This is a genomic window from Paeniglutamicibacter sp. NPDC012692, from assembly GCF_042901625.1.
Classification (GTDB): Bacteria; Actinomycetota; Actinomycetes; order Actinomycetales; family Micrococcaceae; genus Paeniglutamicibacter.
Window position 1 is genome coordinate 988,330 of sequence record NZ_JBIBDE010000001.1, and the last position, 230,686, is coordinate 1,219,015.

Below are 230,686 nucleotides of genomic sequence, written 5' to 3' on the forward strand. Positions count from 1 at the left end.
CCTCGTCCATGATGTTCAGCCGCACCCCGCCCAGGTCCAGGCGGTGGCGGAGGTGCTCGTCGCGGGCCTTGAGCGCCACCGGCCAGCCGAGCCGTTTCGCGGCGGCGACGGCCTCGTCCTCGGTGCCGAACTTCGCCGACTCGAGCACCGAGATGCCGTAGTGGCCCAGGAACTCCGCTGCCGCGGAGCGCGGCAGGTGCAGGAGGTCCAGCCCGGAGACGGAGGTCAGCGATTGCTCGATGAAGTCGGCTGCGGCGCCGACGTTGATGTCTGCCGGTGGAACGACCTCGCCCTGGTCGCGGGCGACCCAGTCCGCGTAGCGCACGATCGCGGCCAGCGCATTCACCGCTGCGCCGGGACTCGAGTAGCACGGCAGGCCGTGGACGGTGCCGTCCTCGCCGGTCCCCGTGGCCAGCAGCCCCTCGGCGGGAATCGAGGCGTCGATGATGCCGGTGAAGACCGCCACCACCGGCTTGCCCGCGGCGGCCGCGGCCTCGCGGATGCACTTGGCCAGGGCGTCGGTCATCACGCCCACGGAGGGCAGCAGGGTGACAATGCCGCAGTGGACCTCCGGGTTCGCGAGCACCGAGCCGATCATCGCGGCCAGCCGCGGCAGCGCGCGGGACTGGCCGTCCTCCAGGTTGACCTCGGCCTCCTGGACGATGACCTGCAGCCCGTTTTGCCCGGCAGCGTCCGCCACGACGGAGGCCAGCGCCACGGAGTTGGAGACCACGGCCAGTCCGTTGCCGCCCGGCATGGGCTGGGAGGTCACGATCTGGGCGATCTCCATGAGTTCCTCGTTCGTGCGGACCCGGATGACGCCGGACTGGCGAAGCATCGCGTCGACGGCCGCGGTCGGTGCCTGGGTGGTGCGCACCGCGTGCCCGGGCGGCAGGCGCAGGCCCATCACGTCGGACTTCGCCACGATCACCGGCTTGGAGTGCGAGAGCCTGCGGGCGATGCGGGAGAACTTGCGCGGGTTGCCGAAGGATTCCAGGTAGAGGCCCACGGCCTTGGTCCCGGGGTCGTCCTCCCAGAACTGCATGGCGTCGTTGCCGGAGACGTCCGCGCGGTGGCCCGCCGAGACGAAGGAGGAGATGCCCATCGAGCGGCGCGAGGCGGCCGCGTACAGCAGCACGCCGATGGCGGCCGACTGGCTGAAGAGGCCCAGGGAGCCGCGCTTGGGCATGCCGGGTGCCACCGAGGCGTTGAGCTGGATGGCGGGATCGGTGTTGACCAGCCCCAGGGAGGCCGGGCCGATCACGCGCATGCCGTTGGCCCGGGCCAGGTGCACCAGTTCGCGCTGGCGGGCCAGGCCCGCCTCTCCGTCCTGCTCGAAGCCTCCGGTGACCACCAGCAGGCCCTTGACCCCGGCGGTCGCGCATTCCTCGATGACGCCGCGGACCTGTTCCTCCGGCACCGCGATGACGGCGAGGTCGACGGGCCCGGGGATTTCGCGCACCGTGCCGTAGCTGACCATGCCGCCGAGCTCGAAGGCCTCCGGGTTGACCCCGTAGACGGGGCCGTTGAATTCGCCCTCGATGAGGTTGTTCAGCAACGTGTAGCCGATGGAGCCCCATTCGCGGCTGGCGCCGATCACGGCCACCGAACGCGGGGCCAGCAGACCGCCCAAGGACTTTGCCTCGGCGCGGTGCTCGCGCGCCTCCATCACGGCGCGGGACTTCTCCGTGGGGTCGATGCTGAATTCCAGCATGACGACCCCCTCGTCGAAGTGGCGCTTGACCGCGTAGCCGGCCTCGGCGAACACCGTGAGCATCTTCCGGTTCTCCGGCAGCACCTCCGCGGAGAAGCGCTCGATGTCGTTTTCGCGGGCCGCTGCGGCGAGGTGCTCGAGCAGGATCGACCCGACCCCCATGCCCTGGTACGCGTCGGCGATGTTGAACGCGACCTCGGCCTCGGCGGGGTCGTCGAGCCTGTCGTAGCGGCCCACCCCGATGATGTCCTCGCCCCGGGTGACCACGAATGCAACACGGTCCACGTGGTCGACTTCGGTGAAACGCTTGAGCTCTTTGGCGGTTAGCGCCGACTTGTACGTAAAATAGCGCATGTAGACCGAGGATTCCGACTGGCCCTGGTGCATTTTTTGCAAACCGTCGGAATCGTTGGGTTGAATCGGGCGTAGGTGTGCCGTTGAGCCATTGCGCAAGACAACATCCGCTTCCCAATGGGACGGGTATTCACCGGGTTTACGACCATCCACCATAGGCTTAGCCTATCGGGCGCGGCGGCGGTTGCTGCATGATCGACGCGCCAAAACCGAAGCACCACCCTAAACGGTCCCCGACAAGGGCCGGCATCAGTACCGAACCGAGGATTCACACTTAATATGGCGCGCAAAAAGCCTGAACCACTTCCCGCGGACTTCGTGGAGCACATCGTCGACATCGATGTGACCAACGAAATGGAAGGCTCCTTCCTGGAGTACGCCTACTCGGTGATCTACTCCCGCGCCTTGCCCGACGCCCGCGACGGCCTCAAGCCGGTGCAGCGCCGCATCCTGTACATGATGAGTGAGATGGGCCTGCGGCCGGACAAGGGCCACGTCAAGAGCGCCCGCGTAGTGGGCGAGGTCATGGGCAAGCTGCACCCGCACGGCGACACCGCCATCTACGACGCGATGGTGCGCATGAGCCAGGACTTCGCGTTGCGCCTGCCGCTGATCGACGGCCACGGCAACTTCGGCTCGCTGGACGACGGCCCCGCCGCCCCGCGTTACACCGAGGCCCGCCTGGATTCCTCCGCCGTGGCGATGACCGCGAACCTCGACGAGGACGTGGTGGACTTCGTCCCCAACTACGACAACCAGTTCATGCAGCCCGAGGTCCTCCCCGCGGCCTTCCCGAACCTGTTGGTCAACGGCACCACCGGCATCGCCGTGGGCATGGCCACGAACATGGCCCCGCACAACCTCGGCGAGGTCATCGCCGCGGCGCGGCACCTGATCGCCAACCCGGAGGCCGACCTGGCCGCCATCATGAAGTTCGTGCCGGGTCCCGACCTGCCCACCGGCGGCAAGATCGTGGGCCTGGACGGCATCCGCGACGCCTACCGCACCGGCCGCGGCACCTTCAAGACCCGCGCCAAGGTGGAGCTGGAGCAGATCACCGCGCGCCGCGCCGGCCTGGTCATCACCGAGCTGCCCTACATGGTCGGCCCGGAAAAGGTCATCGAGAAGATCAAGGACGCGGTCAACGCCAAGAAGCTCACGGGCATCGCCGACGTCATGGACCTGACCGACCGCAACCACGGGTTGCGCCTGGTCATCGAGCTGAAGAACGGCTTCAACCCCAACGCGGTGCTGGCCCAGCTGTTCAAGTTCACCCCGATGGAGGATTCCTTCGGCATCAACAACGTGGCACTGGTCGAGGGCCAGCCGCGCACCCTGGGCCTGCTGGAACTGCTCACGGTCTACGTGGAGCACCGCATCCTCGTGGTCAGGCGCCGCACGGAATACCGCCTGCAGAAGAAGCTTGACCGCCTGCACCTGGTCGAGGGCCTGCTCATCGCGATCGTCGACATCGACGAGGTCATCGCGATCATCCGCTCCTCCGACGAGACCGCGCAGGCGCGCGAACGCCTGATCAAGATCTACGACCTGACCGAGCTGCAGGCCAACCACATCCTGGAGCTGCGCCTGCGCCAGCTCACCCGCTTCTCCCGCATCGAGCTGGAGAAGGAAGCCGAGGAGCTGCGCGCCGCGATCGACGAGCTGCGCGCCATCCTGGACTCCGAGGAGGTCCTGCGCGAGCTGGTCTCCTCCGAGTTGGCGGAGATGGGCGAGAAGTTTGCGACCCCGCGCCGCACCGTGCTGCTGGAATCCGAGTCCGGCACGCCGCTGAAGGGCACCACCATGCCGTCCGTGGTCGGCACCGGCAAGGCGGCGCCGCTCAGCCTGGAGATCGCGGACGACCCGTGCTGGGTGCTGCTCTCGGCCACCGGCCAGGTGGCCCGCACCGTGCACCGGGACCCGATCGACGACTCGGGGGCCCGCACCAAGCACGACGTGCTCGGTTCCCTGGTGGCCACCACGGCCCGCGGGGAGATCGGCGGCATCACCTCCACCGGCCGCATGCTGCGCCTGCAGGTCGTCGACCTGCCGCTCTTGCCCCCGGCCAACGGTTTCCCGCAGCTGACCGGCGGCGTGAAGATCGCCGAGTTCGCGCAGCTGGCCAAGGGCGAGAAGATGGTGGCCCTGGTGCCGCTGAACCAGGTCGTCGCGCTGGGCACCGCCAACGGCGTGGTCAAGCGGCTGACCCCGGACTACCCGCTGAACCGCGACGAGTGGGAGGCCATCACGCTCAAGGACAAGGACACCGTCATCGGGGCCGCCCCGGCCACCGACGAGGCCGACCTGGTCTTCGTGACCCGCGGCGCCCAGCTGCTGCGCTTTGCCGCCAACGCCGTGCGCCCGCAGGGCCGCACCGCCGGCGGCATGGCCGGCATCAAGCTCGGCGCCGAGGACACCATCATCTTCTTCGGCGTGGTCCCCGAGACCGCGCAGCACCCGGTGTTCGTGTCGATCGCCACCGGCTCCGACGCACTGCCCGGCACCGCATCGCACTCGGTGAAAGTCACCGACTTCGCCGAGTACCCGTCCAAGGGGCGTGCCACCGCCGGCGTGCGGGCGCACCGCTTCCTGAAGGGCGAGGACCAGCTGGAGCTGGCCTACGCCGGTGCGGGCCCGGCGCGTGCCGCCTCGGCCGCCGGCGTCGTGCGTGCGCTGCCGACCGAGTACGCAAAGCGCGACGGTTCCGGCGTGCCGCTGGCCCAGGGCATCGACGTGCTCGGCGGGTCGATCGGTGCAACCCCGGCGGAGCCCGCAGCGGACGGCGGCCTGCCGCAGGCCCCGGCGACCCGAGCACCGCTGGTGGCGCCCGAGGTGGACAGCCTGCCGTTCGCCGATTCGGGCGTGGTCCAGGTCGAGGCCGCCAAGCGCGTCGCCGTCCAGGACTCGCTGCTCGAGGACTAGCGCCGGCTGGCAACATCAACGGCAAGCGCCGTCCCGCTCCCCCGCACGGGGCCCGGGACGGCGCTTGCCGCGTTTGGGCCGGCTTCCGGGCCTCGAACCCCGCCCTACGGCCGGCCCGGCTCGATGCCGGTGACGGTCGCGATGATTCCGTAGTGGTCGGTGCCGGGAATCAGGACGCGTTGCCAGCCCGTGGGGGCCAGGCCGCGGACGAGGATGTGGTCGATGGCCGTGAACGCCGGAAAGCCGCCGGTTGCCGGCCACGTCGGGATCGGCAAGATGCCCGCGGCGGCGGACGTGTCCGCGAAGTTCCGGGCCAGCTCCCTGAATGCGGGGTGCGCATGGCCGGCGTTGAAGTCCCCCGCCAGCACCATCGGGATGTCCGTGTGCCGGGCCTGCCAGGCGCCGATCGATTTGAGGATGCTTCTCCACTTGTGCGCGCCGTCGACGACGGGTGCGTACGGATGCACGGCCGCCACTCGGATCGGCCCGAAGCGCGGATGCTCGATCACGGCCGCCGGCTGGTCGAAGGCGACGATCCCTTCCGCCAGCGGGATCCGGGGTTCCGGCTTCAGCGGGAATCTGGACAGGATGGCCGTCCCCGCGGTGTCGCCGGGAGTCACGGCCGGCGAACGGTACGGCAGGATCCCCTTGACGCCGCGGGCCAGCAGGTCGCCCAACAGTTCCTCGTCGACCTCGACGAGTACAACGACGTCGGCCCGGCGTGCCTCGATGGCGTCGGCCAGGGCGCCGACATCCGCCTGCGAATGCTCGACGTTCACGCTGAACACCGTCAGCGGTGCCGCCGGGGAGGCCGCGGGCATGCCGGCGACGGGCACCAGCGTCGGCAGCAATCCCAGCACGGCTCCCGCCACCAGAAGCAGGGCCGGGGCGCGTCTCCGGCCCAGCGCCAGCAGCAGGGCAACGACCGCCGCGGCCAGGCAAAGCGCCGGGACCAGCGCCTGCAAGACCGGGATCCACCCGCGTCCGAGCAGATCAAGGTGGGGAAGTACCGCCAGGAAAAACGCCGCGAGTGCCGTGCAGCCCGACAGCCGGGGATTCCGGAAGGCCCGGCCGCGCAGCCGGGACCGGTTTTCGTGCTCGATGGCCGTCGAGTTTTCCGGGCTGTCCATGTCAGCTAATCGCCTAGTTCGTCATCCCCGCGGCCCGGGGTCCGTCGCGCGGTTGGCGCCCGGCAAGTCGCCTTCGGGGTCGCGGGCGGGGTACTCCACGCGCAGCCGGGAAACCCTTTCGATTTCGAGCGAGAAGGTTCCCGGTTTCGGGTCGGCGACCTTGTGAGCGGCGGCGGTGCGGCGGAACGGCATGAATCCGCACACGGCAATGAGCACCAGGACGGCGAACCCCGCCACGGGCGACCACCACCCGGTGACCGCCATGGCCGTTCCCACGGCGATGGTCGCGCAGATGCTGAACACGGCGGTCAGCGCCAGCGTGTCTCCCCGGTCCTTCAAGTGCATCCGCCGCGCCCACCCGCACCCGGGCGCCAGGAGGCAGAACGCCGCGGCGCAGAGCGTGCGCACCCAGCCCACCTCGACGACGAGCAGCAGGAGCAACGCCGCGGCCACCGCGGCGGCCCCGGTCAGCATGATCCGCTGCCGGCTCATGGTGCGGCTCCGTCGCCCGAGAGCGTGAAAACGATCGCGTCCCGCGTTTGGAAGACGATCTTGAAGTCCTTGGATCGGCGCAACGACTCCTCGATCCGCTCCAGGCTGCCCGGCGGCATGGCCTCGCCGTTGTCGACGGCGAGCTTCTGTCCCCGGGTGATCAGCACGTAGGCGTCGGCGTACCTCGGGTCGGAGAACCAGCGCGCCAGCTTGGCTGCGGGATCGGCCAGCATTTCGGCCGTCGAGTCCTCCGGCTCGCGGTCCAGCGGCACGTAGGTGAACTTGTCGTAGTCGATGAAGCGGCCCGGGTAGTTCGTGCTGCCCTCGACGAGCAGCGAATCCGGGGCGGCCTGCGTGTAGACCCAACGCGACGCCTCCACCTCCTGGGGGGTGAAGTAGTTCTCGCGTTCCTTCCCGTAGTACCCGAGCAGGAACCCCGGGGCGACCATGGCCATGATGGCGGCGGCGGTCACCATGCTGCGCAGCGGGAAACCGCCGCCCTCGCGCGGCATGCAGGCCTGGGCGGCGAGGATGGCGATGAACGGGGCCGCGAACAGGAAGGCCCGGAAGAGCACCTCCCCGCCGAATCCGGTGGTCAGCACCAGCACGCCCGGCAGGACCATGAGCGTGGCGGCGGTGAGCAGCAGGCCTCCGGTGGTCCGGTGGCGCCACACCCCGATCAACGAGGCCACCACCGACACGGCCACCGTGAACCTGCCTCCCCAGACCACCTGCAGGTCCGCCTGGCTGGTCTGCCCGCTGGACTTTTCCAGGGTCTGGTCCGCGTTGCCCACGACGTTGCCGAACTCGGACACCAGGTCCATGAGGTTCGGCAGGGTGTAGTCCAGCGCCCCGGTCAGCGCCCAGCCCGCGGTGATCGCGCCCGCCACCAGGGGCAGGTACCACCCCTTGGTGCGGCGCAGGGCGATCAGCGCGAAGACGGCCAGCAGCATCATCATGGGGGTGATCTGGTGGCTGACGGCGATCGCCGCGACGATGGCGACGAACGGCCAGATCATGGCCCGCCGCGGCATCCGCCGGAGCATCACCCCGATCAGGCCCAGGTACAACACGTAGGCCACGGCCTGCGGGGAATAGTAGTCCTGCCCCACCCAGTTGATCAGCAGGAAGAACATGAGCCCCAGCCAGATGACCGTGGGGTTCCGGGTCAGGCCGCGGAAGACGAAGCGCAGCACCACGAGGTTCAGCAGGTTGAAGGCCACCGGCGCCCAGGAGGCGATGCCGAGGGTGTCCGGCTGGCCGGACAGCTCCGTCAGCAGGGCGCCGCCAGTGAAGAAGCCGGGCCAGTTGTGGTAGATCTGCCCGGCCTCGATGCCCGGGTCCACCGACCCGTTGCGCATGACGTAGTCGACGATGCCGACGTGCTTGTAGGCCCAGGCATAGCGGAGGGTGCCGTACAGCACCGGGGGTGTGCCGTGCATCAGGGCGATGTAGGTCACCAGGTAGGTGGCAAGCACCCATTCCGGGCGTTGCCGGTACAGGCTGGCCAGGAATCCGCCCAGCAGCAACACCAGCGCCGCCACCGTGAGCGGGGTGAACAGAGTCAGCAAGCCCAGCGCCCCCATGTTGCGCGGGTCGGCCCCCTGGAATCCCAGGATCCAGAGTGCCACGGCCACGACCGGCACGGCCACGAACACCAGCTCCCGGCGGATCCGCGCGGGACGCCCGTCGGCGGGCCGCGGCAGGGAATGGGCGGGCCTCGGGCCGAGGAGCGCCGGCGGGTCCGGTAAGACCGGTGGTTCCTGCGAAACCGGCAGCGCCCCGTGGCTCCGTACACTCACCGCAGGCCCCCCGCCCTTGTTTTTCCGTTGTCGACGTCGAACAACCTGATGACGGGTCCGACGTTGCGGGCCAGCCAGACTAGCCCGACCCTGTTGGTCGACGCACGGGCCAGACCCGCTTCGACGTGCCACAGCCAAGTCTGCAACACCAGGTGCTCGATTTCCAGATCTTCGTTGGGCAGTTCCACGCCCAGCTTCGCCAGGCCGGACCTCAGGTCATCGGGCCTTTCCAGCGCCTCGAGCACCGCGCCGCCCAGCTCGCCGGGCCGCGTCGTGAGCCACCAGTGGAGCAGGTCGGTGTCCGGCAGCCCGACGGCGCGGGCGTTTTCCCAGTCGACGATGCCGGACACGCGCGGCGTTTCCGGCTCCCCGCCCACCAGCACGTTGCCAGGCCAGAGGTCCCCGTGGACGTACCCCGTGAGCACCTGCCGGCCGAGCCAGGCCCCGCGCAATTCGGCGGACAGCCTGTCCAGCTTGGCCGCGGTGCCCGGAAGTCCGTACGCCTGCCGTATCGCGGCGATCGGGCCGTCGACCCATTCGGCAAGCAGTCCCTCGTCGATGTCCCGCACGGCCCCCGTCGCCGAGTGGATCCTGCGCATGGTGGCGAGCACGGTGCGGGCAACGGCGTCGATGGCGGCCGGGTCGGAGTCGGTGGCGGGCCGGCCGGGCAGCCGCGTCTCGGCAAGGATCCGCCGGCCACCGAGCGTGGCATGGTGCACCGTCCGCGGCAGCAACGCCGCCAGGTCGCCGCCGAGCTTCGCGCCGAGGCCGGCCACGGCCGCGGCGTGCAGGTCGATGCCCCGCGAGGCCGCCGGCGAGATGGCGATCTTGACCACCAGCTCCCCCTCCGCACCGGCGGCGGCCAGCACCAGGGTGTCGGAGTCCGAGGTCAGCAGCCGGGACTTCGTGGCGGCCGGCAGCCCGCAGGCAGCCAGGGCCGGCGCCACCAGGCGCGCGCTGCGCCGGGCGTTGCGCCACTGCCGCCAGGCCCGGGGAAGCCGCCCGGCCTCGGCGGCGAACGAACGCCACCCCCGGCGGTCGGCCCACAACCCCGAGCGCCCGGAGCACAGCAGGAACAGCGCGACCAGGCACTGGTTGACCAGGATCACCACGCCGATGCCGGTGAGTCCCCACCAGCCAAGGGCCACCCAGGACCCGCCCCAGGTGAAGGCTGCGGTGAATGCGTACACCCCGAGCACGGTGCGCATGTCCCCGCGGACCCGGGCGGTGCTGATGCCGATCCCCACGACCAGCTGCGGGATCGCCGAGGCCAGGATGAGCCGCAGGGCGCCCGTGGAGTTTTCGGCGTAGTGCGGGCCCATCAGGTGCAGCACCAGGGGTGCCAGCAGGATCCCGGCGAGCGCGGCCGGGACGACCAGCTGGGCGCTGTGCAGCAGGGCCCGGCGGGCGTGGGCCGTGGCGTGGTCCGGGTCGTGCGCCGACTCGGCGATCAGCGCGCTGCCGACGTTGCTGGTGACCAGGTACAGCGCATACCCCACGGTGTTGGCCATGAACCAGTAGGCGCTGGCCTCCGCGCCCGCCACGTGGAGCACGATCAGGGTCAGCACGTCGGTGGTCGCGAACCAGAGCAGCGACGCCAGGTGGTCGGGGGCGGCGAACCTGACCAGCCGGGCCAGCGGGACCCGGGCCTCGGCGGCGGGGCGGGGGTCCAGGGCGGCGGCCTGCCGCGCGAAGCGCAGCACCAGGGCCGCGACGAACAGCACCGCGAGCACTGCCGGGAGCACCGTGGCGGCAAAGACCGCCCAGGCCACCGTCGAGGCGAGCAGCGGCAGCGCGGCGATCTTCAGCACCGAGGAGACCCCGTTCTGGATCGGCACCCAGCCGGTGCGCCGCAGGCCGATGAGCACCTGGTCCTGCAGCACAAAGATCACCCAGACGGCGGTGCCCAGCACGAACGCCAGCACCGCCAGCGGGCTTTCGCGCAGGAACCCGAGCTTCTGGGCCCACACGGGCTGCCCGGCCAGGAAGATCCCCGCCGCGAGCATGGCCGCGCCGGCGCAGAACGCGTAGCAGGTCAGGATGAGCCGCAGGGTGCCGGAGCCGGCCCCGGGCAGGAAGCGGAGCAGCCCGTTGCGCATGCCCAGGGTCGCGAAGTTGGCCAGCAGGGTCACCGTCGACATCAGCGCCGCGCCCACGCCCACGGCCTCCGTCGGGAGCCAGCGCGCGGCCAGCGCCCAGAACGCAAGGCCCAGCAGCGAGGTCAGCCCGGTGCCGATGATCAGCGCATCGGCGCTGCGCCGCAGCGGGTCGCCCATCCGCGTCTTCACCGAGTCCACGAGTCCGTTTTTCACGTTAGTCATTGCTCCGGATCCGGACGTGGTCGATGCCGAAGACGGCCGGGAACCTGGTGTCCGCGTCGGGCGGCCCGGGGAAGGAGCCGCCCACCGCCAGGTTCATCACCAGGTACATCGGCTCGTCGGGCACCTGCTGGTCCACCAGCTGCCACACCTGCCGCCCGTCCAGGTAGTACACCAGCTTGCCGGGCGACCAGTCCACGGCGATCGTGTGCCAGCCCCCGGCGAGGGTGTAGCCGTCCGGGAGGACGTACTTTTTCCCGATCGAGCGTGCTTCCCTGTCCTTGGGGTGCAGGCGCATCCGCAGCCGGCCCGCGTCGTGGCCCAGCACCTCCAGGATGTCGATCTCCGGCGTGGATTCCTCGTTGGCCGGCAGCAGCCAGATGGCCGGCCAGAGCCCCTGTCCCGTGGGGATCCGGAAGCGGGCCTCGACCTTGCCGTAGGTGAACGCCAGCTTGGGCGCCTTCTCGTGGGCCGGTGGCCCGGTGGTGACCATGCCCGAGGCAAAGCCGTAGTCCTTGCCGTCGGAGGCGGAGATGGTGTGGTGTTCGGCGGTCAGCTGCAGGGCCCCGCCCGAGACCTTCACTTGTCGCGGCAGGTACCATTCGAGCTCCTCGTTGGAGCCGATGGTGCAGCCGCCCTCCTGCCACCAGTGGCAGGTGTTCCAGATGGAGGTGTCCAGCGTGTTTCCGTCGAAGCCCTCATCCAGCAGGATCTTGTCCTTGGGTTTGACAGCGGCGGGATCCTTGCCCTGGGGCGCCGCCACGGGAGGCATCGCGAAGCCGCCCGCATCCGCCTCCGCGGCCAGCGACCCGCTGTCCTGGTCGATCACCTGCGGGCGCACGCTGGACCCGAGTAGCGGAACCAGCGCGAGCGCCAGGGTGGCGCCCAACACCGCGGTCCAGGGCCGGCTAGACATCGCGGAATCCGATCACGCGCTTGGCCGCACGGCGCAGCGTGGCATCGGTGCGGGTCCAGGGCAGCCGGTCCAGCCGCAGCTCGGCGTAGTCGTGGGGCACCGCGCCGAACTTCTCCTTGAAGCGCGCCAGCGCGGCCGACTGGCCGGACTCGCCCAGGTGGTACTCGGCGCATCCCCTGTCGCAGGCCATTTGCAGGGTCGTCCACTGGACCAGTTCCCCCGCCCCCGTGCTCCCGACCAGTTCCTTGTCCATGGCCGCACGCGTGTCGTGGGCGGTTGCGGCGAACAGCGTGATGGACCCGGCCGCCGGCCTGCCATCGACATAGGCGAGCGTGACGGTGAAGTTCTCACCCAGGTGGCGGCCGATGGACTGCAGCTTGCCCAGCGGGTCGCGGCGCCTGGCCCGTGCGTGGGCGAGCATGCGCGGTTCGTGTTGGTGCGCGGCCCAGCGGTCGACCGACGTGAGGAACAGCGAGTAGTACTCCCCCAGCAGCGCGCCGGAGTGGCCCGTTTCGATGCGCACCCCTTCGCGTTCCGCGGCCCGGATGCCGCGGCGGGCCGACTTGGACAGGCCGTTCCAGGCTCCCTCGGCCCCGCCTGCCAGGTCGATGACGTGCGCGCGGCGCGGGATCGCCAGGACGCCCGCATCGAGGGCCTCGGCCCAGGGGTGCCAGCGTTGCGGATCCGGCCGGATGGACACGCGCTGCCGGCCCAGCCCGCGCAGGTCGTGCAGCACCGCGCGGGCCATGTCGACGTCGACGTCGTCCCCGACGAGCCCTCCCATGCCCCATCCCGACGGGTAGGACTGGAGCCATCCGCCGGCGCCGGCCAGGCCGCGGCGCCTGACCATCGGCAGTATCACTTCCCGGCCGTCGGCAAAGGAGTACAGGCGGCTGGCATCGCGGTAGCGCCCGTCCGCCACCATGGCATCAACCCATTCAGGCGCGTGCTCCGGCAGGGCCCCCGGGTCGTTGGCCAAGACGCTGTGCCACTTGTCCCGCGGAACGGGCGAGGCCACCAGGTGTTTGATCATGGGACGCACCATCTCTCATCGCTCGTTGCCCGGGCGGAAGCGGCCAACCTGTCGCCGCATGCCGGATGGCAGGTGTTTCCCGGGGTGGGCACGCTCCGCGCGGCGGTCACACATCGCGGAATCCCAGGATGCGCTTGACCGCGCGGCGCAGCGCGGCGTCGGCACGGGTCCACGGCAGCCGGTCCAGCCGCAGCTCTGCGTAGTCGAAGGGGCGTGCCCCGAACTTCTCCTTGAACTGGGCCAGCGCGGCGGACTGGCCGGACTCGCCCATGTTGTAGACGGTGCACCCCCGTTCGCACGCCAACTTGATGGCCGTCCACTGGACCAGCTCCCCGGCGCCCGTCCTGCCGACCAGCTCCCGGTCCATGGCCGAACGGGTGTAGTGGGCCGTCCGGCCGTACAGCGTGATCGACCCGGCCGCGGGCTTGCCGTCGACGTAGGCGAGCGTGACCAGGAAGCCCTCGCCCAGGTGCCGTCCGATCGACTGCAGCTTGGCCAGGGGGTCGCGCAGCTTGGCCCGCGCGTGGGCAAGCGCCCGCGGCTCGTGCTGCTGCTCGGCCCAGCGGTCCACCGAAGCGAGGAACAACGAGTAGTAGTCCCTGAGCAGGGCGCCGGAATGGCCCGTTTCGATGCGCACTCCGTGCCGTTCGGCATTCCGGACGTGTCGGCGCGTCGAATTGGACATTCCGTGCCACGCGCTGTCAACGCCCCCGCCCAGGTCGATGATGTGCACGCGCCGCGGAATCGTGAGCACGTTTGCATCGAGGGCTTCCGCCCAGGCCTGCCACCGCCGGGGATCCGGGCGGATGGCCACGCGCTGCCAATGCTGTTCACGCAGGTCCTCCAGCACGGCGCGCGCAACCTCCCCGTCGATGCCGGCCCCGACCAGTCCGCCCATGCCCCAACCCGAGGGGTAGGACAGCAGCCATCCGCCGATGCCTGCCAAGCCGCGGCGCCTCACCAGCGGCAGTATCGCCTCGCGGCCGTCGGAAAATGAGTACAGGCGGCTTGCATCGCGGTAGCGGCCGCCGTCGGTCAGCGCGTCGACCCAGTCCGGGGAATGCTCGGGCAGGGCCAGCGGGTCGCCGGCCAGCACGCTGCGCCATTTGCCCCGCGGAACGGGCGAAACCACCTGGTGAGTGTTCGGGGCTGTTTGAACCGTCATGATCCATTCCTTGCACGGAAGCGTCGTATTTCCCGCCACACACCGGTCCGCAGGCGCTCCCGGCGGGGGGCTCGCCTGGCATGGCGCCCGTCCAGGACGCCCGCGAGGTGCTCGGCGGTGCAGTCCGCCATCACGGTGTACCTGGCCAGGGCGAACCTGTCGTCCCCGGCGTGGCTCAGCGCGTTGCGCACCGCGGCGGCGGAGGTGAAGCCTGCATCGGCGACCATCTTCTTGGTCTCCCGGTCGTGGTAGCCGTGCGGGTAGGCGAAGGTCTCGACCCGCCGGCCCACGATCGCCTCGAGCGCGTTCTTGCTGTCGCGGATCTCGCGCCAGGCCCGCCCGCGCCCCACGATGTCCAGCTGGGGGTGGGTCATGCTGTGCGCGCCGATCTCCACGCCGTCGTCGGAAAGCGCACCGATCTCAACGGCCCCCAGGATGGGCAGCCCGCCGGCGCCCACGGGTTCAAGCCATTCGCTGCTGCCGCCCACCAGGCCCGCGGTGACGTACAGGGTGGCTGGCACCCCCCGAGCCTTCATCGGCGGCCAGGCGTTGGAGGCGAAGTCGGAGAAACCGTCGTCGAAGGTCACCACCACGGCCCGTTCCGGGACCGGGCGTCCGGCCAGGGTCAGTTCCGTGAGTTGGCCGATGGTCAGGCCCTCGTAGCCGAGCTCGACGAGCGTGTCGAGGTGTTCCCCGAACATTCCGGAACCCACGGCCCACGGACTGAAGTCTGCCGGGGGCTCGTCGCTGACGGAGTGGTACAGCAGGATCGGGATGTCCTGACTCATCGCTTTCCCCCCTGTCTGGCTGCCCGGTTGAGCCGGTGCCGGCTCAGCACGTACCGCCCCGGGCCAGAGACCAGGCCCCGCCGGTGCTCGCGCAACAGGTCCTTCGGCCACGGCGGCAGTCCCTCGACGGCCGGCGGGCGCAGGATGCGGGCGGCCCGGGCTTGCAGGGACGCCGCGTTCAGGGCGAGTGCCAGGACCATGCGCGGATCGCGCAGCAGGCAGCGCGTCAGGTGGGCCCCGAGCCCGGCCCCGTACCCGTAGACCTGGCGGCGCAGTGCCGCATAGTCGCGGTGGTGCGGATGCAGCACGATGGCCGCCGGCTCGTAAACGATCCGGTGCCCGGAATCCAGCACGTCGTAGAAGGCGGCCAGGTCATCCCCGCCCATCGCCACGGTGCCGGTGCCCAGGGCCGTCTCGAACCCCCCGGTGCCCCGCAGATAGGAGGTCCGGAAGGCCATGTTCGCCCCGGAACCGCAGGCGCCGGAGGCGTAGGGCAGCAGGGGGTGTTCGCCGTTGCGCCGTGAGGCGTCGAACACCCGGCGGCCCAGGCCCTTGTCGTAGGTCTCGTTGCCCTCGACCCACTGCTGCGGAAGCGTTTCAAGCTCGCGGGGCGCGATCATGCCGGTGACGCACACGGCCTGCGCATCCTCGGCGAAGACCCGCACGATGCTCTCGAGCCAGCGCGGGTCGGCCAGCACGTCGTCGTCCGTGAAGGCCACGATGTCCGTCTCGATGTGCGCAAGGGCTGCGTTGTGGGCGTGGGCCAGCCCCGGCCTGTCCTCGCGCACGTAGACCAGGCGCGGGTCCTGCGCGGTGCGACGTGCCATCAGGTCGGCGGTTTGGTTGTCCGACGGGGCGTTGTCCACCACGATGATGCGTTGCGCGGATGCGGTGCCGGCAAGGATCGAGTCAAGGCATTCGACGAGTTGCGCGGGCCGGTTCCGGGTGGCAACGACCACCGTGGCCGGAGCCCCGGCAGCGGGTGCCGCCGCGTTTGCCCGTTCGGGCCGGCTTTGGGAGGAGCCGGTCCGGGGTTCCGCTTCGGCCACGCGCCGGCGGACCAGCTCGGCGGTGAGCGGTTCCTCTCCGGAAAGTTCGATGCGCACCTTGGCGACGGGGTCGCCGCCGTTGGTGACCAGGCACAATGCACTTCGGTGCGTGGCGCCGGGATCGACGGCGTTCAGCGCCGCGGCCGGATCCTGCAGGTCGATGACCAGGGGCAGGACCGGCAGCACCGCCGGCAGCTCCCCCACCGGTTCGCCCGGGCCGGCAAGCCGTGCCTTCAGGAAGCCGGCGGTGGTGAACGACAGGCCTGCCACGATCGCCCCGGCCCTGGCCGGGCCGAACCGGTCCATGCGGAGCCCCTCGGCGAGGTTGCGCAGCACCCCGGCGGGAAGGGTCCGGCCCACGTACGAGCGTTCCGCGGAGAGTCCCCGCGAGGGGCCCGCGGTGCGGGCGACCCGCGCCTTGGAGACGCCCTCGGCGTGGCACCGGGTGCGGAAGTACGACCAGGTCGCCCTTGCCTCCGGGACCTTGTGGTGGACGACGGCATCCGGTTCGTAGAGGAACACGCCGTCGGGGAAAACCCTGGAAGCGCGGATGCACCACTCGGTCTCCTCGCAACCCGCCGCGCCGGCCGCGGTGCGGCCCAGCCCGCTGTCGAAGCCTCCGACGGCCTCGAGAACGGAACTGCGCATCGCCATGTTGCACCCCATGAGGTTGCGCACCGCCGAGCGCTCCCCCGGCAGGCCCGTGTAGCTGCAGCCTACGACCCAGCCGAACTCCGCCGGCCACCAGGCCGGTTCGGCGCTCTGCCAGACGGGCATCGCGGAACCGCCGACGCCCAGCACCCGCGGATCGGCGAACGGCGCGACAAGCCGTTCCAGCCACCGCGGATCGGCGGTTGCATCGTCATCGAGAAAAACGACCACGTCGCCGCGGGCCACGCCGATCCCGGTGTTTCGCGCCCCTGACAACCCGCGCGGGCCCGTGCTTGCGACCACTTCGACGCCCTCCAGGTCCAGTCGGGCCCGGACCAGCAATTCCGGATTGTGGTCGACAACGACAACCAGCTGATCGCATGGCATGCCTTGGCCGCTGACGGAGGCCACGGACGCCACTAGGTCTTCCCAGCGCCGCTCAGTGTATGTGCAGATCACGACCGAGGTCGTAACGGTGCTCATACATTTTCCGCCTGACTTGCCAGATAGGCGGCTCCCACCAGGGCCTGAACGGCCGGCCTCGGCACACCCAGGCCGGAGCGGGCGCGCGTCAGTCCGCGCCGTTCGCGGTAAATGGTTCGCAGCACGCGTGCCCCGTCCCGGAAGGTGTGCAGATTGCTTTCACCGTGGATCCGCGAGCTCTCGAACGATGCGACTTCCACGACGCGCAGGCCCGCGGCCAGTGCCCGGATGTTCAGGAATGTCTCCACCTCGAAGCCTCCGACTTCGCCTTCGAAGGCCGGAAGCACGTGGCGCCAGAAGGCCATGTAGCCATAGCACAAATCGGAGTAGCGTCCGCCAAAGACGATCCGGACCGCCTGTGTGAGCGCGAGGTTGCCGGCTGTGCGCAGCATGGTCAGGTCGCTGCTGCCGCCACCCTGCACAAAGCGGGATCCCTTGACAACGTCGGCCCCCGATTGAAGCGATGCAACGAAGACCCCGATGTCCGACACGTCCATCGATCCGTCGGCATCCATCATCACGATGATGTCGCCGCGGGCGGCCTCGAAGCCGGCCCGCAGTGCATGGCCCTTGCCATGGCGCTGCTCGAGCACAATCACCGCATCCGGCCGGAGTTCGCGCACGACGTCCAGGGTGCCGTCGGTCGATTCCCCGTCGACGATGATCAGCTCATCCACGATGTCGGGGATGGTCGGCAGCACGAGGACGAGGTTCTTTGCCTCGTTGAGAGTCGGGATGATGAGGCTCACCTTGGGGCGGCTCTCCGGAAGGTAGATCATCGACGATGCTGGTGCAGGGCTCCCCATGAACTCCTGCAAATCCTCATGTTTGTTGATCAAAGTCATTGTAGATTCCCCCCAAGGTAATCAATTTTTTTGAATTTTTGAATCGTTCTCCGGTTTGATTGCGAAGGCAATTGTTGTCGTTCGATGCGGCCATGCGCCGCGTCGGTCACTACTTCGCATTTTCGCGAAAGTCGGCGCCGGCAACGTCCCCATCAATGAACCGCCCAACAGGTTCCCCAGGGTTCCTGCGGTTGTTGATCGTGCGGAAGAGTTCCCCCCACTCTTGGCCGGAAGGAGCCTGCGTTTGCCGGGAGCATCCCCAGACGCTGAACGCCAATCGCCGACCCCAGTCCGATGAATTCAAGTAACCCGGATACATGGAGCCAACTGCCCCAGAGCGTCTCGGCTTGCAAGCCGTGGACCACATAGACCGGATACAGATCATCATCCAAACGAGTACGTCTGGATTACCTCAAACGTTAGGCAATCCCATGCCGTGTGCTCACGCGTAGCGGATACCCAATTGCTTGCCGCCGACTACTTGGATTTACGTTTGCCATACTCGAAAAGCACTCATCGAGTCGGAAACACCTATACTTATGGCCTTGTCGGCTGGCCTTCGTGGAGTGCCCTCCGAAACGAGTGAGAGACCCAAGGAACACGGGCCTATGGCCGGACGGCCCGGGAATGGATGCAGCGTGTGCCCTGCATCTGTCGCAGGGCACACGCCGGCGAATCCACTCGTTCGCGAATCAGGGCCCGATTCGTTCGTTCAGCAAGGACCCGCGGAATTCATCCGCCTCTTGGACATGGGCAGCCCCGGGCCCGCAGTACATGGTCGCCGAGGCGACCGCAAATCATCGTCGAGCTTTGCCTTTTGCGTGTTCGCAGTCCGGTTTCGGCATACTCCGTCCTGCTTCAACGCCGCCACCGCCCGCCAGAAATTTGGCCTCGCGAGATTAGCGGCGGGCAACCGCGCGGTCATTCAGGTCCAACAGGTCGAAAACCTCGTCGGCGAGCCTGGCGACGGCGGCATCGTGGGTGACGACCAACACCGCGCAGTCCCGTAGCGCCCCGCGCAGGTCGGCGATCAGTTCGACAGCCTCGTCGGCGCCCAGGTGGGCGGTGGGCTCGTCGAGCAGCAGCACCCGGGAGCGGGCAACCAGGGCGCGGGCCACGGCCAGTCGCTGGCGCTGCCCGCCGGAGAGGTGGTGCCCTCCGGAGCCGATGCGCTCGTCCAGCCCGCCGGGCAGGGAGTCGAGCCAGCCCCCGAGTCCGACCTGTTCCAGCACGGCAACCAGTTCGCCGTCGGCGGGCTGGTCCGCGAGGTCCCGGCCCAGTCCGAGGTTGGAGCGGACCGAGGAGTCAAAGAGGTGCGCCTCCTGCGGGCACCACGAGACCGATGCCAGGTCCGCGGTCGTTGCGTCCGCCCATTCTCCGTCACCGCGTCTGGCCTGCAGACTTCCGGCCAGCGGCGGCAGCGCGCCCAGGAACGCGGCGAGCATCGTGGACTTGCCCGATCCGGAGGGCCCGGTCAGGCCGACCCAGCGCCCCGTTTCGACGTCGACGGTTGCGTGCTCGAAGACGGGCCGCCCCGCGTCCCATCCCGCGCTGGCGTCGCGCAGGCGGAGGCCGGTCAGCGTCGACGGGTTGTTTGCCGTGCCGGCGGTGCCTGTCTCCTGGCGCGGCTGGGCGGCGGTGCCGGTCGATTCGGTGTGCGCACCCTCGAGGTTGACCCAGACCCGCTTGAGCACGTCGTCGAGCTGCGGCAGCTGCTGCACCGACGTGGCGGTGTTGGCGATCGGTTCGCCCAACGCCAGGAGCAGCAGTCCGGCAATCGCGGCCGCCTCCCCTCCGCCGGTTGTCACGGCGACAGCCAAGACTGCGGCGACCGCCGAGAGCAGCGCAGCCCCGCCCTGGGCCAGTCCCGCGCCACGGGCCGAGGCGCGCAGGACGGCCGTTGCCTTGGCGTCCTCCCGGGCGAACTCCGCAAGCGCCGTGCCGGTGGCGTTGTTGGCGCGCAGGTCCGCGGCCGCGCGCAGCAGCGTGGGAACCCTGAAGCCGAGCCAGATGCGGTGCTCGCTCACGGCAATGGTCGTGCGCTTCTCCACGGCAAGCACCGCGAGCGGCAGCACCACGAAGGCGAGCAGGCCCAGCAGCAGTGCCAGCCACAATGCCTGCGGAGCCCAGAAACCGATGCCTACGGTGATCACGGCCCAGGTGGCGACGCCGGCAACCGGCGGGACCAACACGCGGGGAACCGCGTCGCGGACCTCGTCGACCTCGGCCACCAGGTGTCCCAGCGCCGCTCCGGAGCGGGTGAGCCTGCCCCACATCCTGGGCTGGGCCACCAGCGCGTCCCAGAGGCGCTCGCGCAGGTTTCCGGAGAAGCGCAGCACCGCGTCGTGGATCTTGAGCTGTTCGGCGTAGTGCAGCACGGAACGGCCGATGCCGAAGGTTCGCACGCCGACGATCGCGACCATCAGGTGCAACATGGGCGGACGGTGGCTGGCGGTGACGATCAGCCAGCCGGAAATCCCGGTCAGGCCCACGCCAAAGAGCGCGGCAAACGTTGCCAGCAGCAGGCCCAGACCCATTCCGCCGCGGAACCACGGCAGTGAGCGCAGCAGCTTCCAGTGCGCCAGCGTCCGTTTGCCGGCCGGGGCTGCGGTTGCCGGGGGTTCCGTTGCCTGGGTCGCGGCAACATCTGGCACGGGTGCGTTCGACGTCGGCTCGGCGTCCGGGTCGGCGCCCGTGTGTGGCGCTGCCTGTCCGCGCAGCGCGACGGCGAGCACCCGGTCGTGGCTTGCAACCAGCAGCGCGCAACGTGCCGTCAGGCGCAGCAGCGCCGCGCGGATGCGAGCCGCAGACGCCTCGTCAAGGTGGGCGGTCGGCTCGTCGGCAAGCACCAGGTCGACATCCGGATCCGCGGCCACCCGGCCCAGCACGCGCGCCACGGCAACGCGGCGCAGCTCCCCCGGGCTGCAGTCAACCAGCCGACGGTCGGCTAGGTGCGCGATGTTCGCGTCCCGGCACACGGCTTCAAGGCCCGCGGCGTCCAGCGCGTTGCCGGCGTGCAGGGTGATTTCCCCGCGCACGGTTTCCTCGGTGAACTGCGGGTGCTGGGAAATCCAGGCGGTGCGTTCGGGCCGGACGGCGATGCTGCCCTCCACGGCTGCTCCCTCGAGCTGCCCAAGCACAGCGTGCAGCAGCGTGCTCTTGCCGGTGCCGCTGGCCCCGTCCAGGACGCGGGACTGCCCCGCCGGCAGGTCGAGGTCCACGTTGTGCAGGACCGGTTCGCTGCGGCCCGCGTGGTTCACCGTCAGGTTGCGGATCTCCAGCACGTTGCCGCGGGACGGCAGCTGCACCGGGGCGCTGCCGGGTTCCCGGGTGCCGCCGTCGACGAACTTCTCGCTGCGCTCCAGGGCCTCGACCCCGTCCTCGGACGCATGGTAGGCGGCGCCGAGCTCGCGCAGCGGCAGGTATGCCTCGGGGGCCAGGATCAGGGCCAGCAGTCCTGCCTCGAGGCCCATGTGCCCGTAGACAAGCCGCACGCCGATGAAAACGGCGACGACGGCCACGGAAATGGTGGCGATCAGCTCCAGCGCCAGGCCGGAGAGGAACGCGGTGCGCAGCGTTTTCATACTGCTCTCCCGGTACCCCTCCGAGACCTGGGCCAGGGCGCGGCCCTTGCCCCTGGCCCGGCGCAGCCCGATCAGTGCCGGAAGTCCCTGGGCCAGTTCCAGAAGCTGGTTGGACAGCCGGTCAAGGCCCGCGGCCGCGGCCTTGACCCTGTCCTGGGTGTGCAGTCCGATGAGGATCATGAAGACCGGCACCAGCGGCAGGGTCAGCACGATGATCAGTGCGGAAACCCAGTCGGCGACCAGCACCCGGACCACGACCATGAGCGGGATGACCGTTGCCGCGACGACCGCCGGCAGGTACTTCGTGTAGTAGTTGTCCAGCCCGTCCAGCCCGCGGCTGGCCAGCGCGGCAAGGGCCCCATGCTCCGGGCGGGATGCGGATCCCGCGCCCCGCCCGGACAGCCCGGCGGCCAAGAGCTGCCCTCGCAGCTTCTCCTTGGCGCCCAACCCGGCACGCCGTGCGGCGAACTGGGTTCCCCACACCGAACCGGCGCGCAGCAGCGCACCGGCCAGCCCCATGGCCAGCAGCCTTTGGACATCCGCGCCGCCGGCGCCCGCCAGTTGGCCGATGGCCGTGGCCAGGGCATCGGCGATCACAATCAATCCGACGGTCTTGAGGGCCGCCAGCCCGGCGAGCAGCGCCAGCACCAAACGTGATCCGGTTCCTGCGGGCAATACTGGTTTCATGGGACTGGTGTCTTGCTTTCTACGCGGCCGGCCGGGGTCCGGCTAGACGATGGAGGTGACGACGTGCGCTTCGGGGATGTGCGACTCGGTGATGCGTTTGCGGAACACCCAGTACGTCCAGCCCTGGTAGGCCAGCACCAGCGGCACGCCGAACGCCGCAACGATGCTCATGAGCTTGAGCGTGTACGGGGTCGAGGATGCGTTGGACACCGTCAGGTTGTAGGCGGCATCGATCGTCGAGGGCAGCACGTTCGGGTACGCGGCCATGAAGATCGTGGCAACTCCCATGACCAGGAAGAGCCCCAGGCCGATGAACGCCCGTCCCTCGCGGTGCTTGAGGGCGCTGAACCATGCGAAGACCAGCGCAACCACCGCAAGCGCCAGGGGCACCAGCGCGATCCCGCTGCGGTTGAGCACCACCACGGCAATCGCCCAACCGGCAAGCGGCAGCAGGGCCACCGGCAGCCACCGGCCCAGCAGCCTGCGGGCGCGAACACGGATCTCCCCGTCGGTTTTCAGGGTCAGGAAGGCCAGCGCGTGGATCAGGCAGAAGGCGACCACGCCGAGCCCGCCGAGCACCGCATACATGTTGAACCAGGCGAAGGCGCCGCCGACGCGGTCGCCGTTGGCATTCAGCGGCAGGCCCGTGGTGCTCAGCGCCAGCATGGCGCCGATGCCGAAGGCCGCGACGAACGATCCCAGGCAGATGGCCCAGTCCCAGAAGTTCCGCGCCGCAAGGGTGTGCGCCTTGCCGCGGTACTCGAATGAAACGGCGCGGAAGATCAGCGCGATGAGCACCAGCACCAGCGGGATATAGAGGGCGGAGAACAGCGAGGCGTACCAGTAGGGGAAGGCCGCAAAGGTCGCGCCACCGGCCGTCAGCAGCCACACCTCGTTGCCGTCCCAGACGGGTCCGACGGTGTTCAGCAGCACGCGGCGCTGCTTGTCGTTCCTGGCGAAGGTCTTCATGAGCATGCCGACGCCCAGGTCGAAACCCTCAAGGAAAAGGTAGCCGATCCAGAGCACGGCGATCAGGATGAACCACAGGGTGGGTAGGAAGTCCACTTAAATGTCCTCTCTTGAATCAGTGCGGTTAGTAGGCGAAGGAGAGCACATCGGTGTCCTTGTGCCCGTCGTCGGGATGGTCGTTCAGCTCCGGCATGGCCGCGCCGACTCCGCCGCGAATGAACCTGGTCAACAGGACCACTTCAACGACGAGCAGCACCGCATAGACCAGGGTGAGCGCGACCAGCGAGAAGAGCATTTCTCCGGCGCTGACCCCCGGGGAAACCGCCGCGGCGGTGAACATGAACACCTGGTCGATCCCCTCGAAGCTCGGGTTGGGTGCGACCACGAAGGGCTGTCGGCCCATCTCCGTGAAGATCCAGCCGGCGGAGTTGGCGCCAAAGGGCGCCAGCATTCCGAAGAGCGCCAGGCGGGAGATCCACTTGCTGGCCGGGACGGTTCCCTTGCGGGTGAGCCAGAGCGCCACGCCTGCGGCGACCGCGGAGAGGCCGCCGAGGGTGATCATCAGGCGGAAGCCCCAGTAGGTCACGGCCATGACCGGAAGGTAATTGATTTCGCTCCCCGCACGGTCCCCGTACATCGGGTCGTTGGGCAGGTGCGTTCCGTACTTTGCCTGGTACTCGGGCAGGAGCGAGTTGACGCCCTTGATCTCGGTGGTGAAGTTGTCATTGGCCAGGAAGGAGAGCAGACCCGGGATCTCCCAGACCGCGACCATCTCTTCGCACGTTGTGGCACCCGGCTGGCTGAGGTCGCCGATGGACAGAATCGAGAATCCGGTTCCGTCGTGGCAGGCCGCCTCGGCGGCGGCCATCTTCATGGGCTGTTGCTCAAACATGAGCTGAGCCTGGACGTGGCCCGAGAATGCCACGCCAAGGAAGGACACAACGGCGACGATGGCGCCAACTCGCAGGGACTTGATCCAAACCTGGTAGTCGACCTTGTCGCGGTTCTTGCCGAGCTTCGCGTCCTCGCCGACGACGACCTTCCCCTCCGCATCCACGGTGTCGATGCCGGCGGACCGCCGCTTGTAGAGGTGGTACCAGGAGATGCCGAGCAGGAATCCGCCGGCCACGGCGAAGGCGCCGAAGATGGTGTGCGGGAACGTCACCAGCGCCGTGTTGTTGGTGAAGACGGCCCAGGCGTCGGTCATGGTTGCGCGGCCATCGACGATCTCGGTGCCAACCGGGTGCTGCATCCAGGAGTTGGCGACGAGAATGAAGTACGCGGAGAGTATTGTGGCCAGCGAGGCGCACCAAATGGTTGCGAGGTGGATTCGCTTGGGCAGGCGGCCCCAGCCGAAGATCCACAGTCCAAGGAACGTCGATTCGACGAAGAACGCCAGCAGGGCTTCCATGGCCAGCGGGGCCCCAAAGACGTCGCCAACGAAGCGGCTGTACTCGCTCCAGGCCATGCCGAACTGGAATTCCTGGACGATGCCCGTGGCGACGCCCATGATGAAGTTGATGAGGAAGAGCTTTCCCCAGAACTTGGTCATGCGCAGGTATTCTTCCTTGCCCGTGCGGTGCCAGGCCGTCTGCATGACCGCCACCACCAGGCCGAGGCCGATGGTCAGGGGGACCATCAGGAAGTGATAAACGGTGGTGATTCCAAATTGCCATCTGGCGATTTCAAGGGGATCCACGGCCAACCTCTCAACACTCATCTACTCGGACGCTCCGAGTCTACACACTGTTTTCTACGTCTCGTAGAAGTTCGTTCTACCCACTGTAGAACATTTGGCCGCCACACTGTAAACTGAGGTTGGTGAGAGGCCCTTTCGTGCCACTCACGGGATCTTGCGTTGTCCGCAAGAACCCTGTTTCGAATGCGTAAGGAACTTAGATTGGCCACTCTTGGCGACCTTGAACGAGCAGTAATGGATCTCCTCTGGGACTCGACGTCCCCGCTCACGGCCAACGAACTTCGTGATCAGCTTGCCGCACCCGGCGACGTCGAAGGCAAGGAACTTGCCGTCACGACCGTCCTGACGGTTCTGGCACGACTGGAAAAGAAGGGGCTCGTGGCGCGCGAACGCGATATCCGCCCGCACCGCTACACTTCCGTCACCAGCCGCGAGGACCACACCGTGGCCTTGATGAACGAAGCACTGGGCACGGTCATGGACCGCGAGGCCGTACTGGCACGCTTCATTGGCGGCATCTCCGCCGAGGAAGCACAGTCGTTGCGCCAGCTGCTCGACACCCCGCACAACGCCTAATCCCAGTCCCGACAGCCGGGCATCGTGCTGCTGACCTCGTACCTCTTGGCGGGTCTGGCCATCCTTTTGGCCTGGCCGATACCCGTCGCGCTTTCGCGCGCCCGCTGGACGGCACGATCCCCGTTCGCAGCCATGGTGGTATGGCAGGCGATAGCACTCGCCGGCGGCCTCTCCATGATCGGCGCCATGCTCTTTTGGGGCCTCAACCCCCTCGGCGACAGCCTGATTTCAGCCTCCGTCGGCGGCATCAAGCTCCTCATGGGCGATCCCGACGTCAACTCGCCCGGCCCGGTGCACATCTTCGCGCTAAGCACCGCCGCACTGCTGGGTTTCCATCTTGTACTGACGCTGATCCGCGCGGCCTGGCGAATCAGCCGCCAGCGCGCCCGACACAGGCACATCCTGTCGTTGCTCTCTGAAAAGTCCCCCACGGATCCGGCCACACTTGTCTTGGATCACGAAACCCCGGTTGCCTATTGCCTGCCGAGCTTTTCGGGTTCGGTCACGGTCCTCTCGCGCGGGCTGGTGCAGAAGCTCAGCCCCGACGAGCTGCGCGCCGTCATGGCCCACGAACGGGCCCACTTGGACCAGCGCCACGACTTGCTCTTGCTCGCGTTCACCTCATGGAACGACGCACTGCCATGGCTGCCCACGTCCAGACTCGCGCTTGCCGCGGTCCACGAGCTCGTGGAAATGCTTGCCGACGACGCGGCACTTCGCGAAGTCCAGTCCCCCACCCTGCTTCGCGCACTTCTCACCGTGGCAACCGGTGCACTGGGCGACCAAGGCGGCAAACACGCGGCGGCCCCACCGACCGGCACGCCGGGAGGGCCCACCGAGGAACTCTCCTCGCGCCGTCTGCGGCGCCTGCTCACACCCCAGCCGCCGCTGAACAGCGCCCTGCGAAACTTGATCATTGCAACGGCAATCATCTTGTTCGCGGTGCCGACGACCCTGTTGATCGTCCCCGGCTTCTTCGAATAGGCCGTTGCGCCATACGATTCGGCGCCGACCCCTATACGAGTGTGGCGGGCCCCGAAGGGACCCGCCACACTCGTCGGAGCCGAATGCTATGCGTCGATGCGATCACGTTCCAGGCGCTCGGCGCCACCAATGATGAATTCCTTGCGCGGTGCAACGTCCGAGCCCATCAGCAGGTCGAAGACCCGCTCGGCGCTCTCAGCCTGGGCCAGGCCTACACGGCGCAGCGTGCGGTGGCGCGGGTCCATGGTGGTTTCGGCCAGCTGGTCGGCGTCCATTTCGCCCAGACCCTTGTAGCGCTGCAGGGGTTCCTTGTAGCGCTTTCCTTCGGCGGCAAGTGCGTCCAGCACCTGGTGCATCTCGGCCTCGGAATAGGTGTAGATCATTTCATTGGCCTTGGACCCGGCATTGATGACCTCGATGCGGTGCAGCGGCGGAACCGCGGCATACACGCGCCCGTGCTCGATCATCGGTCGCATGTAGCGGAAGAAGAGCGTGAGCAGCAGTGTGCGAATGTGCGCACCGTCGACATCGGCATCCGTCATCAACACGACCTTGCCGTAGCGGGCTGCGGAAATGTCGAAGCTGCGGCCAGAACCCGCACCGATGACCTGGATCATGGCTGCGCATTCGGCGTTGGAGAGCATGTCCGCCACCGAGGCCTTCTGCACGTTGAGGATCTTGCCGCGGATCGGCAGCAGGGCCTGGAAGTCCGAAGAACGGGCAAGCTTGGCCGTGCCCAACGCGCTGTCGCCCTCGACGATGAACAGTTCGGAGCGCTTCACGTCGGTGCTGCGGCAGTCCGCAAGCTTGGTCGGCAGCGAGGAGGTTTCCAGGGCGTTCTTGCGGCGCTGGGTTTCCTTGTGGACGCGTGCCGAAACACGCGACTTCATTTCGCTGACGACCTTTTCCAGCAGCATCGAGGCCTGGGTCTTGTCGCCGCGTGCCGTGGAATTCAGCTGCGCGCCGAGGGACTTTTCGATCACCTTGGAAACGATTTGGCGCACCGCTGAGGTGCCCAGGATTTCCTTGGTCTGCCCCTCGAATTGGGGCTCGGCCAGGCGCACCGTCAGCACGGCGGTCATGCCGGCGCTCACGTCGTCTTTCTCGATCTTGTCGTTGCCGACCTTCAGCTTGCGGGCGTTTGCCTCGATGACCTTGCGGAAGGTCTTCAGCAGCGCCTGCTCGAAACCTGTCTGGTGCGTTCCGCCCTTGGGGGTGGAAATGATGTTCACGAAGGAGCGAACGGTGGTTTCGTAGCCGATTCCCCAGCGGAGGGCCACGTCCACGTCGCAGACGCGTTCCACCTCGGTGATGCGGCTGTGGCCCGATTCGTCGATGACCGGAACCGATTCCTTGAAGGTGCCCGAACCGTGGAAGCGCCAGATGTCGGTGACCGCTGCATCGTTGGCGAGGTAGTCAACGAATTCGGAGATGCCGCCGTCGTGGTGGAAGACCTCCTCGAAAGCCCCTTCTTCCCCCGGGGTGCCTGCCAAGCGGCGTTCGTCGCGGAGGGTGATCTTGAGCCCCGGCACCAGGAAAGAGGTCTGCCGGGCGCGCGCCTGGAGTTCGGTGTAGGAGAACTTTGCGTCGGGGGTGAAGATCTGGCGGTCCGCCCAATAGCGCACACGGGTACCCGTGACACCGCGCTTGGCCTTCCCCACGATGTCGAGCACCGAGGCATCAGAGAACGGTTCGAAGACCGAATCCGGCTTGGCCTTGCCCGAATCCTTGAACCGCCCGGGCTCGCCACGGCGGAACTGCATTCCGTAGGTCTTGCCGCCACGATCCACCTGTACGTCCAGTCGTGCCGAAAGCGCATTCACCACGGAGGCGCCAACGCCGTGCAGGCCACCTGAGGCCGTGTAGGAACCGCCACCGAACTTGCCGCCGGCGTGGAGCTTGGTGAAGACAACCTCGACGCCCGAGAGCCCGGTCTTCGGTTCGATGTCCACGGGGATGCCGCGGCCGTCGTCGTGGATTTCCACGGATCCATCCGGGTGCAGGATGACGTTGATTGACTGGCCGTGGCCGGCCAGCGCCTCATCGACGGAATTGTCAATGATCTCCCAGAGGCAATGCATCAGGCCGCGCGAATCGGTGGAACCGATATACATGCCCGGGCGTTTGCGTACCGCCTCGAGACCCTCCAGGACAGATAGGTGTCGGGCGTTGTAGTCACTGCTGATGGCCACGGTTTTAGTACTCCTCAAAAACGTCGGAACGACGCTATCCACAATAGTGCCCAGCCCCGCCATTTCGCTGATCGCGCCACTTCTTTGAGCCGCAGCTCACCCTTGTTTCCGCTACGCGGTGAGCGAAAGCCCGAGGTATCGAGAAGAAAACCGGAGTTTTACTGGTTCTATTAGATACACAACGAATGAAGGAGGTCATCATGACAACGACAACGGTAACCCGAGAGCTGAATGCGCTCGATCGTTGCGACCGCTGCGGGGCACAGGCCTTTGTACGTGCGGTGCTGGAGACCTCCGGCGGCGAGCTCTACTTCTGCGGACACCACGCTCGCGCAGTTGAAGCGAAGCTTCGCCCCTTGACCATTGAATGGCAAGACGAAACGGCTCGACTCTACGAGAAGCCCGTTTACGACGACGAGGACTAGTCCGCTTCCGTCCCGTCGGCATTTGCTGCCGGCAGGAAATGACAGCGAATGACTTTTGGATGGGCCCGGCGATTTCGCCGGGCCCATCCTTTGTCTTAAGCCAGCTCGGTCAGCCATCAGTCCGGACGCCGGACCACTGTTTCGCCTGGACCGCATTCGGCTCTAAACGACGGTGCGCCGGCGGTTGCCGGGCAAATACCCAACAACCGCCGGCGCACCGAACGGGGATTCTTAATCCAAGTAGTCGCGCAGAACCTGCGAACGCGACGGGTGACGCAACTTGGACATCGTCTTCGACTCGATCTGGCGAATACGCTCGCGGGTCACGCCGTAAACCTTGCCGATTTCATCCAAGGTCTTCGGTTGTCCGTCGGTCAGGCCGAAGCGCATGGCCACGACGCCGGCCTCGCGCTCGGAGAGCGTGTCGAGAACCGAGTGAAGCTGTTCCTGCAACAGGGTGAAGGAAACGGCATCGGCCGGCACAACGGCTTCGGAGTCTTCGATCAAGTCGCCGAACTCCGAGTCGCCGTCTTCGCCCAGAGGGGTGTGAAGCGAGATCGGTTCGCGTCCGTACTTCTGAACCTCGACGACCTTTTCCGGGGTCATGTCCAATTCCTTGGCCAATTCCTCGGGGGTTGGTTCGCGACCGAGGTCCTGAAGCATCTGGCGCTGCACGCGTGCAAGCTTGTTGATGACCTCGACCATGTGGACGGGGATGCGGATCGTGCGGGCTTGGTCGGCCATGGCACGGGTGATCGCCTGGCGGATCCACCAGGTGGCGTACGTGGAGAACTTGAAGCCCTTGGTGTAGTCGAACTTCTCGACAGCACGGATCAGGCCCAGGTTGCCTTCCTGGATGAGGTCCAGGAAGAGCATGCCGCGGCCGGTGTAGCGCTTGGCCAGCGAGACCACGAGGCGCAGGTTGGCCTCGAGCAGGTGGTTCTTGGCGATCTTGCCGTCGTGGATGATCTGCTCGTAGTCCCAGCGCAGGCGCTTGTCCATCGAGCCGTCGTCGGCGAGCAGCTTCTCCTGTGCGAACAAGCCGGCTTCGATGCGCAGGGCAAGATCGACTTCCTGCTCGGCATTCAGCAGGGCGACCTTGCCGATCTGCTTCAGGTAGTCCTTGACCGGGTCGGCGGTTGCGCCGGCGACCATGACCTGCTGCTGCGGGGCATCGTCCTCGTCGGCAGAGAGCACGAAGCCCTTGGAGTTTTCGTCTGCCTTGGGTGCGGCAGGGGCGTCGTCGGCATCGTCGACGTCAACGTCGGTGTCTTCGACGTCGGTGTCTTCGTCGGCCTTTGCTGCCTTGGCACGGGACTTCGCCGGAGCCCGCTTAACGGCTGCCTTCTTAGCGGGTGCAGCAGCCTTGGCGGCTGCAGCTGTCGGCTCTTCGGCTTCGGCAGCCTGGCCATTGGTGGTCGTCTCAGAAGATGACACGAAATACCTTTCTCACGGTTCGTCCGCGATGCCACCTACCGGTAACACCACTATGACCCTGTCAAGTCCGCGTCCCGCCGAATATAGGCGAGCCGGGAGTGAGGGTCTACGGAATAGAACGCCTTACTCCCGCCATTTGTTCCCTCCGGAAAACCGGTGACAACTGCTTAAGAGCCATGGATCACGAACCCAACCGGGTCTGCTGGTTAACAGTGTCTCATGTTTCGGCTGGCCGGGGATTCACCGTGCCCCATTTTTGTCGGGAGATTTTCCCTACAAAGGTCCTTTGCGACTAGGCACTGAGCCGCCCGTCAAGTTTCCTGTGCCAGGCCCTGTCCGGGTCCGCGACCCAGGAAGGCATTTCGCCGGCTTCAAGCAACCGCAGCAACAGCTGCGCCAGCCTGTATCCGGGATCCGTCCGCAATGCCGCCTTGAGCAGGTTCAGCGCCGAGCTCCCCCGGCCCTTGGCCCATTCGAGCCAACCGAGAAGGCACAACAGGGCGGCATGGTCCTGCCCGGCCGCCACACCCAAAAGGTCGCGGCAGATGAACCAGAGCCGATCCATCCTTTCCCAATCGGGTTGCGCGCCACCGGTTCCCAAAAGAAAATCGGAAAAGTCCTGCGATGCCTCACCGAAGTCGACCGCTCCTGCGACCTCGTGGAAGGCCTGCATGGCACGCCCGGCTCCCCTGCCTGCGAGATAGGGCAACAGGTCCCGGAGCGTCTTGTCGTGCAACGAGGCCAGCAGCTCCCCGCACAAGGAATCGGTTCCGCGCATTCTCTGCTCGGCAACGGCAGGGTCGGCATCCAGGAGGCGCGCCCAGCCATCAATGAATTGTTCCCGCGAAGTCGAGCCGGAAAAACCCTCAAGCATTTCCAACACCTGAGCACGAACCGCTTCCTTGTTCGGCCAATCGGCAACTCCACCACCGTCCCACAGCTGCTCCTCGGGTGCGGAACCCGCAACCACCATGCGCAGGTGGGTTTCGGTCAGCGCGAGGTCAGGAAGCGCAAATCCCTCCGCAGGGCAGCATTCCGCGCTGCTGCAGAAGTAGCTGTGCCAGCGCTCGGACCCGACATGCCAGCCGTCGCGCACCTGGATGCCGGCGCGCATCAAGGCCGTGACAAGCGCCTGGAGCAGCTTGTGTCGCGGAGGCCAATCCATGGAGCTGTCCGGCGACTGATCGGTGTAGAAGGCGACGAACACCGCGTCCGCCCGCGGAACCTTGTGCACCAGGTTGACCAGCTGGCGCACCCAGATGCGCTCGTCTGCTGGTTCATGGTGGCCCACCGGCAGGTCCACGCGCAGCGTGGCCGCCAGTCCCGCCTTTTGCATAATCAGCAAGACCACCGAGTTTCGCGGGTAGAAACCAAGTGCGTGGGGAATGTAGGCGAGCACCTCGTCGGGGCTGGCCAGGGAAAAATTCGATGCCGAAGGTGAAGTAGTCATGCACCACAGGGTGCGCGTGGTCGCGCTCCGCCGTCCGGCTTCCGGGGCCGGCTGTGGAGCGCCAACCGACGCCACGGCCGGGCACCCGGCCTGTGAGGGACAGTGCGGTGGCTAGTTGCCCGGAACGCTCGTGGCGGCTCCGCCTGGCAGGGTTGTTCCGCGCAACGCCAGGTCGCGGCGCGCCTTGCCCCTGGTGACGAACATGCCGACGACACCGATGACGATCACGAGGAACTGGAATGACATGGCCCAGCGGAAGGCGTCAAGGGTGTACAGCTCGGCGCCCGGTCCGGCGGCCTTTTGCTGGAAATCCAGCAGCCAGCCAATCACGTAGACGGATACCAGTGCGGCAAGGAACCCCCCGACGTTGACGATCCCGGTGGCGGTGCCGATGACGTGCTGCGGATTGAAGGTGCGGGCAAAATCGAACCCGATCATGGAGGCAGGGCCGCCGATGGCCACGAAGACGATCAAGACGATCAGCATCCAAAGGGGTGCCTTGCCGGGCCACAGGACGACGGCGAGCCAGCTCAACGCGATGCCGAGGATGACGCCGAATGCGATGTTTGAGCGGCGGTTCGGGTAACGGGCCACGGCTGCACCCAGGATCGGGCCGAAGACCATCGCAACGACCACGAAGATGGACAACAGCCCGGAGGCAAGCTCCGGGGACAGGCCCTGCCCCGATACGAGGAACGGGTAGCCCCACGTCAGCAAGAAGACGTTGGCCGAGAACTGCGTGGTGAAGTGCGTCCAGAAGCCCAATCGGGTGCCGGGTTCCTTCCACGCGTGCGACAGCAGGGCGCGGACCCTGGGCTGGACGGGCCGCGGGCCCGCGGCGCGCGGCCCGTCGCTGACAAGGAACACCGCAAGCAGCAGCGCCAGGACGGACAAGGCCGCCAGCGAGAGGAACGCCGGGGTCCAGCTCCACAGGTGCAGCAGCGCCACGAAGGGGATCAGTGAAAGCAGCTGGCCCAGTTGGCCGACCATGCCGGTGACCTGGGTGAGCATCGGGATCCGGTAGCCGGAGAACCAGACGGGAAGCAGCCGGATCACCGACACGAACGTCATCGCGTCGCCGGCACCGACAAAGAACCGTCCGACGAGTCCCGCGCCCACCGAGTCGGCCATCGCCAGAAGCAACTGGCCGATCACCATCAGCGCCGCGCCGCCGGTGATCATCGCGCGCGGGCCCCAACGGTCGACCAGCACGCCGACCGGGATCTGCAATCCCGCGTAGACCACAAGCTGCACCACGGAGAACGTTGCAAGAATGGAGGCCGAGGCGTCAAAGCGCTCCGTTGCCTCAAGCCCGGCGACGCCGAAGCTGGTTCGCTGGGTGACGGCGATCAGGTAGGCCCCGACGCTCGCACCCCAGACCAGCCAGGCTCGCGCGGAATCGTGGTGCGCCGGCTTGCCCACTAGGAATCCGTGGCGGCCGGGCCACCCTGGTCGTCCATGCCGGAGAGGAAGGCCTCGACCGCCATCGCCAATTCGTCCCCGTCGGGAACTTCGGCATCGAGGCTCACCAGCAGCGAGCGCCGTTCGGTCTCGGGGACGTGCTGGTCGAACCGCTCCTCGAAGCCCGCCACCATTTTCTGCACCTCGGGGCTGCCCGCAACCTGCTCGGCAATCTGCCCCTCAAGCCGGCGGCCCGCCTCGCGCAGCCTGTCGGTGGGCAGGCCCAGGCCCATGGCGGCGCCGACGTATTCCAGCGCCCCGACGGCAACCTGCGGGTACTCGGCTTCGGAAAGGTAGTGCGGAACATGCATCGAGTAGCCGACCGCGTCGCGCGAGGCCTCGGTCAGCCGCACCTCAACGAGGTTGACCATGCTGGCCGGGAGCTCGGCGGTGGGCGACCAGGTGGAAATGCCCTCGATGATGTCCTTGCGGTTTCCGTGCGCGGTGACACCCATCTGGCGCGTGTGCGGGACGGGCATCGGCACTGCGCCGAAGGAAACCGTCAGGCGGACGTTCAGCGCCTCGACCAGTGCGACCACCGCCCGCGACACCCGCTCCCAGGCAAGGTCCGGTTCGGGCCCGGTAAGGAAAAGGAAGTCCTGCTCCAGCCCATCGGTGAGCAGGTAAAGCTCCAGGCGCGGCGGCTGGTAGGCGGCAAAGTGGTCGCCGAGGAAGGAAATCTGGGGCCGGCGCTCGCGGTAGTTGATCAGCTGGTCGGTGTCGAAGGAGGCGATCAGCCGGGGGTTGAGCGAGTCAAGCAATTCGGTGCGCACCTGTGAGGCAACATGGCCCGCATCGGTGTGGCCGCGCATTCCGATCAGCAGGTCGAGGCCTTGAAGTTCCAGGGCATCCAGGTCGACGTCTTCGAACCGGACCAGGGATTGGTATTCAAGCATTGCCACTGCTCCTTTCAGGTTGCTGTCTTGGCGTTCTCCGATGTCACGGGGCATGCGCCTGGACAGTGCGCAAGCAAACACCCGAACCCAACAGGAGTGGACGTGGGGACTCGACCAGATCGGATCGGTTCCCGTTACAGAGGGGTCAACCAAGGGAGTGCGTGATTTCTTCCCGTGACCACCCTCAATTCTAGGCCGACTCGGGATCAAATGCGGTGTGTGCTCCGTCTCAGGGATACGATCGGTAAAGCCCAATCGGCAATGGGGCCACCAAAGACCTTGGGGCCCGGCACCGATGGCGCACCCCCGAGGTACACGTACTTTCACTGCACCCACAGAATCTACCGAAGAGGAATCGTTTCGTGATCAACTCAAGCGATCTCAAGCTGACCGCCGTTTCCACCGACATCAAGCGCATCGGCGCCGGCGCCCTGGTCCTTGGTGTCGTCAAGGGCACCGACGGTCCGACGCTGGTGGCATCGCCGTTCAGCCCGAAGGTGACCGAGTCACTGGAGGCTTCCCTGAGCCTGCTCAATGCCAGCGGAGCCGCAGACGAGCTGACCCTCCTGCCGGCAACCGCCGAAACCAAGGCCGAGCTCTTCGCCTTCATCGGCCTGGGCGACTTCGAGGAATCCACCCTGACCGAAGAGGCGCTGCGTCGCGCCGCCGGCTCGGCGACCCGCCAGCTTGCCGGCACCTCCACCGTGCTGTTCGCCTTGCCGGCCGCGACGGTCGCCCAGGCCGAAGCCGTCGCCGAGGGCATCGCCATGGGTGCCTACGACTTCTCCAACCACCGCTCGACCCCGGCCAAGAAGCAGCCGCTGAGCGAGGCCGTCATCGCCACCGCCGCCTCTGCAGACAAGACGCTGCCCGCCGCACTGAAGCGCGCGGCCGTCATCGGCCGCGCCGTGCGCGCAACCCGAGACCTGGTCAACACCGCCCCGAACGTCCTGTACCCGGAGTCCTTCGCCCAGGCAGTCAAGGACACCGCCAAGGGCCTCGCCCTGAAGGTCACCATCATCGACGACAAGAAGCTGGAAAAGGACGGCTATGGCGGCCTGATGGGCGTGGGACGCGGCTCGGACCGGGGCCCGCGCCTGGTCAAGGTCGAGTACTCCCCCGCCAAGGCATCCAAGCACCTGGCCCTCGTCGGCAAGGGCATCACCTTCGACACAGGCGGAATCTCCATCAAGCCCGCGCTGGGCATGCACGCCATGAAGAACGACATGGCAGGCGCCGCGACGATCCACCAGGCCATCGTCGCCATCGCCGAGCTGGGCCTTCCGGTGAAGGTCACCGCATGGCTGTGCCTTGCGGAGAACATGCCAGGCGGCGGCTCGACCCGTCCGGGCGACGTCATCACCATGTTCGGCGGCAAGACCGTCGAGGTGCTGAACACCGACGCCGAGGGCCGCTTGGTCATGGCCGACGGCCTGGTTGCGGCCAGTGCCGAGAAGCCGGACGCCATCATCGACGTCGCCACGCTGACCGGTGCCCAGGTCGTGGCCCTGGGTGTGCGCACCGCGGGCGTCATGGGCGACGAGGCGCTGCGCGATTCGGTGGTTGCCGCCGCGGACCGTGCCGGGGAGGCCGCTTGGGCCATGCCGATTCCCGAGGAACTGCGCCCGAGCATCGACTCGCAGGTCGCGGACCTGGCCAACATTGGTGAACGCATGGGTGGCATGATGACCGCCGCCGCGTTCCTGAACGAATTCGTCGGCGAGGTCGACGGCGTGAAGATCCCGTGGGCCCACATGGACATCGCCGGACCGGCCTTCAACGAGGCCGCTGCGTTCGGTTACACCCACAAGAACGCCACGGGCTCCTCGGTGCGCACCCTGGTGACGTTCGCCGAGGAAATGGCCGCAGGAAAGTAGTCCCGCCCGCCCCCATGGACGAGGCGTGCACGACGCCGGGGTTTTTCCGGAACTTTTCCGCTTCACCCCGGCGTTGTGTAACCCGTCACAGTTGACGGCAATGTGTATCACGGCATGTGGCCGAGTCCGTTTCATGGGGCTAAGGTAATTCTGATAGATCACTTGCATTACAGTTTCGTCGCGCCCGCATCACGGGCGCGGGGAAACACCCCCCCCCCACACACCATGGCCGACCACCACGTTGGCCACAACTCATAACGAGGGAGCGTTCACGTGGCCGAATCGGCAGCAACGCAAGAATTCGACATCCTCATTCTCGGTGGCGGTTCCGCCGGCTACTCGGCAGCATTGCGCGCCGTCCAGCTGGGTTTCACCGTCGGCTTGATTGAGAAGGCCAAGCTCGGTGGCACCTGCCTGCACACCGGTTGCATCCCGACCAAGGCGTACCTGCACTCGGCCGAACTGGCCGAAAACGCTCGCGAAGGTGCCAAGTACGGCATCAACACCACGCTTGAGTCCATCGACCTCGGCGCCGTGCGCAGCTACAAGGACGGCATTGTCGCCGGCAAGCACAAGGGCCTGTCGGGTCTGCTGAAGATGAAGAAGGTCACCGTTATCGAAGGTAACGGCCGCCTGGTGTCCCAGGACACCATCGACGTTGACGGTGTTGCCTACAAGGGCAAGAACATCATCCTTGCCACGGGTTCCGAGTCGAAGACCTTCGGCCTGGAAATCGGCGGGCGCGTCCTCACCAGCACCGAAGCGCTGAACATGGACACCCTTCCGAAGAGCGCCATCGTGCTCGGCGGCGGCGTCATCGGCGTTGAATTCGCTTCCGTGTGGAAGTCCTTCGGCGTCGACGTGACCATCGTTGAAGGCCTGCCTTCCCTGGTTCCGAACGAAGATCCCTCGATCATCAAGAACCTGGAGCGCGCCTTCAAGAAGCGCGGCATCAAGTTCAACACCGGCGTCTTCTTCGAAAAGGTCGAGCAGGACGCCAACGGCGTCAAGGTCTTCCTCGCAGACGGCAAGGTCCTCGAAGCGGACATCGTCCTGGTTGCAGTTGGCCGTGGCCCGGTCACCGCCGGCCTGGGCTACGAAGAGCAGGGCATCCCGATGGACCGCGGCTTCGTGCTCATCAACGAGCGCTGCCACACCGGAGTGGGCAACATCTTCGCCATCGGCGACATCGTCCCGGGCGTCCAGCTTGCACACCGCGGCTACCAGCACGGCATCTTCGTCGCCGAAGAGATCGCCGGCCTGAACCCGGTTGTCGTCGAGGACATCAACATCCCGAAGGTCACCTTCTGCGAACCGGAAATCGCTTCAGTTGGCTACTCGGAGCCTGCTGCCAAGGAAAAGTTCGGCGCCGACCAGATCGAGGTCACCGAGTACAACCTGGCCGGCAATGGCAAGTCCTCCATCCTGGGCACTTCCGGCCTGATCAAGATGGTCCGCGTCAAGAACGGCCCGATCGTCGGCGTTCACGGCATCGGCGGCCGCATCGGCGAGCAGATCGGTGAAGCACAGCTCATCGTGAACTGGGAAGCCTACCCGGAGGACGTCGCACAGCTCATCCACGCACACCCGACGCAGAACGAATCGCTCGGCGAGGCCGCAATGGCCTTGGCCGGCAAGCCGCTGCACGGTTAGTCACATTTGCTGCTCCGTGCACGCGACCGAAAGGCTCGCGTGCGCGGTGCACTAAACTCGGAGGCAACGCCTCCCACGAGATGTGCGGGAAACCCGCGGATCTCTCGCACACAAAATTTAGTTTTTAGGAGAACGGGAACAAGATGTCTGAAACCGTGAACTTGCCCGCTTTGGGTGAAAGTGTCACCGAAGGCACCGTTACGCGCTGGCTCAAGCAGGTCGGCGACCGCGTTGAGGTCGACGAGCCGTTGCTGGAAGTTTCGACCGACAAGGTCGACACCGAGATCCCTTCGCCGGTTGCCGGCGTCATCGAAGAGATCCTCGTCGCAGAAGACGAAACCGCTGATGTTGGAGCCGCTCTGGTTCGCATCGGCGACGGCTCGGGTTCCGCCGCTGCCCCGGTTGCCGAGGCACCCGCAGCTGTTGAGGCTCCGGCCCCGGTAGCCGCACCGGCTCCGGTTGCAGAGGCTGCCCCGGCAGCACCGGCCGCCCCCGCCGCACCGGCATCGGGCACCGAGATCACCCTTCCGGCATTGGGCGAATCCGTCACCGAAGGCACCGTCACCCGCTGGCTGAAGGCCGTCGGCGACGATGTTGCAGTTGACGAGCCGTTGCTCGAGGTTTCCACCGACAAGGTCGACACCGAGGTTCCTTCGCCGGTTGCAGGCACCCTGCTGGAAATCCGCGTTGCCGAAGACGAGACCGCCGAAGTCGGCTCGATCCTGGCAATCATCGGCGCAGCAGGCGCAGCCGCACCGGCCGCTCCGGTTGCAGCTCCGGCCCCGGCAGCAGCTCCGGTTGCTGCTCCGGCTCCTGTCGCCGCTCCGGCCCCCGTAGCCGCACCGGCACCTGTTGCTGCCCCTGCAGCACCGGTTGCCGCACCGGCCGCTCCTGTTGCCGCTGCACCCGCAGCAGCCGCAGGCAACGACGGCTACGTCACCCCGCTGGTTCGCCGCCTGGCAAACCAGAACGGTGTCGACCTGGCCACCGTGACCGGCACCGGCGTTGGCGGACGCATCCGCAAGCAGGATGTCATCGACGCCGCTGCCGCAGCCAAGACCGCTTCCGCTCCGGCAGCGGCAGCACCTGTTGCAGCCCCGGCCGCAGCAGCAGCACCCGTCGTGGCTTCCTCGCTGCGCGGCACAGTTGCCAAGGCTCCGCGCATCCGCCAGGTCATCGCCCGCCGCATGCGCGAGTCCCTGGATATCTCCACCCAGCTGACCCAGGTGCACGAGGTCGACATGACCCGCATCTTCAAGCTGCGCAACTCGGCCAAGGATGCCTTCGCGGCAACCAACGGCACCAAGCTCACCTTCCTGCCGTTCATCGCCAAGGCCGTTGCCGAAGCGCTGAAGCAGCACCCGAAGCTGAACGCCGAGTACAACGAAGACACCCAGGAAATCACCTACCACAACGCCGAACACCTGGCGATTGCAGTAGACACCGACAAGGGCCTGCTGGTTCCGGTTATTTCCAACGCAGGCGACCTGAACCTGGCCGGCCTGGCCGGCAAGATCGCAGACGTTGCAAACCGCACCCGCACCAACAAGATCGGTCCGGACGAGCTCTCGGGCGGAACCTTCTCGATCACCAACATCGGTTCGGTTGGCGCACTGTTCGACACCCCGATCATCAACCAGCCGCAGGTAGCCATCCTGGGCACCGGTGCGATCGTCAAGCGCGCAGTCGTGGTCACCAACGCCGATGGCGATGACACCATTGCCATCCGCCACATGATGTACCTGTCGCTGACCTACGATCACCGTCTGGTCGACGGCGCCGATGCAGGTCGCTTCCTGCAGACGCTGAAGGCACGCCTTGAGGAAGGCGCCTTCGCAGCCGACCTCGGTCTCTAAGACCTAGGGCTTCGCCACTCGGGGCGGCACTCCATCACGGAGTGCCGCCCCGAGTCGTACCACCATGTCATCGGACACTTTCATGCGTTCGAAGTTCTACGCGACGTCGAATTTCGATTAGGCTATGGACATGACCTTTTTGCATGCATTCCTCGTATTCCTGCACATTTTGGGTGCAGCGGCGATCTTCGGCGGCTGGCTGGCCAACTTCAAGACGCCTACCGTCAACGTATGGCAGTGGTACGGTTCCATCGCCCAGCTGGTGACCGGCCTGCTGCTCGTCGGCTTGGCCGAGATGCAGAATGCCGAGCTGAACCACATCAAGATTGCCGTCAAGCTCCTGCTGGCTATCGGCGTCTTCGTCGCGGCCCTGTTGGGTCGCAAGAAGATCAAGAACGGCCTGCCGGTTCCGACCGGGCTTGCCCACGGCACCGGCGGCACCGCGTTGATCGCGATCGCCGTAGCCGTTCTCTGGGTCTAATCCCCCGATACGACGCATGATCCGTTGCGGTGTGTGCCTTTTGGCGCACACCGCAACGGCGTTTAACCGTGGATACGCGCTCCTTGACATCGGCATTGCAACGAGCGGCAAACGGCGACCGTCAGCTTTGGACATCCCGCACACACCCGGCAATCTCCCTTTCGGTTGCAGGTGCTCGGCCATAGGATGGCACATGGAGCGCAAGCTTCGATTCCTCTGTAAATCCAAGGAGTTGTCACCATGGCAGTAACACGAAGCGCAAACACCGTCTGGACCGGGGATTTGGTCTCGGGCGCCGGGGAAACCACGTTTGAAACCTCGGGTATCGGAACCTTCCCCGTGACCTGGCGGGCACGCGCCGAGGTCGCTGAGGGCAAGACCAGCCCTGAGGAACTCATCGCCGCCGCCCATGCCTCCTGCTACTGCATGGCGCTCAGCGGCATGCTGAAGGACTCGGGCCACGTTGCCGAAAAGCTTGTGACCACGGCGGAAGTCGATTTCGACACCAGCAACGGGGCGAGGATCAGTGAAATTCGTTTGACGCTGGTGGCCACGGTTCCGGGCCTCGACGACGGGGAATTCCAAAAATTGGCCCACGCAGCCAAAGAGGGCTGTCCCGTGTCTGCGGCCCTGGCCGCGGTTCCTTCCATCACCCTGGATGCACGTCTGGCATAGCCACTAGCGGGTGTTGCTGGTTCGCAGCGAGCAAGTGTCCGAACCACCGGCACCCGCTTTGCCGTGCCCCGTCAGGGCCGACCCTCATGGCATCGAACGGACGTCCCAGATTTTCCATTTCCCCTTGTTCCGGCGCAGTTCAAGACGCACGGGCTGTCGTTCCGGATCTCTTGCGGTGATGACGGCCTTTCCTGAACCGTCCACGTACCTGTATCCGCCTTGAGTGCTGGTTGCCTCCACGAACGCACTTTCATTCGTGCCGATGGCCACAACGGAGGCATCTTCCATCGATGTTTGCAAGGATTCGAGCTTCAGTTCGTTTCGCTTCATGAGAGCCAGAATTTCGCTGTCACGGGTCATCGAAGGCGAGCCTGGCATGTGAATCGCTTTGAGCGCCTTTGCGTCGCCCTCCATCAACATCCGATCCCGCCGCAGCGTCAGGTCCGCGGCGGCCAAGAGTATGTCGTCGCGTTCGTTGCCGAATCCCTGATGCTTCCCGTCCGGGGCGTTCGCTTCCGGCACCGGCAAGGCAGCGACCGGGGGCTCGATACCGTGGGCATCGGCTTGGGACGCAGGGATGTCTAACGACTGCGCAAGAACAGCTCCGGATATGACCACCAACACCCCGAGCAGGCCGACAGCCACCAACTTTCGCCTTCCACCCGCCAGCGACTGGATCCGATGCGCATGCGCTTCGCGCACTCCCCTGCTGTCTTTGGGGCGGAGGCTAGTCGGAGGGCGCGTCCCCGACGGGGTCGGCGAATCCGGTGGCTTGTTCGCTGGCTTTCGCGCAACCCGTTCTCGGCGTCGCCGCTTTGTGACGCTTTTGGCTTGCGTCTCCCCTGTTTTGGCCCGCTTGAAGCGTGCGAACAATGCTCTTTTTTGAGGCGACTGCCACGTGGTAATCATGTGCCTGAGCGCCTCCGGTTCGACTGCCGCGCCAAGTTCCACGGCGCTCGGGGCACCACCGGAAAAGATTCGGCGCGCGAACTGCCCTGCGCTGGGGCGCCGCAACGGGTCGACAGCCAGCCCGTCCTCAAGCAGGATCGCGAGATCGTCGTTCACCTCCGGGACCATCGCCCCAATGGGGATCCGGTTTGTTTCCGGGGCCGGCGCCCGTCCGGTCAGGAGGTACCACGTACATGCGGCCAAAGCATAGACGTCACGGGCCGGTTCAAGTTCACCGGGTTCGGCGAGCCGAGCAACTTCAGGGGCACAGAATCCGTTTGTCCCATAATCTTCAGGAGTTTCGCCACGGATCGAATGGGTTCCAAAGTCACTTAGTTTGGGTTTCCCTTCGGCAGTGAACAGGATGTTTCGCGGGCTAACGTCGCCATGGGTCAACCCCTGTTCGTGAAGAAACTGCAGGGTCTCGGCAATCGGTGCAATCACCGTCAAAACCTCCCCAACGCTTAGCGGTCCCCGGGCCGAAACCACCGCGGCTGCGCTGCCGGCAGGGCAATACTCCATCAAGATTCCCGGGCCTTCGGAGGTATCAACGATGCCGTGCTCGTGCACCAGGAATTCATGACGCAGATCCAAGCCGCCGGCACCAATCCGTCGCAACGATTCGTCATATCCGATGATCTTTACGGCAAATTCCTCGCCCGAATCGGTGTCTTGAATAACCCATACTGTTCCGTTTCCACCCTGTCCCAGATACCTATTGGTGTCATATCCGGCAATTTGCGGTCGTTGCTGCGGTTCGTCACGCGTTTCCATGCATTAGTTCTACGCTTCATAGAAAAATTTGGTTTTGGTTATCCACAAGACGCATGTAATTGCGAATTCGAAGGCGGTCAGCGATAGGCGTACCGTATTGGCCATGAGCATCAAATTCGAACGAATTGGCCTGGCTCCAGAGCTGGTCGATTATCGCGAGGCCTGGGAACTGCAACGGCGCGTTCACGAGGAAGTCACGCACGGAAACTCCGGACCTGTGGTATTCCTTCTGGAGCACGAAGCGGTGTACACCGCAGGCCGCCTGACGGAACCCGAAGACCTGCCAGTGGACGGAACACCCGTCATTGACGTTGATCGCGGCGGAAAGCTGACCTGGCACGGGCCCGGACAACTCGTCGGATACGCAATCGTCCGCTTGCTGGACTTGAAGGGCATCCGCGAATACGTCTCGGTCCTCGAGGAAGCAATGATCAGAGTGTCCGTCGGGTATGGCATTCCCGCCACCCGCATCAAGGGCCGTAGCGGCGTGTGGGTACTGGGCGCCGACGGCACTCAAGACCGGAAGCTCGGTGCCATCGGCATCCGCGTAGACCGTGGTGTCACCATGCATGGATTCGCCTTCAACTGCTCCAACGATCTCTCCCCCTACGCACAAATCATTCCTTGTGGAATCACCGACGCCGGGGTCACAAGCCTCAGCGTGGAAACTGGAACCACCATCACTCCAGCAGATGTCATTGACCGTGTCGAGAAAGAACTCGAAGTCTTGCTGAGCCCCATCGTGTCGTTGACATCAACCAAACCTGAAGGAGCCAACCGATGAACGCCGCACCCGAGGGCCGCCGCCTGCTACGCATTGAGCAGCGCAACTCCGCAACGCCCGTTGAACGGAAGCCAGCCTGGATCAAGGCCAAGGTCAACATCGGCCCCGAATACGTGGGCCTGAAGAAACTCGTCAAGTCCGAGGGACTGAACACCGTCTGCGAGGAAGCGGGCTGCCCGAACATCTTCGAATGTTGGGAAGACAAGGAAGCAACCTTCCTCATCGGCGGCTCCGAATGCACCCGCCGCTGCGATTTCTGCCAGATCGACACCGGCAAGCCACAGGCCATCGACCGCGCCGAACCCTTCAAGGTCGCCATGAGCGTCAAGAAGATGGGCCTGCGCTACGCAACCGTCACCGGCGTCGCCCGTGATGACCTGGAGGACGAGGGAACCTGGCTCTACGCCGAGACCGTCCGCCGCATCCATCAGCTGAACCCCGGCACCGGCGTTGAACTGCTGATTCCCGACTTCTCCGGCAAGCCGGAATTCCTCGACGAAATCTGTGCGTCGGCTCCCGAGGTCTACGCCCACAACCTCGAGACAGTGCCTCGACTCTTCAAGTCCATCCGCCCTGCTTTCCGTTACGAACGCTCGCTCGACGTCATCTCCCAGGGCCGCGCCAACGGGATGATCACCAAGTCCAACCTGATTCTGGGCATGGGCGAGACCCGCGAGGAAATCACCGAGGCCATCAAGGATCTCGTGGATGCCGGCTGCGACCTCTTGACCATCACCCAGTACCTGCGTCCAACCGAACGCCACCACCCGGTCGAACGCTGGGTCAAGCCGCAGGAATTCGTGGAATTGCAGCAGGAAGCCGAGGAAATGGGCATTCTTGGCGTCATGAGCGGCCCGCTGGTTCGCTCTTCCTACCGCGCAGGACGGCTGTGGGCGGCTGCAATGCGCAAGAAGGGGCTGCCAATTCCCGAAGCCCTGGCCCACATCGAAAGTTCCGGAGACACGCGTCAGGAGGCGTCGTCTCTGGTCGGCACATAGTCAGCTTCGCATCACGTAGAATTGAACCACTATGGCCAAAAACACCGATAATGCCTCGAGCGAGGCTGCAAGCCCAAAGCGTGGACTCTTTTCGCGCAAGCCAAAGGCCGAGAAGGCCACTAAGGAACCAGGCCGGCTGAAACAGCTGGGTCAGGTCTTCCAGATGACTCGCAAGAACGACCCGATGGTCGTTTGGCTGATGATCCTGGCGGCCCTTGGCGTGATGGTGGTGGGCCTCGTTGTTGGCCTGCTGATCAAGAACTGGATCACCGCGCTTCTCATCTCGATCCCGCTGGCATTGTTGGCTGCAACGATGATTCTTTCCCGCCGCGCCGAAAAGGCCGCGTTCAAGCAGCTCGAGGGACGTCCCGGCGCTGCCGGTGCGGCCATGAGCGTGCTTCGCCGTGGCTGGATCCTGAAGGACGAGCCCGTCGCGGTAAACCCGCGCACGAAGGACCTGGTCTTCCTGGGCATCGGTCGCGCAGGCGTTGTACTTGTGACCGAGGGGCCGACCACGCGCGTTCGCACGCTGGTTGACGCCGAGCGCAAGCGCATGAACCGCGTTCTTCCCAACGTCCCGATCCACGTCATCAACGCCGGTAGCGACGAAGGACAGGTTCCTTTGGCCGAGGTCGGCAAGGCGATGAAGAAGCTTCCCAAGTCGATCACCAAGCTGGAGATCAGCGCCGTTGACAAGCGACTGAGCACCCTGGGCAGCGCTCGCTTGCCGATCCCCAAGGGGATCGACCCGAACCGGGCCCGCCCGGATCGCCGCGGACGCTAAAGAACAGCACTTGCGAAATGAGTGAGGGGCTGGAACCAAGTTGGTTCCAGCCCCTCACTCATTTAACTATTTCCAGCCCGGCACGATGCCGAACTAGATACGTACGAGAATCGTCTTGCCCAGCCGGTCATGGTAGCCGCGCTGGTCGGAATCACTCAGCAGCGGCGGGATCACCAGGCAGATCAGCAAGGTCCGGATGATTCCGGTCAGCGGTTTCACCGCGCTCCCGTCCATGCCCTGGACCTGCATCCCGAAGATCCGGTGGCCGATGGAATGCCCGGTGACCCCTACGAAGAGCATCTGCATCGCGGCAAAGATCACCAGGTTCGCCGTCGTGTCTGCCTTGAAGAAGACCAGCGAAATCAGCATCGCGATTCCCCAGTCAACCAGCAGGGCGCCTACGCGCCGTCCGATCCGTGCCACGGAGCCCGGTCCGCTCTCGGGACGACCGAGTCGCTTGCCTGGCCATTCCTGGTTACTCAGTTGCGGCGGGCCCTCGAGCCACGAGCCAAAATCTTTTCTTTCCACATCTACCAGACTACCGGGGTGCGCCAACTCGCGCGCCGGAGCCCCGGTTTCCAAGGCCTTCCGGGCCAGACACGCCACACCGCCGAGCGGCGGTGTGATCCATCTCATGCACCCGATGGTGAAATCCATGTCCGTGTAACGTACTTGAAACAATCGAGACACAGTAGAGTAACGGCAACGGTCTATGGTTGATAACGAAGGAAGGCAAGACCCGGCGTTTTCCCTTCCACGGCAGCCCCAGCCGCACCCAGATGAAACCACACAGGAGCCCCTGACTATGTTCAAGAGTCCAGAAGAAGTCATGGCATACATTGCCGAAGAAGACGTCAAGTTCGTCGATATCCGTTTCACGGACCTCCCCGGCGTTCAGCAGCACTTCAACGTCCCGGCCCGCACGGTCGACGCTGACTTCTTCCTCAACGGCCAGCTCTTCGACGGTTCCTCGATCCGCGGCTTCGCCGGCATCGCCGACTCCGACATGCAGCTGATCCCGGACGTGACTTCGGGCTTCGTTGATCCGTTCCGCCTGGAAAAGACCCTGGCGTTCAACTTCTCGATCGTGAACCCGCGCACCGGCGAGCCGTACCACCGCGACCCGCGCGGCGTTGCCGAGCGTGCAGAGGCCTACCTGACCTCGACCGGCATTGCCGACACCGCATTCTTCGCACCCGAAGCCGAATTCTTCATCTTCGACAACGTGCAGTACGAATCCAAGCCGCAGGGCTCCTTCTACAAGGTCGATTCCGTCGAGGCACCTTGGAACACCGGCAAGAAGGAAGAGGGCGGCAACCAGGGCTACAAGACCCCCTTCAAGGGCGGTTACTTCCCGGTCTCCCCGACCGACAAGCAGGCCGACCTCCGCGACGCCATCTGCCTTGAGCTCGAGGCCGCCGGCCTTGAGGTCGAGCGCAGCCACCACGAGGTTGGCGCAGCCGGCCAGGCCGAGATCAACTACAAGTTCAACACGCTGACCCACTCGGCCGATGACATCCTGAAGTTCAAGTACATCGTCAAGAACGTGGCCGACGCCTGGGGCAAGTCCGCAACCTTCATGCCGAAGCCGATCTTCGGTGACAACGGCTCGGGCATGCACTGCCACCAGTCGCTCTGGGCCAACGGCGTTCCGCTGTTCTACGACGAGAAGGGCTACGCCGGCCTCTCGGACATGGCTCGCTGGTACATCGGCGGCCTGCTGAAGCACGCCTCGGCCGTCCTCGCCTTCACCAACCCGACGGTGAACTCCTACCGCCGCCTGGTCAAGGGCTTCGAAGCCCCGGTCAACATGGTTTACTCGCAGGGCAACCGCTCGGCCGGTATCCGCATCCCGATCACCGGTTCGAACCCGAAGGCCAAGCGCATCGAATTCCGCGCACCGGACGCAGCCTCGAACCCATACCTGGCCTTCGCCGCCCAGCTGATGGCAGGCCTCGACGGCATCAAGAACCGCATCGAGCCGGCAGACCCGATCGACAAGGACCTCTACGAGCTCCCGGCCGAGGAAGCCAAGGACATCCAGGTTGCCCCGAGCTCGCTCGAGGAAGCCCTGCTGGCCCTGGAAAACGACTTCGACTTCCTGCTTGAGGGCGATGTCTTCACCGAGGACCTGATCCGCACCTGGATCGAATACAAGCGCGAACACGAGATCAAGCCGCTGTCGCTGCGCCCGAACCCGTACGAGTTCGAGCTGTACTACGGCTGCTAGTCAGTCCATAGCTGCAACCGGGACCTGGCCCGCATGAAAGGGAGCCAACGACAATCGTCGTTGGCTCCCTTTCGTCGCATCGGGCGTTTCCAAACCCAGTCGTTTCCGTCCACGGCGGGGCTCAGCCGAACAGGACGATCCCGTCGGATCCCGCCAGTCTGTCGACGTCGCCCAGGAAACGCTTCCCTTCGACCCAGGCATATCCCGCGGGCGAGAACTCGCGCAGGATCGTCAGCTCGCCGCCGACCGGCTTCACGAGCACGGCCAGGGTCCCGTTTCCGAGGATCTTGTAGGCGACCTGCGCGCCGTCCTCGTCGTTGTTCGAGTACATCCCTCCTGCCGCCAGCGCAACGAGCACGGACACGGCTAGACCTCCCCGGTCCTCGGCAGGTCCGCAATGGTGGTGAGCAGGAACGAGCTGTCGGACTCCGCCACGACATCGTGAAGCGCGTCGGGGAGGACGAACAGCCCGCCGTGGGCGATGGCCGTGGATTGCCCCTCCCAGCTGACGACGATGCTGCCGCGCAACACCAGCAGCGTCGCGGACTCCGGCTTGGGGTGCTCGTTCAGGCTGGATCCGGCCGTCAGGGTGATCAACGTGTGGCGCAGCCGCCCGTCCTTGAGCACCGCCACGGCGCTGCGCCCGTTTGCCGTGGCCGCGGCCTTTGCCGCCTCGCGTTCGACCAGGTCGTCCATTTCGGCTCGGGTGATATGCATGGCAGGGGTGCCTACCTTTCGAAGTGGCAGTGGTGTTTGCTGCTACTTACTATGCCCCGGGTTTCGGCGTTTTAGTCCTCGAAGGCGTAAAAATGTCGCTCAAAAACTTGTCGCGCACGCCGGGTGGCCTTGAGGTAGTCGTCCTCCATCACCGCGGCCTCCCCCGGCGAGTACCCGCACCAGCGGGCGACGGCTTCCATGTCCCGCCAGGAATGCGGCAGCACGTCCGTCACCCGGCCCGTGCAGATCACCCCCGCGCTGCGGATCCTGGTGGCCAGGGCCCAGGCGTGGTCGAGGATCTGGACGTCCTCCGCCGGAATGATGCCGGCCTCGGCGATCGCATGCAGCGCGGGCCGCGTCGAGGTGGTGCGCAGCGCGGGAATGGTTGCCGCATGCTGCAGCTGGATCAGCTGGACCAGCCATTCGACGTCGCTGAGCGAGCCGCGGCCCAGCTTGAGGTGGCGGGCCGGATCGGCGCCGCGCGGCAGCCGCTCGGCCTCCACCCGTGCCTTGATCCGGCGGATCTCCCGGACTTGGTCCTCCCCGATCGGCTCCTCGTAGCGCACCTCGTCGGCCAAGGCCATGAAGTCCTCGGCCAGCTCGTCGGATCCGGCCATGGGCGCGGCACGCAGCAGGGCCTGGCGTTCCCAGACGTGGACCCACCGCTTGTAGTACTCCTGGTAGGCGTCGAACGAACGCACCAGCGGTCCGCTCTGCCCCTCGGGGCGCAGCTTCGCGTCGACCTCGAGCCGCGGCTCGGCCTGGATCGCCGGGGACATGGGCTTGGCCAGGAAGGAACCGAGCGAGGTGACGATGCGCAGCGCCTGTTCCTGGGCGGCCTGCGGGTCGGCCCCCTCGAGCGGCCGCTGCACGAACATGACATCTGCATCCGAGCAGTAGCCGATCTCGCGGCCGCCCTGGCGCCCCATGGCGACAACCAGCACCTCGCACAGCTGCTCGGTCGTCTCGAACTCGAGGTTCTGCGCCACCCGCAGGGTGCCGAGCACCGCGGCCCGGTCGTTGTCCGCCAGCGCGCGGCCCACCCCGTCCTGGTCGATGACCTCCGCGCCGTCGGCCAGCGCGATGCGCAGCATCTCGCGCCGGCGGATCACCCGGATGAGCCGGATGGCAGGGTCGGTGCCGAGGTTGCGCTTGAGCTTGGAGGAAATCTCCGCCCACAGGGCCTCGAAGGACAGCGGCTGCAGGTCCTTGTCGGAGCCCAGCCAGGCCGTCGATTCCGGGGAGACCTCCAGCAGGTCGGTGATGAACCGGGAGTTGGAGAGGATCTTGCACAGGCGTTCGGCCGCCGCGTTCGAGTCGCGCAGCATGCCCAGGTACCAGTGGGACTCCCCCAGCGATTCGCTCAGCCGCCTGAAGCCCAGCAGGCCGGCGTCCGGGTCCACGCCCTCGGCGATCCAGCCCAGCAGCACCGGCAGCAGTTGGCGCTGCAGGGCGGCCCGGCGACGCACCCCGCCGGTGAGCGCGTCGATGTGGCGCATTGCGGCCTTGGGGTCGACGTAGCCCAGGGCTCGCAGGCGGGCCTGGGCCGCCTCCGGGCTCAGGCGGACCTCGTCGCGGGAGAGGTTGGCGGAGGTGCTCAGCAGCGGGCGGTAGAAGATCCGCTCGTGCAGCTTGCGGACCTCGCGCTTGGTTTCGCCCCAGCGCTCCAGCAGCTTCGCCGCGGTCGCAAGTTCCACGCCCAGCATCGAGCGCACCCCGCGGGCAAGCACCCGCTGGCCCGACTCCCTTTGCGGCATCAGGTGCGTGCGGCGCAGGTTGACGAGCTGGATGCGGTGCTCGAGCACGCGCAGGAAACGGTAGGAGCCGTCGAAGCTCTCGGCGTCGTCGCGGCCGATGTAACCGGCCCGGCTCAGCGCGCCGATGGCCGTGGTGGTGGTGCGCACGCGCAGGGATTCGTCGACCCGGCCGTGCACCAGCTGCAGCAGCTGGACGGTGAATTCCACGTCCCGCAGGCCGCCGGGGCCCAGCTTGAGCTGCCGCGAGAGTTCCTCCGGCTTGATGTTGGCGGTGACGCGGCGGCGCATGCCCTGCACCGATTCGACGAAGCCCGCCCGCTCGGAGGAGGACCAGATCAGCGGCGCGGCCATGGCCTCGTAGTCGGCCCCCAGCTCGGCGTCACCGGCGATGGCGCGCGCCTTGAGCAGAGCCTGGAATTCCCAGGAGGCGGCCCAGCGCTTGTAGTAGGCGGCGTGGGATTCGAGGGTGCGCGAGAGCGCGCCGTCCTTGCCCTCCGGGCGCAGGTTTGCATCGACCTCCCACAGTCCCGGCTCCGGTCCCGTGGAGTCGATGGCGCGGGAGATGCCCGCCGCCAGCACCGCCGCGATGCTTGAGGCGAGCTGTTCGTCGAGTCCTTCGCTCGCGTGCACGTAGATGACGTCGACGTCCGAGACGTAGTTCAGTTCGCGGGCACCGCACTTGCCCATGCCGATCACGGCCAGCCGCACGGCGGCAACGTCCTCGGCGGCAAAGCGCTCGGCGGCCTCGACCCGGCTGACGGCCAGCGCCGCCTCGATGGCCGCGGCGGCCAGGTCAGCGAGCTCGCGGCCCACCACCGGCATCGCGTCCAGCGCGTTGGCCGCGCCGAGGTCGCGGTGCGCCAGCGACAGCAGGGCCCGGCGGTAGGCGACACGCAGCGCACGGTAGCCCTCGGGGCCGGACAGCGTGGCCACCGGCGCGGCGGCCGATTCCGGGTCCGCGCCGACGGCCCGCAGGAGCTGTTCCCGCAGGTCTCCGGCGGCGCACCCCTTGATGTGCGCGTCGGGCACCTGCTCGAACACGGACAGCGCCCCGGGCTCGCGGATCATGAAGCCGGCCAGGGCGTCGGAGGCGCCGAGCACGCGCAGCAGGCCCGGGGCCGTGCGCGGGTTCTCCACCAGCTTCACCGCGGCCGGGGCGTGCGGGATCAGCCTGACCAGGGACAGCAGCGCCAGGTCGGGGTCCGCGGCGTTGGCCAGGTTCCCGACGAGTTCCTTGAGGTCGACCCCGGAGAGTTCCTCGGCCGCCAGGAACCGCTTGGCACGTTCGAGGTCGTCAAAGCCGGCGGAGATGAGCCGCCGTGTGGGATTCACGTATTGCTCCTAGAGGATCCCGAGGTAACGGCGAAGCTCGAACGGGCTCACGTTCTGGCGGTACGCTTCCCACTCGTCGCGCTTGTTGCGCAGGAAGGAGTTGAAGACCTGTTCGCCGAGGATGTCGGCCACCAGCTCGGATTCCTCCATGGCGCGGATGGCGTCGTGCAGCGAACCGGGCAGCGGGTCGTGGCCGGATGCGCGGCGCTCCGCGCTGCTCAAGCCCCAGACGTCGTCCTCGGCCTGCGGCTCGAGCTCGTAGCCCTCCTGGATGCCCTTCAGGCCGGCACCGAGCAGGCAGGCGTATGCCAGGTACGGGTTCGTGGCCGAGTCGATGCCGCGGTATTCCACGCGGGCGCTCTGGCCCTTGCCCGGCTTGTACAGCGGGACGCGGACCAGCGCCGAACGGTTGTTGTGGCCCCAGGACCTGTGGCTCGGGGCCTCGCCGCCGCCCCACAGGCGCTTGTAGGAGTTCACGAACTGGTTGGTCACGGCGGTGAATTCCGGCGCGTGGCGCAGGATGCCGGCAATGAACTGGCGTGCGGTGTCCGAAAGCTGGAATTCGCGCCCGGCCTCGAAGAAGGCGTTGGTGTCGCCCTCGAAGAGGGAGAAGTGGGTGTGCATTCCGGAGCCTGGTTCGTCGGAGAACGGCTTGGGCATGAACGTCGCGTAGATGCCCTGCTGGATCGCCACCTCCTTGATGACGGTGCGGAAGGTCATCACGTTGTCGGCCGTCTGCAACGCATCGGCGTAGCGCAGGTCGATTTCGTTCTGTCCGGGGCCGTTCTCGTGGTGGCTGAATTCCACGGAGATGCCGACGGCCTCGAGCATCGTCACCGCGGTGCGGCGGAAGTCCTGTGCGACGCCGCCGGTGACGTGGTCGAAGTAGCCGCCGCGGTCGACCGGCACCGGGTAGCCGTCGGCCCCGATCTCCGATGACTTGAGCAGGTAGAACTCGATCTCCGGGTGGGTGTAGCAGGTGAAACCCATCTCCGAGGCAACGGCCAGCTGGCGCTTGAGCACGTGGCGGGAGTCGGCGGCCGCCGGCAGTCCGTCCGGGGTGAGGATGTCGCAGAACATGCGGGAGGTGGGTTCGGTTTCCCCGCGCCACGGCAGGATCTGGAAGGTGGCCGGATCCGGCTGCAGGAGCATATCGGATTCGTATATGCGTGATAGTCCTTCGATGGAGGATCCATCGAAGCCCAGGCCCTCCTCGAAGGCGCCCTCGACCTCGGCCGGGGCCAGGGCCACCGACTTCAGCGAACCCACCACATCGGTGAACCACAGGCGAACAAAGCGCACGTCACGCTCTTCGATGGTTCGGAGGACGAATTCCTGCTGGCGATCCACGGCGGGTTCCTTCCACAACGTCTTTATTTGGGGGCGGAAAGTGCCGCCTCCATCACTTTATACGGTTTTCCCTACATGACACGGTGCTACGTGTTTGGGGAATGTGCATTAGTCTCTTGCCCATGAGTGCTCATCCCCCAGTCCCCGCAAACTCCACCCCCGCCGCGCAGGCCCCGGCCGGGCGCGTCCGCGTCCACCACCTGCAAACGGCCAAGGCCGAGGGGCGGAAGTTTGCGATGCTCACCGCATACGACACGATGATGGCCGGCATCTTCGACGAGTCCGGGATCGAGGTCCTGCTGGTCGGGGATTCGGCCGCCAACACCGTCGTGGGGTATTCCTCCACCCTGCCGATCACCCTCGACGAGATGATCGTTTTTGCCAAGGCCGTGACCTCCGGCGTCAAGCGCGCCCTGGTGGTCTGTGACCTTCCCTTCGGCTCCTACGAGGTCTCCCCCGAGCAGGCCGTGACCTCGGCCGTTCGCCTGATGAAGGAAGGCGGGGTGCATGCCGTGAAGATCGAGGGCGGCACCTACTTCGCGCCGCACGTGCGGGCCCTGGTTGCCGCGGGCATCCCGGTGATGGCGCACATCGGCTTTACCCCGCAGTCGGAGCACGCACTGGGCGGCTACCGGGTCCAGGGTCGCGGTGACGCCGCGGGCGCGCTGATCGCAGACGCCCAGGCGTTGGAGGCCGCCGGCGCCTTCGCCGTCCTGATGGAAATGGTTCCCACCGAGACCGCCCGCCGCGTCGACGAAGCATTGCACGTGCCAACGGTCGGCATCGGAGCGGGCCCCGTCACCACCGGCCAGGTCCTGGTGTGGCAGGACATGCTCGGGCTGGGCGGCGGCAAGAGCGCACGCTTCGTGAAGAAGTATGCCGACCTGCGCTCCATCGTTTCGCAGGCCGCCACCGCCTACCACCAGGACGTCGTTTCCGGATCGTTCCCGGCGCCCGAGCACGAGTTCGAGAACTAGAGGCTAGTCCTCGTCCTCGGCCGCGTCTTCCGCGTCCCATTGTTCGTTGCGCTCGCGCACCTTGGTCATGGCCTGCTCGGCCTCGGCGCGCGAGTTGTAGGGGCCCAGCAGCTGTGACCAGTCCGCCTGCGGGCCGGATTCGACCTGCCCCGTGACGATGTTGAACCAGTATTCGCCCTCACCCGGGAGTTCCTTGCTCATCTGGCTGTCCGCCTTCCATTGGCTCTGTCTTGCGTGGGTAATGCCCACCCTACAGCCCCGGGCCGCACGCCTGAACGGTCCACACCGGACCCATGCGCCCGGGGCTTGGGTGCACGGCTAGAATAGGCGTTATGCCTCTTGCGTCAACAGCACCAGTCGGGTCCCTGAAGCCCGGCGTCCAGACCCCACAGCGCCCCGTCCCCGCATCGATCCAGCGGCCCGAGTACGTCGGCCGCCCGGCACCGCGGAAGTCCGACGCATCGGAAATCCGCAGCCCGGAGGTCATCGCCAAGATGCGCATCGCCTCGAAGATCGCGGCGCAGGCGCTGGCCGAGGTCGGCAAGGCGGTGGTTCCCGGCGTGACAACCGACGAACTGGACCGCATCGGGCACGAGTTCCTGCTCGACCACAACGCCTACCCCTCCACGCTGGGCTACCGAGGCTTCCCCAAGTCGCTGTGCGCTTCGATCAACGAGGTCATCTGCCACGGGATCCCGGACAGCACCGTGGTCGAGGATGGCGACATCATCAACATCGACATCACCGCCTTCATCGGCGGGGTCCACGGCGACACCAATGCCATGTTCATGGCCGGGGACGTCGACGAGGAATCGCGCCTGCTGGTTGAACGCACCGAGGAATCGCTGCGCCGCGCCATCAAGTCGGTCATGCCTGGCCGCGAAATAAACGTAATCGGCCGTACTATTTCGGCATACGCGAAAAGATTCGGCTATGGTGTGGTTCGGGACTTCACGGGCCACGGCGTCGGGGAATCCTTCCACACCGGTCTGATCATCCCGCACTACGATGCCGCACCTGCCTACAACAGGCTCATCGAACCGGGCATGACGTTCACCATCGAGCCCATGCTGACGCTGGGAACCATCGAATGGGACATGTGGGAGGACGGCTGGACCGCCACCACCAAGGACCGCAAACGCACCGCACAGTTTGAACACACTCTGCTCGTCAATGAGGACGGGGCCGAAATCCTCACCCTGCCCTAACGGCAGGACCTTTCCCGCACGAGAGAGAACCTGAATAACAGCATGTCTAAAAACGCGCAGGATCCAGCAACCGTTGCCATCGGAATCGACATCGGCGGCACGGGCATCAAGGGCGGCATCGTCGACCTGACCCGTGGCAAGTTGATTGGTGACCGTTTCCGGATCGACACCCCCCAGCCCGCCACGCCGGCCGCTGTCGCGGAGGTCGTGGCCCAGATCGTCGAGGAGCTTTCCTCCCGCGAGGGCGCTCCGGCCGCAACCACCCCGGTGGGCGTCACTTTCCCGGCGATCATCCACCACGGCGTGGCCCGCTCGGCCGCCAACGTGGACAAGTCCTGGATCGGCACGGACGTCGATTCACTGCTCACCGAACGGCTGGGCCGGCCCGTCCACGTCATGAACGACGCGGACGCCGCAGGCTTGGCCGAGGTCCGCTACGGCGCCGGACGCGGAGTCGACGGAACGGTCCTGCTCATCACGCTGGGCACCGGCATCGGCTCGGCCCTGATCCACAACGGCGTACTGGTTCCCAACGTCGAACTGGGACACCTGGAAATCGACTCGGCCGTTGCCGAAACCAAGGCCTCGGCCTCGGCGCGCGAACGCGACGACCTGTCCTGGGACGAGTACGCGGAGCGCCTGCAGCGGTTCTTCACCCACACGGAGTTCCTGCTCTCCCCCAGCCTCTTTGTGATTGGCGGCGGCATCTCGAAGCGGGCCGACGACTACCTTCCGAAGATTTCGGTCAATGCCCCGATCGTTGTCGCTTCCTCGAAGAACAACGCCGGGATCGTCGGTTCGGCCCTGCAGTCGGTGATTTCCGAGCAGCTCGCCAGCTAGTCGTACATACGCGAAACGGGTGGTGTTCCCGGGCTTGTTGCCCCGGAACACCACCCGTTTTCGGTGGTCCCGATGATGCTATTTGGCGCTCAGCGGACGCTGCTTGCCCGTCGGGCGTTCTTCGCGTTCGCGCCGCAGCTTGTCGATGGCCTGCTCGAAGTCCTCAAGCGACTCGAAGCCCTGGTAGACGCTGGCGAACCGCAGGTACGCCACCTCGTCCAGGCGCTGGAGCGGCGCCAGGATGGCCAGCCCCACCTGGTGTGCGTCGATTTCCGCGGCCCCGCTGGAGCGTACGGTCTCCTCGACCTCCTGGGCAAGCACCGCCAGGTCATCGTCGGTGACGGGACGGCCCTGGCAGGCCTTGCGCACGCCGTTGATGACCTTGGCCCGGCTGAACGGTTCGGCGACGCCCGAACGCTTGAGCACGTTCAGGCTCGTGGTTTCGGCGGTGGTGAATCTGCGTCCGCAGGCTGCGCATTGGCGGCGGCGGCGAATTGCGGTGCCATCGTCGGTGAGCCGGCTATCTACGACACGCGAATCGGTATGCCGGCAATATGGGCAGTACACGGCACTCCATTCTTTGGGAACTTTGCGAAACACATGAGTGCTTCGCTTCAGTTTAGAACCACATATAGCCTAATCACAACATTGTCATTACCATATGTAGTGGCTTGCGTCACTTTGGCGCGCTGACGGCCGATGATTTTCAGGCGTTGTCGAAACGAATCGCGACGGCGTCGCCGTGCGCGGGCAGGTCTTCGGCGTTCGCGAGGGCAATCACGTGCCCGGCCACCTCGCTCAGCGCGGCGCGATCGTAGTCGATGACCTGGATTGCCTTCAGGAACGTATTCACATTCAGGCCCGAGGCGAAGGCCGCGGTTCCGCTGGTCGGCAGCACGTGGTTGGACCCGGCGCAGTAGTCGCCGAGGCTCACTGGCGAGTGCGAACCGACGAAGACGGCACCGGCAGCGGTGATGCGCCCGGCAACGGCGGGGGCATCCTGCGTGTGGATTTCCAGGTGCTCGGCTGCGTACACGTTGCACACGGCGATGCCGGATTCCAGGTCGTCGACCAGGATCACAGCGGACTGGTTTCCGCCCAGGGCGACGCGCACCCGCTCCGAGTGCTTGGTGGTGTTGCACTGGATTTCCAACGCCTCGCGCACGGACTGCGCCAATTCCGGGGAATCGGTGACCAGCACGGCCGCGGCGTTCGGGTCGTGCTCGGCCTGGGAAATCATGTCGGCTGCGATGTAGCCGGGGTTTGCCGTCGCATCGGCCAGGATCGCGATTTCGGTGGGTCCCGCCTCGGCATCGATCCCGACAACGCCCTTGACCAGGCGCTTCGCGGTTGCGACAAAGAGGTTGCCGGGTCCGGTGACAACGTCGACCGGCTCGATGGCCAGTTCGGGGTCCTCGCCCTCGGCAACCGGCACGCCGTAGGCAAGTGCCGCGATGGCCTGGGCCCCGCCCATGGCGTGGACCTCCTCCACGCCCAGCAGCTGCGCGGCGGCCAGGATGGTGGGGTGCGGCAGTCCGCCGAATTCCTTCTGCGGCGGCGAGGCGATGGCCAACGAGCCGACCCCCGCGGCCAGGGCGGGAACCGCATTCATGATCACGGAGCTGGGGTACACGGCCAGGCCGCCGGGAACGTACAGGCCCACGCGACGGACGGGAACCCAGCGCTGGGTCACCGTCGCACCGGTGGCGTAGCGGACCTCGCTGCTCCCCGGGACCTGTTCCGCGGCAAAGGTGCGGGCACGGGCGATGGATTCCTCGAGCCCGGCACGGACCTTGGGGTCCAGTTCCTCCAGGGCGCGGACCATGGCCTCGGCCGGGACCCGGGTGTGGGTCTGGGTGACGCCGTCGAAGCGTTCGGCCAGGTCGCTCAGGGCGGCGAATCCCTCGGTGCGCACACGGGTGATGATGCCCTCGACGGCCTCGGCGGCCGTGGCGAAGTTGAGCTCGGGCCTCGGCAGCACCGCCTTGAGGCTCGCATGGTCCAGTGCGGCACCCCGCAGATCTAGGTCTTGGAGCGCGGAAAAGGTCTGGGGGCTGGCGTTGCTAGTCACCGCACCAGTTTATAGGGTCGGCGGGCCGGCACCGCGAAAAGCCCGCACCTCCCCCTTAACAATCAAAGCGACACTCCCCGGGTTCCGGCATGCTTCCCCCGGCGCATCCCGGTGCCATAGTCTGCAACCAGCACGAACACACACATCAGAAGGGGAACCACATGCCACAGCCACATGGCGGATTCGAGCCATCGCCGACCGGACTGCGCATCGCGATCGAACGCAAGGTCGCGTTCGATCTTGAGAAAATCTGGGACGCATTCACCACCCCGAAGGGCCTCGAGCCCTGGGTGGGGGTCCTTCGCGGAAGTCGCGAAGCGGGCGACCTGCAGTTTTCCATGGTCGAGGGCGGACAGGAAGCATCGCCCGCGAACCTGGTGATCCACCGTTGCAGGGCGCCGCACGAGCTCTCCTTCACCACGGACAGCGAGTACGGCGCGTGGAACCTCGGGCTCGAACTGTCCCGGCAGGACGGGGTGAGCACGATCCGCTTCATCCATGACCTCGGCATGACCGACGATCCGAGCACCATCGGGCCGGGCTGGGAGTACTACGTCCAGCGGGCGATCGTTTCGCTCGAGGGCGGCGATGTCGAGTCGGTCAAGTGGGACGACTACTACCCCGCCCTGGCCCCGGCATACACGAGGGCGTCGGAGTAGGACCCTGCCTTCGGCGGAGGGAAATCCCATGACAGAGGCCCACGGCGGCGTCGAGATTTGGTTTCGCACCGGCGCCCGGAGCATCGTCATCGAACTCGATTCGGAGTACGACATCCCTGACATCTGGGAAGCCTCCACCACCGCCGAGGGCCTCCGCGCCTGGGTGGGGATCCTGCGCGGGAACACGGACCGCGGCGACCTGCGGTTCGCCTTCCTCGAAGAGGGCTTGGAAGCGGCGGCCGGGAGCGTGCAGGTCCTCCGGTGCAGGCCGCCCTACTATTTCTTTGTGACCGTCGAGACCGAACAAGGGGCATGGGTTCTTGGCATGGAGCTTTCGGGTCGACCGGGAACGAAGAAGGTCACGTTCATCCATGAGCTCGGGCCGACTGACGACCCAAGCACCATCGGGCCGGGTTGGGAGTACTACCTGCAGCGGCTGCTGGTGCACCTGGAGGGCGGCGACGTCGAATCCGTGAGGTGGGACGATTTCTACCCCGCCCTGGCCCCGGCATACGCGAAGGCGCCCGAGTAGTCCCCCCGTAAACCGGGTGGACCGCTCGGGCGCCTTTCGCATGCCTCGGGCTGGGCCTGGCCTTAGCCGTCCAGGCAGGTCGGGCCGAGCAGCACCTTCAGGTCCCCGAAGAGAGCCGAGTTGGGGTTGACCCGGTACTCCATGCCCAGGCGCATCAGCGAGGTGCCGCGGCTGCCGTGCAGCTTCACACGCACCTCGGTGGTTCCCTGGTGCACACGCAGCACGTCGCCGAGCGCCATGACCACGTCCTCGGTGGCCTTGTGCGCGGCCATGGAGATCACCACGGGACCGCTTTCACCGTCCTCGCGGATCTCGGGCACCGTGAGTTCCTGGGCGTTGAGCGTGATCGACCCGTCGTCGCGCTTCTGCACCCGGCCCTTGACCACGACGATCAAGTCCTCGGCCAGCACGTTGGCGATCGGCGCGTAGGCGTTGCCGAAGAACATCGTCTCCATGGAGCCTGACAGGTCCTCGATCTCGCAGCGGGCGTACGGGTTGCCCGACTTCTTGGCGATCCGGCGCTGCAGCGAGGTGATCATGCCGCAGATCGTGACCGTGTGACCGTCCTGCGGGCCGTCGTCGGAGAGCACCTGGGTGACGGACATGTCGGCGTTCTGCTCCAGAAGGCCGCCCAGGCCCTTGAGCGGGTGGTCCGAGACGTACAGGCCGAGCATGTCGCGCTCGAACGCGAGCTTGTCCTTCTTCTCCCAGTCCGGCATGTCCGGAACCGAGACCGTCATGCCCGAGGCGACCGACGGGTCGTCGAACGCGCTGAAGAGGTCGAACTGGTTGGCCGCCTCGTTGCGCTTGACCGCGATGACCGAGTCGACGGCTTCTTCGTGGATCGCCACCAGGGCACGGCGCGCGTGGCCCATGGAGTCGAAGGCGCCGGCCTTGATCAGCGATTCGATGGTTCGCTTGTTGCAGACCACTGCCGGGACCTTCTGCAGGAAGTCCGAGAAGTTCTCGAAGTTGCCCTTTTCCTTGCGTGCCTCGACCATGGCGTTGATGACGTTGGCGCCGACATTGCGGATCGCGCCCATGCCGAAGCGGATGTCCTTGCCCACAGGGGTGAAGTTCAGCGCCGACTCGTTGACGTCCGGGGCCAGAACTGTGATGCCCATGTGGCGGCATTCGTTCAGGTACATGGCCGTCTTGTCCTTGTCGTCCGCCACGGAGGTCAGCAGCGCCGCCATGTACTCGGACGGGTAGTGGGCCTTGAGGTACGCGGTCCAGTAGGAAATGACGCCGTAGGCCGCAGAGTGCGCCTTGTTGAAGGCGTAGTCGGAGAAGGGCAGCAGGATGTCCCAGAGGGCCTTGACGGCTTCCATGGTGAACCCGTTGTCGACCATGCCCTGGGAGAATCCGGCGAACTGCTTGTCCAGCTCGGATTTCTTCTTCTTGCCCATGGCGCGGCGCAGGATGTCTGCCTGGCCCAGCGAGAAGCCGGCCAGCTTCTGCGCAATGGACATGACCTGCTCCTGGTACACGATCAGGCCGTAGGTCCCGCCCAGGATCTCCCGCAGCGGTTCCTCCAGGGTCGGGTGGATCGGCGTTTCTTCCTGGAGCTTGTTCTTGCGCAACGCGTAGTTGTTGTGCGAGTTCGCGCCCATCGGGCCCGGGCGGTACAGCGCGAGCACAGCTGAGATGTCTTCGAAGTTGTCCGGGCGCATGAGCTTGAGCAGCGAGCGCATGGGCCCGCCATCGAGCTGGAACACGCCCAGGGTGTCGCCCCGGGCCATCAATTCGTAGGCGCCGGCATCGTCGAGTTCCAGGCGCTCCAGGTCCAGGTCGATGCCCTGGTTCGCCTTCATGTTTTCCAGGGCGTCGGAAATGATGGTGAGGTTTCGCAATCCCAGGAAGTCCATCTTGATCAGCCCCAGGCCTTCACAGGTCGGGTAGTCGAACTGCGTGATGACCTGGCCGTCCTGGATGCGGCGCATGATCGGGATGACGTCGATGATCGGGTCGGAGCTCATGATGACGCCGGCGGCGTGCACGCCCCACTGGCGCTTCAGCCCCTCGATGCCCTTCGCGGTTTCGAAAACGCGCGCGGCCTCGGGGTCGGTGGCGACCAGCTGGCGGAAGTCCCCGGCCTCGGAGTACCGCTTGGATTTGGGGTCCTCGATGTCGTTGAGCGGGATGTCCTTGGCCATGACGGCTGGAGGCAGCGCCTTGGTCAGGGATTCACCCATGGAGAAGGGGTAGCCAAGCACACGCGAGGAGTCCTTCAGCGCCTGTTTGGTCTTGATAGACCCGTAGGTCACGATCATCGACACGCGTTCGTCGCCATACTTTTCGGTCACGTACCTGATGACCTCCGAGCGGCGACGATCATCGAAGTCGACGTCGAAGTCGGGCATGGAGACACGTTCCGGGTTCAGGAAGCGTTCGAAGATCAGCCCGTGGACCAGCGGGTCCAGGTCGGTAATGCGCATCGCGTAGGCAACCATGGAACCGGCGCCCGAACCACGTCCGGGCCCGACGCGGATTCCATTGTCCTTGGACCAGTTGATGAAGTCGGCCACGACGAGGAAGTAGCCGGGGAAGCCCATCTTGATGATGACGTCGAGTTCGAAGTCGGCCTGCTTGCGCGAGGCCTCCGGAACACCGTTGGGGTAGCGGTAGTGCATCCCCTTGTCGACTTCCTTGATCAGCCAGCTGGTCTCGTCCTCGCCCGGCGGGCAGGGGAAGCGCGGCATGTAGTTGGCGCTGGTGTCGAAGGAGACCTCGGCGCGTTCGGCGATCAGCAGCGTGTTGTCGCAGGCATCCGGAAGTTCCTTGAAGAGGTGGCGCATCTCTGCCGGGGACTTCAGGTAGTAGCCGGACCCCTGGAACGCGAACCGCGAACCGCCCTGGTCGTAGGTGGGCTCGTCGAGGGTGGAACCGGAGTTGATGGCCAGCAGCGCCTCGTGCGCCTTGGCGTCATGCTCGTGGGTGTAGTGCAGATCGTTGGTGGCGACCAAGGGAATGTCCAGTTCCTTGGCAAGGCGCAACAGGTCCTGGGTCACGCGGCGCTCGATGTCCAGGCCGTGGTCCATGATTTCGCAGAAGTAGTTTTCCTTGCCGAAAAGGTCCTGGAACTCTGCGGCGGCGGCCTTGGCCTCTGCGTACTGGCCCAGACGCAGCTTGGTCTGGACCTCGCCGGAGGGGCAGCCGGTCGTGGCGATGATGCCCTCGTGGTAGGTGTTGAGCAGGTCGCGGTCAAGGCGCGGGTACTTGCCGAACACGGAATCGAGGGAGGCGATGGAGGAGGCCTTGAACAGGTTCTTCATGCCGGTGTTGTTGTAGCTCAGCAACGTCATGTGCGTGTAGAGGCCACCGCCGGAGACGTCGTCACGCTTCTGGCTTTCGTCGGTGCGCCACTTCACGCGGGTCTTGTCGTCGCGAGCGGTACCAGGGGTCACATAGGCCTCGATGCCGATGATCGGCTTGATGCCGGCCTGGGTTGCCTTGTTCCAGAAGTCGAAGGCGCCGAAGAGGTAACCGTGGTCGGTGGTGGCCAGAGCGGTCATCCCAAGCCGGTTGGTCTCTTCAAAGAGTTCGGTCAGACGTGCAGCACCGTCAAGCATTGAGTATTCGGTGTGCGTATGAAGGTGTACGAATCCATCGCGATTAGAGCTAGCCACCGATCCAGTCTAGGCGCTCTTGTTGGCTGCCGCTGGCGTCTTGCCGGGGATGTGAAAAGTGGCACCTGTTGTCTTCAACAGGTGCCACTCAAAACAACCTAGAATTCGCCGTCGCGCAGCATCTCGAGCGCGTTGTTCAGGTCCACCGGGTAGTCGCTGGTGTACTCGACCCATTCACCCGAAACCGGGTGAAAGAAGCCGAGCGTTTGCGCGTGCAGCCACTGGCGGGTCAGTCCGAGGCCCGCGGCCAGCTTGGGGTCGGCACCATAGGTCTGGTCTCCGACACAAGGATGGCGGAACGCGCTGAAGTGCACGCGGATTTGGTGGGTCCGGCCCGTTTCGAGTGTCACCTCAACGAGCGAGGCCCGGCCGAAGGCTTCAAGGACCTTGTAGTGCGTGACGGAATCGCGGCCGTCTTCAAGTACGGCGAACTTCCAGTCGTGGCCCGGGTGGCGGCCCAGCGGGGCATCGATCGTGCCCTGCAGCGGTTCGGGCAACCCCTGGACCACCGCGTGGTAGATCTTCTTGGGGGTGCGTTCCTTGAAAGCACGCTTCAGCGCCGTGTAGGCCCGCTCGGTTTTCGCCACGACCATCAGGCCGCTCGTCCCGACATCCAGTCGGTGCACGATGCCCTGGCGCTCGGCGGATCCGGACGTGGAAATCCGGTAGCCGGCAGCAATCAAGGCGCCCACGACGGTGGGGCCGACCCATCCCGGGGAAGGGTGTGCGGCAACGCCGACGGGCTTGTCGATGACAACGTAGTCTTCGTCATCGGCAATGATCTTGAGGTCTTCCACGAGTTCTACCCTGATTTCTAGTGGGTCCGGCCGAACCGGGAGGTAAACGTCGATCTGTTCGCCGGCGATGGTCTTGCGCGATTTGCCAACGACCTTGCCACCGGCCTTCACGTTGCCCTCGGCGCAGAGCAGCGCGGCTTGCGAACGCGAAACTCCCAGCCGTTCCGCGAGGAACGCGTCCAAGCGGATTTTTGCATCGTCGGGTTCGACCAGGAAGGCTTCTTCCCGCCCCTCGCTCATTCGTTACCCTGCGCTTCGGGTTCGGCCGTGTTGGGACGCTTCGTCTTCTTGGCGTGCTCGACCTGCTTGCCGTCGACTTCCTTGCCCATGAAAAGGAGCAGGCAAATGCCGATCATGGAACAGACGATGAACATGTCGGCGACATTGAAGATCGCAAAGTTTGGCAGGGCGATGAAATCCACGACATGGCCGTGGCCGAAGGACGGTGGCCGGAAGAGCCGGTCCGTCAGGTTTCCGGCAACGCCACCCATCAGGCCACCCAGGGCCAACGCCCACCGCAGGGAACCGATCTTGCGCACGAGGAACACCGCCACATACACGAGTACCGCAGCCTGGATGATGGTGAAAATCCAGGTCACGCTCTCCCCCATGGAGAAGGCGGCACCCGAGTTGCGAATGAAGTACCAACGCAGCAGCGGCGGGAAGACGTCAATCACTTGGCCCACGTACATGTTGTTTTCAACAATGCGTTTGGTGACCTGATCCAATACCAGGGCAATCACTGCCAGTGAGGTGGTCAGCAGTATCAACTGCCTCTTGGGCCCACCAAGGATTCCGGATGCCGTTGAATCCTGTGGCGCTGGTGGTACGGAACTGTTTTCCATTATGTCCTTTAACGCATTGTTGGCGGTCGGGATATCCCGACCGCCAACAATCTTAAGCCATCAATATGTGAGGCAGGGATTGGCAGATTAGCCGTTGTCCTTGGATTCCGGGGAATCCATGGAGCCCTTGGCCTCGAGGTCGCGCAGCTGACCCTCGATGTAGGTCTTCAGGCGTGCACGGTAGTCACGCTCGAAGCCACGCAGCTGTTCAACCTTGCGCTCGAGAACAGTCTTCTGCTGCTCCAGGGCGGAAAGCGTCTTGCGGCTCTTCTCCTCGGCGTCGGATACAAGGCTGTTGGCCTCGACCTGTGCCTCGGCAATGATCTTGTCACGCTGCTCAACACCGGCGGACACGTATTCGTCGTGCAGGCGCTGCGCCATGGCGAGAACGCCAGCGGCGGATTCGGCGGTTGTTGCCGAAGCGGCAGGAGCTGCTGCCACAACCTTTGCCGGTTCGGCGGCCTTCGGGGCCTCCGCAGCGCGGGTTTCTTCCTTCTTGGCTTCGGCTTCCTTCGCCTTGGCCTTGTCGGCTTCAGCTACCTTGGCGGCGGGCGCCGCTGCAACGGGAGCCGGCACAGCCAGGTCTCCGTCGGCAACGCCGGCTTCGCTCAGGCGGCGACGCAGTTCATCGTTCTCCTGCGTCAGACGACGTAGTTCGACAACGATCTCGTCTAGGAAATCGTCAACTTCATCCTGATCGTAGCCTTCTCGGAACTTAGTTGGCTGAAATCGTTTGTTGACTACATCTTCTGGCGTGAGAGCCATCTGGTCACCTCGATACTTGGTTCTCTCCCCGAACCGCTGATGTGCGGCCCGAGTACACTTACCCGTTTATTGACACGCTAACCGGTGCAGTCGTTGTGCCTAATGCGTCAACACTATAACGACTGAACCACTAATGACTAAATTTAACGAACATTCCGGCAGGAATATTCATCAGTTACCACTGGTCGCGGCCTACTTCGGCTTCTATTGAAGCATTAACCCACGGCTGCCATTCGGCCCAAAGAACCGACAGCCAGTTTCAGGAAAATAACAACAAGGAACAAAATTATGAACGCCAGATCCAGGCGGATTCCCCCGATATCGAGCGGCTTGACGCGGGAGCGCAGCCAACGCATGGGTGGATCCGTGGTCCGGGCGATCATGGATACCGCGACCAGGGCAAGCCCGCGAGGGCGCCATGACCGGGCAAAGGATTCGGTGATGTCAAGCACGATGCGCAACAAGAGCATGACTTGCAACACGGTGAGCACCATATAGAGCAGTGCGAAGATAAGCTCCACGTTTTATACGAACCTTGCCGCTAGCTCTGGTTGAAGAACGTAGCTTGGTCTTCGGACTGTTTCTTGTCCTCGCCCAGGACCTCAACGGTGGAAGGCGAGAGCAGGAACACCTTGTTGGTGACACGCTCGATGCTTCCGTGCAGCGCGAAAACCAGCCCGGCGGAGAAATCCACCAGTCTCTTGGCATCGGCTTCACCCATGTCCGTGACATTCATGATGACAGGGATGCCGTCACGGAAGTTCTCGCCAATGATTTTTGCATCGTTGTATGAACGTGGGTGAACCGTGGTGATCTGACGCAATGAATCGTCCTCGTCCCGAGCTGAAGGCGCGCGCTTGATGGGTGTTACCGGAGCCCGGTATTCGTTTTCAATGACAGGTCGCGGTGCGACAGGTGCCGTCGGAGCAGGCTGGACGGCAACCGGCTCCTCGTGAAGAGGCTCAACTACGCGCACTTCTTCACGCGCCTCGATATCGCGCTGCTCCGTCTCGAAGTTCTCGTCGCCTTCGGCGAGTCCGAGGTAGATCATTGTCTTGCGCAGTGCGCCAGCCATGGTCTTCTCCTTTTAGTCGTGCGCGGTCGGTTTTGCCGGCCGCAAGTCTCTCCGCTAATTCGACGCTACCGCACCATTCGGCGGGGCCCGAGTACATCGGAGACTTCGCGTCGGTGTGTCGCAATGTGGCTTTCGCCGCTTCGGCAATCCCGGGTTGGCTTCGGGCAATCGTCGAGGAGCCGGATCGTGCGGGACTGCCTACTTGCCGGACCAGACCAGGCCGGCCAATCGGCCGGTGTCCGGGTCCCGCCGATAGGAGAAGTAGTCCTCGTTCTCGAGAGTGCAAACGCCGCTTGCCGTCACGCTGACGCCGAGCAATTCGAGCTCACGTCGGGCCTCGCCCGGCAGGTCGAGGCCGGTGCTGCCCCAGCGGGTGGCACAGGTGATGCCGGGACGCAGGTTTTCGGATTCTTCGGCCATGTGGGCCGGGACTTCGTAGCAGGAACCGCAGATTGACGGTCCGATCCACGCTTCGAGCCTTGTGGCGCCATGGGATTCCATCCGCGCCACCGTGTTGGACAGGATTCCGTCCAAGAGTCCGCGGCGTCCGGCATGGGCCACGGCGCTGATCGCACCCGAGCCGGTGATGCCGGCGAAAACGACGGGAACACAGTCGGCGACCATGACCGCCAGGGGCTCCAGCGCACTTGGCGACACCAGCGCATCGCAGGTGGCGATGTCGGAGGCTGCCGGCGGCCCGTCGACCGAGACGACGTCCGCCGAATGCACCTGGTCCATGTAGGTGAAACGTGTTTCGCCCAGGCCCAGGCCTCGTTCCAGACCGTGACGCCGCAGCAGCACGGCGTCACGGTCATCCGGAACGTGGAGGGCGAGGTTGCCCTGTTCTATGGAAGTGAAAGCAATTTGCAGGCTTGGAGCCAATGCGGATTGGTAACGCAACATAGAGCCGGGCAACTCCCCCATCAGGTGACTTGCTTGTTTACTTCAGGAAATCCGGGACATCCAGGTCATCGTTGGTCGCCGAAAGATCCGGCTCGACGATGGCAGGGAGTTCCTCGAATGCGGGCTCCACCGTTGCCACTGCCGCGCGAGCTTCCTCGCGCGCCGGTGCAACGAACGGAGCCTGCGGAGCCGCGGCAGGTGCGGCCGGGACGGTGCGGGCCGGGAGTGCCACCTGCGGTGCGCTGGTCGCGTCGACCTGGTCGAAGCCTGCGGCAATGACGGTGACGCGGGCTTCGTCACCCAGGGCGTCGTCGATGACGGCGCCGAAGATGATGTTGGCCTCCGGGTGTGCAACTTCCTGCACCAGGCGGGCTGCTTCGTTGATTTCGAAGAGGCCCAGGTCCGATCCGCCCTGGATGGAGAGCAGAACGCCGTGGGCGCCGTCGATGGAGGCCTCGAGCAGCGGCGAGGCGATGGCGAGTTCCGCGGCCTTGACGGCGCGGTCCTCTCCGCGCGCCGAACCGATGCCCATGAGGGCCGAACCCGCACCCTGCATGACCGACTTCACGTCGGCGAAGTCAAGGTTGATCAGGCCGGGGGTGGTGATCAGGTCGGTGATGCCCTGAACGCCGGAAAGCAGCACCTGGTCGGCCTGGCGGAATGCGTCAAGAACCGAAACGTTGCGATCGGAGATCGATAGCAAACGGTCGTTCGGGATCACGATCAGGGTGTCGACTTCGTCGCGCAGTGCTTCGATGCCGGCCTCCGCGGAGTTCGCACGGCGGCGACCCTCGAAGGTGAACGGACGGGTGACAACACCGATGGTCAGTGCGCCGAGGCCGCGGGCGATGCGGGCGATGACCGGTGCGCCACCGGTGCCGGTGCCACCGCCTTCGCCTGCGGTCACGAAGACCATATCCGCTCCGCGGAGTACTTCTTCAATCTCCTCGCCGTGGTCTTCGGCCGCCTGGCGTCCCACATCGGGGTTGGCGCCTGCGCCAAGTCCACGCGTGAGTTCGCGTCCAACGTCGAGCTTGACGTCTGCATCACTCATAAGCAGAGCCTGCGCATCGGTGTTGATTGCAATAAATTCGACGCCTCGCAGGCCAACTTCGATCATGCGGTTGACGGCGTTGACGCCACCACCGCCGATGCCGACGACCTTGATGACGGCGAGGTAGTTCTGTGGAGCTGCCACGTCCTGATTCCCTTGTTCGATGTGCTGCTGACCGAGGAAGCTCAACCGGACCAACGTTAACCCTCAACTCGAAGGTTATAGTTATGTCAAGCAACCGCTGTTAAAACGCTATGGTTCGTGGTTCGCACATGCAACGACCAAGGCCGCGTGTCGCCCCAAAGTCGTTGATTTTTCTGTGTTTTACACGTTTGGAGGACCGTTACCGGGCCACCGGGTGTTGCGGGCTGGAAATGTCGTACACCTTAATCGGTGACTCCTTGTCCTTCGGCGCCCCTAAAAGCGCCTCAAGGACCTTGATTTTCAGCGTTGATTCCTGGTCGTTACCCCAGATGACCAAGGTGCCGTCCTTGAGCTTCAGCTCAATGAAGTCCTTGCTCGTGGCCGTTGCGTGATCCACGGTCGCCAATAGTGTATCCGGTAGTTCCGAAAGAACTTGAGTCAGCATCGAAAACACCTTGGGGTTCTTAATCACGGCGCTCGACTTCACGGTGGGAAGCTTGGGCTTGTCCTTCTCCCCCAGCACCGCCAAGACCTGCCCCTCGGACCCCACCAACGACCGCTTCGAGCCCTCGGTCAGGACCGCCACCGGATGGTGTTCGATGATCTGGATTCGCAAGGTGTCGGGCACCTCCGCCTGCACGATTGCGTCCTTGACCGCCGGTTGCCCGCCGAGCAGCTCCATGACCTTGCCGGTGCCCACGCGCGCCAGCGGCACCCCGTGCAGGGGCTCCAGGGCACGCTGGAGCTCCTTTTCCTTCACCAGCGAGTTTCCCTCGACCTGGATGTTCTTGATGGCCAGGATCGGAGAGAAACTCAGGACCAGCACCAGCGTAACAATCAGGGCCGCGACAACCGAGGTGCCGATGATCCAGCGCTTGCGCGTACGCAGCCGCGGATCGGGCGGCAGGTCCACGACATTGGATGCGCCGGCACGCTTGGGCTTGGCGGCCATCAGCTTCCCAGACGCGCGCGCAATTCAGCCAGGATTGCGCTCCCTTGCTCGGTGACGTCACCGGCGCCGATCGTCATGACGACGTCGCCCGGCTTGGCGCACGCGGCAACCACGGATGCGGCCTGGCCCATGGAAACCAGGCCACCGGCGGTGTCCAGCTCCTTGGTGACAAGTTCGCTGGTCACGCCCGGGATCGGGGTTTCCCGGGCGGGGTAGATCTCCAGCACGTATGCGGTGTCGGCCAGCGAAAGCGCCTGGCCGAACTCGCGGTGGAACTCCCTCGTGCGGCTGAACAGGTGCGGTTGGAAGAGCACGTGGACTGCGCCGGTTCCCGCCACGGCGCGGGCTGCACGCAGGGCCGCCAGGACCTCGGTCGGGTGGTGGGCGTAGTCGTCGTAGACCCGCACCCCGCCGGCCTCGCCGCGAAAGTCGAAGCGCCGAGCGGCGCCCGTGAAGGCACCCAGGCCCTCGACCGCGGCTTCCGGGTCCAGCCCGCAGTCCAGCCCCACCGCGAAGGCTGCGGCGGCGTTGAGCAGGTTGTGGTTGCCCGGAAGTGCGAGTTCCAGGTCGACTTCCTGGCCGCTCCCCCATTCCAGGGTGCAGGCAAAACGGTTCTCGCGCGGGTGCGCGCCAAGCAGGCGACGGTCGGCGTCCTCGGAGAAGCCGTACGTCTGCACGCGCAGGTCCGGGCGCTCGCGCCGCATGCGGGCGGCCAGCGCGCGGGAGCCCTCGTCGTCGGCGCAGCAAATGAGCAAGCCGTCGGCGGGCAGCAGCGAGGCGAAGGCGTGGAACGACTCGTGGACGGCCTCGACCGAGCCGTAGTGGTCAAGGTGGTCGGCCTCGATGTTGGTGATCACCACGACGTCGGGCTGGTAGTTCAGGAACGAGGCGTCGGATTCGTCGGCCTCGGCCACAAAGACCTTGCCCTCGCCGTACTCGGCGTTGAAGCCCAGGCTGGCGATGTTCGCGCCGATGGCAAAGGTCGGGGAGATCCCGGCCTCGCGCAGCATGAAGGCGATCAGCGAGGTGGTCGTGGTCTTGCCGTGGGTGCCGGCCACGGTGATGACGTGGTGGCCCTCCATGGTCGCGGCAAGCCCCTGGGAGCGGTGCAGGATCCGCAGGCCGCGGGCGACGGCCTCGTCGTATTCCGGGTTGCCGGCCTTGATGATCGAGGAGATCACCACGGTGTCGGCATCGCCCAGGTTTTCGGCCGCGTAGCCGACGTGGATGCGCGCCCCGGCCTCGCGGAGGTCGTCGAGCACCGGAAGTTCCTTGGCGTCGGTTCCGGAGACCGTCAGTCCGCGGGCGAGCATGAGCCTGGCCACGGCCGAGACCCCCACGCCGCCGATGCCCATGAGGTGGACTTTGCCGAGTTGGTCAAGAGTATGTAATTCCTGCATGTGACTAGCTTCCCATGACGGCGGTGCGTGGAGGGGTTTGGCGGCCCAGTGAGTCAAGAATCATTGCGGCCATGGCCTCGGCGGCATCGCTGCGCCCCTGGCTGGAGGCGGCCTTGCCCATCTGCTCCAGTTCGTCCTGGTCCAGCAGCAGCGGGATCACCGTGGAGGCAACGTATTCCGGGGTGAACTCGGCATCGGCGACCAGCAGCGCGCCGCCGGCGGCGACAAGGTCCGCGGCGTTCAGCCGCTGCTCCCCGTTGCCGATCGGCAGCGGGACGAGCACCGCGGGGGTGCCCGCGACGGCGAGTTCGCAGACCGTTCCGGCGCCCGAGCGGGCAACCATCAGGTCCGCTGCGGCGTAGGCCTGGTCCATGGAGTCGACGTATTCGACCTGGCGGTAGCCCGGGGCCGCCAGCGGGTTGCCGGACTCGTCGAGGACGACCTTGTCGCGCCCGGTGATGTGCAGGACCTGGATCCCGGCCGCGGCCAGCGCGGGAAGGCTCCCGGCGATCGCGGCGTTCACCGAGGCGGCCCCGGAGGAGCCTCCGGTCACCACCAGTGCCGGGACGCCGGGGGCCAGGCCGAGGGCCTCGCGGGCGCCCTCGCGCAGGGCTGCTCGGTCCATGGTGGCGACGTTGCCGCGCATCGGCATGCCGACGACCTTGGCGCCGGGAAGCCCGGTGCCGCTGAAGGCCGCCCCGACGCCCTGCGCGTAGCGTGCCCCGACCTTGTTTGCCAGGCCGGCGCGCGCGTTGGCCTCGTGGACGAAGATCGGCAGCTTGCGCTTACGGGCGGCCAGGTAGACGGGCGTGCAGACGTAGCCGCCGACGCCCAGCACTGCCTGTGCGTTCGCGTCGTCGAGGATCCTGCCGGCCGCCTTGATGGCCGCGGAGAAGCGGAAGGGGAGCTTCAGCAGGTCCATGGACGGGCGCCGGGGCATCGGGACCTTGGCGATGGTGCGCAGCTCGTAGCCGGACTCCGGGACCAGCCTGGTCTCCAGGCCACTCTCGGTGCCGACAGCGGTGATCCGGGCGCCGGGCGCCATCCGGCGCAGGGCGTCGGCGATCGCGATCATCGGGGAGACGTGTCCGGCGGTTCCGCCACCGGCAATCACCACGCGCAATTCTTCAGTCATGTTTTGCCTGTACTACTTTCGGTTCTCAAGCTGTGGCGCCGCTCCACCGTGACGGACCCGTGGGGCCGCAGGGAAACGGTGGTGCGCGCTAGCGGTGTGGTTAGTTGGCTTTGGCGCCGCGGAGCTTGGCCATGTACCCCTGGAGCAGGCCGGGGGTCGCCCGCCCCTGCTTGCCCATGCGCTGTTCGCGGGCGAAGGCCAGCACGACGCCGATGCCCAGGAACGTTGCGAGGAGAGCCGAGCCGCCCGAGGAAATGAAGGGCAGCGGGACGCCGATGACCGGCAGCAGGCCAATGACCATGCCGATGTTCACGAACGCCTGGCCGACGATCCAGGCCATGATGCCGCTGACGGCCGCCCGGCCGAAGATCGTTTCGGAGCGCACGGCGATGCGGTACATCGCCACGGCGAGCATGGTGTAGAGCAGCACCACGAAGAGCGTGCCGAGCAGGCCCATTTCCTCGCCGAGGACGGCGAAGATGAAGTCGTTCTGCGCCTCGGGGATGTGGGACCACTTCTGCCGCGATTGGCCCAGGCCCACCCCCAGCCAGCCGCCGGAGGCCAACGCGTAGATTCCCTGCTGCGCCTGGTAGCAGTAGTCCTGGGCCTCGCCGCAGCCGAAGAGCCAGGCGGTGACGCGTCCCAGTCGGGTGGGCGCCACGGCAACCGCCAGGGCCAAGCCGACGGCCGCCGCCGCCGCTCCGTAGCCGAAGATCTTGGCGGGGGCCCCGCCGACGAACATCACCACCACCAAGATCAGGGCCAGCACCATGGCGGTGCCCAGGTCCTTGCCGATCATAACCAGTAGGAGCATGAATCCGCCGAACGGCGCCACGAGCGGAACCACCGCGTGCTTCCACTGGCCCATCAGGTGCGCCTTGCGTTCGACGACGGCCGCGCCCCACAGCGCCATGGTCGCCTTGGCGAATTCGGAGGGCTGCACGGAGAACGACCCGATGATCAGCCAGTTCTTGTTGCCGTAGATTTCCTCGCCGAAGAGAAGCACCATGATCAGCAGCACCGTGGCGATACCGAGCGCCGGCCAGGCCAGCTTCTTGAGCTTCTCGGTCGGCAGCAGCTGCAGCATTGCCATGCACAACAGGCCCAGGACGGCCCACAGGGCCTGCTTCCTGAAGTCGTCGAAGGGCGACTTGTTCCGCGCGATCGCCTCCACCGAGGAGGAGGAAAGCACCATGATCAGGCCCAGCAGGGTCAGTGCCAGCGTGCAGCCCAGGACCACGTAGTAGTTGATCTGGGCACCGCGCAGCGATGGGTCTTCGATCCTCGAAAACAACTTGGCAAGTCCGCGCGGTTCACGGCCCCGGCCGGGCTTGGCCGCCTTGCCGGCAGTGCTGCCCTTGCCGCGCGGGGCCTGTGTTTTGCCGCTCACGACTGCTCCTTACTACTTGGTGTCTTCTCCCATGAGTGCACGGACCGCGTCGATAAACGCGTTGCCCCGCTGTGCATAGGAGGAGAACTGGTCCATCGAGGCTGCCGCCGGTGCCATGAGCACCGTGTCGCCGGCCCCGGCAATGGCCGCGGCCTGGTTAACGGCCTCGGCCATCACGGCCCAGCCGTGGGCCGATCCGGTTGCCTCTTCTCCAGTTTCGCGCACGGCGGTCATGATCACCGGCACCTGCGGTGCGTGTCGTTCCAATGCCTCGACGAGCTTCGCGGTGTCGGTCCCGATCACCACCACGGCCTTGAGCCGCTTGGCGTGGGCCTTCACGAGGTCGTTGTACTCGACGCCCTTGGAAAGCCCGCCGGCGATCCACACCACGGAGCCGAAGGCGCCCAGCGAGGCGCTGGCCGCGTGCGGGTTCGTCGCCTTGGAATCGTTGATCCACAGCACGTCGTCGCGGCGGGCCACGGCCTGGATGCGGTGGTCCCCCGCGTCGAAGTCGCTCAGCCCCAGCGCGACGGCCGCGGGTTCCACGCCGTAGGCGCGGGCGAGTGCGGCAGCCGCCGCGGCGTTGGCGGCGGTGTGCCGCGGGACGACCTCGCCGATCTGGTCCAGCGCCACGAGTTCGGCCGCCGAGTTGCGGCGGTCCTCGATGAACGCGCGGTCCACCAGCAGGTCCTCGACCACGCCGACCATGCTCAGCTGCGGCACGCCGGTGGTGAAGCCGACGGCGCGGCAGCCCTCGACGACGTCGGCATTTTCGACCATTTCCTCGATCACGCGCTCGTCGGCGTTGTAGATCGCCGCGACGCGGGTGCGCTCGTAGATCTTGGCCTTGTCGGCCTTGTAGTTCTCGAACCCTCCGTGCCAGTCCACGTGGTCCTCGGCGATGTTCAGCACCACGGAGGCCAGCGGGGACATGGTGTGGGTGAAGTGGAGCTGGAAGCTGGAAAGCTCCAGGGCGATCACGTCGAAGCCCTCGGGGTCGCGGATCGCATCCAGGATCGGGGTTCCCACGTTGCCGGCGGCGATGGCGCGCAGGCCCGCGGCCTTGAAGATCGACTCGGTCATGCCCACCGTGGTGGTCTTGCCGTTGGTCCCGGTGATGACGACCCACTCGGCGAGCTTGCGGCCCTCCTTGGAGCGCACGCGCCAGGCGAGCTCGACGTCGCCCCAGATCTCGATGCCGGCCTCGGCCGCCGCGGCGAGCATCGGCTGGCGCGGGTTCCACCCGGGCGAGGCGATGACCAGCTGCGGGAGTTCGCCGTCGATCAGCGGAAGCGTGTCGGTGTGCGCGGCGCCCAGCAGCACGTCGGTCGCGCCGACGATCTTCAGGGTGTCGGCACGCGAGCGGTTGACCTCGGTGTCGGCGCCGTCGACGACGACGACGCGGGCACCGAGCTCGATCAGCGTGTCGGCGGCGGAGAAGCCGGACAGGCCCAGGCCGGCCACGGCGACGCGCAGCCCCGCCCAGTCCGATTCCCAGCTGGTCAGCTTGGCAAGATCGGTCATTGTCACAGTCCCACGACCCATTCGGAGTAGAAGATGCCCATGCCCGCGGCGACAAAGAGCCCGCCAAGGATCCAGAAGCGGACCACCACGTTCTCCTCGGCCCAGCCGGAGAGCTCGAAGTGGTGCTGCAGCGGCGCCATCTTGAAGACGCGCTTGCCGCCGGAGAGCTTGAAGAAACCGACCTGGATGATGACCGACAGCGCGATCATCACGAACAGCCCGGCCAGCACGACCAGCAGCAGCTGCGTGCGGGAGAGGATCGCGAACGCGGCCACGGCGCCGCCGATGGCCAGCGATCCGGTGTCGCCCATGAAGATCTTCGCGGGCTTGGCGTTCCACCAGAGGAAGCCAATCAGGGCGCCGCAGAGGATCGCGCCGAGCAGCGCCAGGTCCATGGGGTCGCGCACGGTGTAGCAGACGTTGCCCGCCCCCGGCAGGCCGCAGGCCTGGTTGTTCTGCCAGATGCCGATCAGCGTGTAGGCGCCGAACACCATGATGGAGGCGCCGGCGGCCAGGCCGTCGAGCCCGTCGGTGAGGTTCACGCCGTTGGTGGTGCCGGTGACGATCAGGTTGGACCAGAGCACGAAGAGGATCAGGCCCGCCAGCGGCCCGGCGAAGGCCAGGTCGATGTTGGTGTCGCGCAGGAAGGAGATCGCCGTCGACGCGGGCGTGAGCCCGTTCTCGTTGGGGAAGTTCAGCGCGAGCACGGCGAAGGCGATGCCGACGGCGGCCTGCAGCACGATCTTTTCCCAGGCGCGCAGGCCCAGCGAGCGCTTCTTGGCGATCTTGATGAAGTCGTCAAGGAAGCCGACCAGGCCCATGCCGGCGAAGAGCAGCAGCGCCAGCAGGCCGCTGGCCGTCACGCCGGAGGTGGCCCGGCCCATGAGGGTCAGGATGCCGTGGGTGAGGAAGTAGCTCAGGATCACGGCCAGCACGATGATCACGCCGCCCATGGTCGGGGTGCCCGACTTCACGGCGTGGCTCGTCGGCCCGTCGTCGCGGACGACCTGGCCGTACTGCTTCTTGGTCAGCAGGCGGATGAATACGGGCATGGTGGCCATGGTAAAGACCAGGGAAATGCCGGCTCCCATGATTAGGGCAATCACTGCTCCGAGCCCTCCTTCGCGGTGCGGGCACCGTTGTTGGTTTCTGCGATCCGGTCGCCCAGGTGGCGCAGTCCGGAACCGTTGGACGACTTGAAGAGCACGATGTCGCCCGGGAGCAGGTTGTCATTGAGGATCTCGGCGGCGGCGTCGGCGTCCTCGGCGAAGTACGCCTCGTCGCCCCAGCTGCCCTCGAGCACCGCCGAGTTGTAGGCGGCCTTGGCGCCGCGCCCCACCACCAGCAGCTTCTTGATGTTCATGCGGACCGCCGCGCGGCCCAGCAGGTCGTGCTCGTGGATCGAGTCGCTTCCGAGCTCGAGCATCTCGCCCAGCACGGCCCAGGTGCGGCGTGCGACGCCGGCCTCGTTGGGCAGGCCCAGCTCGGCGAGCGTGACCAGGGCCGCGCGCATCGAGTCCGGGTTGGCGTTGTAGGCGTCGTTGATGATGCTCACGCCGTCGGCGCGTTCGGTGCGTTCCATGCGCCAGCGGCTGGCCGGGCCCAGGCCCTGCAGCGTTGCGGCGATCTGCGCGCCCTCGACGCCGAGGTACTCGGCGACCGCGGCGGCGGCAAGGATGTTGGTGACGTGGTGGCGCCCGATCAGGCCCGATCGCACAGGGAACTCGGAGCCGTCGCGCAGCACCAGGGTGAAGACCGGGTGTCCGTCGGCGTCGACTTCGGCGTTCCGCGCCCACACGCCGGCGGCGTCCGGGTCGGCGTTGCGCTGCACGCCGAAGTTCAGCACCGGGGCGATCGTGCGCGAGGCCATCGCGGCAACCAGCGGGTCGTCGAGGTTCAGCACGGCAAGGCCGTCGGCGGACAGGGATTCGACCATCTCGCCCTTGGCGATCGCGATGTTCTCGACACCGCCGAATTCCCCCGCGTGTGCCGAACCGACGCCCAGCACCACCCCGACCTCGGGGTGGACCATGTCGGTGAGGTAGTTGATGTGGCCCACGCCGGTGGCGCCCATCTCCACCACGAGGAACCTGGTGTCCTCGGTGGCTCGGAAAACGGTCAGCGGAACGCCGACCTCGCCGTTGTAGGAACCGACGGGTGCGACCGTGGGGCCCGCGGTGGACAGCAGCTCGGAGAGCAGGTCCTTGGTCGTGGTCTTGCCCGCGGAACCGGTGATGCCGACGACCCGCAGGCCGTTGCGTTCCTTGAGCCGGGCGACGATGGCCGCAGCGATCTTGCCCATGGCGATGACGGCGTCGGGCACGATGACGGCCGGGTGCACCGAGCCGTCGGGTGCAACCGTTTCGCGCTCGGCCAGGGCCAGCAGCGCACCGCGGTCCATGGCGGCCTGCACAAAGTGGTGGCCGTCGGAGGCTTCGCCGGGCTTGGCCACAAAGAGCCAGCCCTCGTTGCACTCTCGCGAGTCGGTGGTGACCCCGAGGACCTGGTGGTCGGCAGAGGCCGTGGAAGTGAGTCGCCCGCCCGTGATTTCGGCGATTTCGGCGGAAAGAAGATCAATCATGACAGGTAGGACTTTACCCTTCGTCCTGGGAATCAACGGAATCGGTGCCCTGGCCCAGCGGGCGGAAACCGTTCTGCAGCAGGGCACGGCGAAGCTCTTCGCGGTCGTCGAGCTCCAGGTTGACGCCCATGACTTCCTGGAAGACCTCGTGCCCGCGCCCGGCCACCAAGATGGTGTCGTCCTCGGTCGCCATGGCAACCGCGGCGGCAATCGCTTTGGCCCGCGGGAAGACCTCGAGCGTCTGGCTGGACAGGCCCTTGGCGGCGATTTCCCCGCGCGCACCGGCCAGAATCGCCTCACGGATGGGTGCGGCCTCCTCGCCGTGTGGGTCGTCGTCAGTGACGATCACGATATCGGCATGGGTCGCGGCCACGGCACCCATGATCGGCCGCTTGGTGGCGTCGCGCTCCCCCGTGGCCCCGAAGACCACGATGACGCGGGAGCCGGGAACCGGTGAACGGACCGAGCCCAGGGCCCGGGCCAAGGCATCCGCGTTGTGGGCAAAATCAACAATGGATGCCGGTCGCTCGGCGATGACCTGCATGCGCCCGGGCACCTCGACGGTGAGCGGGTTTGCGGCGTCAAGCGCCGCCTGCAGCTCGGCCAACGGCACGCCGGAGGCCAACACCATGAGCACGGCCAGTGCCGCGTTGGAGACGTTGAAGTCCCCCGGCAGGCCCGTTTTCAGGCGCAGCACCTGCGACTTGGGGCCGTGGAGTTCAAAGCTGTGCCCCAGGCCCGACGGGGCGATGTTGGTGATGATCCAGTCGGCGTCGGAGTTTGCGGCGTCCGAGGCCAGGGTCCACACCGCGGCCGTGGCCTGCTCGGCCATGGCGACGCCCCAGGGGTCGTCGATGGTGATCACGGCGCGGTCGCTGCGTTCGAGGTCGAAGAGCGCTGCCTTGGTCTGGAAGTAGTCCTCCATGGACCCGTGCAGGTCCAGGTGGTCCTGGGTCAGGTTGGTGAACCCCGCCACGGCGAAGCGCAGGCCGTCGACGCGCTTGTAGGACAGCGAATGCGAGGAGACTTCCATGGCGGCGGCGTTGACACCCATTTCCCCCATGCGGGCCATCAGCCCGTGCAGCTGCGGCGCCTCGGGGGTCGTGAGGATGCTGGGGATCGGAGTATCGCCCGCCGCGATCTCGATGGTTCCCACCAGGCCGGTTTCACGGCCCAGGGCGCGAAGCACGGAGCGGATCATGTAGGTGGTGGTGGTCTTGCCGTTGGTCCCGGTCAGCGCGAAGAGCTCCGGGCAGTTCACGTCCGTCCCGTAGATGAGTGCCGAGAGTTCACCGACGACTTCGCGCACGTCTTCGACCAACACCATGGGCAGGCCGAGCGCGGAGGCCGTGGCTTCGCCCTCCATGTCGGTGAGGATCGCGGCGGCGCCGGCTTCAGCCGCCGCCGCTGCGAACTGGGCGCCGTGGAACTTGGCGCCCGGCGCGGCCACGTAGAGGTCGCCTGGCAGCACCGCGCGGGAATCCAGGCAGATGCCCGTGACCTGCTGCTGCCCGTCCCCGATGATGTTCGCTCCCCTGCCGGTTTCGTGGAGGTATTCGAGCATGGCGCCCAGTGCCGTGGGCGATTTGCGGTGCGGCCGCAGAAGCTGTTCTGCCGCGCGGGGGGTGAGGACTTCAGGCATTACCAAGATTTCTTTTGTTCGGATCCGATGAACACGTCGTACCCGTTGGGCTTCGAATTGCTCGGCGGAACGTTGTAGGCGTTCAGTGTTTTGCTCATGACTTCGCTGAAGGTGTCTCCAACGGACCATGTCTTCCAGTCGCCCTTGGGGCGGTGCATGGTGACGGTCACTACGAACTGCGGGTCGTCCAACGGTGCCACACCCGCGAACGAGCTGGTGTAGCCATCGTATTTTCCGGAAGGCCCGGCGGCCTGCGCCGTTCCTGACTTTCCGCCCACGCGATAGCCGGACACACCCATCTTAGTGCCCGTGCCTTCAAGGACGACCGTCTCCATCAATCGCAGCATCTCCTTGCTGGTCTTTTCGGAGAACACGCGCCGGGTCTTTGACTCGGGGGTCTTCTCCACGGATCCGTCGGCGTTGACGTAGGAATCGATGAGTTTCGGTTCGATCAGTACCCCGCCGTTGGCGACGGCCTGGAAGATCTGCGAGGTGTGAAGCGCCGTCTGCGTGTAGCCCTGGCCGAACATGGTGGCGTACTGCTGGCGGCGTTCCCAGTCCTGCCACGGGGCCAGGATGCCCTTGCTGGCACCGGAAACCCCGAGGTCGATGGGCGAGCCGATGCCGAGCTTCTTCATGTAGTTGTAGCGGGTTTCGTTGCTCAGCTTCTTTCCCACCATCACGGTTCCGGTGTTGTAGGAGCGTGCGAAGATGCCCGCGGCCGTCATGTCGTAGGTGGGGTGTTTCAACGAGTCGTTGATGACTTCATTGTTGATCCGGTAGGAATTGGCGACCTTGAATGCGTCGGTCGCCTTGATGACGCCCTCTTCAAAGGCGGCGGCAAAGGTCGCGACCTTGCCGGTGGAACCGGGCTCGAAGGCCTGGGTGATGGCCGCGGAGGTGCGGAACTCTGCCTCGGTGGCGCTCGGGTCGTTGGGGTCGAGCTGGTTCGAGTCCCCGATGGCGATTATCCGCCCGGTTTTCAGTTCCTCGACCGTTACAGCCACCCAATCGGCATTGAACTGCTGCTGCTTCTTCCGGGCTTCCTCCTGCGCGATGAACTGGATGTCGGTGTCGGCGGTCAGCACGACGTCCTGTCCGTCCACTGCAGGAGTCTCCGACATGCCGGCCATCGGGATTCGGACGCCGTCGGCACCGATCTCATAGGTCTTGCTGCCGGGGGTGCCCTTCAGGCGCTTCTCCTGGCTGAGCTCCAGGCCTTCGGCTCCTTCGAGCGCGGTCTGGTCATCGGTGTTCTTGACGAATCCGAGCAAGGGGCCGGCGATCACGCCGTTGGGGTAGAGCCGTTCGCTGCGCAGCTGCCCGGTGAGGGTGCGGATCCGCAGTTCCATCGCGGCGTTGCGCACCTCGGGGGTGACGCCCTTGGCGACCACCGAGTTTGCGTTCGGCTTGGCGCCGGGGGCGCCCACGACCGCGGTTCGGACGACGTCGACATCCTGGCCCAGGATCTCCGCGAGCTCGTTGACGGCCTGCTCGACCGTGACTTTCTCGCCGCCTGAGCTGCCGTCAAGCTTCTTTCGGGCAATCGTCCGCTCCGGTTCGACCTTGCGCTGGTCGATAACCAGGTCGTAACGGTCAACGCTTGTGGCCAGGATGCGGCCCTTGGAGTCGATGATCTGACCGCGCTTGGGGATCGTCACCTGTTCCCGGGTGCGTTCCTTGACCGCCGTCGCCGCGACGGCGGAGGCGTTCAGGGACTGTACGAAGAACAGGCGGCCTCCGATCACCAGCAAGGCAACCATGGAGAAAACCAGCACGATGCGCACCCTGTGATGCGGCGTTCCGGTATTTGTTGGGGATTTTTTTGACATGCTTTCCTCAGCTCATACCGAAAGGATTGGTGGTGCGTTTGCGCGGCTCGAACGCCCCGGGCAATTGGCTACGGGCCGGCGGTCTTCATGGTCGGGGCCGGGATGGTTCCGCCGTTGAGCTGCTGGGGCGTGAACGACGGGCGGCCTTGAGTGCCGGAATCCACAGGCTGCTTCGCGGCCGGGGACGGAACTTCCTCGGCCTGAACCGGGTTCTCCTGGGTCTGCGCAGTCGTCGCGGCCGATTCCTCGCCGGTCGCCGGTTTCTTCGGCTCCGCCTTGACTTCCTTTGCCTGCGGCACATCGGCCTCGGGCGTGACCGGCGTAGCCAGGACACCGGAGATCTTTGTGCCCTTCTCCGGCTTCACGGCCGCGGTGGCCTTGCCGGTGACCTTGCCGGTATCGAGGTTGATCGCGGCCGGGGTACCGGGCTTGACCATGCCGAGCTTGGTAGCCTTCTCCGCAATCACTTGCGGGGCCTCCAGGTACTGGGCTTCCTGGCGCAGCGCCTCGTTCTCCTGCGAGAGCGTGCGTTCCTGGCCCTTGAGGCCGACCATCGTGTACTGGCCGTTGGCAATGAACACGTTGAGGAGAAGAACGATCACGGCCGAAGCAAGGATCATCAAGAGCAGCGTGACGAGGAGCGGTATGCGGCGCTTCGTCGAAAGCGACGGCACAACCGAAAGCGTGATGCGTCGCTTCGTCGAAGAGGATTCGAGCCTCGACGCCGGTATCGGCTCCGGGGCATAACTGAGCGCGTTGGCACCCTGCGTCGGAGGCACGTCAAAGGTGCGGGAACGTACGCGGTTGGGTGTCCGGTTGCTCATATACTCAGTTCCTCTTCAGGATGCGTTCCACGGCTCGCAGCTTCGCTGAAGCTGCACGTGAGTTTTCTGCGATTTCTTGGTCAGTGGGCTTCTCGGTGCCTCGCGTGAGGACCTTGAACTGCGCCTTGTGTTCTTCCAGCTCCACGGGGAAGCCCGCTGGCGCCGAAGACTTGGAGCCGGCAGCAAAGTGCCGTTTGGTGATCTTGTCTTCCAGCGAGTGGTAGCTCATCACCACGACACGGCCGCCGACATGCAGCGCCCCCATTGCCGCGGGGATCGCACGCTCCAGGACGTCCAATTCCTCGTTCACTTCGATGCGGAGTGCCTGGAACGTTCGTTTTGCGGGGTGTCCCCCGGTACGAGCCGCAGCGGCCGGGACTACCGATCGAATGGCCGCAACGAGTTCCTCGGTGGTCGTGAAGGGCTTGACCTTGCGGGCCTCGACAATGGACGAGGCAATCCGCCCGGCGAATTTCTCCTCGCCCCATGCGCGGATGATCCGGACCAGTTCGGTCTCGCTGTACTCGTTGACAACATCCGCTGCCGTGGGGCCGCGCGACGTATCCATGCGCATATCCAGTGGTGCGTCGTAGGAGTAGGCAAAACCTCGTTCCCGCTCATCGAGCTGCAACGAGGAAACCCCGAGGTCGAAGAGTACCCCGTCGACTCCGTCGAATCCGAGATCTTCGACCACGTCCGCGATTTCGTCGTACACGGCGTGAACGAGATCGGTGCGGTTCGAATAGGGTTCGAGGCGAGCACCGGCGAGGGCCAGCGCCTGTTCATCCCGGTCAAGACCGATCAGGTGAAGATCAGGGAAACGCTGGAGCAAGGCTTCCGAGTGGCCTCCCATGCCGAGGGTGCAATCCACCACGACGGCGCGACCGCGAGCCGCAATCCCGGCTTCGATTCCGGGTGCCAGCAACCCAACGCATCGATCTAGCAGGACAGGAACGTGGCGTTCCGAGGCGGGTCGCTCTGCGGCTCCGTCAGGATTCACTGCTACCCCTTTCGCGTGGGCATTGTTGCTCGGGTACTGGCTTAAACCAGAGCCCCCTCCGACCCATGCATGTCCCGCCTGGCTTCGGGGAAGTGAAGCCAGGATGGACATCGACTGGGCGGCTGGAGATCTCATCCAAGCCATTTGCAGGCCGCTGGTCACCGAAGTGATCAGAAACCGGGTAGTGCTTCGTCATCTGTCTCGGAGAACACGTTCTCCTGCTCTTCAAGGTAAGAGTTCCACGAGGTCGTGTCCCAGATCTCGACACGGTTACCCGCACCAATCACTGTGACCTCGCGGTCCAATCCCGCGTAGGAGCGAAGCATTGCCGGAATGGTGACCCGGCCCTGCTTATCCGGCAGTTCGTCAGAAGCACCGGAAAGAAAAACACGCGCATAGTCTCGTGCCTGACGTGAAGAGATCGGCGCCTGGCTCATTTGCTCATGCTGCTTCTCAAATTCACGTTGACTAAAAACGTAAATGCAACGTTCCTGCCCTCGAGTCAGAACTAGACCATTTGCTAATTCATCACGATATTTGGCCGGAAGAATCAATCTCCCCTTCTCGTCAAGGCGCGGCGTATACGTTCCTAGGAACACATAGACCGCCTCTCGGTTTGAAGGAGCATCGACTCCATTTCCCTCTATTTCGCTCCACTTTACTCCACACCCCTCCACTGTCAACGGCCATTCGGCCGTTCCGACATGGCAAGATCCAAAAAATCATTGATTTTCCGCGGAATTCCGGGGAGGGAGCGAAGTGGAGGGAAAAACCACAGTCGGGAATCACCAAAAATGAACAGGTGACACAAAACACAAATACGGACGGCAAAATCCGCGTGAATACGGGGTTTTTGGGAAGCGCGCCGTCGCGGTGGAAGGAAGTGGAGGGACCGCCTGGGCGGTTGTGGAGGGAAAAAGAGGTCTTGGACACCCTCTCCATGCGGGCCACAGCCAACCGTCGAAATAAAAATTACTTCGATTGGGCATACTCGGCGCGTCGGGCGCGTCCTACCTCGTTTTGCTCCCAAGGCACGATGCCGCTGCGCTGCTTCACGGGGTCGACCACCAGCCCGCTACCTGCAGCAGGCAGCCAAAGGCAGGCCGAAAGCCAGAAAGGCGGTTAAATGCCTAAGGCTCCGCATGATGCGGAGCCTTAGCGAATTCTATTGCTTTTTGGGTGGGCACCCGTGGGCAGATCCGAAGCGGGATCTAGGAACCTTGCTCGTCGCGCTTGCGCTGTTCCCACTTGCTTTCCAAGTCACTCATGAAGCCAGACTTCTGTGCGGCTCTTGCCTTCTCTGCCGATTTCGAAGCCCTGGCGCCGCCCTTACGCGAAAGTGCCAAGTAAACACCGCCGAACATCACAATGAAGCCCAATACGCCAACGAGAATGAGTTGGCTCGAGATGCCGGCGATCAACACGCCGATCCCGACGATACCGATCAACGCACCCAATGCTAGGTTGCGCGTTGAATAGTTCCCCGCGCTCGACACAGTTTTCATTGTCGAGGCGAAGCGATGATCCTCATGTAGCTGCTTTTCCAGCTGCTCCAGAAGACGTTGCTCATGCTCGGAAAGTGGCATCGTCTCTTTCCTTTCACTTCACGGTCATGGCTCTCGCCCTTACCTTATGGAACGAACTACATCTTGACAATGTTCCCGACCATTTCAGTCAGTAGGTTCTAGATCAAGAATAGTCCTGAAACTTGTTAATAAGGTAGTCAGGATTCGACTCACAGCCCCCTCACGGCATCCATTTCAGCCGTCGTGCCCCTGCGCCCTTTCATTGTGCCCGGACTCCAGCAACGACGCGGGACGCAGGGCTCCGGCAGGGAATCTGGAGCGAATCAAATCCATGGCCACCTCAGCCTGACGCCAGTTGTCGTCCTGCGGATCGATGCTCAATTGCATTCCGAAACCGGCGTTGCGCAACTTTTCAGCCCGGATTCCCACCAGCCGAACTGCCATGGGCCTGGTGCCGAGTTTGTCGAGCAATCCCTCCGCTGCCACTGCGAGAACTCCGGCGGCGTTGCTGGGCGACGGCAGGGTCCGACTGCGCGAAAGGGTGGAAAAGTCCTCATAACGCAGCTTCAGGGCGACGGTTGCCGCTTCCTTGTTGGATTCCCGCAGTCGCGAGGCCACCCGGTGCGCCAGACGCAGTATCTCTCGTTTGATGACTTCGCCGTCATGGATGTCCACGGCAAACGTTTCCTCGGCACCGATGCTCTTCTCCTCGCGCTCGGTTTCGATCTCCCGCTCGTCGCGTCCCCACGCCAGTTGGTAAAGGTGTGTTCCGGTGGCTCCCAGACGCTTCTTCAGCGTGCTTTCGGGGGTGTGCGCGAGTTGTGCAACGGTGGATATGCCCATCTCCCTCAGCACCTCGGCCGTCTTCGCCCCGACTCCCCACAGCGCCTTCACGGGCAGGGTGTGCAGGTAGTCCAGGGTCTGTTCGGGGCGGATCACCAGCATTCCGTCGGGCTTTGCACGGGTCGATGCGACCTTGGCCACGAATTTGTTTGTCGCGATCCCGACGCTTGCCGGAAGTCCGAGCTCCGCGCGAAGCCGTGCGCGAATCATTTCGCCGATGGCCTCCGGCGAGCCAAGCCTGCGCATGCTACCGGTGACATCGAGAAAAGCCTCATCGACGCTGAGTTGCTCCACCAGCGGGGTCACCTCGTAGAAAATTTCCATGATGCGCGCCGAGTACTTGTAGTACAGCCCGTGAGTGGGTTCGATGACCGTGGCCTTCGGGGCCATCCGGACGGCCTGGCTCATCGGCATCGCGGACTTCACGCCCTTGGCACGGCATTCATAGGACGCGGAGAGCACCACCGACCGCTCCCCCGGATGGCCGACGATGACCTCCTGGCCAACGAGCTCCGGTCGGGACAGAAGTTCAACCGACACGAAAAAGGCGTCCATGTCCACGTGCAGTATCGCCCGAACCCGTTCCTGTGCCATGCTCCCAGTCTAGTGAGCGGCTCCGACACTGCGGGCGTTTCGCCCGCGCGTACTAGAGTTAACCCCAAACCACGTTGCGCAATCTATGGGATGGGAAACATGACTCTTTTTGCTGCGGACACCTTCGACCCCGAAAAGGCTCGGGAATTTTCCGCAGGCTTCTCGGAACGCATCGAAGAACTACTCACCACGTTCCTGGCAGAACAGCACGAAGTCATCTCCCGGATCGCTCCGGCGGCAGGCGAACTCGTCACGGCCATCAGCGACCTGACCCGAGGCGGCAAGCGCCTTCGTCCGCTCTTTGCCTTCTGGGGCTTCGTCGGGGCCGGCGGAGACCCTACCGAGGAAACCATCGTGCGGGCCGGCGCCGCCCTCGAGCTCTTCCAGGCCGCGGCCCTGATCCACGATGACCTCATCGACCGCTCCGATACCCGTCGCGGACAGCCAAGCATCCATCGCCGCTTCGAATCCCTGCACAGGGCCTCCGGGTGGCACCGCGACGCCTCGCGCTTCGGCGAAGCCGCTTCGATCCTCGCCGGGGATTTGTGCCTCTCTTTGAGTGAACAGCTCTTTGCCACCATCGAACCGACCGTTCCGCAGGCGCGGGCGATCTTTGACCGGATGCGTGCCCAGGTCATGGCCGGGCAATACCTTGATGTGCTCGAGGAATCCGCCGGCCCCGCCTACGGACCCGCGGACGCCGTGAAGCGCGCTCGAACCATCGTGCGTTTCAAGTCGGCCAAGTACTCGACGGAAAACCCGACGCTTCTCGGCGGAGCCTTGGCCGGTGCCAGCGACGAACTGCTGGAACAGTACTCCCGCTTTGCGCTCCCGCTGGGTGAGGCGTTCCAGTTGCGCGATGACGTCCTGGGCGTCTTCGGCGATCCCGCCGTGACAGGCAAGCCCGCGGGTGATGACCTGCGCGAGGGAAAGCGCACCGAAATCATTGCGCACGCCCTGACGTTGGCATCCGACGAGGACCAGGCGTTCATCCAGGGCCGGCTCGGCGCCGAGGACCTCTCCGATGAAGAGGTGACCCGGATGCGCGAACTGCTGGATTCCTGCGGCGCCCTGGCGGCAACCGAAGAATCCATCGCCCGACTTTCTGACCAAGGATTCGCCGCGCTGGAGGAACTCGAGGTCTCGCCGATGGCCAGGCACGCCCTGCGCACCCTGGGGCTGGCGGCGATCCGCCGCACGTCCTAAGCACCTGCGATCCGGCTATGCGCTGTGCCGGACCGCTCCGGCAATTCGGACATAGACATCAGGGAGTGTTCCCGCCGTGAAACGGCGCGAACACTCCCTGATGTCTATCTTGGCCCGGGTGCCATGGCTTCACGGCTCCCGGGGCGAAAAGCCTGCTACCAGCTCAGCGACTGGGCGCGGCGGCGGATCTCGGTCTTGCGGCCTGCGCGCAGGGCCTCCATCGGGGTGCCGGGCAGCGATTCGTCGGGAGTGAAGAGCCACACCAGCAGCTCATCATCCTCGTAACCCGAATCCTTGAGAACCGAAATGGTTCCCTTCAGGCTATCCACGAGCTGCCCGTCGAGGACGAAATCAGCGGGTACCGAACGGATGTTGCGCGCGCCCACGCGGACACAAATGATCGCGCGTTCGTCGATGAGGCTGTGGACCTTCTTGATGGAAATGTCCAGCGCTTCGGCTAGGTCGGGCAGGGGCAGCCACTCGGCTACGAGATTCTCAATATTGCTCACCAATCCAGCGTGCCACATCCTGCGGTAGATCTGGACCCATATTGAAGTTTTTTGCATGGGATCTTTCACAAATTTCAGCTTGTGGTGTAAATTCACAGGAGTCACACTCGCAACTTGAGTCACATGATTCACAAGGCTCTTCCTGTGAATTCACTTGCGACCGAACGATTCGCCCTTGCCCTAACCCAAAGGATCGCTTCATGTCCATCGCACAGAACCGCCATGTCCGAGCAATCGGCGGCGCAGTCGCCACCGCGGCAATTCCTGCCGTGGTTCTTGGAACACTCGCCACCCCCGCCATCGCTGCACCACTGCCAACCCGTGATGCACTTCAACCCAGGATCGCCACCCCCGCGATGGTCAAGGCCGCCGAGGCCCGGATCAGTGCGCACCTGGTGGCGTCACACATTCCGACGTCTGTCACTCCGATGGCAAAGAAAAGCGAAACAGTCACGGTGAAGAAGGGCGATACGCTCTCGCACATTTCGCTTCGCACCAAGGTCTCGGTAGCGGACCTCAAGAAGGCCAATTCCCTTCGCTCCGACAACATCTTCGCGGGCCAGACCCTGCGCCTGAAGGCCTCCGGCACCGCGGCAACCGCCAAGCGGACCGCCGCCAGCGGAACGGCCAAGACCGTTTCCCAGTACAAGGTCGTCGTCGGTGACACCCTCGGTGGCATCGCCAACCGGATGGGCAAGTCCCTGGCCGAGGTGCGCAGCGCCGCAGGCAATCCCGCCGGGGACCTGATCCACATCGGACAGACCTTGCGTTTCTCCTCCGGCGGCGGAACCGCCGTTTCCAAGCCCGGCTCGCAAGGCTCCTCGACAAGCAAGCCCGGCAGCTACGTGGTGCGGGCCGGCGACACGCCATCGGGCATCGCCCTGCGCCACAACATGTCCGTTTCCTCGTTCATGAGCATCAATGGCCTTGGCTCGTCCACGATCATCCGGCCGGGCCAGGTCCTGAAGATTTCGGGCGGTTCGGCTTCGTCGTCGCCCTCCGCGCCCAAGGCCCCCGCAGTCGGCCAGGGCAGCTACACCGTGGTCTCCGGCGACACCCTGATCGGCATCGCCAACAAGACGAACACCCCGGTGAACACGCTGCTGAAGCTGAACAAGAACCTGAGCTACAGCTCCACGCTTTCCATCGGACAGCGGCTGAAGACCTCCGGAAACGGCTCGAGCAGCTCCGCCGTGAATCCCACGTCCTCCAAGCCGCTGGTCGGAAACACCTTCCTGGGCCGCACGTACTCATCGGGCACCGTGAATTCGGCTAACGAGAACAAACGAACCCTTCTGGCTGCAAAGTTGCCTTCGCGGGCACAAATGCAGTCAATGGTTGCATCGACGGCCCGCGCAATGGGTGTCGATCCGTCCCTGGCCCTGGCCCACGCCTTCCAGGAATCGAGCTTCAACATGGCTTCGGTATCCCCCGCCAACGCGGTGGGCGTCATGCAGGTCATCCCGTCGGCCGGCCAGTGGGCCGAGGGCCTCGTGGGACGCGAGCTGAACTTGCTTGACCCGCAGGACAACGTGACGGCCGGCATCGCCATCATCCGCTACCACCAGCGCAACAGCCCGTCCAAGGAAATCGGCATCGCTTCCTACTACCAGGGGGCTGCCGGCGTGAAGAAGTACGGCATGTACCCGGACACCAAGCGCTACGTCGCAAACATCCTCGCGCTGCAGAAGCGCTTCTAGGCGCAGCCGCCCGGCGAAACAGACGAGAAGGGCCGGCCCACCGATTCAATTCGGTGGGCCGGCCCTTCTCGTCTGTCCTTTTGCGGGTGAGGCTATCGGCGCGCCGCCACCGGCAATTCGATGACCACGCGGGTGCCCGAACCGCTGCGGTCCTCCCAGTAGATGTTCCCGCTCAGCTCGCTGGTGACAAGGGTCCGCACGATCTGCAGGCCCAGGCCCTCCTGGCGCGGCTCGGGCGGCAGGCCCACACCGTCGTCGCTGATGGTGACGCGGAGGAAGTCCTCGCCCAACGGGTCCCTGTAGCGTTCCGCGTTCAGCACCACGGTGCCGTCCCGGTCCGCCAGCCCGTGCTCCACTGCGTTCGTGACAAGCTCGTTGATCACCAGGGAAAGAGGCGTAGCCAGCTCGGCCGGAAGACCCCCGAAGGCCCCGGTGCGTTCGGTGTTGACCTTCTGTCCGGGTGAGGCGATCTCCACGATCATCCGGAACTGCCTGTCGATCAGCTCGTCGAAGTCCACGTGCTCGCTCAGGCCCTGCGAGAGGGTCTCGTGGACGGCCGCGATGGTGGCGACCCGACGCATGGCCTGGTCGAGTCCCTGGCGGCCCTCCTCCGACTTCATGCGGCGCGACTGCATGCGCAGCAGTGCCGCTACGGTCTGCAGGTTGTTCTTGACTCGGTGGTGGATCTCGCGGATCGTCGCGTCCTTGGACACCAGTTCCTTCTCGCGGCGTCGCAGCTCGCTGACGTCGCGGCAGAGCACCAGTGCGCCGTAGCGCTTCTTACCATCGCGCAGCGGGATGGCACGCAGCGACAGCGTCACGCCCATGGACTCGATTTCGGTGCGCCACGGCATCTTGCCGGAGACCACCAGCGGCAGCGACTCGTCGATGAGCCGGCGGTCCTTCACCAGCCCCATGGTCGCCTCGGAAAGCGACCTGCCTTCGAGGGTGTCCGCCGCGCCGAGCCGCCTGTAGGCCGAAACGGCGTTGGGGCTCGCATACTGGACGACGCCGTCGGCATCGAGGCGGATGAAGCCGTCCCCGACGCGCGGGGCGCCTCGGCGCGACCCGGTGGGCGTGGCGAAGTCCGGCCACAGGCCCTGGGTGCACATCTTCAGCAGGTCCTCGGCGCACTGCTTGTAGGTCAGCTCGAGGCGCGAGGGCATGCGCGAACCCGAAAGGTCGACGTGCACGCTGATCACCGCCAGGGTGCGCCCGTTGCGGACCATCGGGACGGCCTCGATGAGCATCGAGTGCTCTTCCTGCGCCGTCCCGCGGTCCGAACGAACTATTGCCTGCGTCCGCCAGGCCTCGTCCACGAGGGACTTGAGGTCCTTGCGGATCCGCTCCCCCACGAAGTCCGTGTGGAAGACGGTGTGCGAGGTGGAGGGACGTACATGGGCAAGCGCCATGTACGTCCCGTCCGGGACCGGAAACCACAACACCAGATCGGCGAATGCCAGATCGGCGACCAGTTGCCAGTCCCCCACCAAGAGGTGAAGCCAGTCTTCATCTCCAGGCCCAAAATCAGCTGACTCTCGAAGTTGGTCCGTGAAGATGGCCAAGGGTTACCTCCGTACGATTGAACGCAACAGTCGCAAAGCCACCGACAACGACGCCATGTCATCGCGTTCGAGCCGGTTCACTTCGTCAAACATGTTCTTTGCACGTTCAAGATTAGCCGCGTTTGCGGTTTGCCATGCATCCACGCGCACGACCGGGTCCGATTCGGCATCGTCCGATACCTCGATGACATCGCGGGTGAAGTCGATGATCGTCGAGTACAGGTCGTCGCGCAGGGCCGCACGGGCCAGGGCCTGCCAGCGGTCCGCACGCGGCAGGGAGGTGATGCGCTCGAGCAGCGCGTCGACCTGGAAGCGGTCGTAGAGCACGTAGTAGATCTTCGCGATCTCCCCCGCGTCCAGTCCGGTGCGGGTCGCCATGGCGGCGATGTCCAGCAACACGAAGGACTCGAACTGCTCGGCCCAACGGGTGGCCAGGCCCTTTTCGAGGCCCCAGCCCAGCGCCTCGGTCTTCAGAGCGCTCACGCGTGCATCGTCCGAGCCACGCAGCAGCGAGCCGACCTCCGGGCGCAGGGCCTGGATCGTCGGCGCAAATGCCTGCATCGACTCGGTGACCAGCTGGCTGCGGTCCACGTGGTGGATGTACCAGCGGGTGGCACGGTCCAGCAGGCGGCGCATGTCCAGGTGGAGGCGGCACCAGGTCTGCGTGTCGAAGGACGGTGCCAGCGCGTTGATCGCGTCGAATTCGGCGTCGAAGGCGTAGATGTCGCGCAGCGCGACGAAGGCCTTGGCAACCTGGGACTCGGTGGCGCCGGTTTCTTCCATGACGCGGAAGGCGTAGGTGGTGCCTCCGACGTTGACCATGTCGTTGGCGATCACCGTGGCGATGATCTCGCGGCGCAGCGGGTGCGAATCGAGTTCCTCGCCGAAGCGCTCGGCCAGCTGGACCGGGAAGTAGTTCCGCAGCGTGGCCGCGAAGTACGGGTCGTCCGGCAGGTCGGACACGGCCAGCGCGGAGGCCAGCTGGATCTTCGCGTAGGCGACCAGCACGGAGAGCTCCGGCACGGTCAGCGTCTGGCCCGCCGCGAGGCGTTCCTCGAGCTGCTCGTTGGTGGGCAGGAACTCGAGCTCGCGGTTCAGGTCCGCGTGCTCCTCCAGCCAATCCATCTGGCGCTCGAAGGCCGGCGACCAGCTGGCCATCTCCTGCTTGTCGTTGAGCAGCATCACGTTCTGGTCGAAGTTGGTCTTCAGCACCAGGCGTGCGACCTCGTCGGTCATCGAGTGCAGGAACGGCGCGCGCTCGTCCTCGTCGATCTTGCCCGCGCGGACCATGCGGTCCACGAAGATCTTGATGTTGACCTCGTGGTCCGAGCAGTCGACGCCCGCGGAGTTGTCGATGGCGTCGGTGTTCAGCAGGACGCCGTGCAGCGCCGCCTCGATGCGGCCGCGCTGGGTCATGCCCAGGTTGCCGCCCTCGCCGATCACCTTGGCGCGGATCTGCTTGCCGTCGACGCGGATCGCGTCGTTGGCGCGGTCCCCGACCTCGGCGTGGGTCTCCGTGGAGGCCTTCACGTAGGTGCCGATGCCGCCGTTGTAGAGCAGGTCGACCGGCGCGCCCAGGATGGCCTTGAGCAGCTCGGTGGGGGCCATGGAGCTGACCGTGGCACCCAGGCCGAGCGCGTCGCGGACCTCCGGGGAGATCGGGATGGACTTCAGCGAGCGGGAGAAGACCCCGCCGCCGGCCGAGATCAGGTCCTTGTTGTAGTCGGCCCACGAGGAGCGCGGCAGCTCGAACAGGCGCTGGCGCTCCGTGAAGGAGGCCGCCGCATCCGGGTTCGGGTCAAGGAAGATGTCGCGGTGGTCGAACGCGGCGACCAGCTTCACGGTGCGGGTGCGCAGCAGGCCGTTGCCGAACACGTCGCCGGACATGTCGCCCACGCCGGCCGCGGTGAATTCCTCGGTCTGCGTGTCCACGCCGAACTCGGCGAAGTGGCGCTTGACGGACTCCCAGGCGCCGCGGGCGGTGATGCCCATGGCCTTGTGGTCGTAGCCGATCGAGCCGCCGGAGGCGAAGGCGTCGCCCAGCCAGTGGCCGCGTTCCTCGGAGATCGAGTTGGCGATGTCGGAGAAGGACGCGGTGCCCTTGTCCGCGGCGACCACCAGGTAGGTGTCGTCGCCATCGAGGCGCACGACGTTTGCCGGCGGGACCACGGTCTCGCCGTTGGCGTCGGTGACCAGGTTGTCGGTGATCTCCAGCAGCGAGCGGATGAAGATGCGGTAGGCGGACTTGCCCTCTTCCATCCAGGCGCCGCGGTCCACGGCCGGGTTCGGCAGCTGCTTGGCGAAGAAGCCGCCCTTGGCGCCGGTCGGCACGATCACCGCGTTCTTGACCATCTGCGCCTTGACCAGGCCCAGGACCTCGGTGCGGAAGTCGTCGCGGCGGTCGGACCAGCGCAGGCCGCCACGGGCGACCTCGCCGAAGCGCAGGTGCACGCCCTCGACGCGCGGGGAGCAGACCCAGATCTCGTACTTGGGGCGCGGGAACGGCGCCCCGTCGATCTTGCCCGGCATCAGCTTGAAGGCCAGCGCCGCGGGATCGGTGTAGAAGTTGGTGCGCAGCGTTGCCTCGATGACGTTCACGAAGCGGCGCAGAAGCTTGTCGGCATCCAGCGTCGGGACCTTCTCGAGCGCCTCGGCCAGCGTGGCGTGTGCGGCCTCGCGGGCGGCGGCGGATTCCTCGGCGGACAGCGACGGGTCGAAGGTGCCCTTGAAGAGCGCGACAATGCCGTGGGTGACGTCCGGGTTGGCCACCAGGGTGTCGGAAACGAACGAGTAGGAGTTCGAGACGCCCAGCTGGTGCAGGTACTTGGCGTAGGCGCGCAGCAGCGACACCTCGCGCCAGCCCATGGACTCGCGCAGCACCAGGCGGTTGAGGTGGTCGGATTCGGCGGCGCCGGTCACGATCGCGCCGTAGGCAGCCTCGAGCAGCGACTCGGCGGCCAGCGGGTCGATCCCCTCCGGGAACTTCAGGCCCAGGTCGTAGAGGTAGCGTTCCTCCGCGAGCATGGGGGTGACGGCGAACGGGCGCTCGTCGATGACTTCCAGGCCCAAGTTCTGCAGCACCGGAAGGATCTTGGACAGCGAGAGCGGCGCCGTCAGGTAGAGCTTCATCCGGGCGTTGACCTCGGAATCCTCGTCCTCCTCGGGCACGTAGAGCTTGATGACCGGGCCCACGTGGTCCGGTTCCTCGTAGACGCCGAAGCGCTCGATGTCGGCCAGGGCCTCCTCGACCTCGAACTCCACGCGGTAGGCCGCGGGGAAGGCCTCGGCCCAGTTGGAGGCCAGGGCGGTGCCGGCCTCGGCGCCGTAGCGCTCCGTGGCGGCCTCGGAGATGCCCTCAGACCAGGAACGCACGGCGGCGACCAGGCGGGTTTCCAGCGCGGCGCGGTCGACCACCGGGGTCAGGCCGTGGCGCTGCAGGCGGATGCGGTAGAAGAGGCGGACCAGCGAGGACTCGCTCATGCGGGTCTCGAAGTCCATCGACTCGGCGTTGAAGGCCTCGGTGAGTTCCTTCTCGATGCGCAGGCGCACGCCGGTGGTGTAGCGGTCGCGCGGCAAGTAGACCAGCGCGGACATGAAGCGTCCGTACACGTCCGGGCGCAGGAAGAGCGAGGTGCGGCGGCGTTCCTGCAGGCGCAGGATGCCCAGCACGGTGTCGGTGAGGTCCTCCACGGAGATCTGGAAGAGCTCGTCGCGCGGGTAGGTCTCGAGGATGGTGACGATGTCCTTGCCGGAGTGCGAGTCCGGGGCGAAGCCGGTGCGCTGCAGCACGGCCTTGACCTTTTCGCGCACCACGGGCACGCTGCGCACCGAGGAGGTGTAGACGCTGGAGGCGAACAGGCCGATGAAGCGACGCTCGCCGTTCACGTTGCCCTGCGCGTCGAAGCGCTTGATGCCCACGTAGTCCAGGTAGACGCCGCGGTGCACGGTGGAGCGCGAGTTGGCCTTGGTGATTACCAGGGCGCGCTTGTCGCGGGCCATGGCGCGTCCGCGCTTGGTCAGGTGCTGGGTGTTGCGGGCGGAGGCGGTGTTGCGCATGAGGCCCAGGCCGGAGTCGGGGCGGATGCGCAGCACGTCTTCGTTGTTCTCGGTGACCAGGTCGTAGTCGCGGTAGCCCAGGAAGGTGAAGTTTCCGTCGTCGAGCCAGTGCAGCAGGTCCACGGCGGCGTTCAGGTCCGGGATCTGCTCCGCGCCGGTGACCAGGACCAGCGAATCGGCGATCTCGTGGGCCTTGTTGCGCATGGCGGACCAGTCCTCGACGGCGGCACGCACGTCGACGAGGATGCGTTCCAGGCCGGCGACCAGCGATTCGACGGTCTCGTCGGTCGGGTCCCCGCCAAGCTCCACGGAGATCCAGGATTCGATGGCCGTGTCGCGGCTCTCGGCGACGAGCGCGGAGAGGTTCGGCAGGGCGGCGGTGTCGCCGCTGGCCAGGTGCTCGTGGGCCGGAACGGTTTCCAGCGACGTGATGCGTCCGTGCTCGGAATCGCGGCTGACCACGAAGGTGGGGTGGACCACGACGTTGATGGCGGCCTTCTGGCGCACGATCTCCGCGGTCACGGAATCCACCAGGAACGGCATGTCGTCGGTGACCACATAAACAATGGTGGTGCCAGCATGACGGGTGATCGAAACCCTTGCTGATTTCGGGTCACGCTCCCAGCCGACGGCCAGGTGTGCTGCCACCCTGGATTCGAGCTGCTCCGGCGAATACGCCGCCGCATCTTCTGGTGCTAACTGGCCGTAGTAGGTAGCTACTAAATCGGCAGTGAGTGTCTCAGCGATGAATGTTTCGGACATGCTGGACTCCGACGAGTTCAAAAGAACGCCTCCGTGTATAGATGTACGTTTCGCTCCGTTGCGCAACGCTAGTGTTACAACACTATCCCGCCAGATTACGGGCGTCACTTCGACGCGGCGAAACGCGTCAAAATGCGCGCCCGGGCCCTGATTTTTCTGCCCGCAAGTCCCGCGATGCCGATGCGCAATGCCGAATGCGGCGCGATTTCTGCTAGCGCGCTTCCGGCAAGCAGCGCCGATTCCACCGCATCGGGGTCGTGCGGCAGGTAGGCGACGACGGGCTGGGCCGGCCCGAAACGCGCCCAGGTTTCCTCCAGCGCCCGGTTCGGGGCCGATCCGACGCTGGCCGCCGAGACCTTGTTGAACACGACCTTCACGGCGAGTTCGCCGACCGAGGCCTGCATTTCGTCCAGCGCCCGGATCAGCCGGGGCACCCCGATGCTGTTGGCCTGGCCCACCGCGTAGATCTCGTCGGCGATGCGGAGCATTGCCGCCGCCGCGCCGTTGCGCTGGGGCGCCGCGGTGTCGAAACTCAGCTCCTCGTCGAGCTCCAGCGGTCCCGCCACGTCGATCACGATGACGTCGCAGCGCTCCTGCAGGGCCAGCACCGCCCTGCGCAGCGCGGTGGGACGCAGCTCCGGCCACCGGTTGGCCCGAGGCAGGCCGGTGGCCACGCGCATCCGTGCCCCGGCGATCACCACGGGCGCACAGATGCGCTCCAGGGTGTGGGCGTCGAAGCGGTCCTGGTCCACGGTCCGGCAGATCTGCGCGAGCCCCGCCGCCTCGTCAAGCAACCCCAGCTGCACGGCCTGGGTCGCCCCGTAGGTGTCGGCATCGAGCAGGATCACCTCGCGCTCGTCCAGCGCGCATTCCACCGCGTAGTTCAGCGCCACCAGGGACCGCCCGGGCGAGCCGTTGGGCCCCCAGAACACCACGATCCGCCCGCGCCTGCCGGAGGGGTTGCCGGCGGGTTCCGAGCCGGCCTTGGCGCCGTCGGACCGGGCGCCGCGCTGCCGTTCCCCGCACGCGCGCTGGATGAGCACGCCGAGTTCCACTGCGTCGATCGCGCCCGCGGCCACGTGGGCCCCGGCCCTGCCCAGCCGGTTGGCTTGGGCGGGATCGTCGCACAGCACCACCACGGGGACTCCGCGTTCGGTGATCGCATCGATGTCCCGGGTTTCGATCAGGTCCGGCACCCCGGCGAGGATGACGGCGTCGGCCAGCCCCGTCTCGCTCAACGCAATCACCTCGACCATGTCGATGCAGGTCCGAGCCACCGTGAGAATCCCGCGCTGCCTCTCCAGGCGTTCAACCAGTTCCCCGTCATCGGCCCAGATGACCACCGAGATGTTCATCACGAGCTCGCCGTCGGGTTGAAGACGACGGTGATGCGCGCGTCGTTGGCCATCGCCTCGAGCAGGTCGGCCAGCGAGTCGTCCACCACCAGCAGCTCCACCACGGTGCCGGCGGTGCCGCCGAACCCGGTTGGGCGTTCGGCCCGGTACGTCACCTCGGCCGCGGGCAGTAGCAGCGTCGGGGCGGCGAAGGCATTGGCCGCGCGGTCCTTGGAGGAGACCCACACGTCCACGTGGGATCCGGCGGTGATTGCCGCGGGCAGCGCATCGGCGAGGTTCACGGAAACAGGCCTCCGGTTGGTCCCGTCCTGAAGGCCGATCGCACTGGACGGGATCAGTTCGCCGGCACGAATCAGCGCGTTGGCGCGGCGCCCGGCCAGCATTTTCGGGTCGGCCGCCAGGTAGCGCTCCCCCAGGGCGTCGAGCTTGACGTTGGCGACCGTCAGTTTCTCCGCGGTGAGCTGCTCACCCAGGGAGATGTCGGCCTTGGCCACGTACATGGGGACGGTCTTGTCCAGCGTGCTTGTCAGGGCGATCACCCCGACGCAGGAGGCGAGCACGATGAGGATGCCGATCAGCAGCCGCGGGTCCTTCCACGTGGGTCGTGCCATGCGGCGCGCTTCGCCCGCGACGCGCTCCTGAACCCGGTCCATGGCGCTCTCCCCCTTGAATCATCGTTGGCCGAGTCCCCCTCGACCGCAAGGCCGCCTCGACGCTCCCGGCCCTTGAGCCGACACCCTACGCCCGCACCCCGACCGCTGAAAAGCCCCGGGCGGCAAAATGTTGGTGGTCAGTTTTCCCTGCGCACCCATGCCACCACGGGAATCGGCACCAGGCTGGATCCCTGGAGCACCGGCGCACGGCGGTACTCGTCGCGCTCATGGCGGGCAATTTCCAGGAAATCCTGACCCGCCTGGTCGAGGGTTCCGGTGGCGATCAGCGAACCGTCGATGCCCCCGATGCTGATCCGCGCCCGATCCCGCACCAGCACGCGCAGGGCCTGGCCCAGTCCGATGCGGGGCTCGCGCGCATCCTGCCGCTGCCCCTGGGTCCGTTGGGTCCAGCCGGCCAGCGCGTGCACCGGGATCAGCTCCTCGACCTCGCCGCGCCGCAGCATGAACCAATCCTTGCCCAGCGCAGCCAGCCGTCCATGCAGCCTGTCCCCACCCAGCAGCTGCACCTCCACATGCGCGTTGATTTGGGGTGACAGGCGTTGGATGAGGGCCTCGCGGGCGCGTTCGACGCGCACCGCTTCCTGTACTTCGCTGGTCTTTTCACGCGCCGACTCGGCCTCAAGCTGCGCCTCCAGATCCTCAAAGAGCGATTCCCACCTCATGGGCACACCCTAGGTCCGGAAATCGTTCGCAGGAACCCCTAGCGCCGCAACGCGCGAAGTGCCATCATGTTCATCACAAGGCATCAAATCACATCAAACAACATCAAATCAGGTTCAGATGCATAAGCAAGCGACTAAAGACATCTTCATGCTGGCAGCGACGGCGTGCCTGTCGTTGGCGATGTTGCTCGGCGGCCACCTCATTTCGCGGAGGCTGGACCTGGGTGCACTTGTCGACGGGGATCTCACGCCGGGCTCCCTGGAACGGCTGACCGGGCTGGCGCTGGGATTCCTCGGCGCGGCGGTCATGGGCTGGCTGCTGCTGGGCATGCTGCTGTCACTGCTGTCCGCGTTGGGCGCCAGGTCCGGCCATCGCCGCCTCGGCGCGGGAATCGACAAGCTGATCCCGGGGTTCCTGGCCAGGCTTGGAGTGGCGGCCCTCGGAGGGTCGCTCATCCTGGCCACGCCGGCGAATGCGGCGGCCCCGCAATCCCACACCGTCCAGCAACTCGCGACGCATTCCATGGGAGAACCGGCGCCGGCGGGCCCTGAAGAGGCGATAGACCCGGGTCCACACGGGGAGCCCGGGGACGCGGCCGGCACCACGGCAGCCGAGTCCGAGGTGCTCTCCCCCGGCTGGCTTCCGCAACGAATCTCCCTGCCGCTGCAGCGCCTGCTCGGCGGCGCCACGCGCCCATCTCGGGAAGTGGTCGTCCGCCCGGGCGACACCCTCTGGTCGATTGCCGCCCGGCATTTGGCCCCCGAGGCAACGGCCGGTGACATCGCCGAAGCCTGGCCGCAATGGTACGCGGCCAACCGCGAGCTCATCGGCCCGAATCCGGACAGCCTTGCCGTCGGACTGGTCCTCACCCAACCCGAATCCCGCAGCGCCCGATCATAGGGCATCCAACCGCCCCACATCCCCCCCCCAGGAGCACTCCATGAGCATCACCACGATCGAACCGGCCACCCGAAATACCCCCGCGGTCCTGCTTCACGAGGGCGTGTGGACCGAGACGGGCGAGGTTCCGGCCCCGCGCACCAACGGCAGGCGCTTCCCCCAGGCCCTGCGGGGCACGTCCGCGCCGCGCAGGCAGCGGTGCACCATCGGCCCGGCATCCACTCCGGCGCCCGCTCCGGCGCCCGCCCCTGACGTGCCGATGCCCGAACCGGCCGCCGGATGGCACACGGAAGTCGCCGATGAGGAGCTCCTCGATGTACCGGAGGAAGTGCGGCCGCTCATCGAGAAGATCTTCCCCAAGGCAGGGTCCATGGCGAACCTCGAGGAGTCGGTGGCGACCGTCGTGCATGCGGTGGCCCCGGCGGTGCTGGAGGTGCTGGCCGGGGCCCGCCCGGCGCGCCAACTGGTCAACGCCCTGAATCCCGAGTGCATGGGCAAGCTCGAGCACCACCTGCGGATCGGGCAGGGGCAGCGACCGGATCCGGGCGCGTGTTGCTACAGCAACCCGCGGGTGCTGCGCATCCGCATTTCCCAGGTCCTGCCCCTGGTTTTCGAGGCGGCGGTGGTTCTGCTGGACCTGCAAAAAGTCCGTGCCACCGCTCTGAGAATAGAGCGGTGGCACGGACGGTGGCAGGTTACTGCCCTGGAAATCGGCTAGCTGCGCTTGCCCTTCTTCTTCTTGTTGTTGCCCTCGGACTTCGGCGCGGCGGCACCCGGGGTGCGCTCGATGTGCGTCGAGGCCTCGCCGCTCTCCTCCGGCGCGGTGTAGCGCAGCGTGGAGGGACGGGCGGGGGCGTCGAGTCCCGGCGTGTTCAGCACCGGACCGCTGGTCACCGAGCGGCCGTCGGTGACGCCGGGCAGCGACACCTCGGGCGCCTGGCGGGTCTCGACCTCGATGTTGAAGAGCATGCCGATGCTCTCCTCGCGGATGGATTCCATCATGGTTTGGAACATGATGAAGCCCTCGCGCTGGTACTCGACCAACGGGTCGCGCTGGGCCATGGCGCGCAGGCCGATGCCCTCCTTGAGGTAGTCCATCTCGTAGAGATGTTCCTGCCACTTGCGGCCGATGACCGAGAGCACCACACGGCGCTCCAGTTCGCGCATGTTTTCCTCGCCGACGGACTGCTCGCGCGCCTGGTACTGCAGGCGGGCGTCGGAGAGGATCTCGCGCTCGAGGAACTCCGGGGTCAGCGAACTGCGGTGTCCGGCCTCGGCGATGACCTCGTCAAGCGTGATGGAGATCGGGTAGAGCTGCTTCAGGTTGGTCCACAGCTGCTTCAGGTCCCAGTCGTCGGCGTGCCCCTCGGCGGTGGCCTCGGTGACCATGGCCTTGACCACGTCCTCCAGGAAGTGCGCGACCTTCTCGTGGAGGTTCCCGCCTTCCAGGATCCGGCGGCGGTCGCCGTAGATGGCCTCGCGCTGGCGGTTCATCACATCGTCGTACTTCAGCACGTTCTTGCGCTGCTCGGCGTTGGTGCCCTCCACCTGCGCCTGGGCTGTCTCGATGGCCTTGGAGACGATCTTGGATTCCAGGGCAACGTCGTCGGGCATCGACGGGTTGTTCATGATGCGCTGTGCTGCGCCCGCGTTGAAGCGGCGCATGAGTTCGTCGGTCATCGACAGGTAGAAACGGGACTCGCCCGGGTCGCCCTGTCGGCCGGAACGGCCGCGCAGCTGGTTGTCGATGCGGCGCGACTCGTGGCGCTCGGTGCCCAGCACGTAGAGGCCGCCCGATTCGGCAACTTCCTTGGCCTCGTTGGAGACCTTCTTCTTTGCCGAGGCAAAGACGTCGTCCCACTCCAGCTCGTACTGCTCCGAGTTCTCTTCCGGGTCCAGACCCCGGCGTTCCATCTCCGAGACGGCCAGGAACTCGGCGTTGCCGCCGAGCATGATGTCTGTACCGCGGCCGGCCATGTTCGTGGCAACCGTGACGGAGCCCTTCTTGCCGGCCTGGGCAACGATGGCGGCTTCGCGGGCATGCTGCTTGGCGTTGAGCACCTCGTGGCGGATTCCACGCTTGGCCAGCAGGCGGGCCAGGTATTCGCTCTTTTCCACGCTGGTGGTGCCCACCAGGACCGGCTGGCCGGTGGCGTGGCGGGTCGCGATGTCCTCGACGACCGCGTCGAACTTGGCGATCTCGTTCTTGTAGATCAGGTCCGGCTGGTCCTTGCGCAACAGCGGCTTGTTCGTCGGGATTTCCACGACGCCGAGCTTGTAGGTCGACATGAACTCGGCGGCCTCGGTCTGGGCCGTGCCGGTCATGCCCGAAAGCTTGCCGTAGAGGCGGAAGTAGTTCTGCAGGGTCACGGTCGCCATGGTCTGGTTCTCGGCCTTGATCTCCACCCCTTCCTTCGCCTCGATGGCCTGGTGCATGCCCTCGGAGTAGCGGCGGCCGGCCAGCGAACGGCCGGTGTGCTCGTCGACGATCATCACTTCGCCGTTGATCACGACGTAGTCCTTGTCGTTCTTGAACAGTTCCTTGGCCTTGATGGCGTTGTTCAGGAAGCCGATCAGCGGGGTGTTCGATGCCTCGTAGAGGTTGTGGATGCCGAGGTAGTCCTCGACCTTTTCGATGCCCGATTCCAGGACGCCGATGGTGCGCTTCTTTTCATCGACCTCGTAGTCGACGTCGATGCTGAGGCGGTTGACCAGCTTCGCGAATTCGGTGTACCAGCGGTTCACGTCGCCGGAGGCCTGTCCGGAGATGATCAGCGGGGTGCGGGCCTCGTCGATGAGGATCGAGTCCACTTCGTCGACGATGGCGTAGTTGTGGCCGCGCTGCACCAGTTCATCGGCGCTCCAGGCCATGTTGTCGCGCAGGTAGTCGAAGCCGAACTCGTTGTTCGTTCCGTAGGTGATGTCGGATTCGTACTGGAGGCGGCGCTGCGCGGGATCCTGGTTCGAAAGGATGCAACCACTGGTCAGGCCCAGGAAGCGGTAGACGCGGCCCATGATGTCGGACTGGTACTCGGCTAGGAAGTCGTTCACCGTGACGACGTGGACGCCCTTGCCGCTGAGTGCGTTGAGGTAGGCGGGAGCCGTGGCCACCAGCGTCTTGCCCTCGCCAGTGCGCATTTCCGCGATGTTGCCCATGTGGAGCGCGGCGCCGCCCATGAGCTGCACATCGAAGTGGCGCATGCCGAGGGTGCGATCCGCGGCTTCGCGGACGGCCGCAAACGCCTCCGGGAGCAGGTGGTCCAGCGATTCGCCATCGGCGATTCGTGCCCTGAATTTATCTGTCTCGCCGCGCAACTCGGCATCGCTAAGGGCACGGAATTCGCTATCAAGCACGTTGATAGCGTCAGCGTATCCACGCAACTTTTTCAGCGTCTTCTTATCGCCGGTACGCAGGATACGTTCAAGCATTGATGCCACGAGGCAGCTCCCAAATCTCAAGCACAGGAATTCTGGCGTGTTCAGTCTACGTGAGAGATTGCTTTCACTTGCGGTTATCAGCCAATTTGGGCGAGCTTAGCGAAAACTCCAAGGCTGCTGCCAGATTTCCCCGCAGAGAAACGTCAATTTCTTCAAGTCCCAGCCATTGCGCCATCAGGCGCAATTCCGCGGCCAGTTCGTCCGCGGTTTCGGATGGGGCCCCGGGCTCGGCATAGGCCCCTCGCACGAGCAGGGACTTCTGCAGGCGGTCGGCCTTGACGTCGACACGCCCGACCAGGTTTTCCCCCAACAGGAATGGCAACACGTAGTAGCCATAGGTGCGTTTCTCGCTCGGGGTATAGATTTCCAACCTGTAATTGAAATTGAAAAGCTTTTCGATGCGTTTGCGGTTGAAAACCAGCGAATCAAAGGGGCTGAGGAGCGCCCGTGCCGAGGCGCGTCGAGGGATGACGGTGTCCGGGAGCATGTAATACGTTTCCTTTTGCCCGTGTACGCCGGCTCGAACCAACATCGACCTTTCGCTCAGGTCCTCAAGGACAGGCCCGCTTTCCCTGACGGGCAACCGGAAATAGTCGGCCAGGCAGTGCGCCGTTCCGACCCCGTGGGCCTTGGCGGATGCCAGAAGCAGGCGTTCCATGGCCAACCTCGGATCCACCGGTTCGGTTTGCGCCCGGTATTCCGGCAGCACCTTTTCCAGGGCCGTGTACCTGCGCTCGAATTGCTTGTTCCGCCCCGCGACGGTGATGATGCCTTCGGCAAAGAGGGCTTCCAGCACCCGCTTGACGGCCGACCAGTTCCAACCCCATTCCACCGTTTCCTTGCGGTGCTCATGGCCCAGTTCCTCGGAGACCTCCCGTGCCGTCAGCGGCGGGGAGACTTGCAGCAGGTTTTGGATCTCCCGCGAGAGCGAATGGCCTGCATCATCGAGCGCTCCGAGGCTGCCCGGCCAGGTGCGGCGTTGCCACGGCACAAGGTCGGCAAAGTGATCGGATCTGACCAGGGACGCTTCGTGCGCCCAGTACTCGAGGATCTTGCGTGGTTTCCCGACGCAGAGATCGTCAAGCATCGAAGTCTCGTAGGGGCCCAGCCGCGAGAAAAGCGGCAGGTACTGCGCGCGGGTGAGTACGTTGACCGAATCGATTTGAAGCAGTTCCAAGCGGTTAAAAGTGCGGCCCACCGCACCAATCGTGACTGGTGCGGTGGGCCGTGCCCGGTGCAGCCCTTGGGCTGCGAGGGCGATTCGACGGGCCTGGGACGTCGAGAGAATCGTGGTCATAGGCCCATCGTAGTTGCCTTTTGTTTATGCGTTGACCGGGGCTGCGTCCCGGTAGCGGCGGGTTTCCAGGGTTGCCTCGTCGGTGGCCTCGGGATCAAGGGTGATGATGCCGTAGGCGTACTGGCGGCGGTTGTAGACCACCGAGTGCGCACCGGTCGCTTCGTCGATGAAGAGGTAGAACGGGTGGCCGACCATTTCCATCCGGTCCAGGGCGTCGTCGACACTCATCGACTCTGCCGGGAAGACCTTGCGACGGATCTCGATCGGGCTGGCGCTTGCCTCGGCCGCCTCGGCGGCGAGACGCGATTCCTCCTCCTGCTGCGCGATGAGGGTTGCCTCGTGCAGCGGGATGGAAGTGGCCGCGGGCTGCAGCCCGCTAGTTGCCTGGTGGACGGCCTTCGGCGTCCGGCTGCCGTGGTGGACCTTGCGACGATCCCGTGCCTTGCGCAGACGCTCGAGCAGCTTTGCGAAAGCGGTGTCAAAGGCGGCGAACTTGTCGGCGGCTTTCGCCTCGGCGCGGATTGCCGGCCCCCGGCCCAGAACCGTCAATTCAACGGTCAGGGCGCTGTCGGCGTTGCGAGCAGCATGCGGCTCCTTGGTGACCTTGATATCCAAGCGCTGGATCTTCGTCGCAAGCTGATCGACCTTGTCGATCTTCTCGTCCACGTACTCGCGGAAGCGATCGGAAACCGTTACGTTTCGTCCGCTGATCGTCATCTCCATGGTGTCCTCCATCGTTGCTCAGGTGACACAACAGCGACTGAAAAACCGTTCCTTTCAGCCGCTGAAGATGGGTTCGTTACCCCTATGCGGGTGCCCATACTTCACCCTATGACAGATGCGGGGATAATCAAGGATGTTCCGATTATTACTTCATCGCGCTCAGCGTAATTGCCGGTTTCCGGCCGGCGCGGTCGTGCTTGCCAGCACCACGGCACCGCACACAACCGGCCCGCGGCCCGCCAAACAACGGTGCGCCTCGGCCAAAGTTGCACCCGTGGTCAACACGTCGTCGACAAGTAGCACCTGGGCCCCGGAGGAAATGATTTTTCTTGCCCCGGGCGTGGCGCGCAGACGCATGGTGTTGCGTACCGAGGCCCGGCCCCGGCGGCCCAGCCCCTTCTGCGCGGCGCCCCAGGACTTTCCGAACCCGTATCCCAGCAGGTGGACGACCCGCACGTTTCCAGGCAGCGACCGGGCGGCGGCCACCCGCCGCAGCAGCAGTCCCACGGGCCAGTAGCCCCGCTTGGCAAGAGCCTGCCGGCGCGTCGGGACCGGGACCAGGATCACGGGTTCCCGCGGGTCTGCCAGTCCCAGGATGCCCGCCCGCAGCGCCGAGGCAAGGACCGGGGCCAGCACCTTGCCCAGGGAAACCATCTGGTGGTTCTTGTAGGCCAGGAGGACCGAGGCAAGCTCGTGCTCGTAGGTGCCCGCGGCAACGACCGGCAGCGCCTGCCCTCGCTGGTTCAACGGCAGGGCCTCGGCATGCCGCTCGACGCGGCCGGGGTACATCCCCGCCCGGCGCAGGCCCGTGGCACACGTGCGGCACAACGAGGCGTCCGGGCGCCGGCAGCAGACGCACTGCACCGGAAAGAGCAGGGCCGCCGTCCCCCGGAGCGCCGACCTGAGAATCCGGGCTTCCCGGGCCGACCACAGCCGGTCCAGCAGCCTGGGCCACCCTGGCGTTGCGCGGCTGCCGCCGGTGCCGTCCTGTCGTGGCTTCCGCGAAGGAACCCCTGCATTCGAACCCATGTCCCCCAGCATGCGGCGCGGGGGAACCCGGCGCGTCCCGTGCCCGGCGAATTGGGGATATCGGTCGCCCGCATGCGGCCGGTGGCGTGCGGGCCGCTACCCGGGGTAGGAGAGGTCGCGGGCCGACTCCTCCATTTTGTGCCAGGAGTTTCCGACACGCGTGTAGAGCTTGTCCGTGGTTTCCGCGAAGACCGGGCGCCGCTCGCCCGGGCCCGCGGAAAGCCCGACCATGCCCAACAGCGGCTGGAACTTCTCGGGCTTGCCCCCGAGGTTGATCCGCTCCGCCTCGACCCGTTCGGTCGGATCCGAGGCGGCGACGATGATGCTGGAGTCCGAGTCCCAGACCGCCCTGGTCACGGGGACCGAGGGGTAAAGGTGCATCGGGGTCGCGAAGCCGCGCGGCGTGCCGTCGCTGTCGCGCAGGATGCCGCTGATGCTCACCGTCGACACCCCGCGCTTGGAGGAAACGATGAGCGCTCGGGCCCCGTCGCGCGATATGCGGATCGAGGAAACGCTCGAATCGTTGAGCCAGTCCGCGGCGATGGGCCTGACCTTGCCGTTGAGCGCGGTGTCTTCGGGAACGGCGAGGATCCGTGTTTTTCCGGTGTGGTCCGCCGTCCACGTCCAGCCGCTGGCGTCGATGCTCGGGCGCACCAGTGCGCTGCCCGTCGCCACAATCCTGCTGTGTCCCTGGTCATCGACGGTGAAGAGCCGCGTGAACGTGCCGTCCAGGAACGCATACCGGTTCCCCAGCGGACTCATGGCCGGGTCGCGCGGGTCGTATCCGGAGATGTCGTCGATCGCCACCCGGGAGATGGACTTGCCCTTGACGTAGTACAGCGTCTGGTCGACGATGCCGATCTGGGTGTCCGGAACCGGCGCGTTGACCTGCGCCGTCACGAACTGTGGATCGGGCGGCCCGAGTTTCACCTCGCGCTGCTCGTCGGTCATCACCACCGTGCGGATGCCGCTGAGCCCCTTCAAGGTCAGGTCCAGCTGCTGCTGCATCTGCTGGCGGCTCAGTTCCGTCGCATCGATGAACGTCGCCGAGTTCAGGTCCACGGTGGCCCGCTGGCTCTCGATGGGGACGGCCGAACGCGCCAGCGAGCTGCCGCTGGGGAAGGCCGAGACCACGGCGTTTTCCAGGTAGCCCGCCGGGCCCTTGAGCAGCGCCTCCACCATGGCCGCGGCCAGGCCTGTCCGCTTGGGGAACCAGCGCATGTCGGGGACCGCGTAGTGGTAGGTCGCGTCGTAGAAGTAGATCGGCTGGGCCGCGAACAGCCCGTCGAAGGAATCCCTGTCGATCATGGTGCCGTCGGGCAGCCCCGAAATGCGCCACTGGCCGTCAAGCTTCTCCAGGGTCATGTCCACCGCGCGGGTGGAGTGCGGCGGCAGTTCGGTCTTCACGCCGTTGGCGTCAATCTGGGACACGACCTCCAACTGGATGGTGTACGTGTTGTCCTTGGCACCCGGGATCACGCTGGGACGAGCGTCGTAGACCAGGGTCTGGACGGCGCCCTTCCACACCCCGGATTGCTTGGGGTTCAGGAACTCGCGGGCGACCTTGTAGTCGTCCTGCGGTGCGATGCCGGCCTCGATGAAGCCCTCGATGATCTCGCGCGGGCTCGCATCGACCTTGGGGCCGGGCGGGGAAAAGGTGCTGCCCTGGCTCTCGGCGCCGTTTTCGACCTGCAGGGCCTGGACCGGGCCGCTGCGCGGGATCGCCGAGCAACCGGTGAGCACCAGCACCAGCCCGAGGAGCAGGGCCAGGGCCGTGCGGAATCCGGAGTGTGGCCTAGGCATCTGGTTCCTGCTTTCCCGCGGGGTTTTCCTCCACGGCCGGCGGCACTGTTTCCGTGCCGGGCTTGGGGTCGGACGAGGTCATCGGCTGCAGCGGCTTGAACCCGATGATCGGGATCTCGCCGGTCAGCGGGAAGGTGATCAGCATGTTCCTGTCGATCACCGCGTCCGCGAGCACGATCGGCTCCAGGGGCAGCGGGGAGCCGGTGATGGTCTCCCCCAGCACGCGGGGCAGGGTCAGCCGGAAGCAGGAGCCGACGCCGCGCTCGCCCCAGGCCTCGAGCCGCCCGGTGTGCAGGCGGGTGTCCTCGGTGGCGATCGACAGGCCCAGGCCGGACCCGCCGGTGGTGCGGGCGCGGGCCGGGTCGGCGCGCCAGAACCTGTCGAAGACGCGGGTGCTGGCCTCCGGGCTCATGCCGATGCCGCGGTCGCGCACGGTCAGCGCCACCGCGGACTCGTTGCCCGCGACCGAGATGTCGATGGGGTTGCCCTCGCCGTGTTCGATGGCGTTCATGACCAGGTTGCGCACCACGCGTTCGATGCGCCGCGCATCCATCTCCGCGACGCAGCCGCCGGCGGGCGTGGAGAGGCGCAGCAGCGAACCCATGGCGTCGGCGTGCGGGGTGGCGGCGTCGATGACGCGCCGCGCCACCGCGACCAGGTCGGTGGGCTCGGCGTCCAGCACGGCGACGCCGGCGTCGAAGCGGGAGACCTCAAGCAGGTCGTTGAGCAGGATCTGGAAGCGCTCGACCTGGTTGTAGAGCAGCTCGGCGCTGCGCTTGTTGATCGGGTCGAAGTCCTCGCGGGCGTCGTGCAGGACCTCCGCGGCCATGCGGACGGTGGTCAGCGGGGTGCGCAGCTCGTGGGACACGTCGGAGACGAAGCGCTGCTGCATCTGCGAGAGCGTGGCCAGCTGGTTGATCTGGTCCTGCAGCGACTGCGCCATGTGGTTGAAGGAGGTGCCCAGGCGGGCGATCTCATCCTCGCCCTTGACCTTCATGCGCTCCTGGAGCTCGCCGGCCGCGAGCTTTTCCGACACCTGGGCGGCGTCGGCGACGGGCCGCACGACGCCGCGGGTGACGTACCAGGTGATGCCGCCGACCACGAGCAGCAGCAGGCCGCCAACCAGCGCCATGGCCCGGTTGATGAAGTCGAGGGTGTTCTGCACGCTGGTGAGGTCGTAGACCAGGTAGAGCCCGTACTCGGCCCCCGGAGGCAGGGTGACCCGCGTGCCGAAGATCAGCCCGGGGCCGGTGCCGGCCCCCTTCTTGACCTCGATCGACTGCCAGTAGATGGCGTTGGATTCGCGGATCTGCGCCGCAAGCGCCTCGGGGACGATGCGCGAGGTCAGGTTGCCGCTGGCCGTGGGGCCGACGTAGAGGGTGTCGCCCGAAAGCGGCACCAGCACGAAGTCGCGGGGCACCAGCGCGCCGTCGCCCTCGAGGATCTTCAGCGTGTTGGTGACCAGCGAGTGGGTGCTGGCGCGGTCGGTGGTGGCTGCCGAATCGAAGATCGCCTTGACCTGGTTCAGTCCGCGCACCGACTCAGACTCGACCTGGTGGAAGCGCTCCTGGAAGAGCCCGGCGGCGATCTGGTTGGACAGGAATCCGCCCGCGGCCAGCAGGGCCAGCGCGGTCAGCAGCACCGCGGAGGTGACGGTGCGGAAAAGCAGCGACCGGCTCCAGCGGGAAAGCACCGCCGCCTTGGCGCGCCGGATCGCCTCGAGGGTCCGGCGCATGAACGAGCGGACACCCGATTCGGTGTCTTCGGGTGCGGATTCCGGCGCGGTTTCCGGAGTCGCTTCGGCGGGCTGTGCGGACGGGGCGGCGCCCGTCGTCTCCTGGCTCAGACCTGACCGGCCTTGTAGCCGACGCCGCGCACGGTCAGCACGACGCCCGGGCGTTCGGGGTCGAGCTCGACCTTGGAGCGCAGGCGCTGGACGTGGACGTTGACCAGGCGGGTGTCCGCGGCGTGGCGGTAGCCCCAGACCTGCTCGAGCAGCTGCTCGCGGGTGAACACCTGCCACGGCTTGCGGGCCAGGGCGACCAGCAGGTCGAATTCGAGCGGGGTCAGCCCGATGGGCGCGCCCTCGCGCGTCACCCGGTGGCCGGCGACGTCGATGCTCAGGTCGCCGATCTTCAGGGTCTCGGGGGCGTGCTGTTCGGTGGGGCGCAGGCGGGCACGGACGCGTGCCACCAGCTCCGCGGGCTTGAACGGCTTGGGGACGTAGTCGTCGGCACCGGATTCCAGGCCGCGCACCACGTCCGCGGTGTCCGACTTGGCGGTGAGCATGACGATCGGAACGTCGTCCTCGGCGCGGATGAGCTTGCAGACCTCGATGCCGTCGAGGCCCGGGAGCATCAAGTCCAGCAGCACCAGGTCCGGCTTGACCTCGCGGAAGATGCCCAGCGCCTTGGCGCCGTCGTAGCAGAACACGGCCTCGAAGCCGTCGTTCTGCAAGACGATGCCGATCATTTCGGCCAGCGCCTCGTCGTCGTCGACAACCAAGATGCGTGCCTTCATAATCTGCCCTTCCATAGTGCTGCGCGGGCCCGATGTACGCCGGTTCCCAGTTAGGAACAAGACTACATGAGGCCGGCGCACAAATAGGCCGTGAAACGGGCATCTGCCAATGCCCCGCATGTCAGGCCGCAACGCCTAGGCTGGAGGGGACACCCCGAACGGGCGCGGGAGGGGTGCACTGACCATCCACCCGACGCAGCAAGGACAAAAGGTCGATTCGATGTCGCAGGATCCCACAGCTTCCCCCGAAGAACCCGGAGGCCGGCAGCCCGGCTGGGGGCCTCCTCCCCCGGGCTGGGGATCCGCCCCGCCTCCGAACCCCGGGCAGCCCCCGTACCCGGGTCCCGGCGTGCCGCCCGGCTACGGGTACCCGCAGTTCCCGCCGCCCCCGCGGCCGGCCAAGCCCGGCGTGGTCGAGTTGCGCCCGCTCACGCTGTCCGACCTGCTCGAGGGCACCTTTGCCGTCTTCCGCCGGTCCCCGCTGCCGACGCTTGTCAACGCCGTGGTGGTCAATGCGGTCGCGAGCGTCCTGGGGCTCGTCTCCCTGGGCTGGCTGTTTGCGCCGACCACGGGCCTGGAGGATGCGCTGCTGGGCGTGTCCGCTGAGAGCGACGATTTCGCGGCATTCGAGAGCGTGCTCCGGGACGCCTTCCCCTACCCGTGGTACCTGTACGCCGCGGCTGTGGCCCTGGTGGTGCTGCTCCAGCTGATCGTCTCCGCGCTGGTGGCCGGACCGGCCACCGTTGCCGCGATGCGCGCGACGCTGGACCGCCCCACTTCCTGGCGCGCGGGCTACGCACTGTGCCTTCCCGCCCTCCCGAAGATGGTGGGCTACCAGTTGCTGATATCGCTGGCCTCGCTGGTGCCCTGGCTGTTGCTGGCGGGACTCGGCGTCCTGCTGGCTCCGGCCTGGGGAATCGCTGTGCTGGCCCCGCTGCTGCTGCTGGGACTCGCCGCGACCTTCGCCACGATCTGGGTCGGCGTGCGGCTGGCCCTGGTGCAGGTGCTGCTGGTCTCCCAATCGATGACGATGCTCGACGCGGTGGCCAAGTCCTGGCGGCTGACCCGCGGATCGTGGTGGCGCATCTTCGGCATCATGATGCTGGTTGTCGTCGTGGTGTCGGTGCTCGGCAGCGTCGTCTCATCGATCCCGGGCGTGGTCGCAGCCGTCCCCGGAAGCACCGGCAGCGCATGGCTCCTGCTGGTGCTCTCGACGATCGTCAACGCCGTGGTCGGCGCGGCGTCCGCGCTGATCCTGCAGGTGCTGCTCACCCTGTTGCAGGTTGACCTGCGCATCCGCCACGAACGGCTGGACCAGGCGCTGCTCGTCGAGCTGAACGATCCCGCGGCCCACGCCATCCCGGGCCACGATGCGGCGGACCTTTCCCGGGCCCGGTAGGTTCGCGGGACGGCAAGACCACGTACCGCCGAGAACCGCCACACACGGAAGGCCCCTGCCATGCGGCAGGGGCCTTCCGTGTTTTGTCTTCGCCGCGCGGCGTCGGCTCAGGCGTCGACGCGGACCTGGTTCAGCGCGTCGGCGTAGGCGGAAAGGCGCGAGAGCACGGCCGTCGCTTGTTCCGGCGCGACGCCGTCCAGCCCCTCCGTGGGGGTCAGCACCAGGGCATCGAGCAGCGCGTCGGAAAGGCCCAGCTGGTTCCACGGGCGGCGGATGGTGGCCACCGCCTCCACGACGCCCGGGGAGGTCCCGTCCGGGGCCAGACAGCCCAGCCAGATCCGGCGTCCGGCTTCCACGGCCCCGGCCAGCAGTTCCCAGCCGGGCACCGTCAGGTCGGAGGCGTTGACACCCAGGCCGTCGACACCCGCGTCGATCGCCGTCGAGGCCACCCGGTTCCAGGTCTCGGGTTCGCCGCCGCTGCCCAGGATCACCTGGTGCGCGCCGGCGCCCTTGAGCGCCTCGGTGAGCTCGGTCCACCAGGAGCGGACCTCGGCCACGGGCACCGAACGCAGCGTGCGGTAGCCGCTGGCCGTGGGCAGGGTGCCGTTGAGCACCGCGCCCGCGTCGGGCTCGTCGACGTAGACCGTGATGAGTTCGCGGCCCGTGCCGCGGGCGACGTCGCGCAGGTGGCGCACCGCCCCCAGGGCCAGGGACTGGGCCAGGTCGCGGCGCGCCCCGAAGTCGCTGAGTGCGCGCTCGCCATTGTGCAGGTACAGGTTTGCGGCGAGCGTCGCGGGGCCCGGCAGCTGGATCTTCAGTTCGTGCCCCGGCGATTCCTCGGCGCCGATGACGTCGCCGAGCACGTTCAGGTCCTCGCGCAGGGCCGAGGACGCCCGCTTGGCGTCGATGCCCGGGGCCTGCGAGAGCCGCCAGCCGTGCGGCTGCAAATCGACGCTGAGTTCCTCCAGGAACATCGCGCCGCGGCCGATGGCATCGGAGCCGACCCCGCGGTCGGGAAGCTCGTGCAGGTGCGGCAGGTTGGGTTCGCCCAGTTCGCCGCGGATGATGCGCTGGCTTTCGAGCGCGTCGATGCCCGGCATCGGGCCGTGCCCGCTGGCCTGAACCTGCCGGGAAACCGCCCCGGCGTTCTCGGCCTGCATGTTGGAGGGGTTCATCTGCAAAGTCCGGATCTAGTTGTCGTTCTCGGCGTGCGAGGCGGAGATCGTCTGGTGGTGCCGGATGACCTCGGAAATGATGAAGTTCATGAACTTCTCGGCGAATTCCGGGTCGAGGTGCGCTTCCTGGGCGAGCCGGCGCAGGCGTTCGATCTGCGCCTTTTCGCGTCCGGGGTCGCTGGCCGGCAGCTGGTGCACGGCCTTGAGGTGCCCCACGCGCTGGGTGGCCTTGAAGCGTTCGGCCAGCAGGTACACCAGCTGGGCGTCGAAGTTGTCGATGCTGCCGCGGATGGACAGGAGTTCGTCCATGACCTCGTCGCGGACCGTCCCGGAGAGGGAGCTGGTCGTCGGGTCGTAGTCGACCTGCTGGTCGTTGTCCGCGGCCTGCGGGTTGATCTGTGCGCTCATGCCTCCCAGTCTATGGTTCGCGCCGCGTGTGCACGCAACCGTGACGCGCCCGTGGGGCGCGCGGCGGGCACCTTGGACACGTCGGAACCGGAAACCGGGCCGGACACGAAACGGGATGCGCCGGTGTCAACCAACGCATCCCGTTCCGTGCCGTGCGGGCCCGTCTAGCTTGCCTTCAGGAACGCGATCCGGCGCGCTTCCTGCTCGACGGGGTCCGGCACCGGCAGCGAGGCGATCAGTCGCTTGGTGTAGGGGTGCTCCGGGCTGCCCATGACGCGGGAGCCGATGCCCTCCTCCACCAGCTTGCCGCGGTACAGCACGCCCACCCAGGTGGAGAGCATGTCCACCACGGCCAGGTCGTGGGAGATGAACAGGGCCGCGAAGCCCAGTTCCCGCTGCAGCTCCTTGAACAGCTCAAGCACCTTGGCCTGCACCGAGACATCCAGCGCGCTGGTCGGCTCGTCGGCGATCAGCAGCTTCGGGTCCAGCGCCAGCGCCCGGGCCAGCGAGGCGCGCTGGCGCTGGCCGCCCGAAAGCTCGTGCGGGAAGCGGTCGGCGAAGGACCGGGGCAGCTGGACCGCCTCAAGCAGTTCGTCGACCCGCTTGCGGGCGTCGACGGCCGAGATCTTCCGGTGCACCAGCAGCGGCTCGGCAACACACGCACCGATGCTCAGCTGCGGGTTGAAGCTGGCCGCGGGGTCCTGGAACACGAACCCGATGTCCTGGCGCAGCTTCTTGAAGTTCTTCTCCTTGAAGCCGAGCATCTCGTGCCCGAGCACCTTCAGCGATCCCCCGCTGACCCGGTTCAGCCCGGCGATGGCCCGGCCGATCGTGGTCTTGCCGGAACCGGACTCGCCCACCAGGCCGTAGACCTCGCCGGCGCAGATCCGCAGCGACACGTCGTCCACGGCGGTGAAGGCCGGGGTGCCCATGCGGCCCGGGTAGGTGATGTTCAGGTTGGTCGCCTCGACCAGCACGTCCTTGTCCTGCCCGGCGCGCTCGGTCATGCCCTCCGACGCCGAGTGGCGGCCCAGGTGCGGCACGGCCGCCAGCAGCGCCTTGGTGTAGTCCTCGCGCGGGTTGGCGAAGAGCTCCAGCGACGGGGCCGTTTCCACGACCTTGCCCTGGTACATCACCACCACGCGGTCGGCCAGGTCCGCGACGACGCCCATGTTGTGGGTGATCAGCACGATGCCCGTGTTGAACTCGTCGCGCACCTCGCGCAGCAGCTCCAGGATCTCGGCCTGCACCGTCACGTCCAGCGCGGTGGTCGGCTCGTCGGCGACGATCAGCGCCGGGTTCAGCGCGAGCGCCGCGGCGATGATGACGCGCTGCTTCTGGCCGCCGGAGAACTGGTGCGGGTAGTAGTTGACCCGCTTCTCCGGTTCCGGGATGCCGACCTTGCGCAGCACCTCGATGGCGCGGGCCTTGGCCTCCTTCTTGGAGACCTTGCCGTGGGCGCGGATGCCCTCGATGATCTGCCAGCCCACGGTGTACACGGGGTTCAGCGCGGTGGAGGGCTCCTGGAACACCATGGACACGTCGGTTCCGCGCACGGCACGCAGCTCGCTGCCGCTGAGGGTGAGCATGTTGTTGCCGCGCAGCACCACCGCCCCGTGGGCCGTGGCCGTCTCGGCCAGCAGGCCCAGCACGGTGCGTGCCGTCACGGACTTGCCGGAGCCGGACTCGCCGACAACGGCGACCACCTCGCCGGCGGCGACCTGGAAGCTGACGCCCTGCACCGCAGCGACCTCGCCGGCATCGGTGGCGAAGTCGACCTCGAGGTCCTCGATGCTCAGCACCGTCCCGTCGGCCGTGGCCTCCTTGGGTTTTGCGATCTGGCTCATGCCATGCCCCTTCCGCTGCCGCGCTTTTTCTTACGGCGCATCCGCAATCGCGGATCGGCCAGGTCGTTCATTGATTCGCCCACCAGGGTCAGGCCCAGCACGGTGAGCACGATGGCCGCGCCGGGGAAGACGCCGGTCCACCAGATGCCGCTGGTGGCGTCGGAGAGCGCGCGGTTCAGGTCGAAGCCCCATTCGGCGGCCTTGGTCGGCTCGATGCCGAAGCCCAGGAAGCCCAGGCCCGCGAGGGTCAGCAGCGCCTCGGAGGCGTTGAGCGTGAAGATCAGCGGCAGCGTGCGCGTCGCGTTGCGGAACACGTGCTTGAACATGATGCGCCAGCTGGAGGCGCCGACGACCTTGGCCGATTCGACGAACGGCTCCGCCTTCAGGCGCACGGTCTCGGCGCGGATCACCCGGAAGTACTGCGGGATGAACACCACGGTGATGGAGATCGCCGCGGCCAGGATGCCGGTCCAGAGGCCGGACTGCCCGTGCGAAATCACGATCGACATGACGATCGCCAGCAGCAGGGACGGGAAGGCGTAGATGGCGTCGGCCAGCACGACCAGCACGCGGTCCAGCCAGCCGCCGATGTAGCCGGAGACCAGGCCCAGGAACACGCCGGCGAAGATGGAGAAGACCACCGCGACGACGATGACCAGCGCGGCCGTCTGCGCACCCCAGAGGGTGCGGGAGAACACGTCGAAGCCGCCGACGGTGGTGCCCCAGATGAAGCGCCCGCCCGGCGGTTCCTGCGTGGGGAAGTTGCCCTGGGCGTCGGAGATCTGCGAGAACCCGAAGGGCGCGATCAGCGGCGCCAGCAGGGCGGTGAGCAGGAAGGCCGCGGTGAGGACCAGGCCGGCCACGAGCATGCCGCGCTGCAGGCCCGCGCTCATGCGCAGGTGGGAGACGATCGGCAGGCGGGAGAGCAGCGGTCGCTTGCGCGGACGCAGGGGTGCAATGGTGGTGCTCATGGTCTAGAACCTCACTCGCGGGTCGATGAGCGCGGCGATGATGTCCACGATGAAGTTGGTGACTGCCACGATGACCGCCAGCAGCACCACGATGCCCTGCACCGCCACGAAGTCGCGTGCGGTGAGGTACTGGGCCAGCTGGAAGCCCAGGCCCTTCCACTCGAAGGTGGACTCGGTGAGCACGGCGCCGCCGAGCAGCAGCGCGATCTGCAGGCCCATCACGGTGATGATCGGGATCAGCGCCGGGCGGTAGGCGTGCTTGGTGAGCAGGCGGTACTCGGAGACGCCACGCGAGCGGCCGGCCTCCACGTAGTCGCGGCCCAGGGTGCCGATCACGTTGGTGCGCACCAGGCGCAGGAACACGCCGGCGGTGAGCAGGCCCAGCGCGACTGCCGGGAGGATTGCGTGCTGGATGACGTCGGAGGCCGCCGCCATGTTGCCCGAGCGCAGGGCGTCGAGCAGGAAGATGCCCGTCGGGTTCTGCAGCGAGGTCAGCTGCAGCTCGGCGTTGACCCCGGCGCGTCCGGCGATCGGCAGCCAGCCCAGCCAGACGCCGAAGATGAGCTTGAGCAGCAGGCCGGCGAAGAACACCGGGGTGGCGTAGCAGAGGATCGCGAAGACGCGCAGCACCGCATCGGGCCAGTGGTCGCGCATCTTGGCGGCGAGCAGGCCGAAGGGGATGCCGATCAGCAGCGCAATGACCAGCGCGTTGAACGCCAGTTCCAGCGTCGCGGCACCGTAGGTGGCCAGCACCTCGGTGACGGCGCGGTTGTCGGAGATGGTCCGCCCGAAGTTGCCGGTGAAGATCTGTCCGAGGTACTCGAAGTACTGCACGATCACCGGGCGGTCGTAGCCGGCCGCGTGGATGCGCTCGGCCAGCTGGTCCGGGGTGAGCCGCCCGCCCAGGGCAGCGGTGATCGGGTCGCCCGTGACGCGCATCAGGAAGAACACGAGGGTCACGAGGATGAAGATGGTGGGGAAAATCAGCAGGAAACGGGTGACCAGGTAGCGTGCAAAGCTGCCTCCTGCTTTCGTTGCCGCCGTGCCCACCGACGGGGGTGCCGCCGGTGCATCGGCGAGGTCGTTCATGATTGCCATTGACAATGCGTCCTAGCTTGAAGGTTTATCTGTCCGAGGCGCCAGCCGCGGGGCGCCCTGGGCTCCTCCCCCGTTGCGGGAAAGGAGCCCAGGGCGTGGTGCCCGCGGTGTTGCCTTGCGGGTTGTGGCTACTTGGCGAGTACACCTAAGCGGAACTTGAACGAGGCGTCCAGGGTCTTCTCGACGCCGGTCACGGAGGTACCCGCAACGGCAACCTGTGCGCCCTGAAGCAGCGGCAGGGTGGAGAGGTCGCCGGCGACCTTGGTCTGGATCTCTTCGATCATGGCCGTGCGCTTTGCCGGGTCGGTTTCCACGCGCTGCTCGTTGATCAGCTTGTCGACGGCCGGGTTGTCGTACTTGTTGCCCAGGAAGTTGTCCTTGGCGAAGAACGGGGTCAGGAAGTTATCGGCGTCCGAGTAGTCGGGGAACCAGCCGAGCTGGTACGCCGGGTAGTCGGTGACGCGCGACTTCTGGTAGGTGACCCACTCGGTGGACTGGAGGTCGACCTTGAACAGGCCGCCGGTTTCCAGCTGCGCCTTGATCTTTGCGTATTCGTCGCCCGAGCTCGGTCCGTAGTGGTCCGGGTTGTACTGCAGCTTCAGGTCGACCGGGGTGGTCACGCCGGCTGCCTCGAGAACGGCCTTGGCCTTGTCAAGCGACGGGCCGCCGTCCTGGCCGTAGAGGTCCTTCAACGGCTCGATGGCACCGGTGAAGCCCTGCGGCACGTAGGAGTAGACCGGCAGGTAGGTGCCCTTGTAGACGTCGTTGGCGATCGCTTCGCGGTCAACGAGGTTCGCAGCGGCCTGGCGCACTGCCAGCGACTTCGCCGGGTCGGCGTCGGAAGTCTTGGCGCCGAACGGCATGATGTCGAAGTTGAAGACGATGTAGCGCAATTCGCCACCCGGGCCCTTGTGGACCTTGACCTTGGAATCCTTGCTCAGGGAATCAACGTCGGTCGGCGAAAGCGAGCGCCAGGCAACGTCGATGTTGCCCTGCTGCACGTCGAGCTTCAGGTTGTTCGAGTCCGCGTAGTACTTGATGTTGGCTGCGGTGTTGGCCGGCGCGCCGAGCATGCCCTTGTAGCCGTCGTAGGCCTTGAAGGAAACCAGCGAGTTCTTGGCGTAGCTCTCGATGGTGTACTGGCCGGCGAAGGCCTTGGCGGCGACGATGTCATCGTCGCTCACGATCTTGTCGGCGGGGAAGACCTCGTCGTCGACGATCGGGCCGACCGGGCTGGTGAGGATCTGCGGCCAGGTCTGGTCGTTGGCGCTCTTGAGCTTGAAGACCACGGTGGTTGCATCCGGCGTCTCGATGCTGTCCAGGTTGCCCAGCAACGACGACGGGCCGCTCGGGTCGGCGATCTTCAACTGGCGGTCGAAGGAGTTCTTGACGTCCTTGGAATCGAGAACGTGGCCGTTGGCCCACTTCAGGTCGGCCTTCAGCTTGACCGTGTACTCGGTGGGGCTGGTGAACTCCGCCGATTCGGCAATGTCGTTCTTCGGGTCGGCCGAACCCGGCATCGAGTTGAGCAAGAACGGGTAGATCTGGTTCATGACCATGAACGAACCGTTGTCGTAGGAGCCTGCCGGGTCAAGCAAGGTCACCTTGTCGGTGGTTCCCATGGTGATCGGGGCGCTGGGCGCGCCCGTCGCTCCGCTGCCCGAGGCATTCGGGGTCGCAGCCGGACCTGTGCAGGCCGTGAGGGCCAGCGCGGAAATGCCAACTACGGCAGCGGCTACACGCAAACCGTTGATCTTGCGGGTCATGAGCAATCCTTCTCTTGTGCGAGTGCATGAACTGTGGCGCAAACCACATCCCGTACAGCCTAAGTGATTGCCGTCACAAGATGTCAACAAAAACCGCCGCGCCACACATTGAATCTGAAACGTAATCTTCAGGAAACATGATTCGGGTGCTCCAAACATGACGGTGCTCACCAAGCACACCCTGCATTGCGGGTTGTGGCCTACGCTTGAAAGCGATGATGACACGTAGAGACGCCGCGATTGCCCTGGAAATTCCCATGGAAATGGCCAAGCGACATAACATTCCCGCCCGCTTGAGCGAGGCCGAGTTCGCCGAGATCAACACCAATCCCCCGGCTTGGCTGATCCAGTCGCGCGCCAACAAGCAGGGCAAGCGCCCCGTATGGGTGCACCTGACCTGCGCGGTGTGCGGATTCAGCGAGGCCGAACGGCCCAAGAAGTGGTGGCCGGAATTCGACTTCGTGCACTGCTCCGTGCACGGCCCGGCGCAATTGCCGGCCCTTGAAGCAGGCAAGACCCGCCTGGAGTACCCGGACATCTCCACCCACATGTACGGCATCGTGGACGAGGCAAAGGCCTAGCCGCTCGGTCCAGAACCACAAGGTCCCGGTTTCCTTCCGCTTGGTGCGGCAGGAAACCGGGACCTTTGCGTTTCTGCAGGAGCGCTCGCTGCGCTCGGCATGGTTGTGGCGTCCATCTCCCGCCGTGCACCTGATAAAAGTGTGCAACGTCCGGCCGGGTAGCATCGAAGTTGCGAATCATCGCACCCCCGGGAGAGCGCCCAGCGGCCATCCCGCCACCCAGATCCAAGGAACCCGATGCAGTTGAACAAAAAAGCACTCAAGGTCGACGGGTTCACCGGATTCCGGCCCATCGCCACACTTGAGATCAACCGGATTCCGCAGCATCAGGGGATCTTCGCCGTATTGCGGCCCGAGGGGTTTGAGCCGCGGTTCCTCACCAAAAGCACCGCCGGGGTTTTCAAGAAGAAGAACCCGTCCCTGTCGCAGGCCGAGCTCGCCGCCGAATGGGTTGCGGACGCGGATGTCCTGTTCATCGGCAAGGCCAGCCCCGGCAGCAAGGGCAACCGCGGGCTCCGACGCCAAATCCAGGAATTCGTGGACTTCGGAAAGGGCAAGCCACCGGGGCACTGGGACGGTCGACTGATCTGGCAGGTGGCGGATGCAGGGAAGCTTCTCGTTGCGTGGAAGGAGCTGCCCGCAGAGGAACTCAACGCGGCCCAGGCAAACTACCACACGCAGTTCCACCAGCTTCACGGCAGGTTGCCCTTCGCAAATCTTGTCCAGGCCCGCGCCTAGGGTTCCTCTGTCCATTGGGGAAGCCAGATCACCACGAGATGCAGGGCTGCGCTGGCCCGGTCGGTGCTGGCGGTACTGACCCATGGGGTTTCTAAGCTCGGCGCGGCCCGTAAAATTGGTCCGGTGAAGAACGAGAGATGGAGCGTTGACGCTGTCCGGAATGAAATTCTCTCCGCGATTGCAGAGGTACGCTCCGTTGCGGGATCGGAGCACGACGAGCATCGCGGCCACGCCGCCGACTGGCTCGAGGAGCAGTTCATCGACGCGACGGATGGGCACGCACTTCGTGAGGCCTCAGCAAAAGCTTTTACCTTGTACGGCGGGATGGGGTCCTTCTCCGACGTCGGAACGGCCGCATCGGCTCACGCGGTCGACCGGTTGGCTGCTGCCCTGAGGCGTGGGCGCTCCTGGTTCTTGCGCACCCCGTGACGTGGCGCGACTCCCTTTAGGTGATCTGCACATCGGCTGACGCAACGATGCTTCCGCGGTCGGAACATCGACCACCACGATGCAACGTGGAGCGGTGCGCGTCGGCAATCCCTTCCAAGGCAAAGGCCCATGCTCACGTGTCTTGGTACACAATCGAGGTATGAGATTCGAAGGGATCCTTCCCGAAAACGCGCCCGACCCACGCATCGAGCAGGCTCGACTCCTGAAACTTATGCCCATCCCTGTGATGGGACTCGTGCCGCAGCCCGCGTTGGAAGAGATGGATACCGTCGGCTTACAATCCAGCGAGGACGATCGCGGATACAGCGAAATGTCAGCGAGCCTCAGCTACACACTCTGGCGCAACCCGAACGACCATTCCGACCCGATAAACCTCGCAGACATCGACGAGGAACAGAGAAATGCCCACGAATATGTTCCTCCATGGCCGAGGCCCGCGTGGCTGGTCGAACATCTCGAGCGACTGCGATACCCGCTGCTCTGGGCGGCCGTGCAAACCAGCTGGCATCGTGATCCATCCAAGGGTCCTTCGGTGGACGAACAGCTGGTCGACCACGTCAACTACATCCTCATGAACCAGTTCAGGCAGGAACGCGGGCTGAGCGGATACCCATGGGACAAACCCGCACCGGACGTGACCGTCCGGGCGGTGAATCACCGGGTCAAAGTCCTGGTCGATGGAGTCGAGGTGCCCGCCGCGGAGATCGACACGGATCCGTTCGTGTACGGCATCGGCGCGGAATTGCATGGCGGAGGCGTCGTGACGGCAGTGATTCCCCGCGCCGAGCTCGGGCACGTCCGAATCGAGTTCGCGACGAGGGCCTGAAGACCGCTGCCCGGTGCCGGCACGTTGGTCACCGGCAGGCCGCGAAAGTACGGACCCGGGTCAGTGATCAGAAGTGTCTCAGCGTCACGCTCGGTACCCCCACATGGGACGGGGCCACCGGAGTCTGGAGTTGACTACAAACGGTCCTTCGACGGGCATGAGCCTCAACGGCATAATAGGTGGATGACACTGAATGAGGAGCTTGACCGCATCTTTGCTTCCCGCGATCGGGACAACATGCAGCCGACCATCGATGCACTGTTGCCGATTCTGGAGGAGCACCCGTCAAACGCCCGTGTGCTCTACGAAGTAGGTGGAGCCTACGACACCGCGGGCATGGAGCAAACGGCCGGATCGTTCTATGAACAGGCTCTTCGAGCAGGACTTGCAGGTGACCCGCTGCGCCGATGCTACCTACAGTATGGATCCACGCTGCGGAATCTCGGCGAGTTCGACCGCTCGGCGGAAGTCCTCGAGCGTGCCCGGCAGGCGTTTCCGGACTCCCCGTCGCTGGCGGCGTTCCAGGCGATCACTCTTCACGCATCCGGCCGCTTCGACGAGGCCGTCGCGGCTTTGCTTGACGTGGTTGCCGAGCGTGTCGACTCGCCGGACATGGAACGGTACAAGCCTGCGATCCGCGGCCACGCCGCCCACATCCGGTCGCTCGCGACCAGATCCCTTTCGGTGGAGCAGAACGACAATCGATGAAAACGCCAGGCCAGCGCGACTTTCCCTGCCGGAGATCCGGAAGGGAAGGTCACGGGCACGCTTGCGGGGCGCTGGCCGACGGGCATCACCGGAGCGGCCGCGGGATTCGGCGTTCCCTTGCTCCCGGCAAGACCCGTTGACCAATGTGTGAGACACACCGGTAGGTGCCGTCGCGTGGCACCCTGCCCTATTCGGGTAGGGCTCCGAGCTGCTTCATGATGCTCATTGAGTCGGTGATTCCCCAGTGTTCAGCGACCTTGCCGTCCTCGGTGCGGATGATGTCGATCGACTCGATCTCGACCGTCCGACCGGTTGCGGCAACTCCCATCAGCTCGCCTTGGTGCGTGCCGGTCACTACGGTGCGGGCGGCCTCGAGGTTCCCTTCGGCAAGCGCCGGTTCGGAGGATTTCACGCTCAGGTCCGGAAATGCCGCCCGCATCATGTCGACGAAGAAGCGTGCGCCGTCCCTGCCGGGCGGCTGTCCGGGAAGGCTTTCGTGATCGACAAGCCCCTCCGCCACCAGCTCGTCAATGAGATCGTAGTTCCCGCCCGCCAGCACCTCCGAATAGAAGCGCTTGATCAGTCCAGTTCCGTCAGACATGGCCTACTCCTTTGTTGCCGTTCCGGCCCCGGGCACAATGCTCCCACTCCGGGCAGGCGGTAACAAGGGTCCCTCATGGCGGCCGACATGGCCCCGGCGCCGGCACCACTCCGCCGGGCCTTGGCCGTCTTCAAACGCCACGTCAGCGGCCGCATCGGCGAGGCGCAGGCCGAGGGAAACCGAAACACCCCTCAACGCGGAGGGCCGCGCCGCTTGGATGATCCAAACGGCGCGGCCCTCGGGTTGACTTCTTGTGCGCCTAGGCGATCAGGCTCGGGTCCCATGCGGCCGAGCGCGCCGAGTCGATGGTCGCCTGGCCCAGCACGCGGGTGCCCTGGTAGACGACCATGGTCTGGCCGGGGGCAACCCCGCGCATCGGCTCGATGAGCGTCGCAACCATGATGCTGCTTCCGTCATCGAGCACCTCGACGCGGGCGCGGGCGTCCACCGGGTCGCCGTGCGCGCGGACCTGGACCATGCAGTCGAACTCGGTGCCGGCCTCGGCGTCTGGGATCGGCAGCCCGGCCCAGGAGATCCTGATGCCGCGCAGCTCGTCGACGGCCAGCAGCGCCTCGGGGCCGACGATGACCTTGTTTTCCTTCGGGCGGATCTCCAGCACGAAGCGCGGCTTGCCGTCGGCGGCCGGGACGCCGAGCTTCAGGCCCTTGCGCTGGCCGACGGTGAAGGCGTGCGCGCCCTCGTGCTGGCCCAGGGCCTTGCCCTCGTGGTCGACGATCTCGCCCTGGGTCATGTCGATACGCTCGGCCAGCCAGCCGCGGGTGTCCCCGTCGGGGATGAAGCAGATGTCGTGGCTGTCCGGCTTGTTGGCCACGGAGAGCCCGCGGGCCTCTGCCTCGGCGCGGACCTCGGCCTTGGACGGGGTGTCAGCCAGCGGGAAGATGCAGTGCTCGAGCTGCTCGTGGGTCAGCACGCCCAGCACGTAGGACTGGTCCTTGGCCCAGTCGGCGGCACGGTGCAGCTCCGGGTTGCCTGCCTCGTCGCGGATGACCTTGGCGTAGTGCCCGGTGCAGACCGCGTCGAAGCCCAGGGCGATCGCCTTTTCGAGCAGGGCGGCGAACTTGATGCGCTCGTTGCAGCGCATGCAGGGGTTGGGGGTGCGGCCGGCCTCGTACTCGGAGATGAAGTCGTCGACCACGTCCTCCTTGAAGCGCTCGGAGAAGTCCCACACGTAGTAGGGGATGCCGAGCTTGTCGCAGGCGCGCCAGGCGTCGTTGGAGTCCTCGACGGTGCAGCAGCCGCGGCTTCCGGTGCGCAGGGTGCCGGGCATGCGCGACAGGGCCAGGTGCACGCCGACGACCTCGTGGCCGGCGTCGACCGCCCGCGCCGCCGCAACGGCCGAGTCGACCCCGCCGCTCATTGCTGCCAAAACCTTCATCGTGTGAACCCTGTCCCTGCTGTTTGGATGCTGCTGACTTGTGCGGCCATGCCGGCCTTTTTTGCGCGCGCGTATGCCTCCGGCAACGCGGCCACCAACGTCTCAACGTCGGCGGCGCTCGATGTATGCCCGAGCGTGAAGCGCTGGGCCCCGCGGGCGGTTTCCTCGTCCCGGCCCATGGCCAGCAACACGTGGGACGGGCGCGGCACGCCCGCGGTGCAGGCGGACCCGGTCGAGGAGTGCACCCCGAGCATGTCCAACACGAAGAGCAGCGAGTCGCCCTCGCAGCCCGGGAAGGTGAAGTGCGCGTTGCCCGGAAGCCGGGTGCCGGCGTGTGCCGCGTCGTCGGTGCCGTTGAAGACGGCCTCCGGGACCAGCTCGCGCACCCCTGCCACCAGGGCGTCGCGCAGCGTGGCCAGGCGTTCGTTTTCGGCGGCCAGGTCCTTGGCCGCCGCGCCGGCCGCCGCCGCGAAGCCCGCGGCAGCGGCGGCGTTCAGGGTGCCGGAACGCAGCGCGCGTTCATGCCCGCCGCCGTGCTGGACGGGGGTGAGGACCACGTTGCGGCGCACGAAGAGGGCGCCGATGCCCACCGGGCCGCCGATCTTGTGACCGCTGACGGCCATGGTCGCCAGGCCGGAATCGGCGAAGGAGATCGGCACGGCGGTGAAGGCCTGGACCGCATCGGAGTGCACGGGGATGCCGTGGGGTTCGGCGAGCGCAACGACCCTGTCGAGGGGCTGGATGCTGCCGACCTCGTTGTTCGCCCACATGAGGGTGACAAGCGCGATGGTCTCGGGGGCCTTGGCGATCTCCGCCTCGAGGACGGTCAGGTCGATGACGCCGTCGGCGTCCACGGGTAGCCAGGTGACCTCGGCCCCCTCGTGCGCCTGCAGCCATTCGACGGTGTCGAGCACGGCGTGGTGTTCGATCACGGAGCAGAGGATGCGCCTGCGTGCCGGGTTGGCGTCGCGGCGGTTCCAGTACAGTCCCTTGATCGCGAGGTTGTCCGACTCGGTGCCGCCGGAGGTGAAGATGACCTCCGAGGCGTGCGCCCCCGCGGCGGCGGCGAGCTGTTCGCGCGATTCTTCCATGACGCGGTGGGCGCGGCGCCCTGCCCCGTGCAACGAGGAGGGGTTGCCGGTTTGCGCCAGCTCGCGGGTCATGGCCGCCAGGGCGGCAGGTGACATGGGAGTGGTGGCGGCATGGTCAAGGTAAACGGGGGTGGTGCGCACCGGTCAATTCTACCGTCACGGTGCGCGGGCCACGCAGAGGTGTTGCTCACAAGCCGTCCGCCGGGATCCTCCCCCGTTTTCCCCTGGTCCGGGTCAGTTCGTGAATTCACCCTCGATGAACTCGCCCAGGTCGTCATCGTCGTCGTCGTCGCCCTCAACCTCGACGGGCATCGGGTTCACGTTGTCCCCGTCCAGGTCCAGCCGGGTGTCGATAGATACCTCGTAGGCCTCGATCTCCGGGCAGCCGACCAGCGCGTCGATGAGCGCGCGGGAACCTGCGACGATGCTCGAGTCCTCGTAGAGCTCGGTGGACAGCAGCCAAGCGCGGTCCGCGGGCCAGGCCAGGTTGGGGGCCTGGCGCTGCTCCCCCTCGGAGGTGCGTGCCCACAGCGGGCTGGCCAGGTCTTCGAACGTACCTTCGAATACGTAGAAGGACCTGTAGGCGGATCCCATCTGCAGGGTCGGGCCGTTGCGGACCTCCTCGGAGAAGGCCGGGCGCTTGGCCTCGGCGTTGGCGGCCTCCCGGAGCGCCGCATTTTCCTCGTCGGTCAGCTCCGGGTCGTCGTCGTGCAGCACCTCGATCCGGTCCCCGCCGTGGATGAACGCCAGCCCGTTCCACAGCGCCAGGAAGATCTCCCGCGGGGTCTGCGTGTGAGCCGCAAGGATCGGGGCGATGGCCGCAAGATCCGCGGCCGGCAGTCCGTCGCCGGACGGGGCCTCGCCCTCCCAGGCGTCCTCCACCAGGGCGATGCCGTCCTCGCTGATGCCGGAGACCGGGGTGAACTGGGCGCCGCCGTGCATGGTGGTGCCGCGCCCCTTGGCGATCCTTCCCCAGCGCACGGCCTCGCCGTCGAGCCCCAGCGCCGGGTGGAAGACGCGTGCGTAGGCCTCGTAGCCGTCCGGGACCTGTCCCGCCACGAGGTCGGCGACCTCGGAGTCCGCCGATTGCGCCGCCAGCGCGTCGACGATCCAGCTACCTGCAACGGGTCCCGCAAAGTTCAAAGTCATGGCAACAGGTTACCGAGGAATCCGCCCCCGGGTAGGGCCGGTGCGACGCAGAACACGCCGAAGCGGCCGGCGAACTGGTATGAATGGATCAACTGCGTCAAGGGAGCAACCAAGCATGAGCATGTACCTACCGCCGCTGCGACACCCGGTGCACCACTTCGGCCACCGGAGCATCGACTTCTCCTCGAGCATCGCCCTGATGGCGATCATCAACCGCACCCCGGACAGCTTCTACGACGGCGGCGCGACCTTTGCCCTGCAGGCCGCGGTCGATGCGTCCCTCGCGGCGGTGGATGCCGGCGCGGACTGGATCGACATCGGTGGGGTGCCCTTCTCCCCCGGCCCGGCGCTCAGCTGGCAGGAGGAGGCCCAGCGCGTGGTCCCGGTGATTTCCGCGGTGCGCGCGCAGTCCGACGTCATCATCTCCGCCGACACGTTCCTGCCGGAGGTCGCCAGCGCCGCCATCGAGGCCGGGGCCGACGTCATCAACGACACCACCGGGCTGAGCAATCCCGAGCTGGGCCGCGTGGTGGCCGACGCGGGAGTGCACCTGGTGCTCACGCACTCGCTGGCGGCCCCGCGCACGGTCTACCCGCGTCCCCGCTACGACGACGTCGTGGCCGAGGTGGCCGACTACCTGCGCACCAAGGTGGAGCTGGCCCGATCGCTGGGCATCGCCGACGACAAGCTGATCATCGACCCGGGCCACGACCTGAACAAGAACACCCTGCACACCCTGGCGCTGACCTCCGGCTTCGAGTCCTTTGCCGGGCTGGGCTACCCGGCGCTCGCCGCGGTGTCCAACAAGGACTTCATCGGGGAGACCCTGGACCTGCCCAAGGCCGAGCGCACCGCGGGCTCGCTGGCGGCGGCAGCCATGTGCATCATGAACGGCGCCAGGATCATCCGGATGCACAACATCCCCGAATCGGCCTCGACGGTCCGCCTGTTGGAGGCCGCCATGGGCTGGCGCGAACCGGCCTACCTGAAGCACAACATGGGCGAGGTCAACGCGCCGGCGCACCCCGAGCGCACGGCCCCGGCACCCGTGGCCGCGGTGGACTCCGCGGTGGATTCCGCGGTGGCGGCGGAGGCCGACGCCTGATGCAGCGGCTGTACCCGGGCCACCTCGCCGATCCCGACGACGGGCAGCTGCTCGGCTTCTACGCTCCCCCGCCCGGCCCCGTGCCCTTTGTCCGCTTCAACTTCGTGGCCTCGGTCGACGGCGCCGCCACCCACGCCGGGCTTTCCGGCGCGCTGGGATCGGCCGGGGACAAGCGCGTGTTCTCGCTGCTGCGCAGGTTTGCCGACGTGATCCTGGTGGGCGCCGGGACCATCCGCGCCGAGGGCTACGAGGGCGAACTGCTCGATCCGGCCTCGCGCGCCTGGCGCCTGGCCCGCGGCATGGCCGAGCGGCCCGTGCTCGCGGTCGTCACCGGGCGGCTGGACCTCGACGGGGACTCGGAACTCTTCGCGCAGAACCCCGGCAAGATACTCATCCTGACCTCCGCCGCCGCCGATCCGGCCAGGGCCGCCGCGCTGTCGCGCCTTGCCGAGGTGCTCCACTGCCCGCTTCCGGGTTCCGCCGTTGATCCGCTGTGGATCCGCGAGGTCCTGGCCGACCGCGGCCACCGCGTCGTCCATTCGGAGGGCGGCCCCCACCTGCTCGGAGCCTTCCAGGAGGCCGGGGCCATCGACAGCCTCTGCCTCACCACCGCGCCGCTCATGGCCGGCGGGGACGCGGGTCGCATCAGCGCCGGCACCCCGGGAAGCGAACTGCACCGGCTGGCCCTGCACACGCTGCTGGAGGAGGACGGGAACCTGCTGGCCGAGTACCGCAAGGTTTCCTGAGGGCTCCGCAGTCTCCCGGTTGGGCGGCACCGGTAGAAAACGGCGCCCGGAGCAAACAGGGTCGCGAACCCACGGCGCCTAGAACAGCAGCTTGACGACCCCCGGGGCCGCCGTGATCTCCACCGGCAGGGCACCGACCTCTTCCCCGTCCCCGAAGCCGCGCGTGTCCGCGGCCTGCAGCGTGATGCTGCGGACCTGTTCGATGCGCACCGCCGGGTGGGTGATGTGCTTTCCGGAAAAGACCGAGGGGAAGACCCCCATGAAGCGCAGCTTGCCCAGCGGCGCGATCACCACCAGGTCCAGCAGCCCGTCGGTGATGCTTGCCTGCGGCACGATGCGCATGCCGCCGCCGATGTACTGCGCGTTGGCCACCGAAATCAGCATCGCCTCGAGGTGCTCCTCGGAACCCCCGTCGATGCGCAGCGTGTACCGGCGCGGCATGAAGGCGAGGAGTTCGCGCAGCAGCGCCAGGTTGTAGCGTTGGGCACCGCGCGGCCAGGTCATCGCATTGGCCCGCTCGTTGACCACCGCGTCGAAGCCCGCGCTGAAGACGCCCGCGACGTACCGGCTGCCGAAGGCTCCGGTCACCAGCGCGGCGTCAACCGCCCGCGGGGCCGAATCCAGGGCCCGGGCAATGCGTTCGACGGCTATCTCCGGCACCCTCGGGGCGAGGCCGAGCATCCGCGCAAAGTCGTTTCCGGTTCCCGCCGGCACCACGCCCAGCGGCGTGTTTGTCGTGGCCACCGCGTTGAACCCTAGGTGCACCATGCCGTCGCCGCCCACGACAACCAGCGCGCGCACGCCACCGGCAATCCGGTCCCCAACGTCCCGCTGCAATTGCGCGTAGCTCGGCGCCTCGAGGAGTTCGGCGTCAATGCCATGGGTGCGCAGCGCGGCCATCGTGCGTTCGACGGCGCGGTGTCCGCGACCGGTGCCCGAACTCCTGTTCGCGGCAACAACGACGCGGTGATTGTATTCCGTGGACATTCAGCCGAAATTACGTGTTTGCGCCCGGCCGCGCAAGCCCGTGACGCACGCCAAGTTCTGCGCCACAAGGCCCAACCGGTAGGATTTCAAGAGCACCTTCTTCCGTTCTTCCCCCTCCGCCCCCGGGCTCGGCGGGAAATGCGGGACCAAGCCCCGTCAACAGCGAAAGGTCTCCCCCGTGGCCCAGCGTCGAACCCACTACGAAGTCCTGGGCATCGCGCGCACCGCCAGCGCCACCGAGATCAAGACGGCCTACCGCAAGGCCGCCCGGGTGACGCATCCGGACCACGGCGGCAATGCTGAGGACTTCGGCGCCGTCACGCTCGCCTACGAGACCCTGATCGACCCGGCGGCCCGCGAACGCTACGACCGCAGCTACGGCACCGAGTCGAGCTACCTGCGCGGCAAGGCCCCCTCCGCGGGCGGCTACGGGTCCGCGGGTTCCGCCGGCGCCTCGATGCGCTTCGAGTCCAACGCCCCGCGATCCTCCGCCTCGGATCCCACGGTGTTCGTGCCGCCGCTGCTGGAATCGCCGGCCTCGCCCCTCGACAGGGCCAAGTCCATCCAGCAGATCCACGGGGCGCCCCGCAAGCGCGGCATCTTCGGCGCCCAGGCGCGGCTGGCCCGCGAGGCGCGCACCATCCAGCTGCTCTCGCGCCAGCTGCTTCCGGCGCTGCCCTCCACGCGGCTTGTCAACGGGCTGCACGCCCCGGGCGGCGGCTACATCGACCACGCGCTGCTGGGCGGCTACCGGCTGGCCATCGTGCATTCGATGCTGCTGCCCAAGGGCGTGTACCGGTGGGACGGGGCCTCGCTGTTCCGCGACGGCAAGCACATCGATCCCCCGCGCATCGCGCCGACGGTGCACCAGATGCAGGCCCTGTTCCCGGAGCTGAACGTCACCGGGTGGACCGTGATCCACTCCCCCGACGGCAACCTGCACGAACCGGTCATCGACTACGCCCGCGGCGGGGAACCCAGCCCCACCAGCACCTCCAACGTGGTCAACGCCGTGAACCTGGTGCGCGAACTGAAAATGTTCCTGGGCACCGGCCCCGCCCCGAACGTCGTCGACCGGTCGGTGCTCTCCCGGCTGCTCGGCGGCATGTATTAGGCCGCAGAGCACTCCCACCCGATCGCCTTCCCCGTCAGTCCCCTACGCACCCAAAGGTTGAACCACGTGTTTCGAATCCTCTTCTACACCCCCGAAATCCCCGGCAACACCGGCAACGCCATCCGGCTCGCCGCGGTGACCGGCGCCGAATTGCACCTGGTGGAGCCGCTGGGCTTCGACTTCGAGGACTCCAAGCTGCGCCGCGCCGGCCTCGACTACCACGACCTCGCCGTGGTCACCGTGCACAAGGACCTCGAGTCCGCCTGGGCCGCGCTGGCACCCGAGCGTGTGTTTGCCTTCACATCCGAGGGCGAGACCCTGTACACCGACGTGGCCTACCAGCCCGGCGACGTCCTGATGTTCGGCCCCGAGTCCGTCGGCCTGCCCGCCGAGGTCAAGGTCGACCCGCACGTCACCGCCACCGTGCGTTTGCCCATGTTGGAGGCCCGTCGTTCGCTGAACCTGGCCAACTCCGCCTCGATCGCCATCTACGAGGCCTGGCGCCAGCACGGCTTCGCCGCGGCAACCGCCAAATAGGGCGCCACGCCAAGCCCGCACGCGGCTGGCACACACTCAACGCATAGCCTTTTCCCCTATGCTTACTGGTGGCCTTATCCGGCCGACCCAAAATCACCCAAAGGATGGCACATCATGAGCGGCACCGATCCTGTGTACCCAGGGCATCGTGACGATGAGAACGACGACGACCTCGGCATGGATCTCGTGGACCAGGTTTCCACCGACTCGGAAAGCACGCGCAGGCCGCTGAAGAAGTGGGTCTTCGTGGTGGCCGGCCTGGCCGTCATCCTCATCGGCGTCGTCATCCTGCTGACCAACCTGGCGCCCAAGAACTACGTGTCGCAGGTCGACGGCGCCAAGGACAAGGTCGTGGTCCAGGCGGACCTCGAGGGCGGCGGGCACGCCGTGCTGAGCACCTCCGCCAAGGCCGATGCCGGGTCCATCGCGCTGACCTCCCTGCCGCGCATCGACGGCTCGGAGCGCTACACGGTGTGGCTCATCGAGGCCGAGTCCGACCGCGCCACCCTCCTGTCGACCATCGACTCCGGCGCCGAGTCGGCCACCGAGGGCTTCAACGGCGTGTCCAAGGTCGGTTCCGTGATGGTCACCGTGGAACCCGCCGAAGGCAGCACTTCCCCGTCCGCCGAGCCGCTGGCCGTGCTGGACACCCCCGCCGGCAAGTAGCCGCCGGACCCGCTTGACCTTGACGCAACGTCAACTCCTACGCTGAAGGACATGAGGCACCACCAACCCGCCGAATACGGCATCTCGCAGCTGGCCAGGGATTCGGGCATCAGCGCCCGGACCCTGCGCCACTACGACGCCATCGGCCTGCTCGCCCCGTCCTTCACCGCGACCAACGGGTACCGTTTCTACGGCCGGCCCGAGGTGCTGCGCCTGCAGCGCATCCTGCTGCTGAGGGAACTGGGCCTGTCCCTCGAGACGATCGCCTCGGTGCTCGACGGGCAGCAAGACGAGCTGAAGACCCTGGCGGCGCACGCCGGGTGGTTGGATGCCGAGCGCGACAGGCTGGCCGCCATGGCTGCCAGCGTGCGCGAAACCATCGCACACCTTCAGTCAGGAGAAGACATGGACCCGGTACAGGCATTCGACGGCTTCGAGGCCAACCCCTACGAAGCCGAGGCGCGGACGCGCTGGGGAGACCGGGCCGTCGAGGAGAGCAACACGCGGCTTCGCGCGCTGGGCCCCGAGGGCCAGGCACGGCTGCTGGCCGAACACGAGCGGATCGCCGACGACCTTTTCGCGGCGCTGGGTGCCGGCCTGGGTCCGGAGGACGACGCCGTGCAGGCGGTCATTGCCCGCCACCACGCATGGGTCTGCCACAGCTGGACCCCGAGCGCGGAAGCCTACGCGGGTCTCGGCGAGATGTACGTGGCCGACGCCCGCTTCACCGCCTCCTACGACGCGCCGAAGAACGTCACGCCGCGCCCGGGCGTCGCGGAACTGCTGGCCGCGGCCATCGCGCACTATGCGGCGGCATCGCCGGAGCGCTTCGAGCGGTAGCCTCACGAAACTACGGACCGCCCTGCGGCCGTGATCGGCCACTCAAGCGGAAGGGTCGGGGCGTGGATATCCACGCCCCGACCCTTCCGTCTACCGTTGGTGTCTACTGCTTGCGCCACCGCTTGTGCCGGCCGCCATCCGCGGACGGCGGCCGGGTCAGAACCCCGCGATGGTGTCCGCGGCGTTGACCGCCACCACGTGGAAGGCCTCGGCCAGCGCGCCGTCCTTCATGCCGTAGGCCCGGCCCTTGGCCAGGCACTGGGACCGCACGTAGCGTTCCATCGCCGGGACGTCCGGGTGCTGGCTCAGGTGCTGGCGCAGCGCCTCCAGCTTCAGGTCGAAGACTCCGGTGATGTCCACCGCGTGGTTCTCGCGCTCCGTCGGGGCGCCGTAAAGCCACAGCCAAGGCAGCTTGTAGGCAGCCAGCCCGGCGGCCTCCAGCTCCGGGTAGGAGAACGGGTTCTCCACCGCCGGGTAGATGGCCCGGGTCACCGCCTCGCCGCAGGCCAGGTGGTCCGGGTGCGAGCGCTGGATGCGCTCCCAGTTCCGCTCCGGGTGCATGGCCAGCACCACCTCCGGGCGCACGGTGCGGATCAGCTCGACGACCTGCTTCATCACCGCGTGGGTGGGTTCCAGGAAGCCGTCGCGCTCGCCCAGGAAGTGCACCGTGTGCACGCCCACCAGGGCGGCCGCCGCACGCTGTTCGGCGTGGCGCATCTCGGTGATCTCCTCGGCCGTGCGGTCGTCGAACCCCCCGGCGTCGCCGTCGGTCATGATGCAGTACTCGACGTGGACGCCCGCGGCGGTCCAGGCCGCGACGGTTCCCGAGGCGCCGAAGTCAAGGTCGTCCGGGTGCGCGCCGAAGCACAGCACCCGCCGGATGGGCCGCAGCGCCGGGTCGAAAACCATGCCCCTAGCCCTTGCGCCGGCGGATTTCGGCGGCGGCCTGCGGCAGCACCTCGGCGAGGTCGCCGACGATGCCCAGGTCCGCGATCTCGAACACCGGGGCGTCCGGGTCCTTGTTCACCGCGACGATGTAGGTGGAGGACTGCATGCCGGCCTTCTGCTGGATGGCGCCGGAGATGCCCGCGGAGATGTACAGCTGCGGGGAAACGGTCTTGCCGGTCTGCCCGATCTGCGCGGAGTGGTCGATCCAGCCGGCGTCGGTCGCCGCACGCGAGGCGCCGATGGCCGCGCCCAGGGCGTCGGCCAGGTCCTCGACGGGCCCGAAGTCGCCGTCGACGCCGCGTCCACCGGCAACCACGAAGCGGGCCTCGGCGAGGTCCGGGCGGCCGGAGGCGGTGCGCTCCACGGTGCCGGTGACGGTGGCCACCGGGCCGAGTTCGCCCAGGTCCAGGACCTGAACCGGGGCGGCGTTCGCGGCCGCCGGCTCCTCGGCCGGCAGGTGGACGCTGTTGGGCTTCACGGTGACCAGGGCCGGGCCGCGGGTGGCCTTCACGCGGACGGTGTAGCTGCCGGCCAGCACCGACTTGCTGACCACCAGGTCGGCGTCGACGTCGATCGCGTCGGTGATGACGCCGGCGTCGAGCTTCACGCCGGCGCGGGCCGCGACCTCGCGGCCGTGGCTGTCGTTGGGCAGCAGCACCGCGGCGGCCCCGGAGTCCTTCGCAGCGGCGGCCAGCAGGGCCGCCTGCGGGGCGACCAGCGCCTCGCCCGTGTCGGCCGCGTAGAAGCCGGTGGCCCCCCATGCGGTCAGCGCGGCCAGGGCCGCGTCGTCGGCCGGGGCGCCCAGCACCGCGCGGACCTCGCCGAGCGCGCCGGCCAGGGTCAGCAGTTCGCGCTGCGACTTGGTCGGAACGGCAGCGGGCGCCTGGATGTAAACAAGAATGTGTGACATGATTTTTTCCCCTCGAAAAGGCTAGATCAGCTTCGCTGCGGCAAGGAAGTCGACGAGTTCGATGCCGGCGTTGCCGGAATCGGTGATGATCGTCCCGGCGGTGCGTGCCGGGCGCGCCTGCACGTCCAGCACCGCGGTGGCCGATCCGGCGAACCCGACCAGCGCCGCGTCGAGCCCGATCTCCGCGAGGGACAGCACCGTGATGGTCTTCTTCTTCGCGGCCATGATGCCCTTGAAGTTCGGGTAGCGCGGCTCGTTGGCCTGGTCGGTGACGGAGAGCAGCACCGGCAGCTCGGCCTCGAGGCTCAGCGCCGCCTGGTCGGTTTCGCGCACGGCGCGCACCGTGGTGGAGTCGGCGGCAAGTTCCACGTGCGCCACCTGGGTCAGCTGGGCCAGGCCCAGGCGTTCGGCCAGCTGCGCGGGAACCAGCGAGGTTTCGGCGTCCGTGGAGGCCATGCCCGTGACGATCAGGTCGAAGTCGCCCAGGTGCTTCACGGCCGCGGCGAGGGCCACCGAGGTGGCCCCGGCGTCGGATCCCGCCAGTGCGTCGTCGCACAGGTGCACGCCCTCGGTGGCGCCCATCTGCAGGGACTTCTTCACCGCGTTCGCCGCGGCCTCCGGGCCCATGCTCAGGGCCGTGACGGTGTTGCCCGCGGCGGCCCCGCCGCGCGATTCGGCAAGCTGCAGGGCCGCCTCGATCGCGTACTCGTCAAGTTCGGAGAGCACCGAGTCCTTGCGGTCCAGGCGCAAGTCCGCGCCGCCCAGGTGCCGTTCGAATTGCACGTCCGGGACGTGTTTGACGAGTACGAGGATCCTCAATGGCGTGCCTGTCAGCTGGCTCATTGCTGCCTTTCCTAGAAGTGTCCAGATTCGGTGCCCGATGTTCCCCGCGCTGCGGAAAGGCACCCCTTACATGTTAGCCGTGCGCCGCGGGCCGACGCGGCGCACGAACAACGGGCCCGAAATGTTCCGGACCCGTTGTTCGTGTTATGACATTTTGTTGCTCCCGGCGGGGATTATGAAGCCGTGGAGGCGCCCACCGTGGCGTCGGTCGACGCCGGCTGCCCGTTGCGGGTGTAATGAATCTTCACCTGGCCGCCGGCCGGGATCTCGCGGATGGCCGCGGTCAGCGAGCTGCTGTCGGAAATCACCCGGTCCCCGACGCCCGTGATGATGTCGCCGGCCTTGAGCCCGGCCTTGGCGCCGGCGCTGCCGCCCACGACGTCCTTGACCTGCGCACCGACGCTGAACGACGAGTTGCCGTCCTTCACGTCCGCGGGCTTGGCCTGCACCGTCACGCCGAGCATGCCGTGGGTCGCCTTGCCGTTGGCGATCAGGTCCTGGGCGATGCGCTTGGCGTAGTCGATCGGGATGGCGAAGCCGACGCCGATCGAGCCGCTGTCGCCCGAGGAGGTGGCGCCGGACCCGGAGGAGGCGATGGCCACGTTCACGCCGATGATGTCGCCGTTGGCGTCGACCAGCGCACCGCCGGAGTTTCCGTGGTTGATGGCGGCGTCGGTCTGGATCACGTTGATGTAGATCGACCCCTGGGCGCTCTGCTGCTGTTGCTGCGGCGCGCCCGGGAACTGAAAGTTGAACTGGTTGTTGTCGTTCTGGTCGGTTCCTTCGCTCTGTTCCGGCACCGCGGAGGAGGCCACGGAGATCGTGCGGTTCAGCGTGGAGATGATGCCGTCGGTGACGGTTCCGCTCAGGCCCAGCGGGGCGCCGATGGCCACGGCGGTGTCCCCGACGTTCAGGTTCCCGGAAGAGCCCAGCGTCGCCGGGGTCAGGCCCTGCGCGTCGATCTTGATGACTGCGAGGTCGGACAGCGGGTCGGTGCCCACCAGCGTGGCGTTGTAGACCTTGCCGTCGGACATCTGCACTGCGATCTTCGGGCTGGCCGTGGTTCCGCCCAGGGTCACCACGTGGGTGTTGGTGAGGATGTGGCCCTCGGCGTCCAGGATGATGCCGGATCCGGAACCGGACGAGCTGCTGCCGCTCACGTCGATGGTCACGACGCTCGGGCTTGCCTTGGCCGCAGCTGCGGTGACTGCCGTGACGTTCTTCGGGTTGTTGATGACCACGCCGCTTTGCGGGGCCTGGTTTCCGGCACCCGCCGACGAGGCCGCCGGGTTCATCAGGGCGTTGGCGCCCACTGCGCTGCCGGCGCCGACCAGGGCCGCGGCGACCATGCCCAGGATCAGGACGCCGGAGGTGAACTTCTTCGGGGCGGTGCGGTTTGCCGGCGGCACCGGCGAGGGGACGCCGAATGCCGAGGTCTGCTCGGCGTGCGTCGGGGTGCCGTACGGTGCGTGTGCCGACGGCTGTGCCTGGGCCTGCCCATGGGCGCCCGGAGCAGCGGCGTAGGCGACGGTCTCCGGGGCGGTCCCGGCGGCCGGGGTGGTGCCAGCATCCGCTGCGTTGGCAGGGGTTTCAGGCACCGATGCGGCCGGGGCCGCATCAACGCTGTGCCGTGGCATGGACTGAGTCTGGTCGACGGCCCCGTCGATCATGGACACCGCGGCGTCCTGTTCCGGCGCCGAAGGAGGTGTCACTGGCGATGCCACTGGGCGCTGCGGCACGGGAGTGCTCCCCTGTTCCGGGTTCTCGGGGGTGGTTGGCTGCTCAAACTGGTTCTCGCTCATCGTTAACCTTCCGATGCTGGTGGTGCCTGACTGCTCTTCTTGGTTACAACTATGCCCGCCGGAACTGTGCCGGCGAAAAGCAGCACCTGAGTAGAAGCTGTGAGCTTGCCGCACCCGGCTGCACAATTCACCGGCCCACGGCGATTTTCGTGGACTCTCACCAATCCCCGCCATAGAATCGACAGCGTTAGCAGAAATCAAGGCATATGGTGGTTTCACTACGTGCTTTGCCAAGAAATCTGCGGCGACTCAAGCAAGGGTGAAGGAAAACCATGAAGTTGTTGACCCGGCGGTTGGCTCAAGCCGCCGCTGCAGGAATCCTGTCCGTACTCATCTTTGCGCCCGCCGCATCGGCCACCGATCCGGTGACGATCCCGCCGGGCCAGTTCGTGATCGACGACGCCGGCGTGCTCGGCTCGTCCAAGGGCGAGGTTACCGACGCCATCACCAAGATGCGCACCGAGACCGGACAGAACCTGTTCGTGATCTACGTGGACACCTTCACGAACCCGACGAAGCCCGCGGACTGGATCAGCGAGGTTGCCAAAGACAAGGGCATGGGCACCAACGACTCCGTCCTGGCCGTCGCAGTGAAATCGCGCCAGGGACAGTTGTCATCCGCCAACAATGGTGCCATCGGCGCGAAGAATGCCCAGGAAATCTACACCAAGCTGGTTTCCCCAGCCCTCGGCAAGGATGACTGGGCCGGCGCGGCCCTGGGCGCGGTCAAGGGCATCACGAACGTCGCCAACGGCAAGTCCCCCACTTCCAGCGGTTCGGGCGCCGGTTGGTGGGTCGTGGGCGGCGTTGCCGTCGCAGGCGGCGCCACCGCGTGGGCACTGACCCGCCGCAAGAAGCTCGCCGGCGGCGTGCCGCAGGTGGCCACAGGGCCCGACGGCCAGCCGATCGACCCGCTGGCGTCCCTGAGCGTCCCGGAACTCCGCACCAAGGCCGGCGGCTTGCTCATTGCCGCTGACGACGCCATCCGCTCCAGCGAACAGGAAGTCGGCTTCGCCCAGGCGCAATTCGGCGACGAGGCCATCAAGCCGTTCGCCTCGGACATCGAAACCGCCAAGGAACACATGGCTGCGTCGTTCAAGCTGCAGCAGCAGCTCGACGACGAGATCCCGGACACCGAAGCCGAACAGCGTTCCTGGCTTGGCGAGATCATCCGCCGCTGCCAAGCCGTCAACGAAACCCTTGAGCAGCACACCGAGGAGTTCGCCTCGCTGCGCGAGCTCGAGGCCAACGCGCCCGCAGCCGTTGCATCCCTGAAGACCCGCATCGACCCGCTGCGCCAGCGCGTCGGCACGGCCAAGGCGGAGTTCGACACGCTGTCCGCACGCTACGCAGACAGCGCCCTCCACCAGGTCAACAACAACATCTCCGAGTCCAACGACCGGCTCGACTTCGCACACACCGCTGTGCTGACCGCCGAGGCGAAGATCACCGAGGGGTCCGCCGCCGAGGCGGCCGTGGCAATCCGCGCTGGCGAGGACGCCGTGCACCAGGCCACTGTGCTGCTCGACGCGATCGAGCACACCGACTCGGATCTGGACAACGCCCGCGCCGACCTCGAATCGCTGGTCGCGGCCTCCGCCCAGGACCTCGCCCAGGCCCGTGCCCTGCTGGCCAACGGCAGCAACCCGGAGCTTGCGGGTTCCATCGCGTCCCTCGAATCGGCGCTGTCCTCGGTCCAGGCCCAGGTCGCCACGGGACGCATCGACCCGGTCGCCCTGATCACAGAGGTCACCGAGGGCCGCGGCCCACTCAACGACCAGCTCAACCAGATCCGCGACCAGCAGGAACGCGCACGCCGTGCCGCCGAACAGCTCCAGGCCGCGGTCCGCACGGCTCAGATGAAGATCAAGGGCACCGACGACTTCATCCGCGCCCGCCGCGGCGGCGTGGGGGCCACGGCCCGCACACGCTTGGCCGAGGCACAGCGAAACCTCGATGAAGCGCTTCGCACGGCTTCCTCCGACCCGGCATCGGCCCTGGCCTACGCCGAACAGGCTTCCACGCTCGCCGACCAGGCCGCACAACAGGCCGAATCCGATGTCAACGGCTTCGGCGGTGGTGGCGGCTTCGGCGGCGGCGGAGGCGGCAATAGCGGTCTCGGCGGCGCCATCCTCGGCGGCATCCTCATCGATTCCATCCTGCGCGGCGGCAGCCACGGCGGAGGGGGCGGTGGCGGCCTCTTCGGCGGCGGCGGCTTCGGCGGCTTCGGCGGAGACGGCGGTGGAGGCGGTGGATTCGACGGCGGCGGGTTCGACGGCGGAGGCGGCAGCTTCTAGCCACGGCCCGGCACAACGGCCCGCGAGGGCCCCAATGTTGCAGTATCCCGATCCCCGAACCGGGGATCACAGGCAGCAAAATCAACACCTCAAATAATGCCCAACGAAAGGTCTCATCGTGGTAAAGCAGTCTATTTTTGGTCGTATCACACAGCTGGCCAAGGCAAACATCAACGCAATGCTGGATTCGGCGGAGGATCCGCAGAAGATGCTCGACCAGATGGTCCGTGACTACACGGACAACATCGCCGAAGCCGAAACAGCCGTGGCCCAGACAATCGGCAACCTTCGCATGATCGAAGACGACTACAACGAGGATGTGAAGGCGGCTTCGGACTGGGGCAACAAGGCGCTTGCAGCTTCCTCGAAGGCCGACGAGTTCCGCGGAGGCGGCGACAGCGCCAACGCCGACAAGTTCGATTCGCTCGCCAAGGTCGCCATCCAGCGCCAGATGCAGTCCGAGTCCGAGGCCAAGACCGCCGAGCCGACCATCAGCTCGCAGCGCGAGATCGTCGAGAAGCTGAAGACCGGCCTGGACGCCATGAAGTCCAAGCGCCAGGAGCTGGTTTCCAAGCGCGACGAGCTCATCGCCCGCGCCAAGTCGGCCCAGGCGCAGAACCAGGTGCAGGAAGCGGTCAAGAGCATCGACATCATGGATCCGTCCAGCGAGGTCGGCCGCTTCGAGGAGAAGATCCGTCGCGAAGAGGCACGGGTTCGCGGTGCCGCGGAGCTTGCATCCTCGTCGCTCGACGCCCAGTTCAACTCGCTAGAGGACCTCGGCGAGCAGACGGAGATCGAGGCACGCCTTGCCGCGATGAAGGGCGCCAAGGCCACGCAGTCGATCACCCCGGGCTTGTAGTCCGGCCGGCGGCGCCCGCCGCCACATAATTCCATAGTCACAACGCACGATGGGCGGGTAGCCCGGGTCCGGAACATCATTCCGGCATTTCCCCGGCGGCCCGCCCATCGCCGTCTCCCCCGCACGCTGCCGCTCCCTGCCCCGGATATCGTCCGACGCCGCCCCGTGTCAGCCAATGCCGCCCGTTGCCGCGCGATCAGCCCCCTCCGGCACCTTTCCGCACAGGCCCGGCGGCGGTCTCGCGCCGGCACACCTTTCCCGGGGTTCTCCACAGCGCCGGCGCCCGTGACCTTCGAAGGCGCTGCAAAGGTTCATGCTCGATCCCATGAGCAGCGGAGAAATCCTTCCAGCAAGGGCCGGCGCCGAAGACGCCTTCGGTCCAGGCGCCGGGCACGACGTGTCACCGGAGGACCTGCTGCGCGACTTCTTTGAACTCCAGGACCGCCTCGACACGCTCACCGAAACCCTCGCCACACTGGCCACTGTCTCCCCCGTCACAGCTGTCCTGCTGAACATGGGGCTGGAGAAAGCCCGCCGGCGCGCAGGCCACCACCGTCTCCTCGCTGCCCGTGCCGCCCAACGCTCCCTCGCCCACGAGCTGCCCGTCGAAACGCTCAACGAGCTGCGGGAGATCACCGACCACCCGGCGGGCTTCGCTGCGGGCGACGCCGTCCTGCCGGCGGACCCGCGCAGCGTCCCCACCGGGAGGCTTCCACACAAGAACACGGCCGAGCTCTTGCAGCGCACCTGCGCCATCGGCTACTTCGACGCACGCGACCGGCTCGACGCCGCCGACTTCCTGCTCCCGGGAACCGATGAACATGGAATGCCGGCCCCGGCACGCTACCCCTTGTTGGCGGTACACCTGCGGGCCGGCAAGCTCGACCCGACCGAGGCGATCCGGGCCGCCAACAAGCTCGAAAAACTGCGCTCCGGGATCGCCGGCCAACCCAACCCCGCCAAACTCACCGCGTCGATCGAGGAACAGGTCCTCGAATCCCTGCTCACGCAGGGCCCAGCGGCCACCACCAAGCTCCTCAACACCGTTAACGCGGAGCTGGAGGACGCGCCGGCACCGGCGCCAACCGGGGAGGAACTTGCAGCCAAGACCGGTTTCCGGCTCTCCCGTCGTACCGAACACCTCACGTACTTCACACTCACCGTGACCAATCTGGATGCCGAACTGGTCCTGTCCCACTTCGCCCTTTCCGACAATCCACGAACCAATGCCGGCAACCGAGAGAATCTCGCCAACGACGCCCAGCACAGGAACTCCGGTACCCAAAACAATGGCAATGGCGAGGGTGCAGGTTCAGCACCCGGCACGAATGTGGTGCCGCTCCGGCCCATGGACCGCAACGAGGCGCCTACGATCCCCGAATGGGCCGTCGCACCCAACACCCCACCAAACGAACTTCCCCATGCCGAATGGACGGATCTCGGCCGCACCACACCCGCCCACCGGGCCGACGGCTCGGAGGACTTCGTGCCACCGAGTGAAAGCCAAGCATCAGCGGTACCCACATCCGAAGCAACATTGCCGGACCGGTTCAACAACACCGCCGAAGGACCCGACGGACTAACACCTGCCAGACGCAGGCTGCAGACCCTGCTTAACATCATGAGAACTTCAGGAGCGCCCCGTTCCAAGGGATCCAAGGCAACCAGCGGGCTGCCCCAAGCCCGCCTCATCGTCTATTGCCAACTCACCACCCTGCTCGGCCTGGCCGAAAAGGCGGGCATCACCCAACACGGACTCACGGTCTCCCCCGGGGACCTTCGCCGGGAATTGTGCAACGCCGGGGTCATTCCACTCGTCTTCAACGGCGAGAGCCAAATCCTGGACGTCGGTCGGGAACAACGCTTCGTCCCCGATTACATGCGCCAAGCGGTTCTCGCCCGCGACGGCGGCTGCATCGTCCCGGGCTGCACGGTTCCGCCCGAGCATCTCGAAATGTGCCACATCGACAGTTGGGCCGATGGCGGAAACACCAGCATTGATAACTCGGCCCCCGGCTGCGTCAACCACCACCACGGATACCACACCGGACAATACAGGCTCGTGCGCAACGAGCACGGACTGCCCGCGGTCATCCTCCCCAAGTACCTGGATCCCGAACAAAAACCCCGGCGCAGCACCCAGTGGCAACAACACACGCAATCCGGCCCGAATCTCTTCTGACCGTGCCACGTCGACGAACGGTGCCTTCATGCCTTTGGCCTCTGCTGTTGCGCGGTACCTACCTGATTGCGCGGCCCCCATTCATGGAATCGAGGTGCCGGAATCCGCGTCCTGGCTTAAATACAAAACAACCCATGATCCTGAATCAGGATCATGGGTTGTTTTCTCTGTGGCGGGGACAGGATTTGAACCTGTGACCTCCGGGTTATGAGCCCGGCGAGCTACCGAACTGCTCCACCCCGCGTCGGTAGATACAACAGTACCAGCGCATCGCCGTGGCACCTAATCCAGATGAACATTCATCGAACAAAGGGTGAAAACCGCGCCAGTTCAGCAGCCAAAGCCCGGCGTAACCCATTTTGTCCACGACAATACGTGCCAAACGCAGAATTTTCCAAAGTGTGCTCGCTCACTTAAGGGCCCGATGGCGTCACCTCGCTCGAATGCGCGTACCGTCACCGTCACTGTCGGTTCCACGGGAAGGGGCAACAGCGGACCCGACACTGCAGCAACAGGCTTAAGCACCAAAAGGAACGACCCCGACCAGGTTTCCCTGGTCGGGGTCGTTATCTCGTGGCGGGGACAGGATTTGAACCTGTGACCTCCGGGTTATGAGCCCGGCGAGCTACCGAACTGCTCCACCCCGCGGCGATGTATCAATCATCGCCGACGGGGGTGGACTTGCGCAAATCCTGGCAGTGTCGCCCTGCTCACACCCGGTATTCAGCGCCCGGTTATGGCGCCGTGGTTCCCTGTGCAGGCGTCTCCGATGCCGGGGCACCGGTGCCATCGGTCGGGGCCGGCGTTGGGGCCGGTGCCTCCGGGACGACAGGCTTGCCGGTCAGTTCGGATTCGGCCTCGAGCGCGGCCTCGAGGGCCTTCTGCAACTTGGCCTGCTCTGCACCGTACTTGGCGAAGTCGTTCTGCGCCAAAGCCGCCTGGCCCGCCTTGATCGCCGCGTTGGCTTCATTCAAGGCCTGCGAAAGCTTCTGCTGCGCCGTCTGCGTCACGGGCGGCTTGCCCGGTTCGCCTCCGCCGGTGGTTCCGCCGTTTTCACTTGTCACGGCGCCGGACGAGCCCTTGAAGACCTGGTCGAGCGCTTCGGAGAGGGTGTCGGCGAAGCCGACGTTGTCACCGAACGCCACCAGGACCTTGCGCAGGGTCGGGTAGGAGGTCACGCCCGAGGACTGCACGTAGACGGGCTGGACGTAGAGGATGCCGCCGCCGACCGGCAGCGACAGCAGGTTGCCGTTCTTGACCTGCGATGCACCCTGGCGCAACAGGTTCAACGTCTGCGACACGGTGGTGTTGGAATCGAAGTTCTGCTGTGCCTGGCCCGGGCCCGGCACGCTGGTTTCGCGCGGGAGCGCAAGCAGGCGGAGCGTGCCGTAGCCCTCGGCCTTCTTGCCGGCCTCGCTTCCGGCGTCGGCCTCGGCAGAGAGGAACCCGAAGAGCACGTTTCGCTGCTGCCCGCCCGCTGCGGTCTGCGGAATGAACGTGGAGGTCAGCGAGAATGTCTCGGCGTCCTGCGTCGGCATCTTCAGCGACATGTAGTACGGCGGCTGCTTGATGTTGGCGTTTCCCTGCGTCGGGTCCGAGGGGACCGCCCAGGCGTCGTTGGAGTCGTAGAAGCCGTCGGGATCCGTCACGTGGTACGTGGCGAGCAGCTCGCGCTGGACCTTGAACAGGTCCTCCGGGTAGCGCACGTGGCTCATCAGCTCGCCGGACATCTCGGCCATCGGCTTGATGTTCGACGGGAAGACCTTCTGCCATGCCTGCAGGAGCGGTTCGTCTTCCTCCCACGCGTACAGCGTGACCGAGCCGTCGTAGGCGTCAACAGTGGCCTTGACCGAGTTGCGGATGTAGTTGACCTGGCCGGTCAACGCCGCGGCACGGGTGCCGCCGCTCAGCGAGTCGGCGACTGCCGAATCCAGCTGCTGCTGCTTGGAGTACGGGTAGTTCTTGGAGGTGGTGTACGCATCGACGATCCACTGGACGCGGCCGTCGACGATCGCCGGGTAGGCGTTGGAGTCCACCGTCAGGTACGGCGCGACCTTCTGGACGCGGTCCTTCGGGTTTCGGTCGTAGAGGATCTGCGACTCGGAGTTGATGGCGTCCGAAAGCAGCAGGTCCGTGGAGGCGAACTTCAGCGAGTAGACCAGGCGGTTGAAGAAGTTGCCGACCGACGGGCCGCCGTCGCCGGAGAAGGTGTTGCGGGTGTCCTGGCTGCCGGAGCCGGAGGCCGGGCGGTCAAGTTCTCGCGGGGCCCAGCCCTCGGGGCCGCCGACGATCGAGTACTGAGGGGACAGTTCGCCGAAGTAGATGCGCGGCTCGTAGGTCTTGTCGCTTGCCAGCACGCCGCCGGTGGGGATGCCGCTGAGCATGAAGTCGGGGCGACCGCCGGAGGTCACGCGGTTGCCGTAGGCGGCCACCACGCCGTAGCCGTGGGTGTAGGTGATGTGCTGGTTGACCCAGGACTCGGTGGGGTCGACGCTGAGCTCGCGCACGGCGATCACGGTGTCTTCGGTCTTGCCGTCGATGGCGTAGCGGTCGACGTTCAGCGTCGGGGCGAACTTGTAGTAGGTCCGGAACTGCTGCAGCTGGGCGAACGCCGAGGAAACGAGGTTCGGGTCCAGCAGGCGGATGTTCGTGGTGGTCGCGCTGTCCTTGGCCAGCGCGTCCTTCTTCGGGTTCACCTCGGCGTTGTAGGCGGTCTCCTCGACGCCGGACAGGCCGTACGCCTTCCGGGTCATCTGGATGTTCTTCTCGATGTACGCGCGCTCGAGCGTCTTTTCGGACGGAACGACCTGGTACTGCTGCACGATGAACGGGTAGATGCCGCCGGCGACGACGACCGTCACCAGCAGCATCGCGGTGCCGATGATCGGCAGGCGCCAGCGCCCGATGATCGCGGTGATGATGAACGTGATGGCTACCAGCACCGCGGCGATCGCCAGGATGGTCTTGGTCGGGATCACCGCGTGCACGTCGGTGTACAGGGCGCCGGCCACGCGGCCGTTCTGCGAAAGCAGCGTCGAGTAGCGGTCAAGCCAGAAGTTGCCGGCTTGCAGGAGCAGGAAGGCCACGGCGAACACGGCGATGTGGATGCGTGCCGCCTTGCCGACGACGATGCCGCCGCGCTCCTCCACGCGGATGCCGCCGTAGAGGTAGTGGGTGAGCAGCCCGGCGATGCCGGCGATCAGCACCACCGAGATCAGGTAGCCGATCAGCAGGCCCAGGAACGGCAGCGTGAAGATGTAGAAGCCCAGGTCCATGTTGAACTGCGGGTCGGTCTCACCGAACGGGACCTGGTTGAAGAAGAGCAGCACCTCCTTCCACTGCGAGGTCACCGCGGTGGCGGCGAAGACGCCGATGACCACCGGGACGCCGATCATCAGCAGCCGGCGCATCGGCTCGAGCTGGGACTGGTACTTGGACATGCTGTCCTGCTGGTGGCCGTCCGGGGCATACACCGGGCGCGCCCGGTAGGCCATCCGCATCGAGATCCAGATGGCGAAGCCCATGACCAGGAACGCCACGGCGAAGATGCCGATCTTGGCGAGGTTCTCGGTCCAGAACACGGACTGGAAGCCGAGCTGGTTGTACCAGAGCACATCGGCGTACACGCTCGCGAAGAACACGAACACGGCCACCAGGATGCCGATGATGACGATCGTCGGCATCAGCGGGGACGAGCGCCGCTCCGGATGCTGCTGCGGGTCGGGACGCTCCTGGGGGCCGCGCGGCGGGCCCCCGAAGGGATTGCCATTGCCAAAACTCAATTTTTACCTCACCGTTGGACCGATTCGGCACGCCGTGGAGGCGCACCTCGAACTAGGACTTTGTTCTCCATTCTGCCCTGCATCGGGTGCAAGAGCTCAATGGGCACAGCCATTCGTCGGCAATAGTGCGTAAATTGTGACAGTTGCCGGACAAAACCCGGCAAATCCCGTCCGAACCTGAGCGTTTACTGAAAAGTCCTACCGGCACGAGGGGAAGGAACCCGGGTCCTTCCCGCTGCCGATCCCCTCCACCGCGGCACGCGCCTGGTCCAGCGTTTCGACCTTCACCACGTCCAGGCCGGCCGGGACCCGCCCGACGACGTCCGCGCAGTTGTCCGCCGGCGCCAGGAACACCTGCGCGCCGTTGGCCTTGGCGCCGACCATCTTCTGGGCGATGCCGCCGATGGGCTGCACCTGGCCGTCGGCGGTGATCGCGCCGGTGCCGGCGAAGTGCTTGCCGCCGGTCATTTCCCCCGGGGTCAGCTCGTCGACGATGGCCAGGGCGAACATCATGCCGGCGCTCGGCCCGCCGACGTTTTCCAGCCCGAACTTCACGTCCAGGGGGAAGTCGAAGCCGCTGCCCAGCATGATGCCCAGCTGGCGCTGGCCGCCCTGCCCCGCAGCGGTGTTGACGGTGACCGTGAGCGGCTTGCCGCCGCGCAGGATCTCCAGTTCGCTGGGCTTCTCCCCCGCCTTCTGCAGTTCCTTCTTCAGCAGGTCGAGGTCGTCGATCGCCGTCCCGTTGATGGCGACCAGCCGGTCCCCGGTCTTCAGCGTCTTCGAATTCTGTTCGGTGGCGAACCCGGCGACGGACAGGTGCCGGGTGAACGGGATGTCCAGCTCGTGCAGCGCCGCGGCGGTGGAGAGCTGCTGCGAGTCGTCCATCATCACGGTGTTCTGTTCGCTTTGCTGCTCGCTGGTGGTGCCGCGCGGCAGCACCATTTCCTCCGGCAGCACGTCCTTCTTCGGGTCGATCCAGCCGCCGAGCACGTTGAAGAAGCCCAGCCGGTGTTGCCCGCCGCCCTGCACGTAGACGGTTGTCATGTCCAGCTCGCCGCTGGTCGGGTAGGTCGGCTTGCCGGTGACGGTCAGCATCTTGGTGCCCTCGACCTTGCCGATGGTGTTCAGCGCCGGGCCCGCGGATTCCACCACGAAGTGCGTGGGAAGAACCGCCGCAAGGGCGATGGTTCCCACGACGATCCATCCGGCGACAGCCATGCCGCGGTGCGCGGCGGCGGACTGCGGGGCGGCACTGGTGCCTTGGGTGCCCTGGGCGCCACCGGCGCCAGCGGCAAATGGGATGCGGCGCCACAACGGCCGGTGGTCGGCGCCGTCGGGGTCGCCTGTCATCCGCGGGTTCGGGGCAGCAGCGTCGTTCCTCGACGACTCCGGCGTTCCTGGCACTGCTGGCACTGTTCCTCTTTCACGTTTTCATGTTGCTCCGGCCGGCGGGAAGGACACTGCCCGTACCCCGCGGCCGATCGTCTGGCTCCGTTCCAGCCTACAAGCACGGGCGACCGGGGCTCCCCCGTCCGGGCCCCCGGCGCCGGGTTCACAGCATTTTCCGATGTGCCCACAGCGAACTGGCTTCGCCGTCCGTGGGTCGATGCGCCGGGGCCGGGGTACCGTTGAAACATGGCTGAGAACCCCCCATCAAACCGTCCAGATGATTCCGAAAACAACGACGAGAACCCGAAGGATCCCTTCTCCGAGATGTTCGGCGCGTTGTTCGGCGGCGCGGGCGGATTCGACCCGAAGAACCTTCCCGCCGGGCTCGGCGAGGCCATGGGCATGGGCAACAACCCCGACGCCATGGCGCAGATGATGAAGCAGGCCCAGGCGATGATGGCCGCCATGTCGCAGGGCGGATCCGGCCCGGTGAACTGGAAGATGGCGACCGACACCGCCCGCCAGTCCATCGCCGGCGAGGACCCGTCGATCAGCGCGACCCGCGCCTCCGCGATCGCCAACGCCGCACAGCTGGCCGACCTGTGGCTCGATGCCGCAACCGCCCTCGAGGGCGACGGCAGCACCTGCCGCGCGCTCTCCCGCGCCGAATGGGTCGAGAAGACCATGCCCGTGTGGAAGTCGCTGACCGAGCCGGTCGCCGAATCCGTCGGCAAGGCCATCACCGCGGCGCTGACCGAACAGATCCCCGAGCAGATGCGCCCGATGATCGGCGGCGCGCAGGGCATGCTGCAGTCCCTGGGCGGCACCATGTTCGGCATGCAGCTGGGCACCGCCGTGGGCGGCCTTGCCAAGGACGTGCTGGGCGCCACCGACATCGGCCTGCCGTTGGCCGGCTCCACCCCGGCGCTGGTGCCGACCAACCTCGCCGCGTTCGGCGAGGGCCTGGAGGTGCCCGAACAGGAGATCCTGCTCTTCGCCGCGCTGCGCGAATGCGCCCACGTCCGCCTGTTCAACCGGGTGCCGTGGCTGCGTTCGACGCTGATCGGCGCGATCGAGGCGTACGCCCGCGGCATCCACATCGACATGTCCCGCATCGAGGACGCGGTGCGCGACATCGACCCGATGAACCCCGAATCGATGCAGTCGCTCATGGGCGAGGGCCTGTTCATGCCCCAGCGCACCCCGGCCCAGGACGCCGCGTTGGAGAAGCTGGAGCTGGTGCTGGCGCTCGTCGAGGGCTGGGTCGACGAGGTTGTTGCAGCCGCCGCGGTCAACCTGCCCAGCGCCGTGCCGCTGCGCGAGACCATCCGCCGCCGCCGGGCCTCCGGCGGACCCGCGGAGAACGCCTTCGCTTCCCTGGTGGGGCTCGAACTGCGTCCGCGCCGCCTGCGCGAGGCCGCCGCCCTGTGGGCGCACCTGCTCGACGAGCGCGGCATCGAGGGCCGAGACGCCGTCTGGGACCACCCGGACCTCATGCCGACCGGCGAGGACTTGCAGGATCCGGCGGGATTCACCCCGCGCCGCCAGCTGGCCGAGGCCAGCATGGACGACATCGACGCGGCGCTGAGCAAGCTGCTCTCCGGCGGCTTCGATGCCCCGGAAGCCGATGACTCAGCGGATGCCGACGGCGTCGAGGGTGACGATCGTCCCGAGGGCGACGGGACCGCCGGCGGGGAACCGCAGGGCAAGTAGTCCCGCCCGGGCCGCGTACCCCGGAACGTCCTTCGCGAACGATGGCCGGCGGCCGCCGACCCACCTGATGGTGGTGTCGGCAGCCGCCGGCCATCGTTTTTGCGTTGAAGCGCGTGCCTGCCGGAAGCGCGTTGCTGTCAGAACAGCCCGGGGGCACCGGGAGCCCCGGGCTCCGGGTCGAAGTCGTCGAAGTCTTCGTCGTCCCCGAACGGAAGACCAGCGGCCGGCGCGCCCCCGGCCGGGGCGTGGGAGCGTGTGGCATACCCGTGGCTCACGCCGGCGAGGAAGGTGTTTGCGTCGTGGACGCGCGGGTAGCGGGACAGCGCCGCCTTGAAACGCGGCCCGTGGCCGTCGCGCGGCTCGACCAGGTGGGCCAGCTCGTGGGCCAGGACGTAGTCCTGCACCCACTGCGGCATGGCCCGCAGCCGGTCGGAGAGCCTGATCCTGCGGCTGCGCAGGCTTGCCGATCCCCAGCGCCGGTTCTGGTTGCCGACCCAGCGCACCGAGGCGGGTGCCGCACGGCCGCCGAAAAGCTCGGCGTCCAAGGAGCGCGCGCGGGCCAGCAGCAGCGCGTCGGCGTCCGGCACCACCGCCCGGGCCACCTTGCGCTCGAGCTTCTTGACCATGTCCAGCACCAGGATCCGCTCGGCGTCGTGCGTCAGCTCCGCGGGCACCGAGACCACCATGGTGTTTTCCTTCCACACGGCGGAGATCGTCTTCCGGCGCTTGGTGGAACGCACCACCCGGATCGGCGTGCCGGAGTCGTTCACGAACTCGATGGTCGATGGGTGCACTGGCATTGTCTGTTCCTTTCCTGCGCCGGGACGCTGCCGGCGATCCCCGCCGCCTCTGCCGCGCATTTGGCACTTGCCCGCGCCGCCCTGTGGATAGCGCCCGAAGCCCGTCGGGGCGATGCCACCATGGGCTGGTGGAAGCCGATCGGCTCACGATGAAAGGGGCAGCACCATGAGGATCAACCCGGGTTTACAGGTACTCAGCATAGTGGAGGGGACCATCCAGATCGGCACCGGGCAGGGTGCGCGGTGGATAACCGGTCTGGACCCCGCCGAGCAGCTATTCGTGCTTTCGCTGTGCGGGAGGGAGCCGGCGTGCGGGCCCGCGGAGGCACCGTTCCTGCCGCCGGAGCGGCAAAACGCAATCCTGTCGGTCCTGCGCCCGGTGCTCATCGAACCGGCCGCCGATCCGTCCGCTTCTTCCGGACCCGCGGCTTCGGCCCGGGCGGCGGCCGCGTCGGACGGGCCCGGCAGTTCCCGGCTCACCCCGGACGTCCTGCAGTGGTCGGCGGCCTACGAGCTGGACGCCGGGCCGGTGCTCCGGAAGCGGGCCGACGCGCGGGTCGCCATCCACCAGCTGGGCAGGACCGGGCAGATGCTGGCCGGCATCCTGGCCGCCTCGGGCATCGGGTCGCTGCTGCTGTGCGACGCCGGGCGCATGCAGCCCGAGGACCTCGGCGCGGCAACCACCGGCATCAACACCGTGGGGCAATTGCGCACCCGGGCGGCCTCGCGGGCGCTGGCGCAGACGTACCCGCGGCTCACGCTCGCCGAAACCGCGCTGCGCGGTCCGGATGCGGCGCCGGTGGACCTGGCGGTCGTGATCGCCGGCGGGCTGCTGCCGGACCTCGGGCTCCTCCCGCAGGACGATCGGCTGCTGCCGGTCCTCTTCACCGACGCCGGGGTGCGCATCGGCCCCCTGGTGATCCCCGGGCTGACGATGTGCGACGCCTGCGCCTGGGAGCAGTGCGATCCCACGCTGCGCATCGTCCCGCCCGGCGGGCACCTCGGGCGCGGGCACCCGCTGCTGCCCGAGGCCAGCTTGGCCGCCACGGCGGCGGGCACGGCCGCCACCCAGATACTCATGGCGCTCGACGAGGTCAACGTGCCCGCGGCGGCGGAGGCCATGATCCTTGTCGACCTGGCCACCGGCGCCACCCGGCAGGTCCCCGCGCGGCAAAGGCCCGGGTGCACCTGCCTCGACGGGCAGGAAGCAGCGTAGAGCGGCGGGTGCTTCGGCCCGGCAGGGCCCCGCTAGGCCGATCCGAGGATCTGCAGGATCGCGTCCCCGTAGCGCTCGAGCTTGCCGGGACCCACGCCGGAGACGAGCCCCAGCGCCGCAAGGTCTCCGGGGTTCGCCTCCGCGATCGCCATGAGCGTGGCATCGGTGAAGATCACGAATGCCGGCAGCGAGTTGGCCTGGGCGATCTGCAGCCGCCAGGACCGCAGGTTCTCGAACACCGCCTCGTCGTACCCGGCCGGGCAATTGCCGCAGCGCCCGAGCTTTCGCTCCGCCGCGCCGTTGAGCAGGGTGCCGCAGGTGCGGCAGGTCGGCGGGCCGGCGAGCGCCTTGCGCTTGGTTGCGCGTGCGGTTCCCTGCGTGCGGGAGCTGCCGGCCGGGCGCAGCCCGTCGAGGAAGCGGGAGGGCCTGCGGTGGGCGCGTCCCCCGGGGGTCCGGGCCAGCGACCAGGACAGCGAGAGGTGGACGCGGGCGCGGGTGATGCCCACGTAGAGCAGCCGGCGTTCCTCGTCGTAGCCGGCCTGGTCCTCGGCGAAGGAGATCGGCATGAGGCCCTCGGAGAGCCCGACCAGGAACACCGCGTCCCATTCCAGGCCCTTGGCCGCGTGCAGCGAGGCCAGGGTGACGCCCTGGATGGTCGGGGCGTGCTGGCTGGCGGCGCGTTCCTCCAGCTCGGTGACAAAGGCGTGCAACGTGAAGGGGGTCTCGGCGTCCGCCCGGGCGGCTGCCATCTCGTCGGCCAGCCCCACCAGCGCGGAGAGCGACTCCCACTTCTCGCGCACCGCTCCCCCGCCGGTGGGGGCGATGTTGCTGTAGCCCAGCGAGATGAGGATGTCGCGGGTGAGTTGCGGAACCGATTCGTCACTTGCCGATCGCGAGGCGGAGCGCAGCTGCAGCATCGCGTCACGCACCTCGCGGCGGTTGAAGAAGCGTTCCCCGCCACGCAGCAGGTAGCCGATGCCCTGCGCGGTGAGTGCCTGCTCGTAGGCCTCCGACTGCCCGTTGGTGCGGTAGAGGATGGCGATTTCCGACGCGGGGGTGCCCGCCGCGAGCAGTTTCTTGATGCGCGCGGCGACCTCGGCGGCCTCCGCCTCGTCGTCCTTGGCCTCGATGAAGTCCGGCTCCGGCCCGGGGTCGCGCTGGGCGATCAGCTCCAGCGGCGTCGGCCAGGCGATGTCTCGGTCGGGCACCCCGGGCTCGGGGCTGCGTGCGGCGAGCACCCGGTTGGCCAGGTGCACCACCTGCGGGGTGGAGCGGTAGTCGCGCACCAGCTTGACCACCGGGGCGTCCTGGTACTTCGCCGGGAAGTCCAGCAGGTGGCGCGGGGTGGCGCCGGTGAAGGAGTAGATGGTCTGCGAGGCGTCGCCCACCACGCAGAGTTCGTCGCGCCCGCCCAGCCACAGGTCAAGCAGGCGCTGCTGGAGCGGGGAAACGTCCTGGTACTCGTCCACCACGAAGTGGCGGTACTGGTCGCGCACCGAGGCCGCGACCCGCTCGTCGTCCTCCAGGATGGCCACGGTCAGCAGCAGCACGTCCTCGAAGTCGATGTACTGCCTGTCGGTCTTCACGTCCTCGTAGGACTGGAAGATGCGCGAGACCGTGATGGTGTCCAGCCCGCCGGGCTGGCCGCGGTCCGCCGCGGCCGCGACATAGCTCTCCGGGGTGAGCATCGAGACCTTCGCCCATTCGATCTCCGCCGCCAGGTCGCGGACCGTCGCGCGGTCGGCGTTGGTGCGCAGGCGCCGGGCGGCCTCTGTGATCAGCGGGGCCTTGTAGTCGACGATGCCGGGCAGCGTACCGCCGATGGCCTGCGGCCAGAAGTACTGCAGCTGGCGCAGCGCTGCGGCGTGGAAGGTGCGCGTCTGCACCGCGCCTGCACCAAGCTCGCGCAGGCGGGAGCGCATTTCGGCGGCGGCACGAGCGGTGAAGGTGACGGCCAGCAGCGAGCTGGGCTTGTAGACGCCCGAGTGCACCCCGTAGGCGATGCGGTGGGTGATGGCCCGGGTCTTGCCGGTGCCGGCGCCGGCGAGCACGCACAGCGGACCGTTCAGCGTGGTTGCCACCTGGCGCTGCTCGGCGTCCAGTCCGGCGAGGATGCGGTCTTCGAGGGATGCCATGCGGTTCTAGTTCTCCAGGTGTTCGGGTTCCGGCAGCGCGCCGCCGTACCAGTCTTCGATCAGGGCGCTGGCGATGGAGACGCCGACGGGCACCCCGATCTCCCCGGAGCGGATCTGCGCGGCGAGCTCCTCGCGGGTGAACCAGCGCAGGTCGATGATCTCCACCCCGTCCGGGCGCAGTTCGGTGTCCAGGGCCGTGGCCGTGAACCCGAGCATCAGCGAGCACGGGAACGGCCAGGGCTGCGATCCCATGTAGCGCGGGTTGGCGACGACCACGCCGGATTCCTCGGCGACCTCGCGGATCACCGCGGACTCCAGCGACTCGCCCGGTTCCACGAACCCGGCCAGCGTGGAGAAGCGCTTGCCGCCCCATTGTGCGTTCGCGCCAAGCAGCAGCCGGTCGTCCTTGTCGGTGATGGCAACGATGATTGCCGGGTCGGTGCGCGGGAAGTGCTCGGAAGCGTCGTTCGGGCAGGCTTTGACCCAGCCGGATGCCCTTGATTCCAGCTGGTGGCCGCAGCGCGGGCAAAACTGCATCGTGTGGTTCCAGTTGGCGATGGCGACGGCCTCCACAAAGAGCCCGGCGTCGCGGGGAGCCAGACCGGCGGCGACGTCGCGCAATCCCAGCCATTCACCGGGGTCCGCCCCCTGGTGCCCCCTGGTCAGCACGCCGGGATCGTCGTGGAAGGCGTGAAGCACGATCTCGCGCGCTCCGTCGAAGCCCAGGTAGACCTCCGTGCCGCCGTCAGGGACCTGTGCCCGGGCCACGAGTTCCAGGGCGCCGTCGCGTACGTGCACGCGGCCGCCAACCATGATCAGGTAGCCGGTCTCCGGGGCATTGCCCAGCCGCTCCAACCAGTCGGCTTCGGTCCGCCGTTCGCAGCGCCTGTCGACGGATTCACGCGCCAGCGGCAGGGCCCCTAGGGCCGGGTGGGTCGGGCCTGCTGGCTGCGCTGTTTCACTCATACCCCTAACCGTACTGATCCGCACCGCCCAACGCCTACTCCCGCTCATCCGCACGGGGTTTCTGTGCCCGACGGCACGCCGGATGGCAGCCGGGCCGCCCCGGGAGCCGCGAAACGTAGCCGGTGCCACATCGAAGCTGGGAACCGGCTGGATATTGGGCGTAAATCACGCGACTCGCCGCCACGCGGCAGGACGTGAGCGGCACCGGCGGTCTACGGTGGAGGATGTGAAACGCTCTCCCATGGAACTCGCTGCCATCGCCACCGCCGCGGTCCCCGGCTTGGCCCCCACGGGCGTGGCCTCATTGCCGGATGACAGTGATGATTTTGACTCGGTGCTCATTGTCGACGCCGACAAAAACCGCTGGCGTGTGCGCTCGCCGCGCCATGACGAGGCCAGCATCCGACTCGAATCCGAGCTGGCGGCGTTGCGCGCGTTTTCCGCAGGCATCCGTGCCTCCCTTCCCTTCCAGCTTCCCTCCGTCGCGGGCACGGTGCGCCAGGGCACGCTGCGGACCTTCGTCTACAACCACCTGCCGGGCAAGCAGTACTCCCTCGAGGACCTGGTGGGGCTCGGTTCCCGCTGCGCCCAGGACCTGGGTGCCGTCATGGCCGCGATCCATTCGATGCCGAAGTCTGCCATCGACCGGGCGGACTTGCCGTCGTACTCCTCCGAACAGGTGCGCCAGCGACGACTGAACGAACTCGATGCGGCCGCTACCACGGGCATGATCCCGTCCCGCCTGCTGCGCCGCTGGGAACACGCGCTGGAAGACGTGGCACTGTGGCGCTTCAACTCAACCGTCATCCACGGCGACCTGCACGAGGACCAGCTGCTGGTCGAGGACGCTAAGGTCGTCGCCGTGACCGGCTGGACCGATCTCCAGGTCGGCGATCCCGCCGACGACTTCGCCTGGCTGGCCGCCGTACACGAGCAAGCCTTCGCCGACGCTGCTTTCGAGGGCTACGTCGCGGTGCGCGGTGACCGTGCCGATCCGCACATCATGCGCCGCGCCGCACTCGCCGCCGAGTTCGCGCTGGCGCAGTGGCTGGTCAAGGCCATTGCCGGCGAAGATGTCCAGCGCATTGCCGAAGCCAAGACGATGCTCGAAGAACTGGACAACGACATCGCAGAATACGGCGGGCAGCCAATCAGCGTGGTTGAGCCACCTCGTGCCACGCGGGTCGAGGCCACGGTGGCATCCCCGGTGCCGGCGACTGCTGCTGTCACCCCGCTGCCGGCCGACTCGAGCAGCGAATCGCATGATTTCGATGAGCCGGAACCTGCAACAAATGCCATCCGGCTGATTTCCGTTCCAGTCCCTGCCCCCGTTCCGGCTCCGGTTCCGGTCCCGGCCCAGCCGAAGTCCGCGCCCCGAGCAGTTCCCATCGACGGCGGCCAGCCGGCAGCTGATTCCGACACGCCAGAGCCTGAACCCGATCATGAAGAACTGCCCGCACCGCTCAAGGCTGTTCCTGAGTCAGTCTCCATAGACCCAAGTCCCGTTGATGAATCCAATGAGGAAGAGTCAACCGAGGTCAGTGCCCCCGAAGAGGCATCCGGCCCCGACACGACCGCGATTCCGATCCAGCCCGTCGACCCCAAGTAGCTGGCGGGTGCCAGCCGCGGGCGGCAGTCCATGTTCAGCCGACCACCACGGAATAAGTTAATCCATTCAGTAGACTGTCGGATGGGGTTCCCACGTATTTTGACGTCGGTGACCTGACACTTTCCATCACTCTATGCACCGCGGAGACACAACCATGAAGAACCTCAAGGGCAGCGCCCTGCTGCTGTCAGCTACTGCCGGAGTACTGCTGGCACTGACCGGATGCGCCAGCGTATCCGACAAGCCGGCAGGCACCACCAGCGCAGGAGCTGAAAACACCCCGGAGGCCGTGCAGATCACGGTGCCGGATGCTACTGAAGTCTTCCCGAAGACGGTCGCCACCATGGACAAGGCGTCCTCGGTCACATTGAACGGCGACATTTCGAGCGGTTCCGAGAGCGCGAAGATCATGCTCTCCGGCAACAAGGATGGTTCCAACACCAAGGCGACCATCACCACCAAGGACGGCACTCTCGATCTGCTGATCGTCGATGGCGACAACTACCTGAAGGCTGACAAGAAATTCCTCGCGAAAACGGCGGGCGAGGAAGCCGCTGACATGCTCGCGACCCTGGCCGGCGACAAGTGGATCTCCGTGAAGGACGCCAGCCAGTTCGGCAACTTCAATCTCGGGTCAATGCTTGAAAGCTTTGGTACGGACAAGATGGTGAAGGTGGAGGCCCCCAAGGTCACAGCCAAATCCCTCGAGGATCTCAACGGCGTGAAGACGTTCAAGTACGTCGGTGACAAAACGAATTTCTGGATTGCCGCAGAGGGTGAGCCATACCTTTTGCAGGTCGAAGGTACAGGTTCCGCGAAAGAAGCGACCGGCACCATGACTTTCAGCGACTGGAACGCCGTGGAACCCCACAAGGCCCCCGCCACCACCGAGGTCATCAGCATTCCGGGACTGTAAGCACCCCAAAGATTGCCAATGGGTCGGGGAAACGGATCATCCGTTTCCCCGACCCATTGCGCGTTCCGCCGAAATGGCTAGCCGTTGAGCGTGCCTATGGACTCGGTAATCAATGCCACGAGTTCGGCTTCCTCGGCAAGGTCATGTGGCCTGATGGTGATGCCGGAACCAACGTAGTAGAACGCCGCGCGAACCTGTTCAACGTCGATTCCCAGCAGGCGCGCCCAGCCCAACCGGTAGACGGCCAACTGCAACGACTTGCTCCGCAGGTCATCCCTACGTGGCACCCGACCGGTCTTCCAGTCGACAAGCAGCCATGAACCATCGGGTTCCTGGAAGACGGCGTCGATGCGGCCACGCACGCTGACCGGTCCGATCCGTGTCTCGATCGCTGCCTCCACATGGGCCGGCTGGCGCTGGGCCCACTCGGATTTAAGGAACGCTTCCTTCATCTCTTCGAGGTCCAACGCCTCGTCGATGTAGGCGTCCGCCGCCCCCATGAATTCGCCGAGGTCAAGCATGCCGGTGGAGTCGAAGTACTCCTCCAGCCAGGCATGGAAGGCAGTACCTCGGCGTGCCGCGGTACCGGGGCGGCGCGGAACCGGCCGGCGCAGGTCGTCCAGCACTCCCTGGGCGTCGGTGGCCAACTCGACGAACACCGAGGCGCGCACGTGCTTGGGCACGCTGGTGGTCCGCACTTCTGCGGCCTCCGCCGCCAGCCGCGCCACCAACAGGTTCGTCTCCTTCAGCCATGCCTCGCCGATGGGCGTCTGCCAGGACGCATCCACTTCCTCGGATGCGCCGGAGGCCTCAACGTCGATGGGTTCGGCGGATTCGTCGGACGGCTCCTCGGGCGACACTATTGGTGCGGCAACCGGGAATCCCGCGGCTCCGAGCACCGATCGGGCGGCGGCCTCGAGCGCGGCACGGCGCCCCGGAGGACGCGGACGCACCGTCCCTCCGCCGACAACGACGGGGCCTTCCAGCGGGTCGTACGGCCAGCGCGCCTCCAGCGGTTCCTCGCGGAACGGGTTGGCTTCCGGGGCCTGGTCGTCCTCGACCCAGGTGGTGATGCTAGCCGAGGGGGTCGGTCCGGCGGCGAGCGGCAACATGTCGCCGAGGAAGCCGGAGGGCTCAGTCATCTTGGTGCGCGTGCCGGTCCACACCGTGGCCGAGCAAATCAGCAGGCTCTTGGCGCGGGTCAGCGCCACGTAGGCCAGGCGCCGCTCCTCCATTTCGGCGTGGGCCAGGACCTCGGACTTGAACATGCCCTCGGCCTTGACGGCGTCGAAGAGGGATTCCTGGTCGGTGTCCCATTGCGGCAGGTCGTGCTTGTCGCCGCGCAGCGGCCAGGGCAGGGCGGCGTCCCCGCTCGTCCAGCGCGAATCGTTGGCGCTGGGGAAGACGCCGTCGTTCATGCCCGTTACCGCCACAACGTCCCACTCCAGCCCCTTGGAGGCGTGGATGGTCAGCAGCTGCACGGCCTCCGGGTTGGACTCGGCCTGGACGATCGCCAGCCCGCCCTCCTTTTCCGCGGCGGCCTCAAGCCAGGTGAGGAAGCCTGCCAGGTCGACGCGCAGCGAGGAGCGTGCGTAATCCTGGGCGATGTCCGCGAACGCGTCGAGGTGGCGGCGGGCCTCGTGGATGCCGACGCCGGGCTTGGCGGCGACCTCCAGGTCAAGGCCCATGGTGCGTTCGGTCTCGCGCAGCAGCGTTTCCAGGTCGTCGTCGATGAAGCCGCGCAGGTAGCGCAGCTCGTCGCGCAGCTTGGTCAGCCGGGACAGCGCCTCGGGGCTGAGCGCGCGCCCGTCCCCGCTGACCCAGTCACGGTGCGGCAGGTAGTCGAGGGCCTCGACCAGGCTGGCGGCGTCGTTGAGTTCGGCGCGGGCCTCGGCGCGGATGATTTCCTCGGTCCCGTCGGGCCGTTCGAGGTTCTCGGTGCCGCCGTCCTTGAGCGCGAACTCGCGACGCCGGGCCAGGAAACGCGACCAGTCGGCGAAGGCCATCAGGTCCGCCGGGCCGATGCGCCAGCGGGCGCCGGAGATCAGCCGCAGCAGGTGGTCCGAGCGGTTGGGATCCACCAGCACGTTGAGCGTGGCCACGAGGTCGGTGACCTCCGGCATGCTCAGCAGGCCGCCGAGGCCCAGGATCTCGTACGGGATGCCGGCGTCCTCCAGCCCCCGGGCGATCGGGGTCAGCTGCGAGCGCGTGCGACAGAGCACCGCCATGGTCGGGTGCTTGCCGTGTTCCTTGGTGAACGAGACGCGCTCGGCGATGAAGCGCTGCGCCAGCGCCGCCGCTTCCTGGGCGCCCGTGGCATGGCGGGCCAGCTCGACCACGCCGGTGCCGGCAAAGGCGCTTGGCTTCAGCGAGGGCACGGCGATGCCGGAGACCGCCGCGGAATTCAGCCGCGCAGAGACCGCGTTGGCGGCCTCCAGCACGTTGATGGAGTTGCGCCAGGCGGTGCTCAGGTATGCGACGGACGCCGGGCGCATACCCTCGCCGTCGACATCGATGGCGGGGAATTCCACGGGGAAGCGGAAGAGCTGCCCGGCGCTGGCGCCGCGGAACCCGTAGATCGACTGGTTGGGATCGCCCACGGCGGTCAGCGCGTGCCCGCCGCCGAAGATCGAGGAGAACAGCACCATCTGCGCGTGCGAGGTGTCCTGGAACTCGTCAAGCAGCACCACCTTGAACTTGGCGCGCTCCCCCTCCGAGGCCTCCGGGATCTCCTGGGCGATGCGCGCGGCCAGCGCGACCAGGTCGCCGTAGTCCAGTGCGCCACGCGCGGCCTTCGCCTGCGCGTAGTCCACGGCCAGCTCGGCGATGGTGGAGCGGGTGCGCAGCTTGTCCAGCAGCTTGCGGGCCTCCACCGACGGCGCGGCCTGCTTGTCCACCCGGTACGGCAGCGCCTCCAGCCTGGCCACCAGGTCGTCGACCCAGGCCTTGGCGTCGGTCGGCGGCATGAGGTGCTCGGCGCATTCCCCCGCGAAGGTAACGACCGCGTCGATCAGCGTGTTCTTCGACGAGGCAAGGTGCTCGTAGTCGCCGGAGTAGTTTTCCACCACGGCGGCGGCGACCTGCCAGGCCTGCGCGGTGCCGAGCAACGCGGTGTCGGATTCGACGCCGATGCGCAGCCCGTGTTCCTTCACGATCGTGTTGGCGTAGGAGTGGTAGGTGGAGACGCTGGGATCCAGCAGCCCCTCCCCCTCCTCGAGTTCCAGCAGGCCGGAGCGGGCGAGCTTTTCCAGCTGCCCGCGGATGCGCTGGGCGAGCTCGCCGGCGGCCTTGCGGGTGAACGTCACGCCGAGGATCTCCTCGGGGCGCACCAGCCTGTTGGCAACCAGCCAGATGACCCGGTCGGCCATGGTGGCGGTCTTGCCGGACCCGGCACCGGCGATGACCAGCAGCGGCTCGAGCGGCGAGGAGATGATCGCCGACTGCTCGGCGGTCGGCTGGTGCTGCCCGAGCAGGTCGGCCAGTTCCTCCGGGGAGTAGATGCGCGCCGGGCCGCGATCGTCGACCGCGGTTTCCTGCGGGTCTGTCATGGGGTGGCTCACGGCTCGGTCACCTGTTTTCCTTCGCTACAGAGCGGACAAATGCTGGGCAGCCGGCAGCTGCTGCCGCTGCGCCCGCCGCGGGCGGGGTCGTGCCGGCTCAGGAAGTCGGCCTCGCCCATCAGCTCGGCGGCCTGGAGCACCATCGGGGTGGCCCAGTCCTCGTCGGTGATCGGCGGCTGGGCTTGCTCACGCGGGCTCTTCGTGTTGGTGCCCAGCTGCACCAGCGAGGCGCCGGCCGGCCGGGTGGTCAGTTCCTCGGCCGTCTTCCCGGCGAGCGCCCCGTTGATGACGGCCGCCTGGTAGGCACCGAGCTGCGGGTGGCGTTCGACGTCCTTGCCACTGGGCTGGGACTTGCCGGTCTTCAGGTCGACGACCCAGGGGTTGCCGGCCTCGTCGGCCTCCACCCGGTCCACCACCCCGCGCAGCAGCGCGTCACGCTTCTCGCCGCGGATCGTCACGTCGAACGGGATTTCCCGCCCGATGAGCCGGCGGTTCTCCCCGCGCATCATGATCGAGTACTGGGCGAGCTTCTTGAGCATCGCCTCGGCGCGCTCGCGGTCGCGCGCGCCTTCCCAGTTCTCCGGCATCTCGAGTTCCGGCCAGCGCTCGTCGAGCACCTCCAGGTACTGTCCGCCGCTGGCTTCCGGGTGCTCCTCGGCGATCGAGTGCACCAGGGTGCCGAGGCTCCGGGCGAAGTCGGTGGCCGCCTCTCCCCCGGCAGCCTGCACGAACCAGTTCAGGGGGGAGTTCATGACCGACTCGACCTTGGAGGGGGAAACCTTCACGGGTTCGCCCACGGGCGTGACGGGTCCGTGGCTGGTGGCCTCCTGCAGCCCCCACCAGCTGTTGGGGTGCACGCCGCGGATCGGGAAGGGCGCCTTGAGCAGCATGGCAAGCGAGCCGGCGGCGTCGGCATGCAGCGGGGCCCGCTCCGGGTCCAGGGCCGTGGCCTCGGCGGCCTGGCGCAGTTCGGCGACCAGCGCGCCGAGCGTGCGCGGGCGCGGCACGAAGACCGGGCGCCGGGGTTCGAGCGCCCCGTGCGGGTCCACCACGTCCAGGAAGGAGGAGGGCTGCGCGTCCTCGGAGGCGACGGCGATGCAGACGACCTTTTGGCGGGCGCGGGAGAGCGCGTTGGCGAAGGTGCGCAGCTCGTCGGCGCGGGTTTCGCGCAGGCGGGCGGCAATGCTGCGGGTGGCCAGGATCTGAGGGCCGTGCTCGATGACGTCGCTGAGCGCGCCGCCGCCCAGCAGTTCGCCACGCAGCCGGGTGTTGGGCCAGATGCCCTCCTGCATGCCGGGGATCAGCACCAGGTCCCACTCGCGCCCGGCAGCCGCGGCGGTGGTGAGCACCTGCACGGAGGCGGCGGACCCGCCGCGGTTGGCCAGGGTGTCCATGGGCAGTTCCTGGCCCAGCACGTGGTCGACGAATTGCTGCACGCTGGAGCCCGGGAGCTGGTCGACGAAGCGCTCGGCACCCTGGAAGATCGCGAGCATCGCGTCGAGGTCGTGGTCGGCGCGGGCGCCGAGCACGCCGCCGCCCAGCGCGGCCTCGGTCCACTTCTCGGCCATGCCGCTGGCCGCCCACAGCGCCCACAGCGCGGTTTCGGCGTTCACGTTCGCCCCGGCCAGTTCGCTCTTCAGCGCCTGGTACATGCGGGCCAGGCGCCTGGCGCCGGCCGCCTCGCGGCCCATGGACTCCAGCAGCGGCAGCTGTTCGAGCATGCCGGCCAGCAGGTCCGCGCTGGAGCGTTGCCCGCCGCCTGCCACCTCGTGGCGGCGCAGCCCCTGACGCAGCCTGCGCACGTCCAGCGCCGTGGAGTTCGCATAACGGGACATCAGCAGTTCCTGGAGCAGCAACGGGTCCGGGATCTTCTCCGGGTCCAGCGCCAGCTGCATCAGGTCCAGCAGCGGGCGCACCGCGGGCTCCTCCCGCAGCGGTGTTTCCGCCGGCGGGGTGTTGACCGCGATTCCGGTCCCGGCCAGGTACTTGGACATGGCCCGGACCTGTCCGCCGTTGCGCAGCACCACGGCCATGGTGTCCAGGGAGCGCCCGTTCATCAGGTGTTCCTCGAGCAGCCGCTGGGCGACCAGGCGCTGCTCGTGGATCGGCGAGTCGACGAGCAGGACTTCCAATGCCGCCGGGTTGCCAGTGGATCCGGGCTCCGCGGACGGTGCGGGCGAGGCTTCCAATGTGTCGTTGGCGGGGAGACCGGCACCGGCCGCGGCAACCACCTCGACGTCGGCACCGGTCTCGCCCGTTTCGGGTTCCCCGGCCACCAGCGTCCTGCCGGAGGCTCCGGCGGAGACCGGGATGCGTCGCGCCACCCGGCCCCATGCCTCCGCCAACCCGGCATTCAGCCGGTAGGAGGTACACAGTTCGAACGTGCGGGCGGGCGCCTTCTCGGTGCCGTGCAGGGACCCGAAGTCGCCCAGCAGGTCCGGGCGCGCGCCGCGGAAGCCCTGGACGACGTTGTCGGGCACGGCAAAGGCGACCAGGTCGCGCCCGCGGGCAAGCATGGACAGCAGCCGCTGCTGGGCAGGGTTGGCTTCCTGCAGGTCATCGACCAGCACCAGGTGCAGGCGTGCGTGTTCGGCGGCAAGGAATTCCGGGTTCGATTCCAGCAGGTACGCGGCCTCGGCGATCAGCCCCGCGGGGTCGAAGGCCTCGGCGCTGCCCAAGTCCAACAGGTCCCGGTACTCCTGGTAGAACTGCGCGGCGGCGACCCATTCGGGGCGGTGCAACGCTTCGCCCAGGTCCTGCAGTTCACCGGCGTCGAGCCCGTGCTCGGAGACGCGGTCGAAGAGCTCGCGCAGTTCCTTGCGGAAACCGCGGGTGCCGACGGCCTCGCCCAGGGACGACGGCCATTCCGGCGCGGGGGTGAATCCCTGTGCGTGACCCTCCAGCAGGTGCCCGATCAGCGTGTCCTGCTCGGGGCCGGAGAGGAGCCGGGGCGGGCGCTGCAGCTGCGGCAGCAACCCGTCGAGCCGCGCGCGGCGGATCAGGTCGAACGCGTAGGCGGACCAGGTGCGCACGGCTGGTTCGGAGAAGGTCTTCTCGGTGCTTGCGGAGAGGTCGTCGCGCAGCTGGGCCGCGGCAAGACGCGTCGGCGAGAGCACCAGGAGGTGTTCGGGGTCCAGCCCGTGGTCCAGCCGCGCGGTGAGCATGCGCAGCAGGGTCGTGGTCTTCCCGGTGCCGGGGGCGCCGAGCACCAGCAGCGGGCCGTGGCCCGCCTCCAGGTCGATCAGTTCCTGCTGCGCGGGGTCATCGGCGTAGGCAGGTCCCCCGGGGAAGGCGTCGTGCGCGGGCGTCCGGGAATCCGTCGTCGGGGAATCCATCGTGCGGGAATTCATGTTCTCCATCAGATCAGTGGCGTACGACGTTTTGGGATCGGCAGCAGGGCCGCGACCTCGTCGATGCGCCGGTGTTCGGGCTCGCCCGGCTCCCACCGGGCCGCCTTCATGTGCACGCCGGAGCCGCGCCGCGGCGTGCCCTCGGCAACCCAGTGGACCTCGGCCCCGGTTTGCAGGTCCGCGGGCAGGCTGCCGTCGGCGCGCAGCACCCGCCACCAGCACACGGCCGACCCCGACCGGGACATGGCCCTGCCCACCTGGCGCGGGCCGCCGGAACCGAGCAGTTCGGCGATGTCCCCGTAGGAGAGCACCTTGCCCGGAGGGATCAGGGCGGCCACCTCCAGCACCGCCTCGTCGTAGTCGAGCCGGCCGCCGTTTTCCTGTTGCCCCTCGGCAGCGCTTTGCACCATGCATCAAATCTATCCGGCATTGCGCGCCCGCCATCAATGCACCGCCGTCCGTGCCGCCGCGGTGTCTTGTGCCAAAGTGTCCGCGATCCCCGGTAGCGTTGTTACATGACTTCCTGGCATACACTCCCCCGCGCCGCATTCGACCTTGAGACCACCGGGCGCGATCCGCTCGATGCACGCATCGTCACGGCGTCGATCGTCGTGGTCAACGGCCGCTCCGAGATCCTGCACACCAAGGAATGGCTGGTGAACCCCGGCGTGCCGATCCCGGTGGAGGCCAGCGAGATCCACGGCATCTACACCGCACAGGCGCAGGCCGAGGGCATGGACGCAGCAACGGCCGTCGCGGAGATCTCCGCCTACCTGGCCGACCTGTTCCAGACCATGCCGGTCATGGCGTTCAACGCCGCCTACGACTTCACCGTGCTGGACCGCGAGGCAAAGCGCCACGGCGTGGCCCCGCTGGCGCCCGCGCCGGTGATCGACCCCTACATCATGGACAAGCAGGTGGACAAGTACCGCCGCGGCAAGCGCAACCTCTCGGTGATGAGCCAGTTCTACGGCGTGCCGCTGCTCAACGCCCACACCTCTCAGGCCGATGCCGCCGCGACCATCGGCATCGCCGACGCGCTGGCCGAAAAGTACCCCAAGCTGCAGATCGACCCGCTGGAACTTCACGGCGCACAGGTCTCCTGGGCCGCCGAACAGGCAGCGGGCCTGCAGGAATTCTTCCGCCGCAAGGACCCCGCGGCGGTTGTCAACGGCGAGTGGCCGGTGCGCAACTGACGCACAGGCCAAACCGGTAATAGTCCGGCACAACCACATAGAAACAGCACAGTGCCCGGTGAACGTGATTCAGCTCACCGGGCATCGCTGTGCCGTCGCTCACCACGTGCGGCACCTTGTGGTCGTCGATTTCTTCGGCGAAGCGCGCCCTGATGCAACAAATCGACGGCCGCAAACCCGATGGACCCGCCTCGGTGCGCAAAATTACGCCAAACTACCACGATTGCGCCGCAATCGTTCGATAGTGCTTCAATGTGTAGTACCCCATTTTGCTTTTTGTATTTTTTGATTGCCGAGGACACCCCTTTTGATCACAGTTACCGACCTGCGCAAGGTCTACCAGCAGGGCGATCGCACCGTCGTCGCCCTTGACGGTGTCTCCTTGCACGTTGATGCCGGCCAGATTCACGGCATCATCGGCCATTCCGGCGCCGGAAAGTCGACGCTGGTGCGTTGCCTGACCCTGTTGGATCGCCCCACCTCCGGGTCCGTTGCAGTGAACAACAAGGAACTCGCCAACGTTTCCGATGCCGACCTGCGCACCGCGCGCCGCCGCATCGGCATGGTCTTCCAGCACGCAAACCTGATGGATTCGCGCACCACCGCCCAGAACGTGGCGTTCCCGCTGGAACTCATCGGAACCCCGAAGGCCGAGATCAAGTCCAAGGTCGCCGACCTGCTGGAATTGGTGGGCCTGACCAAGTTCGCCGACGCCTACCCGTCGCAGCTTTCCGGCGGCCAGCGCCAGCGCGTGGGCATCGCCCGCGCCCTGTGCTCGGATCCCGACGTGCTGCTCTGCGACGAGCCGACCAGCGCGCTGGACCCGAAGACCACCGACGAGATCCTTGAACTGATCAAGTCGGTGCGCGACCGCCTGAACCTCACGGTGCTGATCATCACGCACGAGATGAACGTCGTGAAGCAGGCCTGCGATTCGGTGTCCCTGCTTGAGGCCGGCCGCATCGTCGAGCACGGCGACATCCAGAAGGTCGTCGCCGACCCGGCCGGGCGCCTGTCCCAGGCCCTGCTGCCGATGCCGGGCGACCTGCCGGACAACCTTCCGGCCGGCACCGTGCTGGACCTGTTGTACTCGGGCGCCCGCGCCACCGAGCCGGTGATCTCCTCGATCGCACGCACCTTCAACGTCGACGTCAACGTGCTGGCCGGTTCGGTCGAGCACCTCGGCGAACACCAATTCGCGCACCTGCGCATCCAGCTTCCCGAAGGATCGGACATCACCGCCATCACCGCCCACCTGCTCTCCAACGGCGTTGCAGTGACCGTGAAGGAGGCCAAGTAAGACATGGACTTCTTCAACGACCTGATGACCAACCCCGGCATCACCAAGGCCATGTGGCCCGCGTTACTTGAGACCCTGCAGATGACGGGCATTTCGGCCGTCTTCACCGTGGTGGTGGGCCTGCCCCTGGGCATCCTGCTGCTGAACACGGCCAAGGACGGACTGACCCCGAACAAGACCCTGAACGTGGTTCTCTCCGGCATCATCGTCAACATCACCCGTTCGATCCCGTTCGCGATCCTCATGGTCTCGCTGATCCCGTTTGCCTCGTGGCTGGTGGGCACCTCGCTGGGCCCGATCGCCGCCTCGGTCTCGCTGACCATCGGCACCATCCCGTTCTTCGCCCGCCTGGTGGAAACCGCGCTGCGCGACGTCTCCGCGGGCAAGATCGATGCTGCACTGGTCATGGGTTCGACCAAGATGCAGGTCATCCGCAAGGTTCTGGTCCCCGAGGCCATGCCCGGCATCATCGCCGCGACGACCACCACGATCGTGACGCTGATCGGCTACTCCGCGATGGCCGGCCTGGTCGGCGGCGGCGGATTGGGCCGCCTGGCCTACAACTACGGCTTCCAGCGCTTCGACGCCACCATCATGATCGTCACCATCGTGATCATCGTGTTGCTGGTGCAGCTGGTCCAGATCATTGGCGACAGGGCCGCCCGCGCGGTCGACCACCGCTAACCCACACAGGGAGCGCCGTGACGGCGCTCCTCCAGAAATCTTCCGGCGGCTTGTCCGCCGGCGCGCAGCCAGTAGCCGCTAGCTGCGTTGGTTACCCGGTGTCATTGCACGCCGGTTCTTCATGAAAAGGAAACGCATCCAATGCGTAAGAAACTCGCTCTCGCCCTCACCGGCGTCGCAACCCTGTTCGCACTGACTGCCTGCGGCGGCGGCGCTGCCGCCCCCAGCGCGGACGTCAACGCCACGCTGGACCCGGCCAACCCGACGGTCGTCAAGGTCGGCGCCAGCCCGGTTCCGCACTCCCAGATCCTCCAGTACATCGACGACAACCTCGCCAAGAAGGCCGGCATCGACCTGGAAATCACCGAGATCGACGACTACCAGACCCCGAACCTGGCGCTGAGCGACGGCTCGATCGACGCCAACTTCTTCCAGCACGTTCCGTTCTTCGACGACCAGGTCAAGACCAAGGGCTACAAGCTGGAGCACGGCGCGGGCATCCTGCTCGAACCGCTGACCGCGTTCTCCAAGACGTTCGCGGACGCGGCCTCCGTCACCGACGGATCGCTCGTCGTGCTGATGAACGACCCGTCCAACCAGGTCCGCGGCCTGCGCGTCCTCGAGGGTGCCGGCCTGCTCAGCGGCATCGTCGACGGCGACTCGGTCCTGACCGTCGAGTCCGACGAGGCGAAGAACCCGAAGCACCTGAAGTTCCGCGAGGTGAACGCCGAGCAGGTCCCGAAGTTCTACCAGGAGGACCCGACCGTGGGCATCGCCGTGGTCAACGGCAACTACATCGTCCAGGCGAAGCTGAACAAGGACGAGGTCATCGCCGTGGAGCCGACCAAGGACAACCCGAACGCCAACATCCTGGCCTGGCGTGCCGGCGAGAAGACCGCCGCCATCGCCAAGCTCGATGAGCTGCTGCACTCCGACGAGGTCCGCACCTACATCAAGACCACCTGGCCAGAGGGCGACGTCATCCCGGCTTTCTAGGCCCGACTCGACCCACCGGCAGGATCCCGGTTGGTGCGGTGCCTTGCGCCGCACCAACCCACCCCGGGTGGCATGGTCCGGATGCGCAGTTCCGCGGACCAGGCATCACCCGGCTTTTCCATCGCAGTATCCCCTTGGGGCGCACCCGCGCCTCTTCGTGATTTTCCGGCTGTCCACACCGCCGGCGCGCAGCCAGTAGCCGCTAGCTGCGTTAGTTGCCCGTTGTCCACCGACACCGGGTCTTGATGAAAAGGAAAACGCATCCGATGCGTAAGAAACTCGCACTTGCCCTGACCGGCGTCGCAACCCTGTTCGCACTGACGGCTTGCGGCGGCGGCCCTGCCGCTGCCCCCAGCGCGACGGCATCGCTCGACCCGGCCAACCCGACCGTCGTCAAGGTCGGCGCCAGCCCGATCCCGCACGCCCAGATCCTCGAGTTCATCGACCAGAACCTGGCCAAGAAAAACGGCATCGACCTGGAAATCACCGAGATCGACGACTACCAGACCCCGAACATCGCCCTCGCGGACGGCACCCTGGACGCCAACTACTTCCAGACCGAGGCCTACCTGGCCGACCAGGAAAAGACCAAGGGCTACAAGTTCGATCACGGCGCCGGCATCCACCTGGAACCGCTGACCGTGTTCTCCAAGAAGTTCAAGGACGTCGCTTCGGTGACCGAGGGCGCAGTCGTCGTGCTGAACAACGACCCGGTGAACCAGCTGCGCGGCCTGCGCGTGCTGGAGTCCGCGGGCCTGCTCAACGGCCTGGTTGACGGCGACTCGGCCCTGACCGTCCAGGACGATGCCGCCAAGAACCCGAAGAAGCTCGTGTTCAAGGAAGTGAACTCGGAGCAGGTTCCGAAGTTCTACCAGGAAGACCCCACCGTGGGCATGGCGATCGTGAACGGCAACTACATCGTCCAGGCGAAGCTGAACAAGGACGAGGTCCTGACCCAGGAATCGGCGATCAACAACCCGAACGCCAACTTCCTGACCTGGCGCGAGGGCGAAGAGACCGCGGCCATCGCCAAGCTCGACGAGCTGCTGCGTTCGGACGAGGTCCGCGAGTACATCAAGACCACCTGGACCGAAGGCGACGTCATCCCGGCGTTCTAAGGTCCACACGGCCTCCCTCCGGGGAGACCGCAAGATGCGCTGTTCCCCCCCCTGCCACGGCAGGACGGGGGCAGCGCATTTTTCGTGCCCGCAACACGCCGGCAACGCACGGCGCGCCGCCGGAATCGGCGGCCTTCCCCTGTTGGCCCGCCGCCTCCGGTGTTAGCATGTGCAAACGAGCTCGCGCCGGATGCAACTCGCAGCGTCCGGCGCTGCTCAGGACCCCGGCCGTGATGGCGCGGTCGAGGCCCCCGCAAGGACAAATCCAAGTGGCCGAACCCGGCCACGGTCGATGGGGGTGGCCCGGTGCCGCAGAGGAATCTCGCGTTTTGGGGAGCAACGGGAGCGCTGGTTCTCGCCGCCGCGATCGTGGGCTGGCCGGCACCCGGCACCGCGCCGGCATCGCCGCCGCGGCAGGACATCGCAGCGCAGGAACTGGCCCCCGAAACCCCCTCGAACACCGTGCAGCCAACGAAGCCCGTGCCGAAACCGGCCGCCGGCAAAGCCCCCGGAGCACAGCTCACGGCGATGAGCTTCAACATCCTGACGGCGGACCGGCACCAGGATGACAGGCCGTGGGACAACCGCCGGGCCGCCGTGGCCAAGACCATCACCTCCCGCGACGTGGACCTCCTGGGCGTCCAGGAAGCGTCCATCACCCGCGACTGGGACGGGAACGACGACGACATCCCGCAGTGGGAGAGCCTGCGCCGCGCATTGGCCAAAAAGGGGTACGGCCATGCCCTCACCGGATCCGACGGCCTGTACGAGGATTGCGGCAAGAAACACTGTTCCGCAGACGAGGGTGCGCAGTATGGCCTGCACATCTTCTACAAGACCGCAACGGTGGAACCCATCGGCACCGGGGGAACCGTCAACGTGGACAACGACTGGTGCGAATGGGACGACCGCGCCATGGTCTGGCAGGTTTTCCGCACGCGCACAACGCCGTCGACCACCTTCCTGATGGTGAACACCCACCTGGACTACGAGGGCCTCACCGAGCGCGGCGACTACGAACGCTGCCGCAACGGACAGATCAAGAACATCCTCAAGGCGCTGCGCACCTCGGTGAACCCGCTGGACCTGCCGGTGGTCCTCCTGGGCGACCTGAACTCGTACGCCTACCAGCAGCCGGTGCAGACGCTGCTCAAGAACGGGTTCAAGGACACCGCGAAGGCCGATGCCCCGCGGAAGAACACCACCTTCAAGAGTTTCCACGGATTCAAGAACCCGCCCCCGCGGGTGCCCGGCGGGCGAATCGACTACATCATGGTCACCAAGGACATCGGGGTCAAGAGCTGGGAGCTGGTCGTGAAAACCGATCCCCACACCGGCAAGTTTCGGGGCAAGATGGCGTCCGACCACCACCCACTCATGGCGAAGCTCAAGTTCCCCGACCCCGTTGTTGCTCCCGCTGTTCCGGAGCCCGCGCCGGCACCCGAACCGAAGCCCGCACCGGCGCCCAGCTTATGGCCCTGCAATGCCGGCTTCCCCGTCAACCTGCTCCGGGGCTGCCCCTAGCCCCGCGGCCGCAAGGTCGACCGCGACGGCGGCTGCAACGGAGTCCGCAACGCGGCAAGCGCCCCGGGTACGCAAAAGCGCCGGCACCCTGTTCTGGATCGCAGAAGTAGTGCCGGCGCTTTCGCCTGTTCAATGCTTGTTTGCCGGCACCCCGGTGGGGGCGGTCGGCGGTCTTACTTGCCGACGAGCTCCGGCTCGTCGACCTTTTCCATCGCAGCGATCTGGTCGGCGAACTTCTCGTTCAGGCGCGAGTGGCGTCGGCCGTAGCCGAAGTAGATGGCCACGCCCAGCACCAGCCACCCGGCAAAGTAGATCCAGGTCTCGACGGCCAGGTTGAGCATCAGGTAGGTGCAGAGCAGGGCCGAGACGATCGGGATGACCGGGCCGAACGGCACCTTGAAGGCGGGCTTCAGGTCCGGGCGCTTGCGGCGCAGGACGATGATGCCCAGGCTGACCATCACGAAGGCGGACAGCGTGCCGATGTTGATCATTTCCTCGAGCACATCCACGCGGGTGAAGCCCGCGGCGAATGCCACCAGGGCACCGCAGATGACGGTGATGCGCACGGGCGTGCCGCGCTTGGCGCTGGTCTTGGACAGCGAGCGCGGCAGCAGGCCGTCGCGGCTGATGGCAAGCACCACGCGCGAGAGGCCCATGAGCAGCACCATGATCACGGTGGTCAGGCCGATCAACGAACCGACGGCGATGACCGATGCCGCGCCCTCGTTGCCCACCAGCGAGAACGCGGTGGCCAGGTTCGGGGTTTCGACCGCGGCAAGGTCCTTGTAGGAGACCATGCCGGTCAGCGCGAGCGAGACGCCCACGTAGAGCAGCGTGGTCAGGGCCAGGCCGGCGAAGATGCCGCGCGGCAGCGTCTTGCTCGGGTTCTTGACCTCCTCGGCGCTGGTGGCCACAACGTCGAAGCCGACGAAGGCAAAGAACACCAGTGCGGCGCCCGCGAAGACGCCCATCATGCCGTACTGCGCCGGAACGGCGCCGGTGGCAAAGGCGAAGAGCGACTGCTTGAGCACCTCGGTGGTGCCGTCACCCGCGGCGGGGACGGCGTCCGGAACGAACGGCGTGTAGTTCTCCACCTTGACGTAGAAGAACCCGGCGACGATGACAAAAAGCACCACGCCGATCTTGATGACGGTAAAGATGTTGCCGACCGTGGCTGAAAGCTTGGTGCCCATGACGAGCAGCAGCGTAAACAGCGCAACGATCAGCAACGGCCCCCAGCTCATGGTGACGATGCCTAGATCAATGGTTGGTGAGAGGTGTACTCCCACAAGCTGGAAGACTTCGGTGAGGTAGATACCCCAGTACTTGGCGATCACCGCTGCTGCGGTGAACAATTCGAGGATCAGGTTCCACCCGATGATCCACGCGATGAACTCGCCCATGGTGGCGTACGAGAATACATACGCTGAACCTGCAACGGGGATCGCCGTGGCAAATTCTGCGTAACACATGATCGCCATTGCGCAGGTAAGCGCGGCGATCACAAAGGAAAGCGTGACTGCGGGGCCGGAGAAGTTTGCTGCGGCCCGTGCACCCACGGAGAAGATTCCGGCGCCCACCGATACTGCTACACCCATGATCATGAGATCCCAGGTGTTCAGGGTCCGCTTGAGCTGGCGACCCGGCTCTGCGGCATCCGCCAAGAAACTCTCGACGGGTTTTGTACGAAATAGGCTCACTATGATCCCCTGGGCAATGAAACGCGAAAACTAACCGCACAAGCCTAGCCGTGCTCCCTTGGCGCGGATTCTGCGACTTCACGCGGGGTCTAACCGTTTTGGCGGTCCCCGATGCGGATGCCCGCACTGCCAACCAAACCGTAATTGTCGAACAATCTCATGCTGACTTGGGTGTTTGGGTGTCATAACCGGAGGATCGGGCGGGTTCCGGCGTCCGGTCCAAGGGTTCCAGGCCGTCCCGCTCCCCGACCAGCCACGTGAGCCACACCTCACCGGCGGCGGCCCTCCAACCGTTCGGCGGGGACGATCCGCCCCGTTTGCCGGCCCGCGAAACGCAAAAAGCTCCCCGTTTTCCCGCCGCACCTTGGCGGTGTGCGGGGAAACGGGGAGCATCCGGGCCGAGGTTCGACCGGCGGCGATCAGCCTGCGGAACCTAGACCGCCGGGGTCGCTGCGGCGGCGGCGCGTGCCGCGGCCGGGAGCGCCGCGAAGATCTTGTCCATGGCCTCGTCGTCGTGGGCCGAGGACAGGAACCAGGCCTCGAAGACGCTCGGCGGCAGGTAGATGCCCGACTCCAGCATCGAGTGGAAGAACGGTGCGTAGCGGTAGGCTTCCTGCGCCTGCGCCTGCTCGTAGTTGTGCACGCCGTGCTCCGAGGTGCCGAAGGCGACGGAGAACAGGTTGCCGGCGCGCTGGATCGAGTGGTCGACGCCCGCGTCGTTCAGCGCGGAGGCCAGCGCGGCCTGCAGCTCCAGTGACTTCGCGTCGATGTGCGCGTAGACCTCCGGGGTTGCGTGGGTCAGCTGGGCGATGCCGGCGGCCATGGCCACCGGGTTGCCCGAGAGCGTGCCGGCCTGGTAGACCGGGCCCAGCGGGGCCAGGTAGTCCATGACCTCGGCGCGGCCGCCGAGCGCGGCGGTGGGCAGGCCGCCGCCGATGACCTTGCCGAAGGTGTAGAGGTCCGGGGTCCAGCCCTCGGTGCGGCCGGTCAGGCCCCAGTATCCGGCGTCGGAGGCGCGGAAGCCGGTGAGCACCTCGTCCAGGATCAGCAGCGCGCCGTTGGCGCGGGTGGTCTCGGCCAGGAACTTGTTGAAGCCCGGTTCCGGGGTGACGACGCCCATGTTGCAGGGTGCCGATTCGGTGATGACGGCGGCGATGTTGGCACCGTGCTCGGCGAACGCGGCGGCGATCGCCTCGCGGTCGTTGTACGGCAGCACCAGGGTCTCGGCGGCGGTCGCGGCGGTGACGCCGGCGGAGCCGGGCAGCGCCAGGGTGGCCAGGCCGGAGCCGGCGGCGGCCAGCAGGCCGTCGAGGTGGCCGTGGTAGCAGCCGGCGAACTTCACGATCAGGTCGCGGCCGGTGTAGCCGCGGGCCAGGCGCACCGCGGTCATGGTCGCCTCGGTGCCGGTGGAGACCATGCGCATGCGCTCGACGCCGCCGACGCGGCCCATCACCAGGGCGGCGAGCTTGCCCTCGTCGGGCGTGGAGGCCCCGAAGGACAGGCCGCGGTCGACGGCAGCGTGCACGGCGTCCTGGATGGCCGGGTGCGCGTGGCCCAGCAGGGCCGGGCCCCACGAGCAGACCAGGTCCACGTAGGAGTTCCCGTCGGCATCGGTCAGGTAGGCGCCCTTGGCACCGACCATGAACGGGGGCACGCCGCCGACCGAGCCGAAGGCGCGCACCGGGGAGTTCACCCCGCCGGGCATGAGCTTCTGGGCGGTGGCGAAGAGTTCTGCGGAGCTGGTCATTACTTTCCTTCTTTCAGCCACTGGGCGAGTTCACTGGCCCAGTAGGTCAACACGGTGTCGGCACCGGCGCGGCGGATACCCAGGACGGATTCGGTGATGGCGGCGCGGCGGTCGATCCAGCCGTTGGCGGCGGCGGCCTCGATCATCGCGTACTCGCCGGAGATCTGGTAGGCGGAGACCGGGACCGGGGACATGGCGGCGACGTCGGCCAGCACGTCCAGGTAGCTCATGGCCGGCTTGACCATGACCATGTCGGCGCCCTCGGCCAGGTCGAGCTCGACCTCGATTAGCGCCTCACGGCGGTTGGCGGCGTCCATCTGGTAGGTGCGGCGGTCGCCCTTGAGCTGGGAGTCGACGGCCTCGCGGAACGGGCCGTAGAACGCGGAGGCGTACTTGGCGGCGTAGGCCAGGATCGAGACGTCCTGGTGGCCGGCGTCGTCCAGGGCCTGGCGGATGACTGCGACCTGGCCGTCCATCATGCCCGAGGGGCCGAGCATGTGGGCGCCCGCCTCAGCCTGCGCGACGGCCATGCGGCCGTAGATCTCCAGCGTGGCGTCGTTGTCCACGTTGCCCTTGGCGTCCAGCACGCCGCAGTGGCCGTGGTCGGTGAACTCGTCCAGGCAGACGTCGGACATGATGACCAGCTCGTCGCCGACCTCCGCGCGCACGGCCTCGATGCCGCGGTTCAGGATGCCGTTCGGGTCGGTGCCGGCGCTGCCCATGGCGTCGCGGGTCTCCGGGATGCCGAAGAGCATGATGCCGCCCAGGCCCAGCTCGACGGCCTCCGCGGCGGCGGCCTTGAGTGTGTCCAGGGTGTGCTGCACGACGCCGGGCATGGAGGTGATCGGGTTGGGCTCGGTGAGGCCCTCGCGCACGAACGCGGGCAGGATCAGCTGCTGCGGGGCCAGGGTCAGCTCGGCGGCGAGTCGGCGCATGGCGGGGGTGGTGCGCAGGCGGCGGGGCCTGCGGGACGGGAATGACATTCTGGCTCCTTGTGAAGCTCGGGGTTGTTCACGTTCGGTGGTGTTCAAGTTCTGGGAATTCAGGTTCGCGGGCGGCCGGGTCGCTAGCCGCTTCGGGAGGCCGCCAGCGCGGCTTCCCAGGCGGCGATCATGCCCGCGGGGGTGGGCATGGCCGCGACGGCGGCGGGGACGAATCCGCGCTCGCGCAGGCGCGCCGCGGTGCTGTCCCCGATCGCGACCAGGTCCGGCGCGGCTCCCGGTGCGGGTGCCACGGCCAGGAAACGGTCGACCGTGCTCGGGGAGGTGAAGAAGACCGCGTCGATGCCGGGCAGGGCCGCCGCAAGCTCGGCGGCGTCCAGCAATCGGCAGCCGGGCGGCAGGTCCGCGTCCGCTTGGTTCGAGCCGGCAGGGTCCAGCGCGCGGGCGGGGTCCGCGGGCGCCGCAACGGTGTTGTAGGCGACCACGATGTGCGCGTCCCACCCGTGGGCGGCGAACCCGTCGCGCAGCGTGGAGGAGGCGATGTCCGCCTGCGGCATGAACACGCTCGCCGGGCCGGCACGCAGGGCGCACCATTCGGCGAGCATGCCGCGGGCCGAGTGGTCGGCCGCCGGCATGAAGTCGACGGTCGCGCCGAGCTCGCGCACGGCCCGCGCCGTCGCCTCGCCGACGACGGCGATGCGGGTGGCGGCCGGCATGGCCGGTGCCAGGCCCAGGGCCCGGGCGCGCAGGGCCAGCGCGGTGAGCGTGTTGACGGAGGTGAACACGCACCAGTCGAACTCGCCGGCCAGCAGCCGGCGCAGGCCGGCATCCAGTTCCGCGGTGTCGGCGGGCAGCTCGAAGTCGATGAGCCGGCACAGCGCGGTGCGCGCCCCGCGCTCGCGCAGCGCGGCGATCGTGGCGGCTGCCCGATCGGCGCTGCGCAGCAGCAGGACGGTGCGCCCCGCCAACACCCCGGGAATGGACATGGCCGCTAGAGCCCCGCCAACGCCGCCGCGCCCTCGCGCAGCAGCTGCTCGGCCAGGGCGACGCCCAGGGCGTACGCCCCGTCGACCGTGAGGTCCCGGGTGTTCGCGGAACGGCGCATGGTGTCCGAACCGTCGGGGGCGCAGGCCACCGAGTCGAGCACCAGAGTGTCCCCCGAGACGCGGGCCAGCGCGCCGATGGGCGCGGCGCAGCCGGCCTCCAGGCGGGCCAGCAGCGCGCGTTCGGCGGTGACGGCCAGGCGGGTGTCGTGGTCGTCGAGCGTGGCAAGCGCCGCGTCGACCGCGGCGTTCGAGCTGCCCGCGGCACGGACCTCGACGGCCAGCGAGCCCTGCCCGGGAGCCGGGAGCATGATCTCCGGGTCCAGGTACTCGGTGATGTGGGATTCCAGGCCCAGGCGCTCCAGACCGGCCGCGGCCAGGATGACCGCGTCCAGGTCGCCCTGGGCGGTGCGCCCCACCCCCCCGTCGTCGGCCTGCGCGGGCGAGCCCTTGACCCGGCCCAGCCGGGTGCCGACGTTGCCGCGGATGTCGACGATCTTCAGGTCGGGGCGGAAGGCCAGCAGCTGGGCGGCGCGGCGCGGCGAGCCGGTGCCGACGGTCGCGCCCTCGGGCAACTCTGCCAGGAACAGCCCGTCGCGGGCGCACAGCGCGTCGCGCACGTCGGCGCGCTTGGGGGTTGCGGCGATGACCAGGCCCTCGGGCTGGGTCGTCGGCAGGTCCTTGAGCGAGTGCACGGCCAGGTCGCATGCGCCGGTGAGCAGCGCCTGGCGCAGCGCCGCGGCGAACACGCCGGTGCCGCCGAGCTGTGAGAGCGGCCCGGTGGTCACGTCGCCCTCGGTCTTGACCAGGACGGTTTCGATCTCGATGCCGGCCAGCGCCTCGAGCTCCGCGGCCACGTGCCCGGTCTGGGTGGTGGCCAGCGCGGAGCCGCGGGTGCCGATGCGGAAGGGTGCCTGGGTCATGGCGACGGCACCCCGACCTCGGAGTCGACGGCGGCGATGGTCGGCTTGACGGTGCCGTCGCGCATGACCTTGGCGCAGCAGTTGGGCCGGCAGACGTCGAACCACGGACCCAGCGCGGCCACCGAGTCGCGGCCGGGCTTCAGCGCGTTCCCGTCGGCACCGGCAACACGCTCGCTGACCAGGTCGATCATGCCGGAGATGAACTTGGCGTGGGTCCCGGGGGTGGGCACGCGGTGGAAGGCCAGGCCGAGCTCGGCGCAGGTGTCCTTCGCCTCGGTGTCCAGGTCCCAGAGGACCTCCATGTGGTCGGAGACGAAGCCGATGGGCACCACCACGACGCCGGCAACGCCGGCGGCCTTGTACTCCTCCAGGGCGTCGTTGATGTCCGGCTCGAGCCACGGGATGTGCGGGGCGCCGGAGCGCGACTGGAAGACCAGCGTGTGCTCCAGCCCGGCCGCGGCGGGCACGCCGGCGAGGATCGCGTCGGCGACGGCAAGGTGCTGGGCCGTGTAGAGGTCGGTGTCCAGGTTTGCGACGAGGTCGCGCGGGCCCGCCGCCTCGGCGTCGGACGTCGGGATGGAGTGGGTGACGAAGACGATCTTGATTTCGCCCTCCGGGTTCCCGGCCTGCGCCAGCTGCTCGCGCACGTCGGCCAGCGAGTCCGCCAGGCCGTCCATGAACGGGGTGACGAATGCGGGGGTGTCGAAGTACTGGCGCACCTTGTCCACCTCGAGCTTGCCCTCGAGGCCGGTGTCGCGCAGGGCCTCGCCGAGGTCCTCGCGGTACTGGCGGCAGCTCGAGTAGCCGGAGTAGGCGCTGGTGGAGAGCATGAGCACCTTGCGGTGGCCCTCGGCGTACATCCGCTCGACGGTTTCCGGGATGTAGGGCGCCCAGTTGCGGTTGCCCCAGTAGACCGGCAGGTCGATGCCGCGGGCGGCCAGCTCGGCCTCAAGGGCAGCCTTCAGCGCGCGGTTCTGCGCGTTGATCGGCGAAACGCCGCCGTTCTTGCGGTAGTGGTGGGACACCTCCTCGAGGCGCTCGTCCGGGATGCCGCGGCCGGCGGTGACGTTGCGCAGGAACGGGATCACGTCGTCCTGTCCCTCGGGCCCGCCGAAGGATGCCAGCAGGATCGCGTCGTAGGCCTTGGGGGCCATTACGCCGTTCTCGTCGTAGCCGACGCGCGGGTCGAAGGCCTGGCTCATCGCAGGACCTCGGCGACCTCGGCGGTGGAGATGCGTCGGCCGGTGTAGAACGGGGTTTCCTCGCGCACGTGGTTGCGGGCCTCGGTGTAGCGCAGGTGGCGCATCATGTCGACGAGGTCGATCATGTCCGGGGCCTCGAGGCAGATCTGCCATTCGTAGTCGCTGAAGGAGAAGGCGGCGACGGTGTTGGCAAGCACCATCGGGAACTCGCGGCCCAGGATGCCGTGGTCGCGCAGCATCTTTCCGCGGTCCTTCGGGTCGAGCAGGTACCAGTCGTTGGTGCGCACGAACGGGTAGACGGTCATCCAGGCTTCCGGTGCGACGCCGCGGGCGAAGGCCGGCGAGTGGTCCTTGGCGAACTCGGCCTCGCGGTGCACGCCCATGGTCGAGTAGACGACCGAGGTCTCGGCGAAGAGGAACGAGCGGCGGACCTTGCGCAGCGCGGCCTGCAGGGACTCGGCGGTGGCGCCGTGCATCCAGATCATCACGTCGGCGTCCTCGCGCATGCCCGAGACGTCGTAGGTGCCGCGCACGGTCACGCCCTCGGCGGCGAGCTCCGCGACCAGCGCGTCGAAGGCCTCGACGCCCTCGGTGCGGTCCAGGTCGGAGTCGCGCTTGAAGATGGTCCACAGGGTGTAGTACATCGTGGCGTCGCCCGCGGCCTCGCGGTCGCGGATCACTGGCGAATTGCTCTCAACTGCACTCATGATGATTCTTCTGCTTTCTCTGCGGTTCTTCGCACGTGAAGGCGAAGAGGCTGTTTCTTCTCTGGTCTGAAGTCTGTCGTGGAAGTCTGTTGCGGTCCGGCGCTAGCTGGCGCTGATGCGCAGGCGCCTGCGGGTGTCGGCCACCACGGCCGCCAGCCCGGTCCCCGAGAGCCAGGCGCCGACGACCTCGAGTCCCGGGGTCGCGTCCGCGCGCTCGCGGATCGCGGCGACCCGGGCCGCGTGCCCCGTCGTCGCGAACGGCAGCGCGCCCGAGTAGCGCACCACGTCGAAGCCCAGCACGTCGCCGGCCGTGATGTCCAGGCCCAGCAGGGTGGAGGCGTCCTGCAGCGCCGCGGCCCGCAGCGACTCGTCGTCCGCGTTGGCCAGCGAACCGGCCACGTCGTTCAGGCGTCCGTAGGACAGGCGCAGCACGTGGGAGCCGGGCCCGGACTCGTCGCCCAGCCACTGCCACTTGGCCGTGCCGTGGGTCAGCGCCTTCGCCCCGACGGTGTCCACGGTCGGGGCGACCAGCAGGCCGGTGCCGCGCGGGGCGTCGTCGAGCTCGGGCTTGTCTATGACAAGTGTCACCAGCGAGATTCCTGCGCCCGGGGCCGGGCGGTGGTCTGCGAATGCGGGGTCGATGCCCGCCAGCAGGTCCGTGGCGATCTCGCCGGGGGTCGCGATGACCACGCGGGAGAAGTATGCGGGCTCGGCCGGTTCGGCGCCGGCCTCGGCATCTGGCCTGGTGCCGGCGGCAAGCCGCAGCTCGAAGGCCCGCGCCGGGTCCTCGCCCCCGGCGTTGTGGTGCACCGAGGCGACGGGCGTCCCCGGCAGCAGCACCACGTTCGCGGCGCGCAGGTCCTTCAGCAGGGCCGCGGTGAGCCTGTTCATGCCGCCGACGATCGAGGCAACGGCGGAGCCCGCCGGGGCCGCCGCACGCATGGCGGCCACGGCCCTGGCCAGCGAACCGTGCTTGAGCACCGCCGCGCGCAGGCCCGGGGCGATCGCGTCGACGTCAAGGGCGTCCGGGTCGGCCGAGTGCACGCCGGAAACCACCGGCGTGACCAGGTTTTCCAGCACCGCGGTGCCCATCCGGGAGCGCACCAGCGCGCCGAGGGAGAGCTCGCCCTCCAGCAGCTTCCTGGAGACCGGGGTGATCAGGTCCGCCGCCGCGCGCAGGGCTCCTGCGCGTCCCACGGCGCTGCGCACCTCCTCGGCCCACGGGTCCCCGGGGATGCCCAGGATGCCGGTGGCCGGCAGCGGCTGGGCTGCGGATTCGCTGCCGCGCTTGAGGTACAGCCAGGCGCCGCCGGGCTGCGGGGTGACGATGTCCTCGCCCAGCCCGAGTTCGGCCAGCAGGTCGGCGACCGCGGTGGAGCGGGTGGCGAAGGATTCGGCGCCGGCGTCGAGCACCAGGCCCGCGACCTCGTGGGCGCGCACACAGCCGCCGAACTCCGCGGAGGCCTCGTAGACCGTGACCGCGTGCCCGCTCCCGGCAAGTTCGCGGGCCGCGACCAGCCCGGCGATGCCGCCGCCGATGACGGCCGCATGCGGCCCGGCCGGGGCCTTGGGCTCGGCGGAGCGGTGCTCGCCCGCGCGGGCGCGATGCAGCAGGCGCATGGCGTGTGCCGCGGCGTTCGATGCCACGGGTGCACGCTTGGCCTTGGGCGCCGCGCCTGGTTCCTGGCTCGCCGATGCGGCGTTGGAGGCGGGCTGCTCTGGTGCGTCTGGCTGCATGATCTCTTCCTGGAGACGGGGGTTGCCCCTCCGCCTTCCCCGCCCCTTCCCGCCGCGGCCCAAGGGCGTCGCTGCGGGGTTTTCCGGAACGGGGAAAGCGGATGCGGGCTGTGTTTCTAGCTTAACGTGCTATCGGGGCGATCGAGTGGATGAGTTCCACCACACGGGTCAGCGTCTCCGGGTTGGTGTCCGGCGGCACGCCGTGGCCGAGGTTGGCCACGTGGCCCGGGGCGCTGTCGCCGGCGGCGAGCACCTCGCGCACGTGTGCCTCGAGCACCTCCCACGGCGCCTCGAGCAGCGCCGGGTCGATGTTGCCCTGCAGCGGGATGTCCCCGCCCAGTCGGCGGTTCGCCTCGTCCAGCGGCAGGCGGTAGTCGACGCCCATGACGTCGACGCCCACGTTGCGCATGGCGCCAAGCAGCTCGGAGGTGCCGGTGCCGAAGTGCACCAGCGGCACGTCCAGGTCGCGCACCGCGTCCAGGGCGCGGGCGGAGGACGGTGCCACGAAGTTGGTGTAGTCCGCCAGCGAGAGCGAACCGGCCCAGGAGTCGAAGAGCTGCCCGGCGGAGGCGCCGGCCTCGATCTGCGCGCGCAGGAACGCGCCGGAGGCATCGGCCGCCCAGTTGGCCAGCTCCTCCCAGACACCCGGCTCGGCGTGCATCATGGTGCGCGGGCCCAGGTGGTCGCGGGACGGGCGCCCCTCGACCATGTACGCGGCGACGGTGAAGGGGGCGCCGGCAAAGCCGATCAGCGGGGTGTTGCCCAGCTGCTCGACGGTCATCGCCACGGCCTCGCGGATCGGGTCAAGGGCGGCGTCGTCCATCTTGGGCAGCGCGCGCACGTCCGCGGCGGTGCGCACCGGCGAGGCCAGCACCGGGCCGACGCCCGGGACGATGTCGACCTCGACGCCCGCGAGCTTCAGCGGGATGACGATGTCGGAGAAGAAGATTCCGGCGTCGACGCCGTGGCGGCGCACCGGCTGCAGGGTGATTTCGGACGCCATGTCCGGGCGCAGGCACGATTCGAGCATCTGCGTGCCCTCGCGCAGCTTGCGGTACTCGGGCAGCGAGCGGCCGGCCTGGCGCATAAACCATACGGGGCGGCGGCTTGGGGTCTTGCCCCGGTAGGCGGAAATCAACGGCGACTCGGCGGTGCGACCGTCCATCATCGGGTGGTTCTGGCTCAACGTCATAATCATGATTGTGCCAAGTTGTTGCGCCGAATCGTAATCCGCACGCCCCGGGCGAACAAACGTGCCCCGGACCATATTGAAACCGATCAATACTCAGTTTTCTACGCGCAGTAGAAGCGCTACTATTGGAGGCACTGTGGTTTTACTATCTCTCGTTGCCTCTCATTCAGACATCGACCTCGAGACCGTGGCAAAGATCAGCGCCGACGCCTCCCAGGTCGCTTCCGTCGTGCTCGCTTCCGCCAGCCCCGTCGCCGGTGCCATCACGCTTGCCACCTGCAACCGCTACGAAATCTACTGCGAAGTCCCGCGTTCCGAGGACGTTCCCGCCGCCCGCTCTTCGGTGATCACCCAGATCGCCGCCAGCACCGGGCTGAGTGAGGAAACCGTCTCGACGGCGCTGATCTCCAAGACGGAGTCCGACGTCGTCTCCCACCTCTTCTCCGTGGGTGCCGGCCTGGATTCGGCCGTCATCGGGGAACGCGAAATCGCCGGACAGGTCCGCCGCGCCCTGAACGAGGCTCAGGCCTCCGGCACCGCCACGGGTTCGCTGGTCCGCCTCTTCCAGACCGCATCGCGCACCGCCAAGGAAGTCGGGTCGCGCACGGCACTGGGTTCGCGAGGCCTCTCGGTGGTCTCCGTGGCGCTGGACCTGGCCACCGACCTGAGCATCGACCCGTCGTGGGAGACCAAGAACATCGTCATCTTCGGCACCGGCGCCTACGCCGGGGCCACCATGTCGCTGTTGCGCGAGCGCAAGGCGCACAACATCTCGGTGTTCTCCGCCTCCGGCCGAGCCGAGGCCTTCGTCTCGACCCGCGGGGGCACCGCCCTCGACGAGGAATCCCTCGAGGAAGCCCTCGCGACCGCCGACATCCTGATCGGCTGCAGCGGCTCGGACCACCGCCTGATGCGCGACGACATCGCGGCGCTGGACCGCGGCGACCGCGCGCTGATCGCCATCGACCTGGCACTGACCAACGACTTCGACCCGAGCCTTGGCCAGCTGCCCGGCGTGGATCTGGTCAACCTCGAGTCCGTGCGCATGGCGGCCCCCGACGAACAGGCCCAGGCACTGCACCAGGCGCGCGAAATCGTGCAGGACGCGACCCACGCCTTCGCGCTCGAGCAGCGTGAACGTGCCGCCGACGCCGCGATCGTCGCACTGCGCAGGCACACCCAGTCCGTGCTCGAGGCCGAGGTGGAGAAGGTCCGTGCCCAGCACGGCTGCACCGCCGCGGCCGAGGAGGTCGAATTCGCAATGCGGCGCATGATGCGCCAGCTGCTGCACGTGCCGACGGTACGCGCCCGCGAACTCGCGGCCGAGGGCCGTGCCGGTGACTACATCGACGCCCTCGAGACCCTCTACGGCCTCGAGATCGAGCTGCCTGCGGCACCTGCGTCCAAGGGCGTCTGCCCCGCCGGCGCCTCCGGGGAGCCCGCCGCCGGCGAACCCCTGCGCCAGGTCGGCTAGACACCCTCCACATCGCTCCGAGCGCCGCACTGCCGTGGCGTTCCGGCCGCCCGGGCGGATTCCCGGCAGCACGTGCAAAGACACCGTGGGAGCCAACCCATCATCGGGTTGGCTCCCACGGTGTCTTTGCGTATGCGGCTTGTGGCGTCGCCGGCCCCTTTCAGGTTCCGGCGCCTGCGGGGCTATACCCCGGCGGGCCGCTTGCCCGCCAGCAGGGCGCTGGCAGCCTGGTTCTGGGCGGAGGTGCACTTGCCACGGTAACCGGCGATGTAGCTGTTGCCGTTGGGCAGCGTGCCCGTCCGCTTGGCACCCATCTTGTCGCTCATGCAGTCGGCCAGGTGTTCGATCCCGCGACCGTCACGACGTGGATTGATGCGGTCGGCAAATGCCGTCAGCTTTGCGAACCCCGAAGGGTAGACCGTGAACTGGAGGATGTGCGCGCATTCATGCAGGGCGACGGCCTTGATGTTTGCCGCGTCCGGGTCGTTGTTGCCGACTCGACTGAGCGTGATGCGTCGCGGGATTGATTCCGCGTAGTACTCGCCCTTGGTCTTGCTGACTCGCACCGGAATCGACGGGCAGTACTTGGCGATGTTTTGCTGGACCTTCTTGGACCAGGCAGCATCTGAATAAGACTTCTTTCCCGCGCCTGCGGCCGCGCTCAACGACGCGCCCTTGAGGTTCCGGGAGTCGACCCAACCGGTCTTCCCCTGGTACTGGACCTGGATCCACTTGTTCTTGTGGGCGTCGGTGAGGGTTCCCACGGTGTAGTCGCCGGGCAACGTCGCGAGCGTCTTGCCGGCTGCCGCTTGGGCGCGGAGCTTTGTGCCTCGCGTGGTGGTGTAGTTGGCAGCGGCCACGCGCTTGAGCTGGTTGGATTTCACCCACGCGTTCTTGCCGAAGAACTTGATTTGGGTGTGTCCCGCGGAAGTCTTGCCCGTCCCCCACACGGCGTACCCCTTGGATGCGGAACCGAGCCGCGCACCGCTGCTTTTGCCGGATCGCGGCGTGATGGATCCGGTCGTCACGAACCGTGGCTTGGAGGAGGTGACCGAGCTTTTCCCGGCAAGCTGCACCTCGCCCGGTTCGCCTGCCTGCACGGCATCCCGACCGGAGCCGTGGGCGTCGCCGCTCATTTGCCGGGATATTTCCGGCGGGGTGGGCAGTGCATTGATGCTTTGGGCCGCAAAGGGGGCCGGTGAGAGCGCCAATAAACTCACAAGTGCAAGTAAAAGAACTTTCATGGTGAACCTTAACCTCAGTGCCCTCCCCACAGAGCAACACTTCAGTATGTTCACCTCAGACTATGTGAACTTTATTCGTTTTGCATTATTTCTATGCACAATTCTTTCCACTATCGGGAACCCCACACGGGAAGCCCCGACTTGCGGCCTCAGTAGGCAGGAAGCGTCGTATCGACGTCGCGGATCCAGGCCAGAATCCCGCCCTCCAGATGCCGAACCTCCGGATACCCCTCGCCGCGCAGGAACCGCAAGACTTCGGCCGAACGACCCCCGGATTTGCAATGAAGAATGATTTCCAAATCCATGGGCAAGGTGATTTCACCCGAGAGAACCGCACCGCGGGGAGCCAGAACGGAACCGGGAATCGCGACTATTTCGTGTTCGCCGGGCTCTCGAACATCCACGAGGAGGAAATCCCTCGTCCCCGCCGCACGCTCGTCCAGCAGCGCGGCAAGTTCCGGTGCGCTGACGACTGCAGGGCCTTCCAGGCCCTCCGCCGAGGAGTTCCCTGCGGGGCCGGCGCAGAAGGCCTCGTAGCTGGGCAACAGCTCCTTGATTTCGGGCGCGCCCGGATCCGGTTCCAACCGGACTTCGCTCCAACGCATGTCCAGCGAGTCCAGGACCAGCAACCTGCCCAGGAGCGACTCCCCCACGCCGGTGATCAGCTTGATGGTTTCGGCAACCATGACGGAACCCACCTGGGCGCACAAGACGCCGAAGACCCCGCCCTCTGAACACGAGGGAACGGTTCCGGCCGGCGGCGGCGTGGGGTAGAGGTCCCGGTAGTTCGGCCCGAACTTGTCCCAAAACACGCTGACCTGGCCGTCGAAGCGCAGGATGGAACCCCACACGTAGGGTTTGCCGCACAACGCCGCCGCGTCATTGACCAGGTACCTGGTGGCGAAGTTGTCGGTGCCGTCAAGAATGACGTCGTACTGGGCAAACAGTTCCAGGACGTTCTCTACATCCAGACGGTGGGAATGCAGGTTCACGGTGACCAGCGGATTCAGCTCGCGGATGCGGTCGGCTGCCGATTCGGTCTTGAGCCGGCCGACCGAAGACATGGCGTGGATGACCTGGCGTTGCAGGTTGCTGACGTCGACCACGTCGTCGTCGATGATCCCGATGGTTCCGACGCCGGCGGCGGCAAGATAGAGCAGGGCGGGCGATCCGAGTCCCCCGGCGCCGATGACCAGGACCTTGGCGTTCTTGAGGCGGCGCTGGCCGACCATCCCGATCTCCGGGATGATGATCTGCCGCGAATAGCGCATCCGTTCCTCGGCATCGAGTTCGGATCCGGGCTCCACGAGCGGCCCGGGCCTCGGCCCCGGCCGGCGTGCCGGGGACGTGCCGGCTGAAATGGTTGTCGGCTCGTTGGGTTCCATGGAAACACCATAGCCCCGCAGAGGCGGCAGTGCGGTACTCTTTCCACTTCGTTACCCGAGAGTAGACTTGCACGAGAGTCCGCCGCATCCGACAGCGGACTGCACCTCGAAAGGGCCGATGTGACCACTCCCCCCAGCCGTGGCGTTCGTACGCAGCGGATGCCGCGCGAGGCCCGCCGCCGCCAGCTGTTGCAGGCCGCGCACCAGGTATTCGTCTCCCACGGTTTCCACGGTGCCTCGATGGATGAAATCGCCGAAGTCGCCGAAGTCTCCAAGCCCGTGCTCTACCAGCACTTCCCCGGCAAGCGCGAGCTCTACATTGCGCTGCTGGACCAGCACATGGATGAGTTCAGTGCATTGCTGCAGCAGGCGATGACCTCGACCAACGACAACAAGCTGCGCGTGCGGGCCACAATCCACGCGTACTACGAGTTCATCGCCCGCGATTCCCAGGCGTTCCGGCTCATTTTCGAATCCGACCTGCTCAACGACGAGGAGATCGGCGGGCGCATTGAGGCGTTCAACGCCAAGTTCGCCCTTGGCATCGCCGAGATCATCGCCGAGGACACCAACCTCCCCCCTGGCCAGGCGGTGCTCATGGGCCGTGCCCTGGCCGGGATGGCACAGGTGTCGGCACGTTACTGGGTGGATCTGCGCGATGAAGTGAGCATGGAGGAGGCCAGCAAATTGGTCTCGCGTTTAGCTTGGCGCGGAATCGGTCGCTTCCCCAAAGAATCCTGAAGTAAGTTCGGATCAGAAGTTTCTCGGTGTCAGTGGGCACCGACGTACGCAAAAACCAGGAAGGCCACCATGGACGTTCGCATTGGAATTCAGAATGTTGCCCGCGAGATCGTAATCGAGTCTGCCGAAAACGCGGAAGAGTTGGCCCAGCGTGTCTCGGACGCCCTGAGCGCCGGCGGAGAATTGCGCCTCACCGATTCCAAGGGCCGCCTCATGCTGGTTCCCGTCGCGGGCATCGCCTACGTTGAGATCGGCGTGGAGGAATCCCGCCGCGTGGGCTTCGCGCACTAGTCTCGATTAAGCCCGGGGCGCCGGGTCCGCATTCCAGATGGAGTGCGGACCCGGCGCCCTTTGCTCTTAAGCCGTGTGCGGGGACGCTGCTACGCGTCGAAGGTCTCGCCGGGGACCTCGGGCTCGGCACACAGGCACATGCGATTCCCGTCGGGGTCCGTGTACACCACCCAGCTCGGCGCGTGGGTCGAGTCGCCCTCGCCTGCCACCGGAAGCATTTTCTCGCGGGCGGCATCGAATTCCGAACGAGCGACCAGTTTGTCGATGTGGAACCTGTTGGCGTTTGGCGTTGGGGTTTCCTGGAACCACAGCGGCGGGTTGCGGCGCTCCGGATCCACGAGGTCGCCGTCCCGGCCCTTGCGGTAGCCCATCGTCGCGGACCAGAAGGCCTCGAGTTTCGCGGGGTCCTGGGCGTCGATGGCCAGGGTCACGTCCTGGTGCCGGTGCGGGACGGCAATGGCCCCGGAATCGGCGGCGGCGAATTCCAGCAACGTGGCCAGCTCGATGTCGCGCGGCGTGACCTCCCCGCCGACGTCGTGCGAGGTGGTGGTCAGGAAGATGGTGTTCCACCGCCAGTCGACATCGGGGTGGTGGCCCAGGTGCTCGGCCGCCTCAGCGACGATCGCCAGGAAATCCACCGCCTCCCGGGAGGTCGCGAACGACCACGCGCACACCAGCGTTCCCATGCGCTCGCGCCACGACGGAAGTTCCTTCAGCGCGCGGGCGATCTCGTATCCATCCAGGACGTGTTGAGGTGAATCCATCGTCGTTCCTTTGGCTCTTGAAAGTGGTTCGGTTGCCGGGTGGCGGCGCCTAGGCCGTCATGCCCAGTTTGCTCATGCGGCGGGAGTGGTTTTCGACGAGCCGGGCGAAGAGCGCCGTCATCGTCTGCCCGCGGTCCCCGCGCTCCTCCAGGGAACCCCAGTAGTCGTACTGTTCCCCGATCTCGCGGGCCTGGGTGAGCGCCTCACCAAGCAGCCGGCGTCCCCACAGGGCCAGACGCGAGGCCCGCTCCGGGCGGTCGGAGATGGCCAGCTGCAAGCGGTCCCTCAGCCACACGGTGTTGGCGTCGGAGGTCTTCACGCTTTGGACCACCGAGCGGGACTCCTCGGTGAGCTCGGAGGCGATGTACGAGTAGAAGTCGGCAGCAACGCCGTCGATCACGTACGCCTTGGTCAGCGATTCGTACCAGTCCCCCGGCTTGGTGCGCTCGTGCATCTCGTCGAGCGAAGACATGAACGGTTCCATGACCTCCTGGGCGTCCATTCCGCGCGAGGCGATGATCTCCCGGATGAGCTCGTAGTGCCCGAACTCGGTGACCGCAAGCCTGGCCAGCGTCTCCCGGTCCACGAGGGTCGGCGAGAACCTGGCGTCGGAGGAAAGGTGTTCGAAGGCCGTCAGCTCCTGGTAGGCGATCAGGCCCAGCAGCGCCATCTCGTCCTGGGCGGCGTCCCGCCGGGCGGGGATTGCGGAAGGATTGCTCATGCGTTCAGCCTACTCGGGGTGCCAAACGCGCAACAGTTGGGGCCGCTGCGGCGGCACTGTGGTTATGCTGTCGTTGTGAGCCACAACATCCTCGGGCTAACGCCCGACGCACAAAGTACAGCCCTGGCCCAGGCACTGGTTGCCCTGGAGACCGAATTCGAGCTGCGCACCGTTTTCCCCTCCGCGGTGCTCGAGGAGGCGGCCCGGGCCATCGGCAACTTCGAGTTCCCGCCGACGGACAGGCGCGACATCGAATTCGTGACGATCGACCCCGCGGAATCCACGGACCTGGACCAGGCGGTGCACCTCTCGCGTGCCGCCGACGGCTACCTGGTGCACTATGCGATTGCCGATGTGCCGGGCTTTGTGAGCCTGGGCGGGCAGCTGGACGGCGAGACCAGGCTGCGCGGACAGACCGTTTATCTTCCGCACCGCAGGATCTCGCTCCACCCCGAATCGATCTCCGAGGATGCCGGTTCGCTGCTGCCGGACCAGGACCGCAGCGCCTACCTGTGGTCATTCACCCTCGATGGACGCGGGGTCGTCACCAACACCGCCCTGGAACGCGCCATCGTGCGCAGCCGGGCAAAACTCAGCTACGTCGGCGTGCAGCAGCAGCTCGACGCGGGGACGGCGTCCGAAATGCTGGGGTTGCTGCGCGAGATCGGGCTCAAGCGCATCGAGCTGGAACGCGAGCGCGGCGGCGCCAGCCTGCGCATCCCCGCCCAGGAGGTCGAATGCATCGACGGCACCTACGTGCTGCGGGCCGAAGCGCCGCTGCCGGTCGAGGACTGGAACGCCCAGATCTCCCTGTTGACGGGGATGGAGGCCGCCCGGTTGATGATCGGGGCGAAGGTCGGCATCCTGCGCACCATGCCCGCGCCGCTGCCCAAGGACCTTGAGGTGTTCAGGCTGCAGGCCGCCACGCTGGGCGCCCCATGGAGCACGGACCAGCCCTACGGGGAGTTCCTGCGCTCGCTGGACCTCAATGACGCCGGGCAGCTGGCGCTGATGCACCATGCGGCGAGCCTGTTCCGCGGCGCCACCTACACGGTGCTTGACGGGGAGGTCCCCGCCGACCTGGAGCAGGCGGCCATCGGTGCGCCCTACGCGCACACCACCGCGCCGCTGCGCAGGCTGGTCGACAGGTTCTCCCTGCTGGTGTGCTCGTACGCGACACGCGGGCAGGAGGTTCCCGCGGCGGTCCGCGAGGTCCTGCCCCTGCTCCCGAAGCTGATGGGCTCCTCCAACCAGCTGGTGAACAAGGTCGAGCGCGCCGCGATCGACACCGTCGAGGCGGCGTCGCTCGCCCACCGGGTGGGCGAAAGGTTCACGGCCGTCACGCTGACCGGCACCGTGCCCGCCGCGGGCGCCGCGGCGCCGGGTTCCACCCAGCCGAACGGGACCAACGGATCGAACGGATCGAACGGATCGAACGGCGCCAACGGGCACAAGCAGCGCGGCACCCTGCAGTTGGTTTCCCCCGCCGTCACTGCGCCCTTCGAGGGGTCCGCCCCGGCCGGGCAACAGGTCGAGGTCGAGCTTGTCACCGCGGATTTGGTGACCCGCACGGTGCTCTTCAGGATCGTCGGACCCTAGGTGGACGCCCGATGCACCCGGTGCGGCGCCTTGCGCCGTCCCGGGTGCATCGGGTGAGCCGAATGCCGGGATCGGAACGGGTGCGGGATATGCTTGGGGGGTATACAAGGATGCCCGGTCGCGTATCTTGAACAAGTTTTTTAGCGGGATTACCCAGCGACTCCTGCGCCCACGCAGCCACAAAAGCCTGGCTGCGATGCACAGCCTGCGATCGGCTCCGCTGGAATCACCGCCATGTGGTGGACTCCGACCCCTGGTCTTTTCCGGACTTTTCAAGGGTCGTCGAGCACCCCAAGCACGGTGCCTAAACGAATGAGAACCCTGTCTTGAACACTGAACACCTGCTTACCGCCGACTCCGCGTCGGAAGCCGTCGACATCGAAGAGTCGCTGTCCACCGACGAAAAGCCCCACGAACTGCCGGAGCAGTCCTTCGCCGACTACGGGGTCCGCTCCGACATCGTCGAATCGCTCGCCGCGGCCGGCATCACCCACCCGTTCCCGATCCAGGCCATGACCCTTCCGGTCGCCCTGGGCGGCCACGACATCATCGGCCAGGCCAAGACCGGCACCGGCAAGACCTTCGGCTTCGGCATCCCGGCGCTGCAGCGCGTCATCGGCCCGGACGACGAGGGCTACGACAAGCTCCCGGTCCCCGGTGCCCCGCAGGCACTGATCGTCGCCCCGACCCGCGAACTGGCCGTCCAGGTCGCCGCCGACATGGACAAGGCCTCCAAGTTCCGCAACGCGCGCATCGCCACCATCTACGGCGGCCGCGCCTACGAGCCGCAGATCGAGCAGCTCAACAGCGGCGTCGAGATCGTCGTGGGCACCCCCGGGCGCCTGATCGACCTCTACAAGCAGAAGCACCTGAGCCTGAAGAACGTGCGCATCGTCATCCTCGACGAGGCCGACGAAATGCTTGACCTCGGCTTCCTGCCGGACGTCGAGACCCTGCTGGCGGCCACCCCGGCCGTGCGCCAGACCATGCTCTTCTCCGCCACCATGCCCGGCGCCGTCATCGCGATGGCCCGCCGCTACATGACCAAGCCGACGCACATCCGCGCCGCCGACAACGACGATGACTCCATCACCAAGAAGGACATCCGCCAGGTCATCTACCGCGCCCACCAGCTGGACAAGGACGAGGTCGTCGCCCGCATCCTGCAGGCCGAGGGCCGCGGACGCTGCATCATCTTCACCAAGACCAAGCGCTCGGCGGCCAAGCTGACCGACGAGCTGGTCGATCGCGGATTCGCCGCCGGCGCCATCCACGGCGACCTGGGCCAGGGTGCCCGCGAGCAGGCGCTGCGCGCCTTCCGCAACGGCAAGGTCGACGTGCTCGTCGCCACCGACGTCGCGGCCCGCGGCATCGACGTGGACGACGTCACCCACGTGATCAACCTGCAGTGCCCGGAGGACGAGAAGACCTACCTCCACCGCGTCGGCCGCACCGGCCGCGCCGGCAACAAGGGCACCGCGGTGACCTTCGTCGACTGGGAAGACGTTCCCCGCTGGGGCCTGATCAACAAGGCGCTGGGCCTGGATGTCACCGAGCCGGTGGAAACCTACTCCTCCTCGCCGCACCTGTTCGCCGACCTGCACATCCCCGCCGGCACCAAGGGCCGCCTGCCGCGCAGCGCCCGCAAGCTCGAGGGCCTGGCCGGGGAAAAGCTCGAGGACCTGGGCGAGACCGGCAAGAAGAACAGCCCGCGCGGCGGCGCCCCGCGGCGTGGCGAGCGCGGCGCGGAACGCGGTGAACGCGGCTCCGAGCGCGGCGGCCGCCACGGCCACTCGCACGGCCGTGCGGACCGCCCGGCACGCGAGGGCGAGCGCCACCACCACGAGCCCAAGGCGGCCACGGAGGCCGAGGCACCCGCCGGCGAGGGTGCCGAGCGCACCGAACGCCCGGCACGCACGCGTCCCAACCGCAGCCGCACCCGTCGCCGCAACGGCGAAGTAGTGAACAAGACCGACTCCGAGTAGATCGGTGAGCCGTCTTAACACCCCCGACGGGCCCGTGCAGGCAACCGAACAGGTTGCCGGCGGGCCCGCCGGTCCCTCATCGGTGCAGGCCTGGGACCCGGAGGGGCCCAACCTGATCGTCCACGCGGAGAACGCGACGTTCCTGCCGACGCTGCCCGACGGGTCCTTCACGCTGATCTACGTCGATCCCCCGTTCAACACCGGGCGCACCCAAAAGCGCCAGGTGCTCAAGGCCGTGCGCGCGGCCGAGGGCGAGGGCGACCGCATCGGCTTCCAGGGCCGCAGCTACTCCACGCTGCGCGGGGACCTGCACAGCTACGACGACGCGTTCGACGACTACTGGTCCTTCCTGGAGCCGCGCCTGCGCGAGGCCTGGCGGCTGCTGGCCGACGACGGCACCCTGTACGTGCACCTGGACTACCGCGAGGTGCACTACGCCAAGGTCATGCTCGATGCGATCTTCGGCCGCGAGTCGTTCCTCAACGAGATCATCTGGGCGTACGACTACGGAGCGCGCGCCAAGAGCCGCTGGCCGGCCAAGCACGACAACATCCTTGTCTACGTGAAGAACCCGAAGGCCTACCACTTCGACTCGGCCGAGGTCGACCGCGAGCCGTATATGGCCCCCGGTCTTGTCACGGCGGAAAAGCGCGAGCGCGGCAAGCTGCCCACCGATGTCTGGTGGCACACCATCGTCTCGCCGACCGGCAAGGAAAAGACCGGCTACCCCACGCAGAAGCCGGAGGGCATCCTGCGCCGCATCATCAACGCGAGCTCCCGCGAGGGCGACTGGGTGCTGGACTTCTTCGCCGGCTCGGGCACCACGGGTGCCGTGGCCGCGGCGACGGGCCGCCGTTTTGTCTGCGTGGATGAGAACCCGCAGTCGATCTCGGTGATGAGCGCGCGCATCCCCGGTGCTAGCCTGCTCGAATCCCCGCCGGCCTAGGCCGCCCGGCCCGGCAGGACAGGCCACATGGAAATGTCTCCAACCCATCCCGCAGCAGCGCGATGGGTTGGAGGCATTTTGCGTTGGGTGATCCCCGCTGCGGGAGGCTAAACGACGTCTGGCATCCCGACGGCGCTGCTGCCGGTACCGGCGGCCAGGATGCGCCGCAGCATCTCCGGTGCGGTGGTGTTCTCCCCCAGCACGTTCGGCTTTCCCCTGCCGTGGTAGTCCGAGGAACCCGTGACAATCAGGTCGTGCCGTTCGGCGAGCGCCCGAAGGTACTTGCGGCCCTCCTCGGGATTGTCCCGGTGGTCGATCTCCAGGCCGAGCAGCCCCGCCTCGATCATCTCCTCGAAGGTTTCGTCCCCGACGATGCGACCGCGCTCGGAGGCCACGGGGTGGGCGAAGACCGGCACGCCGCCGGCCTCGCGCACCAGTCGCACCGCGGTCACCGGGTCCATGGCGTAGTGGCCCACGTAGTACCGGGAGCGCGCGGTGAGCACCTGGGCGAACGCCTCCGTGCGGGTGCGCACCACCCCCGCTGTGACCAGCGCGTCGGCGATGTGCGGGCGGCCGATCGTGGCTCCGGGCACCGAGTGCTTGGAGACCAGCTCCCAGTCCACCGGGTAGTCCTCGGCGAGCAGTTCGACCATGCGGCGTGCGCGAGTGATGCGCGCATCGCGGGCCTTCTCGATCTCCTCGAGCAGCCCGAGGTGCGCCGGGTCGTGCAGGTAGCTGAGCAGGTGCACGCTGATGCCGCGGTCGGTCTTGCAGGAGATCTCCATGCCCGGGACCAGCCCGATGCCGATTTCCAGGGCCCGTGCGGAAGCGTCCGCCCAGCCGGAGGTCTGGTCGTGGTCGGTCAACGCCACCACATCGAGCCCCGCGGCGGCGGCCGCGCTGACCAGGTCGGCGGGAGACTCGGTCCCGTCGGAAATGTGTGAGTGTGTGTGAAGATCGATCCGCATAGCACCCAGCGTAGTCCTTGCCCGCGCATCGGTGTGGTTTGGGCCCGGCGCTTCCTCCGCCGACGAACACCACAGGCCACGGCGGCGGGCGATCTTTCGCACACCCGGCTCCGCCCAGCGCATAGCGCCTTGGCACAAGTCGCCGCGCTTTGAGACGATTGGAACCATGAGCACTGATGCAACCACCACCACCGGCAGCGACCAGCCCCTCGAGGAGCGCGTGAACAACCGTTCGCAGCGCCCGTCCTCCGAGGCCTTCAAGACCTTCATGGCGTCCTCCTGGGCCCCAGACACCTCCGAGCTTCCCGGCGCCGACGAGGTTGCCCCGTACGCGGCCGCCCGCCGCGCCGCGGTCTCCGCGCGGTTCCCCGGCGAACGCCTGGTCATTCCCGCGGGCCCGCTGAAGGTCCGCTCGAACGACACCGACTACCGCTTCCGCCCGCACTCGGGCTTCGCCCACCTGACCGGCCTGGGCCTTGACCACGAACCCGACGCGGTCCTGGTCATGGAGCCGACCGACCAGGGCGCCGGCGACAACGCCTCCAACCACAACGCCACGCTCTACTTCTCCCCTATGGCCGGACGCGACACCGAGGAGTTCTACTCCAACGCCCGCACCGGCGAATTCTGGATCGGCCCCCGCCCCACCCTGGGCCTGCTGCAGGCACGCCTGGGCCTGCCCACCGCCGACCTGACGCAGCTCGAGGTTGCGATCACCAAGAACGCCGGCGTCGTCGAGCTCGGCGGCATGCGCATCCGCCTGCTGCGCGACGTCGACATGAACTGCGACGCGCTGGTCGACACCTCCCGCATCAACACCGGCGTGGACCTGGAGGTCTCCGACTCGCTGGACGGCGAGCTCACCGAGGCCCTTTCCGAGATCCGCCTGGTGAAGGACGCCTGGGAAATCGGCGAGATGAAGAAGTCAGTGGCGGCGACCATCAACGGCTTCCACGACGTGGTCCGCTCCCTGGAACGCGCCGTCACCCACCCGCGCGGCGAGCGCGTCGTCGAGGGCGCCTTCTTCGCCCGCGCCCGCGAGGAGGGCAACGACCTGGGTTACGACACCATCGCGGCTTCCGGCAACAACGCCACGGTCCTGCACTGGATCAACAACAACGGCACCGTCAACGACGGCGAGCTGCTGCTGCTCGATGCCGGCGTAGAGGCCGAGTCGCTCTACACCGCCGACGTCACCCGCACCCTGCCGGTCAACGGCACCTACACCGACGTGCAGCGCAAGATCTACCAGGCGGTGCTCGATGCGGCCGACGCCGCGTTCGCCGTGGCCAAGCCCGGCACCAAGTTCCGCGACCTGCACGGCGCTGCCATCAAGGTGCTCGCCGAGAACCTCGACGCCTGGGGCCTGCTGCCCGTGTCCCTGGAGGAGGCGCTGTCGCCGGAGGGCCAGCAGCACCGCCGCTGGATGCCGCACGGCACCAGCCACCACCTGGGCCTCGACGTGCACGACTGCGCGCAGGCCAAGGCCGAGCTGTACCTGGACGGCGTGCTGGAGGAGGGCATGGTCTTCACCATCGAGCCCGGCCTGTACTTCAAGAACGAGGACCTCGCCGTGCCGGAGGAATACCGCGGCATCGGCGTGCGCATCGAGGACGACGTGTTGATCACGGCCGATGGCTGCGTGAACCTCTCGGCCGCGCTGCCGCGCACCCCGGAGGCCGTCGAGGCCTGGATGGCGGAGATCCGCAACAGCTAGCCGCCCGTGCCGGTGCCGCTCCCGATGTCGGGCGCCGCACCGGCGCACACGGCACAAAAACGGCCCGGGTCCTTCCCTGCATCTCCTTGGAGAGCGGGAAAGACCCGGGCCGTCTGCGGTTAAGCGGCCGGGCTAGTGGCGCGGTCCGTCTTCTCGGTTGGTTTCACCGTCTGCATCGTTGTCGGTGGACGGGGCCTTCGCATCCTCAACGGCGGTTTCGGTCGCTGCGGCCTGCCCCTCGGCGGGTGCCGCGGCATCGGCCGCGCGGGCTTCGGGGGCAGGTGTCCGAGGGACGGTTGCCTCCGGGGTCACGGACTCCGGAGCGACGTGCGGCTGGGCGGCGACCGCTGCGGAAGCGGCTACGGGAGCCTCCGGTGCCTGGGTTGCGGGGGCCACCGGGGCGGCGGTGGCAACTGGCTGGACCCGGATGCCGAACTGCGGGCGGCCGTCGGGAAGGTCGGAGTAGCTGCCAGACGGGACCGGGGCGGCCGGCGCGGCAGGGGCCTGCCCGGCGCCAGGCACGGCCGGGGCCTGTGGCTGGGCCGGGGCGGGCGGCTGCACCGGGACCGCGTGGATGCCGACCCCGGCGTCGGCGGCGCCGCGGCTCATCGGCAGCTTGGACGCCAGCGCACGGGCGGCGTGGGCGTGCGAGAAGTCGACGACCACGTCGTAGCTGGTGGCCAGCACCTGGGACTGGGAGGCGAAGTCGCGCTTGCCGCGGCGGAAGGAATAGCCCACCACGGCCACGATCAGCCAGATCGCGATGCCCAGGCCCACCGAGGACAGGATCTGCGCCCACGCGTCGCTGGCCGGGTTGAAGATCGACAGGATCAGGCCCACGAACACGCCGAACATGGCGCCCTGCGCCGCACCGGCGGCCGCGACCTTCGGGTAGCTGAGCTTGGCCGTGACGCGCTCGACGCTCTTGAGGTCGTTGCCCACGATCGTGATGTTGCTGACCGGGAAGTCGTTGTCGGCCAGGTAGTCGACGATCTTCTGCGCGTCGAGGTAGGAGTCGTAACGCCCCAGGAGTTCGCCGCGCGGCAAACCGAGCGAGTTCGAGTGGGTCTGGGAAGCACCAAGTGGGGATGACATGCTTCCATTGTGCACGCTCGCGGCCACCCTCCGCCCGCTTGATCGCTCAAGGTGAAAGACAAATGTCGCCCGAAGGCGGCGGCGCGGCCCCTGCGGCACGCCGCACGGCGGGTGACGCCCGGCGTCCGCGCGGACGGCACCGTATGTGCTCCCCGCTTCACGAGGCAGTAGCCTAGAGAGCGTGAGCAGCAATTCTACGAAGGTCTTCATTGCACGGTTGTTGGGCCTGGACGTGTTCGACCCCCTGGGCGACCGCCTGGGCCGGTTGCGCGACGTCGTTGTCATTTCGCGCTCACTCACCAAACCCGCCCAATGCGTCGGCGTGGTGGTCGAGGTCCCCGGCAAGCGCCGCGTCTTCGTCCCGATGACCCGCATCCAGGCCATGGAGTCCGGCCAGATCATCTGCTCCGGCCTGGTGAACATGCGCCGCTTCCAGCAGCGCGGCGCCGAGATCCTCGTGGCGGCCGAGCTTTTCGACCGCCGCGTGGTGTTCGCCGACGGCAGCGGCCACGCCGTCGTGGAGGACATCGGGCTCAGCCAGGAACGCGGCGGGGACTGGATCATCTCCGACTACTTCGTGCGCCGCGGCGAGCACCTCGGCGGGTTGCTGGGCCTGCGCCGCACGCGCGGGGAACGCCTGCTGGTGCCCTGGGACGCCATCGTCCACACCGCGCTGCACGAACCGCAGGCCGCAAGCACCTACGTTGCCGCGCACGACGAGATGAAGCCCGCCGACTTCGCCGACGCCCTGCACGAGATGAACGACAAGCGCCGCGTCGAGGTGGCCTCCGAGCTGCAGGACGACCGCCTGGCGGACGTGCTGCAGGAAATGCCCGACGACGAACAGGTGCAGATCCTCTCCGCCCTCGGCATGGAACGCGCGGCCGACGTGCTTGAGGAGATGGACCCCGACGACGCTGCCGACCTGCTCTCCGAACTCAGCGAGGACACCAAGCATGCGCTGCTGGAGCTCATGGAACCCGAGGAGGCGCGCGACGTCCGCCGCCTGCTCGAGTACGCCGAGGGCACCGCCGGCTCCATGATGACCCCGGTCCCGGTGATCCTCTCCCCGGAGGCGACGGTCGCGGAGGCGCTGGCCTCGGTGCGCCGCGAGGAGCTGAGCCCCGCGCTGGCCTCCACGGTCTACGTGACGCGCCCGCCGCTGGAGACCCCCACCGGGCGTTACCTGGGCGCCGTGCACATCCAGGCGCTGCTGCGCACCCCGCCGCCGGAGTCCCTCGGCAACATCCTGGACACCCACCTGGCGCCGATCTCCGACATGGCCGACGTGCCCGAGGTCGCCCGCACGCTTGCCACCTACAACCTCACCTCGCTCGGCGTCGTGAACGACGCCGGCCGCCTGGTCGGCGCGGTCACCGTCGATGACGTGCTGGACCACCTGCTGCCCGAGGACTGGCGCACCCACGACGACCACACCGCCAAGAACCCACCGGCGAAGAACGGAGACACCCATGGCTGAGAAACGCCAGTCAGGCAGCGGGCTGGACACCCCGATGAGTGCCCGCGACCGCTTCTTCCCGCGCTTCTCCCCCGACCCGGACGCCTTCGGTTCCAGCACCGAGAAGTTCGCGCGCTTCATGGGCACCCCGCAGTTCCTGGTCTACATGAGCATCTTCTGCATCTTCTGGCTGATCTGGAACACCTGGGCGCCCGAGACGTGGCGCTTCGACTCCGCCGCGCTGGGCTTCACCGCGCTGACCCTGATGCTGTCGCTGCAGGCCTCCTATGCGGCCCCGCTGCTGCTGCTGGCCCAGAACCGCCAGGACGACCGCGACAAGGTCGCCCTGTCCGATGACCGCGGGCGGGCCGAACGCAACCTCGCCGACACCGAGTACCTCACCCGCGAGCTCGCCGCGCTGCGCATCGCCCTGCGCGATGTCGCCACCCGCGACTACGTGCGCTCCGAGCTGCGCTCGGCGCTCGAAGAACTGCTGGAAACCGCCGACGGCGAGGAGCTGAGGCTGCGCGCCAAGAACCCCAAGCGCCGCGACCGCACCTCCACCAACACCGGGCTCATCCCCCAGGTGGCCAAGGCGCCCAAGCGGGCGGACAGACCGGACAAGCATCACGACAAGCAGCTGGAAAAACAAGCAGAGAAGAACGCACCCTCATGAGCATCGAGCCACGGCTCCTTGAAGCACTCTCCGCGGTCCATGATCCGGAACTGCGCCGCCCCATCACCGAACTGGGCATGGTCGAATCCGCCGTCCTCGACAACGGCACGGCACGGGTCACCATCCTGCTCACCATCGCGGGCTGCCCGCTGCGCTCCACCATCGAAAACGACGCCACGGCCGCACTGGCCACCCTGCCGGAGGTCGGCTCCGTGGAGCTGGCCCTGGGCGTGATGAGCCCCGAGCAGCGTGCGACGCTCCGCGAGTCGCTCAAGGGCCGCGCAGTGCCCTTCGGCGACCCGGCCTCGCTGACCCGAGTCATCGGCATCGCCAGCGGCAAGGGCGGGGTCGGCAAGTCCTCGCTGACCGCCAACCTCGCCTGCGCCATGGCCGCCGACGGGCTGCGCGTGGGCCTCATCGACGCCGACGTGCACGGCTTCTCCATCCCCGGCCTGCTCGGCATCCCGAACGCCAAGCCCACCCGCGTGGATGAGATGATCCTGCCGCCGGTCGCCCACGGCGTGAAGGTCATTTCCATCGGCATGTTTGTAGACGACAACAAGCCCGTGATCTGGCGCGGGCCGATGCTGCACCGCGCCCTGGAGCAGTTCCTCACCGACGTGCACTTCGGGGACCTCGACGTGCTGCTGTTGGACCTGCCCCCGGGCACCGGGGACATCGCCATCTCCGTCTCCCAGCTGCTTCCCGGCTCCGAGCTGGCGGTCGTCACGACCCCGCAGGCCGCGGCCGCCCAGGTCGCCGAGCGCGCCGGGGCCATCGCCGTGCAGACGGGCCAGAAGGTCGTCGGTGTCATCGAGAACATGAGCTGGCTGCAGATGCCCGACGGCTCCACCATGGAGATCTTCGGCGCCGGCGGCGGCCGGGAGCTCAGCGATCGCCTCTCGGCAACCCTCGGCGCGGAGGTCCCGCTGCTGGGGCAGATCCCGCTGGACCCGCTGCTGCGCGCGGGTGGCGATGCGGGGCTGCCGCTGGTGCTCTCGCACCCCGGGTCCCCCGCGGCTGCGGAGATCACCGCGATCGCCCGCTCACTCTCGCACCGCCCGCGCGGGCTGGCCGGCATGAAGCTCTCGGTCACCCCCGGCCAAGCCCGATAGGTTCGTTAGGCCCGGCCGGTCCGGCCCCGGAAGCCGAAAAGGTGGAGGCCGCAATCCCCGTTCGGGAATTGCGACCTCCACCTTTTTGCCAAATCCTGTCCTGCGCCGGGCCCGTTGCCTGCCCGCTACGTGGCTTCCACGTCGAACGGCGCCGGTTCGTTCGGTGCCAGGCGTGTTACCTGAGCCGTAGCGACGGGACGCTGCTGGACGGCAGCGGGCTCCTTGACGGCACTGACCACGTCGTCGAGGTCGTCAAGCAGCGCTTCCTTGATGATCCTCCGCGGGTCGTACTGCCGCGGATCAAGCTTTTTCCAGTCCATGTCGACGATGTCGTCGCCGACCTCTTCGCGCAATTGTTCCTTCGCGCCGGTAGCCATGCGGCGCAATTCCTTGACCAGTCGCGCCAGTTGGGCCGCGTATTCCGGGAGTTTTTCGGGTCCCAAAATAACCACGGCCAGTATGGCCAACACCAGCAACTCACTACCGTTGATTCCCAGAAACACCCTAGTAGACTACCTGCTTTCCCAGCATCATTTGGCCACTGCCTAGTCGAAGTCCAAAACCATGAGTCTGGACAGCCCGCGCATCAGGCGTTCACCCAACTCTTCGGGACTGTCATCAAGTCCGGAAGACCGCGTGTGTTCACCGACGACCAGGCGCTGCAGCAGCCGTTCAACGTCCTTCTTCGCAAGGTTTGACGTGATCGCGTAATCCACGCCGTCCATGCTCAGGGTGGCTTTGCCCTTTCCGAAACTGACGGAAGCCGCCGCCTTGGCGCCAAGCCTTCGCCCCAGCTCCGTCAAGGGTCCCTCGGTGGACTCGGCGGCCAACTGCTTGGCCGCCACCTGCTGCGGGGCCGCCAGGCTGCCTGTCGCCAGCGGTCCGCCCGCGAGCTTCCGCACCTCGGTCACGCTGAGTTCGTGCTTGCCGTTCTTCATCACGATGTGGACCGCGGCGTTGCCGTCCGACCGGGTGCCGGTGGCAGAGGCCAGATGGTAACCCGCCGACTCGACAACGGGGCAGGTCCAGCCCGCCTCACGCAATTCATCAAGTTCGTCTTCGTCGAGGCGCGTGGCCGTTGCGCTCCAGGAACCGGTGGGATCGTGTTGTCCCGCGGAGGCGACGCCCGGGGCCCCCAACGACCAGGAGAGGCTCATCAAGGCTCCGACCATCGCCAGGATGCCCAAAAGCGCCACGGCAGGAACCCAAGGGCGGAAACGCGAGGTGCGGTGCTGCGCACCGGAGTCCCAGCCCGCGCCGGAGCTACTCAGCAGGGTTTGCGCCGTGAGCGGCAGCCGCGGGATCTCGGATTGGTTGGTCCACTGCGGCGCGGTCCTCGGCGTGGCTGACTGGAGCGCTTCCCAGCACCTCAGGCATCGATGCACATGTCTTTCGATGCTGCGGCGCTTCTTCGCTTCCAGTTCGCCGGCGAGGTACGCACGGATCCATTCTTGTTGTGAATGCATGCCTTAGCGGACTCCCGGGATCGGCCGCCGGATCTTGGGCAACCCCACGGTTGCCGATGGTCGGACAGCGGGATTTCGGTGGGCAAGCTTTTCGCGAAGCATCGCCCGTCCGCGGTGGATGCGCGATCGAACCGTGCCGAGCTTGACGTCCAGCGCCTCGGAAACCTCCTCGTAGGAGAGCCCCTCAAGGTCGCACAGGACGATGGCCGCACGGAATTCCGGGGACAGGCCGTCGAGCGCGGCCTGCACGTCGACGTCCAGGTTGTTGTACTCGAAGCTGCGCTCCGGGCCGGGGGCCGTGCCGGGCAGCTTCGCCTCGGCTTCCTCGCCCAGTCCGTCGAAGCGGATGCGGGACTTGCGGCGCGCCTGGTCCAGGAACAGATTGGTGGTGATGCGGTGCAGCCATCCGCCGATGGTTCCCGGGGTGAATGTATGCAGCGAGCGGAAGACCCTCACGAACGTTTCCTGTGCCAGGTCTTCGGCATCCGGCCGGTTGCCGGTCAAGCGGTAAGCCAGTCGGTAAACCCGCGGGGAATGGTCCCTCACGATCTCATCCCACGTGGGAACCACGGACGCACCGAGCTCGTCGGTGGAGCTCTGGTCGATGGCCAAGGTCGGATTTGGTGCGTTCACGGTTTCAATTCTGGCCCAGCCTCCTGAGCGAATCCTGTACGCAACCTGTGCTACTCCTACAATTCCAATTCAGCCCCTGAAATGGACACACGGGGATAAGATGGTGGACGTATCGGCCCCCCCGCCCGGAGGCAGGCCACGACCGGGCCCCGCGAAGCGGCCGGGCGCGCTCGGGCCGGGACGATGCCCGCCAACCCTCGATTCTTGAAAAGGACCCCACCACACTCATGAACCTGGATGTCTACAGCAGCTGGTCGTACGCCGAGGCCCAAGCAACGGAGGATCAGGTCATCGAGCGGGCCCGCGAACGCGGACGCGAGCTCGGGGTCGAGTCCGTGGGCCCCGCCACGGCCGGCCTGCTGACGGTGCTGGCTGCCACCTCCAACGCGCGCAACGTGGTGGAGATCGGTTCGGGCGTGGGCGTCTCGGGAACCAGCCTGCTCCGCGGCCTTGGCGCGCACGCGGCGCTGACCACGATCGACATCGACGTCGACCACCTGGCAGCGGCGCGCGAGGCATTCCACGAGTCGGGGTTCGACTCCTCCCGCTTCCGCGCCATCGCCGGCCGGGCCGAGGCCGTGCTGCCGCGCCTGACCGACTCCGCCTACGACATGGTGTTCATCGATGCCGACAAGGCCCACCTGTCCGAGTACGCCACCCAGGCGATCCGCCTGGTCAAGGTCGGCGGGATGATCCTGCTGCACGACGCCTTCGACCACCACCGCGTGGCCAAGCCGGCAATCCGCCAACCCAGCACCGTCGCCACCCGCAACACCATCCGGCTGCTGCGCAGCGACGAGCGATTCACCACCACGCTGATCCCCACCGGCCTGGGGCTGTTGGTCGCCGCGCGAACCATGTAGCGCGGCGCTCGGCGGCGTCCCGGATCCGGGCCGGTCGGCACACATGAAAACGGGAGCCGACCCGTGCGGATCGACCCCCGTTTTCACAATTCCAAACCGAAGATTACTCGGTGACACCCACGAGGCAGTCACGCAAGGCAGCGGCTTCGTCGGCGTTGAGTTCAACAACCAGACGCCCGCCGCCGTCGATCGGTACGCGCATGATCAGGCTACGGCCTTCCTTGGTGACCTCCATCGGACCATCCCCGGTACGTGGTTTCATCGCAGCCATTAGCGCTGTCCCTTTCCTATGAGGCGGAGGGGGTTGGCCCCTGCGCCCGGTCGTGAGTTACTTGGCGAATTCAACTATTCCGTGAATCGCTTTCAACTTGCTAACTTCTATTATTCCGAATAATCGCCCGTGTTGCTAATCACACGCTCTTTACCGCGTTGCGCGATGACCTGATGCAACCTGTCGATCTCGGCCGAGAGCGCATCCAGGACCTCGTCGACCTGGTCGCACCGGTACCCCCGCAGAGCCAGCGAGAAACCCACCGCCTCGATGTCCGCCGGCTTGGGTTCCAGGGGCAACAGCACCGGGGGAAGCGAGGCCACTGGCTCCACGAGCCCCTGGATCGGAACCCGAGTCGGCTCGTAGCGCGCCCCGTCGCCATGCAGGCGGGCCTGCCGGGTTCCCACGCCCATCAACACGGCCGCGCCCAGCACCAGGATCGCCAGGACCAACAAAACGTAAACCAATACCTACTCCTCCTGAAACCAGTAAAACCCGCCGGACACCGTCAGTCGGCCGCGGTAAACCCGTTGGCGTGGGCGGACTCGACGACGATGCGCACGGCTTCGTCGACATCGTCGGTCAACTTGATCAGGTCCAGGTCGGCGACGGAGATCGCGCCCTCCTCGGCAACCGTGTTGCGCAACCACTCCAGTAGCGGTCCCCAGTAGTCGGTTCCCACCAAGACGATCGGGAACCCGGTGACCTTCTCGGTCTGCACCAGCGTCACGGCCTCGAACAGCTCGTCTAGGGTTCCGTACCCGCCCGGCAGCACGATGAATCCCTGCGAATACTTCACGAACATGGTCTTGCGGGCGAAGAAGTATCGGAAGTTGATGCCGACATCGACCCACTCGTTCAGCCCGGTCTCGAACGGAAGCTCGATGCCCAGCCCGATCGACACGCCGCCACCTTCACAGGCGCCCTTGTTTGCCGCCTCCATGGCGCCGGGGCCGCCGCCGGTGATCACGGCGACGCCGGCCTTGGCGATCAGCGAACCGATCTTCTCCGCCTGCGCATAACGGGTCGAATCGCGAGGAGTACGCGCCGACCCGAAGACACTGATCGCCGGGCCGATGCCCGCAAGCGCCCCGAACCCCTCCACGAATTCACTCTGGATCCGCAGCACCCGCCACGGGTCGGTGTGGGTGAAGTCTTGGTTTTCCCGGGTATCCAGAAGATAGCGGTCCGACTGCGGAATGTTGGCCTGCGCCCGGCGCAAAACCACGGAGCCCTTGCGGCGCGCCGGGTCGGGCAGTGATGCGAAATTCTTGGCTTGAGAGTTCTGGCGTGGCATGTCACCCACTGTATCGGCAATCGCCACGTTCACCCGTCACCCGGTAATCAATTTAGGAAACGATTCGGCAAAGGTGCGCGCAAGCTCGTGGTGATACAGCACACATCGGCTATTGTCGTCACATGAGCACTGATTCCCCTGAGAGTAGCGCCGGGTCGGCCCTGATTCCGATCGTCAAGTTGTCAGATGTCAATAAGCACTACGGTCAACTGCATGTTTTGCAGAACATCAACCTCGAAGTCTCCAAGGGTGAGGTTGTCGTTGTCCTGGGGCCCTCTGGCTCCGGCAAGTCGACCCTGTGCCGCGCCATCAACCGCCTGGAAACCATCGATACGGGCAGCATCGAAATCGACGGGCAGGTCCTGCCCGAAGAGGGAAAGCTGCTTGCCAAGCTCCGCGCCGATGTCGGCATGGTCTTCCAGTCGTTCAACCTCTTCGCGCACAAGTCCATTTTGGAGAACGTGACCCTTGGCCCGATCAAGGTCAAGAACATGAAGAAGCCCGAGGCCGAAAAGCTGGCGATTTCCCTGCTCGAACGTGTGGGCGTTGCCAACCAGAAGGACAAGTTGCCGGCGCAGCTTTCCGGCGGCCAGCAGCAGCGCGTCGCAATCGCGCGGGCTCTGGCCATGCGCCCGAAGGTCATGCTCTTTGACGAGCCGACCTCCGCGCTTGACCCGGAAATGATCAACGAGGTCCTGGACACCATGGTCGGTCTGGCCAAGGAGGGAATGACGATGATCGTTATCACCCACGAGATGGGCTTCGCCCGCAAGGCAGCCGACCGGGTCATCTTCATGGCCGACGGGCAGATCGTCGAGCAGGCGACCCCGGAGCAGTTCTTCACCAACCCACAGAGCACACGCGCCAAGGACTTCCTGGGCAAGCTCATCACCCACTAGCAAGATCCGCACCTTTTGACGTAAGCCGGACGGGAAATCGCTCCTGTCCAGAAACCAAGGAGAACCAATGCGCAAGACTCGCATCGCAGCAGTAGCCGCAATGGCCGCCGCGGCAGCCCTGACCCTCAGCGCCTGCGGCGGAGGCGGCGGAGGCTCCGCCAGTGACAAGATCAAGATCGGCATCAAGTTCGACCAGCCGGGCGTCGGCTACAAGGACGGCAACACGTACAAGGGCTTCGACGTCGACGTCGCGAAATACGTTGCCAACGAGCTGGGCTACCCGGCGGACAAGATCGAGTTCATCTCGACCCCGTCGGCAAACCGCGAAACAGCACTGCAGAACAAGCAGGTCGACATGATCTTCGCCTCGTACTCCATCACCGACAAACGCAAGGAATCCGTCGCGTTCGCCGGGCCGTACCTGGTCGCCGGCCAGGACCTCCTGGTTCCGGTTGGATCGACGATCACCGGCCCGGATGACCTCGACGGCAAGACCCTTTGCTCGGTGACAGGTTCGACCTCGGCCCAGAAGGTCAAGGACATGATCCCGGGCGTCAGGCTGCAGGAGCAGTCGGGCTACGCCGAATGCCTCGGCGGCATGTCCGGCGGCACCATCGACGCCGTCACCACCGATGACATCATCCTGGCAGGCCTCGCCGCGCAGCCGGCCAACGCGGGCAAGTTCAAGGTCGTCGGCAAGCCGTTCAGCGAGGAAAAGTACGGAGTGGGCCTGAACAGAGAATCCACCAAGTGCGCCGACATCAACAAGGCGATCGAAAAGATGATCTCCTCCGGCGAATGGGAGAAGGCCATCAAGGCCAACACCGAGGGCACCGGCTACGTCCCGAACCCGGCCCTGAACCCGCCGAAGATGGATCCCTGCGCCTAACCCAAGCGTCATTTCCCTAAGGTGTGTGCCCCTGTCAGGTTGATCGGGGCACACACTGCTCTACCGATTCGGTCCCCGGGACCGCTGAAATCGAGGCAGAAATATGGAGAACTATCTCTCCCTGTTCACTGAATACAACATCCCCGCCGCGTTCTGGGTCAACATCCAGCTGACCTTCTGGGCTGCCATCGGCGCCCTGGCGCTGGGCACCGTCCTGGCGATGATGCGCATCTCCCCGGTACGCAGCTTCTCGGCCTTCGGCACCGCGTACGTGAACATCATCCGCAACACCCCGCTGACGATCATCCTGCTCTTCGGCGTGCTGGCCCTGTACAACCAGCTGGGGTTCACCCTCTCGGACGACTTCAACCAGAACTTCTTCAACCTCGCGGTGATGGGCCTGGCGATCTACCACGCGGCATTCGTCTGCGAGGCGATCCGCTCGGGTGTCAACACCGTGCCCGTCGGGCAGGCCGAGGCCGCCCGCGCCATCGGACTGAGCTTCCTGCCGGCAGCCCGCGAGGTCATCCTGCCCCAGGCATTCCGCGGCGCCGTGGTCCCGCTGGGCAACGTGCTCATCGCGCTGATCAAGAACTCGACGGTCGCCGCCGTGAGCTCCGTGGCGATCGAGGCGTCCTCGGTCATGAAAACGATGCTCGAATTCGAGTCGAACCTGATCGTCCCGATCTTCGCGACCTTCGCCATCGGCTTTGTCATTATCATCATCCCGGTTGGTTTGCTCACCACCTGGCTCTCCAAGAAACTGGCGGTGGCCCGATGAGCGCATCAGTCCTTTTTGACACACCCGGCCCCAAGGCCAAGCAGCGCATCCTGGTCATCAACATCGTCGGCGTCCTGCTCATCGCGGGCCTGCTGTACATGGTGATTTCGGGACTTGCCGCCAAGGGGCAGATGGAGGGCTCCCTGTGGGCCTCGCTGTTCACCTCGAACGCTTGGGTGAACTTCCTGCTCCCCGGCCTCGCCAACACGCTCAAGGCCGCGGGCCTGGGCATCGTGCTCTCGGTGACCTTCGGCCTCGCCTTCGGCATGGGCCTGCTCGCCGAGATCAAGGCCCTGCGCTGGTTCTCCACCATCGTCGTGGAATTCTTCCGGTCCGTCCCGGTCCTGCTGATGATCGTGTTCTTCAACATCCTGCTGGCCCGCACCGGAGTCGTCAACGGGACCGACGCGCCCTTCTGGGCGGTTGTCATCTCGCTGATGCTCTACAACGGTTCGGTGGTAGCCGAGCTGGTTCGATCCGGTGTGCGGAACCTGCCCAAGGGGCAGCGCGAGGCCGGCATCGCGATCGGCCTGACAACCAACCAGTCGCTGCGCCTGATCGAAATCCCGCAGGCCCTCGTGGCCATGCTTCCGGCCCTGATCGGCCAGTTCGTGGTCATCCTGAAGGACTCGGCGCTTGGCTACATCGTCGGCTTCACCGAGTTGCTGTTCTACTCGCGGACCTTCGCCGCAGCCAACGGCAACATGCTGCAGGCGCTGCTGCTGGCCGCGGCGATCTTCATCGTCATCAACTTCGGACTGGGCAAGCTGGCGGAGATCGTCTCCCGCCGCCTGAGCAGCCGGATGCCGAACGCAGGAGGCGCCAACCCGGCGACCGATATCGAGGCGCCCATTGCACCGACGGTGGCTCCGATGGATCCGGCCAAGTAACGGGCAACAAGCAGCCAGAAAGCTACCAGACCCGGCCGCAAGCCAAAAGGCGATGCCGCCGGATTTCCCCCGCAAGGTGGAGATCCGGCGGCATCGCCCGTTTGCCCCCCTTGGCCGGTGGCGGCGTGGGTTACTTCCCGCCGAGCCAGGCGCGCAACGTGGCCAGGCATTCTCGGATGGCGTCGGCCGTCACGTGCTCGTCGTCCGAGTGCGCCAGCAGGGCGTCGCCGGGGCCGAAGTTCACGGCTGGAATGCCGAGCTCGGAGAATCGCGCGACGTCGGTCCAGCCGTACTTGGGCTTCGGCGTCTGCCCGACCGTTGCGACGAACGATGCCGCCGCCGGGTGGTTCAGGCCCGGGCGGGCACCGGGTGCGCCGTCGGTGCGGACGATTTCGAAGCCCTCGAACAGCTCGAAGACGTGCGCCTCGGCCTGGGCCACGTTCTTGTCCGGGGCGAATCGGTAGTTGACCTCGACCTCGCAGAAGTCCGGGATCACGTTGCCGGCGATGCCGCCGGCGATGCGCACGGCGTTCAGCGACTCGCGGTAGTCCAGTCCGTCGACGTCCACCGTGCGCGGTTCGTAGTCGGCGAGGACCTGCAGGATGGGGGCCGCGGCGTGGATCGCGTTCTCGCCCATCCAGGCGCGGGCCGAGTGTGCGGCGACACCGCGCGTGCGCACCCGGTACCGGGTGGTGCCGTTGCAGCCGCCCTCGACGGTGCCGTTGGTCGGTTCGAGCAGGATCGCGAAGTCGCCGCCCAGCAGTTCGGGGCAGTTGCGGAAGAGCCGGCCCAGCCCGGACTTGGAGCCCTCGACCTCTTCGTGGTCGTAGAAGATGAATGTTACGTCGCGCGCGGCGTCGACCAGCGAGGCGGCAAGCGCGAGCTGCACGGCGACCCCGCCCTTCATGTCGGTGGCGCCGCGGCCGTAGAGGGTCTCGCCCTCCCAGCTCACCGGAACCGTGCCACGGGCGCCGGGGGTCGTCGGCAGCGGCACCGTGTCGAGGTGGCCGGCCAGGATCACGCGCTCCGCCCGGCCCCACGTGGTGCGGGCAACGATCGCGTCGCCGTCGCGGTGCACCTGGAGGTGCGCGCATTTCGCGAGGGCGTTTTCGACGGCGTCCGCCAACGCCTTCTCGTTGCCGGAGACCGATTCGATGTCCATCAGCTGCGCGGTGAGCATTGCGACGTCCTGGCCGAGGTCCAGTTCGATCGGGGCGGTGGGCTCAAGTTCGGGGTTTGGGTTGCTATGCACAATTCCAGATTAGTGCCTTGTGCCACGTTAGGATTGATTCATGACTCCGCTAGACACGCCTTCAGTTGATTCCCCGCGCCCGCTGCGCATTGCCTCGGCCCACGGCCTTGCCACCTACGCCTCGGACGGTTCGGTGCTCGACGTGTGGTTCCCGGAACCGCACATGGGCAACCTCGAAGACGCCGCCAAGATCGCCGGCGAGCTGGCCGCCGCGGCCAAGTCCGACGCCGAGCGCGGCACCACCCAGGCCGTGGTCTCGCTGGAGATCGACGTCGACGTCGCCCCCGCCGACACTGCCGACGTGTGGCTGCGCCTGCACCTGCTCTCGCACCGACTGGTGCTGCCCAACGACGTGAACCTCGACGGCGCCTTCGGCCTGCTGAACAACGTCGTCTGGACCAACTTCGGCCCGTGCGCCGTCGAGGGCTTCGAGGCCACGCGCCTGAGGCTGCGCAGCCGCGGCGTCCTGAACGTCCTGGGCGTCGACAAGTTCCCCCGCATGCTCGACTACGTGGTTCCCTCCGGCGTGCGCGTCGCCGATGCCGGCCGCGTGCGCCTCGGTGCCCACCTGGCGCCGGGCACCACCGTCATGCACGAGGGCTTCGTGAACTTCAACGCCGGCACGCTCGGCACCTCCATGGTCGAGGGCCGCATCTCCGCCTCCGTCGTGGTCGGCAACGGCTCGGACGTCGGCGGCGGCGCCTCCATCATGGGCACCCTGTCCGGCGGCGGCAAGGAGCGCATCACCATTGGCGAGCGCGTCCTGCTGGGCGCCAACTCCGGCGTCGGCATTTCCATCGGCGACGACTCCGTTGTGGAGGCCGGGCTTTACGTCACCGCGGGCACCCGCGTGCAGCTCAACGACCAGACCGTCAAGGCAGTGGAGCTTTCGGGCGTCCCGAACCTGCTCTTCCGCCGCAACTCCGTCACCGGCGCCGTGGAGGCGTTGGCGCGAGCCGGCCAGCACGTGGAATTGAACAGCATCCTGCATGCCAACTGATGCACACCAAAAGGTGATGTCGCTGGGCTCCCACACCGGGGATGCCCATCGACATGGCCGACATGTGCGGCCCCGCACCTGGGGCCGCACGTTGCTGGCACTGCTCATTGCCTGCGGCTTGATCGGCGGCGGCCTCTACGCCGCCATGAATTTCATCGGCCTGGACCAAAACATGGTGCGCGAAAAGTGCATGGCCGTCGTGGGATCCGAGAGCTACACCCTCTCCCCCGAGCAGGCCTCGAACGCCGCACTGATTTCCGCGGTGGCCACCAAGCGCGGCCTGCCCGAACGCGCGGCAGCCATCGGCATCGCCACGTCGATGCAGGAATCCAAGCTCACCAACATCGATTACGGCGACGGTGCCGGCCCCGATTCCCGCGGCCTCTTCCAGCAGCGGCCCAGCATGGGCTGGGGCACGGAGGCGCAAGTGATGGATCCGGCCTACGCGGCCGGCAGGTTTTTCCAGGAGCTCGAAACCTTCGACTACTCCGCGATGGCACTGACCGAAGCGGCCCAGAAGGTGCAACGCAGCGCCTACCCGATGGCCTATGCCAAGCACGAGGGCATGGCGAAGGCCTTCTCCGCACCGCTCACCGGCAACGCCGTCTCGGCGCTGAACTGCACGCTGCGCGCCGCGGACTCGGCGGGTTCTCCCGCGAAGGTCGAGGCGGCATTGCGTGAGGCAACCGGCATCACCAACGCGGTGGTCGACGGGCCGCGGCTCAAGGTCCCGGCGAAGGGCAAGCAGGGGTGGGCCGTCGCGCAGTGGGCGGTGGCAAACGCCGGCGTCATGAACACCGAGTCCGTCTCCTACGCCGGGCTGGTGTGGAACCGCGCCCAGGGCGCATGGGTCTCCGCCGCAACCACCGACGGCTACGTCATCATCCAGTCGGCCACGCCGTAGCCCATGAATGCACGGGACAGCGCCCCCGGCCCTACTTCATCATCTCGATGATCGGTTGCAGGTAGCTGCGGAACAGGTCGGCATCCAGCATCAGGTCCTGGCTTAACAGCACGGTGTCCGGCTCGACAAACCAGGCACGCGGTTCCGCCAGCGGCAACTCCACCATTTTCAGGTGCAGGTCGTCGACGCCCTCGCCGTCGAGTTCGCATTCGAAGAACAGCTGCGACACAAGCGCCGAGCGCTCATTGGTGTTTTTCCTGCAGTAATCCTTGTACTCCCCCAGCCGGTTCTGCGTCCAAGTGAACGCATTTCCGTAGTGGGCGCGCAAGAGGTGCTGCAGGCTCGGCGAATCGGAGAACTCCGCAAAGTCCGGTTCTTCGTCCAAAGCCGACGGCGAATGCCCCCCGCGCAGGATGCGCTCCCACCAGCTTTGCCATTCCTGCCGCAATTCACCGGCGGATCCCTCGGCCAGCTCCCTCGCCGCGGCGGGCTTCACCCTGGGACACAGCGGTGCAAGGCACGGGGTTCCTAGCGGTTCGATCGCCGCCAAATCCCGAATATACAGTGCCAGCAACATCTCACGGTGGGTATCAGCTGAGACTTTCCAACCGGGACCAGACTCTTGAACCATGAGGCACACTCGTTTCCATCAAAAACCAACGCCTACTTCAAGAATAGCCCCGAAAGCAAGCGTTGGGCCGAAAAAAACGCGCCACTTCGCGCCAGAACGCAAAAGGCCCGGCAGGCGCCGCCTCGATTCATTCGAAGCAACGCCCGACGGGCCTGGGAACTCAAGATTGCCGGCGCTGCGGATCGGGAAAGCTCGTCCGCGCCGATCCGTTTTAGCGGTTCGGGTAGTTGCGCTCGGCTTCGCCCACGTACAGCTGGCGCGGGCGGCCGATCTTCATTTCCGGATCCTGCAACATCTCGCGGTACTGTGCGATCCAGCCCGGGAGTCGGCCGATGGCGAAGAGGACGGTGAACATCTTCTCCGGGAAGCCCATGGCCTTGTAGATCAGGCCGGTGTAGAAGTCCACGTTCGGGTAGAGCTTGCGCGAGATGAAGTAATCATCGTTCAGCGCGCGCTCTTCCAGCGACATGGCGATATCCAGCAGCTGGTCGTTTCCGCCGAGCTTGGAGAGGATCTCGTGTGCCGTCTCCTTGATGATCTTGGCGCGCGGATCGTAGTTCTTGTAGACGCGGTGTCCGAAGCCCATGAGGCGGACGCCGTCTTCCTTGTTCTTGACCTTCTCCATGAAGTCTGCGGGGTTCAGGCCCTCGGACTGGATCTGGCGCAGCATCTTCAGGACAGCCTCGTTGGCGCCGCCGTGGGCGGGGCCGGAGAGTGCATTGATGCCCGCGGACACCGAGGCGAACATGTTCGCGTTCGACGAGCCGACGAGGCGCACGGTGGAGGTCGAGCAGTTCTGTTCGTGGTCCGCGTGCAGGATCAGCAGCTGATCCAGCGCCTTGACGATGACCGGATCCATCTCGTAGGGCTCGGCGGCAAGGCCGAAGCTCAGACGCATGAAGTTCTCGACGAGGTTCATCGAGTTGTCCGGGTACAGCAGGGCCTGGCCGATGGACTTCTTGTGCGCGTAGGCGGCAAGGACCGGCATCTTGGCAAGCAGGCGGATGGTCGAAAGTTCGACCTGTTCTTCGTCGAATGGATCCAGCGAATCCTGGTACCAGGTCGACAGCGCCGTCACGGCCGAGGAAAGCACCGGCATCGGGTGCGCTTCGCGCGGGAATCCGCCGAAGAAGCCCTTGAGCTCCTCGTGCAGCAGGGTGTGGCGGCGGATCTTCTGGTCGAATTCCTCCAACTCGGTGGCCGAGGGAAGGTTGCCGTAGATCAGCAGGTAGCTGGTCTCGAGGAAGCTGGACTTTTCGGCCAGCTGCTCGATCGGGTAACCGCGGTAGCGCAGGATGCCCGCGTCGCCGTCGATGTAGGTGATTGCGGACTTGGTCGCCGCGGTGTTCATGAAGCCCGGGTCGTAAGTTACGCCACCCGTCGCCTTCAAGAGCGGAGCGATGTTAAAGCCATTGTTGCCTTCTACAGCGGGTACAACAGGGAGTTCGATGTTGTTGCCGCCGAAGCTGAGCTGAGCAGAATTGTTTTCCGTCATTGTCTCTCCTAACCGGAATACAGATGGATCCGATGGTCAGTAATCAGTGCCACGCTACCGTTTAGTAGGCGAATGACACCAATCGGTTGGTCACGTTAAGGAATCAACGAGCCGCATTCAGCCGCTGAACAGCGCTGGCAATCCGTTCGTCGCTTGCGGTGAGCGCTATGCGCACAAAATTCGCACCGGCTTCGCCATAGAACGCGCCGGGGCCGGCGATAATACCGAGCTCCGCCAGACGCCCCATCGTGAGCCAGCAATCCTCGTCGGCGGTGCACCACAGGTAGAGTCCCGCCACGGAGTCCTCGATGCGCAACCCGAATCCCTCGAGCGCGGGGATCAAGGCCTCGCGACGCGCGCGATACAGGGCTTTTTGGGCCGCAACATGCGCCTCGTCGGCAAGCGCCGCGCGCATTGCATCCTGCACCGGGGCGGGCACGATCATGCCCGCGTGCTTGCGGCTGTTGATCAGTGCCGGCATCAGGTTCGGCGCCCCGGCAATGAACGCCGCGCGGTACCCGGCGACGTTCGACTGCTTGGACAAGGAGTACACGGAAATCAGGTCCGTGTGATCTCCCCCACAAACGGCCTCGTCGAGCACGCTCGGTACACCGGACTCGTAGTCGCCCCACCCCAATTCGGCGTAGCACTCGTCGGATGCGACGACGGCGCCAAGCGAGCGGGCGTCGTCAACCAGGGCCTTGAGGGTGGCAGCATCGTGCACGATGCCGGTCGGGTTTCCCGGGGAATTGACCCACACGAGCTTGACCCGGGCGCGGTCCTCCGCGGAAAGTTCCGCCAGCGAATCGGCGGCGATCGACTCCGCACCGGCGAGCGTGGCGCCGATGTCGTAGGTGGGGTAGGCAACCACGGGGCGAACCACCAGGTCCCCCGCACCCAGCCCCAGCAGCAGTGGCAGCCAGGCGACCATTTCCTTGGACCCGACGGTCGGCATCACGTCATCGACGCCCAGTCCGTGCACGTTGCGGCGGCGGGCGTACCATTCGACGATGGCCTCGCGCAGTTCAACCGTTCCGTGCGTGGTCGGGTAGCCGGGTGCATCGGCGCCGGCGCGCAGCGCCTCGATGACAACCTGCGGCGTGGGGTCGACGGGGGTGCCGATCGACAGGTTGACGACCCCGTCGGGGTGCTCGGAAGCCTTGGCCGTGTAGGGCGCCAGCGCTGTCCAGGGGTACTCGGGAAGACTCAACATGCGGGGTGGTTATTCCTGGTTCTGCGGCGGGAGCACGGAAATGATCGGGTGGTCGATGCCCATGTTGCCGAGCTTCGCGGCTCCGCCGGGCGAGCCCACCTCGTCGAAGAACTCGACATTTGCCTTGTAGTACTCGGCCCACTCGTCGGGGACGTCGTCCTCGTAGTAGATGGCCTCGACGGGGCAGACCGGTTCGCAGGCACCGCAGTCGACGCATTCGTCGGGGTGGATATACAGCGAGCGTTCACCCTCGTAGATACAGTCAACGGGGCATTCTTCGATGCATGCCTTGTCTTTGACGTCGACACATGGCTGGGCGATGATGTAGGTCACGGTACCCGGGGCCTTCCTTCACTACGGAAAATGTTCGGTGGGTTTGCATGCTGCTAAGCGTGCTTGAGACAAGCTTAGTCCTGCCCCGACTAGATTGCCGCAGCAGCACGTTGAACAGGTATTTCTCACATCTATCGCTTGTCCCCACAGCCCCGAACCGGCGAATTCTTACGTTCCGCGTCACGCGATGGTGCCTCCATGGCCCTTGGCGAGGGAATTTTTACGCCATGCGTCGCCCCGCGGAGCCACCGCACGCCCACTGCGGGGGAATTCTTACGCCATGCGTCGCGCCCCCATGCAGGTGCAGCCAGCCCCTAGGATTGGTTCATGAGCACGGACTTTTTCGCTTCCCTGGACCCCGGCGCCCGAGTGGTGGTCCGCTATCGACTCTCACCCGGGGAACTAGGCTCGGCAGGCGAACGGCTGAGCGACGCCCTGGGATACCTGTTGGAGATCAACGAGAAGTCTGTAACGGTGCAGACCCGCACCGGGGAAATTCACATAAATCGCGAGTCGATCACCCATGCAAAGCTGGTTCCCCCGCCCCCGGAGCGTAGGCACACCGCGCCCGGGAGCTGACCCGGCAAGCCCCGCAGTTGCCTGTCTGGTACGGAAAACCGACGTCGCCGCACATGTGATTTGAATGATTCAATCAGTGGCGGATTTTCACGTATGCTGATCTCATGGCCACAGATGAAGAGCTACAGGCCCGTGCGCGGGCGCTTAGCTCACCGCTCCGTCTTCGCATTTTGCGACTCTGCTTGCACGAATCCCGCACCAACAAGGAAATAGCGGACCTGCTGGATATCAATCCGGCCACCTCGCTGCACCATGTGCGCACGTTGCTCGCCAACGGGTTCCTCGCGGCCGAGGAGACCCGACGCGGCAACCGAGGCGCCAAGGAAGTGCCCTACCGAAGCACGAAGCTCTCCTGGGGCACCAAGCTGCCTGACGCTGCCCCGTTGCTTGTCGACACGTTCCTGCAGGAAATCGACGGCCTTGCCCCCGAGGAAATCCAGGTCCTCCGGGTCGGACTGAAACTCAGCGAGGCCACCCAAAAGGAAATGCTGTCCCGCATCCATGCGGTCATCGAAGACTACGCAATGCGCGAGCCCGATGCCGACGGCGTCGCGACCTCCCTGTTCATGGCCCACCACCTGGACTTGAACTCGAACCAGCGCTAAGCCCACGGCGGCGGCAAAACCGCCAGAGTACGCAAAATGCCCGGAAGGATTTCCTTCCGGGCATTTCCCGTATTTTGTGGCTAAACCTTGGGCTGTGGCCGCGCGCGCAGGTGGCGCGAGACCATGAATACCGCAATGACAACCGGGACGATGATTCCGTAGACCCAGATGGTTCCTGCCAGCGCGGGGCCGGGCAAGACATCAAGGTATTGTGCGGAGACGATCATCTGGTTGTGCGCATCGGCCGAGAACAACGCCACCAGGACGTAGGTGCTCAAACCGCTCAGCGCACTGACCCACAGTTTCCCGCGAAGCATCCCGACCCAGTAGGACAGGGCTCCGGTGAACAACAGGGCCAGGGCGGCGCCCCAGGGAATCGGGGTGTCCCCCGCATAGGCCACGGAGGCATGCAGGATCGTTCCCACCACGGCGGCAAGCGCCCCGGCGGCCAAGGCCGCCAGGACGCTACCGAGCACGGGGGCCAAGGAGCCCCCTTGGCGCTGGTTAGGCCTTGGCTCGTGCACGGTTGACCTTGGCGCGTTCGCTGGCATTCAGGACGACCTTGCGGATGCGGATGGCTTCCGGGGTGACCTCGACGCACTCGTCTTCGCGAGCGAATTCGAGAGACTCTTCAAGGGTCAGGATGCGCGGCGGGGTCATGTTCTCGAAGGTGTCCGAGGAAGCCGCACGCATGTTGGTGAGCTGCTTTTCCTTGGTGATGTTCACGTCCATGTCATCGGCGCGCGAGTTCTCGCCGACGATCATGCCTTCGTAGACCTCGGAGGTCGGCTGCACGAAGAAGGACATGCGTTCCTGGAGCTTGATCATCGCGAACGGGGTGACCACGCCGGAGCGGTCGGCAACGATCGAACCGTTGATGCGGTATTCGATCGGGCCGCACCATGGCTCGTAGCCCTCGGCCAGCGAGGAAGCGATGCCGGCACCGCGGGTGTCGGTCAGGAAGCGGGTGCGGAAACCGATCAGGCCACGGGCCGGAACGACGAATTCCATGCGGCACCAGCCGGTACCGTGGTTGGCCATGTTGGTCATGCGGCCCTTGCGGGCTGCCATCAGCTGGGTCACTGCGCCGAGGTATTCCTCGGGGACGTCGATGGTCATGTGCTCCATCGGCTCGTGGACCTTGCCGTCAATCTTCTTGGTAACAACCTGCGGCTTGCCGACGGTCAGCTCGAAGCCTTCGCGACGCATCTGCTCAACGAGGATGGCCAGTGCCAATTCGCCACGGCCCTGAACTTCCCAGGCATCCGGACGCTCGGTCGGCAGGATGTTCAGTGAAACGTTACCGATCAGTTCCTTGTCGAGGCGGTCCTTGACCTGGCGTGCGGTGACCTTGGCGCCCTTGACCTTGCCGGCCAGCGGCGAGGTGTTGATACCAATGGTCATCGAGATGGCCGGCGGGTCAACGGTGATCAGCGGCAGCGGCTTCGGGTTTTCAAGGTCGGTGAGGGTTTCGCCGATCATGATGTCTTCGATGCCTGCAACTGCAACGATCTCGCCCGGTCCTGCTTCTTCGGCCGGAACACGGGTCAAGCCCTTGGTGGCGAGCAGTTCGGTGATCTTGACCTGCTTCAGAGTGCCGTCCTGGCGCGCCCAGGCAACCTGCTGGCCCTTGCGCAGGGTGCCGTTGAAGATACGCAGCAGTGCCAGACGACCCAGGAACGGCGAGGCGTCAAGGTTGGTGACGTGTGCCTGAAGGACTTCGCCTTCGTTGTACGTCGGAGCCGGAACGTGCTTGATGATGGTCTCGAACAGCGGCTCGAGGTCCTCATTGTCCGGCATGGTGCCGTCTGCAGGCTGGTTGGCCGAGGCGAAGCCGGCCTTGCCCGATGCGAAGACGATCGGGACGTTCAGGATCTTGTCCAGGTCCAGGTCCGGTGCTTCGTCGGCCAGGTCCGAGGCCAGGCCCAGGAGCAGGTCCATGGAGTCGGAGATGACGCCGTCGATGCGGGCATCGGCACGGTCGGTCTTGTTCACGACGATGATGACCGGCAGGTTGGCAACGAGTGCCTTACGCAGCACGAAGCGGGTCTGCGGCAGCGGACCCTCGGAAGCGTCAACGAGGAGAACAACGCCGTCAACCATGGACAGGCCGCGCTCCACTTCGCCACCGAAGTCGGCGTGACCCGGGGTGTCGATGATGTTCATGGTCATCTGCTTGCCCTCGGCGGCCGGGCCGCTGTAGAACACGGTGGTGTTCTTGGCAAGGATGGTGATGCCCTTTTCGCGTTCGAGCTCGCCAGAGTCCATCACACGATCTTCGGTTTCACCGTGGCTGTCGAATGCACCAGTCTGCTGGAGCATTGCGTTGACCAAAGTGGTCTTGCCGTGGTCAACGTGCGCAACGATTGCTACGTTACGCAGGTCGTCACGACGAATGAGAGTGGAATCTGACATGCGAAAAGGCTCACTTCTTCTAGAGAATTTTGGGTCTCGGGGTTCGGGGCCACGATTGACCCAATTCACTATTCTAGTCCTTCTGGAAAAACTGACGGAAATCGTGCCGAACATCACCCGGCTGTACGAGGCAAAATCCGAGGCAAAATCGACCCTGATGCGTGGAACTGCCGTCAATCATCCCCGTCATTCCGCGGTTTTCAGCCGAAGGTCGCGAGCGGTAAATCACACGTATTTTTTATGGGAAATTCCAAGCTAGCGAGGGCCATTGATAAGGCAAGCACCGTGGATCCGCTGAGCGATTCATTCTGGGAACCGAGGTGAAACGCAACATTGAGCCACCAAGCAATGGGTGGCCCCGGACCATGCAGCCCGAAACCACCCATTCGACAAGCTCCGAGTCCTTCAACGCGGCATGCGTGCAGCTAGCCCAGCGGATCCACCGGTGCCGGCGGCGTGGCCGGAGGCATCTTGTGTTCCATCCGTTGCAATGACCGGGCAGCCGCGTCGCGCCCACCTAGGCCGTAGGCGAGGGCCGCCGCGAGCGCGCCACCGATAACGACTGCACCAAAGGCCATGTTGATGATGGAGTCGGCCAGGCCCATGTAGCTCAGTCCCATGGCCACGAACAACGCGATCGTCGCGTAGCGGATCACCGTGGACGCGGTGCCCTCCCCCATGATCTTGACGAGGATGTTCGCGATCAGGAATCCGGCGGCAATGATCAAGCCGCCGAATAGGACACTGCCGGCCAGGGCCAGGATCTGGTTGAGGATGACGGTGACTTCCGGGAAGTTCAGCAGTCGTGCTGCCATGATGCCGAAGAACAGCATGATGGCGATCTTCACCAGCAGGGCAATGATGGCCGAGGCACTCTGGCCCTCGCGGACGATCCCCCATTTGCGCACCATCTCGTCGACGCCGACCCCGTGCAATGTGCTCTGGAGAATGCTGCCCGCGAATTTCGCGATGGCGTAGCCGATTCCCAGCAAGATCAGAGCCGCAATGATTAGTGGAATTGCGTTCAGAATCAGGGCCAGCATCTGCTGTGCGGGATCGGATATGGCCGCGATGCCAAGGACCTGCAGCGCGCTGATGCCCACCACGATAATGATGATCGCAAAGAGGATGTTTCCGATGACGGAAATGATTCTTGCGTTCCGTTCTCGCGATTCGACGGGGTCCGGCTCCTCCTGCTTGCGCATGACCTTGTTTGTCAGGCGGCCGAAGTCGACAGTTCCCAGCGCCGTGGTGACCAGCTGGCGGACGATCTTGGCGATCATGTAGCCGATGAAGAAGACGACACCGGCCCCGATGACGTTGGGGATGAACCCCATGACGTTGGCAAGCAACTGCTGTACGGGCGCCAGCACCTCCGAGAGGGCAAATACCTGCAGGATGGCGACAAGGCCGAAGAGCCAGACGATCAGTGCCGCGATCGTTCCGAGCGAATTGCCAAGCGGTTCGCCGTCGTTCCCCTGACGCTGAAGCAGCTTGACTCTGCCCACCAACTTTCCGATGGCCCACTTGACGAACTTGGCCAGCAGCCACGTCGCCAAGAGGATGATCAACGCAAAAACGATTTTCTGCACCGTTCCCGCCCAATCGAAATTCGCCATAAAACCACTTCCGGTGTCCACGTGAACTCCTTCGTTTGAATGGTCCTAAATCCGGCCAGTTATCCCTTCCGAATCTGACTATAGGAAACATCCAACGGTGACCTTATACAACCTTTGTTGCTACCGAACTTGGCTGCGGGGCGCGCTGCCGGCTTCGGGCGCGGCCGGGACGCAATTACTTCGCAGAAACACAAAGCAAGCGGGCCCCCGAAGGCATCCACACATCGGGGGACGGACGGCATCACGGCTCCCAGCCGCACCCCGAAGGTTTGGTTGTCTTGTTCGGCATTGAACTGGTGGCCCGCAGTCGCCGGAGCGCCACTTGCCGCACGGCGGTAAGACCCGTCCCTGGTACGACGAAGCCCCCTGCCGTCTGGCTTCTTGCCGGATGGGCGCTAAACGATGAAGCTGAACCCCACCTCTTTGGGCAGCCGAGGCATCCCGCCGCTGCGAACGATTCCGGGGCCGCCATCACGGCAGTACGCCGCGGCGCACCCAACGGCACGCCCAAATGCACTCCGCCATCCGAAGCAACGCCGGGGACAAGAACACGGCGATCCGGTCCCGAATGGTGCCGTCACCCGCCACCCAAGGACATTGCCATCCTTGGGTGATCTCGTGACATATAGACTCAATTCCAGTGGCAACGACTTAGTGGGTAACTTCGCGCCATTCCCAGAGGCTGCTACCGATCCCCGGCATAGCATGAAGATTGGCCGCACACACAGCTCCTAAGGAAGCATATGCCTGACTCCTCTCGCCCATTACGCAAGCTTGGTTTCCTCACGATCGGCCTGTTCGATCCGGCGGATCCGGCGGCCGGACACGAATCGACGTTGCAGGTCATCGAACTGGGTGAGCAACTTGGATTCGACAGCGCCTGGCTGCGCCACCGGCATCTTCAGTTCGGAATTTCTTCCCCCATTGCGATCATGGCCGCAGCCAGCCAGCGCACCTCGCGGATCGCGCTCGGAACCGCGGTCACACCCATCGGCTGGGAGAACCCATTGCGTCTGGCCGAGGATCTGGCCACGGTGGACCTGCTCGCCGGCGGACGCATCAATCCGGGCCTCAGCGTGGGCGAGCCAATGCACTACGACACGGTGAAGCACGAGCTGTACCCGAATTCGGCCGACCTTGAGGACTTCGATTACACCCGCGTGGAACGGCTTGCCCGTTTGGTCGCCGGGGAACCGGTCCGTGAATTTTCGGGCAAGCAGGGTGTCGTGGAGGAATTCTCCAACCGCGTCGAGCCGCACTCTTCCGGGCTTCGCGATCGCCTTTGGTACGGGGCAGCAAGCAGGAGATCGGCCGTCTGGGCCGGAGCACACGGATTCAACCTGCTGACCAGCAGCGTGATCTTCCCCGAGGCCGACCAAGAACCGTCCTTCGCCGACATCCAGCAATCGCAGATCCGTGCCTTCCGTGAAGCTACCGCGGCGTCGCCTGACGCGAGCGGGCCAGCCAGGGTTTCGCAGGGACTGGTGGTGATTCCGACCGACTCTGCCACAGCGCGGCAGCGGGAAAAGTACCAGCGCTACGTCGACGAACGCACTCCCCGCACCCGCGCACCGCAGGGTCCCAAAAGGATGCTGTTCGCCCCTGATCTCATCGGCACCAGCGAACAGATCGCCGAGCGACTGCACGCACACGCGGGATTCCAGGAGGTCGACGAGGTGGCATTCGCGCTGCCCTTCAGCTTCGAGCACGAGGACTACGTCCAGATCCTCACCGACATCGCCACCACGTTGGGACCGGCCCTGGGGTGGACTCCCGCAGCGGACGGAGAAGGCCAAAACTAGACGGCTGGGTGGATGCAATCCGCCGGCCAACGCAAGACACCCCGAACCACCTGCACGGCATGCGGGGGCACAGGGGTGTCTTGGCGCTGGAACGACGTTGCTGCGGCCGCCACGCCGCGCACTCAAGGCGTCCGCGGTGGATCCGTTCGGTCGTCAGCGGAGTGCCCGGCGAGCGGGATCGTGGCACGCGCGATGGTGCCGTTCCCCTCCCCCGCACGCCCGAGCAGCTGCAGCTCGCCGCCCAGGCGCTCGAGCGTCCGCGCCGTGATCGCGAGGCCCAGGCCGGTGCCGGGAATGTCCTGGCCCGCCTCGCGGTGGAATGCGGCCAGCGCCCTCTCCGGCTCGCGGATTCCCGGCCCGCTGTCGATCACGTCGAGCCGGATCCACGTCGGTCCCCTCCGCGCGCGCACCTCGATGGGGCCCGCGGATCCCGCGTAGCGGATCGCGTTGTGCACCAGGTTCTGCAGGACGATGCGGGTGCCGGCCTCGGGGACGGGGGCATCGCCCGCGTCGCCGAGGTCCCAGAGCACGTCGGATTCCCCTCCGTCGTCCATCTCCACGACGTTTCCCGCGACGACCCGGGCGATCTCCTCGAGCGGCACCCGCCGGTCGACCCGCGGGGTTTCGTCGCCGAGGACCAGCAGCTGCTCGCAGAGGGCGCGCAGCCGCGCGAGGCCCCTTTGCAGCGCATCCTGCCGCTGTACGCGGTCCGCATCCGTGGTGGCCGCGAGCAGGTGCTCCGCTTGGAAGGAGACCGCCGCGACCGGCGTGCGCAGCTCGTGGGCCGCCTCGGCCGCGAAACGCCGCTGCCCCTCAAGAACCTCCGCGGCACGGAGGTGGTGGGCCTCGAGGGCGTCGAGAAAACGGGCCAGCTCCTTGGGTACGCTCATGCCCGGCAACGGTGCGAGGGATCCGTCGTCACGCCGTTCGAGCTCGCGGCGCAGCGCGTCGACGGGTCTCAGGGCCCACGCGACGACGAGCCAGGCCACCAGGATCAGGAAGGGCGCGCCGAGCACGATCGGCATGACGGTGGAGAGCAGGGTCTCGTTCACCGCGTCCTGGCGGACGGCGATCGGCTGGGCGACGGCGATCCTGCGTCCGTCCGCGAGGGAACGCACCATGACCCTTTGCGGGCCGTTGTCCGTCGCAACGGTGGCGAGGCCGTCGGACGGGATCGCGGGCAGGTCGCGGGACTTCCCGCCGCCGTCCAGCACCTCAACCACCAGGCCGGACTGGCTGGACGTTCGCGAGACGCCGTTCTGGGCGAAGCCGGCGCCGGGGGTCCCCACGATCTCGGCCACCCTCGTGAGCAGCCCGTCCTGGGCCTCCTTCGCCTCGACGAACGCCCGGTGGTACGACCATGCGGCCGTGGCCGCGGTGACCAGCAGGACGAGCACGACGAGCGCGGCGACCAGCCGCGACCGGAGGGACAGGGTCCGGCGGTGCGTGCTCATCGGCCCCTCGGGATCATCCAGCCCAGGCCCCGCACATTGCGGATGCAGTCCGCCCCGAGTTTTCCGCGCAGGCGCTTGATGATGAAGTCGATCGCGTTCGACTCGATCTCCACCTCGCTCCCGTACACCCGGGACTCAAGCTGGGCGCGGGAAAGAACGACGCCTGGATGCCGGATCAGGGCACGCAGGAGGGCGAGCTCGCGCCGGGTTAGCGGAACGGGGACGCCATCGTGGCCGGTCGCCGTCGCCGTCGCCTCGTCGAGGGCGATGCCTCCGGCGCGCATGACGGCCGTGGCGTGCGGCGAGCCGCGCCTGCCCACCGCCCGCAGCCTCGCGTGCAACTCCTCGTAGGCGAACGGCTTCACAAGGTAGTCGTCGGCCCCGGCATCCAGCCCGGTGACCTTGTCCGACACCGCTCCCCTGGCGGTCATCACGATGACCACGGGCCCGCCGCCGTCATCCCCCGCGCGCAGGGTGCGCAGCACGTCGATCCCGTCCAGTTCGGGCAGTCCCAGGTCGAGGAGGACGACGTCGAAGTCGCCCAGCCGCGCGTAGTCCGCGGCGGCCTTTCCGTCCGTCACCACCTCGACGACGTGCGCGTCTTCGACGAGCCGCTGAGCGAGCGCCGATGCGATCATCGGATCGTCCTCGGCCATGAGGATCCTCATCCAGTTTCCTTCCGTTGCCCGGGGCTTGTTGCCCGGGGCGTCGCCGCTCCGTCGTGCCCGACCGGCGCACGACGGAGCGACCGCTTCCCATGATGTGGCACTGACCTCACCGCTTGCTGGGAGTTACTGGGAGGCGATGACCGATTGCAGGTCCTGCGAGGCCGCCAGACAGGTTGCCTGGTCCGGATGGTCGGCCCGCAGCGCGGTGAGCTCGCCGTCGATGGCGGTGTCCATCGTGCCCCAGACGGACGGCGACCTCGGCTTGAGCCCGGCCTCGGCGCCGTCCCAGGCGGTCTCGAGGTCCTTGACGCGGGTACGCGCCGCGGGGAGGTCGCCGGCCTCGACCTTGGCAGTGACGTCGTCGACGATCGTGGAGAACGACGAAAGGTCGCCGAGCGGCCCCTGCACCTTCGCGGGCGTGCCGGACACGACCTCCGCGGAACTCGCCGGCGCCTGCGCCACTTGGACGGCAGTCACGGCCGCGGCCGCCGCGACGATCGCCACGATGCCGGCCCCGGCCCAGGCGATGTCCCGCATGCGGCCGCCAGCTACGGACTGTCCCTTGGTCAGCACCCCGTGGCGCTGGACGTGGACCTGCTCGCGGGCCACAAGGACCACGATGACGGCCATGAACAGCTCGCTGGTGATCGCCGCCCCGACGCCCATGCCGCCGTAGCTGCGGTCCTGGGTCAGCAGGTCTCCGATGGATGCGCCCAGCGGGCGGGTCAGCACGTAGGCGACCCAGAAGGCGGCCACGGCCGGGGCCCCGGCGCGGACGGCGATCCCGCAGGCAACGATGAGGGCGCCGAAGATGACGGAACCCAACAGGAATCCGAGCCCGAGCGCCTCGGTGGCGAGGTCGCCGGCCGCCGTCCCGAGGGCGAATGCCGTGAGGATCGCGGCCCAGTAGAACGCCTCGCGCCGCACCGTGTCGATCGAGGTGATCGCGAGGGTTTGCTCCTGGAAGTACCACGCGGTGAAGACGCCGATCAGCAGCACGGTGAAGACCGCGGTGGAGACGTACAGGCTCACGCCCAGCGTGTCGGTGAAGAAGTCGGTGATCTGGGCGCCCACGATGCTCACGAGCACGACGGTGAGCCAGTAGATCCACGGGGTGTACCGCCGCGTGCGGAACTGGAGCACGAGTGCCACGGCGAGGAGCAGAAGCATCATGCCCGTCGTGATGAGCGGCCCGAGGCCGACGTTCACCGCAAGGTAGTCGGCGAATGTCTCGCCGACCGTGGTCGACAGGATCTTGATCGTCCAGAACGTCGCGGTGATGATCGGGACCTTCATCCAGCGGGATTTCCCCGATCCCGGTGCGACGGCAGATGCCGGCAGGGCCGATGGACTGAGCGGGAAGGGCGTGCTCATCAATTTCTCCTTCTGTGGTCGAGAGGACGGATACCGCCCGCAGACCATTGTGGGTTCGACGAATGAGCCGAAAATGAGCATGCCGCGGCATGTGAGGCATCTGACTTCGGAGGATCCAGTCGGCGACAGCTCGCGCGGAGTCCAGGGCCCGCGCGAGCACCCCCTAGCGGGGCGATGCCGGCGGCCCGGACATCGTCAATGAGGGAAACCGCAATTTTCCCGGCGCGCAGCACCGTGTCGGAAGGACTCGTGACGTCATCCATCAAGCCGTGAATCCATTTTCTGTTCTGCAAATCCTCAACAGGATCGAGCAAGTCAGGTGCCGGAATCATGCGAGCAGGATTCGAGAAGCGCGCCGCGATCGGTGGCAGTAGTGTGAGTCTGAACCGGAAATGGTGACCGCAACTGAACTTAGGAGAATCACATGGCCGAAAAGAACGCTGGGCTGTCCAAGGAAGAACGCGAGGCCGTCAAGCAGCGCGCTGCGGAGCTACGCGCGCAGGAAAAGGCCGGGAAGAACCGCGCCGCCGGTGAGCAGGCTGTCCGCGAGGCGATCGCAGCGTTGCCGGATGAGGACCGGGTTCTCGCCGAAGGTATCGATCGGATTGTTTCCGAAGTCGCTCCGCATCTTGTTCCGAAGACCTGGTACGGATTCCCTTCGTATGCCAACGAGGACGGGAAGGTGGTCGTGTTCTTCAAGGCGGCCTCGAAGTTCACCACTCGCTACGCCACCCTGGGCTTCGAAGAATCGGCGAATCTCGATGACGGCGACCTGTGGGTCACCTCGTTCGCCGTTCTGGCGCTGACGCCCGACACCGAAAAGAAGATCGCGGACCATATCCGCAGGGCGGCAAGCTGACCCGGCAAAATCGTGATCGCTCACTCTGACGCTGCCGGGCCGGCTGTCCCGATACGGCAAGGACACTTCGAGCGAATTAGGTCTGGCCGCTATCGATTAAGTTGAGCGGTCACTCAACCAGCGTGAGGATGGGGTGGACCGTCAACGACAAAACGCCCCGAAACCCACGCACATTGTGCGGGGTTTCGGGGCGTTCGGGCGCACTACCGGCAACAACCGGCTGTCGGGATGGCTAGACGTTGAAGCGGAACTCCACGATGTTCCGATACTGACAAACCTCTACTAATGCGTTAGACGTAGACTCGATGGGCCTAGCCGGTGAGCATGCCAGGTTCCACAAAGGGCCTGCAATCCTATGAGCGCGGCAGAAAGACAGTGGCAGTGTCTAATTCCATGACTATTTCTGCGGCATGCTGGGAATCTCTGAGTGATCACTCGAATGGGGCCAGCGGGTATCGAACGACTTTGCCGCGCACGTGCTAACGTCGCACGACGTTCGTTTTGTCGAATCTGCATAGTGTCGGCACCTTCACTCCGCTTCGAGAGCTAAACGTCGAAGGGTCCACACGGAAGCTCCTATCTCATCCAGCAGATCGAGTAGCTAGCTTCATACTCCAAAAGTGCACGCCTCAAAAATCGGTCGTCCCGAGAATGCGCGCTCTGTCCGGCGGGGTGAAGGTCTATTTCCGTCAGGTCTTCCTATGGGATAGAGAATTCTCAACGAACGCGTTCCCCAAGAGACTCACCAACGATCGGCTAGAACCGCCGGTCTACATACTTCCGTTCGTCACACCGGCAGATACATACTAAGAAAATGAACGAACCGAGTGAGTCACTACTCACCCTCCTCGACCAAGTCTCAGAACTGACAGATGTGACATACGGTGACCTTGCTTTGATAGGTGCAGCACTGTTGTCAACGGTGACTTCCGTAGCCCAGCTCGGCTGGGCTTCGCCTGGAAGTACCCTCGATTACACCCGTAGGGATTCCGACTCTCACACCATGATCGTGCGTGATTTCATCGCATGGACGTCCCACCGCAAGTCCCTTGCTGATGGATGTGAAGAGCGACTACGCGCCTTTGTTGAAGATAGCGGTTGGACTATGCATGTATTGGAACAAATGAGTAAAAAATTGGGCTTCGGGAACTAAATTTGCCCCCACCAATTTCAGCAACTTGATTTGCGATGGCTCCCGCCCATGCCTCATATCGCTGCTAAATGGCCACGTCACAATTCGTTGCGACTCACCCGTACGTCGCCGAGGCATTAGCACCACTGGAACAGCCAGATAGAGCCAATATCCCACTAGGAATGCAAAGCGCCCGAGAAATGTGGAGCATCCCGTGCGTTTCACAAGCAATTACAGCGATTTTAGACGTTGAAGCGGAACTCCAAGACGTTCCGATTCATGGCAACCACTTGAAAACGACGTGGAGCCTTCACACGCGGCGATTCCTGTTCCACAGCTGATGCGTCAGTCCGCTGGTCGTACTGATGGATTCGACGCTGAACCGGTCTTCCAAGCCAGCAAGGTGATCCCAGATCCGGACACCGGTGCCGAGCACGATCGGAACGATCGCCACATGCAGGAAGTCGATGAGATCGGCTTGGAGGAATTCGCTCACGGTCGACGGTCCGCCGCCAATCCGAACGTCCAACCCACCGGCAGCTTCCTGCGCCAGACGAAGCGCTTCTTCCGGCGACGCATCTACAAAGTGGAAACTGGTGCCGTTGGCGAACTCGAGTGGCTCACGAGGATAGTGGGTCAGGATGAACACCGGAGTCAGGAAGGGCGGTTCGTCTCCCCACCACCCTTCCCAGCCGTCGTCGGTCCATTCCCCCGACTGCGGACCGAATTTTCGGCGGCCCATGATCTCCGCCCCGATACCCTGACCCCACATGCTGAACATGGCCCGATCCACGGTCACTGGGTCGTCGATTCCATGGATGCCATGGATGACGCGTCCGTCGAACTTGCCGAAAAGCGCCCTAGCTCCGCCGATCGGTTCTTCGAGCGTCACGTAGTCACCAGCGGCATATCCATCTGAGGAAACGAACAGGTTGTGTACTCGCGTCTGCACCATGAAAACTCCCCATTTGATGGAAATCCGGAAACACTTGAACCCTAGCCCAGAGTGATTTCCAGCAGCAATCATTTTGGGGTTCAGGTGGCCAGCCCCATCTCGGATGGGCCCTGGCGTTGCTGATACTTGACTCCTGGGCTGGGTTCGCGGACGGCGTCTGGCTAGGCTGGGTGGATGGCGACAGTTATTCTCGTGCGGCACGGCCGCTCCACAGCCAATGCCACCGGGCTGCTGGCCGGCCGGGCTGACGGCGTCAACCTGGACCAGATCGGGCGGGACCAGGCGGCCCTGACCGGAGAGCGGCTCGCCCCCGTGCCGTTGGTCGGGGTGGTGTCGAGCCCTCTTGAGCGTTGTCAGCAGACCGCCCAGTTCATCCTCGATCGCCAGGCCGGCACGCCGTACGCACCCGTTGACATCGATCTCACCGAGTGCGATTACGGCCAGTGGCAGGGCCGCATGCTCAGCGATCTCATGACCGAGGATTTGTGGCCGGTTGTCCAATCGCAACCGTCCGCCGTCGTCTTTCCCGGCGGTGAATCCCTGGCCGCGATGCAGGCTCGGTCAGTGGCAGCAATTCGACGCCACGATGCGGCCTTCGAATCCGAGCACGGGCCAGGGGCCGTGTGGGCGGCTGTGAGTCACGGTGACATCATCAAGTCAATCCTTGCTGACGCGCTCGGCATGCACCTTGACATGTTCCAGCGTATAAACGTGGGCCCCGCCTCCATATCGATCGTGAGCTACGGCGCTGGTCGGCCAAGCGTCTACGCGACCAACACCGACGCGGGTGATCTGTCATGGTTGTCGAACGGAATCCACTCTGGCGATGCGCCGGTGGGCGGCGGTTCAGGGCACAAGGCGCCATGAACCACATGGGCCTAGAATACTGACATGCCTACACGTGTTCACGAGTTTTCCTGGCCGGATCGGGTCGTCGTTGGCACCATCGGCCTTCCGGGGGCGCGCACGTTTTACCTGCAGGTGCGCGCGGGGACGCAGGTTGTGAGTATTGCCATGGAGAAGCAGCAGTCGGCTGCGCTCGCGGAGAAGATCGACGAAATTCTCGACGAGCTCATCACCCTCAAGGGCAACCCCTTCAGCGTTCCGACGGGTACTCCCGTCGAACTTGTCGACAACGACCCGCTCGAAGCCGTCCACGAGCAGTTTCGCACCGGGGCCATGAGCCTGGGGTGGGACCCAACCACGGCCCAGATCGTCATTGAGGCCCACCCCCTCCCCTCTGATGATCCCGACGACAACGACGAATCGCTTCATGAGGACGGGACTGACGAGCCCGAAATGCTGCGTGTGCGGATGCCGGTCGGCACCGCCCGCGCGTTCACCAAGCGCACCTTCGAGATCGTGGCTGCCGGTCGGCCGATGTGCCCGCTCTGCGGTTATCCCATGGACGCCGAGGGACACATCTGCACCCCTCCCGAGTCCTGATGCCAATGCCGGACCTAGTGACCACCGAGCTGACTCTCACCGGCCGCATCACGACAGCGTCAAACGCCACGTTTCTGGGCAGCATCGGCGACGTGGCGGTCGTCTACAAGCCGATAGCCGGCGAAAGCCCGCTGTGGGATTTTCCCCGGGGAACGCTGGCCCACCGGGAGGTGGCCGCCTACCTGGTCTCGCAGGTCTTCGGCGGGGATGTCGTGCCGCACACTTGGCTGCGCGATGGCCCGCTGGGTGAAGGAATGGTGCAGCTCTGGCAGGAGCCAGATCCCTCCCAAAACCCCGTGGACCTGATCGCGACGGACCAGATGCCGGAGACGGGTTGGAAACACGTTCTCGAGGGACGAGACGAAAACGGTCGGATGATCGCACTCGTTCACGAAGACACCCCTGTGCTCAGGCGCATGGCCGTATTCGACATCATCGTCAACAATGCCGACCGCAAAGGCAACCACATCCTTGCCATGGCTGACGGACACCGGCACGGCGTGGACCACGGGCTCACCTTTCACCGTGACCACAAGCTTCGTACGGTGCTGTGGGGATGGCTGGGAGATGCTCTAACCGCAGAGGAAGAAGAGGGCATAGTTCGTGTCAGCGAAGGACTGCACAGTGGACTGGGCCGAAGCCTGGCGGACTTGCTCGGCGCCGACGAGATCGCTTCGCTCGCTGCGCGCTGCGACCGGTTGCGCATAGCGGGGCGGTTTCCGGCTCCGAGCGGTGACATGTCGGCAGTGCCCTGGCCACTGTTCTAAGGGAATTTCGGCTAGTGGATTCGCAGCCTGCGTCACGTTGAGTGGTTCTCCGAGGGCGCGCCCGCGGAGCGGATCCAACGCCAGGCGAGAATGCTGCCCTAAGTTTATGACAAACATTGATTGCGGCCACGAGTTTGGCCACACGTTCGTTAGGCAGCAAAATGCTGGCTGGCCGCATTGAGGTGAAAACCGCTCGCGAAAAACGCATGGCCGCCAAGAACACGAGTTCTTGGCGGCCATCGCAAAAGGTTACAAGTCGGTCAGGACCTAGACGTTGAAGCGGAACTCCACGACGTTCCGTCACTGAATAACCTTTGAGTGCGGAGGCTCTTGGTCTCACTTTGCTGCCATTGGCCAATGGCCGATGTTAATGCCATCCTTGCGGGCGTCAAGCTGTGGCGAGCCTCGCTAGCGCACGCACTCCGGCACTAAACTGGTCAAACTTAAGTCGTATATGCCCATTTTGCAGGGCCTGACCGCTCACACCAAGTTCGCCAAGTTTCAATTCCATCAGTACGGGGGGAACAAGCCGAGGCTTAGTTATGTTGATCCACGGCCATCTCGCTAGAGCATCGACGTCGTTAGCAGCAGTCCAGTCGGCGTAGTATTCCGGCTGGTACTCCGGTTCACCAGCAACTTCCACGACCGCATAACAGTCTCTGGTGTCTTTCGCGCAAATGAACACGAGGTCGCCGGGGCGAAACCCGGGCTTGCCTTTCTTAGGACTCGCGAACCAGGTTTCTTCGCGCCACCCGTCCAAGGCAGGTTCACCGTACTCCAATTTCAGCCATAGCGACCGCTGGGGGTCGCGTGCGTCTAAGAGGAGCTGCTCCGCAAGTTGAAGGGCCGAGTCTGCATCTAGCCTGTTGTCCTGGGCCCGCCCGGTATTCCCCAGCGTCTTCGCTTTACTCAGGACATCTTCAAGGTCGGCGGGCGCAACTACGTTCGAGGTCCACCCCTCGATGAGCAAACGCGCCGCGTCGGCTTGCTCGATCGTCAAGCTGACCCCCAATTCCTGATTTGGGTTGGCGGACGAGCCAAGCCCAGCGCCTGTGAGGTTGGCTGATCCAATCATTGCCCTCGAACCAAGTATGAAGCACTTTGCGTGGAGCCGACCAGAATGGCGGATCTCGACCTCGGCGTCTAGCAACAACTTCAGGCCCTGTACAGATAGGTACCCATTTGCTACCGCGCTCGGATCCAACTTCGTCAGAAGAACGAAAGGCTGCGACGATCTTCTCGCCGCATCTGACAGCTGACGACACACCTCATATGTTAGGTAAGGGCTGGAAAGGAGTACTGGCCCGTCGGGAGACGACATAGCCTCACTCAGCCATACGTCGGCGTG

The 230,686-nt window shown here is 66.5% G+C and carries 192 protein-coding genes and 2 tRNA genes (2 of these 194 running past the window's edge); 72 read left to right on the forward strand and 122 right to left on the reverse strand.

What is annotated here, in order from left to right:
* A protein-coding gene (locus ACFY5D_RS04600; RefSeq protein ID WP_387525646.1) for a GNAT family N-acetyltransferase crosses the window boundary here: on the reverse strand, positions 1 to 2,224 show its 5' portion. 479 nt of this gene lie to the left of the window's left edge; only the first 2,224 of its 2,703 coding nucleotides appear in the window; it begins with the start codon at positions 2,222 to 2,224; the stop codon falls past the left edge of the window.
* A 123-nt stretch (positions 2,225 to 2,347) separates the two neighbouring features.
* Between ACFY5D_RS04600 and ACFY5D_RS04605 the strand changes: the two genes are divergently transcribed.
* A complete protein-coding gene (locus tag ACFY5D_RS04605; protein ID WP_387525649.1) occupies positions 2,348 to 4,990 on the forward strand; it encodes a DNA topoisomerase (ATP-hydrolyzing) subunit A in 2,643 nt (880 codons plus the stop codon).
* 104 nt (positions 4,991 to 5,094) lie between these two features.
* Here ACFY5D_RS04605 and ACFY5D_RS04610 read toward each other — a convergent pair whose 3' ends face one another.
* The 13 genes from ACFY5D_RS04610 to ACFY5D_RS04670 all read right to left on the reverse strand — a co-directional run bounded on the left by ACFY5D_RS04610 (position 5,095) and on the right by ACFY5D_RS04670 (position 24,601).
* Positions 5,095 to 6,120: an endonuclease/exonuclease/phosphatase family protein gene (locus ACFY5D_RS04610; protein WP_387525652.1), complete on the reverse strand. Its 1,026-nt coding sequence runs from the start codon at positions 6,118 to 6,120 to the stop codon at positions 5,095 to 5,097.
* Positions 6,121 to 6,141: 21 nt separating this feature from the next.
* Entirely contained in the window at positions 6,142 to 6,612 is a 471-nt protein-coding gene (locus ACFY5D_RS04615) for a hypothetical protein (RefSeq protein ID WP_387525653.1), read from the reverse strand.
* Positions 6,609 to 8,414 (reverse strand): hypothetical protein, encoded by a 1,806-nt coding sequence (locus tag ACFY5D_RS04620; RefSeq protein WP_387525656.1) that lies wholly within the window; start codon positions 8,412 to 8,414, stop codon positions 6,609 to 6,611. Before ACFY5D_RS04620 ends, ACFY5D_RS04615 begins: the two co-directional genes overlap by 4 nt.
* On the reverse strand, positions 8,411 to 10,735 hold the full coding sequence (locus tag ACFY5D_RS04625) for a phosphotransferase (protein ID WP_387525658.1): 2,325 nt from the start codon (positions 10,733 to 10,735) through the stop codon (positions 8,411 to 8,413). Before ACFY5D_RS04625 ends, ACFY5D_RS04620 begins: the two co-directional genes overlap by 4 nt.
* Positions 10,728 to 11,648: a family 16 glycosylhydrolase gene (locus ACFY5D_RS04630; RefSeq protein ID WP_387525661.1), complete on the reverse strand. Its 921-nt coding sequence runs from the start codon at positions 11,646 to 11,648 to the stop codon at positions 10,728 to 10,730. Before ACFY5D_RS04630 ends, ACFY5D_RS04625 begins: the two co-directional genes overlap by 8 nt.
* Positions 11,641 to 12,681, reverse strand: coding sequence for a GNAT family N-acetyltransferase (locus tag ACFY5D_RS04635; protein ID WP_387525664.1), 1,041 nt, complete (start codon positions 12,679 to 12,681; stop codon positions 11,641 to 11,643). Before ACFY5D_RS04635 ends, ACFY5D_RS04630 begins: the two co-directional genes overlap by 8 nt.
* A gap of 106 nt (positions 12,682 to 12,787) precedes the next feature.
* Positions 12,788 to 13,846, reverse strand: a complete 1,059-nt coding sequence (locus ACFY5D_RS04640; protein ID WP_387525667.1) for a GNAT family N-acetyltransferase — start codon at positions 13,844 to 13,846, stop codon at positions 12,788 to 12,790.
* Positions 13,843 to 14,634 carry a polysaccharide deacetylase family protein gene (locus ACFY5D_RS04645; RefSeq protein ID WP_387525670.1) on the reverse strand — a complete coding sequence of 264 codons (792 nt, stop codon included), beginning with the start codon at positions 14,632 to 14,634 and terminating at the stop codon, positions 13,843 to 13,845. Before ACFY5D_RS04645 ends, ACFY5D_RS04640 begins: the two co-directional genes overlap by 4 nt.
* Complete coding sequence (locus ACFY5D_RS04650; protein WP_387525673.1) at positions 14,631 to 16,817, reverse strand: glycosyltransferase; 2,187 nt, start codon at positions 16,815 to 16,817, stop codon at positions 14,631 to 14,633. Before ACFY5D_RS04650 ends, ACFY5D_RS04645 begins: the two co-directional genes overlap by 4 nt.
* Complete coding sequence (locus ACFY5D_RS04655; protein ID WP_387525676.1) at positions 16,814 to 17,662, reverse strand: glycosyltransferase family 2 protein; 849 nt, start codon at positions 17,660 to 17,662, stop codon at positions 16,814 to 16,816. Before ACFY5D_RS04655 ends, ACFY5D_RS04650 begins: the two co-directional genes overlap by 4 nt.
* Positions 17,663 to 18,561: 899 nt before the next feature.
* Positions 18,562 to 21,933: a thiol reductant ABC exporter subunit CydD gene (gene cydD, locus ACFY5D_RS04660; protein ID WP_387525679.1), complete on the reverse strand. Its 3,372-nt coding sequence runs from the start codon at positions 21,931 to 21,933 to the stop codon at positions 18,562 to 18,564.
* A 42-nt stretch (positions 21,934 to 21,975) separates the two neighbouring features.
* Entirely contained in the window at positions 21,976 to 22,998 is a 1,023-nt protein-coding gene (cydB, locus tag ACFY5D_RS04665; protein WP_387525682.1) for a cytochrome d ubiquinol oxidase subunit II, read from the reverse strand.
* A 28-nt stretch (positions 22,999 to 23,026) separates the two neighbouring features.
* Entirely contained in the window at positions 23,027 to 24,601 is a 1,575-nt protein-coding gene (locus ACFY5D_RS04670) for a cytochrome ubiquinol oxidase subunit I (RefSeq protein WP_387527563.1), read from the reverse strand.
* A gap of 201 nt (positions 24,602 to 24,802) precedes the next feature.
* Between ACFY5D_RS04670 and ACFY5D_RS04675 the strand changes: the two genes are divergently transcribed.
* Both ACFY5D_RS04675 and ACFY5D_RS04680 read left to right on the forward strand, forming a co-directional pair.
* On the forward strand, positions 24,803 to 25,177 hold the full coding sequence (locus ACFY5D_RS04675; protein WP_387525686.1) for a BlaI/MecI/CopY family transcriptional regulator: 375 nt from the start codon (positions 24,803 to 24,805) through the stop codon (positions 25,175 to 25,177).
* Positions 25,178 to 25,201: 24 nt separating this feature from the next.
* A complete protein-coding gene (locus ACFY5D_RS04680; RefSeq protein WP_387525688.1) occupies positions 25,202 to 26,161 on the forward strand; it encodes a M56 family metallopeptidase in 960 nt (319 codons plus the stop codon).
* A gap of 86 nt (positions 26,162 to 26,247) precedes the next feature.
* On the opposite strand, the gene ACFY5D_RS04685 is transcribed toward ACFY5D_RS04680, so the two are convergent.
* Positions 26,248 to 28,353, reverse strand: a complete 2,106-nt coding sequence (locus ACFY5D_RS04685; RefSeq protein WP_387525691.1) for a type IIA DNA topoisomerase subunit B — start codon at positions 28,351 to 28,353, stop codon at positions 26,248 to 26,250.
* A 200-nt stretch (positions 28,354 to 28,553) separates the two neighbouring features.
* On the opposite strand from ACFY5D_RS04685, the gene ACFY5D_RS04690 reads away from it, so the two are divergent.
* On the forward strand, positions 28,554 to 28,778 hold the full coding sequence (locus tag ACFY5D_RS04690) for a hypothetical protein (RefSeq protein WP_387525694.1): 225 nt from the start codon (positions 28,554 to 28,556) through the stop codon (positions 28,776 to 28,778).
* Between the two features lie 231 nt (positions 28,779 to 29,009).
* Here ACFY5D_RS04690 and ACFY5D_RS04695 read toward each other — a convergent pair whose 3' ends face one another.
* From ACFY5D_RS04695 to ACFY5D_RS04710, 4 genes are all read right to left on the reverse strand, one after another.
* On the reverse strand, positions 29,010 to 30,215 hold the full coding sequence (locus tag ACFY5D_RS04695; protein ID WP_387525695.1) for an RNA polymerase sigma factor: 1,206 nt from the start codon (positions 30,213 to 30,215) through the stop codon (positions 29,010 to 29,012).
* A gap of 292 nt (positions 30,216 to 30,507) precedes the next feature.
* Positions 30,508 to 31,665, reverse strand: a complete 1,158-nt coding sequence (locus ACFY5D_RS04700; protein WP_387525698.1) for a DUF4192 domain-containing protein — start codon at positions 31,663 to 31,665, stop codon at positions 30,508 to 30,510.
* 111 nt (positions 31,666 to 31,776) lie between these two features.
* Positions 31,777 to 33,087, reverse strand: a complete 1,311-nt coding sequence (locus ACFY5D_RS04705) for a nitrate/nitrite transporter (protein ID WP_387525701.1) — start codon at positions 33,085 to 33,087, stop codon at positions 31,777 to 31,779.
* Positions 33,087 to 34,022: a proteasome assembly chaperone family protein gene (locus ACFY5D_RS04710; RefSeq protein ID WP_387525703.1), complete on the reverse strand. Its 936-nt coding sequence runs from the start codon at positions 34,020 to 34,022 to the stop codon at positions 33,087 to 33,089. Before ACFY5D_RS04710 ends, ACFY5D_RS04705 begins: the two co-directional genes overlap by 1 nt.
* A 362-nt stretch (positions 34,023 to 34,384) precedes the next feature.
* On the opposite strand from ACFY5D_RS04710, the gene ACFY5D_RS04715 reads away from it, so the two are divergent.
* The 5 genes from ACFY5D_RS04715 to ACFY5D_RS04735 all read left to right on the forward strand — a co-directional run bounded on the left by ACFY5D_RS04715 (position 34,385) and on the right by ACFY5D_RS04735 (position 40,564).
* The gene (locus ACFY5D_RS04715; RefSeq protein WP_387525706.1) at positions 34,385 to 35,899 is read left to right on the forward strand and encodes a leucyl aminopeptidase; all 1,515 of its coding nucleotides are present in this window, start codon (positions 34,385 to 34,387) and stop codon (positions 35,897 to 35,899) included.
* Between the two features lie 273 nt (positions 35,900 to 36,172).
* Entirely contained in the window at positions 36,173 to 37,552 is a 1,380-nt protein-coding gene (gene lpdA, locus ACFY5D_RS04720) for a dihydrolipoyl dehydrogenase (protein ID WP_387525709.1), read from the forward strand.
* 143 nt (positions 37,553 to 37,695) lie between these two features.
* A complete protein-coding gene (sucB, locus tag ACFY5D_RS04725; protein ID WP_387525712.1) occupies positions 37,696 to 39,408 on the forward strand; it encodes a 2-oxoglutarate dehydrogenase, E2 component, dihydrolipoamide succinyltransferase in 1,713 nt (570 codons plus the stop codon).
* Between the two features lie 130 nt (positions 39,409 to 39,538).
* Entirely contained in the window at positions 39,539 to 39,889 is a 351-nt protein-coding gene (locus ACFY5D_RS04730) for a hypothetical protein (RefSeq protein ID WP_387525715.1), read from the forward strand.
* Between the two features lie 240 nt (positions 39,890 to 40,129).
* Positions 40,130 to 40,564 (forward strand): OsmC family peroxiredoxin, encoded by a 435-nt coding sequence (locus ACFY5D_RS04735; protein WP_387525718.1) that lies wholly within the window; start codon positions 40,130 to 40,132, stop codon positions 40,562 to 40,564.
* Positions 40,565 to 40,648: 84 nt separating this feature from the next.
* On the opposite strand, the gene ACFY5D_RS04740 is transcribed toward ACFY5D_RS04735, so the two are convergent.
* A complete protein-coding gene (locus tag ACFY5D_RS04740; protein WP_387525720.1) occupies positions 40,649 to 42,286 on the reverse strand; it encodes a serine/threonine protein kinase in 1,638 nt (545 codons plus the stop codon).
* A 103-nt stretch (positions 42,287 to 42,389) separates the two neighbouring features.
* On the opposite strand from ACFY5D_RS04740, the gene lipB reads away from it, so the two are divergent.
* Genes lipB through ACFY5D_RS04755 form a run of 3 tightly spaced genes read left to right on the forward strand, consistent with a single transcriptional unit; the run spans position 42,390 to position 44,852 of the window.
* A complete protein-coding gene (gene lipB / locus ACFY5D_RS04745) occupies positions 42,390 to 43,070 on the forward strand; it encodes a lipoyl(octanoyl) transferase LipB (RefSeq protein ID WP_387527565.1) in 681 nt (226 codons plus the stop codon).
* Positions 43,067 to 44,068 carry a lipoyl synthase gene (lipA, locus tag ACFY5D_RS04750; protein ID WP_387525723.1) on the forward strand — a complete coding sequence of 334 codons (1,002 nt, stop codon included), beginning with the start codon at positions 43,067 to 43,069 and terminating at the stop codon, positions 44,066 to 44,068. The genes lipB and lipA overlap by 4 nt, the downstream gene beginning before the upstream one ends.
* A 31-nt stretch (positions 44,069 to 44,099) precedes the next feature.
* The gene (locus tag ACFY5D_RS04755) at positions 44,100 to 44,852 is read left to right on the forward strand and encodes a DUF4191 domain-containing protein (protein ID WP_387525725.1); all 753 of its coding nucleotides are present in this window, start codon (positions 44,100 to 44,102) and stop codon (positions 44,850 to 44,852) included.
* 93 nt (positions 44,853 to 44,945) lie between these two features.
* Here ACFY5D_RS04755 and ACFY5D_RS04760 read toward each other — a convergent pair whose 3' ends face one another.
* The gene (locus ACFY5D_RS04760; RefSeq protein ID WP_387525728.1) at positions 44,946 to 45,380 is read right to left on the reverse strand and encodes an RDD family protein; all 435 of its coding nucleotides are present in this window, start codon (positions 45,378 to 45,380) and stop codon (positions 44,946 to 44,948) included.
* A gap of 277 nt (positions 45,381 to 45,657) precedes the next feature.
* Between ACFY5D_RS04760 and glnA (ACFY5D_RS04765) the strand changes: the two genes are divergently transcribed.
* A complete protein-coding gene (gene glnA / locus ACFY5D_RS04765) occupies positions 45,658 to 47,082 on the forward strand; it encodes a type I glutamate--ammonia ligase (protein ID WP_387525731.1) in 1,425 nt (474 codons plus the stop codon).
* Positions 47,083 to 47,203: 121 nt separating this feature from the next.
* Here the strand turns inward: glnA (ACFY5D_RS04765) and ACFY5D_RS04770 are convergent, their stop codons facing one another.
* From ACFY5D_RS04770 to glnA (ACFY5D_RS04785), 4 genes are all read right to left on the reverse strand, one after another.
* A complete protein-coding gene (locus ACFY5D_RS04770) occupies positions 47,204 to 47,446 on the reverse strand; it encodes a hypothetical protein (RefSeq protein ID WP_387525734.1) in 243 nt (80 codons plus the stop codon).
* 2 nt (positions 47,447 to 47,448) lie between these two features.
* Positions 47,449 to 47,799 carry a cupin gene (locus ACFY5D_RS04775; RefSeq protein ID WP_387525736.1) on the reverse strand — a complete coding sequence of 117 codons (351 nt, stop codon included), beginning with the start codon at positions 47,797 to 47,799 and terminating at the stop codon, positions 47,449 to 47,451.
* 71 nt (positions 47,800 to 47,870) lie between these two features.
* On the reverse strand, positions 47,871 to 50,888 hold the full coding sequence (locus ACFY5D_RS04780) for a bifunctional [glutamine synthetase] adenylyltransferase/[glutamine synthetase]-adenylyl-L-tyrosine phosphorylase (RefSeq protein ID WP_387525738.1): 3,018 nt from the start codon (positions 50,886 to 50,888) through the stop codon (positions 47,871 to 47,873).
* Positions 50,889 to 50,897: 9 nt separating this feature from the next.
* Positions 50,898 to 52,238, reverse strand: coding sequence for a type I glutamate--ammonia ligase (glnA, locus tag ACFY5D_RS04785; protein ID WP_387525741.1), 1,341 nt, complete (start codon positions 52,236 to 52,238; stop codon positions 50,898 to 50,900).
* 122 nt (positions 52,239 to 52,360) lie between these two features.
* Here glnA (ACFY5D_RS04785) and panB point away from each other — a divergent pair, with 122 nt between their 5' ends.
* Positions 52,361 to 53,215: a 3-methyl-2-oxobutanoate hydroxymethyltransferase gene (gene panB, locus ACFY5D_RS04790; RefSeq protein WP_387525744.1), complete on the forward strand. Its 855-nt coding sequence runs from the start codon at positions 52,361 to 52,363 to the stop codon at positions 53,213 to 53,215.
* Between the two features lie 3 nt (positions 53,216 to 53,218).
* On the opposite strand, the gene ACFY5D_RS04795 is transcribed toward panB, so the two are convergent.
* Positions 53,219 to 53,416: an SPOR domain-containing protein gene (locus ACFY5D_RS04795; RefSeq protein WP_387525747.1), complete on the reverse strand. Its 198-nt coding sequence runs from the start codon at positions 53,414 to 53,416 to the stop codon at positions 53,219 to 53,221.
* A gap of 131 nt (positions 53,417 to 53,547) precedes the next feature.
* Here ACFY5D_RS04795 and map point away from each other — a divergent pair, with 131 nt between their 5' ends.
* On the forward strand, positions 53,548 to 54,423 hold the full coding sequence (gene map / locus ACFY5D_RS04800; RefSeq protein WP_387525749.1) for a type I methionyl aminopeptidase: 876 nt from the start codon (positions 53,548 to 53,550) through the stop codon (positions 54,421 to 54,423).
* 42 nt (positions 54,424 to 54,465) lie between these two features.
* On the forward strand, positions 54,466 to 55,263 hold the full coding sequence (gene ppgK / locus ACFY5D_RS04805) for a polyphosphate--glucose phosphotransferase (RefSeq protein WP_387525752.1): 798 nt from the start codon (positions 54,466 to 54,468) through the stop codon (positions 55,261 to 55,263).
* A 78-nt stretch (positions 55,264 to 55,341) separates the two neighbouring features.
* Here the strand turns inward: ppgK and nrdR are convergent, their stop codons facing one another.
* Together nrdR and hisD are read right to left on the reverse strand one after the other, a co-directional pair.
* Entirely contained in the window at positions 55,342 to 55,830 is a 489-nt protein-coding gene (gene nrdR, locus ACFY5D_RS04810; protein WP_387525755.1) for a transcriptional regulator NrdR, read from the reverse strand.
* A gap of 139 nt (positions 55,831 to 55,969) precedes the next feature.
* Positions 55,970 to 57,334: a histidinol dehydrogenase gene (gene hisD / locus ACFY5D_RS04815; protein WP_387525758.1), complete on the reverse strand. Its 1,365-nt coding sequence runs from the start codon at positions 57,332 to 57,334 to the stop codon at positions 55,970 to 55,972.
* A gap of 161 nt (positions 57,335 to 57,495) precedes the next feature.
* Here hisD and ACFY5D_RS04820 point away from each other — a divergent pair, with 161 nt between their 5' ends.
* Both ACFY5D_RS04820 and ACFY5D_RS04825 read left to right on the forward strand, forming a co-directional pair.
* Positions 57,496 to 57,993 carry an SRPBCC domain-containing protein gene (locus tag ACFY5D_RS04820; protein ID WP_387525761.1) on the forward strand — a complete coding sequence of 166 codons (498 nt, stop codon included), beginning with the start codon at positions 57,496 to 57,498 and terminating at the stop codon, positions 57,991 to 57,993.
* Between the two features lie 28 nt (positions 57,994 to 58,021).
* Positions 58,022 to 58,525, forward strand: coding sequence for an SRPBCC domain-containing protein (locus ACFY5D_RS04825; RefSeq protein ID WP_387525764.1), 504 nt, complete (start codon positions 58,022 to 58,024; stop codon positions 58,523 to 58,525).
* A 62-nt stretch (positions 58,526 to 58,587) separates the two neighbouring features.
* On the opposite strand, the gene dnaE is transcribed toward ACFY5D_RS04825, so the two are convergent.
* From dnaE to dinB, 22 genes are all read right to left on the reverse strand, one after another.
* Entirely contained in the window at positions 58,588 to 62,154 is a 3,567-nt protein-coding gene (gene dnaE / locus ACFY5D_RS04830; protein ID WP_387525767.1) for a DNA polymerase III subunit alpha, read from the reverse strand.
* 98 nt (positions 62,155 to 62,252) lie between these two features.
* Positions 62,253 to 63,191 (reverse strand): RluA family pseudouridine synthase, encoded by a 939-nt coding sequence (locus tag ACFY5D_RS04835; RefSeq protein WP_387525770.1) that lies wholly within the window; start codon positions 63,189 to 63,191, stop codon positions 62,253 to 62,255.
* Positions 63,188 to 63,796 carry a signal peptidase II gene (gene lspA, locus ACFY5D_RS04840; RefSeq protein WP_387525772.1) on the reverse strand — a complete coding sequence of 203 codons (609 nt, stop codon included), beginning with the start codon at positions 63,794 to 63,796 and terminating at the stop codon, positions 63,188 to 63,190. Before lspA ends, ACFY5D_RS04835 begins: the two co-directional genes overlap by 4 nt.
* 87 nt (positions 63,797 to 63,883) lie before the next feature.
* A complete protein-coding gene (locus ACFY5D_RS04845; RefSeq protein WP_387525775.1) occupies positions 63,884 to 64,561 on the reverse strand; it encodes a DivIVA domain-containing protein in 678 nt (225 codons plus the stop codon).
* 215 nt (positions 64,562 to 64,776) lie between these two features.
* The gene (locus ACFY5D_RS04850) at positions 64,777 to 65,082 is read right to left on the reverse strand and encodes a YggT family protein (protein WP_387525777.1); all 306 of its coding nucleotides are present in this window, start codon (positions 65,080 to 65,082) and stop codon (positions 64,777 to 64,779) included.
* A 20-nt stretch (positions 65,083 to 65,102) separates the two neighbouring features.
* Positions 65,103 to 65,636, reverse strand: coding sequence for a cell division protein SepF (locus ACFY5D_RS04855; protein ID WP_387525779.1), 534 nt, complete (start codon positions 65,634 to 65,636; stop codon positions 65,103 to 65,105).
* A 198-nt stretch (positions 65,637 to 65,834) separates the two neighbouring features.
* Entirely contained in the window at positions 65,835 to 66,539 is a 705-nt protein-coding gene (locus ACFY5D_RS04860; protein WP_387525782.1) for a polyphenol oxidase family protein, read from the reverse strand.
* Between the two features lie 37 nt (positions 66,540 to 66,576).
* Positions 66,577 to 67,737 (reverse strand): cell division protein FtsZ, encoded by a 1,161-nt coding sequence (gene ftsZ, locus ACFY5D_RS04865; RefSeq protein ID WP_387525785.1) that lies wholly within the window; start codon positions 67,735 to 67,737, stop codon positions 66,577 to 66,579.
* Between the two features lie 199 nt (positions 67,738 to 67,936).
* Positions 67,937 to 68,689: a cell division protein FtsQ/DivIB gene (locus ACFY5D_RS04870; RefSeq protein WP_387525787.1), complete on the reverse strand. Its 753-nt coding sequence runs from the start codon at positions 68,687 to 68,689 to the stop codon at positions 67,937 to 67,939.
* Entirely contained in the window at positions 68,689 to 70,089 is a 1,401-nt protein-coding gene (murC, locus tag ACFY5D_RS04875) for a UDP-N-acetylmuramate--L-alanine ligase (protein WP_387525790.1), read from the reverse strand. The genes ACFY5D_RS04870 and murC overlap by 1 nt, the downstream gene beginning before the upstream one ends.
* 4 nt (positions 70,090 to 70,093) lie before the next feature.
* On the reverse strand, positions 70,094 to 71,224 hold the full coding sequence (murG, locus tag ACFY5D_RS04880; protein ID WP_387525793.1) for an undecaprenyldiphospho-muramoylpentapeptide beta-N-acetylglucosaminyltransferase: 1,131 nt from the start codon (positions 71,222 to 71,224) through the stop codon (positions 70,094 to 70,096).
* A gap of 100 nt (positions 71,225 to 71,324) precedes the next feature.
* On the reverse strand, positions 71,325 to 72,614 hold the full coding sequence (gene ftsW / locus ACFY5D_RS04885) for a putative lipid II flippase FtsW (RefSeq protein WP_387525796.1): 1,290 nt from the start codon (positions 72,612 to 72,614) through the stop codon (positions 71,325 to 71,327).
* 12 nt (positions 72,615 to 72,626) lie between these two features.
* Positions 72,627 to 74,138 (reverse strand): UDP-N-acetylmuramoyl-L-alanine--D-glutamate ligase, encoded by a 1,512-nt coding sequence (gene murD, locus ACFY5D_RS04890; RefSeq protein ID WP_387525799.1) that lies wholly within the window; start codon positions 74,136 to 74,138, stop codon positions 72,627 to 72,629.
* 2 nt (positions 74,139 to 74,140) lie between these two features.
* A complete protein-coding gene (mraY, locus tag ACFY5D_RS04895; protein WP_387525802.1) occupies positions 74,141 to 75,244 on the reverse strand; it encodes a phospho-N-acetylmuramoyl-pentapeptide-transferase in 1,104 nt (367 codons plus the stop codon).
* Positions 75,241 to 76,719, reverse strand: coding sequence for a UDP-N-acetylmuramoyl-tripeptide--D-alanyl-D-alanine ligase (murF, locus tag ACFY5D_RS04900; RefSeq protein WP_387525805.1), 1,479 nt, complete (start codon positions 76,717 to 76,719; stop codon positions 75,241 to 75,243). Before murF ends, mraY begins: the two co-directional genes overlap by 4 nt.
* Positions 76,720 to 76,732: 13 nt before the next feature.
* Positions 76,733 to 78,361, reverse strand: a complete 1,629-nt coding sequence (locus ACFY5D_RS04905) for a UDP-N-acetylmuramoyl-L-alanyl-D-glutamate--2,6-diaminopimelate ligase (RefSeq protein ID WP_387525807.1) — start codon at positions 78,359 to 78,361, stop codon at positions 76,733 to 76,735.
* Positions 78,361 to 80,193: a peptidoglycan D,D-transpeptidase FtsI family protein gene (locus ACFY5D_RS04910; RefSeq protein ID WP_387525810.1), complete on the reverse strand. Its 1,833-nt coding sequence runs from the start codon at positions 80,191 to 80,193 to the stop codon at positions 78,361 to 78,363. Before ACFY5D_RS04910 ends, ACFY5D_RS04905 begins: the two co-directional genes overlap by 1 nt.
* Before the next feature lie 68 nt (positions 80,194 to 80,261).
* Positions 80,262 to 81,017, reverse strand: a complete 756-nt coding sequence (locus ACFY5D_RS04915; protein ID WP_387525813.1) for a hypothetical protein — start codon at positions 81,015 to 81,017, stop codon at positions 80,262 to 80,264.
* Between the two features lie 4 nt (positions 81,018 to 81,021).
* A complete protein-coding gene (gene rsmH / locus ACFY5D_RS04920; RefSeq protein WP_387525815.1) occupies positions 81,022 to 82,017 on the reverse strand; it encodes a 16S rRNA (cytosine(1402)-N(4))-methyltransferase RsmH in 996 nt (331 codons plus the stop codon).
* 170 nt (positions 82,018 to 82,187) lie between these two features.
* Positions 82,188 to 82,616: a division/cell wall cluster transcriptional repressor MraZ gene (gene mraZ / locus ACFY5D_RS04925; RefSeq protein WP_387525817.1), complete on the reverse strand. Its 429-nt coding sequence runs from the start codon at positions 82,614 to 82,616 to the stop codon at positions 82,188 to 82,190.
* A 612-nt stretch (positions 82,617 to 83,228) separates the two neighbouring features.
* Positions 83,229 to 83,603 (reverse strand): DUF3040 domain-containing protein, encoded by a 375-nt coding sequence (locus ACFY5D_RS04930; RefSeq protein WP_387525819.1) that lies wholly within the window; start codon positions 83,601 to 83,603, stop codon positions 83,229 to 83,231.
* 174 nt (positions 83,604 to 83,777) lie between these two features.
* Complete coding sequence (gene dinB / locus ACFY5D_RS04935; RefSeq protein WP_387525822.1) at positions 83,778 to 84,980, reverse strand: DNA polymerase IV; 1,203 nt, start codon at positions 84,978 to 84,980, stop codon at positions 83,778 to 83,780.
* Between the two features lie 99 nt (positions 84,981 to 85,079).
* On the opposite strand from dinB, the gene ACFY5D_RS04940 reads away from it, so the two are divergent.
* Positions 85,080 to 86,186, forward strand: a complete 1,107-nt coding sequence (locus ACFY5D_RS04940; RefSeq protein ID WP_387525825.1) for a polyprenyl synthetase family protein — start codon at positions 85,080 to 85,082, stop codon at positions 86,184 to 86,186.
* Between the two features lie 155 nt (positions 86,187 to 86,341).
* Here ACFY5D_RS04940 and ACFY5D_RS04945 read toward each other — a convergent pair whose 3' ends face one another.
* Positions 86,342 to 86,695: an Rv2175c family DNA-binding protein gene (locus tag ACFY5D_RS04945; RefSeq protein ID WP_387525828.1), complete on the reverse strand. Its 354-nt coding sequence runs from the start codon at positions 86,693 to 86,695 to the stop codon at positions 86,342 to 86,344.
* 200 nt (positions 86,696 to 86,895) lie between these two features.
* Here ACFY5D_RS04945 and ACFY5D_RS04950 point away from each other — a divergent pair, with 200 nt between their 5' ends.
* Positions 86,896 to 88,395, forward strand: a complete 1,500-nt coding sequence (locus ACFY5D_RS04950) for a LysM peptidoglycan-binding domain-containing protein (protein ID WP_387525831.1) — start codon at positions 86,896 to 86,898, stop codon at positions 88,393 to 88,395.
* A gap of 92 nt (positions 88,396 to 88,487) precedes the next feature.
* Here ACFY5D_RS04950 and ACFY5D_RS04955 read toward each other — a convergent pair whose 3' ends face one another.
* The 5 genes from ACFY5D_RS04955 to ACFY5D_RS04975 form a co-directional block, all read right to left on the reverse strand.
* Positions 88,488 to 89,960 (reverse strand): sensor histidine kinase, encoded by a 1,473-nt coding sequence (locus tag ACFY5D_RS04955; RefSeq protein WP_387525834.1) that lies wholly within the window; start codon positions 89,958 to 89,960, stop codon positions 88,488 to 88,490.
* A 3-nt stretch (positions 89,961 to 89,963) separates the two neighbouring features.
* Complete coding sequence (locus ACFY5D_RS04960) at positions 89,964 to 94,778, reverse strand: NAD-glutamate dehydrogenase (RefSeq protein WP_387525837.1); 4,815 nt, start codon at positions 94,776 to 94,778, stop codon at positions 89,964 to 89,966.
* 104 nt (positions 94,779 to 94,882) lie between these two features.
* Positions 94,883 to 96,136 carry a CpaE family protein gene (locus ACFY5D_RS04965; RefSeq protein WP_387525840.1) on the reverse strand — a complete coding sequence of 418 codons (1,254 nt, stop codon included), beginning with the start codon at positions 96,134 to 96,136 and terminating at the stop codon, positions 94,883 to 94,885.
* Positions 96,133 to 96,786, reverse strand: coding sequence for an SAF domain-containing protein (locus ACFY5D_RS04970; RefSeq protein WP_387525843.1), 654 nt, complete (start codon positions 96,784 to 96,786; stop codon positions 96,133 to 96,135). The genes ACFY5D_RS04965 and ACFY5D_RS04970 overlap by 4 nt, the downstream gene beginning before the upstream one ends.
* A gap of 137 nt (positions 96,787 to 96,923) precedes the next feature.
* Positions 96,924 to 97,469 carry a hypothetical protein gene (locus ACFY5D_RS04975; protein WP_387525846.1) on the reverse strand — a complete coding sequence of 182 codons (546 nt, stop codon included), beginning with the start codon at positions 97,467 to 97,469 and terminating at the stop codon, positions 96,924 to 96,926.
* Between the two features lie 148 nt (positions 97,470 to 97,617).
* Here ACFY5D_RS04975 and ACFY5D_RS04980 point away from each other — a divergent pair, with 148 nt between their 5' ends.
* Both ACFY5D_RS04980 and ACFY5D_RS04985 read left to right on the forward strand, forming a co-directional pair.
* On the forward strand, positions 97,618 to 98,370 hold the full coding sequence (locus tag ACFY5D_RS04980; protein WP_387525849.1) for a LysM peptidoglycan-binding domain-containing protein: 753 nt from the start codon (positions 97,618 to 97,620) through the stop codon (positions 98,368 to 98,370).
* Positions 98,371 to 98,410: 40 nt separating this feature from the next.
* Positions 98,411 to 99,088: an Rv3235 family protein gene (locus ACFY5D_RS04985; protein ID WP_387525852.1), complete on the forward strand. Its 678-nt coding sequence runs from the start codon at positions 98,411 to 98,413 to the stop codon at positions 99,086 to 99,088.
* Here ACFY5D_RS04985 and secA read toward each other — a convergent pair.
* The 7 genes from secA to mtrA all read right to left on the reverse strand — a co-directional run bounded on the left by secA (position 99,085) and on the right by mtrA (position 109,180).
* A complete protein-coding gene (secA, locus tag ACFY5D_RS04990; RefSeq protein WP_387525855.1) occupies positions 99,085 to 101,808 on the reverse strand; it encodes a preprotein translocase subunit SecA in 2,724 nt (907 codons plus the stop codon). The two genes, ACFY5D_RS04985 and secA, sit on opposite strands and share 4 nt — an antisense overlap.
* A gap of 64 nt (positions 101,809 to 101,872) precedes the next feature.
* Positions 101,873 to 103,105: a winged helix-turn-helix domain-containing protein gene (locus tag ACFY5D_RS04995; protein ID WP_387525858.1), complete on the reverse strand. Its 1,233-nt coding sequence runs from the start codon at positions 103,103 to 103,105 to the stop codon at positions 101,873 to 101,875.
* 24 nt (positions 103,106 to 103,129) lie between these two features.
* Complete coding sequence (gene hpf, locus ACFY5D_RS05000; protein WP_387525861.1) at positions 103,130 to 103,828, reverse strand: ribosome hibernation-promoting factor, HPF/YfiA family; 699 nt, start codon at positions 103,826 to 103,828, stop codon at positions 103,130 to 103,132.
* 159 nt (positions 103,829 to 103,987) lie between these two features.
* Positions 103,988 to 104,857 carry a ComF family protein gene (locus ACFY5D_RS05005; RefSeq protein ID WP_387525864.1) on the reverse strand — a complete coding sequence of 290 codons (870 nt, stop codon included), beginning with the start codon at positions 104,855 to 104,857 and terminating at the stop codon, positions 103,988 to 103,990.
* Between the two features lie 96 nt (positions 104,858 to 104,953).
* Positions 104,954 to 106,660 (reverse strand): LpqB family beta-propeller domain-containing protein, encoded by a 1,707-nt coding sequence (locus tag ACFY5D_RS05010; RefSeq protein WP_387525867.1) that lies wholly within the window; start codon positions 106,658 to 106,660, stop codon positions 104,954 to 104,956.
* A complete protein-coding gene (gene mtrB, locus ACFY5D_RS05015; protein WP_387525870.1) occupies positions 106,653 to 108,395 on the reverse strand; it encodes an MtrAB system histidine kinase MtrB in 1,743 nt (580 codons plus the stop codon). Before mtrB ends, ACFY5D_RS05010 begins: the two co-directional genes overlap by 8 nt.
* A 107-nt stretch (positions 108,396 to 108,502) precedes the next feature.
* A complete protein-coding gene (mtrA, locus tag ACFY5D_RS05020; RefSeq protein WP_387525874.1) occupies positions 108,503 to 109,180 on the reverse strand; it encodes an MtrAB system response regulator MtrA in 678 nt (225 codons plus the stop codon).
* A 220-nt stretch (positions 109,181 to 109,400) separates the two neighbouring features.
* Here mtrA and ACFY5D_RS05025 point away from each other — a divergent pair, with 220 nt between their 5' ends.
* Positions 109,401 to 110,579: a hypothetical protein gene (locus ACFY5D_RS05025; protein ID WP_387525877.1), complete on the forward strand. Its 1,179-nt coding sequence runs from the start codon at positions 109,401 to 109,403 to the stop codon at positions 110,577 to 110,579.
* Between the two features lie 107 nt (positions 110,580 to 110,686).
* Here ACFY5D_RS05025 and ACFY5D_RS05030 read toward each other — a convergent pair whose 3' ends face one another.
* The 6 genes from ACFY5D_RS05030 to ACFY5D_RS05055 all read right to left on the reverse strand — a co-directional run bounded on the left by ACFY5D_RS05030 (position 110,687) and on the right by ACFY5D_RS05055 (position 117,844).
* Positions 110,687 to 111,754 (reverse strand): hypothetical protein, encoded by a 1,068-nt coding sequence (locus tag ACFY5D_RS05030; protein ID WP_387525880.1) that lies wholly within the window; start codon positions 111,752 to 111,754, stop codon positions 110,687 to 110,689.
* Positions 111,755 to 111,769: 15 nt separating this feature from the next.
* The gene (locus ACFY5D_RS05035) at positions 111,770 to 112,162 is read right to left on the reverse strand and encodes a chorismate mutase (protein ID WP_387525882.1); all 393 of its coding nucleotides are present in this window, start codon (positions 112,160 to 112,162) and stop codon (positions 111,770 to 111,772) included.
* 164 nt (positions 112,163 to 112,326) lie between these two features.
* Complete coding sequence (locus ACFY5D_RS05040) at positions 112,327 to 114,009, reverse strand: dipeptide ABC transporter ATP-binding protein (protein WP_387525884.1); 1,683 nt, start codon at positions 114,007 to 114,009, stop codon at positions 112,327 to 112,329.
* Positions 114,006 to 114,980, reverse strand: coding sequence for an ABC transporter permease (locus tag ACFY5D_RS05045; RefSeq protein ID WP_387525887.1), 975 nt, complete (start codon positions 114,978 to 114,980; stop codon positions 114,006 to 114,008). The genes ACFY5D_RS05040 and ACFY5D_RS05045 overlap by 4 nt, the downstream gene beginning before the upstream one ends.
* 3 nt (positions 114,981 to 114,983) lie before the next feature.
* Positions 114,984 to 116,069, reverse strand: a complete 1,086-nt coding sequence (locus tag ACFY5D_RS05050; protein WP_387527568.1) for an ABC transporter permease — start codon at positions 116,067 to 116,069, stop codon at positions 114,984 to 114,986.
* Positions 116,070 to 116,206: 137 nt separating this feature from the next.
* Positions 116,207 to 117,844, reverse strand: a complete 1,638-nt coding sequence (locus tag ACFY5D_RS05055) for an ABC transporter substrate-binding protein (RefSeq protein ID WP_387525890.1) — start codon at positions 117,842 to 117,844, stop codon at positions 116,207 to 116,209.
* Between the two features lie 215 nt (positions 117,845 to 118,059).
* Here ACFY5D_RS05055 and ACFY5D_RS05060 point away from each other — a divergent pair, with 215 nt between their 5' ends.
* The 5 genes from ACFY5D_RS05060 (at position 118,060) to ACFY5D_RS05080 (ending at position 121,147) form a co-directional block, all read left to right on the forward strand.
* Positions 118,060 to 118,425 carry a hypothetical protein gene (locus ACFY5D_RS05060; RefSeq protein WP_387525893.1) on the forward strand — a complete coding sequence of 122 codons (366 nt, stop codon included), beginning with the start codon at positions 118,060 to 118,062 and terminating at the stop codon, positions 118,423 to 118,425.
* Positions 118,426 to 118,662: 237 nt separating this feature from the next.
* Entirely contained in the window at positions 118,663 to 119,163 is a 501-nt protein-coding gene (locus ACFY5D_RS05065) for a hypothetical protein (RefSeq protein ID WP_387525896.1), read from the forward strand.
* Between the two features lie 123 nt (positions 119,164 to 119,286).
* A complete protein-coding gene (locus ACFY5D_RS05070) occupies positions 119,287 to 119,592 on the forward strand; it encodes a DUF6966 domain-containing protein (RefSeq protein WP_387525899.1) in 306 nt (101 codons plus the stop codon).
* A 160-nt stretch (positions 119,593 to 119,752) separates the two neighbouring features.
* On the forward strand, positions 119,753 to 120,439 hold the full coding sequence (locus tag ACFY5D_RS05075; RefSeq protein WP_387525902.1) for a hypothetical protein: 687 nt from the start codon (positions 119,753 to 119,755) through the stop codon (positions 120,437 to 120,439).
* A 183-nt stretch (positions 120,440 to 120,622) separates the two neighbouring features.
* On the forward strand, positions 120,623 to 121,147 hold the full coding sequence (locus tag ACFY5D_RS05080) for a tetratricopeptide repeat protein (RefSeq protein WP_387525905.1): 525 nt from the start codon (positions 120,623 to 120,625) through the stop codon (positions 121,145 to 121,147).
* A gap of 187 nt (positions 121,148 to 121,334) precedes the next feature.
* Here ACFY5D_RS05080 and ACFY5D_RS05085 read toward each other — a convergent pair whose 3' ends face one another.
* From ACFY5D_RS05085 to ACFY5D_RS05100, 4 genes are all read right to left on the reverse strand, one after another.
* Positions 121,335 to 121,748, reverse strand: coding sequence for an ester cyclase (locus ACFY5D_RS05085; RefSeq protein WP_387525908.1), 414 nt, complete (start codon positions 121,746 to 121,748; stop codon positions 121,335 to 121,337).
* Positions 121,749 to 122,007: 259 nt separating this feature from the next.
* The gene (gene mnmA, locus ACFY5D_RS05090; RefSeq protein WP_387525911.1) at positions 122,008 to 123,144 is read right to left on the reverse strand and encodes a tRNA 2-thiouridine(34) synthase MnmA; all 1,137 of its coding nucleotides are present in this window, start codon (positions 123,142 to 123,144) and stop codon (positions 122,008 to 122,010) included.
* Positions 123,141 to 124,376, reverse strand: a complete 1,236-nt coding sequence (locus tag ACFY5D_RS05095; protein WP_387525913.1) for a cysteine desulfurase family protein — start codon at positions 124,374 to 124,376, stop codon at positions 123,141 to 123,143. The genes mnmA and ACFY5D_RS05095 overlap by 4 nt, the downstream gene beginning before the upstream one ends.
* Positions 124,377 to 124,469: 93 nt before the next feature.
* The gene (locus tag ACFY5D_RS05100) at positions 124,470 to 125,384 is read right to left on the reverse strand and encodes a hypothetical protein (protein ID WP_387525916.1); all 915 of its coding nucleotides are present in this window, start codon (positions 125,382 to 125,384) and stop codon (positions 124,470 to 124,472) included.
* A 115-nt stretch (positions 125,385 to 125,499) separates the two neighbouring features.
* Between ACFY5D_RS05100 and folP the strand changes: the two genes are divergently transcribed.
* Both folP and ACFY5D_RS05110 read left to right on the forward strand, forming a co-directional pair.
* On the forward strand, positions 125,500 to 126,489 hold the full coding sequence (folP, locus tag ACFY5D_RS05105) for a dihydropteroate synthase (protein ID WP_387525919.1): 990 nt from the start codon (positions 125,500 to 125,502) through the stop codon (positions 126,487 to 126,489).
* Positions 126,489 to 127,235 carry a pyrimidine reductase family protein gene (locus ACFY5D_RS05110; protein ID WP_387525922.1) on the forward strand — a complete coding sequence of 249 codons (747 nt, stop codon included), beginning with the start codon at positions 126,489 to 126,491 and terminating at the stop codon, positions 127,233 to 127,235. Before folP ends, ACFY5D_RS05110 begins: the two co-directional genes overlap by 1 nt.
* A 78-nt stretch (positions 127,236 to 127,313) precedes the next feature.
* On the opposite strand, the gene ACFY5D_RS05115 is transcribed toward ACFY5D_RS05110, so the two are convergent.
* Entirely contained in the window at positions 127,314 to 128,222 is a 909-nt protein-coding gene (locus tag ACFY5D_RS05115) for a diacylglycerol/lipid kinase family protein (RefSeq protein WP_387525925.1), read from the reverse strand.
* 178 nt (positions 128,223 to 128,400) lie between these two features.
* On the opposite strand from ACFY5D_RS05115, the gene ACFY5D_RS05120 reads away from it, so the two are divergent.
* From ACFY5D_RS05120 to ACFY5D_RS05135, 4 genes are all read left to right on the forward strand, one after another.
* Complete coding sequence (locus ACFY5D_RS05120) at positions 128,401 to 129,336, forward strand: J domain-containing protein (protein ID WP_387525928.1); 936 nt, start codon at positions 128,401 to 128,403, stop codon at positions 129,334 to 129,336.
* Positions 129,337 to 129,402: 66 nt separating this feature from the next.
* Complete coding sequence (locus tag ACFY5D_RS05125; RefSeq protein WP_387525931.1) at positions 129,403 to 129,873, forward strand: tRNA (cytidine(34)-2'-O)-methyltransferase; 471 nt, start codon at positions 129,403 to 129,405, stop codon at positions 129,871 to 129,873.
* A gap of 114 nt (positions 129,874 to 129,987) precedes the next feature.
* Positions 129,988 to 130,539: an anti-sigma factor domain-containing protein gene (locus ACFY5D_RS05130; protein WP_387525934.1), complete on the forward strand. Its 552-nt coding sequence runs from the start codon at positions 129,988 to 129,990 to the stop codon at positions 130,537 to 130,539.
* A 51-nt stretch (positions 130,540 to 130,590) separates the two neighbouring features.
* Complete coding sequence (locus ACFY5D_RS05135) at positions 130,591 to 131,379, forward strand: TipAS antibiotic-recognition domain-containing protein (protein ID WP_387525937.1); 789 nt, start codon at positions 130,591 to 130,593, stop codon at positions 131,377 to 131,379.
* A gap of 156 nt (positions 131,380 to 131,535) precedes the next feature.
* Here ACFY5D_RS05135 and ACFY5D_RS05140 read toward each other — a convergent pair whose 3' ends face one another.
* From ACFY5D_RS05140 to ACFY5D_RS05155, 4 genes are all read right to left on the reverse strand, one after another.
* Positions 131,536 to 132,288, reverse strand: a complete 753-nt coding sequence (locus tag ACFY5D_RS05140) for a PIG-L deacetylase family protein (protein WP_387525940.1) — start codon at positions 132,286 to 132,288, stop codon at positions 131,536 to 131,538.
* A gap of 4 nt (positions 132,289 to 132,292) precedes the next feature.
* Positions 132,293 to 133,237: an electron transfer flavoprotein subunit alpha/FixB family protein gene (locus ACFY5D_RS05145; protein WP_387525943.1), complete on the reverse strand. Its 945-nt coding sequence runs from the start codon at positions 133,235 to 133,237 to the stop codon at positions 132,293 to 132,295.
* Positions 133,238 to 133,258: 21 nt separating this feature from the next.
* Positions 133,259 to 134,080: an electron transfer flavoprotein subunit beta/FixA family protein gene (locus ACFY5D_RS05150; RefSeq protein ID WP_387525946.1), complete on the reverse strand. Its 822-nt coding sequence runs from the start codon at positions 134,078 to 134,080 to the stop codon at positions 133,259 to 133,261.
* Positions 134,081 to 134,253: 173 nt separating this feature from the next.
* On the reverse strand, positions 134,254 to 135,882 hold the full coding sequence (locus ACFY5D_RS05155; RefSeq protein ID WP_387525949.1) for a trypsin-like peptidase domain-containing protein: 1,629 nt from the start codon (positions 135,880 to 135,882) through the stop codon (positions 134,254 to 134,256).
* Positions 135,883 to 136,154: 272 nt separating this feature from the next.
* Between ACFY5D_RS05155 and ACFY5D_RS05160 the strand changes: the two genes are divergently transcribed.
* The 3 genes from ACFY5D_RS05160 to ACFY5D_RS05170 all read left to right on the forward strand — a co-directional run bounded on the left by ACFY5D_RS05160 (position 136,155) and on the right by ACFY5D_RS05170 (position 141,220).
* Positions 136,155 to 138,179, forward strand: a complete 2,025-nt coding sequence (locus tag ACFY5D_RS05160) for a TPM domain-containing protein (RefSeq protein WP_387525951.1) — start codon at positions 136,155 to 136,157, stop codon at positions 138,177 to 138,179.
* 118 nt (positions 138,180 to 138,297) lie between these two features.
* Positions 138,298 to 139,038, forward strand: coding sequence for a PspA/IM30 family protein (locus tag ACFY5D_RS05165; RefSeq protein ID WP_387525954.1), 741 nt, complete (start codon positions 138,298 to 138,300; stop codon positions 139,036 to 139,038).
* 325 nt (positions 139,039 to 139,363) lie between these two features.
* On the forward strand, positions 139,364 to 141,220 hold the full coding sequence (locus ACFY5D_RS05170; RefSeq protein WP_387525957.1) for an HNH endonuclease signature motif containing protein: 1,857 nt from the start codon (positions 139,364 to 139,366) through the stop codon (positions 141,218 to 141,220).
* A gap of 170 nt (positions 141,221 to 141,390) precedes the next feature.
* On the opposite strand, the gene ACFY5D_RS05175 is transcribed toward ACFY5D_RS05170, so the two are convergent.
* The 4 genes from ACFY5D_RS05175 to ACFY5D_RS05190 form a co-directional block, all read right to left on the reverse strand.
* Positions 141,391 to 141,464, reverse strand: a tRNA-Met gene (locus ACFY5D_RS05175).
* 330 nt (positions 141,465 to 141,794) lie between these two features.
* Positions 141,795 to 141,868, reverse strand: a tRNA-Met gene (locus tag ACFY5D_RS05180).
* A gap of 86 nt (positions 141,869 to 141,954) precedes the next feature.
* Positions 141,955 to 144,903 carry a UPF0182 family protein gene (locus ACFY5D_RS05185; protein ID WP_387527569.1) on the reverse strand — a complete coding sequence of 983 codons (2,949 nt, stop codon included), beginning with the start codon at positions 144,901 to 144,903 and terminating at the stop codon, positions 141,955 to 141,957.
* 297 nt (positions 144,904 to 145,200) lie between these two features.
* Positions 145,201 to 146,415, reverse strand: coding sequence for a PDZ domain-containing protein (locus tag ACFY5D_RS05190; protein WP_387525960.1), 1,215 nt, complete (start codon positions 146,413 to 146,415; stop codon positions 145,201 to 145,203).
* Between the two features lie 222 nt (positions 146,416 to 146,637).
* Between ACFY5D_RS05190 and ACFY5D_RS05195 the strand changes: the two genes are divergently transcribed.
* On the forward strand, positions 146,638 to 148,104 hold the full coding sequence (locus tag ACFY5D_RS05195; RefSeq protein ID WP_387525963.1) for a zinc-dependent metalloprotease: 1,467 nt from the start codon (positions 146,638 to 146,640) through the stop codon (positions 148,102 to 148,104).
* Positions 148,105 to 148,241: 137 nt separating this feature from the next.
* Here ACFY5D_RS05195 and ACFY5D_RS05200 read toward each other — a convergent pair whose 3' ends face one another.
* Complete coding sequence (locus ACFY5D_RS05200; protein ID WP_387525966.1) at positions 148,242 to 148,904, reverse strand: M48 family metallopeptidase; 663 nt, start codon at positions 148,902 to 148,904, stop codon at positions 148,242 to 148,244.
* Positions 148,905 to 149,070: 166 nt separating this feature from the next.
* Between ACFY5D_RS05200 and ACFY5D_RS05205 the strand changes: the two genes are divergently transcribed.
* A complete protein-coding gene (locus tag ACFY5D_RS05205; RefSeq protein ID WP_387525969.1) occupies positions 149,071 to 150,120 on the forward strand; it encodes a hypothetical protein in 1,050 nt (349 codons plus the stop codon).
* A 32-nt stretch (positions 150,121 to 150,152) separates the two neighbouring features.
* Here ACFY5D_RS05205 and ACFY5D_RS05210 read toward each other — a convergent pair whose 3' ends face one another.
* Positions 150,153 to 152,255 (reverse strand): ATP-dependent DNA helicase UvrD2, encoded by a 2,103-nt coding sequence (locus ACFY5D_RS05210; RefSeq protein ID WP_387525972.1) that lies wholly within the window; start codon positions 152,253 to 152,255, stop codon positions 150,153 to 150,155.
* Between the two features lie 6 nt (positions 152,256 to 152,261).
* A complete protein-coding gene (gene nudC, locus ACFY5D_RS05215) occupies positions 152,262 to 153,221 on the reverse strand; it encodes an NAD(+) diphosphatase (protein ID WP_387525975.1) in 960 nt (319 codons plus the stop codon).
* Positions 153,222 to 153,447: 226 nt separating this feature from the next.
* Here nudC and ACFY5D_RS05220 point away from each other — a divergent pair, with 226 nt between their 5' ends.
* Positions 153,448 to 154,830: a phosphotransferase gene (locus tag ACFY5D_RS05220; protein WP_387525978.1), complete on the forward strand. Its 1,383-nt coding sequence runs from the start codon at positions 153,448 to 153,450 to the stop codon at positions 154,828 to 154,830.
* 154 nt (positions 154,831 to 154,984) lie between these two features.
* Complete coding sequence (locus tag ACFY5D_RS05225; protein ID WP_387525981.1) at positions 154,985 to 155,746, forward strand: hypothetical protein; 762 nt, start codon at positions 154,985 to 154,987, stop codon at positions 155,744 to 155,746.
* A 77-nt stretch (positions 155,747 to 155,823) separates the two neighbouring features.
* Here the strand turns inward: ACFY5D_RS05225 and ACFY5D_RS05230 are convergent, their stop codons facing one another.
* From ACFY5D_RS05230 to ACFY5D_RS05240, 3 genes are read right to left on the reverse strand one after another with little or no spacing between them, the layout of a single operon-like run.
* Complete coding sequence (locus tag ACFY5D_RS05230) at positions 155,824 to 159,294, reverse strand: ATP-dependent helicase (protein WP_387527571.1); 3,471 nt, start codon at positions 159,292 to 159,294, stop codon at positions 155,824 to 155,826.
* An 8-nt stretch (positions 159,295 to 159,302) separates the two neighbouring features.
* A complete protein-coding gene (locus ACFY5D_RS05235; protein ID WP_387525984.1) occupies positions 159,303 to 162,656 on the reverse strand; it encodes an ATP-dependent helicase in 3,354 nt (1,117 codons plus the stop codon).
* An 8-nt stretch (positions 162,657 to 162,664) separates the two neighbouring features.
* Positions 162,665 to 163,066, reverse strand: a complete 402-nt coding sequence (locus ACFY5D_RS05240) for an MGMT family protein (protein ID WP_387525987.1) — start codon at positions 163,064 to 163,066, stop codon at positions 162,665 to 162,667.
* A gap of 105 nt (positions 163,067 to 163,171) precedes the next feature.
* Here ACFY5D_RS05240 and ACFY5D_RS05245 point away from each other — a divergent pair, with 105 nt between their 5' ends.
* The 6 genes from ACFY5D_RS05245 to ACFY5D_RS05270 all read left to right on the forward strand — a co-directional run bounded on the left by ACFY5D_RS05245 (position 163,172) and on the right by ACFY5D_RS05270 (position 169,474).
* Complete coding sequence (locus ACFY5D_RS05245) at positions 163,172 to 163,852, forward strand: 3'-5' exonuclease (RefSeq protein ID WP_387525990.1); 681 nt, start codon at positions 163,172 to 163,174, stop codon at positions 163,850 to 163,852.
* A 307-nt stretch (positions 163,853 to 164,159) separates the two neighbouring features.
* Positions 164,160 to 165,152: a methionine ABC transporter ATP-binding protein gene (locus ACFY5D_RS05250; RefSeq protein ID WP_387525993.1), complete on the forward strand. Its 993-nt coding sequence runs from the start codon at positions 164,160 to 164,162 to the stop codon at positions 165,150 to 165,152.
* Positions 165,153 to 165,155: 3 nt separating this feature from the next.
* A complete protein-coding gene (locus ACFY5D_RS05255) occupies positions 165,156 to 165,836 on the forward strand; it encodes a methionine ABC transporter permease (protein ID WP_387525996.1) in 681 nt (226 codons plus the stop codon).
* A 141-nt stretch (positions 165,837 to 165,977) separates the two neighbouring features.
* Positions 165,978 to 166,832 (forward strand): MetQ/NlpA family ABC transporter substrate-binding protein, encoded by an 855-nt coding sequence (locus tag ACFY5D_RS05260; protein WP_387525999.1) that lies wholly within the window; start codon positions 165,978 to 165,980, stop codon positions 166,830 to 166,832.
* Between the two features lie 266 nt (positions 166,833 to 167,098).
* Positions 167,099 to 167,950, forward strand: coding sequence for a MetQ/NlpA family ABC transporter substrate-binding protein (locus tag ACFY5D_RS05265; RefSeq protein ID WP_387526002.1), 852 nt, complete (start codon positions 167,099 to 167,101; stop codon positions 167,948 to 167,950).
* A gap of 306 nt (positions 167,951 to 168,256) precedes the next feature.
* Positions 168,257 to 169,474, forward strand: a complete 1,218-nt coding sequence (locus tag ACFY5D_RS05270) for an endonuclease/exonuclease/phosphatase family protein (RefSeq protein ID WP_387526005.1) — start codon at positions 168,257 to 168,259, stop codon at positions 169,472 to 169,474.
* Positions 169,475 to 169,647: 173 nt separating this feature from the next.
* Here ACFY5D_RS05270 and ACFY5D_RS05275 read toward each other — a convergent pair whose 3' ends face one another.
* From ACFY5D_RS05275 to hemE, 9 genes are all read right to left on the reverse strand, one after another.
* Positions 169,648 to 171,174, reverse strand: coding sequence for an amino acid permease (locus ACFY5D_RS05275; RefSeq protein WP_387526008.1), 1,527 nt, complete (start codon positions 171,172 to 171,174; stop codon positions 169,648 to 169,650).
* 433 nt (positions 171,175 to 171,607) lie between these two features.
* Positions 171,608 to 172,921, reverse strand: a complete 1,314-nt coding sequence (gene hemL, locus ACFY5D_RS05280; protein WP_387526010.1) for a glutamate-1-semialdehyde 2,1-aminomutase — start codon at positions 172,919 to 172,921, stop codon at positions 171,608 to 171,610.
* The gene (gene hemB, locus ACFY5D_RS05285) at positions 172,921 to 173,904 is read right to left on the reverse strand and encodes a porphobilinogen synthase (protein ID WP_387526013.1); all 984 of its coding nucleotides are present in this window, start codon (positions 173,902 to 173,904) and stop codon (positions 172,921 to 172,923) included. The genes hemL and hemB overlap by 1 nt, the downstream gene beginning before the upstream one ends.
* 83 nt (positions 173,905 to 173,987) lie before the next feature.
* Complete coding sequence (locus ACFY5D_RS05290) at positions 173,988 to 174,848, reverse strand: uroporphyrinogen-III synthase (protein ID WP_387526016.1); 861 nt, start codon at positions 174,846 to 174,848, stop codon at positions 173,988 to 173,990.
* A 5-nt stretch (positions 174,849 to 174,853) separates the two neighbouring features.
* Positions 174,854 to 175,828: a hydroxymethylbilane synthase gene (hemC, locus tag ACFY5D_RS05295; RefSeq protein ID WP_387526019.1), complete on the reverse strand. Its 975-nt coding sequence runs from the start codon at positions 175,826 to 175,828 to the stop codon at positions 174,854 to 174,856.
* Positions 175,825 to 177,030 (reverse strand): ferrochelatase, encoded by a 1,206-nt coding sequence (locus ACFY5D_RS05300; protein ID WP_387526022.1) that lies wholly within the window; start codon positions 177,028 to 177,030, stop codon positions 175,825 to 175,827. Before ACFY5D_RS05300 ends, hemC begins: the two co-directional genes overlap by 4 nt.
* The gene (gene hemQ, locus ACFY5D_RS05305) at positions 177,027 to 177,737 is read right to left on the reverse strand and encodes a hydrogen peroxide-dependent heme synthase (RefSeq protein WP_387526024.1); all 711 of its coding nucleotides are present in this window, start codon (positions 177,735 to 177,737) and stop codon (positions 177,027 to 177,029) included. The genes ACFY5D_RS05300 and hemQ overlap by 4 nt, the downstream gene beginning before the upstream one ends.
* A 102-nt stretch (positions 177,738 to 177,839) precedes the next feature.
* Positions 177,840 to 179,474, reverse strand: coding sequence for an FAD-dependent oxidoreductase (locus ACFY5D_RS05310; protein ID WP_387526027.1), 1,635 nt, complete (start codon positions 179,472 to 179,474; stop codon positions 177,840 to 177,842).
* A 121-nt stretch (positions 179,475 to 179,595) separates the two neighbouring features.
* Positions 179,596 to 180,666: a uroporphyrinogen decarboxylase gene (gene hemE / locus ACFY5D_RS05315; RefSeq protein ID WP_387526030.1), complete on the reverse strand. Its 1,071-nt coding sequence runs from the start codon at positions 180,664 to 180,666 to the stop codon at positions 179,596 to 179,598.
* Positions 180,667 to 180,802: 136 nt separating this feature from the next.
* Here hemE and ACFY5D_RS05320 point away from each other — a divergent pair, with 136 nt between their 5' ends.
* Positions 180,803 to 182,140 (forward strand): glutamyl-tRNA reductase, encoded by a 1,338-nt coding sequence (locus tag ACFY5D_RS05320; RefSeq protein ID WP_387526033.1) that lies wholly within the window; start codon positions 180,803 to 180,805, stop codon positions 182,138 to 182,140.
* Between the two features lie 182 nt (positions 182,141 to 182,322).
* Here ACFY5D_RS05320 and ACFY5D_RS05325 read toward each other — a convergent pair whose 3' ends face one another.
* Both ACFY5D_RS05325 and moeB read right to left on the reverse strand, forming a co-directional pair.
* Positions 182,323 to 183,276: an SH3 domain-containing protein gene (locus ACFY5D_RS05325; protein WP_387526036.1), complete on the reverse strand. Its 954-nt coding sequence runs from the start codon at positions 183,274 to 183,276 to the stop codon at positions 182,323 to 182,325.
* Between the two features lie 257 nt (positions 183,277 to 183,533).
* On the reverse strand, positions 183,534 to 184,769 hold the full coding sequence (gene moeB / locus ACFY5D_RS05330; RefSeq protein ID WP_387526039.1) for a molybdopterin-synthase adenylyltransferase MoeB: 1,236 nt from the start codon (positions 184,767 to 184,769) through the stop codon (positions 183,534 to 183,536).
* Positions 184,770 to 184,928: 159 nt separating this feature from the next.
* Here moeB and ACFY5D_RS05335 point away from each other — a divergent pair, with 159 nt between their 5' ends.
* Positions 184,929 to 185,510, forward strand: coding sequence for a TetR/AcrR family transcriptional regulator (locus ACFY5D_RS05335; RefSeq protein WP_387527574.1), 582 nt, complete (start codon positions 184,929 to 184,931; stop codon positions 185,508 to 185,510).
* 69 nt (positions 185,511 to 185,579) lie between these two features.
* Entirely contained in the window at positions 185,580 to 185,801 is a 222-nt protein-coding gene (locus tag ACFY5D_RS05340; RefSeq protein ID WP_387526042.1) for a DUF3107 domain-containing protein, read from the forward strand.
* 89 nt (positions 185,802 to 185,890) lie between these two features.
* Here ACFY5D_RS05340 and ACFY5D_RS05345 read toward each other — a convergent pair whose 3' ends face one another.
* Together ACFY5D_RS05345 and ACFY5D_RS05350 are read right to left on the reverse strand one after the other, a co-directional pair.
* A complete protein-coding gene (locus ACFY5D_RS05345) occupies positions 185,891 to 186,565 on the reverse strand; it encodes a 4a-hydroxytetrahydrobiopterin dehydratase (RefSeq protein WP_387526045.1) in 675 nt (224 codons plus the stop codon).
* Positions 186,566 to 186,614: 49 nt separating this feature from the next.
* Positions 186,615 to 187,286 (reverse strand): ferritin-like fold-containing protein, encoded by a 672-nt coding sequence (locus ACFY5D_RS05350; RefSeq protein WP_387526048.1) that lies wholly within the window; start codon positions 187,284 to 187,286, stop codon positions 186,615 to 186,617.
* Positions 187,287 to 187,361: 75 nt separating this feature from the next.
* Between ACFY5D_RS05350 and ACFY5D_RS05355 the strand changes: the two genes are divergently transcribed.
* The 3 genes from ACFY5D_RS05355 (at position 187,362) to ACFY5D_RS05365 (ending at position 191,816) form a co-directional block, all read left to right on the forward strand.
* Positions 187,362 to 188,885 (forward strand): RNB domain-containing ribonuclease, encoded by a 1,524-nt coding sequence (locus tag ACFY5D_RS05355; RefSeq protein WP_387526052.1) that lies wholly within the window; start codon positions 187,362 to 187,364, stop codon positions 188,883 to 188,885.
* A gap of 341 nt (positions 188,886 to 189,226) precedes the next feature.
* Positions 189,227 to 190,870 (forward strand): DEAD/DEAH box helicase, encoded by a 1,644-nt coding sequence (locus tag ACFY5D_RS05360; protein WP_387527577.1) that lies wholly within the window; start codon positions 189,227 to 189,229, stop codon positions 190,868 to 190,870.
* 82 nt (positions 190,871 to 190,952) lie between these two features.
* Complete coding sequence (locus tag ACFY5D_RS05365; RefSeq protein ID WP_387527580.1) at positions 190,953 to 191,816, forward strand: DNA-methyltransferase; 864 nt, start codon at positions 190,953 to 190,955, stop codon at positions 191,814 to 191,816.
* Between the two features lie 107 nt (positions 191,817 to 191,923).
* Here the strand turns inward: ACFY5D_RS05365 and ACFY5D_RS05370 are convergent, their stop codons facing one another.
* Positions 191,924 to 192,784 carry a PHP domain-containing protein gene (locus tag ACFY5D_RS05370; protein ID WP_387526055.1) on the reverse strand — a complete coding sequence of 287 codons (861 nt, stop codon included), beginning with the start codon at positions 192,782 to 192,784 and terminating at the stop codon, positions 191,924 to 191,926.
* Between the two features lie 166 nt (positions 192,785 to 192,950).
* Here ACFY5D_RS05370 and ACFY5D_RS05375 point away from each other — a divergent pair, with 166 nt between their 5' ends.
* Entirely contained in the window at positions 192,951 to 194,501 is a 1,551-nt protein-coding gene (locus ACFY5D_RS05375) for an aminopeptidase P family protein (protein WP_387526058.1), read from the forward strand.
* A 132-nt stretch (positions 194,502 to 194,633) separates the two neighbouring features.
* Here the strand turns inward: ACFY5D_RS05375 and ACFY5D_RS05380 are convergent, their stop codons facing one another.
* Entirely contained in the window at positions 194,634 to 195,596 is a 963-nt protein-coding gene (locus ACFY5D_RS05380; RefSeq protein ID WP_387526061.1) for a general stress protein, read from the reverse strand.
* A gap of 181 nt (positions 195,597 to 195,777) precedes the next feature.
* Here ACFY5D_RS05380 and ACFY5D_RS05385 point away from each other — a divergent pair, with 181 nt between their 5' ends.
* From ACFY5D_RS05385 to ACFY5D_RS05395, 3 genes are read left to right on the forward strand one after another with little or no spacing between them, the layout of a single operon-like run.
* Positions 195,778 to 197,076 (forward strand): magnesium transporter MgtE N-terminal domain-containing protein, encoded by a 1,299-nt coding sequence (locus ACFY5D_RS05385; protein WP_387526064.1) that lies wholly within the window; start codon positions 195,778 to 195,780, stop codon positions 197,074 to 197,076.
* Positions 197,069 to 197,731, forward strand: a complete 663-nt coding sequence (locus ACFY5D_RS05390) for a DUF1003 domain-containing protein (protein ID WP_387526067.1) — start codon at positions 197,069 to 197,071, stop codon at positions 197,729 to 197,731. The genes ACFY5D_RS05385 and ACFY5D_RS05390 overlap by 8 nt, the downstream gene beginning before the upstream one ends.
* Entirely contained in the window at positions 197,728 to 198,846 is a 1,119-nt protein-coding gene (locus ACFY5D_RS05395) for an Mrp/NBP35 family ATP-binding protein (RefSeq protein ID WP_387526070.1), read from the forward strand. Before ACFY5D_RS05390 ends, ACFY5D_RS05395 begins: the two co-directional genes overlap by 4 nt.
* Positions 198,847 to 198,971: 125 nt before the next feature.
* Here ACFY5D_RS05395 and ACFY5D_RS05400 read toward each other — a convergent pair whose 3' ends face one another.
* From ACFY5D_RS05400 to sigE, 3 genes are read right to left on the reverse strand one after another with little or no spacing between them, the layout of a single operon-like run.
* Complete coding sequence (locus ACFY5D_RS05400; protein ID WP_387526073.1) at positions 198,972 to 199,349, reverse strand: sec-independent translocase; 378 nt, start codon at positions 199,347 to 199,349, stop codon at positions 198,972 to 198,974.
* A 42-nt stretch (positions 199,350 to 199,391) separates the two neighbouring features.
* The gene (locus ACFY5D_RS05405) at positions 199,392 to 200,312 is read right to left on the reverse strand and encodes a zf-HC2 domain-containing protein (RefSeq protein WP_387526076.1); all 921 of its coding nucleotides are present in this window, start codon (positions 200,310 to 200,312) and stop codon (positions 199,392 to 199,394) included.
* Between the two features lie 3 nt (positions 200,313 to 200,315).
* A complete protein-coding gene (gene sigE, locus ACFY5D_RS05410) occupies positions 200,316 to 200,924 on the reverse strand; it encodes an RNA polymerase sigma factor SigE (protein WP_387527582.1) in 609 nt (202 codons plus the stop codon).
* A gap of 248 nt (positions 200,925 to 201,172) precedes the next feature.
* Between sigE and ACFY5D_RS05415 the strand changes: the two genes are divergently transcribed.
* The gene (locus ACFY5D_RS05415) at positions 201,173 to 201,808 is read left to right on the forward strand and encodes an O-methyltransferase (RefSeq protein ID WP_387526079.1); all 636 of its coding nucleotides are present in this window, start codon (positions 201,173 to 201,175) and stop codon (positions 201,806 to 201,808) included.
* A 103-nt stretch (positions 201,809 to 201,911) separates the two neighbouring features.
* Here ACFY5D_RS05415 and ACFY5D_RS05420 read toward each other — a convergent pair whose 3' ends face one another.
* From ACFY5D_RS05420 to ACFY5D_RS05430, 3 genes are all read right to left on the reverse strand, one after another.
* Positions 201,912 to 202,079: a DUF3117 domain-containing protein gene (locus ACFY5D_RS05420; protein ID WP_209997865.1), complete on the reverse strand. Its 168-nt coding sequence runs from the start codon at positions 202,077 to 202,079 to the stop codon at positions 201,912 to 201,914.
* A gap of 110 nt (positions 202,080 to 202,189) precedes the next feature.
* A complete protein-coding gene (locus ACFY5D_RS05425) occupies positions 202,190 to 202,546 on the reverse strand; it encodes a DivIVA domain-containing protein (RefSeq protein ID WP_387526082.1) in 357 nt (118 codons plus the stop codon).
* A 41-nt stretch (positions 202,547 to 202,587) separates the two neighbouring features.
* A complete protein-coding gene (locus tag ACFY5D_RS05430; RefSeq protein WP_387526085.1) occupies positions 202,588 to 203,376 on the reverse strand; it encodes a TIGR00730 family Rossman fold protein in 789 nt (262 codons plus the stop codon).
* A 122-nt stretch (positions 203,377 to 203,498) separates the two neighbouring features.
* Here ACFY5D_RS05430 and ACFY5D_RS05435 point away from each other — a divergent pair, with 122 nt between their 5' ends.
* The 4 genes from ACFY5D_RS05435 to ACFY5D_RS05450 all read left to right on the forward strand — a co-directional run bounded on the left by ACFY5D_RS05435 (position 203,499) and on the right by ACFY5D_RS05450 (position 206,835).
* Positions 203,499 to 204,275, forward strand: a complete 777-nt coding sequence (locus ACFY5D_RS05435; RefSeq protein WP_387526088.1) for an amino acid ABC transporter ATP-binding protein — start codon at positions 203,499 to 203,501, stop codon at positions 204,273 to 204,275.
* A 67-nt stretch (positions 204,276 to 204,342) separates the two neighbouring features.
* A complete protein-coding gene (locus ACFY5D_RS05440; protein ID WP_387526092.1) occupies positions 204,343 to 205,164 on the forward strand; it encodes a glutamate ABC transporter substrate-binding protein in 822 nt (273 codons plus the stop codon).
* Positions 205,165 to 205,267: 103 nt separating this feature from the next.
* Positions 205,268 to 205,945: an amino acid ABC transporter permease gene (locus ACFY5D_RS05445; protein WP_387526095.1), complete on the forward strand. Its 678-nt coding sequence runs from the start codon at positions 205,268 to 205,270 to the stop codon at positions 205,943 to 205,945.
* Positions 205,942 to 206,835: an amino acid ABC transporter permease gene (locus ACFY5D_RS05450; RefSeq protein WP_387526098.1), complete on the forward strand. Its 894-nt coding sequence runs from the start codon at positions 205,942 to 205,944 to the stop codon at positions 206,833 to 206,835. Before ACFY5D_RS05445 ends, ACFY5D_RS05450 begins: the two co-directional genes overlap by 4 nt.
* 130 nt (positions 206,836 to 206,965) lie before the next feature.
* Here the strand turns inward: ACFY5D_RS05450 and dapE are convergent, their stop codons facing one another.
* Positions 206,966 to 208,015, reverse strand: a complete 1,050-nt coding sequence (dapE, locus tag ACFY5D_RS05455) for a succinyl-diaminopimelate desuccinylase (protein WP_387527585.1) — start codon at positions 208,013 to 208,015, stop codon at positions 206,966 to 206,968.
* 112 nt (positions 208,016 to 208,127) lie between these two features.
* Here dapE and dapD point away from each other — a divergent pair, with 112 nt between their 5' ends.
* Together dapD and ACFY5D_RS05465 are read left to right on the forward strand one after the other, a co-directional pair.
* Positions 208,128 to 209,087, forward strand: a complete 960-nt coding sequence (gene dapD / locus ACFY5D_RS05460) for a 2,3,4,5-tetrahydropyridine-2,6-dicarboxylate N-succinyltransferase (protein ID WP_387526101.1) — start codon at positions 208,128 to 208,130, stop codon at positions 209,085 to 209,087.
* A complete protein-coding gene (locus tag ACFY5D_RS05465; RefSeq protein WP_387526104.1) occupies positions 209,077 to 209,991 on the forward strand; it encodes a hypothetical protein in 915 nt (304 codons plus the stop codon). Before dapD ends, ACFY5D_RS05465 begins: the two co-directional genes overlap by 11 nt.
* A 31-nt stretch (positions 209,992 to 210,022) precedes the next feature.
* Here ACFY5D_RS05465 and ACFY5D_RS05470 read toward each other — a convergent pair whose 3' ends face one another.
* The 4 genes from ACFY5D_RS05470 to fdxA all read right to left on the reverse strand — a co-directional run bounded on the left by ACFY5D_RS05470 (position 210,023) and on the right by fdxA (position 213,663).
* A complete protein-coding gene (locus ACFY5D_RS05470) occupies positions 210,023 to 210,568 on the reverse strand; it encodes a hypothetical protein (RefSeq protein ID WP_387526107.1) in 546 nt (181 codons plus the stop codon).
* Positions 210,569 to 210,833: 265 nt separating this feature from the next.
* Positions 210,834 to 212,117 carry a citrate synthase gene (locus tag ACFY5D_RS05475; RefSeq protein ID WP_387526110.1) on the reverse strand — a complete coding sequence of 428 codons (1,284 nt, stop codon included), beginning with the start codon at positions 212,115 to 212,117 and terminating at the stop codon, positions 210,834 to 210,836.
* A gap of 103 nt (positions 212,118 to 212,220) precedes the next feature.
* Positions 212,221 to 213,330 (reverse strand): succinyldiaminopimelate transaminase, encoded by a 1,110-nt coding sequence (dapC, locus tag ACFY5D_RS05480; RefSeq protein WP_387526113.1) that lies wholly within the window; start codon positions 213,328 to 213,330, stop codon positions 212,221 to 212,223.
* 9 nt (positions 213,331 to 213,339) lie between these two features.
* Entirely contained in the window at positions 213,340 to 213,663 is a 324-nt protein-coding gene (gene fdxA, locus ACFY5D_RS05485) for a ferredoxin (protein ID WP_209997901.1), read from the reverse strand.
* A 327-nt stretch (positions 213,664 to 213,990) separates the two neighbouring features.
* On the opposite strand from fdxA, the gene ACFY5D_RS05490 reads away from it, so the two are divergent.
* Together ACFY5D_RS05490 and ACFY5D_RS05495 are read left to right on the forward strand one after the other, a co-directional pair.
* Positions 213,991 to 214,242 (forward strand): hypothetical protein, encoded by a 252-nt coding sequence (locus ACFY5D_RS05490; RefSeq protein ID WP_387526117.1) that lies wholly within the window; start codon positions 213,991 to 213,993, stop codon positions 214,240 to 214,242.
* A 104-nt stretch (positions 214,243 to 214,346) separates the two neighbouring features.
* Complete coding sequence (locus tag ACFY5D_RS05495; RefSeq protein WP_387526120.1) at positions 214,347 to 214,847, forward strand: helix-turn-helix domain-containing protein; 501 nt, start codon at positions 214,347 to 214,349, stop codon at positions 214,845 to 214,847.
* A gap of 80 nt (positions 214,848 to 214,927) precedes the next feature.
* Here ACFY5D_RS05495 and ACFY5D_RS05500 read toward each other — a convergent pair whose 3' ends face one another.
* From ACFY5D_RS05500 to ACFY5D_RS05510, 3 genes are all read right to left on the reverse strand, one after another.
* Positions 214,928 to 215,332 (reverse strand): hypothetical protein, encoded by a 405-nt coding sequence (locus tag ACFY5D_RS05500; RefSeq protein WP_387526123.1) that lies wholly within the window; start codon positions 215,330 to 215,332, stop codon positions 214,928 to 214,930.
* 19 nt (positions 215,333 to 215,351) lie between these two features.
* Positions 215,352 to 217,262 (reverse strand): translational GTPase TypA, encoded by a 1,911-nt coding sequence (typA, locus tag ACFY5D_RS05505; protein WP_387526126.1) that lies wholly within the window; start codon positions 217,260 to 217,262, stop codon positions 215,352 to 215,354.
* A gap of 425 nt (positions 217,263 to 217,687) precedes the next feature.
* Positions 217,688 to 218,881, reverse strand: a complete 1,194-nt coding sequence (locus ACFY5D_RS05510; protein WP_387526129.1) for a mechanosensitive ion channel — start codon at positions 218,879 to 218,881, stop codon at positions 217,688 to 217,690.
* Positions 218,882 to 219,624: 743 nt separating this feature from the next.
* On the opposite strand from ACFY5D_RS05510, the gene ACFY5D_RS05515 reads away from it, so the two are divergent.
* Positions 219,625 to 220,683, forward strand: a complete 1,059-nt coding sequence (locus tag ACFY5D_RS05515) for an LLM class flavin-dependent oxidoreductase (RefSeq protein WP_387526132.1) — start codon at positions 219,625 to 219,627, stop codon at positions 220,681 to 220,683.
* 122 nt (positions 220,684 to 220,805) lie between these two features.
* On the opposite strand, the gene ACFY5D_RS05520 is transcribed toward ACFY5D_RS05515, so the two are convergent.
* The 3 genes from ACFY5D_RS05520 to ACFY5D_RS05530 form a co-directional block, all read right to left on the reverse strand.
* Positions 220,806 to 222,137 (reverse strand): sensor histidine kinase, encoded by a 1,332-nt coding sequence (locus tag ACFY5D_RS05520; RefSeq protein ID WP_387526135.1) that lies wholly within the window; start codon positions 222,135 to 222,137, stop codon positions 220,806 to 220,808.
* Positions 222,134 to 222,793: a response regulator transcription factor gene (locus tag ACFY5D_RS05525; protein WP_387526138.1), complete on the reverse strand. Its 660-nt coding sequence runs from the start codon at positions 222,791 to 222,793 to the stop codon at positions 222,134 to 222,136. The genes ACFY5D_RS05520 and ACFY5D_RS05525 overlap by 4 nt, the downstream gene beginning before the upstream one ends.
* A gap of 135 nt (positions 222,794 to 222,928) precedes the next feature.
* Positions 222,929 to 224,179 (reverse strand): hypothetical protein, encoded by a 1,251-nt coding sequence (locus ACFY5D_RS05530; RefSeq protein ID WP_387526141.1) that lies wholly within the window; start codon positions 224,177 to 224,179, stop codon positions 222,929 to 222,931.
* 424 nt (positions 224,180 to 224,603) lie between these two features.
* On the opposite strand from ACFY5D_RS05530, the gene ACFY5D_RS05535 reads away from it, so the two are divergent.
* The gene (locus ACFY5D_RS05535; RefSeq protein ID WP_387526144.1) at positions 224,604 to 225,038 is read left to right on the forward strand and encodes a hypothetical protein; all 435 of its coding nucleotides are present in this window, start codon (positions 224,604 to 224,606) and stop codon (positions 225,036 to 225,038) included.
* An 814-nt stretch (positions 225,039 to 225,852) separates the two neighbouring features.
* The gene (locus ACFY5D_RS05540; RefSeq protein WP_387526147.1) at positions 225,853 to 226,191 is read left to right on the forward strand and encodes a hypothetical protein; all 339 of its coding nucleotides are present in this window, start codon (positions 225,853 to 225,855) and stop codon (positions 226,189 to 226,191) included.
* Between the two features lie 289 nt (positions 226,192 to 226,480).
* On the opposite strand, the gene ACFY5D_RS05545 is transcribed toward ACFY5D_RS05540, so the two are convergent.
* A complete protein-coding gene (locus tag ACFY5D_RS05545; RefSeq protein WP_387526149.1) occupies positions 226,481 to 227,125 on the reverse strand; it encodes a dihydrofolate reductase family protein in 645 nt (214 codons plus the stop codon).
* A 174-nt stretch (positions 227,126 to 227,299) separates the two neighbouring features.
* On the opposite strand from ACFY5D_RS05545, the gene ACFY5D_RS05550 reads away from it, so the two are divergent.
* The 3 genes from ACFY5D_RS05550 to ACFY5D_RS05560 are packed head-to-tail and all read left to right on the forward strand — an operon-like array spanning position 227,300 to position 229,338.
* Entirely contained in the window at positions 227,300 to 227,992 is a 693-nt protein-coding gene (locus tag ACFY5D_RS05550; RefSeq protein ID WP_387526152.1) for a histidine phosphatase family protein, read from the forward strand.
* A gap of 24 nt (positions 227,993 to 228,016) precedes the next feature.
* Positions 228,017 to 228,571, forward strand: coding sequence for a DUF3090 domain-containing protein (locus ACFY5D_RS05555; protein WP_387526155.1), 555 nt, complete (start codon positions 228,017 to 228,019; stop codon positions 228,569 to 228,571).
* Positions 228,571 to 229,338 (forward strand): SCO1664 family protein, encoded by a 768-nt coding sequence (locus tag ACFY5D_RS05560; protein WP_387526158.1) that lies wholly within the window; start codon positions 228,571 to 228,573, stop codon positions 229,336 to 229,338. Before ACFY5D_RS05555 ends, ACFY5D_RS05560 begins: the two co-directional genes overlap by 1 nt.
* A gap of 388 nt (positions 229,339 to 229,726) precedes the next feature.
* On the opposite strand, the gene ACFY5D_RS05565 is transcribed toward ACFY5D_RS05560, so the two are convergent.
* Positions 229,727 to 230,686 carry the 3' portion of a phospholipase D-like domain-containing protein gene (locus ACFY5D_RS05565; protein WP_387526160.1) on the reverse strand. It continues 27 nt past the right edge of the window, so the window shows 960 of its 987 coding nt (coding positions 28–987); its start codon lies off the right edge, out of view; the stop codon is at positions 229,727 to 229,729.

Bases quoted from the DNA above. Each gene is read 5' to 3' on its own strand.
- ACFY5D_RS04605 (WP_387525649.1), top strand. From the start codon at position 2,348: ATGGCGCGCAAAAAGCCTGAACCACTTCCCGCGGACTTCGTGGAGCAC.
- ACFY5D_RS04610 (WP_387525652.1), bottom strand. From the start codon at position 6,120: ATGGACAGCCCGGAAAACTCGACGGCCATCGAGCACGAAAACCGGTCC.
- ACFY5D_RS04615 (WP_387525653.1), bottom strand. From the start codon at position 6,612: ATGAGCCGGCAGCGGATCATGCTGACCGGGGCCGCCGCGGTGGCCGCG.
- ACFY5D_RS04625 (WP_387525658.1), bottom strand. From the start codon at position 10,735: ATGACTAACGTGAAAAACGGACTCGTGGACTCGGTGAAGACGCGGATG.
- ACFY5D_RS04630 (WP_387525661.1), bottom strand. From the start codon at position 11,648: ATGTCTAGCCGGCCCTGGACCGCGGTGTTGGGCGCCACCCTGGCGCTC.
- ACFY5D_RS04635 (WP_387525664.1), bottom strand. From the start codon at position 12,681: ATGATCAAACACCTGGTGGCCTCGCCCGTTCCGCGGGACAAGTGGCAC.
- ACFY5D_RS04640 (WP_387525667.1), bottom strand. From the start codon at position 13,846: ATGACGGTTCAAACAGCCCCGAACACTCACCAGGTGGTTTCGCCCGTT.
- ACFY5D_RS04645 (WP_387525670.1), bottom strand. From the start codon at position 14,634: ATGAGTCAGGACATCCCGATCCTGCTGTACCACTCCGTCAGCGACGAG.
- ACFY5D_RS04650 (WP_387525673.1), bottom strand. From the start codon at position 16,817: ATGAGCACCGTTACGACCTCGGTCGTGATCTGCACATACACTGAGCGG.
- ACFY5D_RS04655 (WP_387525676.1), bottom strand. From the start codon at position 17,662: ATGACTTTGATCAACAAACATGAGGATTTGCAGGAGTTCATGGGGAGC.
- cydD (WP_387525679.1), bottom strand. From the start codon at position 21,933: ATGAAACCAGTATTGCCCGCAGGAACCGGATCACGTTTGGTGCTGGCG.
- ACFY5D_RS04690 (WP_387525694.1), top strand. From the start codon at position 28,554: ATGACAACGACAACGGTAACCCGAGAGCTGAATGCGCTCGATCGTTGC.
- ACFY5D_RS04700 (WP_387525698.1), bottom strand. From the start codon at position 31,665: ATGACTACTTCACCTTCGGCATCGAATTTTTCCCTGGCCAGCCCCGAC.
- ACFY5D_RS04710 (WP_387525703.1), bottom strand. From the start codon at position 34,022: ATGCTTGAATACCAATCCCTGGTCCGGTTCGAAGACGTCGACCTGGAT.
- sucB (WP_387525712.1), top strand. From the start codon at position 37,696: ATGTCTGAAACCGTGAACTTGCCCGCTTTGGGTGAAAGTGTCACCGAA.
- ACFY5D_RS04730 (WP_387525715.1), top strand. From the start codon at position 39,539: ATGACCTTTTTGCATGCATTCCTCGTATTCCTGCACATTTTGGGTGCA.
- ACFY5D_RS04735 (WP_387525718.1), top strand. From the start codon at position 40,130: ATGGCAGTAACACGAAGCGCAAACACCGTCTGGACCGGGGATTTGGTC.
- ACFY5D_RS04740 (WP_387525720.1), bottom strand. From the start codon at position 42,286: ATGGAAACGCGTGACGAACCGCAGCAACGACCGCAAATTGCCGGATAT.
- lipB (WP_387527565.1), top strand. From the start codon at position 42,390: ATGAGCATCAAATTCGAACGAATTGGCCTGGCTCCAGAGCTGGTCGAT.
- lipA (WP_387525723.1), top strand. From the start codon at position 43,067: ATGAACGCCGCACCCGAGGGCCGCCGCCTGCTACGCATTGAGCAGCGC.
- ACFY5D_RS04755 (WP_387525725.1), top strand. From the start codon at position 44,100: ATGGCCAAAAACACCGATAATGCCTCGAGCGAGGCTGCAAGCCCAAAG.
- glnA (WP_387525731.1), top strand. From the start codon at position 45,658: ATGTTCAAGAGTCCAGAAGAAGTCATGGCATACATTGCCGAAGAAGAC.
- ACFY5D_RS04775 (WP_387525736.1), bottom strand. From the start codon at position 47,799: ATGCATATCACCCGAGCCGAAATGGACGACCTGGTCGAACGCGAGGCG.
- panB (WP_387525744.1), top strand. From the start codon at position 52,361: ATGAGTGCTCATCCCCCAGTCCCCGCAAACTCCACCCCCGCCGCGCAG.
- ACFY5D_RS04795 (WP_387525747.1), bottom strand. From the start codon at position 53,416: ATGAGCAAGGAACTCCCGGGTGAGGGCGAATACTGGTTCAACATCGTC.
- map (WP_387525749.1), top strand. From the start codon at position 53,548: ATGCCTCTTGCGTCAACAGCACCAGTCGGGTCCCTGAAGCCCGGCGTC.
- ppgK (WP_387525752.1), top strand. From the start codon at position 54,466: ATGTCTAAAAACGCGCAGGATCCAGCAACCGTTGCCATCGGAATCGAC.
- ACFY5D_RS04820 (WP_387525761.1), top strand. From the start codon at position 57,496: ATGCCACAGCCACATGGCGGATTCGAGCCATCGCCGACCGGACTGCGC.
- ACFY5D_RS04825 (WP_387525764.1), top strand. From the start codon at position 58,022: ATGACAGAGGCCCACGGCGGCGTCGAGATTTGGTTTCGCACCGGCGCC.
- ACFY5D_RS04835 (WP_387525770.1), bottom strand. From the start codon at position 63,191: ATGAGCGAGGGGCGGGAAGAAGCCTTCCTGGTCGAACCCGACGATGCA.
- lspA (WP_387525772.1), bottom strand. From the start codon at position 63,796: ATGGAAAACAGTTCCGTACCACCAGCGCCACAGGATTCAACGGCATCC.
- ACFY5D_RS04845 (WP_387525775.1), bottom strand. From the start codon at position 64,561: ATGGCTCTCACGCCAGAAGATGTAGTCAACAAACGATTTCAGCCAACT.
- ACFY5D_RS04855 (WP_387525779.1), bottom strand. From the start codon at position 65,636: ATGGCTGGCGCACTGCGCAAGACAATGATCTACCTCGGACTCGCCGAA.
- ACFY5D_RS04860 (WP_387525782.1), bottom strand. From the start codon at position 66,539: ATGTTGCGTTACCAATCCGCATTGGCTCCAAGCCTGCAAATTGCTTTC.
- ACFY5D_RS04870 (WP_387525787.1), bottom strand. From the start codon at position 68,689: ATGGCCGCCAAGCCCAAGCGTGCCGGCGCATCCAATGTCGTGGACCTG.
- murC (WP_387525790.1), bottom strand. From the start codon at position 70,089: ATGCAGGAATTACATACTCTTGACCAACTCGGCAAAGTCCACCTCATG.
- murG (WP_387525793.1), bottom strand. From the start codon at position 71,224: ATGACTGAAGAATTGCGCGTGGTGATTGCCGGTGGCGGAACCGCCGGA.
- murD (WP_387525799.1), bottom strand. From the start codon at position 74,138: ATGACCGATCTTGCCAAGCTGACCAGCTGGGAATCGGACTGGGCGGGG.
- murF (WP_387525805.1), bottom strand. From the start codon at position 76,719: ATGATTGATCTTCTTTCCGCCGAAATCGCCGAAATCACGGGCGGGCGA.
- ACFY5D_RS04905 (WP_387525807.1), bottom strand. From the start codon at position 78,361: ATGCCTGAAGTCCTCACCCCCCGCGCGGCAGAACAGCTTCTGCGGCCG.
- ACFY5D_RS04910 (WP_387525810.1), bottom strand. From the start codon at position 80,193: ATGTCAAAAAAATCCCCAACAAATACCGGAACGCCGCATCACAGGGTG.
- ACFY5D_RS04915 (WP_387525813.1), bottom strand. From the start codon at position 81,017: ATGAGCAACCGGACACCCAACCGCGTACGTTCCCGCACCTTTGACGTG.
- ACFY5D_RS04930 (WP_387525819.1), bottom strand. From the start codon at position 83,603: ATGCCACTTTCCGAGCATGAGCAACGTCTTCTGGAGCAGCTGGAAAAG.
- dinB (WP_387525822.1), bottom strand. From the start codon at position 84,980: ATGGCACAGGAACGGGTTCGGGCGATACTGCACGTGGACATGGACGCC.
- ACFY5D_RS04940 (WP_387525825.1), top strand. From the start codon at position 85,080: ATGACTCTTTTTGCTGCGGACACCTTCGACCCCGAAAAGGCTCGGGAA.
- ACFY5D_RS04950 (WP_387525831.1), top strand. From the start codon at position 86,896: ATGTCCATCGCACAGAACCGCCATGTCCGAGCAATCGGCGGCGCAGTC.
- ACFY5D_RS04960 (WP_387525837.1), bottom strand. From the start codon at position 94,778: ATGTCCGAAACATTCATCGCTGAGACACTCACTGCCGATTTAGTAGCT.
- ACFY5D_RS04970 (WP_387525843.1), bottom strand. From the start codon at position 96,786: ATGGACCGGGTTCAGGAGCGCGTCGCGGGCGAAGCGCGCCGCATGGCA.
- ACFY5D_RS04975 (WP_387525846.1), bottom strand. From the start codon at position 97,469: ATGAGGTGGGAATCGCTCTTTGAGGATCTGGAGGCGCAGCTTGAGGCC.
- ACFY5D_RS04980 (WP_387525849.1), top strand. From the start codon at position 97,618: ATGCTGGCAGCGACGGCGTGCCTGTCGTTGGCGATGTTGCTCGGCGGC.
- ACFY5D_RS04985 (WP_387525852.1), top strand. From the start codon at position 98,411: ATGAGCATCACCACGATCGAACCGGCCACCCGAAATACCCCCGCGGTC.
- ACFY5D_RS04995 (WP_387525858.1), bottom strand. From the start codon at position 103,105: ATGACCACGATTCTCTCGACGTCCCAGGCCCGTCGAATCGCCCTCGCA.
- hpf (WP_387525861.1), bottom strand. From the start codon at position 103,828: ATGGAGATGACGATCAGCGGACGAAACGTAACGGTTTCCGATCGCTTC.
- ACFY5D_RS05005 (WP_387525864.1), bottom strand. From the start codon at position 104,857: ATGGGTTCGAATGCAGGGGTTCCTTCGCGGAAGCCACGACAGGACGGC.
- ACFY5D_RS05010 (WP_387525867.1), bottom strand. From the start codon at position 106,660: ATGCCTAGGCCACACTCCGGATTCCGCACGGCCCTGGCCCTGCTCCTC.
- mtrB (WP_387525870.1), bottom strand. From the start codon at position 108,395: ATGCGCCGGACCCTCGAGGCGATCCGGCGCGCCAAGGCGGCGGTGCTT.
- mtrA (WP_387525874.1), bottom strand. From the start codon at position 109,180: ATGAAGGCACGCATCTTGGTTGTCGACGACGACGAGGCGCTGGCCGAA.
- ACFY5D_RS05025 (WP_387525877.1), top strand. From the start codon at position 109,401: ATGTCGCAGGATCCCACAGCTTCCCCCGAAGAACCCGGAGGCCGGCAG.
- ACFY5D_RS05030 (WP_387525880.1), bottom strand. From the start codon at position 111,754: ATGAACCCCTCCAACATGCAGGCCGAGAACGCCGGGGCGGTTTCCCGG.
- ACFY5D_RS05035 (WP_387525882.1), bottom strand. From the start codon at position 112,162: ATGAGCGCACAGATCAACCCGCAGGCCGCGGACAACGACCAGCAGGTC.
- ACFY5D_RS05040 (WP_387525884.1), bottom strand. From the start codon at position 114,009: ATGAGCCAGATCGCAAAACCCAAGGAGGCCACGGCCGACGGGACGGTG.
- ACFY5D_RS05045 (WP_387525887.1), bottom strand. From the start codon at position 114,980: ATGAGCACCACCATTGCACCCCTGCGTCCGCGCAAGCGACCGCTGCTC.
- ACFY5D_RS05050 (WP_387527568.1), bottom strand. From the start codon at position 116,069: ATGAACGACCTCGCCGATGCACCGGCGGCACCCCCGTCGGTGGGCACG.
- ACFY5D_RS05055 (WP_387525890.1), bottom strand. From the start codon at position 117,844: ATGACCCGCAAGATCAACGGTTTGCGTGTAGCCGCTGCCGTAGTTGGC.
- ACFY5D_RS05060 (WP_387525893.1), top strand. From the start codon at position 118,060: ATGATGACACGTAGAGACGCCGCGATTGCCCTGGAAATTCCCATGGAA.
- ACFY5D_RS05065 (WP_387525896.1), top strand. From the start codon at position 118,663: ATGCAGTTGAACAAAAAAGCACTCAAGGTCGACGGGTTCACCGGATTC.
- ACFY5D_RS05075 (WP_387525902.1), top strand. From the start codon at position 119,753: ATGAGATTCGAAGGGATCCTTCCCGAAAACGCGCCCGACCCACGCATC.
- ACFY5D_RS05080 (WP_387525905.1), top strand. From the start codon at position 120,623: ATGACACTGAATGAGGAGCTTGACCGCATCTTTGCTTCCCGCGATCGG.
- ACFY5D_RS05085 (WP_387525908.1), bottom strand. From the start codon at position 121,748: ATGTCTGACGGAACTGGACTGATCAAGCGCTTCTATTCGGAGGTGCTG.
- mnmA (WP_387525911.1), bottom strand. From the start codon at position 123,144: ATGAAGGTTTTGGCAGCAATGAGCGGCGGGGTCGACTCGGCCGTTGCG.
- ACFY5D_RS05100 (WP_387525916.1), bottom strand. From the start codon at position 125,384: ATGACTTTGAACTTTGCGGGACCCGTTGCAGGTAGCTGGATCGTCGAC.
- folP (WP_387525919.1), top strand. From the start codon at position 125,500: ATGAGCATGTACCTACCGCCGCTGCGACACCCGGTGCACCACTTCGGC.
- ACFY5D_RS05110 (WP_387525922.1), top strand. From the start codon at position 126,489: ATGCAGCGGCTGTACCCGGGCCACCTCGCCGATCCCGACGACGGGCAG.
- ACFY5D_RS05115 (WP_387525925.1), bottom strand. From the start codon at position 128,222: ATGTCCACGGAATACAATCACCGCGTCGTTGTTGCCGCGAACAGGAGT.
- ACFY5D_RS05130 (WP_387525934.1), top strand. From the start codon at position 129,988: ATGAGCGGCACCGATCCTGTGTACCCAGGGCATCGTGACGATGAGAAC.
- ACFY5D_RS05135 (WP_387525937.1), top strand. From the start codon at position 130,591: ATGAGGCACCACCAACCCGCCGAATACGGCATCTCGCAGCTGGCCAGG.
- ACFY5D_RS05140 (WP_387525940.1), bottom strand. From the start codon at position 132,288: ATGGTTTTCGACCCGGCGCTGCGGCCCATCCGGCGGGTGCTGTGCTTC.
- ACFY5D_RS05145 (WP_387525943.1), bottom strand. From the start codon at position 133,237: ATGTCACACATTCTTGTTTACATCCAGGCGCCCGCTGCCGTTCCGACC.
- ACFY5D_RS05150 (WP_387525946.1), bottom strand. From the start codon at position 134,080: ATGAGCCAGCTGACAGGCACGCCATTGAGGATCCTCGTACTCGTCAAA.
- ACFY5D_RS05155 (WP_387525949.1), bottom strand. From the start codon at position 135,882: ATGAGCGAGAACCAGTTTGAGCAGCCAACCACCCCCGAGAACCCGGAA.
- ACFY5D_RS05160 (WP_387525951.1), top strand. From the start codon at position 136,155: ATGAAGTTGTTGACCCGGCGGTTGGCTCAAGCCGCCGCTGCAGGAATC.
- ACFY5D_RS05170 (WP_387525957.1), top strand. From the start codon at position 139,364: ATGAGCAGCGGAGAAATCCTTCCAGCAAGGGCCGGCGCCGAAGACGCC.
- ACFY5D_RS05185 (WP_387527569.1), bottom strand. From the start codon at position 144,903: ATGCCGACGATCGTCATCATCGGCATCCTGGTGGCCGTGTTCGTGTTC.
- ACFY5D_RS05195 (WP_387525963.1), top strand. From the start codon at position 146,638: ATGGCTGAGAACCCCCCATCAAACCGTCCAGATGATTCCGAAAACAAC.
- ACFY5D_RS05200 (WP_387525966.1), bottom strand. From the start codon at position 148,904: ATGCCAGTGCACCCATCGACCATCGAGTTCGTGAACGACTCCGGCACG.
- ACFY5D_RS05205 (WP_387525969.1), top strand. From the start codon at position 149,071: ATGAGGATCAACCCGGGTTTACAGGTACTCAGCATAGTGGAGGGGACC.
- ACFY5D_RS05210 (WP_387525972.1), bottom strand. From the start codon at position 152,255: ATGGCATCCCTCGAAGACCGCATCCTCGCCGGACTGGACGCCGAGCAG.
- nudC (WP_387525975.1), bottom strand. From the start codon at position 153,221: ATGAGTGAAACAGCGCAGCCAGCAGGCCCGACCCACCCGGCCCTAGGG.
- ACFY5D_RS05225 (WP_387525981.1), top strand. From the start codon at position 154,985: ATGAAGAACCTCAAGGGCAGCGCCCTGCTGCTGTCAGCTACTGCCGGA.
- ACFY5D_RS05230 (WP_387527571.1), bottom strand. From the start codon at position 159,294: ATGACAGACCCGCAGGAAACCGCGGTCGACGATCGCGGCCCGGCGCGC.
- ACFY5D_RS05235 (WP_387525984.1), bottom strand. From the start codon at position 162,656: ATGAATTCCCGCACGATGGATTCCCCGACGACGGATTCCCGGACGCCC.
- ACFY5D_RS05240 (WP_387525987.1), bottom strand. From the start codon at position 163,066: ATGGTGCAAAGCGCTGCCGAGGGGCAACAGGAAAACGGCGGCCGGCTC.
- ACFY5D_RS05245 (WP_387525990.1), top strand. From the start codon at position 163,172: ATGACTTCCTGGCATACACTCCCCCGCGCCGCATTCGACCTTGAGACC.
- ACFY5D_RS05255 (WP_387525996.1), top strand. From the start codon at position 165,156: ATGGACTTCTTCAACGACCTGATGACCAACCCCGGCATCACCAAGGCC.
- ACFY5D_RS05260 (WP_387525999.1), top strand. From the start codon at position 165,978: ATGCGTAAGAAACTCGCTCTCGCCCTCACCGGCGTCGCAACCCTGTTC.
- ACFY5D_RS05265 (WP_387526002.1), top strand. From the start codon at position 167,099: ATGCGTAAGAAACTCGCACTTGCCCTGACCGGCGTCGCAACCCTGTTC.
- hemL (WP_387526010.1), bottom strand. From the start codon at position 172,921: ATGACCAGCTCCGCAGAACTCTTCGCCACCGCCCAGAAGCTCATGCCC.
- hemB (WP_387526013.1), bottom strand. From the start codon at position 173,904: ATGTCATTCCCGTCCCGCAGGCCCCGCCGCCTGCGCACCACCCCCGCC.
- ACFY5D_RS05290 (WP_387526016.1), bottom strand. From the start codon at position 174,848: ATGTCCATTCCCGGGGTGTTGGCGGGGCGCACCGTCCTGCTGCTGCGC.
- hemC (WP_387526019.1), bottom strand. From the start codon at position 175,828: ATGACCCAGGCACCCTTCCGCATCGGCACCCGCGGCTCCGCGCTGGCC.
- ACFY5D_RS05300 (WP_387526022.1), bottom strand. From the start codon at position 177,030: ATGAGCCAGGCCTTCGACCCGCGCGTCGGCTACGACGAGAACGGCGTA.
- hemQ (WP_387526024.1), bottom strand. From the start codon at position 177,737: ATGAGTGCAGTTGAGAGCAATTCGCCAGTGATCCGCGACCGCGAGGCC.
- ACFY5D_RS05310 (WP_387526027.1), bottom strand. From the start codon at position 179,474: ATGCAGCCAGACGCACCAGAGCAGCCCGCCTCCAACGCCGCATCGGCG.
- hemE (WP_387526030.1), bottom strand. From the start codon at position 180,666: ATGACGTTGAGCCAGAACCACCCGATGATGGACGGTCGCACCGCCGAG.
- ACFY5D_RS05325 (WP_387526036.1), bottom strand. From the start codon at position 183,276: ATGAGCGGCGACGCCCACGGCTCCGGTCGGGATGCCGTGCAGGCAGGC.
- moeB (WP_387526039.1), bottom strand. From the start codon at position 184,769: ATGGAACCCAACGAGCCGACAACCATTTCAGCCGGCACGTCCCCGGCA.
- ACFY5D_RS05335 (WP_387527574.1), top strand. From the start codon at position 184,929: ATGCCGCGCGAGGCCCGCCGCCGCCAGCTGTTGCAGGCCGCGCACCAG.
- ACFY5D_RS05340 (WP_387526042.1), top strand. From the start codon at position 185,580: ATGGACGTTCGCATTGGAATTCAGAATGTTGCCCGCGAGATCGTAATC.
- ACFY5D_RS05345 (WP_387526045.1), bottom strand. From the start codon at position 186,565: ATGGATTCACCTCAACACGTCCTGGATGGATACGAGATCGCCCGCGCG.
- ACFY5D_RS05350 (WP_387526048.1), bottom strand. From the start codon at position 187,286: ATGAGCAATCCTTCCGCAATCCCCGCCCGGCGGGACGCCGCCCAGGAC.
- ACFY5D_RS05370 (WP_387526055.1), bottom strand. From the start codon at position 192,784: ATGCGGATCGATCTTCACACACACTCACACATTTCCGACGGGACCGAG.
- ACFY5D_RS05375 (WP_387526058.1), top strand. From the start codon at position 192,951: ATGAGCACTGATGCAACCACCACCACCGGCAGCGACCAGCCCCTCGAG.
- ACFY5D_RS05380 (WP_387526061.1), bottom strand. From the start codon at position 195,596: ATGTCATCCCCACTTGGTGCTTCCCAGACCCACTCGAACTCGCTCGGT.
- ACFY5D_RS05390 (WP_387526067.1), top strand. From the start codon at position 197,069: ATGGCTGAGAAACGCCAGTCAGGCAGCGGGCTGGACACCCCGATGAGT.
- ACFY5D_RS05395 (WP_387526070.1), top strand. From the start codon at position 197,728: ATGAGCATCGAGCCACGGCTCCTTGAAGCACTCTCCGCGGTCCATGAT.
- ACFY5D_RS05405 (WP_387526076.1), bottom strand. From the start codon at position 200,312: ATGCATTCACAACAAGAATGGATCCGTGCGTACCTCGCCGGCGAACTG.
- ACFY5D_RS05415 (WP_387526079.1), top strand. From the start codon at position 201,173: ATGAACCTGGATGTCTACAGCAGCTGGTCGTACGCCGAGGCCCAAGCA.
- ACFY5D_RS05420 (WP_209997865.1), bottom strand. From the start codon at position 202,079: ATGGCTGCGATGAAACCACGTACCGGGGATGGTCCGATGGAGGTCACC.
- ACFY5D_RS05430 (WP_387526085.1), bottom strand. From the start codon at position 203,376: ATGCCACGCCAGAACTCTCAAGCCAAGAATTTCGCATCACTGCCCGAC.
- ACFY5D_RS05435 (WP_387526088.1), top strand. From the start codon at position 203,499: ATGAGCACTGATTCCCCTGAGAGTAGCGCCGGGTCGGCCCTGATTCCG.
- ACFY5D_RS05440 (WP_387526092.1), top strand. From the start codon at position 204,343: ATGCGCAAGACTCGCATCGCAGCAGTAGCCGCAATGGCCGCCGCGGCA.
- ACFY5D_RS05445 (WP_387526095.1), top strand. From the start codon at position 205,268: ATGGAGAACTATCTCTCCCTGTTCACTGAATACAACATCCCCGCCGCG.
- ACFY5D_RS05450 (WP_387526098.1), top strand. From the start codon at position 205,942: ATGAGCGCATCAGTCCTTTTTGACACACCCGGCCCCAAGGCCAAGCAG.
- dapE (WP_387527585.1), bottom strand. From the start codon at position 208,015: ATGCTCACCGCGCAGCTGATGGACATCGAATCGGTCTCCGGCAACGAG.
- dapD (WP_387526101.1), top strand. From the start codon at position 208,128: ATGACTCCGCTAGACACGCCTTCAGTTGATTCCCCGCGCCCGCTGCGC.
- ACFY5D_RS05465 (WP_387526104.1), top strand. From the start codon at position 209,077: ATGCCAACTGATGCACACCAAAAGGTGATGTCGCTGGGCTCCCACACC.
- ACFY5D_RS05470 (WP_387526107.1), bottom strand. From the start codon at position 210,568: ATGTTGCTGGCACTGTATATTCGGGATTTGGCGGCGATCGAACCGCTA.
- ACFY5D_RS05475 (WP_387526110.1), bottom strand. From the start codon at position 212,117: ATGACGGAAAACAATTCTGCTCAGCTCAGCTTCGGCGGCAACAACATC.
- dapC (WP_387526113.1), bottom strand. From the start codon at position 213,330: ATGTTGAGTCTTCCCGAGTACCCCTGGACAGCGCTGGCGCCCTACACG.
- ACFY5D_RS05490 (WP_387526117.1), top strand. From the start codon at position 213,991: ATGAGCACGGACTTTTTCGCTTCCCTGGACCCCGGCGCCCGAGTGGTG.
- ACFY5D_RS05495 (WP_387526120.1), top strand. From the start codon at position 214,347: ATGGCCACAGATGAAGAGCTACAGGCCCGTGCGCGGGCGCTTAGCTCA.
- typA (WP_387526126.1), bottom strand. From the start codon at position 217,262: ATGTCAGATTCCACTCTCATTCGTCGTGACGACCTGCGTAACGTAGCA.
- ACFY5D_RS05510 (WP_387526129.1), bottom strand. From the start codon at position 218,881: ATGGCGAATTTCGATTGGGCGGGAACGGTGCAGAAAATCGTTTTTGCG.
- ACFY5D_RS05515 (WP_387526132.1), top strand. From the start codon at position 219,625: ATGCCTGACTCCTCTCGCCCATTACGCAAGCTTGGTTTCCTCACGATC.
- ACFY5D_RS05520 (WP_387526135.1), bottom strand. From the start codon at position 222,137: ATGAGCACGCACCGCCGGACCCTGTCCCTCCGGTCGCGGCTGGTCGCC.
- ACFY5D_RS05525 (WP_387526138.1), bottom strand. From the start codon at position 222,793: ATGGCCGAGGACGATCCGATGATCGCATCGGCGCTCGCTCAGCGGCTC.
- ACFY5D_RS05530 (WP_387526141.1), bottom strand. From the start codon at position 224,179: ATGAGCACGCCCTTCCCGCTCAGTCCATCGGCCCTGCCGGCATCTGCC.
- ACFY5D_RS05535 (WP_387526144.1), top strand. From the start codon at position 224,604: ATGGCCGAAAAGAACGCTGGGCTGTCCAAGGAAGAACGCGAGGCCGTC.
- ACFY5D_RS05540 (WP_387526147.1), top strand. From the start codon at position 225,853: ATGAACGAACCGAGTGAGTCACTACTCACCCTCCTCGACCAAGTCTCA.
- ACFY5D_RS05545 (WP_387526149.1), bottom strand. From the start codon at position 227,125: ATGGTGCAGACGCGAGTACACAACCTGTTCGTTTCCTCAGATGGATAT.
- ACFY5D_RS05550 (WP_387526152.1), top strand. From the start codon at position 227,300: ATGGCGACAGTTATTCTCGTGCGGCACGGCCGCTCCACAGCCAATGCC.
- ACFY5D_RS05555 (WP_387526155.1), top strand. From the start codon at position 228,017: ATGCCTACACGTGTTCACGAGTTTTCCTGGCCGGATCGGGTCGTCGTT.
- ACFY5D_RS05560 (WP_387526158.1), top strand. From the start codon at position 228,571: ATGCCAATGCCGGACCTAGTGACCACCGAGCTGACTCTCACCGGCCGC.